The organism is Providencia lanzhouensis (genome assembly GCF_050469745.1).
Lineage (GTDB): Bacteria > Pseudomonadota > Gammaproteobacteria > Enterobacterales > Enterobacteriaceae > Providencia > Providencia lanzhouensis.
In genome coordinates, this window is the sequence record NZ_CP174123.1 from 1,671,428 (window position 1) to 1,902,113 (window position 230,686).

Annotated in this window: 229 protein-coding genes, 4 tRNA genes, 1 riboswitch and 1 other annotated feature (2 of these 235 cut by a window edge); of the genes, 134 read left to right on the forward strand and 99 right to left on the reverse strand. The window is 41.6% G+C overall.

Features of this window, described 5'->3' with window-relative positions:
- Together fabV and ACIH2S_RS07835 are read left to right on the forward strand one after the other, a co-directional pair.
- Nucleotides 1–690, forward strand: partial view of an enoyl-ACP reductase FabV gene (fabV, locus tag ACIH2S_RS07830; RefSeq protein ID WP_036953705.1) — the 3' portion only. It extends 510 nt beyond the left edge of the window; 690 of the gene's 1,200 nt are visible here — the last part of the coding sequence; the start codon falls outside the window, past its left edge; it ends in the stop codon at nucleotides 688–690.
- Between the two features lie 131 nt (nucleotides 691–821).
- Nucleotides 822–2,024, forward strand: coding sequence for a nicotinamide mononucleotide deamidase-related protein YfaY (locus ACIH2S_RS07835; protein WP_108479106.1), 1,203 nt, complete (start codon nucleotides 822–824; stop codon nucleotides 2,022–2,024).
- Nucleotides 2,025–2,092: 68 nt separating this feature from the next.
- On the opposite strand, the gene ACIH2S_RS07840 is transcribed toward ACIH2S_RS07835, so the two are convergent.
- Entirely contained in the window at nucleotides 2,093–2,512 is a 420-nt protein-coding gene (locus ACIH2S_RS07840; RefSeq protein ID WP_108479039.1) for a hypothetical protein, read from the reverse strand.
- A 300-nt stretch (nucleotides 2,513–2,812) separates the two neighbouring features.
- Here ACIH2S_RS07840 and map point away from each other — a divergent pair, with 300 nt between their 5' ends.
- Together map and ACIH2S_RS07850 are read left to right on the forward strand one after the other, a co-directional pair.
- A complete protein-coding gene (map, locus tag ACIH2S_RS07845) occupies nucleotides 2,813–3,583 on the forward strand; it encodes a type I methionyl aminopeptidase (protein WP_036953699.1) in 771 nt (256 codons plus the stop codon).
- 253 nt (nucleotides 3,584–3,836) lie between these two features.
- Nucleotides 3,837–4,643: a DUF4239 domain-containing protein gene (locus ACIH2S_RS07850; protein ID WP_036953694.1), complete on the forward strand. Its 807-nt coding sequence runs from the start codon at nucleotides 3,837–3,839 to the stop codon at nucleotides 4,641–4,643.
- A 59-nt stretch (nucleotides 4,644–4,702) separates the two neighbouring features.
- Here the strand turns inward: ACIH2S_RS07850 and ACIH2S_RS07855 are convergent, their stop codons facing one another.
- Genes ACIH2S_RS07855 through ACIH2S_RS07865 form a run of 3 tightly spaced genes read right to left on the reverse strand, consistent with a single transcriptional unit; the run spans nucleotide 4,703 to nucleotide 6,725 of the window.
- The gene (locus ACIH2S_RS07855; RefSeq protein ID WP_006659411.1) at nucleotides 4,703–5,959 is read right to left on the reverse strand and encodes a PTS ascorbate transporter subunit IIC; all 1,257 of its coding nucleotides are present in this window, start codon (nucleotides 5,957–5,959) and stop codon (nucleotides 4,703–4,705) included.
- A gap of 11 nt (nucleotides 5,960–5,970) precedes the next feature.
- On the reverse strand, nucleotides 5,971–6,258 hold the full coding sequence (locus tag ACIH2S_RS07860; protein ID WP_108479038.1) for a PTS sugar transporter subunit IIB: 288 nt from the start codon (nucleotides 6,256–6,258) through the stop codon (nucleotides 5,971–5,973).
- A 20-nt stretch (nucleotides 6,259–6,278) separates the two neighbouring features.
- Nucleotides 6,279–6,725 carry a PTS sugar transporter subunit IIA gene (locus ACIH2S_RS07865; RefSeq protein WP_036953691.1) on the reverse strand — a complete coding sequence of 149 codons (447 nt, stop codon included), beginning with the start codon at nucleotides 6,723–6,725 and terminating at the stop codon, nucleotides 6,279–6,281.
- Nucleotides 6,726–6,961: 236 nt separating this feature from the next.
- Here ACIH2S_RS07865 and ACIH2S_RS07870 point away from each other — a divergent pair, with 236 nt between their 5' ends.
- Together ACIH2S_RS07870 and ACIH2S_RS07875 are read left to right on the forward strand one after the other, a co-directional pair.
- Complete coding sequence (locus ACIH2S_RS07870; protein WP_154600272.1) at nucleotides 6,962–7,996, forward strand: LacI family DNA-binding transcriptional regulator; 1,035 nt, start codon at nucleotides 6,962–6,964, stop codon at nucleotides 7,994–7,996.
- Between the two features lie 222 nt (nucleotides 7,997–8,218).
- Complete coding sequence (locus ACIH2S_RS07875) at nucleotides 8,219–9,112, forward strand: endonuclease/exonuclease/phosphatase family protein (RefSeq protein WP_036953685.1); 894 nt, start codon at nucleotides 8,219–8,221, stop codon at nucleotides 9,110–9,112.
- Between the two features lie 54 nt (nucleotides 9,113–9,166).
- Here ACIH2S_RS07875 and ACIH2S_RS07880 read toward each other — a convergent pair whose 3' ends face one another.
- The 3 genes from ACIH2S_RS07880 to ACIH2S_RS07890 form a co-directional block, all read right to left on the reverse strand.
- Nucleotides 9,167–9,454: a hypothetical protein gene (locus ACIH2S_RS07880; protein WP_272534291.1), complete on the reverse strand. Its 288-nt coding sequence runs from the start codon at nucleotides 9,452–9,454 to the stop codon at nucleotides 9,167–9,169.
- Between the two features lie 578 nt (nucleotides 9,455–10,032).
- Nucleotides 10,033–11,655, reverse strand: a complete 1,623-nt coding sequence (locus ACIH2S_RS07885; RefSeq protein ID WP_108479037.1) for an FGGY-family carbohydrate kinase — start codon at nucleotides 11,653–11,655, stop codon at nucleotides 10,033–10,035.
- A 36-nt stretch (nucleotides 11,656–11,691) separates the two neighbouring features.
- Nucleotides 11,692–12,420: an SDR family oxidoreductase gene (locus ACIH2S_RS07890; protein WP_036953676.1), complete on the reverse strand. Its 729-nt coding sequence runs from the start codon at nucleotides 12,418–12,420 to the stop codon at nucleotides 11,692–11,694.
- 238 nt (nucleotides 12,421–12,658) lie between these two features.
- On the opposite strand from ACIH2S_RS07890, the gene ACIH2S_RS07895 reads away from it, so the two are divergent.
- The gene (locus tag ACIH2S_RS07895) at nucleotides 12,659–13,708 is read left to right on the forward strand and encodes a LacI family DNA-binding transcriptional regulator (protein WP_430248465.1); all 1,050 of its coding nucleotides are present in this window, start codon (nucleotides 12,659–12,661) and stop codon (nucleotides 13,706–13,708) included.
- 56 nt (nucleotides 13,709–13,764) lie between these two features.
- On the opposite strand, the gene fetB is transcribed toward ACIH2S_RS07895, so the two are convergent.
- Both fetB and fetA read right to left on the reverse strand, forming a co-directional pair.
- Complete coding sequence (gene fetB / locus ACIH2S_RS07900) at nucleotides 13,765–14,505, reverse strand: iron efflux ABC transporter permease subunit FetB (protein WP_154600370.1); 741 nt, start codon at nucleotides 14,503–14,505, stop codon at nucleotides 13,765–13,767.
- Nucleotides 14,506–14,559: 54 nt separating this feature from the next.
- Nucleotides 14,560–15,213: an iron efflux ABC transporter ATP-binding subunit FetA gene (gene fetA, locus ACIH2S_RS07905; protein ID WP_108479036.1), complete on the reverse strand. Its 654-nt coding sequence runs from the start codon at nucleotides 15,211–15,213 to the stop codon at nucleotides 14,560–14,562.
- Nucleotides 15,214–15,357: 144 nt separating this feature from the next.
- A riboswitch (Fluoride riboswitch) is annotated at nucleotides 15,358–15,427 on the forward strand.
- Nucleotides 15,428–15,535: 108 nt separating this feature from the next.
- Between fetA and crcB the strand changes: the two genes are divergently transcribed.
- The 3 genes from crcB to ACIH2S_RS07920 all read left to right on the forward strand — a co-directional run bounded on the left by crcB (nucleotide 15,536) and on the right by ACIH2S_RS07920 (nucleotide 19,001).
- Nucleotides 15,536–15,916 carry a fluoride efflux transporter CrcB gene (crcB, locus tag ACIH2S_RS07910; protein ID WP_006659423.1) on the forward strand — a complete coding sequence of 127 codons (381 nt, stop codon included), beginning with the start codon at nucleotides 15,536–15,538 and terminating at the stop codon, nucleotides 15,914–15,916.
- Between the two features lie 596 nt (nucleotides 15,917–16,512).
- A complete protein-coding gene (locus tag ACIH2S_RS07915) occupies nucleotides 16,513–17,736 on the forward strand; it encodes a hypothetical protein (RefSeq protein WP_036983683.1) in 1,224 nt (407 codons plus the stop codon).
- Nucleotides 17,737–17,816: 80 nt separating this feature from the next.
- Nucleotides 17,817–19,001 (forward strand): M20 family metallopeptidase, encoded by a 1,185-nt coding sequence (locus ACIH2S_RS07920; RefSeq protein WP_154609732.1) that lies wholly within the window; start codon nucleotides 17,817–17,819, stop codon nucleotides 18,999–19,001.
- A gap of 160 nt (nucleotides 19,002–19,161) precedes the next feature.
- On the opposite strand, the gene ACIH2S_RS07925 is transcribed toward ACIH2S_RS07920, so the two are convergent.
- Together ACIH2S_RS07925 and ACIH2S_RS07930 are read right to left on the reverse strand one after the other, a co-directional pair.
- Entirely contained in the window at nucleotides 19,162–19,338 is a 177-nt protein-coding gene (locus tag ACIH2S_RS07925; protein ID WP_108479034.1) for a DUF2526 family protein, read from the reverse strand.
- A 27-nt stretch (nucleotides 19,339–19,365) separates the two neighbouring features.
- On the reverse strand, nucleotides 19,366–19,935 hold the full coding sequence (locus ACIH2S_RS07930; protein WP_108479033.1) for a helix-turn-helix domain-containing protein: 570 nt from the start codon (nucleotides 19,933–19,935) through the stop codon (nucleotides 19,366–19,368).
- Nucleotides 19,936–20,006: 71 nt separating this feature from the next.
- On the opposite strand from ACIH2S_RS07930, the gene ACIH2S_RS07935 reads away from it, so the two are divergent.
- Complete coding sequence (locus tag ACIH2S_RS07935; protein ID WP_154609733.1) at nucleotides 20,007–20,681, forward strand: AzlC family ABC transporter permease; 675 nt, start codon at nucleotides 20,007–20,009, stop codon at nucleotides 20,679–20,681.
- A complete protein-coding gene (locus ACIH2S_RS07940) occupies nucleotides 20,678–21,001 on the forward strand; it encodes an AzlD domain-containing protein (protein ID WP_080675622.1) in 324 nt (107 codons plus the stop codon). Before ACIH2S_RS07935 ends, ACIH2S_RS07940 begins: the two co-directional genes overlap by 4 nt.
- 153 nt (nucleotides 21,002–21,154) lie before the next feature.
- Here the strand turns inward: ACIH2S_RS07940 and ACIH2S_RS07945 are convergent, their stop codons facing one another.
- From ACIH2S_RS07945 to hxpB, 5 genes are all read right to left on the reverse strand, one after another.
- Nucleotides 21,155–21,463 carry a hypothetical protein gene (locus ACIH2S_RS07945; RefSeq protein ID WP_036950515.1) on the reverse strand — a complete coding sequence of 103 codons (309 nt, stop codon included), beginning with the start codon at nucleotides 21,461–21,463 and terminating at the stop codon, nucleotides 21,155–21,157.
- 212 nt (nucleotides 21,464–21,675) lie between these two features.
- Nucleotides 21,676–22,065: a YkgJ family cysteine cluster protein gene (locus ACIH2S_RS07950; protein ID WP_036950513.1), complete on the reverse strand. Its 390-nt coding sequence runs from the start codon at nucleotides 22,063–22,065 to the stop codon at nucleotides 21,676–21,678.
- Between the two features lie 283 nt (nucleotides 22,066–22,348).
- Entirely contained in the window at nucleotides 22,349–23,740 is a 1,392-nt protein-coding gene (locus tag ACIH2S_RS07955; RefSeq protein ID WP_036950508.1) for an L-cystine transporter, read from the reverse strand.
- Between the two features lie 166 nt (nucleotides 23,741–23,906).
- Nucleotides 23,907–24,497, reverse strand: coding sequence for a metal-dependent hydrolase (locus ACIH2S_RS07960; protein ID WP_036950506.1), 591 nt, complete (start codon nucleotides 24,495–24,497; stop codon nucleotides 23,907–23,909).
- A gap of 191 nt (nucleotides 24,498–24,688) precedes the next feature.
- Nucleotides 24,689–25,354, reverse strand: coding sequence for a hexitol phosphatase HxpB (hxpB, locus tag ACIH2S_RS07965; protein WP_036950504.1), 666 nt, complete (start codon nucleotides 25,352–25,354; stop codon nucleotides 24,689–24,691).
- Between the two features lie 301 nt (nucleotides 25,355–25,655).
- On the opposite strand from hxpB, the gene ACIH2S_RS07970 reads away from it, so the two are divergent.
- Nucleotides 25,656–26,195, forward strand: a complete 540-nt coding sequence (locus tag ACIH2S_RS07970) for a YniB family protein (protein ID WP_036950502.1) — start codon at nucleotides 25,656–25,658, stop codon at nucleotides 26,193–26,195.
- A 134-nt stretch (nucleotides 26,196–26,329) separates the two neighbouring features.
- Here ACIH2S_RS07970 and ACIH2S_RS07975 read toward each other — a convergent pair whose 3' ends face one another.
- The 5 genes from ACIH2S_RS07975 to ACIH2S_RS07995 all read right to left on the reverse strand — a co-directional run bounded on the left by ACIH2S_RS07975 (nucleotide 26,330) and on the right by ACIH2S_RS07995 (nucleotide 31,184).
- Nucleotides 26,330–27,199, reverse strand: coding sequence for a fructosamine kinase family protein (locus ACIH2S_RS07975; protein WP_036950500.1), 870 nt, complete (start codon nucleotides 27,197–27,199; stop codon nucleotides 26,330–26,332).
- 436 nt (nucleotides 27,200–27,635) lie between these two features.
- Nucleotides 27,636–28,502, reverse strand: coding sequence for a metal ABC transporter permease (locus ACIH2S_RS07980; protein WP_036950498.1), 867 nt, complete (start codon nucleotides 28,500–28,502; stop codon nucleotides 27,636–27,638).
- Nucleotides 28,495–29,385 (reverse strand): metal ABC transporter permease, encoded by an 891-nt coding sequence (locus ACIH2S_RS07985; protein WP_108479029.1) that lies wholly within the window; start codon nucleotides 29,383–29,385, stop codon nucleotides 28,495–28,497. Before ACIH2S_RS07985 ends, ACIH2S_RS07980 begins: the two co-directional genes overlap by 8 nt.
- Nucleotides 29,382–30,272 (reverse strand): manganese/iron ABC transporter ATP-binding protein, encoded by an 891-nt coding sequence (locus ACIH2S_RS07990; RefSeq protein ID WP_036950494.1) that lies wholly within the window; start codon nucleotides 30,270–30,272, stop codon nucleotides 29,382–29,384. Before ACIH2S_RS07990 ends, ACIH2S_RS07985 begins: the two co-directional genes overlap by 4 nt.
- Entirely contained in the window at nucleotides 30,273–31,184 is a 912-nt protein-coding gene (locus ACIH2S_RS07995) for a metal ABC transporter substrate-binding protein (protein ID WP_108479028.1), read from the reverse strand.
- Between the two features lie 369 nt (nucleotides 31,185–31,553).
- Between ACIH2S_RS07995 and ACIH2S_RS08000 the strand changes: the two genes are divergently transcribed.
- On the forward strand, nucleotides 31,554–32,213 hold the full coding sequence (locus tag ACIH2S_RS08000) for a transglycosylase SLT domain-containing protein (RefSeq protein ID WP_036950490.1): 660 nt from the start codon (nucleotides 31,554–31,556) through the stop codon (nucleotides 32,211–32,213).
- Here ACIH2S_RS08000 and ACIH2S_RS08005 read toward each other — a convergent pair.
- Nucleotides 32,207–32,911 (reverse strand): MarC family NAAT transporter, encoded by a 705-nt coding sequence (locus ACIH2S_RS08005; protein WP_036950488.1) that lies wholly within the window; start codon nucleotides 32,909–32,911, stop codon nucleotides 32,207–32,209. The two genes, ACIH2S_RS08000 and ACIH2S_RS08005, sit on opposite strands and share 7 nt — an antisense overlap.
- 543 nt (nucleotides 32,912–33,454) lie before the next feature.
- Here ACIH2S_RS08005 and ACIH2S_RS08010 point away from each other — a divergent pair.
- The 13 genes from ACIH2S_RS08010 (at nucleotide 33,455) to ihfA (ending at nucleotide 43,569) form a co-directional block, all read left to right on the forward strand.
- Nucleotides 33,455–33,853 carry a hypothetical protein gene (locus ACIH2S_RS08010; RefSeq protein WP_036950486.1) on the forward strand — a complete coding sequence of 133 codons (399 nt, stop codon included), beginning with the start codon at nucleotides 33,455–33,457 and terminating at the stop codon, nucleotides 33,851–33,853.
- Between the two features lie 113 nt (nucleotides 33,854–33,966).
- Nucleotides 33,967–34,416: a methyltransferase family protein gene (locus ACIH2S_RS08015; protein ID WP_349487778.1), complete on the forward strand. Its 450-nt coding sequence runs from the start codon at nucleotides 33,967–33,969 to the stop codon at nucleotides 34,414–34,416.
- Between the two features lie 182 nt (nucleotides 34,417–34,598).
- On the forward strand, nucleotides 34,599–34,961 hold the full coding sequence (locus ACIH2S_RS08020; protein WP_108479026.1) for a hypothetical protein: 363 nt from the start codon (nucleotides 34,599–34,601) through the stop codon (nucleotides 34,959–34,961).
- Nucleotides 34,962–35,082: 121 nt separating this feature from the next.
- Nucleotides 35,083–35,238, forward strand: coding sequence for a hypothetical protein (locus tag ACIH2S_RS08025; RefSeq protein WP_154637390.1), 156 nt, complete (start codon nucleotides 35,083–35,085; stop codon nucleotides 35,236–35,238).
- Nucleotides 35,239–35,522: 284 nt separating this feature from the next.
- The gene (thrS, locus tag ACIH2S_RS08030) at nucleotides 35,523–37,451 is read left to right on the forward strand and encodes a threonine--tRNA ligase (RefSeq protein ID WP_036950480.1); all 1,929 of its coding nucleotides are present in this window, start codon (nucleotides 35,523–35,525) and stop codon (nucleotides 37,449–37,451) included.
- Between the two features lie 3 nt (nucleotides 37,452–37,454).
- Entirely contained in the window at nucleotides 37,455–37,994 is a 540-nt protein-coding gene (gene infC, locus ACIH2S_RS08035; RefSeq protein WP_071992134.1) for a translation initiation factor IF-3, read from the forward strand.
- Between the two features lie 287 nt (nucleotides 37,995–38,281).
- Nucleotides 38,282–38,821: a translation initiation factor IF-3 gene (gene infC / locus ACIH2S_RS08040; RefSeq protein WP_071992133.1), complete on the forward strand. Its 540-nt coding sequence runs from the start codon at nucleotides 38,282–38,284 to the stop codon at nucleotides 38,819–38,821.
- A gap of 93 nt (nucleotides 38,822–38,914) precedes the next feature.
- The gene (gene rpmI / locus ACIH2S_RS08045; RefSeq protein WP_004263702.1) at nucleotides 38,915–39,112 is read left to right on the forward strand and encodes a 50S ribosomal protein L35; all 198 of its coding nucleotides are present in this window, start codon (nucleotides 38,915–38,917) and stop codon (nucleotides 39,110–39,112) included.
- Nucleotides 39,113–39,156: 44 nt separating this feature from the next.
- Entirely contained in the window at nucleotides 39,157–39,513 is a 357-nt protein-coding gene (gene rplT / locus ACIH2S_RS08050) for a 50S ribosomal protein L20 (protein ID WP_006659451.1), read from the forward strand.
- A gap of 120 nt (nucleotides 39,514–39,633) precedes the next feature.
- Nucleotides 39,634–39,764: a sequence feature (Phe leader region), on the forward strand.
- Complete coding sequence (gene pheM, locus ACIH2S_RS08055) at nucleotides 39,640–39,684, forward strand: pheST operon leader peptide PheM (protein WP_126437459.1); 45 nt, start codon at nucleotides 39,640–39,642, stop codon at nucleotides 39,682–39,684. It overlaps the preceding feature by 45 nt.
- A gap of 118 nt (nucleotides 39,765–39,882) precedes the next feature.
- The gene (gene pheS, locus ACIH2S_RS08060) at nucleotides 39,883–40,866 is read left to right on the forward strand and encodes a phenylalanine--tRNA ligase subunit alpha (RefSeq protein WP_036950469.1); all 984 of its coding nucleotides are present in this window, start codon (nucleotides 39,883–39,885) and stop codon (nucleotides 40,864–40,866) included.
- Nucleotides 40,867–40,880: 14 nt separating this feature from the next.
- On the forward strand, nucleotides 40,881–43,268 hold the full coding sequence (gene pheT, locus ACIH2S_RS08065; protein WP_036950467.1) for a phenylalanine--tRNA ligase subunit beta: 2,388 nt from the start codon (nucleotides 40,881–40,883) through the stop codon (nucleotides 43,266–43,268).
- Nucleotides 43,269–43,272: 4 nt separating this feature from the next.
- Complete coding sequence (gene ihfA, locus ACIH2S_RS08070; protein ID WP_004263721.1) at nucleotides 43,273–43,569, forward strand: integration host factor subunit alpha; 297 nt, start codon at nucleotides 43,273–43,275, stop codon at nucleotides 43,567–43,569.
- 74 nt (nucleotides 43,570–43,643) lie between these two features.
- Here the strand turns inward: ihfA and ACIH2S_RS08075 are convergent, their stop codons facing one another.
- A complete protein-coding gene (locus tag ACIH2S_RS08075) occupies nucleotides 43,644–44,801 on the reverse strand; it encodes a RhoGAP domain-containing protein (protein WP_349487779.1) in 1,158 nt (385 codons plus the stop codon).
- A 201-nt stretch (nucleotides 44,802–45,002) separates the two neighbouring features.
- Between ACIH2S_RS08075 and btuC the strand changes: the two genes are divergently transcribed.
- The 11 genes from btuC to ACIH2S_RS08130 all read left to right on the forward strand — a co-directional run bounded on the left by btuC (nucleotide 45,003) and on the right by ACIH2S_RS08130 (nucleotide 55,989).
- Nucleotides 45,003–45,947 (forward strand): vitamin B12 ABC transporter permease BtuC, encoded by a 945-nt coding sequence (gene btuC, locus ACIH2S_RS08080; RefSeq protein ID WP_430248469.1) that lies wholly within the window; start codon nucleotides 45,003–45,005, stop codon nucleotides 45,945–45,947.
- A 1-nt stretch (nucleotide 45,948) separates the two neighbouring features.
- On the forward strand, nucleotides 45,949–46,716 hold the full coding sequence (locus ACIH2S_RS08085; protein WP_108479022.1) for an ATP-binding cassette domain-containing protein: 768 nt from the start codon (nucleotides 45,949–45,951) through the stop codon (nucleotides 46,714–46,716).
- A 124-nt stretch (nucleotides 46,717–46,840) separates the two neighbouring features.
- Nucleotides 46,841–47,986, forward strand: a complete 1,146-nt coding sequence (gene arnB / locus ACIH2S_RS08090; protein WP_108479021.1) for a UDP-4-amino-4-deoxy-L-arabinose aminotransferase — start codon at nucleotides 46,841–46,843, stop codon at nucleotides 47,984–47,986.
- On the forward strand, nucleotides 47,986–48,978 hold the full coding sequence (arnC, locus tag ACIH2S_RS08095; RefSeq protein ID WP_036950457.1) for an undecaprenyl-phosphate 4-deoxy-4-formamido-L-arabinose transferase: 993 nt from the start codon (nucleotides 47,986–47,988) through the stop codon (nucleotides 48,976–48,978). The genes arnB and arnC overlap by 1 nt, the downstream gene beginning before the upstream one ends.
- Nucleotides 48,978–50,963, forward strand: coding sequence for a bifunctional UDP-4-amino-4-deoxy-L-arabinose formyltransferase/UDP-glucuronic acid oxidase ArnA (gene arnA / locus ACIH2S_RS08100; RefSeq protein ID WP_108479020.1), 1,986 nt, complete (start codon nucleotides 48,978–48,980; stop codon nucleotides 50,961–50,963). The genes arnC and arnA overlap by 1 nt, the downstream gene beginning before the upstream one ends.
- A complete protein-coding gene (arnD, locus tag ACIH2S_RS08105) occupies nucleotides 50,963–51,856 on the forward strand; it encodes a 4-deoxy-4-formamido-L-arabinose-phosphoundecaprenol deformylase (protein WP_154600263.1) in 894 nt (297 codons plus the stop codon). Before arnA ends, arnD begins: the two co-directional genes overlap by 1 nt.
- Before the next feature lie 7 nt (nucleotides 51,857–51,863).
- Nucleotides 51,864–53,522, forward strand: a complete 1,659-nt coding sequence (arnT, locus tag ACIH2S_RS08110; protein WP_036950450.1) for a lipid IV(A) 4-amino-4-deoxy-L-arabinosyltransferase — start codon at nucleotides 51,864–51,866, stop codon at nucleotides 53,520–53,522.
- Nucleotides 53,519–53,866 carry a 4-amino-4-deoxy-L-arabinose-phosphoundecaprenol flippase subunit ArnE gene (arnE, locus tag ACIH2S_RS08115; RefSeq protein WP_108479018.1) on the forward strand — a complete coding sequence of 116 codons (348 nt, stop codon included), beginning with the start codon at nucleotides 53,519–53,521 and terminating at the stop codon, nucleotides 53,864–53,866. The genes arnT and arnE overlap by 4 nt, the downstream gene beginning before the upstream one ends.
- Complete coding sequence (gene arnF, locus ACIH2S_RS08120; RefSeq protein WP_036950445.1) at nucleotides 53,863–54,270, forward strand: 4-amino-4-deoxy-L-arabinose-phosphoundecaprenol flippase subunit ArnF; 408 nt, start codon at nucleotides 53,863–53,865, stop codon at nucleotides 54,268–54,270. Before arnE ends, arnF begins: the two co-directional genes overlap by 4 nt.
- A 142-nt stretch (nucleotides 54,271–54,412) precedes the next feature.
- Complete coding sequence (locus tag ACIH2S_RS08125; protein ID WP_036950443.1) at nucleotides 54,413–54,898, forward strand: C40 family peptidase; 486 nt, start codon at nucleotides 54,413–54,415, stop codon at nucleotides 54,896–54,898.
- A 74-nt stretch (nucleotides 54,899–54,972) separates the two neighbouring features.
- Nucleotides 54,973–55,989, forward strand: coding sequence for a lipoate--protein ligase A (locus tag ACIH2S_RS08130; protein WP_036950440.1), 1,017 nt, complete (start codon nucleotides 54,973–54,975; stop codon nucleotides 55,987–55,989).
- 83 nt (nucleotides 55,990–56,072) lie between these two features.
- Here ACIH2S_RS08130 and ACIH2S_RS08135 read toward each other — a convergent pair whose 3' ends face one another.
- From ACIH2S_RS08135 to ppsR, 4 genes are all read right to left on the reverse strand, one after another.
- Nucleotides 56,073–56,444, reverse strand: coding sequence for a helix-turn-helix domain-containing protein (locus ACIH2S_RS08135; RefSeq protein ID WP_006813273.1), 372 nt, complete (start codon nucleotides 56,442–56,444; stop codon nucleotides 56,073–56,075).
- A gap of 490 nt (nucleotides 56,445–56,934) precedes the next feature.
- Nucleotides 56,935–59,061 (reverse strand): TonB-dependent receptor domain-containing protein, encoded by a 2,127-nt coding sequence (locus tag ACIH2S_RS08140; RefSeq protein ID WP_430248471.1) that lies wholly within the window; start codon nucleotides 59,059–59,061, stop codon nucleotides 56,935–56,937.
- Nucleotides 59,062–59,332: 271 nt separating this feature from the next.
- Nucleotides 59,333–60,382, reverse strand: coding sequence for a 3-deoxy-7-phosphoheptulonate synthase (locus tag ACIH2S_RS08145; RefSeq protein WP_036950435.1), 1,050 nt, complete (start codon nucleotides 60,380–60,382; stop codon nucleotides 59,333–59,335).
- A 136-nt stretch (nucleotides 60,383–60,518) separates the two neighbouring features.
- Nucleotides 60,519–61,361: a posphoenolpyruvate synthetase regulatory kinase/phosphorylase PpsR gene (gene ppsR / locus ACIH2S_RS08150; RefSeq protein ID WP_430248565.1), complete on the reverse strand. Its 843-nt coding sequence runs from the start codon at nucleotides 61,359–61,361 to the stop codon at nucleotides 60,519–60,521.
- A gap of 281 nt (nucleotides 61,362–61,642) precedes the next feature.
- Here ppsR and ppsA point away from each other — a divergent pair, with 281 nt between their 5' ends.
- On the forward strand, nucleotides 61,643–64,021 hold the full coding sequence (gene ppsA / locus ACIH2S_RS08155) for a phosphoenolpyruvate synthase (protein WP_430248472.1): 2,379 nt from the start codon (nucleotides 61,643–61,645) through the stop codon (nucleotides 64,019–64,021).
- A 683-nt stretch (nucleotides 64,022–64,704) separates the two neighbouring features.
- On the opposite strand, the gene ydiK is transcribed toward ppsA, so the two are convergent.
- Nucleotides 64,705–65,820: an AI-2E family transporter YdiK gene (gene ydiK / locus ACIH2S_RS08160; protein ID WP_036950431.1), complete on the reverse strand. Its 1,116-nt coding sequence runs from the start codon at nucleotides 65,818–65,820 to the stop codon at nucleotides 64,705–64,707.
- A gap of 254 nt (nucleotides 65,821–66,074) precedes the next feature.
- Here ydiK and ydiJ point away from each other — a divergent pair, with 254 nt between their 5' ends.
- The 9 genes from ydiJ to ACIH2S_RS08205 all read left to right on the forward strand — a co-directional run bounded on the left by ydiJ (nucleotide 66,075) and on the right by ACIH2S_RS08205 (nucleotide 76,924).
- Nucleotides 66,075–69,131 (forward strand): D-2-hydroxyglutarate dehydrogenase YdiJ, encoded by a 3,057-nt coding sequence (gene ydiJ, locus ACIH2S_RS08165; RefSeq protein ID WP_108479014.1) that lies wholly within the window; start codon nucleotides 66,075–66,077, stop codon nucleotides 69,129–69,131.
- Complete coding sequence (locus ACIH2S_RS08170; RefSeq protein WP_036950426.1) at nucleotides 69,128–69,544, forward strand: hotdog fold thioesterase; 417 nt, start codon at nucleotides 69,128–69,130, stop codon at nucleotides 69,542–69,544. Before ydiJ ends, ACIH2S_RS08170 begins: the two co-directional genes overlap by 4 nt.
- 383 nt (nucleotides 69,545–69,927) lie before the next feature.
- The gene (gene sufA, locus ACIH2S_RS08175; RefSeq protein ID WP_036950521.1) at nucleotides 69,928–70,296 is read left to right on the forward strand and encodes a Fe-S cluster assembly scaffold SufA; all 369 of its coding nucleotides are present in this window, start codon (nucleotides 69,928–69,930) and stop codon (nucleotides 70,294–70,296) included.
- Between the two features lie 16 nt (nucleotides 70,297–70,312).
- A complete protein-coding gene (gene sufB / locus ACIH2S_RS08180; RefSeq protein WP_036950424.1) occupies nucleotides 70,313–71,812 on the forward strand; it encodes a Fe-S cluster assembly protein SufB in 1,500 nt (499 codons plus the stop codon).
- Between the two features lie 45 nt (nucleotides 71,813–71,857).
- Complete coding sequence (gene sufC, locus ACIH2S_RS08185) at nucleotides 71,858–72,604, forward strand: Fe-S cluster assembly ATPase SufC (RefSeq protein WP_036950422.1); 747 nt, start codon at nucleotides 71,858–71,860, stop codon at nucleotides 72,602–72,604.
- Entirely contained in the window at nucleotides 72,579–73,886 is a 1,308-nt protein-coding gene (gene sufD / locus ACIH2S_RS08190; protein WP_108479013.1) for a Fe-S cluster assembly protein SufD, read from the forward strand. The genes sufC and sufD overlap by 26 nt, the downstream gene beginning before the upstream one ends.
- 4 nt (nucleotides 73,887–73,890) lie before the next feature.
- Nucleotides 73,891–75,129: a cysteine desulfurase SufS gene (gene sufS / locus ACIH2S_RS08195; protein ID WP_430248474.1), complete on the forward strand. Its 1,239-nt coding sequence runs from the start codon at nucleotides 73,891–73,893 to the stop codon at nucleotides 75,127–75,129.
- 72 nt (nucleotides 75,130–75,201) lie between these two features.
- Nucleotides 75,202–75,618: a cysteine desulfuration protein SufE gene (gene sufE, locus ACIH2S_RS08200; protein WP_108479011.1), complete on the forward strand. Its 417-nt coding sequence runs from the start codon at nucleotides 75,202–75,204 to the stop codon at nucleotides 75,616–75,618.
- Nucleotides 75,619–75,868: 250 nt separating this feature from the next.
- A complete protein-coding gene (locus ACIH2S_RS08205; RefSeq protein ID WP_036950414.1) occupies nucleotides 75,869–76,924 on the forward strand; it encodes a L,D-transpeptidase family protein in 1,056 nt (351 codons plus the stop codon).
- A 107-nt stretch (nucleotides 76,925–77,031) separates the two neighbouring features.
- Here the strand turns inward: ACIH2S_RS08205 and ACIH2S_RS08210 are convergent, their stop codons facing one another.
- The 6 genes from ACIH2S_RS08210 to ACIH2S_RS08235 all read right to left on the reverse strand — a co-directional run bounded on the left by ACIH2S_RS08210 (nucleotide 77,032) and on the right by ACIH2S_RS08235 (nucleotide 81,434).
- Nucleotides 77,032–77,268, reverse strand: a complete 237-nt coding sequence (locus ACIH2S_RS08210; RefSeq protein ID WP_004263789.1) for a major outer membrane lipoprotein — start codon at nucleotides 77,266–77,268, stop codon at nucleotides 77,032–77,034.
- A gap of 458 nt (nucleotides 77,269–77,726) precedes the next feature.
- Entirely contained in the window at nucleotides 77,727–79,139 is a 1,413-nt protein-coding gene (gene pykF, locus ACIH2S_RS08215; protein ID WP_036950412.1) for a pyruvate kinase PykF, read from the reverse strand.
- Between the two features lie 448 nt (nucleotides 79,140–79,587).
- Nucleotides 79,588–79,664, reverse strand: a tRNA-Val gene (locus ACIH2S_RS08220).
- Nucleotides 79,665–79,706: 42 nt separating this feature from the next.
- Nucleotides 79,707–79,783, reverse strand: a tRNA-Val gene (locus ACIH2S_RS08225).
- 41 nt (nucleotides 79,784–79,824) lie between these two features.
- Nucleotides 79,825–79,901, reverse strand: a tRNA-Val gene (locus ACIH2S_RS08230).
- A gap of 159 nt (nucleotides 79,902–80,060) precedes the next feature.
- Nucleotides 80,061–81,434, reverse strand: a complete 1,374-nt coding sequence (locus ACIH2S_RS08235) for an MATE family efflux transporter (protein ID WP_036953546.1) — start codon at nucleotides 81,432–81,434, stop codon at nucleotides 80,061–80,063.
- Between the two features lie 282 nt (nucleotides 81,435–81,716).
- On the opposite strand from ACIH2S_RS08235, the gene ACIH2S_RS08240 reads away from it, so the two are divergent.
- On the forward strand, nucleotides 81,717–82,394 hold the full coding sequence (locus ACIH2S_RS08240; RefSeq protein WP_108479010.1) for a riboflavin synthase subunit alpha: 678 nt from the start codon (nucleotides 81,717–81,719) through the stop codon (nucleotides 82,392–82,394).
- Nucleotides 82,395–82,475: 81 nt separating this feature from the next.
- On the opposite strand, the gene ACIH2S_RS08245 is transcribed toward ACIH2S_RS08240, so the two are convergent.
- From ACIH2S_RS08245 to punC, 3 genes are all read right to left on the reverse strand, one after another.
- On the reverse strand, nucleotides 82,476–82,748 hold the full coding sequence (locus tag ACIH2S_RS08245; RefSeq protein ID WP_036953541.1) for a putative quinol monooxygenase: 273 nt from the start codon (nucleotides 82,746–82,748) through the stop codon (nucleotides 82,476–82,478).
- 24 nt (nucleotides 82,749–82,772) lie between these two features.
- Entirely contained in the window at nucleotides 82,773–83,528 is a 756-nt protein-coding gene (locus tag ACIH2S_RS08250; protein WP_036953538.1) for a helix-turn-helix transcriptional regulator, read from the reverse strand.
- Between the two features lie 172 nt (nucleotides 83,529–83,700).
- On the reverse strand, nucleotides 83,701–84,924 hold the full coding sequence (gene punC / locus ACIH2S_RS08255; RefSeq protein WP_036953535.1) for a purine nucleoside transporter PunC: 1,224 nt from the start codon (nucleotides 84,922–84,924) through the stop codon (nucleotides 83,701–83,703).
- A gap of 122 nt (nucleotides 84,925–85,046) precedes the next feature.
- On the opposite strand from punC, the gene punR reads away from it, so the two are divergent.
- Complete coding sequence (gene punR, locus ACIH2S_RS08260) at nucleotides 85,047–85,952, forward strand: DNA-binding transcriptional activator PunR (protein WP_036953532.1); 906 nt, start codon at nucleotides 85,047–85,049, stop codon at nucleotides 85,950–85,952.
- Nucleotides 85,953–85,967: 15 nt separating this feature from the next.
- Here the strand turns inward: punR and purR are convergent, their stop codons facing one another.
- A complete protein-coding gene (gene purR / locus ACIH2S_RS08265; protein ID WP_321146859.1) occupies nucleotides 85,968–86,993 on the reverse strand; it encodes an HTH-type transcriptional repressor PurR in 1,026 nt (341 codons plus the stop codon).
- 267 nt (nucleotides 86,994–87,260) lie between these two features.
- Between purR and ACIH2S_RS08270 the strand changes: the two genes are divergently transcribed.
- Nucleotides 87,261–87,344: a YnhF family membrane protein gene (locus ACIH2S_RS08270; protein WP_108479009.1), complete on the forward strand. Its 84-nt coding sequence runs from the start codon at nucleotides 87,261–87,263 to the stop codon at nucleotides 87,342–87,344.
- Between the two features lie 88 nt (nucleotides 87,345–87,432).
- On the opposite strand, the gene sodB is transcribed toward ACIH2S_RS08270, so the two are convergent.
- On the reverse strand, nucleotides 87,433–88,011 hold the full coding sequence (sodB, locus tag ACIH2S_RS08275) for a superoxide dismutase [Fe] (protein ID WP_036953529.1): 579 nt from the start codon (nucleotides 88,009–88,011) through the stop codon (nucleotides 87,433–87,435).
- A gap of 599 nt (nucleotides 88,012–88,610) precedes the next feature.
- On the opposite strand from sodB, the gene ACIH2S_RS08280 reads away from it, so the two are divergent.
- The gene (locus ACIH2S_RS08280) at nucleotides 88,611–88,958 is read left to right on the forward strand and encodes a Grx4 family monothiol glutaredoxin (protein ID WP_430248475.1); all 348 of its coding nucleotides are present in this window, start codon (nucleotides 88,611–88,613) and stop codon (nucleotides 88,956–88,958) included.
- Nucleotides 88,959–89,048: 90 nt separating this feature from the next.
- Here the strand turns inward: ACIH2S_RS08280 and rnt are convergent, their stop codons facing one another.
- Both rnt and gloA read right to left on the reverse strand, forming a co-directional pair.
- Nucleotides 89,049–89,693: a ribonuclease T gene (rnt, locus tag ACIH2S_RS08285; protein WP_036953524.1), complete on the reverse strand. Its 645-nt coding sequence runs from the start codon at nucleotides 89,691–89,693 to the stop codon at nucleotides 89,049–89,051.
- Between the two features lie 128 nt (nucleotides 89,694–89,821).
- Nucleotides 89,822–90,229 carry a lactoylglutathione lyase gene (gene gloA, locus ACIH2S_RS08290; RefSeq protein ID WP_036953521.1) on the reverse strand — a complete coding sequence of 136 codons (408 nt, stop codon included), beginning with the start codon at nucleotides 90,227–90,229 and terminating at the stop codon, nucleotides 89,822–89,824.
- 184 nt (nucleotides 90,230–90,413) lie between these two features.
- Between gloA and ACIH2S_RS08295 the strand changes: the two genes are divergently transcribed.
- Both ACIH2S_RS08295 and slyA read left to right on the forward strand, forming a co-directional pair.
- Nucleotides 90,414–90,653 carry a DUF1289 domain-containing protein gene (locus ACIH2S_RS08295; protein WP_036953518.1) on the forward strand — a complete coding sequence of 80 codons (240 nt, stop codon included), beginning with the start codon at nucleotides 90,414–90,416 and terminating at the stop codon, nucleotides 90,651–90,653.
- A 507-nt stretch (nucleotides 90,654–91,160) separates the two neighbouring features.
- On the forward strand, nucleotides 91,161–91,595 hold the full coding sequence (slyA, locus tag ACIH2S_RS08300) for a transcriptional regulator SlyA (protein WP_036953515.1): 435 nt from the start codon (nucleotides 91,161–91,163) through the stop codon (nucleotides 91,593–91,595).
- A gap of 455 nt (nucleotides 91,596–92,050) precedes the next feature.
- Here the strand turns inward: slyA and ACIH2S_RS08305 are convergent, their stop codons facing one another.
- A complete protein-coding gene (locus tag ACIH2S_RS08305) occupies nucleotides 92,051–92,518 on the reverse strand; it encodes a glycine zipper 2TM domain-containing protein (protein ID WP_036953512.1) in 468 nt (155 codons plus the stop codon).
- 525 nt (nucleotides 92,519–93,043) lie between these two features.
- On the opposite strand from ACIH2S_RS08305, the gene anmK reads away from it, so the two are divergent.
- From anmK to pdxY, 4 genes are all read left to right on the forward strand, one after another.
- Nucleotides 93,044–94,168 carry an anhydro-N-acetylmuramic acid kinase gene (gene anmK / locus ACIH2S_RS08310; protein WP_230082496.1) on the forward strand — a complete coding sequence of 375 codons (1,125 nt, stop codon included), beginning with the start codon at nucleotides 93,044–93,046 and terminating at the stop codon, nucleotides 94,166–94,168.
- Between the two features lie 20 nt (nucleotides 94,169–94,188).
- Nucleotides 94,189–94,842: a pyridoxamine 5'-phosphate oxidase gene (gene pdxH, locus ACIH2S_RS08315; RefSeq protein WP_036953508.1), complete on the forward strand. Its 654-nt coding sequence runs from the start codon at nucleotides 94,189–94,191 to the stop codon at nucleotides 94,840–94,842.
- Between the two features lie 160 nt (nucleotides 94,843–95,002).
- Nucleotides 95,003–96,277, forward strand: a complete 1,275-nt coding sequence (gene tyrS / locus ACIH2S_RS08320) for a tyrosine--tRNA ligase (protein ID WP_036953505.1) — start codon at nucleotides 95,003–95,005, stop codon at nucleotides 96,275–96,277.
- Between the two features lie 111 nt (nucleotides 96,278–96,388).
- Nucleotides 96,389–97,252, forward strand: coding sequence for a pyridoxal kinase PdxY (gene pdxY / locus ACIH2S_RS08325; protein WP_036953502.1), 864 nt, complete (start codon nucleotides 96,389–96,391; stop codon nucleotides 97,250–97,252).
- An 86-nt stretch (nucleotides 97,253–97,338) separates the two neighbouring features.
- Here pdxY and gstA read toward each other — a convergent pair whose 3' ends face one another.
- A complete protein-coding gene (gene gstA, locus ACIH2S_RS08330) occupies nucleotides 97,339–97,953 on the reverse strand; it encodes a glutathione transferase GstA (protein ID WP_036953499.1) in 615 nt (204 codons plus the stop codon).
- A gap of 290 nt (nucleotides 97,954–98,243) precedes the next feature.
- Here gstA and ACIH2S_RS08335 point away from each other — a divergent pair, with 290 nt between their 5' ends.
- Nucleotides 98,244–99,110 carry a DUF817 domain-containing protein gene (locus ACIH2S_RS08335; protein WP_036953496.1) on the forward strand — a complete coding sequence of 289 codons (867 nt, stop codon included), beginning with the start codon at nucleotides 98,244–98,246 and terminating at the stop codon, nucleotides 99,108–99,110.
- A gap of 49 nt (nucleotides 99,111–99,159) precedes the next feature.
- On the opposite strand, the gene sapF is transcribed toward ACIH2S_RS08335, so the two are convergent.
- The 6 genes from sapF to pspF form a co-directional block, all read right to left on the reverse strand.
- Nucleotides 99,160–99,963 (reverse strand): putrescine export ABC transporter ATP-binding protein SapF, encoded by an 804-nt coding sequence (gene sapF / locus ACIH2S_RS08340; protein WP_036953493.1) that lies wholly within the window; start codon nucleotides 99,961–99,963, stop codon nucleotides 99,160–99,162.
- A complete protein-coding gene (gene sapD / locus ACIH2S_RS08345) occupies nucleotides 99,963–100,958 on the reverse strand; it encodes a putrescine export ABC transporter ATP-binding protein SapD (protein ID WP_036953491.1) in 996 nt (331 codons plus the stop codon). Before sapD ends, sapF begins: the two co-directional genes overlap by 1 nt.
- The gene (sapC, locus tag ACIH2S_RS08350) at nucleotides 100,958–101,848 is read right to left on the reverse strand and encodes a putrescine export ABC transporter permease SapC (RefSeq protein ID WP_108479008.1); all 891 of its coding nucleotides are present in this window, start codon (nucleotides 101,846–101,848) and stop codon (nucleotides 100,958–100,960) included. Before sapC ends, sapD begins: the two co-directional genes overlap by 1 nt.
- Nucleotides 101,835–102,800, reverse strand: coding sequence for a putrescine export ABC transporter permease SapB (sapB, locus tag ACIH2S_RS08355; protein ID WP_108479007.1), 966 nt, complete (start codon nucleotides 102,798–102,800; stop codon nucleotides 101,835–101,837). Before sapB ends, sapC begins: the two co-directional genes overlap by 14 nt.
- A complete protein-coding gene (sapA, locus tag ACIH2S_RS08360; protein WP_108479006.1) occupies nucleotides 102,797–104,482 on the reverse strand; it encodes an ABC transporter substrate-binding protein SapA in 1,686 nt (561 codons plus the stop codon). Before sapA ends, sapB begins: the two co-directional genes overlap by 4 nt.
- Nucleotides 104,483–104,855: 373 nt before the next feature.
- Nucleotides 104,856–105,857, reverse strand: a complete 1,002-nt coding sequence (gene pspF, locus ACIH2S_RS08365) for a phage shock protein operon transcriptional activator (protein ID WP_036953481.1) — start codon at nucleotides 105,855–105,857, stop codon at nucleotides 104,856–104,858.
- Between the two features lie 285 nt (nucleotides 105,858–106,142).
- On the opposite strand from pspF, the gene pspA reads away from it, so the two are divergent.
- The 8 genes from pspA (at nucleotide 106,143) to ACIH2S_RS08405 (ending at nucleotide 112,889) form a co-directional block, all read left to right on the forward strand.
- The gene (gene pspA / locus ACIH2S_RS08370; protein WP_006660058.1) at nucleotides 106,143–106,808 is read left to right on the forward strand and encodes a phage shock protein PspA; all 666 of its coding nucleotides are present in this window, start codon (nucleotides 106,143–106,145) and stop codon (nucleotides 106,806–106,808) included.
- A 74-nt stretch (nucleotides 106,809–106,882) separates the two neighbouring features.
- Entirely contained in the window at nucleotides 106,883–107,113 is a 231-nt protein-coding gene (gene pspB, locus ACIH2S_RS08375; RefSeq protein WP_036953478.1) for an envelope stress response membrane protein PspB, read from the forward strand.
- A complete protein-coding gene (gene pspC / locus ACIH2S_RS08380) occupies nucleotides 107,113–107,469 on the forward strand; it encodes an envelope stress response membrane protein PspC (protein WP_036953477.1) in 357 nt (118 codons plus the stop codon). The genes pspB and pspC overlap by 1 nt, the downstream gene beginning before the upstream one ends.
- A 92-nt stretch (nucleotides 107,470–107,561) precedes the next feature.
- Nucleotides 107,562–108,959 carry a YcjX family protein gene (locus tag ACIH2S_RS08385; RefSeq protein WP_036953475.1) on the forward strand — a complete coding sequence of 466 codons (1,398 nt, stop codon included), beginning with the start codon at nucleotides 107,562–107,564 and terminating at the stop codon, nucleotides 108,957–108,959.
- Nucleotides 108,956–110,011, forward strand: coding sequence for a YcjF family protein (locus tag ACIH2S_RS08390; RefSeq protein WP_036953473.1), 1,056 nt, complete (start codon nucleotides 108,956–108,958; stop codon nucleotides 110,009–110,011). Before ACIH2S_RS08385 ends, ACIH2S_RS08390 begins: the two co-directional genes overlap by 4 nt.
- 231 nt (nucleotides 110,012–110,242) lie before the next feature.
- A complete protein-coding gene (gene tyrR / locus ACIH2S_RS08395) occupies nucleotides 110,243–111,808 on the forward strand; it encodes a transcriptional regulator TyrR (protein WP_108479103.1) in 1,566 nt (521 codons plus the stop codon).
- A 1-nt stretch (nucleotide 111,809) separates the two neighbouring features.
- A complete protein-coding gene (locus ACIH2S_RS08400; protein WP_231138082.1) occupies nucleotides 111,810–112,241 on the forward strand; it encodes a hypothetical protein in 432 nt (143 codons plus the stop codon).
- Nucleotides 112,242–112,514: 273 nt separating this feature from the next.
- Nucleotides 112,515–112,889 carry a hypothetical protein gene (locus ACIH2S_RS08405; RefSeq protein WP_036953471.1) on the forward strand — a complete coding sequence of 125 codons (375 nt, stop codon included), beginning with the start codon at nucleotides 112,515–112,517 and terminating at the stop codon, nucleotides 112,887–112,889.
- Between the two features lie 87 nt (nucleotides 112,890–112,976).
- Here ACIH2S_RS08405 and tpx read toward each other — a convergent pair whose 3' ends face one another.
- On the reverse strand, nucleotides 112,977–113,477 hold the full coding sequence (tpx, locus tag ACIH2S_RS08410) for a thiol peroxidase (protein ID WP_036953469.1): 501 nt from the start codon (nucleotides 113,475–113,477) through the stop codon (nucleotides 112,977–112,979).
- 460 nt (nucleotides 113,478–113,937) lie between these two features.
- Between tpx and ACIH2S_RS08415 the strand changes: the two genes are divergently transcribed.
- Nucleotides 113,938–115,560 carry a peptide ABC transporter substrate-binding protein gene (locus ACIH2S_RS08415; RefSeq protein ID WP_154599986.1) on the forward strand — a complete coding sequence of 541 codons (1,623 nt, stop codon included), beginning with the start codon at nucleotides 113,938–113,940 and terminating at the stop codon, nucleotides 115,558–115,560.
- A 361-nt stretch (nucleotides 115,561–115,921) separates the two neighbouring features.
- On the forward strand, nucleotides 115,922–116,905 hold the full coding sequence (gene zntB / locus ACIH2S_RS08420) for a zinc transporter ZntB (RefSeq protein WP_108479002.1): 984 nt from the start codon (nucleotides 115,922–115,924) through the stop codon (nucleotides 116,903–116,905).
- Nucleotides 116,906–117,172: 267 nt separating this feature from the next.
- Here the strand turns inward: zntB and ttcA are convergent, their stop codons facing one another.
- Entirely contained in the window at nucleotides 117,173–118,087 is a 915-nt protein-coding gene (gene ttcA, locus ACIH2S_RS08425) for a tRNA 2-thiocytidine(32) synthetase TtcA (protein ID WP_036953463.1), read from the reverse strand.
- A gap of 159 nt (nucleotides 118,088–118,246) precedes the next feature.
- Here ttcA and ACIH2S_RS08430 point away from each other — a divergent pair, with 159 nt between their 5' ends.
- Complete coding sequence (locus ACIH2S_RS08430; RefSeq protein WP_108479001.1) at nucleotides 118,247–118,495, forward strand: Arm DNA-binding domain-containing protein; 249 nt, start codon at nucleotides 118,247–118,249, stop codon at nucleotides 118,493–118,495.
- Nucleotides 118,496–118,552: 57 nt separating this feature from the next.
- Here the strand turns inward: ACIH2S_RS08430 and ACIH2S_RS08435 are convergent, their stop codons facing one another.
- The 5 genes from ACIH2S_RS08435 to ACIH2S_RS08455 form a co-directional block, all read right to left on the reverse strand.
- Nucleotides 118,553–119,203 carry a DUF421 domain-containing protein gene (locus tag ACIH2S_RS08435; RefSeq protein WP_036953461.1) on the reverse strand — a complete coding sequence of 217 codons (651 nt, stop codon included), beginning with the start codon at nucleotides 119,201–119,203 and terminating at the stop codon, nucleotides 118,553–118,555.
- 8 nt (nucleotides 119,204–119,211) lie between these two features.
- Complete coding sequence (locus ACIH2S_RS08440) at nucleotides 119,212–119,658, reverse strand: DUF3290 domain-containing protein (RefSeq protein WP_036953459.1); 447 nt, start codon at nucleotides 119,656–119,658, stop codon at nucleotides 119,212–119,214.
- A 322-nt stretch (nucleotides 119,659–119,980) separates the two neighbouring features.
- On the reverse strand, nucleotides 119,981–121,300 hold the full coding sequence (locus ACIH2S_RS08445; RefSeq protein WP_108479000.1) for a cytochrome c: 1,320 nt from the start codon (nucleotides 121,298–121,300) through the stop codon (nucleotides 119,981–119,983).
- Between the two features lie 11 nt (nucleotides 121,301–121,311).
- On the reverse strand, nucleotides 121,312–121,878 hold the full coding sequence (locus tag ACIH2S_RS08450) for a (2Fe-2S)-binding protein (protein ID WP_036953454.1): 567 nt from the start codon (nucleotides 121,876–121,878) through the stop codon (nucleotides 121,312–121,314).
- Complete coding sequence (locus ACIH2S_RS08455) at nucleotides 121,875–124,793, reverse strand: xanthine dehydrogenase family protein molybdopterin-binding subunit (protein WP_154609917.1); 2,919 nt, start codon at nucleotides 124,791–124,793, stop codon at nucleotides 121,875–121,877. The genes ACIH2S_RS08450 and ACIH2S_RS08455 overlap by 4 nt, the downstream gene beginning before the upstream one ends.
- Before the next feature lie 554 nt (nucleotides 124,794–125,347).
- On the opposite strand from ACIH2S_RS08455, the gene ACIH2S_RS08460 reads away from it, so the two are divergent.
- The 3 genes from ACIH2S_RS08460 (at nucleotide 125,348) to ACIH2S_RS08470 (ending at nucleotide 127,750) form a co-directional block, all read left to right on the forward strand.
- Nucleotides 125,348–126,343, forward strand: coding sequence for a YbgA family protein (locus ACIH2S_RS08460; RefSeq protein WP_196712449.1), 996 nt, complete (start codon nucleotides 125,348–125,350; stop codon nucleotides 126,341–126,343).
- A gap of 392 nt (nucleotides 126,344–126,735) precedes the next feature.
- A complete protein-coding gene (cspE, locus tag ACIH2S_RS08465) occupies nucleotides 126,736–126,948 on the forward strand; it encodes a transcription antiterminator/RNA stability regulator CspE (protein ID WP_036954791.1) in 213 nt (70 codons plus the stop codon).
- A gap of 346 nt (nucleotides 126,949–127,294) precedes the next feature.
- Nucleotides 127,295–127,750: an Hsp20 family protein gene (locus ACIH2S_RS08470; RefSeq protein ID WP_036954788.1), complete on the forward strand. Its 456-nt coding sequence runs from the start codon at nucleotides 127,295–127,297 to the stop codon at nucleotides 127,748–127,750.
- 779 nt (nucleotides 127,751–128,529) lie between these two features.
- Here the strand turns inward: ACIH2S_RS08470 and ACIH2S_RS08475 are convergent.
- Both ACIH2S_RS08475 and ACIH2S_RS08480 read right to left on the reverse strand, forming a co-directional pair.
- Entirely contained in the window at nucleotides 128,530–128,763 is a 234-nt protein-coding gene (locus ACIH2S_RS08475) for a DUF1161 domain-containing protein (RefSeq protein ID WP_036954782.1), read from the reverse strand.
- Nucleotides 128,764–128,932: 169 nt separating this feature from the next.
- On the reverse strand, nucleotides 128,933–129,064 hold the full coding sequence (locus ACIH2S_RS08480; protein ID WP_036954779.1) for an entericidin A/B family lipoprotein: 132 nt from the start codon (nucleotides 129,062–129,064) through the stop codon (nucleotides 128,933–128,935).
- A gap of 314 nt (nucleotides 129,065–129,378) precedes the next feature.
- Here ACIH2S_RS08480 and ACIH2S_RS08485 point away from each other — a divergent pair, with 314 nt between their 5' ends.
- Nucleotides 129,379–129,528 carry a DUF4113 domain-containing protein gene (locus ACIH2S_RS08485; RefSeq protein WP_230082494.1) on the forward strand — a complete coding sequence of 50 codons (150 nt, stop codon included), beginning with the start codon at nucleotides 129,379–129,381 and terminating at the stop codon, nucleotides 129,526–129,528.
- 42 nt (nucleotides 129,529–129,570) lie between these two features.
- Here the strand turns inward: ACIH2S_RS08485 and ACIH2S_RS08490 are convergent, their stop codons facing one another.
- Complete coding sequence (locus tag ACIH2S_RS08490) at nucleotides 129,571–129,915, reverse strand: hypothetical protein (protein WP_036954774.1); 345 nt, start codon at nucleotides 129,913–129,915, stop codon at nucleotides 129,571–129,573.
- Between the two features lie 180 nt (nucleotides 129,916–130,095).
- Here ACIH2S_RS08490 and ACIH2S_RS08495 point away from each other — a divergent pair, with 180 nt between their 5' ends.
- The 4 genes from ACIH2S_RS08495 (at nucleotide 130,096) to ACIH2S_RS08510 (ending at nucleotide 131,634) form a co-directional block, all read left to right on the forward strand.
- Nucleotides 130,096–130,452, forward strand: a complete 357-nt coding sequence (locus tag ACIH2S_RS08495; RefSeq protein ID WP_036954770.1) for an MmcQ/YjbR family DNA-binding protein — start codon at nucleotides 130,096–130,098, stop codon at nucleotides 130,450–130,452.
- A gap of 91 nt (nucleotides 130,453–130,543) precedes the next feature.
- Nucleotides 130,544–130,993: a carboxymuconolactone decarboxylase family protein gene (locus ACIH2S_RS08500; RefSeq protein WP_430248481.1), complete on the forward strand. Its 450-nt coding sequence runs from the start codon at nucleotides 130,544–130,546 to the stop codon at nucleotides 130,991–130,993.
- A 142-nt stretch (nucleotides 130,994–131,135) separates the two neighbouring features.
- The gene (locus tag ACIH2S_RS08505) at nucleotides 131,136–131,357 is read left to right on the forward strand and encodes a YdcH family protein (RefSeq protein ID WP_108478997.1); all 222 of its coding nucleotides are present in this window, start codon (nucleotides 131,136–131,138) and stop codon (nucleotides 131,355–131,357) included.
- 133 nt (nucleotides 131,358–131,490) lie between these two features.
- Nucleotides 131,491–131,634, forward strand: coding sequence for a hypothetical protein (locus ACIH2S_RS08510; RefSeq protein WP_187369791.1), 144 nt, complete (start codon nucleotides 131,491–131,493; stop codon nucleotides 131,632–131,634).
- A gap of 82 nt (nucleotides 131,635–131,716) precedes the next feature.
- On the opposite strand, the gene ACIH2S_RS08515 is transcribed toward ACIH2S_RS08510, so the two are convergent.
- On the reverse strand, nucleotides 131,717–131,953 hold the full coding sequence (locus ACIH2S_RS08515; RefSeq protein ID WP_036954760.1) for a helix-turn-helix domain-containing protein: 237 nt from the start codon (nucleotides 131,951–131,953) through the stop codon (nucleotides 131,717–131,719).
- A 131-nt stretch (nucleotides 131,954–132,084) separates the two neighbouring features.
- On the reverse strand, nucleotides 132,085–132,783 hold the full coding sequence (locus ACIH2S_RS08520; RefSeq protein WP_108478225.1) for an aspartate/glutamate racemase family protein: 699 nt from the start codon (nucleotides 132,781–132,783) through the stop codon (nucleotides 132,085–132,087).
- Between the two features lie 390 nt (nucleotides 132,784–133,173).
- On the opposite strand from ACIH2S_RS08520, the gene sra reads away from it, so the two are divergent.
- The 5 genes from sra (at nucleotide 133,174) to ACIH2S_RS08545 (ending at nucleotide 136,448) form a co-directional block, all read left to right on the forward strand.
- Entirely contained in the window at nucleotides 133,174–133,392 is a 219-nt protein-coding gene (sra, locus tag ACIH2S_RS08525; RefSeq protein WP_230082493.1) for a stationary-phase-induced ribosome-associated protein, read from the forward strand.
- Nucleotides 133,393–133,659: 267 nt separating this feature from the next.
- The gene (locus ACIH2S_RS08530) at nucleotides 133,660–134,439 is read left to right on the forward strand and encodes a YaeF family permuted papain-like enzyme (RefSeq protein WP_036954749.1); all 780 of its coding nucleotides are present in this window, start codon (nucleotides 133,660–133,662) and stop codon (nucleotides 134,437–134,439) included.
- A 486-nt stretch (nucleotides 134,440–134,925) separates the two neighbouring features.
- Nucleotides 134,926–135,354 carry a universal stress protein gene (locus ACIH2S_RS08535; protein ID WP_006660028.1) on the forward strand — a complete coding sequence of 143 codons (429 nt, stop codon included), beginning with the start codon at nucleotides 134,926–134,928 and terminating at the stop codon, nucleotides 135,352–135,354.
- Between the two features lie 117 nt (nucleotides 135,355–135,471).
- The gene (locus ACIH2S_RS08540; protein ID WP_036954745.1) at nucleotides 135,472–135,810 is read left to right on the forward strand and encodes a hypothetical protein; all 339 of its coding nucleotides are present in this window, start codon (nucleotides 135,472–135,474) and stop codon (nucleotides 135,808–135,810) included.
- Between the two features lie 188 nt (nucleotides 135,811–135,998).
- On the forward strand, nucleotides 135,999–136,448 hold the full coding sequence (locus tag ACIH2S_RS08545; protein ID WP_036954742.1) for a universal stress protein: 450 nt from the start codon (nucleotides 135,999–136,001) through the stop codon (nucleotides 136,446–136,448).
- A 71-nt stretch (nucleotides 136,449–136,519) separates the two neighbouring features.
- On the opposite strand, the gene ACIH2S_RS08550 is transcribed toward ACIH2S_RS08545, so the two are convergent.
- A complete protein-coding gene (locus ACIH2S_RS08550) occupies nucleotides 136,520–136,645 on the reverse strand; it encodes a DUF5339 family protein (protein WP_430248482.1) in 126 nt (41 codons plus the stop codon).
- Nucleotides 136,646–137,059: 414 nt separating this feature from the next.
- On the opposite strand from ACIH2S_RS08550, the gene ACIH2S_RS08555 reads away from it, so the two are divergent.
- Nucleotides 137,060–137,467 carry a hypothetical protein gene (locus tag ACIH2S_RS08555; protein WP_051422785.1) on the forward strand — a complete coding sequence of 136 codons (408 nt, stop codon included), beginning with the start codon at nucleotides 137,060–137,062 and terminating at the stop codon, nucleotides 137,465–137,467.
- Here the strand turns inward: ACIH2S_RS08555 and ACIH2S_RS08560 are convergent.
- On the reverse strand, nucleotides 137,462–138,100 hold the full coding sequence (locus tag ACIH2S_RS08560) for a TetR/AcrR family transcriptional regulator (RefSeq protein WP_036954735.1): 639 nt from the start codon (nucleotides 138,098–138,100) through the stop codon (nucleotides 137,462–137,464). The genes ACIH2S_RS08555 and ACIH2S_RS08560 overlap by 6 nt on opposite strands.
- Before the next feature lie 148 nt (nucleotides 138,101–138,248).
- Here ACIH2S_RS08560 and ACIH2S_RS08565 point away from each other — a divergent pair, with 148 nt between their 5' ends.
- From ACIH2S_RS08565 to phoH, 4 genes are all read left to right on the forward strand, one after another.
- Nucleotides 138,249–139,061 carry a threonine/serine ThrE exporter family protein gene (locus tag ACIH2S_RS08565; RefSeq protein ID WP_272534160.1) on the forward strand — a complete coding sequence of 271 codons (813 nt, stop codon included), beginning with the start codon at nucleotides 138,249–138,251 and terminating at the stop codon, nucleotides 139,059–139,061.
- The gene (locus ACIH2S_RS08570) at nucleotides 139,061–139,522 is read left to right on the forward strand and encodes a threonine/serine exporter (RefSeq protein ID WP_080675670.1); all 462 of its coding nucleotides are present in this window, start codon (nucleotides 139,061–139,063) and stop codon (nucleotides 139,520–139,522) included. Before ACIH2S_RS08565 ends, ACIH2S_RS08570 begins: the two co-directional genes overlap by 1 nt.
- 323 nt (nucleotides 139,523–139,845) lie before the next feature.
- Nucleotides 139,846–140,811 carry an endonuclease gene (locus tag ACIH2S_RS08575; protein WP_148444747.1) on the forward strand — a complete coding sequence of 322 codons (966 nt, stop codon included), beginning with the start codon at nucleotides 139,846–139,848 and terminating at the stop codon, nucleotides 140,809–140,811.
- A gap of 486 nt (nucleotides 140,812–141,297) precedes the next feature.
- Nucleotides 141,298–142,083 (forward strand): phosphate starvation-inducible protein PhoH, encoded by a 786-nt coding sequence (gene phoH / locus ACIH2S_RS08580; protein WP_036954719.1) that lies wholly within the window; start codon nucleotides 141,298–141,300, stop codon nucleotides 142,081–142,083.
- Nucleotides 142,084–142,154: 71 nt separating this feature from the next.
- Here the strand turns inward: phoH and ACIH2S_RS08585 are convergent, their stop codons facing one another.
- The 4 genes from ACIH2S_RS08585 to ACIH2S_RS08600 all read right to left on the reverse strand — a co-directional run bounded on the left by ACIH2S_RS08585 (nucleotide 142,155) and on the right by ACIH2S_RS08600 (nucleotide 145,622).
- Nucleotides 142,155–142,994: a siderophore-interacting protein gene (locus tag ACIH2S_RS08585; RefSeq protein ID WP_349487786.1), complete on the reverse strand. Its 840-nt coding sequence runs from the start codon at nucleotides 142,992–142,994 to the stop codon at nucleotides 142,155–142,157.
- Nucleotides 142,995–143,148: 154 nt separating this feature from the next.
- The gene (locus ACIH2S_RS08590; RefSeq protein ID WP_071992173.1) at nucleotides 143,149–143,328 is read right to left on the reverse strand and encodes a DUF2474 domain-containing protein; all 180 of its coding nucleotides are present in this window, start codon (nucleotides 143,326–143,328) and stop codon (nucleotides 143,149–143,151) included.
- Nucleotides 143,285–144,295 (reverse strand): cytochrome d ubiquinol oxidase subunit II, encoded by a 1,011-nt coding sequence (gene cydB / locus ACIH2S_RS08595; protein WP_036954711.1) that lies wholly within the window; start codon nucleotides 144,293–144,295, stop codon nucleotides 143,285–143,287. The genes ACIH2S_RS08590 and cydB overlap by 44 nt, the downstream gene beginning before the upstream one ends.
- Nucleotides 144,285–145,622 carry a cytochrome ubiquinol oxidase subunit I gene (locus ACIH2S_RS08600; RefSeq protein ID WP_036954708.1) on the reverse strand — a complete coding sequence of 446 codons (1,338 nt, stop codon included), beginning with the start codon at nucleotides 145,620–145,622 and terminating at the stop codon, nucleotides 144,285–144,287. Before ACIH2S_RS08600 ends, cydB begins: the two co-directional genes overlap by 11 nt.
- Nucleotides 145,623–145,866: 244 nt before the next feature.
- On the opposite strand from ACIH2S_RS08600, the gene ACIH2S_RS08605 reads away from it, so the two are divergent.
- Nucleotides 145,867–147,285 (forward strand): PLP-dependent aminotransferase family protein, encoded by a 1,419-nt coding sequence (locus tag ACIH2S_RS08605; protein WP_036954705.1) that lies wholly within the window; start codon nucleotides 145,867–145,869, stop codon nucleotides 147,283–147,285.
- A 46-nt stretch (nucleotides 147,286–147,331) separates the two neighbouring features.
- Here the strand turns inward: ACIH2S_RS08605 and ACIH2S_RS08610 are convergent, their stop codons facing one another.
- On the reverse strand, nucleotides 147,332–147,943 hold the full coding sequence (locus ACIH2S_RS08610) for a LysE family translocator (RefSeq protein WP_132495014.1): 612 nt from the start codon (nucleotides 147,941–147,943) through the stop codon (nucleotides 147,332–147,334).
- A 151-nt stretch (nucleotides 147,944–148,094) separates the two neighbouring features.
- On the opposite strand from ACIH2S_RS08610, the gene ACIH2S_RS08615 reads away from it, so the two are divergent.
- A complete protein-coding gene (locus tag ACIH2S_RS08615; protein WP_051422784.1) occupies nucleotides 148,095–148,619 on the forward strand; it encodes an Lrp/AsnC family transcriptional regulator in 525 nt (174 codons plus the stop codon).
- Between the two features lie 132 nt (nucleotides 148,620–148,751).
- On the opposite strand, the gene ACIH2S_RS08620 is transcribed toward ACIH2S_RS08615, so the two are convergent.
- The gene (locus ACIH2S_RS08620; protein WP_036954698.1) at nucleotides 148,752–149,210 is read right to left on the reverse strand and encodes a hypothetical protein; all 459 of its coding nucleotides are present in this window, start codon (nucleotides 149,208–149,210) and stop codon (nucleotides 148,752–148,754) included.
- Nucleotides 149,211–149,504: 294 nt separating this feature from the next.
- Here ACIH2S_RS08620 and ACIH2S_RS08625 point away from each other — a divergent pair, with 294 nt between their 5' ends.
- Nucleotides 149,505–150,497: a hypothetical protein gene (locus ACIH2S_RS08625; protein ID WP_349487787.1), complete on the forward strand. Its 993-nt coding sequence runs from the start codon at nucleotides 149,505–149,507 to the stop codon at nucleotides 150,495–150,497.
- 89 nt (nucleotides 150,498–150,586) lie between these two features.
- Here ACIH2S_RS08625 and ACIH2S_RS08630 read toward each other — a convergent pair whose 3' ends face one another.
- The 3 genes from ACIH2S_RS08630 to ACIH2S_RS08640 are packed head-to-tail and all read right to left on the reverse strand — an operon-like array spanning nucleotide 150,587 to nucleotide 155,162.
- Nucleotides 150,587–151,822: a c-type cytochrome gene (locus ACIH2S_RS08630; RefSeq protein WP_108478220.1), complete on the reverse strand. Its 1,236-nt coding sequence runs from the start codon at nucleotides 151,820–151,822 to the stop codon at nucleotides 150,587–150,589.
- On the reverse strand, nucleotides 151,819–152,370 hold the full coding sequence (locus tag ACIH2S_RS08635; RefSeq protein ID WP_108478219.1) for a (2Fe-2S)-binding protein: 552 nt from the start codon (nucleotides 152,368–152,370) through the stop codon (nucleotides 151,819–151,821). Before ACIH2S_RS08635 ends, ACIH2S_RS08630 begins: the two co-directional genes overlap by 4 nt.
- Nucleotides 152,367–155,162: a xanthine dehydrogenase family protein molybdopterin-binding subunit gene (locus tag ACIH2S_RS08640; RefSeq protein ID WP_321146744.1), complete on the reverse strand. Its 2,796-nt coding sequence runs from the start codon at nucleotides 155,160–155,162 to the stop codon at nucleotides 152,367–152,369. Before ACIH2S_RS08640 ends, ACIH2S_RS08635 begins: the two co-directional genes overlap by 4 nt.
- A gap of 207 nt (nucleotides 155,163–155,369) precedes the next feature.
- Here ACIH2S_RS08640 and ACIH2S_RS08645 point away from each other — a divergent pair, with 207 nt between their 5' ends.
- The 5 genes from ACIH2S_RS08645 (at nucleotide 155,370) to ACIH2S_RS08665 (ending at nucleotide 162,591) form a co-directional block, all read left to right on the forward strand.
- On the forward strand, nucleotides 155,370–155,930 hold the full coding sequence (locus tag ACIH2S_RS08645) for a nucleotidyltransferase family protein (protein WP_036954684.1): 561 nt from the start codon (nucleotides 155,370–155,372) through the stop codon (nucleotides 155,928–155,930).
- 25 nt (nucleotides 155,931–155,955) lie between these two features.
- Entirely contained in the window at nucleotides 155,956–156,921 is a 966-nt protein-coding gene (locus ACIH2S_RS08650) for an XdhC family protein (protein WP_349487788.1), read from the forward strand.
- A gap of 133 nt (nucleotides 156,922–157,054) precedes the next feature.
- Nucleotides 157,055–157,441 (forward strand): hypothetical protein, encoded by a 387-nt coding sequence (locus ACIH2S_RS08655; RefSeq protein ID WP_349487789.1) that lies wholly within the window; start codon nucleotides 157,055–157,057, stop codon nucleotides 157,439–157,441.
- A gap of 50 nt (nucleotides 157,442–157,491) precedes the next feature.
- Nucleotides 157,492–157,959 carry a hypothetical protein gene (locus ACIH2S_RS08660; protein ID WP_349487790.1) on the forward strand — a complete coding sequence of 156 codons (468 nt, stop codon included), beginning with the start codon at nucleotides 157,492–157,494 and terminating at the stop codon, nucleotides 157,957–157,959.
- Between the two features lie 51 nt (nucleotides 157,960–158,010).
- Nucleotides 158,011–162,591 carry an AAA family ATPase gene (locus tag ACIH2S_RS08665; RefSeq protein WP_430248489.1) on the forward strand — a complete coding sequence of 1,527 codons (4,581 nt, stop codon included), beginning with the start codon at nucleotides 158,011–158,013 and terminating at the stop codon, nucleotides 162,589–162,591.
- 216 nt (nucleotides 162,592–162,807) lie between these two features.
- Here ACIH2S_RS08665 and ychF read toward each other — a convergent pair whose 3' ends face one another.
- Together ychF and pth are read right to left on the reverse strand one after the other, a co-directional pair.
- Nucleotides 162,808–163,899 carry a redox-regulated ATPase YchF gene (gene ychF / locus ACIH2S_RS08670; RefSeq protein ID WP_036954672.1) on the reverse strand — a complete coding sequence of 364 codons (1,092 nt, stop codon included), beginning with the start codon at nucleotides 163,897–163,899 and terminating at the stop codon, nucleotides 162,808–162,810.
- A gap of 102 nt (nucleotides 163,900–164,001) precedes the next feature.
- On the reverse strand, nucleotides 164,002–164,592 hold the full coding sequence (pth, locus tag ACIH2S_RS08675; RefSeq protein WP_036954667.1) for an aminoacyl-tRNA hydrolase: 591 nt from the start codon (nucleotides 164,590–164,592) through the stop codon (nucleotides 164,002–164,004).
- A 309-nt stretch (nucleotides 164,593–164,901) separates the two neighbouring features.
- Between pth and ACIH2S_RS08680 the strand changes: the two genes are divergently transcribed.
- Nucleotides 164,902–165,174, forward strand: a complete 273-nt coding sequence (locus ACIH2S_RS08680) for a DUF2583 family protein (protein ID WP_036954662.1) — start codon at nucleotides 164,902–164,904, stop codon at nucleotides 165,172–165,174.
- 322 nt (nucleotides 165,175–165,496) lie between these two features.
- On the opposite strand, the gene prs is transcribed toward ACIH2S_RS08680, so the two are convergent.
- The 3 genes from prs to lolB form a co-directional block, all read right to left on the reverse strand.
- Nucleotides 165,497–166,444: a ribose-phosphate diphosphokinase gene (prs, locus tag ACIH2S_RS08685; protein WP_006661866.1), complete on the reverse strand. Its 948-nt coding sequence runs from the start codon at nucleotides 166,442–166,444 to the stop codon at nucleotides 165,497–165,499.
- 67 nt (nucleotides 166,445–166,511) lie between these two features.
- Nucleotides 166,512–167,387 (reverse strand): 4-(cytidine 5'-diphospho)-2-C-methyl-D-erythritol kinase, encoded by an 876-nt coding sequence (gene ispE / locus ACIH2S_RS08690; RefSeq protein WP_108478213.1) that lies wholly within the window; start codon nucleotides 167,385–167,387, stop codon nucleotides 166,512–166,514.
- Nucleotides 167,384–168,028, reverse strand: a complete 645-nt coding sequence (gene lolB / locus ACIH2S_RS08695; protein WP_187129832.1) for a lipoprotein insertase outer membrane protein LolB — start codon at nucleotides 168,026–168,028, stop codon at nucleotides 167,384–167,386. Before lolB ends, ispE begins: the two co-directional genes overlap by 4 nt.
- 357 nt (nucleotides 168,029–168,385) lie before the next feature.
- Here lolB and hemA point away from each other — a divergent pair, with 357 nt between their 5' ends.
- The 7 genes from hemA to ACIH2S_RS08730 all read left to right on the forward strand — a co-directional run bounded on the left by hemA (nucleotide 168,386) and on the right by ACIH2S_RS08730 (nucleotide 175,067).
- The gene (hemA, locus tag ACIH2S_RS08700; protein ID WP_036954652.1) at nucleotides 168,386–169,648 is read left to right on the forward strand and encodes a glutamyl-tRNA reductase; all 1,263 of its coding nucleotides are present in this window, start codon (nucleotides 168,386–168,388) and stop codon (nucleotides 169,646–169,648) included.
- Between the two features lie 31 nt (nucleotides 169,649–169,679).
- Nucleotides 169,680–170,762 (forward strand): peptide chain release factor 1, encoded by a 1,083-nt coding sequence (gene prfA, locus ACIH2S_RS08705; RefSeq protein ID WP_036954647.1) that lies wholly within the window; start codon nucleotides 169,680–169,682, stop codon nucleotides 170,760–170,762.
- On the forward strand, nucleotides 170,762–171,595 hold the full coding sequence (gene prmC, locus ACIH2S_RS08710; RefSeq protein WP_272534132.1) for a peptide chain release factor N(5)-glutamine methyltransferase: 834 nt from the start codon (nucleotides 170,762–170,764) through the stop codon (nucleotides 171,593–171,595). Before prfA ends, prmC begins: the two co-directional genes overlap by 1 nt.
- Before the next feature lie 24 nt (nucleotides 171,596–171,619).
- Nucleotides 171,620–172,429 (forward strand): tetratricopeptide repeat protein, encoded by an 810-nt coding sequence (locus tag ACIH2S_RS08715; protein ID WP_036954641.1) that lies wholly within the window; start codon nucleotides 171,620–171,622, stop codon nucleotides 172,427–172,429.
- 43 nt (nucleotides 172,430–172,472) lie between these two features.
- Nucleotides 172,473–173,327 (forward strand): 3-deoxy-8-phosphooctulonate synthase, encoded by an 855-nt coding sequence (kdsA, locus tag ACIH2S_RS08720; RefSeq protein WP_036954638.1) that lies wholly within the window; start codon nucleotides 172,473–172,475, stop codon nucleotides 173,325–173,327.
- Between the two features lie 12 nt (nucleotides 173,328–173,339).
- Nucleotides 173,340–174,242, forward strand: a complete 903-nt coding sequence (locus tag ACIH2S_RS08725) for a TIGR01212 family radical SAM protein (protein WP_108478210.1) — start codon at nucleotides 173,340–173,342, stop codon at nucleotides 174,240–174,242.
- A gap of 72 nt (nucleotides 174,243–174,314) precedes the next feature.
- Complete coding sequence (locus ACIH2S_RS08730) at nucleotides 174,315–175,067, forward strand: tetratricopeptide repeat protein (RefSeq protein WP_108478209.1); 753 nt, start codon at nucleotides 174,315–174,317, stop codon at nucleotides 175,065–175,067.
- Between the two features lie 95 nt (nucleotides 175,068–175,162).
- Here the strand turns inward: ACIH2S_RS08730 and dauA are convergent, their stop codons facing one another.
- The 6 genes from dauA to ACIH2S_RS08760 form a co-directional block, all read right to left on the reverse strand.
- On the reverse strand, nucleotides 175,163–176,878 hold the full coding sequence (gene dauA / locus ACIH2S_RS08735) for a C4-dicarboxylic acid transporter DauA (RefSeq protein ID WP_108478208.1): 1,716 nt from the start codon (nucleotides 176,876–176,878) through the stop codon (nucleotides 175,163–175,165).
- 280 nt (nucleotides 176,879–177,158) lie between these two features.
- The gene (locus tag ACIH2S_RS08740; protein ID WP_036954619.1) at nucleotides 177,159–177,572 is read right to left on the reverse strand and encodes a hypothetical protein; all 414 of its coding nucleotides are present in this window, start codon (nucleotides 177,570–177,572) and stop codon (nucleotides 177,159–177,161) included.
- Entirely contained in the window at nucleotides 177,569–178,909 is a 1,341-nt protein-coding gene (locus ACIH2S_RS08745) for a phosphatase PAP2/dual specificity phosphatase family protein (protein ID WP_349487792.1), read from the reverse strand. Before ACIH2S_RS08745 ends, ACIH2S_RS08740 begins: the two co-directional genes overlap by 4 nt.
- A 167-nt stretch (nucleotides 178,910–179,076) precedes the next feature.
- On the reverse strand, nucleotides 179,077–180,843 hold the full coding sequence (locus ACIH2S_RS08750; RefSeq protein ID WP_430248496.1) for a bifunctional alpha/beta hydrolase/class I SAM-dependent methyltransferase: 1,767 nt from the start codon (nucleotides 180,841–180,843) through the stop codon (nucleotides 179,077–179,079).
- Between the two features lie 9 nt (nucleotides 180,844–180,852).
- Complete coding sequence (locus ACIH2S_RS08755) at nucleotides 180,853–181,476, reverse strand: CDP-alcohol phosphatidyltransferase family protein (RefSeq protein WP_036954608.1); 624 nt, start codon at nucleotides 181,474–181,476, stop codon at nucleotides 180,853–180,855.
- A 299-nt stretch (nucleotides 181,477–181,775) separates the two neighbouring features.
- Nucleotides 181,776–182,612 (reverse strand): AraC family transcriptional regulator, encoded by an 837-nt coding sequence (locus ACIH2S_RS08760; protein WP_036954603.1) that lies wholly within the window; start codon nucleotides 182,610–182,612, stop codon nucleotides 181,776–181,778.
- 152 nt (nucleotides 182,613–182,764) lie between these two features.
- On the opposite strand from ACIH2S_RS08760, the gene ACIH2S_RS08765 reads away from it, so the two are divergent.
- From ACIH2S_RS08765 to ACIH2S_RS08785, 5 genes are all read left to right on the forward strand, one after another.
- Nucleotides 182,765–183,715 carry a 4-hydroxyproline epimerase gene (locus ACIH2S_RS08765; protein WP_108478206.1) on the forward strand — a complete coding sequence of 317 codons (951 nt, stop codon included), beginning with the start codon at nucleotides 182,765–182,767 and terminating at the stop codon, nucleotides 183,713–183,715.
- A gap of 9 nt (nucleotides 183,716–183,724) precedes the next feature.
- A complete protein-coding gene (locus ACIH2S_RS08770) occupies nucleotides 183,725–184,972 on the forward strand; it encodes an NAD(P)/FAD-dependent oxidoreductase (RefSeq protein WP_154599323.1) in 1,248 nt (415 codons plus the stop codon).
- 15 nt (nucleotides 184,973–184,987) lie between these two features.
- Nucleotides 184,988–185,854, forward strand: coding sequence for a 4-hydroxy-tetrahydrodipicolinate synthase (dapA, locus tag ACIH2S_RS08775; RefSeq protein ID WP_108478204.1), 867 nt, complete (start codon nucleotides 184,988–184,990; stop codon nucleotides 185,852–185,854).
- A gap of 11 nt (nucleotides 185,855–185,865) precedes the next feature.
- Nucleotides 185,866–187,350 (forward strand): aldehyde dehydrogenase, encoded by a 1,485-nt coding sequence (locus ACIH2S_RS08780; protein WP_108478203.1) that lies wholly within the window; start codon nucleotides 185,866–185,868, stop codon nucleotides 187,348–187,350.
- 84 nt (nucleotides 187,351–187,434) lie between these two features.
- Nucleotides 187,435–188,949, forward strand: a complete 1,515-nt coding sequence (locus ACIH2S_RS08785; RefSeq protein ID WP_036954583.1) for an alanine/glycine:cation symporter family protein — start codon at nucleotides 187,435–187,437, stop codon at nucleotides 188,947–188,949.
- Between the two features lie 13 nt (nucleotides 188,950–188,962).
- Here ACIH2S_RS08785 and ACIH2S_RS08790 read toward each other — a convergent pair.
- Nucleotides 188,963–189,050: transfer RNA gene (locus ACIH2S_RS08790), tRNA-Ser, on the reverse strand.
- Between the two features lie 341 nt (nucleotides 189,051–189,391).
- Between ACIH2S_RS08790 and ghrA the strand changes: the two genes are divergently transcribed.
- The 3 genes from ghrA to ACIH2S_RS08805 all read left to right on the forward strand — a co-directional run bounded on the left by ghrA (nucleotide 189,392) and on the right by ACIH2S_RS08805 (nucleotide 192,022).
- A complete protein-coding gene (gene ghrA / locus ACIH2S_RS08795) occupies nucleotides 189,392–190,333 on the forward strand; it encodes a glyoxylate/hydroxypyruvate reductase GhrA (protein WP_108478202.1) in 942 nt (313 codons plus the stop codon).
- Nucleotides 190,334–190,655: 322 nt separating this feature from the next.
- The gene (locus tag ACIH2S_RS08800; RefSeq protein WP_108478201.1) at nucleotides 190,656–191,216 is read left to right on the forward strand and encodes a TorD/DmsD family molecular chaperone; all 561 of its coding nucleotides are present in this window, start codon (nucleotides 190,656–190,658) and stop codon (nucleotides 191,214–191,216) included.
- 86 nt (nucleotides 191,217–191,302) lie between these two features.
- Nucleotides 191,303–192,022: a YnfC family lipoprotein gene (locus ACIH2S_RS08805; protein WP_272534116.1), complete on the forward strand. Its 720-nt coding sequence runs from the start codon at nucleotides 191,303–191,305 to the stop codon at nucleotides 192,020–192,022.
- A 112-nt stretch (nucleotides 192,023–192,134) separates the two neighbouring features.
- Here the strand turns inward: ACIH2S_RS08805 and ACIH2S_RS08810 are convergent, their stop codons facing one another.
- Together ACIH2S_RS08810 and mdtH are read right to left on the reverse strand one after the other, a co-directional pair.
- Complete coding sequence (locus tag ACIH2S_RS08810; RefSeq protein WP_036954568.1) at nucleotides 192,135–192,695, reverse strand: lipoprotein; 561 nt, start codon at nucleotides 192,693–192,695, stop codon at nucleotides 192,135–192,137.
- A 39-nt stretch (nucleotides 192,696–192,734) separates the two neighbouring features.
- Nucleotides 192,735–193,940 (reverse strand): multidrug efflux MFS transporter MdtH, encoded by a 1,206-nt coding sequence (mdtH, locus tag ACIH2S_RS08815; RefSeq protein WP_036954565.1) that lies wholly within the window; start codon nucleotides 193,938–193,940, stop codon nucleotides 192,735–192,737.
- 417 nt (nucleotides 193,941–194,357) lie between these two features.
- On the opposite strand from mdtH, the gene ACIH2S_RS08820 reads away from it, so the two are divergent.
- The 3 genes from ACIH2S_RS08820 to murJ all read left to right on the forward strand — a co-directional run bounded on the left by ACIH2S_RS08820 (nucleotide 194,358) and on the right by murJ (nucleotide 199,130).
- Entirely contained in the window at nucleotides 194,358–196,613 is a 2,256-nt protein-coding gene (locus tag ACIH2S_RS08820; protein WP_430248498.1) for a TonB-dependent receptor domain-containing protein, read from the forward strand.
- A gap of 312 nt (nucleotides 196,614–196,925) precedes the next feature.
- Nucleotides 196,926–197,513 carry a ribosomal protein S5-alanine N-acetyltransferase gene (gene rimJ / locus ACIH2S_RS08825; protein WP_036954560.1) on the forward strand — a complete coding sequence of 196 codons (588 nt, stop codon included), beginning with the start codon at nucleotides 196,926–196,928 and terminating at the stop codon, nucleotides 197,511–197,513.
- A 78-nt stretch (nucleotides 197,514–197,591) separates the two neighbouring features.
- Nucleotides 197,592–199,130: a murein biosynthesis integral membrane protein MurJ gene (gene murJ / locus ACIH2S_RS08830; protein ID WP_430248500.1), complete on the forward strand. Its 1,539-nt coding sequence runs from the start codon at nucleotides 197,592–197,594 to the stop codon at nucleotides 199,128–199,130.
- Nucleotides 199,131–199,199: 69 nt separating this feature from the next.
- On the opposite strand, the gene amtB is transcribed toward murJ, so the two are convergent.
- The 3 genes from amtB to argS form a co-directional block, all read right to left on the reverse strand.
- Nucleotides 199,200–200,492, reverse strand: a complete 1,293-nt coding sequence (gene amtB, locus ACIH2S_RS08835) for an ammonium transporter AmtB (protein WP_108478197.1) — start codon at nucleotides 200,490–200,492, stop codon at nucleotides 199,200–199,202.
- Between the two features lie 12 nt (nucleotides 200,493–200,504).
- The gene (locus ACIH2S_RS08840) at nucleotides 200,505–200,843 is read right to left on the reverse strand and encodes a P-II family nitrogen regulator (RefSeq protein WP_036954549.1); all 339 of its coding nucleotides are present in this window, start codon (nucleotides 200,841–200,843) and stop codon (nucleotides 200,505–200,507) included.
- 254 nt (nucleotides 200,844–201,097) lie between these two features.
- Complete coding sequence (argS, locus tag ACIH2S_RS08845) at nucleotides 201,098–202,828, reverse strand: arginine--tRNA ligase (RefSeq protein WP_036954545.1); 1,731 nt, start codon at nucleotides 202,826–202,828, stop codon at nucleotides 201,098–201,100.
- A gap of 175 nt (nucleotides 202,829–203,003) precedes the next feature.
- Here argS and ACIH2S_RS08850 point away from each other — a divergent pair, with 175 nt between their 5' ends.
- From ACIH2S_RS08850 to ACIH2S_RS08860, 3 genes are all read left to right on the forward strand, one after another.
- On the forward strand, nucleotides 203,004–203,558 hold the full coding sequence (locus tag ACIH2S_RS08850; RefSeq protein ID WP_036954540.1) for a VOC family protein: 555 nt from the start codon (nucleotides 203,004–203,006) through the stop codon (nucleotides 203,556–203,558).
- A gap of 177 nt (nucleotides 203,559–203,735) precedes the next feature.
- On the forward strand, nucleotides 203,736–204,497 hold the full coding sequence (cutC, locus tag ACIH2S_RS08855; RefSeq protein ID WP_108478196.1) for a copper homeostasis protein CutC: 762 nt from the start codon (nucleotides 203,736–203,738) through the stop codon (nucleotides 204,495–204,497).
- Between the two features lie 300 nt (nucleotides 204,498–204,797).
- Nucleotides 204,798–205,226, forward strand: a complete 429-nt coding sequence (locus ACIH2S_RS08860) for a hypothetical protein (RefSeq protein ID WP_108478195.1) — start codon at nucleotides 204,798–204,800, stop codon at nucleotides 205,224–205,226.
- Between the two features lie 101 nt (nucleotides 205,227–205,327).
- On the opposite strand, the gene cmoB is transcribed toward ACIH2S_RS08860, so the two are convergent.
- The 5 genes from cmoB to ACIH2S_RS08885 form a co-directional block, all read right to left on the reverse strand.
- Nucleotides 205,328–206,299, reverse strand: coding sequence for a tRNA 5-methoxyuridine(34)/uridine 5-oxyacetic acid(34) synthase CmoB (cmoB, locus tag ACIH2S_RS08865; RefSeq protein ID WP_108478194.1), 972 nt, complete (start codon nucleotides 206,297–206,299; stop codon nucleotides 205,328–205,330).
- Nucleotides 206,299–207,051, reverse strand: coding sequence for a carboxy-S-adenosyl-L-methionine synthase CmoA (gene cmoA, locus ACIH2S_RS08870; protein WP_036948300.1), 753 nt, complete (start codon nucleotides 207,049–207,051; stop codon nucleotides 206,299–206,301). Before cmoA ends, cmoB begins: the two co-directional genes overlap by 1 nt.
- Nucleotides 207,052–207,143: 92 nt before the next feature.
- On the reverse strand, nucleotides 207,144–207,542 hold the full coding sequence (locus ACIH2S_RS08875; RefSeq protein WP_108478193.1) for an MAPEG family protein: 399 nt from the start codon (nucleotides 207,540–207,542) through the stop codon (nucleotides 207,144–207,146).
- 105 nt (nucleotides 207,543–207,647) lie between these two features.
- Entirely contained in the window at nucleotides 207,648–208,052 is a 405-nt protein-coding gene (locus ACIH2S_RS08880; RefSeq protein ID WP_036948295.1) for an NUDIX hydrolase, read from the reverse strand.
- A gap of 72 nt (nucleotides 208,053–208,124) precedes the next feature.
- Nucleotides 208,125–208,463, reverse strand: a complete 339-nt coding sequence (locus ACIH2S_RS08885) for a DUF4377 domain-containing protein (protein WP_036948292.1) — start codon at nucleotides 208,461–208,463, stop codon at nucleotides 208,125–208,127.
- A gap of 351 nt (nucleotides 208,464–208,814) precedes the next feature.
- On the opposite strand from ACIH2S_RS08885, the gene aspS reads away from it, so the two are divergent.
- The 7 genes from aspS to ACIH2S_RS08920 all read left to right on the forward strand — a co-directional run bounded on the left by aspS (nucleotide 208,815) and on the right by ACIH2S_RS08920 (nucleotide 214,880).
- Nucleotides 208,815–210,584, forward strand: coding sequence for an aspartate--tRNA ligase (gene aspS / locus ACIH2S_RS08890; RefSeq protein WP_108478192.1), 1,770 nt, complete (start codon nucleotides 208,815–208,817; stop codon nucleotides 210,582–210,584).
- Nucleotides 210,584–211,018 (forward strand): dihydroneopterin triphosphate diphosphatase, encoded by a 435-nt coding sequence (gene nudB / locus ACIH2S_RS08895; RefSeq protein ID WP_108478191.1) that lies wholly within the window; start codon nucleotides 210,584–210,586, stop codon nucleotides 211,016–211,018. Before aspS ends, nudB begins: the two co-directional genes overlap by 1 nt.
- 30 nt (nucleotides 211,019–211,048) lie before the next feature.
- Entirely contained in the window at nucleotides 211,049–211,792 is a 744-nt protein-coding gene (locus ACIH2S_RS08900; RefSeq protein WP_036948283.1) for a YebC/PmpR family DNA-binding transcriptional regulator, read from the forward strand.
- Between the two features lie 223 nt (nucleotides 211,793–212,015).
- Nucleotides 212,016–212,537: a crossover junction endodeoxyribonuclease RuvC gene (ruvC, locus tag ACIH2S_RS08905; protein WP_036948281.1), complete on the forward strand. Its 522-nt coding sequence runs from the start codon at nucleotides 212,016–212,018 to the stop codon at nucleotides 212,535–212,537.
- Nucleotides 212,538–212,621: 84 nt separating this feature from the next.
- The gene (gene ruvA / locus ACIH2S_RS08910; protein ID WP_036948277.1) at nucleotides 212,622–213,239 is read left to right on the forward strand and encodes a Holliday junction branch migration protein RuvA; all 618 of its coding nucleotides are present in this window, start codon (nucleotides 212,622–212,624) and stop codon (nucleotides 213,237–213,239) included.
- A 16-nt stretch (nucleotides 213,240–213,255) separates the two neighbouring features.
- Entirely contained in the window at nucleotides 213,256–214,266 is a 1,011-nt protein-coding gene (ruvB, locus tag ACIH2S_RS08915; protein WP_108478190.1) for a Holliday junction branch migration DNA helicase RuvB, read from the forward strand.
- A 254-nt stretch (nucleotides 214,267–214,520) separates the two neighbouring features.
- On the forward strand, nucleotides 214,521–214,880 hold the full coding sequence (locus ACIH2S_RS08920; RefSeq protein WP_108478189.1) for a hypothetical protein: 360 nt from the start codon (nucleotides 214,521–214,523) through the stop codon (nucleotides 214,878–214,880).
- Nucleotides 214,881–214,976: 96 nt separating this feature from the next.
- Here the strand turns inward: ACIH2S_RS08920 and znuB are convergent, their stop codons facing one another.
- The gene (gene znuB, locus ACIH2S_RS08925) at nucleotides 214,977–215,762 is read right to left on the reverse strand and encodes a zinc ABC transporter permease subunit ZnuB (protein ID WP_036948270.1); all 786 of its coding nucleotides are present in this window, start codon (nucleotides 215,760–215,762) and stop codon (nucleotides 214,977–214,979) included.
- On the reverse strand, nucleotides 215,755–216,522 hold the full coding sequence (gene znuC / locus ACIH2S_RS08930; RefSeq protein WP_108478188.1) for a zinc ABC transporter ATP-binding protein ZnuC: 768 nt from the start codon (nucleotides 216,520–216,522) through the stop codon (nucleotides 215,755–215,757). The genes znuB and znuC overlap by 8 nt, the downstream gene beginning before the upstream one ends.
- Nucleotides 216,523–216,595: 73 nt before the next feature.
- Between znuC and znuA the strand changes: the two genes are divergently transcribed.
- From znuA to ACIH2S_RS08970, 8 genes are all read left to right on the forward strand, one after another.
- A complete protein-coding gene (znuA, locus tag ACIH2S_RS08935; RefSeq protein WP_036948265.1) occupies nucleotides 216,596–217,555 on the forward strand; it encodes a zinc ABC transporter substrate-binding protein ZnuA in 960 nt (319 codons plus the stop codon).
- Nucleotides 217,556–217,575: 20 nt separating this feature from the next.
- A complete protein-coding gene (gene mepM, locus ACIH2S_RS08940) occupies nucleotides 217,576–218,910 on the forward strand; it encodes a murein DD-endopeptidase MepM (protein WP_036948263.1) in 1,335 nt (444 codons plus the stop codon).
- Nucleotides 218,911–219,027: 117 nt separating this feature from the next.
- Entirely contained in the window at nucleotides 219,028–220,002 is a 975-nt protein-coding gene (gene lpxM, locus ACIH2S_RS08945; protein WP_036948261.1) for a lauroyl-Kdo(2)-lipid IV(A) myristoyltransferase, read from the forward strand.
- A 221-nt stretch (nucleotides 220,003–220,223) separates the two neighbouring features.
- Entirely contained in the window at nucleotides 220,224–221,081 is an 858-nt protein-coding gene (locus tag ACIH2S_RS08950) for a LysR family transcriptional regulator (protein ID WP_430248507.1), read from the forward strand.
- A 186-nt stretch (nucleotides 221,082–221,267) separates the two neighbouring features.
- A complete protein-coding gene (locus ACIH2S_RS08955) occupies nucleotides 221,268–221,789 on the forward strand; it encodes a fimbrial protein (protein ID WP_349487797.1) in 522 nt (173 codons plus the stop codon).
- Nucleotides 221,707–222,504, forward strand: a complete 798-nt coding sequence (locus ACIH2S_RS08960) for a fimbrial biogenesis chaperone (RefSeq protein WP_080675595.1) — start codon at nucleotides 221,707–221,709, stop codon at nucleotides 222,502–222,504. Before ACIH2S_RS08955 ends, ACIH2S_RS08960 begins: the two co-directional genes overlap by 83 nt.
- Nucleotides 222,505–222,618: 114 nt before the next feature.
- Nucleotides 222,619–225,021, forward strand: a complete 2,403-nt coding sequence (locus ACIH2S_RS08965; RefSeq protein WP_430248508.1) for a fimbria/pilus outer membrane usher protein — start codon at nucleotides 222,619–222,621, stop codon at nucleotides 225,019–225,021.
- 8 nt (nucleotides 225,022–225,029) lie between these two features.
- Nucleotides 225,030–226,052, forward strand: a complete 1,023-nt coding sequence (locus ACIH2S_RS08970; RefSeq protein ID WP_108478185.1) for a fimbrial protein — start codon at nucleotides 225,030–225,032, stop codon at nucleotides 226,050–226,052.
- 73 nt (nucleotides 226,053–226,125) lie between these two features.
- On the opposite strand, the gene pyk is transcribed toward ACIH2S_RS08970, so the two are convergent.
- Nucleotides 226,126–227,568 (reverse strand): pyruvate kinase, encoded by a 1,443-nt coding sequence (gene pyk / locus ACIH2S_RS08975; RefSeq protein ID WP_108478184.1) that lies wholly within the window; start codon nucleotides 227,566–227,568, stop codon nucleotides 226,126–226,128.
- A gap of 200 nt (nucleotides 227,569–227,768) precedes the next feature.
- Nucleotides 227,769–228,614, reverse strand: a complete 846-nt coding sequence (locus ACIH2S_RS08980) for a MurR/RpiR family transcriptional regulator (RefSeq protein ID WP_036948244.1) — start codon at nucleotides 228,612–228,614, stop codon at nucleotides 227,769–227,771.
- A 459-nt stretch (nucleotides 228,615–229,073) separates the two neighbouring features.
- Between ACIH2S_RS08980 and zwf the strand changes: the two genes are divergently transcribed.
- The gene (gene zwf, locus ACIH2S_RS08985) at nucleotides 229,074–230,549 is read left to right on the forward strand and encodes a glucose-6-phosphate dehydrogenase (protein WP_036948242.1); all 1,476 of its coding nucleotides are present in this window, start codon (nucleotides 229,074–229,076) and stop codon (nucleotides 230,547–230,549) included.
- A gap of 76 nt (nucleotides 230,550–230,625) precedes the next feature.
- On the opposite strand, the gene pdxK is transcribed toward zwf, so the two are convergent.
- Nucleotides 230,626–230,686: the final stretch of a pyridoxine/pyridoxal/pyridoxamine kinase gene (gene pdxK / locus ACIH2S_RS08990; protein ID WP_108478183.1), read on the reverse strand. Its footprint extends 788 nt past the window's final position; the window shows 61 of its 849 coding nt (coding positions 789–849); its start codon lies off the right edge, out of view; the stop codon is at nucleotides 230,626–230,628.

Sequence of the window (230,686 nt, forward strand, 5' to 3'; positions counted from 1 at the left end):
ACCAACAAAGATGTGCTGATCGAAGCCGTTGTTGAACCTGCCAACGAGCAAGAAATCGAAGACACCGTGAAAGTGATGGGCGGTCAAGATTGGGAATTGTGGATGAACGCATTAGCGGATGCTGGTGTTCTGGCTGACAATGCTCAATCCGTTGCTTACTCCTATATCGGTACTGATTTAACGTGGCCAATCTACTGGCACGGTACATTAGGTAAAGCGAAAGAAGATTTAGATCGCGCAGCCCATGCTATCAATGAAAAAATGGCGAAGAAAGGCGGTTCCGCACATGTTGCTGTACTGAAATCTGTGGTCACTCAAGCATCTTCAGCAATTCCTGTAATGCCTCTTTATATCTCAATCGTGTTCAAAATCATGAAAGAGCAGGGCATTCATGAAGGTTGTATCGAGCAAATTCAACGTCTGTTCGCAACTAAATTATTCAGCGGTGAAACACCAGAAACTGACGAGAAAAACCGTCTGCGCCTGGATGACTGGGAACTGCGTGATGATGTGCAAGAAACTTGTCGTCAAATCTGGAAACAGCTTAACGACGACAACATCAATGCACTGACTGATTATCAAGGCTACAAAGCTGAATTCTTACGTTTATTCGGATTTGGCTTAGATGGCGTTGATTACGAAGCAGACTTAAGCGGCGAAGCTAATTTTGAAGTGAAAGAATTAGTTTAATAGATAGCTATCTATTTCGCTGAAAACCCCGAGCACTGGTAAACCGGTTCTCGGGGTTTTATTTTTTTCGCTCTAGGATAATAATGACCAAATTGGCTTTTTATGGTGAGCCTCAAAAAGGGAGCGCAGGGATGTTGATTGTAGAAATGTTAAGTACCGGTGATGAAGTGCTGCATGGGCAAATTATTGACACCAATGCGGCGTGGCTAGCGGATTGTTTGTTCCAGCAAGGATTGCCGCTGCATAGCCGTACAACGGTCGGTGACTCTCTTGATAGCTTAGTGGAAACATTTATTGAGCGTAGCCATCATGCCGATGTGGTTATTGTTAATGGTGGATTAGGCCCTACGAGTGATGATCTCAGTGCGTTAGCGGCTGCAACGGCTGCGGGTGTACCGCTTGTTGAGCATCCTGAATGGATTGCGGTAATGGAGAGCTATTTCACTGCTCGAGGGCGCGAAATGCCGGCAACTAATCGTAAGCAGGCCATGTTACCCGCCAATGCCGAACTTATTGATAATCCAGTGGGAACTGCTTGTGGTTTTACGCTGTATCTTAATGATTGTTGGTTCTTTTTTACACCGGGCGTCCCTTCTGAGTTTAAAGTTATGATCAATGAACAGATCATTCCTCGTTTACGTCAAAAACTTACGTTACCAGAGCCACCTATTTGTTTACGTCTAACCAGTTTTGGTCGCAGTGAAAGCAGTCTTGCAAGGCAGTTTGACCCAATTGAGCTACCAAAAGAGTGTGTGTTGGGTTACCGTTCTTCAATGCCAATCATTGAATTAAAATTGACCGGACCTGCAAATCAACGCGATGCGATGGAGCAAATCTGGCAAGTCGTGAAAGCGGGTGTTGGTGACAATAAAGTATTTGAAGGTACCGAAGGTATTGGCGCGTTAGTGCGAGAATCACTTGAACAACAACAGCTTTCAGTTGTGACACACGAACAGTTCAGTGCCGGCTTACTCTATTGGACATTGAATGCAGCAAAAGTGCCTGTCACTCAAGGAAATATTGAAAAATCAGCAACGCATTCAGATTTGGCAGCCTTAGTCCAAACTGCAAAGAATAATCGGTCGCTAAATCAGCGTGAGATTGGTTTAGTCATTGGCGAATATTATGATGGAACTTTATCTTTAGCATTATCCACCCCAACAGGCAGTTATGCTCAGTGTGTAAATTATTTACCTCACAATCACTCAGAACTGGAAAAACAGCAGGTTAGCGTGATGTTGATGTTGGATATGTTATCTCGTTGGCTAGATGGTCGCCCAATCATTGGGGATTATGAATGGTTAGAGCAAATTCAAGTGATGGAAGTTAACTAAAGTAATTAATGTACCGCTAGGAATATTTGCAAAACCACCCTCAATGAAAAGAGGGTGGCTAATATCTATTATTCAGTGGGTGAGATAGTTTCAATCATAAAATTAAGCCCAGAGATCCCTTTTTCACAGGCTTTATCTTGAAAAACAGAAGGGGCATTTTCAATTTTACGTTTTAATGCGGTAATTTGATTGGCATAAATATCTGCGCCTGCAATGTCTGGGTTATCTTTCAAATATTCGATAAACACATCCACATTCTGATAAAAATAGTCGCAAGGTTTATCTGTGACATCAATCTTAGACAGATTTTTTAAAGAATCAGGTAAAATATTATCTTTGGCCAACTCAATATATTCACCATCTTTTACTTGTTGAATTGCGTTATCCACCTTCGCTTTTAAATTAAATAGCATCACAGCGACAGAGATCAGCGCAACGAGTAAAACAGCATTTGCGGCTAAACTAATACTCAGTAAATATTTTTTCATTTTCTCCCTCAAATTAGTCTCAATAACTGATGAATAATGTAAGAAATTTAAATTTTCTACTTAGTAATTTAGCAGCAATGATTCTAGCTGTAACTAAGACAATCCTTGAAGCTTAGCAAATCATCACGTATTTATTTTATGCCGTTTTGTGCCTTTCAATAGTGGAGTGCTTTAATGGGAGCAATTGATACGTTATGATCATACCAATTTATAGTCATAACCAATTTATGTTAAGTCAGATTTTTAGCACATTATTTAACGAAAAGCTGAATACGTGAACGGAAGTTTAAAGGAAACTCAATGGACAATATCACGATTAAAAATGTTGAAGAGATAGAATTAATGCGAGAATCTGGTCGATTGCTTGCTAGCGTTTTTAAAATGTTGGATGAGTTTATTGTTCCCGGAATATCCACAATGGAAATTAACGACAAAGTCGAAAGCTATATTGTGAATGAACTTCAAGCACGTCCTGCCAGTAAAGGCCAATATGGTTATCAATATGTTCTAAATACATCAATTAACGAAGTCGTGTGCCATGGTGTGCCAAAAGTCGATGAAATCTTAAAGCCAAAAGATATTATTAATGTGGATATTACCCTTGAGAAAAATGGTTTTATTGCTGATTCAAGTAAAATGTATGTGATGCCAGAAGCTTCCCCGCTTGCCCGAAAATTAGTGAAAGATACCTATAATGCAATGTGGGAAGGGATCAAGCAGGTAAAACCAGGTGCTACGTTAGGTGATATTGGATCAGCTATCCAACATCATGCGGAATCAAACGGTTATAGCGTTGTTCGTGAATATTGTGGGCATGGTATTGGTCGAAAAATGCATGAGGATCCGCAAGTATTACATTATGGAACCCGTGGGCGGGGTTTGGTTCTAAAAGAAGGTATGACATTCACCATAGAGCCAATGATCAACCAAGGCGGCATGAAAATAAAAACAAAAAAAGATGGTTGGACGGTCGTGACGCGAGATAAAAAGCTTTCTGCGCAGTCGGAACACACCATCTTGGTCACTAAAGATGGTTATGAAGTACTGACTTTGCGTGACGAAGAGCGCTAATTCGATTTAGTTCTAATACAGTTTTGCAAATCGCCATATTCACCATAAATGGAATATGGCGATTTTTTTCATTAAATTTAATACTTAAATTCTGAAAATATTCATTTATTGATGTCATTTCAACTTGGGTTATCGTTATTGGGTAACAGATCTGAAGCTTATTACTAAAATACCCACCAAAAAGGTAATTTACATAGATATTCCGCATTTGATCGTGTTATATATCGGCAAATAAACTTTTTTGGTGCCACGCATGTTTAACCTCTCTGAGTTAATTAACGATACGCCCATTGATTCTATTCTTTTATTTATTGTCACCTTCGTTTTATTAATTATTTCTGCGTATATTGGAAAATATATTTTTAAACGCCGCAGTGCTCATGAAGAGCTAGCGGATGATGAGGCAAAAATTATTTTAGGCGCGATTTTGTCGTTATTGGGTCTGTTGATTGGCTTTGTATTATCGATTTCCATCAATGGTTATAACAACCGCCAGCAAACAGAAGAAAACGAAGCAATTGCGATTGGAAATGCTTATCAACGAGCACAATTACTCAGCGGTGATGAACGAGCAGAAGCCTCATTGCTTATTCAACAATATCTTGAAGCGCGCATCGAGTTTTTTAAATCGGGAGTGAGTGATGAAAACAGCCAATGGCGGATGACATCTCTGACTAAACAAGGGCAACTCTGGGAAATCGGTGTGAAACAGGCTCAAGAATCGCCGAACCCTGTGGTCTCTTCAGTTTTATCGGCGTTTGGTGATTTATATGTTTCTCAACAAAAAACTATGGCTAGCTGGCGACACCAAATCCCGAATGCTGCTTGGTTCTTACTGATATTTTTCGCTGTCTGCTCGAATGTCTTGATAGGTTATAACATTCGAGGAACAAAAGGTAAAAACTGGCTTATTGTTATTCTGCCATCTTTGACAACATTGGCGCTGTTTATGATTGCAGAAATTGATATCCCAGGAGAAGGGGTGATCCATGTTACGCCGGATGATTTACTTTTATTGCAGGACTTCTTATTTAAGGATGGTGCTTGGCTGGGAAAGTAAGTTAGGCAGTGCAGGAATGATGGAAAACCCTCTGAGTATAAACTCAGAGGGTTGAAGGATTATCGAACGATAATACCTAATAAAATTCCGATAGCGCCGAAGTCAGCGTCACTAAAGGTCGTATTTGCAATACCGATGTCGCCGAGGACTGGCAGTAAGAATACAGGTAAGAAGGTAATTAACAGACCTTGAGCAAAGGCACCAAGGATAGCACCACGGCGTCCACCCGTAGCGTTACCGAATACCCCAGCCGCCGCACCTACGAAGAAGTGTGGTACAACTCCCGGAATAATTACCGTCATGTTCAGTGCATACAAAACAAACATGCCTAATACACCCGCTGCAAAGCTGCTTAAGAAGCCAACTAACACAGCATTCGGTGCGTAAGGGAAGACCACTGGGCAGTCTAATGCAGGTTTTGCATTTGGCACTAATTTATCAGAGATCCCTTTAAATGCAGGAACGATCTCGGCAATAACCATACGCACACCTTGCAGAATGATGTAAACACCCGCTGCAAAAGTAATAGATTGCATCAACGAGAACATGAACCAGTTTTTACCACCGCTCACTTCACGAACAAAATCACTGCCTGCAAACAAACAAGTAATGATAAAGATGATGAACATAGTGAACGAAATAGCGACAGGTGTATCACGCAGGAACAGTAAGCTTTTTGGCACATTCATATCTTCAGTAGAATGTTCTTTATTACCAAATTTGCTACCGATAAAGCCCGCTAACACATAAGATATCGTGGAGAAGTGACCAATTGCTACATCATCAGAACCGGTGACTTTTTTCATGTACGGGTGTGCAATCGCAGGGAAAAACACCATACAGAAACCAACAATCAGTGAACCGACAGCAACGAGCATAGTTCCTTCCATACCTGCGGTCGCTAAGATAACCGCAATCATCATGGACATGAATAAAGTATGGTGACCTGTCAGGAAGATAAATTTCCATGGGGTCAGGCGAGCAATCAAGATATTGATTAACATCGCAAAGAACATGATCATTGCCATTTCACGACCGAAGCTTTTTTGTGCAATAGACACGATTGCTTCGTTGTTCGGCACGACACCATTGATACCAAATGCGTGTTGAAAAATTGCGGAAAAATCACCTAAAGAACTGACAACTAACCCTGCACCGGCGCCTAAAATTACAAAACCCATGATGGTTTTGATGGTGCCTTTAATGCATTCAGTAACAGGTTTCTTTTGAGCAATCAGACCGATAAGTGCGATTAGACCGACGAGTACCGCCGGTTCAGAAAGCACATCTTGCATCAGAAAACGAAAGAATTCCATGAAGCCTCCGGTTACATCGCGCCGAGTTTCTGTAAAGCCACGCTCAGACGTTCTTTCATCGCGACTTTATCAATCATATTTTCCAGAGCAACAATTTCACCGCCAACTTGTTGAGCAACTAATTGTTCGGCGATATCTGTAGTGCCGACAAAAATATCGCTGACAGTACCTTTGGCTGAACCTAAGTCAACGTGGTCAACATCAGCCGTAACTTGTAGGTCTTTTAAAATTGTCTTGATGCTCATTTCCATCATTAGACTTGTACCTAAACCATTTCCACAAACAACAGTGATTTTCATAATATTTACCTATGACTCAATTATTCATATTTAGCGATGATGTTAAGGATGTCATCTACGTTTTCTGATTGCATGATGCTATCAATATCTTCTTGGTTATCAAAAAGTTCAGCCAGTTTTGCAATCGCACCGATATGGCTGTTGCTGTCTGTTGCTGCAAGAACAATCAATAACTTAATTGGATCGTTACCTTCTGAACCAAACTCAACCCCTTGTTTGATGACGGTTAAACCAAGAGATAACTGGTTAACTCCGTCTTCAGGGCGGGCATGTGGCATTGCAATACCTGGGCCTAATACATAGTAAGGGCCGATTTTTTCGTGGGATTGAATGATGGCATCAATATAACGAGGTTCGATGAACTTATTATTAATTAAGGGATTACAGGCAATTTTTATTGCATCACGCCAGTCATTGGCGCTGTCAACCACCTGAACCACATTCGGGGTTAGTAACGTAGTTAGCATTGGTTTGGCTCCTGGTAAAAAAGAAATTCTATTAGATGTTTTAGTAATGGAATGAATAGTAGTGATCTATGGTAGCGCTATCTAGCTGAATTATTCATTTTCGTGATAGCGCTATCATTTTGGCTAAATATCGTTAATAAAATCATTTTTAGTGCATTTGGCAGTTAATTAACAAATCGGAGCTGTGATAAGTTATCGTCGTTGAATAATAAGTTTAGACGAAACAAAGTAATTTCATGCAGAAAACCCGAAAAAGAAAGAATACAGGCAGAGTCACATTACAAGACGTCGCGAAATATGCGGGAGTCGGTTCAATGACGGTATCGCGTGCTTTGCGGACACCGGAGTTAGTCTCGGATAAATTGAGGGAGAAAATCAATGAAGCTGTTGAGGAGCTCGGTTACATTCCCAATTCCGCTGCGGGCATTTTAGCGTCAGGTCAAAGCCGAACAATTGCAGTATTGATCCCATCATTACGAGACAATGCAAGCTCAGTTTTTCTGCAAGCTTTACAAGAAGTCTTGAATAAAAATAATTATCAAGTGGTGATTGGTAGTCACGATTATCAGCATAAAAAAGAGTCTGAGGTGTTACTCACGCTGTTGCAAAGTAGCCCCGCCGCATTAGTGATTTTTGGTGCAATGAATTCTGAAAGTGCCTTGGGGACTCTGAATAATTTACCTATCCCCGTAATTAACGTGACGGGGGATCCTGCTCATCGCTTTACACTCAATATAAAAAACAATTTAGGTGAAGCGGTTAGTTTTCTTACACACTATTTGCTGCAAAAAGGTCACCAGCGCATTGGCTATATTGGTGCACAAATGGACAGCAAAATGCAGGGGCAACAACTGAGTGGTTGGAATAACACACTGTTAAAGAATAACTTAAGTGCTGAGCAAAGTATTACGACGCCGTATGTGGCCACCATGGACTTTGGTCGGCAGGCGATTAGTGAAATGTTGACCCGTCAACCAGAATTAGAAGCCGTGATTTGTAGCCATGAAATGATAGCGTTAGGGGTCATGTTTGAATGTCAGCGGCGCCTAATCAAAATTCCGAAGATGTTGGCAGTGGTGTGCGTTGAAGGGTCGGAAAATTGTGATCATATTCATCCATCGCTCACATCAGTGCGCATTGATTACAGTAAAATGGCGCGAGAAACCGCGAAAAAACTCTTAAAATGGTTAGGGGATACGGAAGAAAGTTTTGCCGATGTTCAGGATGAAATTGTCTTCCCTTATAAATTTGAGGCAAGACAAAGTGGCTAGAAATCACTGTATTTGTTGCACTATATTGTGTATTCGGTCACAGAATCACGTAAAGGTCAAAAGTTATTTTTAATCTCGAAATAAGAATGCTGTAGAGGTCACTGTTTATTTATTCTTCTGTGCTAATTTCCTCCTTATATCTATCGTGCATGTTCGGATTTTACGCAGAGATAGATGCTTTGTTTAACTTGAGATAGTTATTACACTGGGGATAAGTACATTATGAAATCAATAAAAACACTCGTGTCTGCCGCAATTTTAGTTTCGTGTGGTGCGACAGCGGCAACAACAGGTTCTGAAGTTTTAATGGTACAAAATGGTGGAACGCCGAATAAGGTGTATTCTGCAAATAAACCAACGATCAAAGTTGCTACTTATAATATTGGTAAAAATGAGTTGGCGGCGGATGTCGCTAATTTAGATGAATTGAGCAAAGCGATCGCTAAGATTGATGCGGATGTTATTGTCTTAACTGAAATTGACAATAAAACCGCACGTAGTAAGAAAGTGAACCAACTAGAGGAAATTGCCAAAGCAAACAAAATGGATTTTGCGTTTGGTAAGGCGCTCGATTTTGATGGTGGTGAATATGGTGTAGGAATTTTATCAAAATATAAAATTGAGAAATCCCAAGTCGTGAATTTACCATCAGGCGGAGCAGAGCAGCGAGTGGTATTATTATCACAAATTACAAAACCTGGTTTTGACTCACCCATTATTATCATGGGAACTCACTTAGACTGGCAGAAAGATCCTACCATCCGCATAGGTCAAGTTCGCCATATTCTCGATGCGACGATTGGTGATACCGAAACAGGTTTTGATAATATTGCTGCTTCCATCAAAATCCTCGCAGGGGATTTTAACTCAACCGCAAAAGAGCAACCTATTCAGGAAATCAGCTATTTTTGGGATCCAGTTGAGAAAAAAGGGGTGAATTATCGCACATGGCCTGCAGTTAACCCTGCCATAGATATCGACCATATCTTTACCTATAAAGGTCAGGTTTGGGATGTGAAAACCATGACAATTCCAACAGACAGTAAAGACTTTCAATGGTCAAAAGTCAGTGACCATTTGCCGGTTATTGCAGAACTTGAGTTACAAGAACAGTAAGTTATTGGGATAGTGGACAGGCCTCTATTTGAGGTCTGTTTTTATTAGAATCACTTACTTTTGCAGTAATTTTTGGCGCTGAATATAACGGACTTGAGCTATCCCTAAGTACTCTTCAATAGCGTCGTAAATGCGTGAGCTTAATGCGTGAAAATCCGCTTCATTTTCTAAGGCGGGTTTAGTTAATATAATGAATTCATACATAAATTCTTTAATTGTCGAGAATTTATTGGCGACGTTTTCATAGTAATATTGATAAACATAGGACTCTTGAGAATGGCTGAGTTCGGTATTATTTTTGATGTTGTTGGTTGCCAACAACAGTAGCTGAGTATTTGTCATTGTGAGCCCTGTTTTGTTTTTTTGACCCGTTTTTGGTTTTTCAACCTGATATTGGTTTTCGATTTTTTAACTTATTTTCGATGCTGGAAATAGTACACAAGTTAATATAAATGTTTTATCAAAATTAGTCGGATAATTTTAGTTTTTGGTTTTTAAATTAAAGGTTAAATAGCATTGTACATTATATCATTATGTTAGCGATTTATTTCACTGAAAGAACATTGCAGAATGAAAATCATAATCTAATTTATTTAAATGTTAATAATTTTCTATCATATTAAAATATATGAATATAGTCATTATTTTGGGTTTTGCTGCTAAGTAGCTTTGCTTTCCCCCTATATTTCACGGGCTTTTTGTGTGTTTTTTGTTCGGTGAGTGAAAGTGTTAAAATAAAGTATCATGTAATTCTTAAAATTGTTTATCATTGGATTTCCCTATTAATAATATAGGCGATTTCGCTCAATTAAATTATATTAATGTATTTTATTTGATTAAATAAACCTATTTAATTTCTCCCTAATAAAAAAGGGAATAAGATAAACTTATTCCCTTGATAATATGCTGAAATACAATATTTAACCTTTCAATTCTCTAGCACATTGTTGTAAATGCTGGAAAGAAGTGAACCGAGTTTGATGATGTAATTTAAATTGCTCATTAGGCTGATATGTTAAATCAATATTTGCAAATTGAGCCATTGCTTGTGCAACATTCTCACAAACACCTCCTGCGACAGCACCCAAAATAGCAGAGCCCAGTAATACTGGTTCATCCGCTTGAGTTGAAATCACAGGAACACCACAGGTATCCGCTAGAAGTTGGCGGATCAGAGGGTGCTGACCAGCACCACCACTGATAGCGATGTTTTGGATAACGGCGCCTGATTGCGCCTGAGCATCAATAATTTGTCGCAATCCATAGCCAATACTGCAAACGCCAGCGGTATAGAAGGCAAGTAAGTTATCAAAGCTGTTATCCATGGTTAAGCCCGCTATGATGGCTTTCGCGTGGGGATCGGCGAAGGGGGCTCTATTGCCTAAAAATTCAGGAACAATATGAATACCTTTAGCTAATTCAACTGCTTGAGATGGGGTACCTGATTTTTCTAATACCTTATCCGCCAGCATAACGGGTAATGGTTTGCCTTGCTCTTTTGCCATCACTTTGGCTTGTGTAGCCATCGGATGTAACGAAAGTAGTTGGTCAATTGCCGCACCGGCAGCACTTTGTCCCCCTTCGTTGAGCCACATTCCCGGGACCATTGCAGAATAATAAGGTCCCCAAACACCAGGGATAAACACCGGGTCTTGGGTGGTGGTCATCGTGCAGGAAGACGTACCGAAAACATATGCCATATTTGCAGTAGCATCACCATTCACCCCAACTGTACCAATTCCACCAGCATGAGCATCAATCATCCCTGCGGCAACTGGCGTCCCAACCAACAGTCCCATTTGTTCAGCCGCTTGGGCGGTTAAGCCGCTTCCGTTTGGTGTGCCTGGTTCGACAATTTCTTGACCAATGCGAGCAAAGTTTTCGTCCGCTAATTCAGCGAGACCAATTTGGCGAAAATAATCAGCATCCCAGCGTTTTTCATGTGCCAAGTAAGTCCACTTACAGGTTACTGTGCATGTAGAGCGCGCTAAAGAGCCTGTTGATTTCCACGTTAGGAAGTCTGCTAAATCAAAGAATTGCCACGCATTATCATAAGTTTGGCGGCGATTTTCTTTTAACCAAAGAATTTTGGGGGTTTCCATTTCAGGGGAAATTTTACCCCCAACATAATTCAATACTGGATGTTTTAGGCTATTGATGCGCTCAGCTTGTTCTGTGGCGCGGTGATCCATCCAAACAATAATATTGCGTTCAGGATCCTCACTCGGGCTGACAGAAATAGGTTGCTGGTTTTTATCTAAAACAACCAGAGAGCAGGTCGCATCAAAACCAATTCCTGCGACACGTTTCGCATCAATCTTGGCATTTGTCATTGCATGTTTCACACAATAACAAACGGCATTCCAGATTTCGTTACTTGATTGCTCTACGAAATTGGCTCCATCACGGTAGAGCGTAATATCGTGTTTAGCTGACGCAAGCATGTTGCCATGCAGATCAAAAATACCTGCACGGGCACTGCCTGTACCGACATCAATACCAATGACGACGTCGTCATTTTTACTTTGCGTAGGGCTGTTCATATGTCCTCTCACAATCTTTATGGTTATCGGTAAAAACTAGAGGTCAACACTGTTTGGCAGGATCACAAGATCACGGATGGTGATATTTCTTGGACGAGTCAGCATAAAGAGAACCGCTTCAGCGACTTCGATAGGTTGCATTAAGCTGCCATTAGCTAATGCTTCTTCCATTTTTTCTTTTGGCCAGTCATCCAGTAATGCAGTGACAACAGGACCTGGTAATACTGCCCCAACGCGAACTCCGTGTTGGGACACTTGGCGGCGAGTTGAATGGACAAACGCTTGAACTGCAAATTTAGACGCGGTGTAGATAGGCTCCCAAATCACGGGCACCATACCTGCGATTGAGCTAGTAAACAGGACATCCCCTGATTTTTGCTCAATAAAGTGTGGGAGAACGGCGCGTACACTGCGAAATGCGGCATTGATGTTGAGGTTTAATACTTTATCCCAAACATCTGGGTCGCCTTCTGCGACAGGACCACCGATATAAGCACCTGCGTTAGCGTGGAAAATATCTAGGCGACCCGCTTTGGCTAAAATGGCGTCCAACATGCCATCCACTTGTTCTGGTTTCATTAAATCAACAACTAGAGGAATAGCATTGTCGCCTAATTCGGCAACTAACTGATTTAATCGCTCTTCGGCACGGTCAATTAAAACAACTTTCGCGCCAGCTTTGAGTAGGGTACGTGCGCACTCAAGTCCAATACCAGAAGCCGCACCTGTGATGGCGGCAACTTTGTTTTCTAATGAGATAGCCATGATGTTCACTCCGGATAAGTTAGTTAATCAATAGGGAAGTCAAACTGAGTATTAGAAATTAATTTAATTTTAATAAGTTACGAGGGGATTTGGCGGAATGTATTCAGTGAGTGAGAATGCAGGCAAATCGCCATATCAACTCGATTCTAGGTTAATTTCGATGTCGCTCAATCGATGGAGCAGTATTGCGACTTTTACGCTTTGGTGTCAAGCTAGGAAAAAATGGAGGCATAAATTTGTGAGCAAGATCAGACAAAACAAGAAAACCACGATCTATGACCTTGCAGAATTGGCAGGGGTTTCAGCCAGTGCCGTTAGCGCTGTATTAAATGGAAATTGGCAAAAAAGGCGTATTAGTGCTCAATTAGCTGAAAAAATTATGCGAATAGCGCAAGAGCAAAACTATTCGGTGAATAAGCAAGCGAGTCTATTACGCAGTAATAAATCCAAAATTATTGGGATGTTGGTTCCTAAATATGATAACCGTTATTTTGGGTCGATTGTGGAGCATTTTGAGGAGATGGCGCGTGAACGCGGGTTATTTCCTATCATTACCTGTACACGCCGTGATCCCCAATTAGAGTTAGAAGCCGCAAAGGCAATGCTTTCATATCAAGTGGATTGGTTGATTTCAACTGGGGCAACCGATCCTGATAAAATTACGCAAATCTGCCACGCATCAGGTGTGCCGACACTCAATTTGGACTTACCTGGTACATTGGCTCCTTCGGTGATTTCCGATAACTATCAAGGTGCAAAGCAGTTAACGCTCAATATTTTACAGAAAAGGCAGCAACGAGCCGCATCCTCAGAATCGCTGGTGTTTGTGGGGGGACGGGAAGAGGAGCATAACACTCGAGAGCGAATTCGAGGGTTTATCGATGCTCACAATTCTTTGAATATAGAGGTTCCTCAACACCATATTTTGACTTGTGGTTATGCACCAGAAAAAGCCGAACGAGCACTCTCCATATATTCTTCCCAGCATTCGTTGTTACAAAAAGGAACACCTCCAGACATTGAACTTTGTGGGTTGTTTGTCAACTCGACCATTTCATTGGAAGGGGTGATGAGGTGGTTAATGAAAGAAGGTCATACGGGTGCGCATCAGCCGCCGATGGGATGTTTTGACTGGGATCCATTTGTTGCATTACTTGGGAATGATATTGAGATGGTTAAACAGGATGTTCCCGCTATGCTAGAGCAAATTTTCGCCTTGATAGAATCGGGAGAAAGCCAGCCTCAGCTGATTGAGGTGATGCCTGTCATGATGGGAAAAACAGAATAAAATAAAATCAGGCTTAAAGCAGAAATGTTAAGCCTGATTTGGTCTACTTAATATTTTTATTTAATGCTTTTATTTAAAGCATCTAAACGCAATTGATGGCGCTGATTATAAAATTTTACGTAGGTTAAATACCCCGCCAAAATCGTGGAGAGACTTGCCGTCGCTAATAGCATAAATGTCACCATAATTTGGTATTTAACAGCCTGCAAAGGATCGACCCCCGCAAAAATTAGCCCTGACATCATACCGGGCAAGCTCACTATCCCAACCGTCTTGGCGGAATCCACCGTAGGAATTAATGACGCTCGAATACTTTCACGAATAATCGAGGCAGAAGCAATTTTAGGTGTGGCGCCCAAGCTGAGCATTTCTTGAATTTGCTGTTGTTGGCTATTAAAGCGCTGTCCTAAGTTATTGAAGCAGAGTCCGACGGCAATCATGGCATTCCCGGCAATCATCCCTGTAATTGGAATCACTTGCATTGGGGTAAACGCGATAGCTTCAGTGAGAATTAATACTAGCAAGGTTAAAAATGTGCCTGAAGTAATCGCAATTAACGCGGTTGGAAATAGTTTATCGAGGTATTTACTACGTTTTTTCGCATTCCAGGCGGCGTTAAAGCAAATAAATAGCACCAATAAAACAGTGAGTGCCTTATGGTCAACGTGGAAAATATATTTGAGGATATAACCCGCAATTAATAGCTGAACAATGGCGCGGCACGTACTCCAAATAATATCTTTTTCAAGAGAGAGCTTCTCTTTATGGCTAATAAAAATAGCTACTAAGACTAACATGATAGAAAATGCGAGCGACTCATTGGAAATAGTAGGTTGATGCACGATTAATTCCTATTTTTCGCTATGGTGTACGGGAAGGGTAATAATATCGTCAGCATGGCCAATTTCATCTTGGTCATGAGTCACCCAGAGGACGGCAATATTATTCTTGACCGCTAATTGATGAATAAGCTCATTCACTTTGATTTTATTTTGTTCATCTAAGGCACTAGTAATCTCATCCAGTAATAAAATTTGCGGCAAGAATTGTAAATTACGGATCAATGAGATTCGCTGTTTTTCGCCGCCTGAAAGCTCATTAATGCCTTTTTCTAGGATGGTATCAGGTAGTGAAAAATAGCTTAAATCATCGAGGATTTTTTGTTTATCAAATGGTTTATTCCGTATTTGATAAGGAAAAAAGAGATTGTCATACACGGTATTACCAAAGAGTGTGGGCGTTTGAGTGCAATAGGAGACTTGTTGACGATATTTCTCTGGTGCAATTGCGTTGATATTTTCGCCAGCAAATAGAATTTCACCGCAACTTGGCGGGATGAGTGAAGAGACAATTTTTAATAATGTACTTTTGCCACAACCAGAAGGACCCGTGATCAATTTAAATTCACCTGGGTATAGGTCAATCTGCACATTATCTAAAATTATCTTCTGACCAACCTGAAAACCGATATTCTTAAGCTGTAATAAAGGCTGTTTTGTTTCCATATTTGACCTAATCCATCTAATTCTATTATCGATATTACGGATATTATGCGCCAATTTAGGGTAAATAGACACCGCGTTATCTGGAATAGGTTTGGCAAATTAGATTTGCATGAAGAAAATAGTTGCCTTATTATTTTAATCAACGTCTCGTTAGGAGATGGCATTCCTCCTAGTTTAACCGTCCTTGATGTGGACTGATGATGCCTACGTAAACCTTTTCATTTGAATGGGCGCGTAGGTTATGTGCCCGAATTTAGGGCATAAATGTCTGCAGGAGATTTTCCTTGCATTTATTCCCATCTAACTTGTAAGGAAAGTGGTAATGTATGCATCCCTCATTTCTATTGCTTTAGGTTCCGTTTTAGGTGGCTGGTTAAGATGGTTGATTGGCTTAAAACTGAATAATCTGCACCCTCACATTCCATTTGGTACTGTTTTCGTCAATTTAGTTGGCGGCTTTATCATTGGTTTTGCTGTCTCTTACTTTGCGAGCGCCAATATTAACCCTGCTTACAAACTGTTTATTGTTACAGGCTTTTGTGGGGCGTTTACGACGTTTTCAACATTTTCGTTGGAGGTGTTGGTGATGCTGCAAGAAGGGAAATTGGTGGTGGCATTTAGCACGATCGCGATTCATGTTCTCGGGGCTTTATTATTTACGCTGCTCGGTATGTTGTGCCATAACATGCTTTCTCAAGGATAATAGATTTTAATTAAGTATTTATTTTCCACCGATTATTTTCGTACGATTAATAGCCTATCCCTAAGTGTGAATAGGCTATTTTTGTTTCTATTTTGAGCAAAAAAAGAGAATCACGAAATAAAGCAGAATATGTTACCAATGGTGATAATGATGAATTTTTATCGTGATATAACTGCATCAAAATTGTGAATACATAAAAATATATTTCAGGGCAATAGATTATAAATTTATCGTTTTCCCTAAGCTGAAAAAGTATGAATTATCATCGAATATAAAGCATAAAACATATCCTATTAAAAACGGAGCTGAATACGAAACTATCGCTCTGCATTTTCATTATCTTCCCTCATATATGACTTTTTAATCTACAGTTTTTCACTAGTGTATTTTTAGTCTTACACTGTAACTTAATCTATACATCTGTTTATTCAATGTTATGATGAAATTGTTGTTTAAATGTAATGGCTTGGATGGATATGTTCTATTTTGCTTTATTCTGTTCTTTATTTTGAATGAATAAATCTGACATATCAAAATTAATAGATTAAATAACTAAAACAGAAATAAATAAAAATAATAAATACGGGGAAAAACTTATGTCACAAATGTTAGCTCTGTTATTAATTGTCGGGATACTGTACATCGGGGATGCCATAGCAGTACGAACAAAAGCATGGATCCCATCGGTGTTTGTTTGCGCTGTATTATTCCTTTTAGGTTATTGGACATTCTTTCCTAAAGATATTGTGAGCATTGCGGGAATACCAAAGGTTGTCGCCGTGATGTTGATGTATTTACTCATTACCAATATGGGTACATTGCTCTCATTGAAAGAACTATTACACCAATGGAAGACTATCTTAATTTCGTTATCCGGTATTTTGGGGATTATTGTCTTTATTTATGGAGTAGGTCTGGCGTTATTTGATTTAAATACAGTATTAGTGGCAATCCCGCCATTAGTCGGTGGCATCGTCTCTTCATTAATTATGTCAAAAGGTGCTGCGGAAGCTGGGCTGGTGGATCTCTCAGTATTTGCCATCTTAATTTATGTGATGCAAGGTTTTGCCGGTTATCCACTCACGGCCATCATGTTGAAACGTGAAGGTCGCCGAGTGCTTGAGCAGTATCGCAATGGTACTTGGAAAGAGTCATTGGCCGTTGACGGTTCGGATGATGTCGAAGTCAAAACACTGGCATCTGAAAGTGCAATGCCTCGCATGTTCAAGCGAATTCCGAGCCACTATAACACCAGCTATTTCCAATTTTTACGCTTAGTGGTGGTGGGATATCTCGCCTATCTAGTCTCTACCGTTGCTGCACCTTATGTGAGCATCAGTCCGTTTGTTTTGTGCTTATTATTTGGTGTTATTGCCTCGTCGATGGGCTTTTTAGAAAGGCAGCCTCTGCAGAAAGCGAACGGTTTTGGCTTTGCTATCATGGCATTAATGCTATTTATCTTTGATACGTTAAATCATGCGACACCGGATATGTTGTTGAGATTAGTCTACCCAATGGTAGTGTTGATTGTGGCAGCGGTCATCGGCATGTTTATCGCGTCTTGGATTGTTGGAAAAATTCTAGGGGTATCAAAAGAGATGGCTTTCGCAGTCTCATTGACGGCGCTGTATGGTTTCCCCGCGGATTATATCATTACCAATGAAGCCATTAACGCACTGACCAAAGACGAAAAAGAGCGCCAGATTTTAACTAGCCATATGTTAGGGCCAATGTTAGTTGGCGGTTTTATCTCTGTCACGATGGTTTCTGTGGTATTAGCGGGGATAATGGTCGCTTACATTGTGCCTGTTGCGGCATAACGATAAATAGAATATTAGAATTTAACACGCTGAAAAATAATAGTTTAAGAAAGCGAAAAGAATAGAAAAAGGACAGAAAAATGGTCAATAACAGCATCACAGCATCCATTAAAAAACACACAGAAGCGATGATTGCTTTTCGTCGTGACCTTCACTCACACCCAGAATTGCCTTTTGAGGAAGTGAGAACCACGAAGCGTATTGCTGAAGAATTGGCAAAAATTGGTATTGAGTATCGCCTCACTGAACCTACCGGAATTATTGCGGACATTAAAGGCGGTAAACCCGGAAAGACGGTCGCCTTACGTGCGGATATCGATGCATTACCTGTTCAGGAATTGAATGATTCCCTTGAGTATAAATCGACAAATCAAGGGAAGATGCACGCATGTGGGCATGATGCGCATACCGCGATGTTATTAACCGCAGCCAAAGCGTTATATGAAGTGCGCGATGAGTTAAAAGGAAATATTCGCCTGATTTTTCAACCTGCTGAAGAAATAGCGCAGGGTGCGAAAGCGATGGTAAAACAAGGTGCAGTGGACAATGTGGACAATGTGTTTGGTATGCACATCTGGTCTACGACGCCATCAGGAAAAATATCATGTAATGTTGGCGGGACATTCGCTTCTGCGGACTTGTTGGTCGTGAAGTTTAAAGGGCGAGGTGGGCATGGTTCGATGCCGGAAGCGACCGTTGATGCCGCAATCGTTGCCTCGTCATTTGTGATGAATTTGCAAGCGGTGGTTTCCCGTGAAACTTCTTCTCTAGACTCAGCCGTTGTGACTATTGGCAAAATGGAAGTAGGCACCCGATTCAATGTGATTGCAGAGAATGCAGTGCTAGATGGAACGGTACGTTGCTTTGATATTGAAACCCGTACTCGCATTGAAGCGGCAATCCGCCGTTACGCCGAACATACTGCCGCGATGTACGGCGCCACTGCTGAAGTGGATTATATCTACGGTACGCTGCCAGTGATTAATGAAGAGCGCAGTGCATTACTGGCGCAGTCGGTGATCAGCGAAGCATTTGGTGAAAATGCATTAATGGCAGAAAGACCAACCCCTGGTGGGGAAGATTTCAGCTTTTATATGGAAAACATTCCGGGCTGTTTTGCATTATTAGGTTCAGGTAACCCAGAAAAAGATACCCAATGGGCGCATCACCATGGCTGTTTTAACATTGATGAAGATGTGATGGCGTCAGGTGCAGAACTGTATGCGCAATATGCATGGTCTTATTTACAGCAAGATAAGTTCTAATAAAATAATGGGACTTAGTGCAGAAAATAGGCTGTTAGGGTTTCACATCATGATAATAGATTATTAAATCAAGCCTGAGTAATAAATAGATTGCTCAGGCTTTTCTTTTGTATTTTAAATCGAGATATTAACCGCCAAATCCCATTTAATTAAACGTTAATTACGAATTATGGTGAACAAAAATGGCGTCTCTAAGGCGTTGTTGCAGCTCAAAGCGTTGTTCTTGGGTTAGCTTATCATCATGAGAAAGCTGCATTAGCATTTCATTCATATTATGAACGGAGTTTTCATCTAGCAATAAGGCGACTTTGTTTGTTATTTCTTGATAGTAATTCACAGTAAATCCTCCAGCGTATTGGGCTAATTAATTCTGTTTATCAATCACCATGACTGCCATGGTGTTTGCTTCAAGAGCGCGCATAATGTGGGGTTCATCACCTCGGTAGTGAATATAGTCACCGACATTGAGCTCAACAGGGTTGTCGAGTGGCCCAACTAATGCTCTGCCTGACATCAAAATAATATGCTCAGTGACATCATGCATATGGGGTTCTGAAACGCGATCTCGGCCGGGCTGTGCAACAACCGTATAAATATCCCGTTGAGAATTAGGGGGTGCAGAAGAGAGTAAATAGGCCAAATAGTTTGCGTGCTCTGCGCTCACTGGGGTGCCTTCACCATGGCGGATCACAGTCACTGCTGCGCGTTTTTCTTCAATTAAACGTGAAAATGGAATATCCAGCGCAACACATAATGCCCATAGGGTTTCAATGCTGGGATTGCCGCTACCGGATTCCAATTGGGATAGTGTGGATTTTGCGATCCCCGCTTTACGCGCAAGTTCAGAGAGAGAAAGCCCACTTTTTTGCCTTTCACAAGCCAATGATTTTGAGATTAATTCGATAGGGGGCGTGAATAAGGTCAACTTTAACATCCTATTTGATTGCACTTAGCCTAAAGCAACGACATAATGAACGAATGTTTTTTATATCGAACGGTCGTTCTATGCAGACATCTAAATTTCAGTTTTCTATTCTCCATAATAGCACAGTGAAAAATATTGCACTGGTGTGTATTGCAGACTTAATTGTGGGAATTTCCTACGGTGCATTAGCTCATTCACAAGGTTTTGATTGGTGGGTACCGTTGATGCTGTCCATTTTTGTGCTAGCGGGTGCATCCGAGTTTCTGTTTATTGGCGTGGTATTTTCAGGGGGAAGCCCTCTGTCAGCTGCCTTAGCTGGGCTATTAGTCAACTCGCGCCATATTCCATTCAGTTTTGCCGTCAGTGAATTAACGGGAAAAGGGGCAAAATCGTTGCTGGGATATCACATTATGAATGATGAAAGTGTGGTTTTTGGCTTGGCACAAGACAGCGAACGCGAGAAAACCGCCGCATTTTGGTTATGCGGATTAGGAATTTTAATCTGTTGGCCTGTTGGTGTGGTCATCGGAGAAATTCTAGGAAGCTTTATTCAAGATACCCATGCACTAGGGATGGATGCCATGTTTCCCGCCATTATCTTAGCGCTGAGTTTACCCGCGTTGAAAGATAAGCGCTTAAGACTCGCGGCGATAGTCGGGGCTGTAGTTGCTGTGGTAACAACACCGGTATTACCGGCGGGGATCCCCGTTTTACTGGCCTTGTTGAGTTTAGTTATCTATATAAGGAAATCATGATGATGGAACATCCTTGGTTAATCGTCAGTGGGATTTTTATTTTAGCGGTTGGGACGTACTTAATGCGGGCATCCGGCGCATTGCTAAAAGGGCGGGTCAATTTAACAGAACAAAATAAAGCCCTATTTTCAGCTGCTGCTATTGTGATTTTATTTTCAGTCGCGATGACTTCAACGCTCTTTTCAGGCAATGAATTATCGGATTTACCGAAAATAATTGGGGTGGTGGTGGCAGGTATTCTGACTTGGTACCGCAAGCCATTTATTGTGATTGTTTTGTCGGCTGCGATAGTCACAGCGGTATTACGCGGGTTATTTTAGTTAAAAAAAAGCCCCTATGGCATTAGAGGCTAAAATTAGGGATATACCTAAACGTTATTGTGTCCATTAAGATACTGATTTTTAACTAACAATGCCAAAAGGTTGATGTTATCAGTGTAACAGGCACAGCCTATGGTTTAGGTTGACTCATTCTTATTTAGCTACGGGCGCCGTAGCAGGAACCGGCATTGGCATCGGTTGTGCTGGCTTGAATTCAGGCACTTCCACGACAGACATTTTCACCATGTAGCGTTTGCCATCTTCAATTTTAGGTGTATCGTTTGCCAGTTTTTTCAAGGTTTCATTAGGTTTGGTGGTTTGTTCAGTCACGCTATACACCATATTATGATGATTTCCGCTGTGATGGCGTGGTGATTTATTCATATCAACATTAGCGGCTGCGGCGGCAAAGCCGACAGACAGTAAAACGGCAGCAAGTAAACCTTGGTTTAATTTGTTCATCTTTTATCTCCTCATTAACGTGATGAGAGGATAATTCATCAATTAGATTTCCCTCGCAATGGCTTTTACCTGCTTTGACTGAAGCTCCATATTTCCTGCACGTTTTATCCTTTCTTTGCACATTTTATTGAAAATAATGAGATTATTTTACGTAGAGAAGATTATGTGAAGGTAAAGAAGATAACCCAGAAAAATCTCTGGGTCATTGACGGTTAGCACGCGATTTGCGGTTGCTGTGGCTCGAGAGGAGGTAAACCATAGGCTGCGCGAGCACGGTCGCAGGCTTCATTGTGAATGCCGTTATGCCACGATTGTTCGAATTCTCGGCATGGTGTAGGGCGCTGTTCATAAATAGAGCAAGAAACACATTCCCCGACGGTGCCACCAAGTGCAGTACAGCGGGTATTAGGTTTTTGGTTTGTACCTTGCATGCAGCTCATAAAAGGGGTGATTTGCTCTGTTAAATGTTGAGGAACTGAACCACCGCCAGCTTCAGCTTCTGCCCAGTAAAATGAGACACGAAAGTAAGCACAACAAGCACCACAGCTAACACAGGGATTATCTGAAGGATCAGTTTTTAGTATATGAATAATATTGGTCATATAAAAAATCTAACAATGAAGTTGATAGTTCCCGTAGGAAACGGGAGACGCAACACAGGCAGGAGGCCTAAGAAAATGTTGCTCAGTCACTATTATGTTACGCAGCTTTACGTATTGGCAATGTTTTTTAGATTAAAAACCCAGTATTTCCCATCAAGTCGAAATAAAGTAAAAATTTCAATCTGTTGCAGTTTGATAAAATGTCGAACACAGAAAATAGCAGACACAAAAAAACCTGCCGTTTGACGGGCAGGTTTCAATGAGTGTTAGGAGATTAGGGCGATTAAACGTGTTTTAAATCACCATCGTCATCTTGATTGAAGATTGACTTGTCCGTTTCGCCCATTAACTGGCTAGTGACGGTACCTGCTGTCATTGAACCACTTACGTTCAGAGCAGTACGACCCATATCAATCAGAGGTTCGACCGAAATTAACAGCGCAACTAACGTGACTGGTAATCCCATTGCTGGCAGTACAATCAGTGCGGCGAAGGTTGCACCGCCACCCACACCGGCAACACCGGCAGAACTGATAGTCACGATACCGACTAAGGTTGCAATCCATAGTGGATCAAATGGGTTGATCCCCATGGTTGGAGCGACCATCACTGCTAACATCGCAGGGTAGATACCTGCACAACCGTTTTGGCCAATAGTTGCACCGAAAGACGCCGAGAAGCTTGCGATAGATTCTGGCACACCAAAACGGCGAGTCTGCGTTTCAATATTCAGTGGAATACTGGCTGCGCTCGAACGGCTGGTGAATGCAAATGTCAGTACTGGGCCCGCTTTCTTAAAGAATTTGATTGGATTTAAGCCCGTTGTCGCCACTAAGATGCCGTGAACCACAAACATAATAGCTAGCGCGACATAGGATGCGACGACGAAAGTTCCTAAGTTAATGATATCGGCTAAGTTAGAGCTTGCGACCACTTTGATCATCAGCGCCATCACACCGTATGGGGTTAAACGCATGACTAAGCGAACGAGTTTCATTGCCCATGCTTGCATCACATCGATAGCCGCTAATGCTTTTTCACCGCGCTCTTTATCATCTTTAAACAGTTGCAGCGCAGCTACCCCTAAGAAGGCAGCAAAAATAACCACACTAATGATAGATGTTGGGCTTGCACCCGTTAAATCAGCAAACGGGTTTTTCGGAATAAAGGACAGGATTAACTGAGGAACCGTTAAATCTGAGACTTTACCAATATAATTTGTTTCAATGGCCGCTAGACGTGCAGTTTCAGATTGACCTTGAACCAGACCTTCAGCGGTTAAGCCGAACAGGTTTGCGATCAAGATACCCACTAAAGCAGCAATGGCTGTGGTAAACAGCAGTGTGCCAATGGTTAAAAAGCTAATTTTCCCTAAAGAAGATGCCTTATGAAGTCGAGCGACCGCACTCAGAATAGAGGCGAACACCAGAGGCATAATCACCATTTGTAACAGTTGAACGTAACCATTACCGACGATATTAAACCAAAGAATGGAGTCTTTTACCGTTTGGTGACCGGAACCATACACAAGGTGAAGTCCGACACCATAAGCAACACCGAATACGAGACCCAGTAAAACTTTTTTGGACAGGCTCCAACCATTCGATCCGAGTTTTGCTAACAGTATTAAAAGTGCTACGAAAACGAGCACATTGATAATCAGAGGAATATTCATTCCGCACTCCAAATTGTAATTATTTTACATAATGATTCTTGTTGTTAATCCTTAATAGGTATAAGGATTTCATTTCTTCTAACAACTGGTTATATGATATCAGTTGAAGTTAGTCATTACTTATAATCAAAAGTTATAATTTAGGTTGATTAATGCTTACAGTATATTACAAAAGTGAGCTTTTTGTCGGTAAGTGTATATTTATCTGATTATTAAAATAATTTAGTGCGTTTTCAATTTGCTGGAACCAATCAGCGGGATGGGCTGTTGGAATTAAGACAGCACAGACGGTCAAAAGCACAGCAATAAAGCGTTCTCCGCGTTTACTGGACTTGCCGCGTAAGATGGGAAAACAAAAACGTGTTGGCAGAGGCCATAAAAAGGGAACCCCCGATGGAGTCAGCATATCAGCCACTAAATGGCTCATATAACCTAATAAAAATGCTTGGATAAGGTCGCTAGGTAAGTCCCAATAGTGAGGTAGCCATTGGTAGCTGCTGATCAGTAAGATTAGCCAAGCGATCAGACTGTGAGTGAATCCTCGATGTCCACACAGTTTTGATATAGGTAGTGAAATAATACGAAAAAGCCGCCCGAGAATAGATGAAGGATGGTCAATATCCGGCAATAAGGCACCTAGCAACACTCCTGGCACCATATGCAACCAATCACCCTGAGCGAACTCTGGGGTAATTTGCAATTTATGAGCCATTACAAGTGAGGCGACGGAAAAAAGCAGATGCCCTTCAGCAGTCATGGTGGATAAAATACCATCTGTTTATCTATACAGTAGGCGGGCAGTATAAAGGGTTTGTAGGAAATATGGTAGTGGGGGAGAGTTAAAAAAACTCTTATTTATTAGTTAATAACCGTAGATTTTTATACTTTTTTAAATTTCCCCTACGTGAAAAACGTAAGGGAAATCGAGTTCCGTTAACTTATTTAAGATTAACGTAAATTTTCTGGGCGTAAATCGTTCAATGAGGCGATTTTAACATCAGCCAAACCCCAGCGTGGGTCATTGAAATGCTTACTATCAGGCACGACGATAGAACGCATTCTTGCCGCTTTTGCAGAAATCATTCCATTAAAGGAGTCTTCTAAAGAAGCACAATGGATAGGCTTGGTGGATAACTCAGCGGCTGCTTTTAAATAAACTTCGGGATGAGGCTTACTTAATGGCAAGTCTGCTGCTGAAACGACGGCAGAAAAATAATGGCGGATATCAAATAAGTTAAGCACTTTTTCTAGCATATAATCTGGAGATGCAGATGCTAAAGCGATTTTTAGATCCATTGAGCGGCACAGTTCAAGTGCATGCTGTACACCAGGCAGTAATGGGCGTTTTTCTTCCACTAAACCAATAACGCGGTCAATAATACGCTGCTTTGTTGCTTCTAAGCTACAACCTTGCCAAGGAGATGCGTTGTACCAAAGTTCAACAACGTGATCGATACGTAAACCTAGAGTGTCAGGAAGAGTGTGCTTAATGGACAAATCGACGCCTAACTCTGCAAAAACTTCATCTTCCCCTTGTTCCCAAAAAGGTTCCGAGTCAATCAGCAAACCATCCATGTCAAAGATGACAGATTGGATAGGTAATTTATGATACATAGCAAACTCCATTCATTTAGATACCCGCTTAAAAAGAGGGTGGGGATTGTCGCTGTACTTTAATCACAGTCATTTTGGTTTCTGAAACGATTCTAACAAGCTATGACTTGGGGTTATAGAGATATATGTGCTATCACATGATTTTATTAGAAATTTGAGTTTAGTTATTGATGTGAATTCAATTCAATTTTTGAATAATCCGAAACTCGGTTTTTAACTATCATTTTTTTATAGAAATTTGGAGCCAGCAAATATTATCGGCTATGATTAGCGTAGAAAAAAACTTTAAGGAATAGTTGTAATGAATTACCACAAGGCAAATTCTCTTGCGATTGGCAAACGTATTTTGGGCTGGATCGTATTTTTTGTGGCGTTAATTTCCACATTGACATCGCTAATTAAATTAGCGGCTCTGAAAGGAATTCAAGGCGAAGGAATTAATGCAGTTGCCAATGATTTTGTTAAATTAATGGCGGAGATGACTCGACAAAGTACGCCGTTTCTCAATGTATTTTGGAATAATTCACCAGTCCCTGAAGTGAGCCATGGTTTTTCAGGTAGCTGCATCGGATTTTTTGTTATTTTTATTTTTATCTTTGTGGGGCTTGCTTTAAGTGCTTCAGGTTTACGCATGTATCGACAAATTAAATTCATTCGCGAAAGTATTGAAGATCATGTCATTCTTGAAAATGCAAAAGGCAGTGAAGTGACCAAAGAAGAATTAGAAGCCAAAGTCACTATTCCTCGACATACTATTTTCAAACAGTTCTTCTTGATGTATTTCTGGCCGATTGTTTTAGGGATCGCCATTTATTTTGCGTTGAAACTTCTGAATTGGTAGTTTTTCATGATGTGGCCGCTTTTCATTATGTTGATAGTGCCCGTCATGTTGATGTTTTCCCATCATGAAAATGCACAGAATCGGTATTTACTCCGCCGCTGTGCATCTCTTATTTCCGTCTATTTGACTCGTAGTTATTCGTCGTCTAGTAAATTATCAATAATGCTGCGAGCGTGCAGATAGCTCTGTTCATTACCAAACATATTGGCTTGATTGAGTAAGAAATAGAGTTGATAGATTGGTTGCCTGTCTAAGAAGCCCGCTGGTAATGGCCAAACACTTTGGTACCCATCAATAATTTGAATCGGAATTTCTTTATATAATGGTAACATGGCGATATCACATTCCCGATCACCCCAATAACAAGCAGGGTCATAGAGTACGCCATCCATTTGGTTGGTGACCGCACAATTTGCAGGCCACAGATCCCCATGTAATAAAGAGGGCTGAGGTTGATGACCGGATAAGCGGTGTTTAACAATATCCACGAGTTGTTGAATATCACCAAAAACCATGCCTTTCTCAGATGCAATTTGTAATTGAAGACCAATACGTTTTTCTGCAAAGAATGCATTCCAACGCTTTTCCCACCCATTAGGCTGAACAATGGTACTGAGCATAGTATCAAAGTCGAACCCATAGCTCGGCTGTTCTTCCCATTGATGTAATCGCGCCAATTGTTGACCAAAATGCCAGGCATTGGTGCTATCAAAATGTTTTAACGGGAAATATTCGAGGAGAAGAAAGCTGTGGTGTTTGTTGCTACCCAAGCCGTAGACTTTGGGAACGGTGATGGTTTGGCTTTTCGCTAGCATTTCAAGCTGCTCTGCCTCTTGTTTAAAAAGAGGGAGAAACTCGCGGCGATTTTGTTTTACGAACACCGTATGCTCACCATAATCGATTCTTAAGGTGTGATGAATATCCCCACCAGAGAGAATCACTTTATTTCGCAGCTCTGCCTCACCAAAGTGTTCAATTAATAAACGATTCATCGCTTGCCACATGATCCACCTCGCTGTGATTTGGTCTTCACTCATACCATACTATAGCGTCAATTTAGGAATTAACAGTGATCATTGTTTAATAATTACGCCTTATTTCGAAATGATTGATGGCTGATTTTGTTCAAGAATTGGGAGAGGATTGATTTCGGCGATAATGGATGGATATCGCGTTTCTTCTTTTATATAGAGTAAACTTCAAGATAAAAGAGAGTCGAATAGAAGAAAGAAAAAGCTGAATAGGTTTTCACCGTATTCAGCTGAGGTTGATGACAAAGAGGGATAAAAGCGTGGTTTTTCCCTCTTTGTGTTATCAGGCGAAAATCAATAAATTGATTTTCCTCGTTAATTTTACAACCCAAACGAGCCATTTCCAAACCTGATGGGTTTGTCAATGGCCTGAGCTGAATAGGTTTTCACCGTATTCAGCTTTATATCATTAGGCAGTATGCAAATCTTGGCGTGTGCTATGGGATTTGCGGCGCGCGAGGATTAATTTGCTATAGAGCAGGGCGATAACAAAGTAGCCCGCTTGGATCACAACAATCGTTGGGCCTGTTGTCGCATTAATATGGAAGCTGACAATCGTACCCAGCACGCTGGAGGTGACTGAAGCGATAATTGCTATCACCAACATCCAACCAAAGCTACGGCATAGAACAAAGGCGATGATCCCCGGTGAAATCAACATTGCAATCACCAGAATGATCCCGACAGCTTGCAGTGATGCCACGATGGTTAAAGCTAATAGAGAAAGTAATCCGTAATGTAGCCATTTAACCGGCAAGCCGATAACACGTGCTTGATTTGGGTCAAAGCAGTACAGCATAAAGTCTTTACGTTTGAGTAAGATAATCGCAATGGTTATCCCCGCAAACAGTAAGATTTGTTTAAATTCTTCGTCGGTGATCCCCAAAATATCCCCGAATAAAATATGGGTAAGATGTTGTTCAGTATCAATTTTTGCGAACATTACCAAGCCGACAGCAAACATACCCGAGAAGACAATACCCATGACGGTGTCTTCTTTTATTCGACTGTTCTCTTTTAAATAGCCGGTAGCAACGGCGCAAAATAGCCCCGAAACAAAAGCCCCAATAGCAAGCGGAATGCCAATGAGTGATGCAATGATAATTCCGGGTAATACTGCATGGGAGATGGCGTCTCCCATTAATGACCAACCTTTCAAGACTAAAAAGCAGGATAAAATAGCGCAGACGGTTCCCGTAACAATCGCCGTAATCAAGGCTTTTTGCATAAATGGAAATGCGAAAGGATCCATCAGTAAGTCCATAAAATCACTCATGGGTGGCTCCTTGCTGTTTACGGTGATGCAAGTCAGCGACTTCGCTACGGGCTTTGCGACGAGAGGCAAACAGTCCGTGTTTTGGAGCAAAGAAGAATGCCAGTAAGAAAATTACTGTTTGGAACGTAACAATTAGCCCGCCCGTTGCCCCATTTAAAAAGTAGCTGAGGTAGGCACCAATTGCGCTGGTGGCAGTACCGATAGAGACGGAAATGATCAGCAATGTTTTAAATTTATCTGTCAGTAAATAGGCAGTGGCACCTGGCGTAACCACCATCGCAATGACCAATATCGCTCCAACGGTTTGCAGTGCGGCAACGGTACATGCACTTAATAAGGTGAAGAAAATGATTTTTAGGCGTAGTGGGTTTAAGCCAATGGAACGCGCATGGCTTTCGTCAAAAAACACGGCCAGTAAGTCTTTCCATAGGCACATCAGGACAATAAATGAAACGGCAATGATAATCTCGACTTGAAGCACGTCAGCATCGGCGATCCCCAAAATATTACCGAAGATAATACTTTGCACGTTTACTGAGGTTGGGTTCAACGAAACAATTAATAACCCCGCCGCAAAAAAGGTGGAAAAGATAAAGCCGATAACGGCATCTTCCCGTAAGCGGGTGAGATGTTTAACAAATGTCATGGCGAGGGCGGCGAGAATACCCGTAAAAAAAGCCCCCGCAGCGTAAGGTAATCCAAGCGCATAAGCGCCCGCCACACCGGGCACAACAGAGTGGGAGAGGGCATCTCCCATCAACGACCAACCTTTGAGCATTAAATAAGCTGATAAGAAAGCACACACCGCTCCGACGATGGCACTCACCCATATGGCTTTAACCATAAAGTTGTACTCAAAGGGTTGCAGTAACAACTCAATCATTCAGATTCCTTAGGCTGATTTTTTCTAACCGGTGCATCGTGATCGTGACCATAGAAGACGGCGGCGCGTTCATCATCAGTAATTACCGTGACAGAGCGTGGGTCATCATCGTCGTGAAGCTCTTGACCAGACAGGTTAATATGACGTAGTACGCCACCAAATGCTTTTTGCAGATTACGCTGAGTAAAGGTGGTTTCTGTTGGACCACTCGCCAACACTGTGCGGTTTATTAAAATCACATGGTCACAAAATTCAGGCACACTTCCCAAGTTATGGGTTGAGACTAGAATTAAATGACCTTCATCGCGCAGACTGCGGAGTAGGTCAATAATGGCATTTTCTGTTTTTACATCGACCCCTGTAAAGGGTTCGTCGAGTAACAGAACTTTACCTTGCTGGGCGAGGGCGCGAGCCAAAAACACCCGTTTTTTCTGACCACCAGAAAGTTCACCAATTTGGCGATGCTCCAAACCCGCTAAATCTACGCGTTCTAAAGCCATTTTTACGGCTTCTTTGTCTTCCTTTTTAGGAATACGAAAGAAGCCCATTTTGCCATAACGCCCCATCATCACCACATCAGAAACTAGCACTGGAAAATTCCAATCCACTTCTTCTGTTTGTGGAACGTAGGCAATCACATTCTCTTTTAATGCCGCTTTAATCGGCTGATCATTGAGGGTCACACTACCAGACGATGGTGTGACTAATCCCATAATGGTTTTAAACAGTGTTGATTTACCACTTCCGTTCACGCCCACAAGGGCGCAAATGGAGCCACCGTGAATATTGAAACTTGCATCATAAATCGCGGTATGACCATTGTTGTAAGTGACAGTTGCGTCATCAACAACCAGAGTCGGATGTTCAAATTGATTTGTATGGCTCATTTACTGTGAAAATCCTTTTGCGATAGTATCGACGGTTGTGTTCAGCAGATCTATGTATGTTGGTACAGGGCCTTCAGCGGTTGATAGCGAGTCGACGTATAATACTCCGCCGTATTTCGCGCCAGTTTCTTTACTGACCTGCAGAGCTGGCTTGTCTGAAATGGTACTTTCGCTGAAAACAACGGGAATGTTGTGTTCACGAACTGTATCAATCACTTTTTTAACTTGCATTGGTGAGCCTTGCTCTTCAGCATTGATTGGCCACAAATAGACTTCTTTAAAGCCATAATCTTTAGTGAGGTAGCTAAATGCGCCTTCACTGGTCACTAACCAACGCTTATCTTCAGGAATACGATTTAAACGTTCACGTAAAGGTGCATCAAGCGCCGCAATTTCTTGGGAATATTTTTTCGCGTTAGCATTATAAATGTCGGCGTTTTCTGGGTCATATTTCACCAGCGCCTTACGGATATTTTCGATATAAATTTGTGCGTTAGCAGGTGACATCCAAGCGTGAGGATTAGGATTATCTTTATATTCCCCTTCACGGATTGGCATAGGTTCAATGCCTTCAGTGACGACAACTGCAGGCACATCTTTAAGGTTTTCAAAGAAACGCTGGAACCAAACTTCCAGATTCATTCCGTTCCATAAGATAAGGTTAGCATCGTAGGCTTTCATAATATCTTTTGGTGTCGGTTGATAACCGTGGATTTCTGCACCCGGTTTAGTGATGGATTCGACAATTGCGGCATCACCGGCTACATTTTGAGCAATATCTTGTATTATAGTAAATGTGGTGACCACTTTAAATTTTTTAGCCAAAGCAGGTTGGCTGACAAATAAAACGGCAGCTAATGCAATGAATGTGGTACGTAATAGCGTTGATAATCGGAATAAACAGTTTGTCATAAAATAGATCCTAACGTTGGGTCGCGAGTTCTATGAACTAAATTAATCTCATTAAATGGTTAATCTAAATAAGTATGTTATTGGGCTTGAATGTATTTTCTCATTTATATTGACCTATTTGACTCTACAATGAGTATGGTCTTTCAGGCTGATAGTATTTATATCCCAATTGATAATGATTATCAATATCAATTATGAAAAATCCCGTTAAATGGTAAAAGGGGTATTTTTGTAATCGATGAGTTGCTGGCTATCATTATTATTTAACATGACTAAAACACGTCCAGAAGTAAAAGTTAAGTAAAAAATGTATTATTTTTCTAAAGATTAGCTATTCTTTTGGTGTTTTAATTTGCAGAGGATACAACAGTGAAAAAAATGGTCGGCAGTGCGCTTGTACTTTTGCTATTGGCAGGTTGCTCAAGTGATCCCAATAAAACAGCGAACAGAACAAGAATGCTAGATAATCGCAATCAAATGCCAAATACGACAGCCAATACTAGTTATCCACGAACTCCATATGATGAGTTTATTCGTGAATCCGCGAATCGTTATAGTGTGGATGAAACACTGATTAGAGCCATTATTGAAGTAGAATCTAACTTCCGACCAGAAGTGGTGAGTAAATCTAATGCCATTGGTTTAATGCAAATTAAAGCGTCAACAGCAGGGCGTGATGCATATCGTTATCAAGGGCGTTCTGGTGAACCAAGTTCTAACGATTTAAAAGATCCACGTAAGAATATTGATATCGGTACAACCTATATTCGTATTCTCAAAGAACAACATTTGGCGGGTATTAGCCACCCGCAAACTATGTATTATGCGACCGTTGTGGCTTACGTGAATGGGGCCGGGGCATTACTAAGAACATTTGATAATGATAAAACTAAAGCTATTGCGATGATAAATAACTTATCACCAGAAGAGTTTTATCAACATGTTCAGTCTAAACACCCCGCGCCGCAGGCTCCACGTTATTTGTGGAAAGTTAAGAATGCGTATAATGCATTAGCGGTGAATTACTGATATTCCGTCATTAAGTGTGGGAGCTGCGCGATAATTTCAACGATACCGTTGATGACAAATTGCACTCCCATACAAATTAATAAAAAACCCATTATCCGCCCAATTGCATCAATCCCACTGTTCCCTAGCCATTTCATAATTGACGTCGCTCCCCGTAGCCCAATCCAAACAATCACACTGGCGATCAGAAAAACAATAATGGGTGCGACAGTGATAACCCATGGCGCAAAACCAATATCCCCTTGCAAAGAAGCGGTGGAACTAATAATGATCGCGATGGTACCAGGGCCTGCAGTACTTGGCATTGCGAGAGGGACGAATGCGATATTTTGGTTACCTTGACGTTTTTTGGGAACACTTAAATCGTCAGTGGATACATTATTGTTATCTTCACTATTATCTGAATTAGGAAATAGCATCCCAAAACCAATAAAAACAACAATAAGCCCACCCGCAATACGTAGCCCAGGAATCGAAATTCCGAAGGTGTTCATGACTAATTGGCCAGCATAGAAAGCAACGAGCATGATACAAAAGACATAAATTGCAGCCAGCAGTGATTGGTGGTCACGTTGTTCTTTGGTCATGTTGGCGGAAATACTGAGCATCACGGCAATGGCGGTCAGTGGGTTAGCCAGTGGAAGGAGTAAAACTAAGCCAAGGCTAACGGCTTGAAAAAGTTGTAAAATATCTTGCATGTCGAAAATTACCCTCCAAATTAATCTAGAATGGCTTCTCGTTGGAACTATAACAAACATTGTTACTAATTTGTGGAATCAGAAGGGTATTCTCCCACCAAATTTAGGACAAAGAGATTTTTTTACGTGAGATTGCGTAATGTTTTTACTTAATGAATGACAAAGTTGTTCACATTAACTGTGGATAACATCCCGATTCATGTGTGAATAAGTGTAATTATTTGTTGAATAACAAAGGGGTATGTCACTGGATTAAAAACATTCAATATTTTGAGCAAAAAAAAACCTTTTTATGTGAGATAAAAAGGTCAAGGGCATTATTGCTAGAGGGGGTTTATGTTCATTTGTTAGTGAGTATATACAGTGCTATCTGTTTTACTGACAGGTTATGTAAATTCGTTAAAAGATTATTGTCAGACGATAATCTTATTTCTTGGTAATATAATTGGAATATTCTTTACAAACTCTTTTTTATTTTAAAAACTGCTTTACGGTTTATTGTGTATTCTAAATTTCATGTTAAATAGAATTTTAGGATAGCCAATGAGAAAGTTACTGTCACCATTAGTTACTTCATCAATGCTGCTTGTTTTGGCTATTGCCGCTGTGCTGATCCTGTTCCCACAAATGTGGAAACAATCTATTTTTCCTTCGCTCTCTCAATTATTACCAGATTCAGTTAATTCCTTTATGGTACAAAACGGATTGGCGAATAATGCGTGTGATAATTTAGAAAATAATTTAAGAAGTTTTGCAGATTATCTGCAAGCAAATGCAGACGTTGTTGAAGTGAAGGGAATGAATGGATTAGAAGAGCAAATTGCTAATATTCAAGCCAGATTAAATAATTTACCCAGCGATGTGCGTAATTCCGTATGCCAACAAGAGTATGCCAATCTTGAAGGTCTAAAAAGCGTTTTTTCTTTAGGATACCGTTCATAAAATAACAGAGTATTCATTTACACTGTGTTATTGAATATTATTGATATCGGTGCCAATTCTTATCGTTTTATCCATGATATGCTTACCATATGAATATCAATTTAGGATCTGTGATGAGCATATTTAAACTTCCATTTGTGAATTGGTTAGTACTTAATGGATTTGCTGCTTATTATCTGCATATCAAAGAGGGCTTTTTCTGGAGTTTTTCTGGTTGGATGGGGATTATCGGCATCCTGATTGCCTTAGAGGCTTTCGGCTGGATTGGCGCAAGTTTATATTATTTTGTTCAGCAAAAAACCTCACCAAATCCTATTAGCTCCGCATCTTCTCTTATTACTAGGGGCCCTTATCGGTTATCTCGTAATCCGTTATATCTTGCTTTTACCTCGATGAGTTTAAGCTTCGCTTTGTTTTCGCATTCACCTTATTTTTTGGTTTCAGGTTTGGTCTTTTGGTTAATTACTGACTTATACACCATTCCCCAAGAAGAAAAATTCTTATCTGAACGTTTTAAAGAGGAGTGGCGTACTTATACTCAGCAAACACGACGCTGGCTATAATTCATATTGGTTTAATCTGTTGGTTATTTGTTTTTTATAAGTGGTATCATCTATTTGGTGTTTAGTCATTGCTATTATTATCTATTAATTTAGCTTTCAATGCGGATTTTGATATTTTTCAAGGCGGTTTCCTTTTTGTACATATAAACTGGTATAACCCATAGACTTGCGAGGTTATTGCCGTGAACAAAAAAGTGTTATTAGGTGCTATCGTTTCTTCAGTATTACTGTATTCGGCATCAGCTGTAGCATGCCCTTACTGCAATGGAAACTATGATCACCGCTATCAAAACAATTACCATCAGAACAATTATCGCCAAAACAATGAAATCGCTAAGTTAGCGAAAGAGTTTGATGATAAGCGTTTTGAATTGAACAAACTGTACGATGCTGGCGCCAAAGATGATGACTCGAAAGTAAAAACGCTGGTGAAAGAGCTTGATGATTTATCACTGCAACTTCGAAACGAAGAAGACAAACAATATAACCGCCCATATCGTGATGGTGGATGGGGTGGGCGCGGTAACCATCGCGGTTGTTGGTAACGTTTTGTTGTAATAAGGCTATTCAAAGTCATGTTGGGTAGCCTTTTTGTCTTTTTTCACAGGATGATGGAATGATATTTTTCTCCCCTTAACGATTTATCGTGAAAAAGTGTGGTGAGAGATGAAAAAAGTAATAATTACCGCGTTAGAGCATCCCACAACCCTAAATATTTCATTATCGCGTTCAAAATCACGTATTGAATGGTTACCTGAATATGCAGTGAGAACGGATTGCAATGGCTATGATCATAATATTCTTATTATGATGGCGGATTAAACGTTAATGAGCCCTGAGCATCAGTAATTTTAGCGCTACAATAATCAACAACTGGCTATCGCCATAAAATATGTCTGTGTTATGATTACGAGTTGAGTTGCTAGCGATGTGCATAATTGCGTTATCAATTATATCTGCTTTAGCTTATATAATGTGTACATAATTGTGTACCTATCTCGCATAGTGAAGTGAGAAATCGTCAGTAACGTATTGATTTATAAACTTTGGAATAATCAAGCAAGTGATCTTTCGTGTGGGTCACCACTGCTGATAAGGATTTTTTAATGCCTGTTATTACTCTTCCTGATGGAAGTCAGCGTCAATTCGACCATGCAGTTTCTGTCATGGATGTGGCTCGCGATATCGGCGCCGGTCTAGCAAAAGCATGTATAGCTGGTCGTGTTAATGGTGAGCTGGTAGATGCTTGTGAACTGATCGAGCATGACGCAAACCTGTCAATTATCACGAGTAAAGATGATGATGGTCTAGAAATCATTCGTCACTCTTGTGCTCACTTATTAGGTCATGCAATTAAACAATTGTGGCCAAATACCAAAATGGCAATCGGTCCAGTTATCGACAACGGTTTCTATTATGATATTGACCTTGACTATACGCTGACCCAGGAAGATTTGGACAAGCTAGAAAAGCGTATGCTTGAGCTTGCCAAAACAGATTATGATGTGGTTAAAAAACGTGTTTCTTGGGCAGAAGCTCGTGAAACATTCGTAAACCGTGGCGAAGATTATAAAGTTGAAATCTTGGATCAAAATATTAGCCAAGATGATCGCCCAGGTTTATATCACCACCAAGAATATATTGATATGTGTCGCGGTCCACACGTACCAAATATGCGTTTCTGTCACCACTTTAAATTACAAAAAGTGGCAGGGGCATACTGGCGCGGTAACAGCGATAATAAAATGCTGCAACGTATTTACGGTACTGCATGGGCAGATAAAAAGCAGCTTGCTGCATATCTGCTGCGCTTAGAAGAAGCGGCGAAGCGTGACCACCGTAAAATTGGTAAGCAATTAGATTTATATCATATGCAGGAAGAAGCGCCGGGTATGGCATTCTGGCATAACGATGGTTGGACAATTTTCCGTGAACTGGAAACTTTTGTACGTACCAAACTAAAATCCTACAATTACCAAGAAGTTAAAGGCCCATTTATGATGGACCGCGTATTGTGGGAAAGAACAGGTCACTGGGAAAACTACAAAGATGCAATGTTCACAACCTCATCTGAGAACCGTGAATATTGTGTTAAACCAATGAACTGCCCAGGTCACGTTCAGATCTTTAACCAAGGGTTAAAATCATATCGTGATTTACCACTGCGTATGGCAGAATTTGGTAGCTGCCATCGTAATGAGCCATCAGGTGCACTGCATGGTTTAATGCGCGTACGTGGCTTTACCCAAGACGACGCCCATATCTTCTGTACTGAAGATCAAATTTTGGGCGAAGTGACTAGCTGTATTGAGATGATTTATGACGTTTACAGCACTTTCGGTTTCGAAAAAATCGTTGTAAAACTGTCTACTCGCCCTGAAAAACGTATCGGTACAGACGATATGTGGGATACAGCAGAAGCAGACTTAGCCAATGCGCTGAAGTCGAAAGGTATTGAGTTCGAATACCAGCCGGGCGAAGGTGCATTCTACGGCCCGAAAATTGAATTTACACTGTATGACTGCCTTGACCGTGCATGGCAATGCGGTACTGTACAATTAGACTTCTTCTTACCGGGTCGTCTAAATGCTTCTTATGTTGGCGAAAATAATGAGCGTATTACGCCAGTTATGATCCACCGTGCGGTTCTGGGTTCATTAGAGCGCTTTATCGGTATCTTAACGGAAGAATATGCTGGTTTCTTCCCAACATGGTTAGCACCACAACAAGTTGTTGTGATGAACATTACAGATAGTCAAGCAGACTATGTTCAAGAATTAGTTAGCAAGCTGCAAAGTGTTGGCATTCGTGCGAAAGCGGACTTACGTAACGAGAAAATCGGCTTTAAGATCCGCGAACACACCCTGCGTCGTGTTCCTTACATGTTGGTTTGTGGTGAGAAAGAAGTTGAATCAGGTAAAGTGTCTGTTCGTACCCGTCGTGGTAAAGATTTAGGCAGCCTTGATGTTAACGAATTCATGACTAAACTACAGGAAGAAATTCGCAGTCGTCAGCTCAATCAGATGGAGGAATAAGGTATTAAAGGCGGAAAAAAACTCCCAACAGCACGTCCGAATCGTATTAACGAAGAGATCCGTGCAACTGAAATTCGTGTTACTGGCATTGACGGTGAACAACTTGGTGTAATGAGTGTGCGTGACGCACTTGCCAAAGCGGAAGAGGCTGGTGTTGATTTAGTTGAAATCAGCCCAAACGCAGAGCCACCAGTTTGTCGAATCATGGATTACGGCAAGTATCTTTATGAGAAGAGTAAATCTCAGAAAGAGCAGAAAAAGAAACAAAAAGTTGTTCAGGTGAAGGAAATTAAATTCCGTCCAGGAACAGATGAAGGAGACTACCAAGTTAAATTACGTAGCCTCATTCGTTTCTTAGAAGATGGTGATAAAGCGAAAATCACACTGCGTTTCCGTGGTCGTGAAATGGCTCACCAACAAATCGGTATGGAAATGCTTAACCGCATCAAGGCTGATTTGGAAGAGCTCGCCGTCGTCGAATCATTCCCTTCACGTATTGAAGGGCGCCAAATGATTATGGTGATGGGACCTAAGAAAAAATAATAGGTCATGATTAGGAACGCGAGTGGGGATTGCACCTCACTCGCGTTTTTTTATTGATAGACCCAGTTATTTACATGATCCTTAGTGAATAATTTGAATATCTGCTTGAGTAATCTCACAATAAGCAGTAAAATCCGCGGTCGAATCGCTTTGTAAAACTCGCCTTGTTCGAGTTAAAGCTAAAAAAGAATATCGCGTTTGGGTAATAAGTTGTTTAAAAAGGCATTACCGAGGCGCTTGCTTTAGAGAATGTAGCAAATCTCTTTATCCAGTTGGAGGAATGAAGTATTAAAGGCGGAAAAAGAATCCCATCAACACGACCAAATCGTATTAATGATGAAATTCGTGTTCCTGAAGTCCGTTTAACCGGTTTAGACGGCGAACAGTTAGGCATCATGAGCGCGCGTGAAGCGCTTGAAAAAGCTGAAGAAGCAGGTGTTGACCTCGTAGAAATCAGCCCAAATGCTGAACCGCCAGTTTGTCGTATTATGGATTACGGCAAATTCCTTTATGAGAAGAGCAAGTCTCAAAAAGAACAGAAAAAGAAACAAAAAGTTGTTCAGGTGAAGGAAATTAAATTCCGCCCTGGTACAGATGAAGGTGATTATCAGGTCAAACTACGCAACCTGATTCGCTTTCTAGAAGATGGTGATAAAGCGAAAGTAACACTGCGTTTTCGTGGTCGTGAAATGGCTCACCAGCAAATCGGTATGGAAATGCTTAATCGCATCAAATCTGATTTGGAAGAGTTAGCATCTGTTGAATCATTCCCTTCGAAGATTGAAGGGCGTCAAATGATTATGGTGCTGGCACCGAAGAAGAAATAATTAGGCAACCAAGTAATAGTTTCACAGTAATGTGAGTATTATTCGCCTAATTAATTCGTAGTTAATCACAATGCGAAGTTGGAAATAAAAGAAATGCCAAAGATTAAAACTGTACGTGGCGCAGCAAAGCGCTTTAAAAAAACTGCAGGCGGTGGCTTTAAGCGTAAGCATGCAAACCTTCGTCACATTCTGACTAAAAAGTCTACTAAGCGTAAACGCCATTTACGTCCGAAAGGAATGGTATCTAAGGGCGATCTGGGTCTGGTTGTTGCTTGCCTGCCTTACGCATAAGTAAACATTTAGTTAATTAAGAATAAAGACGATAGGAGATAGCTATGGCTCGCGCAAAACGTGGTGTAATCGCACGTGCACGTCACAAGAAAATCATGAAACAGGCGAAAGGTTACTATGGTGCACGTTCACGTGTTTACCGCGTAGCGTTTCAAGCGGTAATCAAAGCTGGTCAATATGCTTACCGTGACCGCCGTCAACGTAAACGTCAGTTCCGTCAACTGTGGATCGCGCGTATCAACGCTGCGGCTCGTCAGAACGGTCTGTCTTACAGCCGTTTCATCAATGGCTTGAAAAAAGCTTCAATTGAAATCGACCGTAAGATCTTAGCAGACATCGCAGTTTTCGATAAAGCAGCATTCACTGCTTTAGTTGAAAAAGCAAAAGGCGCTTTAGCTTAATGTTTGCTTGAAGAGAGGAAGGAAACTTCCTCTTTTCATTTATAATGTTTGTATTAAAAATCAGCTTGTGTTAATACTTTCAGTCTATATTAGTAACCTTAACCTTGTGTTTTTGAGACTATTTTAATGAACAACGTAATTTTTCGTTTCTTTTTTTACTTTAGCACCTGAATCTCGGGGGCTTTTGCGTATAGCGAGTAGAATAGAAACGAAAAGTTACGCTAAAGCCTCCGTTAGGAGGCTTTTTTGTTTTTGGTTTGATAGAAAATACAGTAAAATCAGTCAGGTATTCACATCTTATTAATATGATTGTGATGATAAATTTAGTGAATAACTAGCAAAAGACCGAGTGGTCATAAAGGGGAAACAATGCCACATCTCGCTGAATTGGTTGCACAGGCAAAAGCAGCCATTGAACAGGCCCAAGATGTTGCGACGTTAGAGTCAGTGCGTGTTGAATTTTTAGGCAAAAGCGGCCACTTCACACTCCAGATGAAAACGTTGCGTGATCTGCCTGCGGATGAACGCCCAGCAGCAGGGGCTGTGATTAATGAAGCTAAAGTCCAAGTTCAAGATGCACTGAACGCCCGTAAAGATGCAATGCAAGCCGATATTCTGAATGCACGTTTAGCATCAGAAAAAATCGACGTTTCATTACCAGGTCGCCGTATGGAAAATGGTGGATTACACCCAGTAACTCGCACCATTCAGCGAATTGAAGAATTTTTTGGTGAATTAGGTTTCTCTGTTGAGACAGGGCCTGAAATCGAAGATGACTACCATAACTTTGATGCACTGAACATTCCTGCTCATCATCCAGCGCGTGCTGATCACGATACTTTCTGGTTTGATGCAAAACGTTTATTACGTACTCAAACATCTGGTGTGCAGATCCGTACGATGAATGGTCAGCAACCACCAATCCGTATTATTGCACCAGGTCGCGTTTATCGTAATGACTACGACCAGACTCACACCCCAATGTTCCACCAAACTGAAGGTCTGATTGTTGATAAAGACATTAGCTTTACCAACTTAAAAGGCACACTTCATGACTTCCTGAACAACTTCTTTGAAGAAGAAGTTCAAGTTCGTTTCCGTCCATCCTATTTCCCGTTCACTGAGCCTTCTGCTGAAGTTGATGTTATGGGTAAAAACGGCAAATGGCTGGAAGTATTAGGCTGCGGTATGGTGCACCCTAATGTATTACGCAATGTTGGTATTGACCCTGAGGTCTACTCTGGATTTGCATTTGGTATGGGAATGGAGCGTTTAACCATGTTGCGTTATGGCGTTTCTGACCTTCGTGCATTCTTCGAAAACGATCTTCGTTTCCTCAAACAGTTTAAATAAGGCGGGTCTATCTCATGAAATTCAGTGAACTATGGTTACGCGAATGGGTGAACCCGGCGGTAAGCAGTGAAGAATTATCAGACCAAATCACCATGGCTGGTCTGGAAGTTGATGGCGTTGAAACCGTTGCCGGTCAATTCCATGGTGTTGTTGTGGGAGAAGTTGTTGAATGTGGACAACACCCTAACGCAGATAAACTGCGTGTCACGAAAGTGAATGTTGGCGGCGATCGCTTATTAGATATCGTATGTGGTGCACCAAACTGCCGCCAAGGCTTACGTGTTGCCGTTGCAACCGTCGGCGCTGTATTGCCGGGTGATTTCAAAATTAAAGCAGCGAAATTACGTGGCGAACCGTCTGAAGGCATGCTGTGCTCATACTCTGAGCTAGGTATTTCTGATGATCACAGTGGCATTATTGAGTTACCGCAAGACGCTATTATCGGTACTGACATCCGTGAATACCTAAAATTAGATGATCACGCGATTGAAATCAGCATTACACCAAACCGTGCAGATTGCTTAAGTATCTTAGGTGTGGCGCGTGATGTCGCGGTTATCAATAAATTAGATTTAGTTGAACCTGCAATCAGCCCAGTGGCAAGCACAATTAAAGACACATTCCCAATCCGTGTTGAAGCGCCTGCTGCATGTCCACGTTTCTTAGGTCGTGTTATCAAAAATATCGATGTTAGCGCACCAACGCCAATGTGGATGAAAGAAAAACTACGTCGTGGCGGTGTTCGTTCTATTGATGCCGTGGTTGATATCACAAACTATGTTCTGTTGGAATTAGGTCAGCCACAACACGCTTATGATTTAGATCGTTTAAATGGCGCAATCGTTGTGCGTATGGCGAAAGATGAAGAGAAGCTAGTACTGCTAGACGGTACTGAAGCGACTTTGAAATCTGACACGCTGGTTATTGCCGATGAAACTCAAGCTTTGGGCATCGCAGGCATCTTTGGTGGTGAGCACTCCGGTGTTAACACTGAAACCAAGAACATTTTATTAGAATGCGCATTCTTCGAACCACTGGCTATCACAGGCCGTGCTCGTAATTACGGTCTGCACACTGATGCTTCACACCGTTTTGAACGTGGTGTTGACTCGCAGCTGCAATTTAAAGCGATGGAACGTGCAACAGCATTGATCGTCGATATTTGTGGTGGCGAAGTCGGTGAAATCATTGACGTTTCTAGCAAAGCACATTTACCAAAACCAGCAAATATTAAGCTGACGCGTAAAAAATTAGACCGTTTAATCGGTCACGTGATTGCAGACGAAACGGTGACCGATATCCTGAAACGTTTAGGTTGCCAAGTCCAAGTTTCAGAAGATTGCTGGGATGTGGTGGCACCAAGCTGGCGTTTCGATATGCAAATCGAAGAAGATTTAGTTGAAGAAGTCGCTCGCGTATACGGATATAACAATATCCCAGATGTACCGCTGCGTGCTGATTTGATTATGACTGACCATAAAGAAGCTAATTTACCGCTGAAACGTATTAAAGCGATGTTAGTTGACCGTGGTTATCAAGAAGCGATTACTTACAGCTTCGTAGACCCTAAAATTCAGAGCCTATTACACCCGCAGGAAGAAGTACTTTCTCTGCCAAATCCAATCTCAGCTGATATGTCCGCCATGCGTTTGTCTCTGCTGACTGGTTTATTAGGCACTGTGGTCTATAATCAAAATCGTCAACAAAACAGAATTCGTTTATTTGAGACAGGTCTGCGCTTTACGCCTGATAATCAAGCAGAATATGGTATTCGTCAGGAAAACATGCTGGCGGGTGTGATCACGGGCAACAAATTCGATGAACATTGGTCATTAGATAAACAAGTTGTTGACTTCTTTGATTTAAAAGGTGATCTTGAAGCTGTTTTTGAATTGACTGGAAAACTAAATCAAATTACATTTAAATCTGAAGCACATCCAGCACTACATCCTGGGCAAAGTGCTGGGATTTATCTGGAAAATGAACATATTGGCTTTATCGGTGTTGTTCACCCAGAACTAGAACGTAAACTCGATTTAAATGGTCGTACAGTCGTGTTTGAAGTTCGTACTGATGCAATCGCACAGCGTGTTATTCCAGAAGCGAAAGCGATTTCGCGTTATCCGTCGAACCGTCGTGACATTGCTGTGGTTGTGCCAGAAACTGTAGCAGCTGCCGAAGTTTTAGCAGAATGTAAAAAAGTTGGCATAAATCATATAGTTGGCATAAACTTATTTGATGTGTATTGTGGTGAGGGGATAGCAGAGGGTTATAAGAGTCTCGCTATCAGTCTCGTCTTCCAAGATACTCAGCGTACCATGGAAGAAGAAGAGATTACCGCGACCGTTGATCTGTGTGTTGCTGCGTTAAAACAGCGATTCCAAGCCTCCTTGAGGGACTAAACTTATGGCGCTTACTAAAGCTGAAATGTCAGAAAATTTGTTTGAAAAACTGGGTGTTAGCAAACGTGATGCGAAAGACCTTGTTGAAACTTTCTTTGAAGAGGTTCGCCTTTCCTTAGAAAACGGTGAGCAAGTTAAATTATCTGGATTCGGTAACTTTGATTTACGTGATAAAAATCAACGTCCCGGTCGTAACCCTAAAACTGGGGAAGATATTCCAATCACTGCTCGTCGTGTTGTTACTTTCCGCCCAGGCCAAAAATTAAAAAGCCGTGTGGAAAAAGCAACGCCAAAAGAGTAATCCTATTCTCTGAATAGCAGAGTAATAAAAAAGACCGCCTAGGCGGTCTTTTGTTTTTAAGTAAAAGACACTTTTTAAATACGGTGAAATTTACTTTTCTCTTGATGGATTAACGCGGCAATATAACTTTCAGCTAGCTTAGTTGCTTCAGCTTCTTTTTGGAGCTCAGCAAGAGGATCCTGGCTACTATGTTGCGGTGTGTTGCTTGTGTTCATCAAGTGCGGCGCGAAAATCACCGCCAAATTTCTGATGGACATTTTATGAGATGCTTCATCGTTGGAAATAAGAGCACAAAAGCGAGTAACAAGCTGTAATGTTAATGGTGGTGGTGCCAGGCGACTTAATGCACTGTAGATCCTATTGTCACAGTTTTTTAAAATCGAAGGCGCTTTATTTTTTAATTGCTCGTGATTTTTAATTTGTTGGGTCACATCTTCTTTATTTTTTACTGCATCAGCACAGGCTTGTAAGTCATCAAATGAAATATCTGATTTGAAGTCAATGTTGCTCGTTTTTCTGAGTGATTCGCCTGCTATTTTTTTAAACGCGCTGGCTAATGTTGTTAAAGGATAGTGCTCTAGTTGTGTAAGATGGTAATGAGCACTTTCTGGGTCATTTATCTTATTAACGAGTTCGCTGACGGCATTTTTGCTGCCTTCAGTACGAAATATACCTTCACTTTTTGAATACTCGTTATGCTTAAGAATTGTACTACCTAGCAGGTTAATGGCACGGTTTTTCTCTCTATCTATGTCAGAGAGACGATCATAATTATTAATGAGTTCCACATTGCTTTGTTGCAATTTATTGGCTTCGTTTTTTCGTATTTTTTCTGCTCGCTGGGCTTTATGCTGTGCAATTATGTGTAATGCAGCGGCTCGTGCAGCATCGGCTACGGTATGCCCTGTTAAACCATCTTGGGGAATGATTTCATCTTGAGGTGATAAGTTTTTTGCGGAAGTTTCATCTGCAAAGGAAACGGTGCGAGCGGGTGTATCTTTGTTTGGTTGGCTAATCATAACAAAGGGTTCACTTAAAACGATTTGTTTCTTGCTGGTTTGTTTGCTTTGGGAACTAAAAAATAAAGAAAAAAAGCTAACAAATGATTGAGTTACTTTTTTTAGTGATGTTTTAAAGTGATTGCTAGCCTTATTCTCAGTTTGGTCAGTCTCTTTTATGTTGTTTGCAGAGAGTTGCGGTTTAGAAAAGGAGCTAACTGTGTTTGGTTTCATATGTAAACCTTTATTATGGTTAAGAGTAGAAGTAGAAGTAAAAGTAAAATTAAAATTGGCAGCAGTTTAAATTTTTTCTTATGCTCTCTCTTATATAAAACGCGCTTATTTTTTTAACAAAAGATAATTATTGTAAATGTAATGACTATTTCCTTGAAACAATTACAAAAACAACAATTTCAATCCGATATGGGGTTGATAATGCTGTTGTTACTGAGTCTTTTTATCATTGCAATGCTATCGCTCAGTGCAGGGGAAATTTGGTATTGGCCAAGCCAATGGATGGATGATTCAGCACAATTATTTGTCTGGCAAATTCGCTTACCTCGGCTCCTTGCGGTGATCACCATTGGAGCATCATTGGCGGTGACAGGCGCCATCATGCAAGCGTTATTTGAGAATCCATTAGCGGAGCCTGGATTGCTAGGGATCAGTAATGGTGCTGGAGTGGCGGTTGTTTTTACCGTATTGCTCTCATCGGGTATTACCTATTATTGGCTAGTTAGCATAAGTGCCATTCTCGGTGCTTTAGTCCTCACCGGTATTTTACTCTATTTTGCTCGCCATCAACATTTGAATAATGCCAACTTATTATTAGTTGGCGTTGCGCTTGGCGTGATCAGCGGTGCGTGTATGACATGGATGGTCTACATGAGCAGTAATTTAGATTTACGCCAATTACTGTATTGGATGATGGGCAGCTTCAGTGGTGTAGATTGGCGTCAAATAGGATTGGTCATTGCTTGCCTACCGTTTTTATTTTGGGCAATAACTCAGGGAAAAATTTTAAATTATATATTACTGGGGGATATTCAAGCCTATCAATTGGGTATTTCTACGCATCGCTGGCGATTAATATTAATTATCATTACCGGAATATTAATTGGGCTCAGTGTGGCAATTGCGGGGGCAATTAGTTTTATAGGATTAGTGATCCCCCACATATTAAGGCTAAGTGGGATCACCGATAACCGTTTTTTATTACCAGCCTGTGCAATTGCTGGGGCGCTATGCTTATTAATTGCAGATTTGTTGTCCCGATTACTGATAGACAATGCTGAAATTCCGATTGGCGTGATTACCGCGACCTTGGGTGCTCCTATTTTTATTTACCTTCTCGTCAAAAATCATACATGGCGACAGTAATATGAATAAAACAGTGGTAATTGAAACGCAAAATCTGAGTGTGAAAAACCGATTACGGGATATTAACCAGTCCGTTTTTGCAGGGGAGCAGATACACCTATTAGGTGCCAATGGGGCAGGAAAAAGTACGTTACTTTCAGCGTTGATTGGCTGCACTTCTTACATAGGAACGATTTTATTTAATAGTGTCAATCTGAAAGATTATGCTGTTCAGGATGTTGCAAGGTATCGTTCGTATCTCACACAGCAAACAGGAATTTTACCGAGTTTAAAAGTGTTTCAATACTTATCCTTGTTTATTGAGCAGCATGTCGTTCCGCCCATGATTTTTAGCGAATTATGTGAAGATTTCCAGCTTTCTCCATTATTATCTAAGCCTATTAACCAATTATCTGGTGGGGAATGGCAGCGAATTAGGATAGTTGCTGTATTTTTGCAGGTATGGGATAGGGACTGTTTGAGCGGAAAAATAATCTTATTTGATGAACCAATAAACAATTTAGATATTATTCAGCAAGGAATGCTAGATAAATGGGTGAAATGTTTTTGTCATTGCGCAGGAACAGTTATAATGAGTGGACATAATCTTAGTCATTCTTATAAAAATGCAAGTCGAATTTGGATGATGAAGAAAGGCACAATTATCTATGCAGGTGAGCCTGACAATGTCATGACAGAAAGTCATTTGTCAGATGTATTTATGGCTGATATAAAACTCAATCAGAGCTCATTGAATAAAGTATGGCAGATTAACGATCATACTAATTAGCTAATCGTGTTCTTATTGCCCGTATCACGGCAATGATTGCAGTAATGATGACTGGTGTTGAGGTTCGGTTAAAGTAATTTTAACTAGAATATCCTATTCATAATGAAACTAGGCTACAAACAATATGAGCAATTTCCTTCCGTTTTCAAAACCAGCAATCGGGGATGAAGAGGTTAAGGCAGTAGAAAACGTTCTGCGTTCAGGCTGGATCACGACAGGCCCACAGAATCATCAATTAGAAGAAGATTTTTGCAAACGTTATGGTTGCAAGCATGCGATTGCCCTTGCATCGGCAACTGCTGGTATGCATGTTGTTTTGATGGCGCTGGGTATTGGTCCAGGTGATGAGGTTATCACTCCGTCACAAACATGGGTTTCAACTATCAATATGATTGAGTTGCTAGGTGCAACGCCAGTTATGATTGATGTTGATCGTGATACCCTCATGATTCAGCCAGAAGCAGTAGAAAAAGCCTTAACGAGCAAAACGAAGGCAATAATCCCTGTTCATTATGCTGGTGCCCCCTGTGATTTAGATGCCCTACGTGCCATCGCACAAAAAGCGGGCGTTTTCCTCATTGAAGATGCGGCTCATGCGGTCGGAACACGTTATAAAAATGAGTGGATTGGTGAGAAGGGCACGGCCATTTTCTCATTTCATGCAATCAAAAATGTGACCTGTGCGGAAGGTGGCTTAGTTGCCACTGATGACGATGCACTTGCTCAGCGTGTTCGTGCATTAAAATTCCACGGTTTAGGCGTCGATGCGTTTGATCGCCAAATGCAAGGTCGTAAACCACAAGCAGAAGTGGTTGAGCCGGGTTTCAAATATAACCTATCTGATATTCATGCGGCGATTGCAGTAGTACAATTGTCCCGCGTTGAGCATTTAAACCAGCGCCGAGCGGAACTGACGGCACGCTACCGTGAGTTACTGAAAGACTCTCCATTACAGATGTTATCTGTGCCAGAATACCCACATTTACACGCCAACCACTTATTTATGGTGCGTGTTGATGAGTCTGTATGTGGCATTGACCGCGATGCATTTATGGAGAAGTTGAAAGAGCATAATATTGGTACGGGATTACATTTCCGTGCAGCTCATACGCAAAAATATTACCGCGAAAAATACCCAGAGCTGTCATTACCAGAATCAACATGGAATAGTGCAACGCTTTGCTCATTGCCTCTGTTCCCAGACATGACTGACGCGGATGTTGAACGGGTAGTGAGTGCGATTAATACAGTCCTTTTGGAGTCAAAATAGTGTCATTAGCTGATGAATTTGATGAGATTAAAAAAGTCTCAGTAGTAATCCCTGTTTATAACGAAGAGCAAAGTCTGCCTCAGCTGTTAGAACGTACGATTAAATCCTGTAAACAATTGACTCAAGCTTATGAGTTAATTTTGGTTGATGATGGAAGTAGCGATCGTTCTGCAAAAATGTTGGTTGAGGCGGCTGAAAATCCAGATAACCATGTCATTGCGATCATTTTAAACCGCAACTATGGTCAACACTCTGCGATCATGGCGGGTTTCAATCAAGCGGATGGCGACTTAGTTATCACTCTTGATGCGGACTTACAAAACCCACCGGAAGAGATCCCTCGTTTAGTGCAAACAGCGGCCCAAGGCTATGATGTTGTTGGAACTCGTCGTGCTAACCGTCAAGATTCATGGTTCCGCAAAACGGCATCAAAAATGATCAATGCGATGATCACCAAGGCGACTGGTCGTTCAATGGGTGACTACGGTTGTATGCTGCGTGCCTATCGCCGTCATATCATTGAAGCGATGCTTCAATGCCATGAGCGCAGCACCTTTATTCCTATTTTAGCGAATACATTTGCGCGTAGAACCATCGAAATTGATGTAGCGCATGCTGAACGCGAGTTTGGTGATTCAAAATACAGCTTTATGAAGCTGATTAATTTAATGTATGACTTATTAACTTGTTTAACGACTGCACCTCTGCGTCTGTTAAGCGTGGTTGGTAGCATTATCGCTGCTGGTGGCTTTGTGCTGGCAGTGTTGTTAATTGTTTTACGTTTACTGTTCGGTGCGAGCTGGGCAGCTGACGGAGTATTTACACTGTTTGCGATACTCTTTATGTTTATCGGCGCGCAGTTTGTTGCTATGGGATTATTGGGCGAATACATCGGTAGGATCTATAATGATGTGCGCGCGAGACCTCGTTATTTTATTCAAAAAGTCGTCGGTGCAGACCTTAAAACCGACAAAAATCAGGAAGAAAACTAATGAAAGCTATTGTTTTTGCCTATCATGATATTGGCTGTGTAGGGATAAAAGCGCTTGAGAAAGCGGGTTTTGATATTCAGGCAGTATTTACACACACTGATGATCCAAATGAAAACCACTTTTACTCTTCTGTAGCTCGTGTCAGTGCAGATATGGAACTTCCTGTTTTCGCTCCAGAAAACGTTAACCACCCACTGTGGATTGAACGTATTCGTGAGATGAAACCTGATGTGATTTTCTCTTTCTACTATCGCGATATGTTAAGCGAAGAACTGTTAGCATTAGCACCGAAAGGCGCTTTCAACCTGCATGGTTCTTTACTGCCTAAATACCGTGGTCGTGCACCAATCAACTGGGCACTGTTAAATGGTGAAAGCGAAACAGGCGTGACGCTGCACAAAATGGTCGCTAAAGCTGATGCTGGCGACATCGTAGCGCAAGAAAAAGTGGCTATCACGGATACTGATACTGCTCTGACTCTGCACGCGAAAGTTCGTGAAGCAGCAGAAGTTCTGTTAGATAAAACTCTGCCATTAATCGAAGCGGGCAGCTATAAAACTGTTGCTCAAGATGAGAGCCAAGCAAGCTACTTCGGTCGTCGTTGTGCTGATGACGGTCAAATCGACTGGAGCCGTAGCGCGAAAGAAATTAGCTGCCTGATCCGCGCAGTGACTGAACCATACCCAGGCGCATTCACCTATTTAGGTGCACGTAAAATGATCGTATGGCGTGCTCGTGTATTAGACGATAACCAAGGTAAAGCTGCGGGTACCGTATTATCTAGCGACCCACTGCGTATCGCATGTGGTCAAGGCGCACTGGAAATCGTGAGTGGTCAAAGCGAAACCGGTTTATACATGCAAGGCAACCGTCTAGCTAATGAAATGGGCATCGTGACTGACGTTCGTGTTGGTGCTAAACCAACTGCGCAAGTTAAGCGTCGTAAACGTGTTCTGATCTTAGGTGTGAATGGCTTTATCGGTAACCACTTAACTGAGCGTCTGTTACAAGATGACAACTACGATATCTATGGTATGGATATTGGTTCATCTGCAATTGAACGCTTCATCGGTAACCCACGCTTCCACTTCATCGAAGGTGACGTAAGCATCCACACTGAGTGGATTGAATACCACATCAAAAAATGTGACGTTATTCTGCCATTGGTTGCTATCGCTACGCCAATCGAATATACCCGTAACCCACTGCGTGTATTCGAATTAGACTTCGAAGAAAACCTGAAAGTTGTTCGTTACTGCGTGAAATACAACAAACGCATCATCTTCCCATCAACTTCTGAAGTTTATGGTATGTGTGATGATAAAGAGTTTGATGAAGACGAATCTCGCCTAATCGTTGGTCCAATCAACAAACAACGTTGGATTTACTCTGTATCTAAACAGTTACTTGACCGAGTAATCTGGGCATACGGTGCGAAAGAAGGTCTGAAATTCACCTTATTCCGTCCATTTAACTGGATGGGGCCACGTTTAGACAGCCTGAACTCTGCGCGTATTGGTAGCTCACGTGCGATTACTCAGTTGATCCTGAACTTAGTTGAAGGTTCACCAATCAAGTTAGTCGATGGTGGTGCACAAAAACGCTGCTTCACAGATATCAAAGATGGTATCGAAGCACTGTTCCGCATCATTGAAAACAAAGACGGCAAATGTGATGGTCAAATCATCAACATCGGTAACCCAACTAACGAAGCAAGTATTCGTCAGTTAGCGGAAATGCTGTTAGAAAGCTTCGAAAAACACCCAGCTCGTAGCAAGTTCCCTCCATTTGCTGGCTTCCGTGAAATCGAAAGCGCTAGCTACTATGGTCAAGGTTACCAAGACGTCGAGCATCGTAAACCAAGTGTTGAAAACGCACGTCGTTTACTTGACTGGGTTCCGACTATCGACATGAAAGATACCATTGAAGAAACATTAGACTTCTTCTTACAGGGTGCTGTAGAAGAGCTGGAAAGCAAAAAATAATGAAAAAAGTTGGCTTGAGAATCGATGTGGACACCTATCAAGGTACATTGAAAGGGGTTCCTCAATTACTTAAAGTGCTCAAAGAGCATGATATTCAGGCCAGCTTTTTCTTCAGTGTAGGACCCGATAATATGGGGCGCCATTTATGGCGCCTTTTGCGTCCTAAATTTCTGTGGAAAATGCTACGGTCGAATGCGGCATCTTTGTATGGTTTAGATATTTTACTGGCGGGTACTGCGTGGCCAGGTAAAAAAATCGCCAAAGATTTAGGCTATTTGATGAAACAAACCTTGGATGCTGGGCATGAAGTCGGCTTACATGCATGGGATCATCAAGGATGGCAAGCCAAAGTGGCTAAATGGAGCGAAGCTCAACTCACTGAACAAGTGAAATTGGGTGTCGATGCATTGCAGCACGCGACAGGTCAACGAGTCACTTGTTCTGCGGTTGCAGGGTGGCGTGGTGACGAGCGTGTACTCGAAGTTAAACAAAGGTTTGATTTCGACTACAATAGTGACTGCCGTGGAAAATTCCCATTTAGACCTATTCTACGCGATGGTTCGTTGGGAACAGTACAAATTCCAGTGACGTTGCCGACCTACGATGAAGTCGTCGGTACAGTAGTAACAGACGAAGAATTTAATGATTTTATTCTTCAAGCAATAAAAGATGACCAAGGTGTTCCGGTTTACACTATCCATACGGAAGTGGAAGGAATGTCAAAGTCACAACAATTTTCACAATTATTGGAACGAATTAAGCAAGAAGAAATCCAATTCTGTACATTGAGTGAATTGTTGCCTGAAGACATCAATACGCTTCCAAAAGGAAGAGTGGTTCGCGCCCCATTCCCGGGACGAGAAGGTTGGCTGGGCTGCCAAGAAGAGGAATAAAATACCCATGTTGAATAACCGAGCGAGCAAAGTAGGAGCCTCTCTGCTGGCTCTTTTTTTTGTCTTGACCTATTTGTTGCCGTTAAACAGTCGTTTACTTTGGCAGCCGGATGAAACCCGTTATGCGGAAATCAGTCGCGAAATGCTACAACGCGGTGACTGGATAGTGCCGTACATGCTGGATATTCGTTACTTTGAGAAACCAGTAGCGGGGTATTGGATCAACAATATTAGCCAAATGATTTTTGGTGACACAAACTTTGCAGTTCGTTTTGGTTCTGTCTTCTGTATTTTATTGAGCACTCTGCTGGTTTACCGCATGGCAAAAATGATGTGGCGTAACAGCCATGTTGCCTATGTGGCAAGCTTCATCTACATCTCGATGTTCTTGGTGTTTGCAGTAGGGACATACAGCGTTCTTGACCCGATGCTATCGTTATGGATAGCCGCCAGTATGTTTTGTTGCTTATGGGCGATGAAAGCTCGAGAGGTTAAGACCAAACTCGCCGCATGGGGAGCTCTTGGGCTGGCCTGTGGTATGGCGTTTATGACCAAAGGCTTTTTAGCTTTAGCTATTCCTGTCATTGTGATGCTACCTATCACCTTGTATCAAAAACGTTTCCTTGAAATGCTTAAATATGGTCCATTAGCGATTATTACTGCGGTGATCATCAGCTTGCCGTGGGCATTGGCCATAGCCAAACAAGAACCGGATTACTGGAATTACTTTTTTTGGATTGAGCATGTGAAACGCTTTACGGCGGATGATGCTCAGCACGTTGCGCCATTCTGGTACTACATTCCGATTATTTTGCTTGGGGCTATTCCGTGGATGGGCTTAGTACCTGGCTCATTAATTAAAGGATGGAAAGAGCGTAAATCTAGCCCAGATATGTTTTTTTTACTATGTTGGTTTGTAGTTCCGGTAATTTTCTTCAGTATTTCGCGCGGGAAGCTACCGACTTACATGCTGCCATTTATGGCGCCATTGGCGCTGCTAATGGCGAAATATGGTGTGGATTGTGTACGTAATGGCACCATGAAGGCATTGAAAGCCAACGGAATTATTAACATTGTTATCGGGATTGCCGCCGTGATAGCGGTGATTATCGTCAGCAGTGTGATCAAAAAGCCTCTATATGAGCATGATGAATGGTCAAAAATGGTGCTGGGGGTTGTGGCGTTTTCAATTTGGGCGATCATCGGCTATCTCTGTACCGTATTAAATGCGAAATATTGGCTGTGGGCGGCATCTTGTTCATTGGCGGTCAGCTTATGTATTGGTAGTGCATTACCAAATAACACTATTGATTCGAAGTTACCGCAGAATTTTATTCATCAAAATCATGATCTCTTGATGAACAGTCAATATTTGATGGCAAGTAACGTCGGCGTAGCTGCGGGGCTGGCATGGGAAACCAAAAATTCCAATATTTATCTCTATAATAGCAGCGGTGAATTAACTTATGGCTTGGAATACCCAGACAGTGCGCATCGTTTGGTTAAACCGGATGAATTTGCTGCATGGCTGGCAAAAGCTCGCCAAGAAGGGCAGGTCACCGTGGTGTTCTTGTTAGGTAAAAAAGAAGGGTTGCCAGACATTCCGAAGCCGGATGAAGTCATTAAGAATTCCCGTATGGCGATAGTGGTTTACCATAAACAATGATAGCGCAATTACTTCTATTACTTCTTGTCAGCGTGTTGACTTGCATTGGGCAAATAGCCCAAAAGCAAGCGGTCGTCGTTTGGCAAGGAGACAAACATAATAAAGCCGCATCCGCCATTCGTTGGCTGGTGCTGGCAGTATTAATGTTGGGATTGGGAATGCTGTTTTGGCTAAAGTTATTGGAAACAATGCCACTCAGTATTGCCTACCCGATGCTCAGTATTAATTTCGTTTTGGTCACATTGATAGGGCAATTTGTCTACCATGAGCAAACGGGGCTAAACCACTGGCTCGGGGTTGCCTCAATCATGATAGGAATACTACTGATGAGTATAAGTGTATGAATAAAGGATACTTATGGGTACTCGGTAGTGCGCTATTAGTCACCGTCGCACAGCTCAGCCTGAAAGCGGGAGTTGTTGAGCTTCCATCGTTCTCTCTAGGTTGGCACTGGTTGCAGCTAGAATGGCTGGCAGATAATGCGGCAAGTTTAGGGGTTATCTTTGTCGGGTTAGTCTGCTATGCGTTATCGATGCTGTGTTGGCTATTTGCGTTAAAATATATCGCGCTTAATAAAGCCTACCCGCTTATCAGCCTCAGCTATGTTTTCGTTTACATATTGGCGGTGGTGTTGCCATGGTTCAATGAACCCGCAACGGCGTTAAAAGCGGCGGGGATTGCATTTATTCTGCTAGGCGTATGGCTGATCAGTCGACCTTCTAAGCCTTTAACGAAAAAAGCTAAATAGCATCAGATAATTAGCCTTAGGTGTTTATTTTTTATGCGCTGCACTGTTGATCATTGTACATTATAGTCTCGCGTATTAAGATATCACTTAAGGTTATTATTTTGGGGTTATCTATGCCCGCTGGTTATCTATAAGGTACGCTATGATAGTGAATCTCAAATACCTACCATTGCTGTGTTGCCTCGTGTTGATTGGCTGCTCTTCATCCGTAAAACGGACGTCAGCACCGCCAATGAAAACCCAATTGTCTGATCCCATAATGACTATCGCGCAGCTCAAAGACCAGCTAAGCCAGTGGTATGGCACGCCGTATCACTATGGCGGCATGAGCCAAAATGGTGTGGATTGTTCGGGTTTTGTCTATCGAACATTCAGTGATCGCTTTGCGATTGAAGTCCCGCGTACGACGGTTGACCAAACGCGTTTAGGTACGCGTATTGATAAATCGGATTTAATGCCGGGTGACCTTGTATTTTTTAAAACGGGATCAGGGGAAAACGGTCTGCATGTTGGGATTTACGATACTGATAACACATTTATCCATGCATCTACTAGTAAAGGTGTGATGCGTTCATCGATGGATAATAGCTATTGGCGAAAAGTGTTTTGGCAGGCACGGCGCATCTAATTTCGCTTCATTCCTCATTAATTCTTCAGTGATTATGCTATCTTAGGAGCAAGTTTTGCTTTTAGGATAGCCGAATGTCTACATTACGTTTATTTATTTCTGAATCCTTCGATCCTTGGTTTAATTTAGCGGTTGAAGAGACTATTTTCCGTCAAATGTCAGCTGACCAACGCGTGATGTTCCTATGGCGTAATGCCGATACGGTGGTTATCGGGCGCGCTCAAAACCCATGGAAAGAGTGTAACACTCGCAAAATGGAACAAGATAATGTTCGATTAGCGCGTCGTAGCAGTGGTGGCGGGGCTGTATTTCAAGATTTAGGCAATACCTGTTTTACCTTTATGGCAGGGAAACCGGAATATGATAAAACCATTTCAACGCAAATTATTGTGGATGGGCTGGCAAAAGTCGGGATCCACGCTGAAATTTCTGGGCGTAATGATTTAGTACTCGAAACTGAAAATGGTCCACGAAAAATTTCAGGCTCAGCCTACCGTGAAACTAAAGATCGTGGCTTTCACCACGGTACTTTACTGATTAATACCGATTTAAGTCGTTTAGCAAATTACCTCAATCCTGATCCTAAAAAACTGCAAGCCAAAGGGATTACGTCAGTGCGTTCTCGAGTTGCCAACTTAAATGAGCTAGTACCGGATATTTCTCATGAAAAAGTGTGCGAAGGGATCATAAATAGCTTCTTTAGTTATTATGGTGAAACCGTCGAGCCAGAATATATCTCACCAGAGAAGCTCCCTGATTTACCTAATTTTGCAGAGACATTTGCGAAGCAAAGTAGCTGGGAATGGAACTTTGGGCAAGCGCCTGCTTTTAGTCACATGGCGGATACTCGATTCCCATGGGGCGGTATTGAGTTTCATTTTGATATTGAAAAAGGCGTGATCACGCGCTGCCAGTTTTTCACCGACAGTCTCGATCCATCGCCATTAGAATGGTTAAGCCAGCAATTGGTGGGAGAAGTTTATCGAGCGGAAACCATCCGTCAGTTAATGACTCAAATGAAGACGCAGTGGCCCGCATTGGCTGAACAGTTTGCAGATTTAGAAAATTGGCTCGTTAACGAGCTGAGATAAAAAAAGAGCCGATAATTATCGGCTCAAAATATAGATTTCGTTGGAATGGGTGTTTGAGGGTGTAACGAAAATCTAATGCGCGCTTAATGATGGCAATTGCAAGTCATAAAAGTTTTGCATTCTGGTAACTCACCCGCTTGACGGAATTTAGCAGGGGTAGTATCAAAATGTTTCTTGAAAATACGCGTAAATGTGGCTTGAGAGCTAAAGCCATATTGCAACGCGATATCTAGAATAGGTAAGTTGCCTTCACGTAATGATTTAGCGGCTTCTAGCAGGCGACGTTTACGAACATATTCGCCTAGCGTGCAGCCCTTAAGTTCTTTAAATACACGCTGCAAATGCCATTTCGAATATCCGCTTTTATCCGCGATAGTATCGATTTTGATGCCTTCATTGCGTTGTAATTGGCTTTCAAGCCATCTAATGATTTCATTGACTACACTTTCTGACATATCTACCTCCTACTCTAGTAGGCTATTGTTCATTAATAACTAATAATAACTCATGAAATTATGGTCTATTCTTCCTTTTTTTCCGATATATCGATAGGCTAATCGTGCGGTTTTTGAATGAGAATAACTATTGTTACGATAGTTTTCATTGAAATGCGAAAAACTAAACATACATAGATGAATGTTAATTTATCTTTTAATTCAATTGATTATGATTATTTTTCTGGATAAAAATAGCTTTATTTAGGCTGTTAATAGACTTATTCAAATTTATTGTTGGTGCTGTTCTATTTTATTAACCAAGTAAATTATTGAAATTTTATTTGATGTTATTATGAACAAAATAACTCAAGGTAATATAACAATTAACAGGAAATTCCGAGGTAAATTGTTTTCTTAACAATAGTGCGATGTATTGAAAGGTTCATTTACCCATGAAATTTAAGATTGGGGTAAATGAACCTGATTTCAATATGTAGTTACTTATTAATTACCACTGATAATTCACATTCCAATAAAAATTACGACCTTCCTGTGGTACGCCCATAGAAGAGACATAGTTTCTATCAAACGCATTCTTCAGGGTCAGGGTGGTATTTAGCCCTTTGACAAATTGGTCGGCTTTGTAGTTTACGTAAAAGTCATGTACGCCATAACCTGCATATTGAATCACTTCACGGTGTTTGCGATCTAACCCGTTCTCTGTATTTTGGTTCGATGATTGATATTGTGAGTTCCCCATGAATTTAGTTTTTGCGGTAAATTCACCGGACCAACCCACGTTGACGTCACTGTTTGCAATTGGTGCATTGAAACGCATTATCAGTGTTTCAGGGCGAATGGCCGATAGGGAATAATGCGTATCATTTTCTCGCCCGTCAGTGATATTGTGGTTGATATTGAAGTCAAACCACTCATTTGAATATCGAATGTGGCTATCAAACCCGGATATCGTCGCAGATGGAATATTCTCCAAGAATATTTGCGATGGGAACCAGTTTCCACTGACCTTCTTAAAATCACCACTGGTCACGATGTGATTTTTTGACTTTGTATGGAAATAAGTTGAGCCAATTTGCAGTTCATCACCCTGCAAAACAAAATTATCAAAACTGAAAGCAAATCCAGCCTCAACCGTTTTATTTGTCTCTGGTTTTAAATCGGGAGATGGGCGGAAATCAGAGACAAGACCGAGTAGGGGAACAGTAAAATGGTTGGAGTTATTGTAGAGTTCAGAGAGACGTGGGGCACGATAACTTTCGGCATAGGATGAATGTAACTTGACCCAACTCGTTGGTGTGACGGTAGCGGCAAAACGCGATGACCAATTATTGTGCTGCTGTTTGCCAACATTTTCACGCGCAGTTTTGTAATGGGTAAAACGGGTTCCCGCAGACAAAGTCACAGGGACACTTTTTAAGCTTACATCATCGATTAACCACGCAGAAGCATTCGAAATCTCGGCTGGAGGGTAGCTTATAGCATATTCATTAGACACTTGATGTTGCTGAACATAATCAACTCCGCTTTGAACGTGATGACTTAAACGTGGCGTATGAATAGAAAAGTCATTAGAAAACTGACTTCCATAGGTGTATTGATTACGCGTTTCAGTGTCATAACTGTATGACGTAAAAATGTTTGATTTTTTCTGTAAATCTAATTGTGAAAGATGAAGGTTGGTGTAATAAAGTGACCAATTTGCCTGCCAATTCAATGGATTATTAGGTGTGAAATTTTGGTCAATGATAATGTCTTTTTGTATGGTTTCCCTCTGGTGAGGGGAGTTTTTAAATTTAGGTTGACGGGTGTCAATGACTTCTGGTTGTTTTAAGTCAATGGCATCATTGCGGTATTCTTTGTAATGCAAACCGATAGAATAGGCGGGAAGCGCATACCACGTTGTTTTGAATAACCAGTTATGCACTGATTCTCGATGGTCATACTTATTGGAAACAGGCGATCCAGCTAGCTGTTTTTTCCGTTGGGTGTAACTGATTACGCCATCTAGTGGACCTAAACGCCCTAAAAGCGTGGCTCCCGCATGATAACTGGGGTCATTGCGATTCATTCCACCGAATAAACGACCACCAAATTTTCGGTCGGGCTTAAGAATATCCGATGGCGTTAACGTTTTGATGGAAATAGTTCCAGCCAGTGCGCCGCTTCCATGTTGTACAGAAGACGCGCCTTTATGAATGTAAGTTTTGCTGATCAATGATGGATCAATGAAGGTGGCATCAAATAAGCCCGAATAAAAATCTTGGGGAACATTATCCACCATAATTTTTACGCCACGTGAATCGTAGCCTCGCATCTGCACTGACTGCCCATAGGTACTACCTGCTCCAGTCACAAAAATGCCCGCTTGACCCTTTAACAAATCGAGAGCAGATGAGGCAGTTTGTTGTTCTGGTGCCGTAGTATCAATGACCTCAAATTGTTCGGCAACGGCAAATTTTTCGTTATTTAGAGGGGTAGTGGTTACGTGGATCACGTCGTTAGCGGCTAAGGTACTGAATCCAGTCATAGCAAGGGCGACGGCTAATGTTGATAAAGAAAATACTTTACTGTGTGAAGCATCTGAAGTTGATGCTGATCTCAATGTAAACGCCATTAGGAAATCCTTTCCTGAGTAATATGATTCTGGCTACCGAGATAATAAAAAATATCAGAGGTGGCTTATAGTTAAAAACGAGAATCATTATCGATAATAAAATGGCGGCATCAAGTATTTTTTGGTTAATAATACTGAGTTTTTTAAAAAAAATAGTTAATTATTTCTTTAGATGAATGTGTTTGCAGTGAGTTATTTAGAGGGTAAATGAAAATAAGCGCTTTAGATTGAAAATAAGCTAAAGCGCAGGTGTCATTTTTGGATGAAAAGGTTATTTAAAGCGGAAGTTAACTGCGTCAGCCAGTATTTCAATCAATTGTTCAGTGTCTTCCCAACCCAAACATGGATCGGTAATTGATTGACCATAAACTAGAGGCTGGTCTGCACAGATTTTTTGATTGCCTTCTTTTAAGAAGCTTTCTGCCATCACACCACTAATTGCTGTTGAGCCTTGCTTAATCTGTTGAGCGATATCTTGCGCTACATCTAATTGGCGACGATGAATTTTCTGGCAGTTACCATGGCTGAAGTCCACCACTAAATGCTCAGCTAAACCAAACTCATTTAATTTTTCACAAGCTTGTGAAATGTACTGCGCTTCATAGTTAGGCTTCTTGCCACCACGCATAATGATATGCCCATGAGGGTTACCACTGGTTTGGTAGATTGTCATCTGCCCGCTCTTATCTGGTGATAAAAACATATGCTGCGCTTTGGCGGCACGAATAGCATCAATAGCGATATTGATATTACCATCGGTACCATTTTTAAAACCAACAGGGCAGGAGAGCGCTGATGCCATTTCACGATGGATCTGGCTTTCGGTGGTACGAGCGCCAATCGCTCCCCAGCTAATTAAGTCCGCAATATATTGTCCTGTCACCATGTCGAGGAATTCAGTAGCGGTTGCTAATCCTAATTGATTAACTTCAATCAAAAGCTTGCGCGCTAAACGAATGCCGGTGTTCACTTGGCATGAGTTATCAAGGTGCGGGTCAGAAATTAAACCTTTCCAGCCCACAACGGTACGCGGTTTTTCAAAATAGGTGCGCATGACAATTTCTAAGCGATCTTGATATTTTTGGCGTAACGTATTTAGCTTATTAGCGTATTCAATTGCGGCATCAATGTCATGAATAGAGCAAGGACCTACAATCACCAGCAAACGCGGGTCTTCACCGGATAGGATCTTTTCAATTCGTTTACGTGACGCTGTCACGTTATCGGCGATTGCTTGGGATATCGGAAATTCCTCAGCGAGCGTTTGTGGCGTAATTAAACTGTCCACTCGCAGAGTTCGTAACTCATCTGTTTTATGCATTTTGTTTCTCAAAACTTTTACTCGGCTGAGCCTTTTTGTACAGCCGTATTAGTGACTAAGGTCACAATAAACGAAACTGGCTCAAATTCAAACCACCAACTTGGGTTGAATGAATAATTTTTTATATTTTATTTTGCTAAAAAATACGACGCTGTAATCCCATCGTATCAATCACTTTGGCTGAAATTTCTTCAACAGAGTAGTTGGTAGTATTTAAGTAATTGATTTTATTCTGTCTAAATAGCGCTTCTACTTCAGCAATTTCAATACGACACTGGCGAAGCGAGGCGTAACGGCTATTTTCTCTGCGTTCTTCACGAATTGCGGCAAGGCGTTCAGGGCTGATAGTTAAACCAAAAAGTTTATGGGTATAGGGACGTAATGCGGCAGGCAGCTGTAAATTGTCCATATCATCGGCAGTGAATGGGTAGTTGGCGGCTTGTATGCCAAATTGCATCGCTAAATATAAGCTTGTTGGTGTTTTACCGCAGCGAGAGACGCCAATTATGATTACTTGAGCTTGTTCAAGGTTACGTAATGAAATGCCATCATCATGAGCGAGGGTATATTCAATTGCTGCAATACGGGCATCATATTGATTCATATTTTGCATGGATAACCCGTGAGTACGATTGAGTTTTGGCTCCGGTTCTAACCCGACTTCTCGCTGTATTGGGGCGACCAAACTTTGCACAATATCCTGACAAAATCCTGCACTTTGAGTGATGATTTCTTTCACTTCTGAGGAAATTATTGAATAAAACACCAGTGGACGAAGGGCTGTTTCAGCATAAATAGTGTCAATTTTTTGTTTAATTTCAAGCGCTCGTGCTTGCGTGGTAACAAACGGTAAAGTGTAAGAAATAAAGGATAGTGGAAATTGAGATAAGACGGCGTGCCCTAACGTTTCAGCTGTGATTGCGGTGCCATCAGAGATGAAAAAAACGGTACGTTGAACTTGGCTGGCATTTTTACTCATAGAATTTAATTCGCTCATAACTGGCTTCTTTTTATCGTATTTTTTCTGAGTTTTGGAAAATATTGTAAGTGAATAAACATTTAAAAATCATTTATGGGGGGAAGTATAGACAAATTTTGAACAATTTTTAGAACAAAAAAATTTTATTAATTGATGGAACGATTCACCAGTCCATCTTCCCATAACGTCTGTGCTAGTCTATTCGCGAGGCGAATTTTCGCCAACGAGATTTTTTACGATTTGTTGTCTGTCACTAAATTGCTATAAAAGGATCGCTTTCAATGTCCACAAATGGCCTTACTCCGTGTAATGTACTTTGGTATAACCAATTAGGGATGAACGATGTTGACCGTGTTGGAGGCAAAAACGCTTCCCTCGGTGAAATGATCACCAACTTGTCCGATCTTGGTGTATCCGTACCAAACGGTTTTGCGACAACCGCACAGGCGTTTAATGATTTTCTGGAGCAGAGCGGTGTAAACCAGCGTATTTACAACCTGCTAGATGAAACGGATATTGATGATGTGAATCAACTGGCGGCAGCCGGTGCTCAGATCCGCCAATGGGTGATTGATACCCCATTGACGCAAGCATTAGAGCAGGATATTCGTGAAGCTTTCCTTCAATTATCTGAAGGTGAAGCCGAAGCGTCATTCGCTGTTCGCTCATCAGCAACCGCTGAAGATATGCCTGATGCCTCATTTGCTGGGCAGCAAGAGACATTCCTCAACGTTCAAGGGATTGATGCGGTATTGGTTGCCATTAAACATGTATTTGCGTCGCTGTTTAATGACCGTGCTATTTCTTATCGTGTACACCAAGGCTACGACCATCGTGGCGTCGCGTTATCTGCGGGTGTACAACGAATGGTGCGTTCTGACCTCGCTTCTTCCGGCGTTATGTTTACTATCGATACTGAGTCTGGTTTTGACCAAGTCGTGTTTATTACCTCCGCATATGGTCTCGGTGAGATGGTGGTACAGGGCGCGGTAAACCCAGATGAGTTCTATGTCCATAAACCAACCCTGCAAAATAATAAGCCTGCGATTGTACGTCGTACATTAGGCTCTAAAAAATTGCAGATGGTCTATGCCGACAGTAAAGAGCACGGTAAACAAGTGAAGATTGAAGATGTGCCAGAAGCACTACGCAATCGTTTCTCTTTAGCCGATCACGAAGTGGAAGAGCTGGCTCGTCAAGCTTTACAGATCGAAAAACACTACGGTCGTCCAATGGATATCGAATGGGCAAAAGATGGTCATAATGGTCGTCTATATATTGTTCAAGCGCGTCCGGAAACCGTTCGTTCTAACCAACAGGTTATGGAGCGTTATAAACTGAAAGACCAAGGGCAGGTCTTAGTTGAAGGTCGTGCAATCGGTCATCGCATTGGCGCAGGTTCGGTTAAAGTCATCCATAACTTAAGTGAGATGGATAGAATTCAGCCGGGTGACGTATTAGTGACGGACATGACGGACCCCGATTGGGAACCTATCATGAAAAAAGCGGCTGCTATCGTAACAAACCGTGGCGGTCGTACTTGCCATGCGGCGATCATCGCGCGTGAGCTTGGTATCCCTGCCGTTGTTGGTTGTGGTGATGCAACTGAACGCCTGAAAGAAGACCAAGATGTCACTATTTCTTGTGCTGAAGGGGATACTGGCTTTGTTTATGACGGTAAATTGGCGTTTGAAATCCACAGTTCAGAAGTGAACGACATGCCTGATTTGAACGTCAAAATCATGATGAACGTCGGTAACCCAGACCGTGCATTTGATTTTGCGTGTTTACCAAACGAAGGTGTTGGCTTAGCGAGACTCGAATTTATCATCAACCGCATGATAGGTGTTCACCCAAGAGCACTGCTAGAGTTCGATGTTCAGACGCCAGAATTACAAGCAGAAATCCGCAATATGATGGTCGGCTATGACGACCCTGTTGAATTCTACGTTAGCAAGCTGACGGAAGGGATTTCAACACTCGCTGCAGCATTCTGGCCAAAACGCGTGATCGTGCGTTTATCTGACTTTAAATCCAATGAGTATGCCAACCTCGTTGGTGGCGATAAATATGAGCCGAAGGAAGAGAACCCTATGTTGGGCTTCCGTGGGGCGGGGCGTTATGTGTCAGATAGCTTCCGTGCATGTTTTGCACTGGAGTGTGAAGCCGTTAAACGCGTTCGTAATAAGATGGGTCTGACTAACGTTGAAGTTATGATTCCGTTTGTTCGCACAGTCGCACAAGCCGAGTCGGTGGTTGCTGAGCTGGCAAAACATGACCTGAAACGTGGTGAGAATGGCTTAAAAGTGATTATGATGTGTGAAATCCCATCTAACGCACTGCTAGCTGATCAGTTCCTTGAACATTTCGATGGCTTCTCCATTGGTTCTAACGACATGACTCAGTTAACCCTCGGTCTTGATAGAGACTCTGGTGTTGTATCTGAATTGTTTGATGAACGTAATGATGCGGTTAAGGCAATGTTGTCAATGGCAATTAAGGCTGCGAAGCGTCAGAACAAATATGTCGGTATTTGTGGGCAAGGCCCATCAGACCACCAAGATTTCGCACAATGGCTGGTGGATGAGGGCATTGATAGCCTATCGTTGAACCCAGACACAGTAGTGCACACTTGGCTAACAATCGCTGGAAATCAATAATTTAATTATTCATTTTTAGATTGTTCATTATAAGAAGGTCGGTAAATAATTATTATTTGCCGACCTTTGTTTATATATAGAGACAACCTATTACAGCGATAGAATTAAACTCAATGTAAGTTTAATTTACGTAAATATTCATAATATATTATTCAGATTTTCAGCAAAATAAAACTATAGTCTCATAAATGGATTCATTATTAATGTTAAATAAAAAGTTATTAAATAATTAAAACCATTAAATCCATTACTCTAATTATGCGTAATTACGTATAGAGAGAGTAATTGGAATATTATATTAACTATGCAACAGAGAAGCGGAGTGTGGGGGAGATAGAGATAAAAAAAAAGCCTATCATGGGCTGACAGGCAAAGACTACACACAGCAATTTGGTTAAGTAAGTCACGTTAGAAATTAAATAACATAACTTATTAATTCGTTATCGAAGAGATATTAACAGGGATATATTAAACTGTTTAAATAAGTTAATCACTCGGAACACTCTTAATACCATATTACTTATTGTTCCCAAATGATTATTCATTCGATGTGGAGAATATTAACATAATTAAAGATAAAAACTAACAGTAGTGTGTTAAATATTGTTTCTAAATATTAATGAGAATAGATAGTCGAGAAAACATGTCCAAAATGAAACATGTTTTCTCGAATTAAATGAAATTTATTTCTTCATTAAGAATTCTTCTTCAAGGAATTTTTCGGTGGCTTCTAAATTTTCACTTGGTGGTGCCACTTCATTCATCCACGCTTTGAGCAGGCTATACGAGACAGCCAGCACCACAGGACCAATGAATAAGCCAATCATACCGAATGATAAGATACCGCCGATAACTCCCACTAAAATAAGCACCATAGGAAGATCTGCACCCATTTTAATTAGCCAAGGTCGTAGCACTCCATCCATAGTGGCAACCACTGCCGCCCAAACCCCGAGAATAATTGCCCAGGTAGTATCTCCCGTCCAAAATAGCCACAGAACGGAAGGTACCATGACTAATAGTGGGCCAAGTTGTGCAACACAGCAGATAAAAATCAAGACCGTTAAAATGGCAGCATAGCTAATACCCGATAGAGCAAGACCAACCCCACCCACAATGGCTTGAATTAACGCAGTAACAACTACGCCAAGTGCGACTGCACGAATAGATTGTGCTGCAAGTACCACAGCCGCATCGCCGCGGATGCCCGCAAGACGTACAGCAAAGTGACGAACACCGATTGTCACCAGCTCGCCTTTATAATAGAGCAGCCCACTAAACAGCAGCATCAATACGAGGTGGAATAAGAAGCGGCTGGCACTAACGGCCTGCGTTGCAAACCATCCTGCGGCTTGACCGAAATAAGGTTGTACTTTAGCCAATAACGCATTACCACCACTTGCTACTAAACTGTGCCAAGCGTAATACAGTTTCTCTCCGACCATAGGCACTTGATTCAGCCACTCTAAATCCGGCAAGGTGATACTGGCCGGTGACTTCGCCAATTCGATAAGCGGCGCACTGTTTTGAATAATGCTGCCAATCAAAATACTGGTTGGAATAACAAAAAGAAGGAAGATCAGTAGAACCATGGTCAGCGAAGCAAGCCAGCGCTTATTCCATAGGCGTGCTTGTAGTCGTAAGAGAATTGGCCAAGTAGCAATCACCATCATCCCCGCCCATACGAATCCTAAAATAAATGGGCTTAAGACCCAAAAACAGGTCGCTATCATAAAGATAATGGAGAGCAGTCCAAGGACGAGTTTGGGTAAATCCAAACGTTTTTGCGATTTTTCCATTAATGATCAATCCTTAACAAATGAAAATTCTGTGGGGTTAGGGCTTTTACAGGTGAAAATAGTGTAATTATTTTTCATGCTTAAAAGAAACAATATTGTGATATGGTTTTACTGACAATGTCACCGGCAGATGCGCTATCTTTACAGGCTGCGAGGGAACACTCCAATAAACCTTGTGCCTATTGTGCTACTTAAACTAAAGATAGTACATAACGACAAATGCGATTACTCAACAACAAGAGTCATGATTAATAATGATCCCGCGTATATCTGAAGCACCACATCTTAGTCAGTTAGCTATCCAATTTCTGCACGAGCTACAACAGCAAGGTTTTACTGGTGATACTGGCACCAGCTACGCTGAGCGTTTATCCATGGCGACTGACAACAGCATTTACCAACTATTACCACAAGCTGTCATCTTCCCGCGTTCCAGCGCTGACGTACAAATCATTACGCGCGTCGCAGGGCAAGACAAATACCGTGAATTAAGTTTCACGCCACGCGGCGGGGGAACGGGCACTAATGGGCAATCACTCACCGAAGGGATTGTAGTGGACATGTCCCGCTATATGAATCGAATTTTAGAAATCAACCCAGAACAGGGATGGGTAAAAGTTGAAGCTGGCGTGATTAAAGACCAACTCAACCAATTTCTAAAACCGTATGGCTACTTTTTCTCTCCGGAGCTATCCACAAGTAACCGTGCGACATTGGGCGGGATGATCAACACAGATGCTTCTGGACAGGGATCATTAGTGTATGGCAAAACGTCAGACCATGTTTTAGGGGTTAAAGCGATGGTTTTGGGTGGCGCTTGCCTTGATACTCGCGCTATGCCTATCGAACTCGCCCAAACGATTGCGTTAGAGGATTCAGTCGAAGGGCGTATCTATAAAACTGTACTTGAACGCTGCTTAGAGCAACGTCCGTTAATTGAAGAAAAATTTCCAAAACTAAACCGATTTTTAACGGGCTATGACTTACGCCATGTTTTTAATGATGACCTTACTCAGTTTGATTTAACGCGAATTTTAACAGGGTCTGAAGGCTCGCTGGCGTTTATTACGGAAGCCACGTTGGATATTACGCCGCTACCGAAAGTGCGCCGTTTGGTGAACGTCAAATATGATTCGTTTGAATCCGCATTGCGTAACGCACCATTTATGGTGCAGGCGCAAGCACTCTCGGTAGAAACTGTCGACTCGAAAGTTTTGAATCTTGCGAAAGAAGATATTGTTTGGCACTCCGTAAAATCGCTGATCACCGATGTACCGAATAAAGAGATGCTTGGGCTGAACATTGTTGAGTTTAGTGGCGATGATGCAGATGAAATCAATCGTTTGACTGATAGCTTATGCCAGCGCCTTGATGAATTGATGGCGAGTCAGCAAGCGGGCGTGATTGGCTACCAAGTTTGTCATGACCTTGCTGATATTACTCGTATCTATAATATGCGCAAAAAAGCGGTGGGATTATTGGGTAACAGCAAAGGTGCCGCGAAACCCATCCCATTTGTTGAGGATACCTGTGTACCACCGGAGCATCTTGCGGATTATATCGAGGAATTCAGAGCGCTACTGGATAGCCATAAACTAAATTATGGGATGTTTGGTCATGTGGATGCAGGTGTTTTACACGTTCGCCCAGCATTAGATATGTGCGACCCTCAGCAAGAAATGTTAATGAAGCAAATTTCGGATGAAATTGTTACTTTGACTGCAAAATATGGCGGCTTACTGTGGGGGGAACACGGTAAAGGCTTCAGAGCGCAATATAGCCCAGAATTCTTTGGTGAAGTGCTTTATGGTGAGCTGCGTAATATTAAGGCGGCATTTGATCCCTATAACCGTTTGAACCCCGGAAAAATTTGTCCACCAGCGGGTATCGATGCCCCAATGAAACAGGTGGATGCAACCAAACGCGGCACATACGATCGTCAAATCCCAATTCAAATACGCCAAGAGTTCCGAGGTGCGATGGATTGTAACGGCAACGGGCTTTGTTTCAACTTTGATGTAAAAAGTCAAATGTGCCCATCGATGAAAATTAGCCGCCAGCGCGTGCATTCACCGAAAGGTCGTGCAACGTTAGTTCGAGAATGGCTGCGTTTATTGGCGGAGCAGGGCGTTACACCAGAGCAAATTGAAAAAGGCGTGAGAAGCGAGTCTCCATCGTTACGTGGGTTGATTGAAAAAACGCGTAACTCATGGCGGGCGAAGCAAGGGGATTATGATTTCTCCCATGAAGTAAAAGAGTCAATGTCTGGGTGTTTAGCCTGTAAAGCGTGCTCGACTCAGTGCCCCATTAAAATTGATGTGCCGTCTTTCCGGGCAAAATTTCTTGCGCTATATCATAGCCGTTACTTGCGACCAGTTCGTGACCATATTGTGGCGAATGTGGAAGCTAGTGCTCCGTTAATGTCAAAAGCACCGGGCGTTTTTAACTTCTTCTTGCGTCAAACGGTGGTTCAGAAACTGAGCGAACACACTATTGGTATGGTGGATTTACCGTTATTTTCTCAACCGACGCTGAAACAGGAGTTATCAGGGCATGCAGCGACCTCCCTGACATTAGAACAACTTGAAGGAATGTCTGCTAGCCAGCGCGAAAAACATGTGCTCGTGGTGCAAGACCCGTTCACTAGCTACTATGATGCAAAAGTGGTGGTGGATTTTGTTCGTCTGATCGAAAAGTTAGGCTATAAGCCTGTGTTACTCCCATTCTCACCGAATGGCAAAGCACAACATATCAAAGGTTTCTTAAGCCGTTTTGCGAAAACTGCACGTAAAACATCAGACTTTTTAAATCGTGTTGCTAAACTGCAATTACCGATGGTGGGTGTCGACCCTGCATTGGTACTGTGTTATCGCGATGAATATCATGAAATTTTAGGTGAGGAGCAATGCCAATTTACGGTAATGCTGGCTCATGAATGGCTAATCTCATTACCGGAACAAACCAAAAATGACGGAACTGATGAGCAGCCTTGGTATCTCTTTGGTCACTGTACCGAATCAACGGCATTACCCAATAGCGCCAACCAATGGGCTGCACTGTTTTCCCGTTACGGGCGTAAACTCACTAATGTGAGTGTTGGATGCTGTGGAATGGCGGGAACTTATGGTCATGAAGTCGCTAACCTTGAGAATTCAAAAGGTATTTACAATCTATCGTGGAAACCTGCGATAGAAAAACTACCCCTAGAACGCTGCTTAAGTTCGGGATATTCTTGTCGTAGCCAAGTAAAACGAATGGAAAAAACGGCAATCAAACACCCAATTCAAGCCTTACTGGAGATTGTTTCATGATTTGGAAGCGTCAATTTAACTTGCAACAAATGGCGGCAATGGCTGAAAGCTGTATGTTAGGCCATATAGGGATTGAAATTACAGGCTTTGGTGATGACTACCTTGAAGGTACCATGCCAGTCGACCATCGCACCAAACAGCCTTTTGGTTTGCTACACGGTGGTGCTTCGGTTGTATTGGCTGAATCCTTAGGTTCAATCGCAGGCTACCTATGCAGTGAAGGTGATCAACGTGTAGTTGGTGTGGAAATTAACGCAAACCATATTCGTGCAGCGCGAGAAGGTGTGGTGAGAGGTGTATGCAAACCGATTCATCTAGGGCGCCGTCAGCAAGTGTGGAATATCGAAATTTTTAACGAGAAAAACCAACTGTGTTGCACCTCCCGTTTAACAACTGCCGTATTGTTTGAATAATCAGCAGTTTGTTTCTTCTGATACCCTCAGTTTATTTGAGGGTATCAATCCTATATTTATCTTTCATATCAATTCTTTATAACTTATCTAATTTATTCATTCTCATTCAATGAATGTGGTACTAAACCGAATATCACTTTATTAATTTGTGTTATTTTTATGTACTCAATAATACATAAAAAACATTATCATGAATGAGATTTATTTCTTAATTATTAATTGGTTAGATATTTCCATAAACTAAAATCCTGTCAGTAAACCGTTCTCATCGCTATAACCTCTTAAAACAAATGGTTGAAGTCATATGGGTAATCATTACCATGTCATATAGAGAAGAAATCGCTGATAACAGGCTGAAAAACCATAAGAAAAGTGAGGTCAATATGACTGGTGGTGTAGAAACATTTTCATTGGATGAAAATTCATGGCAGGGCGTCAGCCTAACCCCAAGTGCCGCTAAACAGATCAATAAGTTAGTTCTTCAAACACCGAATAGTAAAGGTCTATCCCTCGGCGTGAAACAGTCGGGATGTGCAGGTTTTGGATACGTCTTCGAGATGATTGAAAACCCAACCGATGACCACTTAGTGTTTGAACTCGATGGCGCACACTTGTATGTACCTAAAAAAGCAATGCCATTCATTGATGGCACGGTAGTGGATTATGTCCAAGAAGGGCTTAACCATATTTTTAAATTTAATAACCCGAAAGCTCAACATGCCTGTGGGTGTGGTGAAAGCTTCGGCGTTTAACTTGTGAAGCTAGATTATGTCTCAGAGCAATGTAGAAGTTGGCGAAGATGTTCAAAGCTGGCTTGATGAAAAACGTTATAAAGAAGGCTTTTTTACCCAAGTTGCCACCGATGAGATGGCAAAAGGGCTAAATGAAGAGGTGGTTCGTGCTATTTCTGCGAAGCGTAATGAACCTGAGTGGATGCTGCAATTTCGTCTTGATGCCTTTAATCACTGGAAAGGCATGGAAGAGCCACACTGGCTGAAAGCCCATTATCCAAATTTGGATTACCAAGATTATAGCTATTATTCCGCGCCATCTTGCGGGTCGTGTGATGATGCCTGTGGTTCACAGCCAGGCGCGACACAATCAACAGGCGCTGCGGAAGAAGCGAATTACCTGACGAGCGAAGTGGAAGATGCCTTCAATCAGCTTGGTGTGCCTGTCCGTGAAGGCAGTAAAGTGGCGGTAGATGCGATTTTTGACTCCGTTTCTGTATCAACAACCTACCGTGGCGATTTAGCCAAACACGGGATCATTTTCTGCTCGTTCAGCGAAGCTATTCAAGAATACCCTGAGCTGGTTCAAAAATATTTAGGTAGCGTCGTCTCGAGTCACGATAACTTTTTTGCTGCACTGAATGCAGCCGTGGCATCGGACGGAACTTTTGTTTACATCCCGAAAGGGGTGCGTTGCCCTATGGAGTTATCGACTTATTTCCGTATTAATGCGGCAAAAACAGGGCAATTTGAACGCACAATATTAATTGCCGACGAAGGCAGTTATGTGAGTTACATCGAAGGATGTTCAGCACCAGTGAGGGATAGCTATCAATTGCACGCAGCTGTTGTGGAAGTGATTATCCATAAAGATGCCGAAGTGAAGTACTCGACAGTTCAAAACTGGTTCTCGGGTGGTGATAGCGAAACGGGGGGAATTCTCAATTTCGTGACTAAGCGTGCCCTGTGCGAAGGGGAAAATTCCAAAATGTCATGGACACAATCCGAAACAGGTTCTGCCATTACGTGGAAATACCCAAGCGTGATTTTAAAAGGGGATAACTCTGTTGGGGAATTTTTCTCTGTCGCGCTGACCAACGGCAACCAACAAGCAGATACGGGCACCAAAATGATCCACATTGGCAAAAATACCCGCTCAACGATTATCTCAAAAGGGATTTCGGCAGGTAAAAGCCAAAATAGTTATCGTGGGCTCGTCAAAATACTTCCGAGTGCCCATAACGCTCGTAATTTTACCCAATGTGACTCCATGCTGATTGGTACCCAATGTGGCGCTCATACCTTCCCGTATGTGGAAGTGAAGAACAATACCGCGCAATTAGAACATGAAGCGACAACGTCGCGCATTGGTGAAGACCAGCTGTTTTATTGCTTGCAACGTGGGATCAGCGAAGATGACGCTATCTCAATGATTGTTAACGGCTTCTGTAAAGATGTTTTCTCAGAATTGCCACTAGAGTTTGCCGTTGAGGCACAAAAATTATTGGCTATCAGCTTAGAACACAGTGTGGGCTGATCCTAACCGAGTTTAGTTGCGCTTGAGCGCTAAAGGCATGTTGATATGTTAAGTATTAAAGATTTACATGTAAGTGTAGAAGGTAATGAAATTTTAAAAGGGCTGTCTCTGGAAATTAAACCAGGTGAAGTTCATGCGATTATGGGACCAAACGGTTCGGGTAAAAGTACTTTGTCCGCAACCCTAGCAGGCCGTGAAGATTACCAAATTGATAGTGGTGAAGTGACATTCAACGGTAAGGATTTACTTGAGTTAGATCCAGAGGAACGCGCGGGTGAAGGGATTTTTCTTGCATTCCAATATCCGGTTGAAATTCCGGGTGTGAGTAACCAATTTTTCCTGCAAACGTCAGTGAATGCGGTGCGCGAATATCGCCAGCAAGAGGCGTTAGACCGCTTTGATTTCCAAGATTTTATCGAAGATAAAATCGAATTGTTGGATATGCCACAAGACCTGCTTACTCGTTCAGTTAACGTAGGTTTCTCCGGTGGAGAGAAAAAACGGAATGACATTTTACAGATGGCAGCGTTAGAGCCTAAGTTATGTATTTTAGATGAAACCGATTCGGGTTTAGATATCGATGCGCTAAAAATCGTCTCCAATGGCGTGAATTCACTACGTACACCAGAGCGTTCATTTATTATCGTGACCCACTATCAGCGCATTTTGGACTATGTAAAACCTGATTTTGTTCACGTCCTGTATCAAGGAAAAATCATCAAATCCGGTGATTTCAGTTTAGCGAAAAAACTGGAGGAGCAAGGCTATGGCTGGCTTATTGACCAACAGTGAAAGAGCGGAAAAACGCGCTGCGGTTGATGCTTTAAATCAGCAGGCAATGCGCCGTTTTGAAACGCTATATGAGCAAGGATTAGGTGGAAAATCTCAGCACGCTCAAACCCATTGGAGCCTTGCTAAACACGTAGGGCTGCCCGCTTTTCGTCATGAAGACTGGCACTATACTCCGTTAAACAGCGTGTTAAATACCCACTACCGTTTTAGCTCGCAAGAACAGCAGGCACCGCTAAGTGACGCACTCGCATTAGCTATTGATGCCTATCGTGTTGTGTTGGTGGATGGGCGCTACAATGCGGAACTGAGCTCTGTCGATACGGGGGAATTTCAAGTTTCTCTGCTCGATAGCCAAGACTGGCTACCAGATGCGGTGAACAGCGAGATTTTCTTACATTTAACGGAATGCCTAGCGGCTCAACCGCTTATCATCCAGTTAGCTGCCAATAAAGTTGCGACTAAGCCACTCTATTTACTGAATATCTCCAGTGGTAGCCATGATCCAAGCTCAATGAACATGAGCCAATATCGCTATCATTTGACTCTGGGGAACAATAGCCAGTCTCAAGTGATTGAACACTTTGTCAGTTTAGATGACCAAGCGCATCTTACTGGTGGGCGTTTAACGGTTGAAGTGGGTGATAACGCTCAGTTTACCCATTTCAAACTGATGACAGAAAACCCACAGGCACAGCACTTTGCTCATAATGACATTGTGGTGGGGCGTGATAGCCAAGTGAAAAGTAGCTGCTTTTTATTAGGTGCAGGGCTAACCCGTCATCATACAAGTAGCCGTCTTGACGGTGAAAATACGGAATTCGAGTTAAACAGCCTGTTGTTGCCGCAAGGTAATGAAATTGCCGACACACGCAGCTATCTTGAACACAATGCGGGTTATTGTAATAGCCGACAGCTGCATAAAGTGATCGCCATGGATAGCAGCAAAGCGGTATTCAACGGGATGATCAAAGTTGACCCTAACGCGCTGAAAACAGACGGTCAAATGACTAACAATACTCTGTTACTGGGTGAAAAAGCGGAAATTGACACGAAGCCTCAACTGGAGATCTATGCTGATGACGTGAAGTGTGGTCATGGGGCAACGGTTGGGCGCATCGATGATGAGCAACTCTTTTATCTACGCTCTAGAGGGATTGATAGTCAAGCTGCTAAACAGATGATTATCAATGCATTCGCAGCTGAATTAACCGAATCTATTACCATCGATGGGTTAAAACAGGCCGTGATGGCGAATATTCATCAACGCTTAGCGGAGGTGTAAACCGATGTTATTTGATGTTGAATCGGTCAGGCAGGATTTTCCTGCCTTAGCGCAATCCGTGAATAACCATCCATTGGTCTATTTAGATAGTGCGGCGAGTGCTCAAAAGCCTCAGCAGGTTGTGGATGCAGAGAGTCAATTTACGTTGCATCAATACGCGGCAGTGCACCGTGGGGTTCATACGTTAAGCGCGAATGCCACCACGCTGGTGGAAAATGTTCGCCAAAAAGCCGCGGATTTTTTGCATGCGGCCTCCCCTGAAGAGATAGTGTTTGTCAAAGGGACGACGGAAGGGATTAACCTTGTTGCGAATAGCTTTGGGCGCCAGTTTATCCAGCAAGGTGATAATATTATTATCACTGAAATGGAGCACCATGCGAACATTGTTCCTTGGTTTATGTTGGCGCAAGAGCGTGGTTTTGAAGTCAGAATCCTGCCTATCCTTGAGGACGGTACCCTCGATACCACTCAGCTCGCACAACTCATCGATGCGCGTACAAAACTCTTCAGTTTCACTCATATTTCCAATGTGCTTGGTACCGTTAATCCGGTGAAAAAATTGGTCTCACAAGCGCGTGAAATTGCAGAGCAGTATGAAAATAGGCTGGCTATCCTGGTGGATGGTGCGCAAGGGGCGATGCATCAACAGGTGGATGTACAAGCGCTAGACTGTGATTTTTATGTCTGTTCAGGCCATAAGCTATATGGACCAACAGGTATTGGGATCCTCTACGGCAAGAAGGCATTGCTTGAGAAAATGCCACCTTGGGAAGGGGGTGGAGCGATGATCCGCCAAGTCAGCCTGAAAAAAGGAGTCACATTTGCGGACATTCCATGGCGATTTGAAGCTGGCACCCCAAATATCAGTGGTATCATTGGGTTAGGCGCAGCTTTAGACTATCTCAATGAGTTAGGATTAAGCGAAACTTTTGCGTATGAAAAGCAATTGATGCAATATGCGACGGATTTGCTTAAGCAAGTGCCTTCCCTTCGTTTATATGGTAATGACCAACGTGAAGGCGTGATAGCCTTTAATTTAGGTGAACATCATGCCTATGATGTTGGAGCATTCCTAGATAGATATGGGATTGCCATTCGTACTGGGCACCACTGTGCGATGCCATTAATGGAACATTATCAAGTTCCTGCGATGTGCCGGGCATCTATTGGTGTTTATACGACTAAGCAGGATATCGATGCTTTGTATAATGCGTTACTGCGTGTTAAACAATTACTTGGCTAGATACCGATGGTATATCGAAGTCACCGTATTGCAGCAAATAGAGATTGTAGCAGATAGAGAGAAGGAAATATTATGTCGGCGTTACCCGATGAAGAGAAGCTATTACGCAATTTTGCACGTTGCCAAGATTGGGAAGAACGCTATTTGTATATGATTGAACTGGGCGGGCGATTACCTGCGTTATCTGAAGCTCAACAGGTGGATGATAACTTGATAGCAGGTTGCCAAAGCCAAGTGTGGATTGATATGCAAAAACAACCGGATGGTCATGTTGTTCTTGCCGGAGATAGTGATGCAGCTATTGTTAAAGGGTTAGTGGCGATTGTGATTATTCTCTTTCAAGGAAAAACACCTGAACAGATCCTTGCTGTGGATGTAAAACACTTTTTCCAGCAATTGGCGCTTGAGCAGCATCTTACGCCTTCTCGGACTCAAGGTTTAAATGGCATGATTAAGTCGATTTTAGCGCGAGCTCACCAACTTCTTTAAGTACTCAGTGGGAAATTGTCGGAATTTCCCACACTTTTCTTTTCTTCCTATTATTTTTATCCAAGAAAATATACCTAAGTAACTCACTGTATTTTATTGCTAAACTAACAATGACGAGACAAAGTTAGCTCACATTCAAATTATTAGCAGACTAAAATATTTATTAAGTATTAAAGATATTCGAGATAGTTGCTATTATGAGCGATATTGTTTGAATTTTGTAATGAATCTTATTTTCCTTGGAGTAGGTATGAAAAGAGTTTTGACGGCGGTAAGTCTGTTTGTCATGAGTGCGGTGCTGGCACCAGCGCAGGCTAAAGATTATCCATTACCCAATAACAACACACGCCTGATCGGGGAAAATATCACCTATGTGGTGCCTAACGATGGGCGCCCACTGGAAGCTATAGCAAGCGACTATCAGATTGGTTTGTTGGCGATGTTAGAGGCGAACCCAGGAACAGACCCTTATTTACCTGAAGTGGGTAAGCCACTGATTATTCCTGCTCAAATGTTATTACCTTCGACACCGCGTACCGGTATCGTGATTAACTTAGCGGAAATGCGTCTTTATTATTACCCTGAAAATAGCCATAAAGTGGCTGTGTATCCGATCGGTATTGGTCAGCTAGGACGAGATACACCTGAAATGGTGACGTCCATTAGCCAATTGATTAAAGACCCTACATGGACACCAACCACCAATATCCGTAAACATTATGCACAGCAGGGTATCACACTCCCGGCGGTGGTACCTGCTGGTCCAGAAAACCCGATGGGGCTGTATGCCTTACGCCTGTCTTATGGTCGTGGTGAATACTTGATCCACGGTACTAACGCCAATTTTGGTATTGGTATGCGTGTTAGCTCTGGCTGTATTCGTCTACGCCCAGATGATATTAAAGCACTGTTTACTAACGTACCAAAAGGAACGCGCGTTCAAGTTATCGATCAGCCAGTTAAATATGCAAAAGAGCCAGATGGTAGCTATTACATTGAGGTGCATCAGCCATTGTCACGTAAAGACAGTGATGACCCACAGACAATGCCAATCAAGCTGACTGAAGATTTCCAAGCGTTTTTAGCGAGTAACCCAGGCATTGATAAAGCAAAAGTTCAAGCAGAGTTGTCTAGACGTTCAGGATTGCCAGTAAGGGTTAATGTTGGGGATGATTCAGAATCGATGAAACGCGATTATCAGCAATTAAAACCAATTGCGCCATTCACGATTACTCAACCACAACCTGTGTTTGAAGGAGAAGTGAAGTCTTCAATTCCTGCCAAATATCAGTCATTTAAAAGCTAATGACTGCCTACCTTAAATGAGTTTTGAAGTAAAAAATAAGGGCCTATAAAATAGGCCCTCAACAATAATTCAGCTATTAAGCTTTTCTAGATAACATCAAGCCGGACTTATTTTTTGTAAGTACGTACTTGGTTGTCCAGACGTTGGTTTGCACGAGCTGCTTCTTCTTGTGCAGTTTGTACATCAGAACGCAGAGACTGAACGTCGTTGCTCAGTTGGTCAACTTTACCGTTCAGAGTTTGCACGTCTGAAGAGAGCTTTTGCACTTCAGTGCTGTTAGAACAACCCGCCAGTAATGCTGAAGCTAATACGATAGAGCCCAGTACAATTTTAGTACGAATCATTATTTTACCCTCTAGATTGATTTATCTTGAAAATATAAAAGCAAGTAACCAAAAAATAGACTTAAGAGCGTTATCTTAAAGCTACCTCTATCCCTTTAAAACAACCTAATGTAAATTAGGGTATGGTACTTACTAAGTCTTATGCTAGTACGTAATTCAAAGTTTTGCTAGAAATACTTTATATTTAACAGGGTGAAAACGAATAAAAATTTCAATTAAGGGTTATTTAGTTTGAAATTTGAGCGAATGGTTATCGTTTTATGATTTATTTTGTAAATGCTTTGTAATCAAAATCTGGGTGAATTATATCTTCGCGGATCATAACGTAACTTATTGAAATTATGTTTCGCACGGATTGCTAAATTTCAGTTATTCCAGATAATAAAAAACCCTACTGCCGTGAAGCGATAGGGTTAATGTCACGCTAGATTATGCAGGACAACTGTGATGCAAGACAACTACAGAACATGTACTGATGAGGTATTTGTTGTACCACTTTGTACTAATGCTCCGGATACCATCACGACGGCATCACCTTCAACCGCTAAACCACTTTCCAACGCTGCACGTTTTCCTTCACGATAGAAATCATCTGTGGATTCGAAAGGACCCACGATCATCGGAATAACACCTTTCACTAACAGTAACTGGCGAGCAGTTTCTTCGTTAGTTGTCAGAGCCAGAATCGGTGCGGTAGGGAAGTATTTACGTACTGATTTTGCGGATTTACCACCATAAGTTGCGACAACGATTAATGGCACGTCCAGTTTTTCAGACATTTCAACGGCACCACGGCAGACAGCTTCAGTCACACGTAAGCGCTGGGTTGGTTTTTGATTTTCAATACGCGTTGGCATAACGCGGTCAGTACGTTCACAGATAGTTGCCATGATAGTCACAGCTTCAACTGGATACTTACCTTTCGCACTTTCTCCAGACAGCATAACAGCATCTGTACCGTCTAAGATGGCGTTTGCAACGTCACCAGCTTCTGCGCGGGTAGGGCGTGGGTTTTTGATCATTGAATCTAGCATTTGAGTCGCAGTGATAACGACTTTGCGAGCTTTAACACATTTTTCAATCATCATTTTTTGGGCGAAGATAACTTCTTCTACCGGGATTTCAACCCCTAAGTCACCACGAGCAACCATGATACCGTCAGAGGCTTCAAGAATTTCGTCGAAGTTATTTAAACCTTCTTGGTTTTCGATTTTAGAGATGATTTGAATATTCTCGCCACCGTGTTTTTTCAGGTGAGCGCGAATTTCTTCAACGTCTGAACGTTTACGGATAAATGAAGCGGCAACAAAGTCGACACCTTGTTGGCAACCGAAAACGAGGTCTTCTTTATCTTTTTCTGCCAGAGCAGGTAAGCCAATAGAAACGCCCGGTAAGTTAACACCTTTTTTCTCACCAAGATCGCCATTGTTTAATACTTGGCAAATGACTTCAGTTGCAGTGATGTTGGTTACGGTCATCCCGATTAAACCATCATCCACTAAAACGGTGTCACCCACTTTCAGGTCTTTGGTTAAGCCAGGGTAAGTGACTGCAACGCGTTCTTGGTTGCCGATAACGGAAGTATCTGTTGTGAAAGTGAAAGTTTGACCTGCAACGAGAGAAACATCATTGCCGCCTTCCAGTTTCATGGTGCGGATTTCTGGACCTTTAGTGTCCAGCAGAATAGCTGCTTGTTTACCGGTTTTTGCACAGACAGAGCGGAGGTTGTTGATACGTTGACCGTGTTCTTCATAGTCACCGTGGGAGAAGTTAAGGCGCATGACGTTCATGCCTGCATCCAATAACTGAGTTAATTTCTCTTCTGATTCGGTTTTTGGACCGATGGTACAAACAATTTTGGTTTTTTTCATGGCAGTCTATCTAATGGTTATAAAGGAAATCGGTATTGCCGCCGATGCTTAATGCGCAAGATAGTCTATGTTGCGCAACTCATTTATAAGAATAGGCGACAGTCTGGTATTCAAAATCTGATTATTTAAAAAACGTCACTTTTTGACTCTTATTATAGTGTAGATGACATTTTTCATTAAAGCTAACATGCTGATTTGTCTTTGTTGAAACCTTTCAGCTTGTGGGATTATTATAAACAACATCAAACTGTGAGACAAATCAAATTTTGCTAAATTTGATGCAGAAGTAATTAAGATCAAACAACAGCGAGATTTTCAGTTGAAAGTGGGTTGCGCAACAAAATAAGGGAAAACAAAATCACAATCAAGATAAATATGATATTTGAAAAAAGCACTTTAATCAGGGTAAGTAGGGCTCAGGATAAATAATGATTCGGAATAAGTAGAATGGTGCGTCCGAGTAGACTCGAACTACCGACCCCCACCATGTCAAGGTGGTGCTCTAACCAACTGAGCTACGGACGCACTGAGATGAAGCTTTGGTTTGTCACTGATGACAAATTCAAATGGTGCGTCCGAGTAGACTCGAACTACCGACCCCCACCATGTCAAGGTGGTGCTCTAACCAACTGAGCTACGGACGCACTGAGGTGAAACTTTGTTTGTCGCTAGTGATGAATTTAAATGGTGCGTCCGAGTAGACTCGAACTACCGACCCCCACCATGTCAAGGTGGTGCTCTAACCAACTGAGCTACGGACGCATATCAATTATTACTGCTCTAACGACGGGGACGAATATTAACGTTCTGCTGTCAATCTGGCAAGGGGAAAATGTAATTTTGCGAGAGTTTGCTCGTATTTAAAACTATTCGCAGAAAAACATTTACCGCCTTACCATAAAATGCTGAAAATTACGCCAATTATCGCGTTGAACGTAATAAAACGACACTGTCAGGTTGGCGATGGATCCACAAAATTCGTGTTGCCATACCAATAGCCGCCGCAGTGAGCCCGATAATAAATCCTAACCAGAAACCTTTTGGTCCCATCGGTTCGGTAATGAAGTCGGTTAACGCCAAAACATAGCCAGACGGTAAACCTAGAATCCAATATGCTGTAAAGGTAATAAAGAAGATTGAGCGAGTATCTTTATACCCACGTAACACACCAGCACCAATGACTTGAATAGAATCTGAAAGCTGATAAAGCGCTGCATAGAGCATCAAGCTAGATGCTAAAACAACTACTTCAGGATTCTTGTTATACATCATAGCGATAGGTTCGCGGAACGTACTGGTAAAGATGGCCGTTAAGCAAGCTAAACTTAATCCTACCGCTAAACCAGTATAGGAAGAGACTTTTGCGGCATCGGTAGATTGACGTCCCAAGTTATAGCCAACTCGAATGGTGACAGCGATACCCATTGATAATGGGAACATAAACATCACAGAACTAAAGTTAAGCGCTACTTGGTGACCCGCGACCGCAACAACTCCTAAAGGAGCGACCAATAGGGCAACAACCGCAAACAGGGTAACCTCAAAAAACAGCGCTAATCCAATCGGTGTTCCGAGCACAATAATGCGTTTCAGGATATCTGGATTTGGTGCGCCTAATGGCTGAGCAGGGCGAATATCTCTCTGATTTGGTGCGTGTTTAACATACCATCTCATCATCAGGCACATTGCCCAATACACCGTTGCTGTCGCCACGCCGCAACCAACACCACCTAAGGCAGGTGCTCCAAAGTGACCATAAATGAAGATATAGTTCACTGGAATATTGACCATCAAGCCAAGAAAACCAATGACCATGCCAGGTTTGGTTTTTGATAACCCTTCACACTGGCTACGGTACACTTGATAAAATAGGTAACCTGGGGCTCCCCACATAATCGCGTGTAGGAAACGAACCGATTTATCGGCTAACTCTTGGTCAATATGAGGCATGTTGCTAATGATCAATTTACTGTTATATAACAGTAACATGATACTAACGCCTAAAATAAAGGCTAGCCACAAGCCTTGTTGAACTTGGTCGCCAATTAGGTTTCTGCGACCTGAACCGTTCATTTGAGCGATGATTGGCGTGAGCGCCATGAGAATACCTTGCCCTAATAAAATAGCAGGCAACCAAATAGAAAAACCAACAGCCACAGCTGACATTTCGATTTCGCTAACACTTCCCGCCATGATGGTGTCCACAAACCCCATGGCGGTTTGGGAAAATTGGGCAAAGAAGATAGGGATACCGAGAGCCAACAAGCTACGCGCTTCTGTAATATATTTCTGCACGCATACACCTTCACAATAAGTTTCGAATTAAAAAAAGAAAAAAGCGGAATGAAAATCTATGATTTACTAAAAAATCAGATAGTTAATGCTAACCCCTTATTCTATCTCTTTTATGTAACCAATCCAACATAGTTATAGATAAGAATAATAAAACAGCAGATTAGTATAGAAACCGTTTAAATGTTTTGTGATGGCAGCATAAATATAACCACTCAAATAAGATAGATCTCTGAAAATTCTTAGGTAAACTGAGTTCATTAATTCACTGCACTGAGAGTCATTATGTTTACAGGCATTGTTCAAGGAACCGCTCCAATTATCTCAATCACGGAAAGAGCTAATTTCCGTACTCATGTCATGAAATTCACACCGGAATTATTAGTGGGTTTAGAAACCGGTGCATCCGTTGCGCATAACGGTTGCTGTTTAACGGTGACTAAAATTGAGGGGGAGTACGTTAGCTTTGATTTAATCAAAGAGACATTGCGCCTCACTAATTTAGGTGACTTAAAAGAAGGGGATGTGGTTAATATTGAACGTGCTGCGAAATATGGTGATGAAATTGGCGGACATGTGGTTTCGGGTCATATTGTAACCACCGCAGAAATTAGTAAGATTTTCACCTCTGAAGATAATCATCAAGTTTGGCTATCTATTTATGATAAAGCCTTGATGAGGTATATCTTGCATAAGGGATTTGTGGCGATTGATGGAATCAGCTTAACGGTCGGAGATGTTATCAACAACCGTTTCTGCGTGCATTTGATCCCAGAAACGTTGGCGAGAACAACACTAGGTAGCAAACGACTGGGTCATAAAGTCAACATTGAGATTGACCCACAAACTCAAGCTATTGTTGATACTGTTGAGCGTGTTTTGCATCAGAAAGAACAAGAAATGTTATTGAAGCAGAAACAAGAGAGTGATGACTCAGTAGATAGCGAAAAATCGTCAATCTAGTTTTGACCTGATAAGATTATAGCTCTATGCAGAGCTATAATCTGTTGAATCGGTAGGTAATAAATTCACCGGAATATTCTATTACTTCTCACTAAAATTGACCGAAAAAATGGCATTGTCACGTTCAATCGCGTCAACAAGTTGTTTGAAATGAGCGCTTTTTTGATACATTTCTAATGCTTGTGCATTTTCCCACTCTTCAAACACAATGTAGCCATTTTCTTTTGCCATCAGGTCATACTGCAAACATCCTTTTTCCATCCGGCTGCGTTTGGCAATTTCGCTAACGATTTTCTTCGTTAAATACCCGTCCTTTTTTTCGGTAGTGATTTGGGCATATACAACAATACTCATACCATTCTCCTTATGTACTCAGAACTATCTTAATGGAGACTTTGTTTTTGTATTGTAAAAAAGCGAATAATTTGACTTTAAAAACGCCGATGGTGTCATGGTAAAGTAACGCTTAAAATCGCGATAAAAGTGGGATTGATCATAATAACCCGTTTCAAACCAACGATAAGTATCTTGTTCCTTTACCATGGTTTTCATCACTTGCTCTAAGCGACAATTGATCTGGTACCGTTTTGGCGTGATCCCAAATTCTTTTAAAAACTCTTTTTGAACTAAGCGTGCGCTGTAGCCAATATCATCGGCAATTTCGGTAATTTTTTTATTTGGATTGCGATAAAGGGAATCGATAACTTGGTCAATAAAATGGTTTTTTTTTGTTGCTTTAGTGACATAAAAACACGAATTCAACTCTTTAAAAGAAGAATTGGCCAATGCTTTAAACCAGTTATCACTCCAAACTTGGCTAAGCGGAGTAGGGATATCCGTATAATTTAACGTGCGTTGGGGAAGTAAAAAACGTAGGGCATCGTGGCGAATACGTAGAACCATCACGCTGGCATTATTCGGGATAGCCGTAAATATATTGACTCTGGGGATGATTAACTGAAATGGATTGACGGATGTATGTTCGTGAGTCGACATACTGATATTTTCAGTCGAAACCCATATTTCAGCACCTGTGCCTGGGAAGATCTTAATAGCATCAGTAAATTTCTTGATAATCAAAACTGAACTAACAAATTCTTTTAATTCATCAGGAGGATAATACTGTTTCAGCATGGCTCTTCAAAACGTCATAATTGAATATGCTAATAATAGCGTGTTATAGGGAAAAAATTAACTCTATAAACGATATATTAACCAAATAACGTTTTATTAAAAATCAGTTCCGTTATTAATAATAGTAACGGAACTGATTTTTATGATGCCAAAAAATAACGTTAACTAACGATTAGTCATGCTGATATTCAGTGTGCTTAATCGCATTATTGGATTTGCTGGCACAACGCTGCATGAAATAGCCTATAATCATTGGGATTACAGTAAATGCCATCACACCAGTTGTAGCGAGTAAAGGGTCAAATGTAAGAGCAGACACTAATAAACTGGCTAAGAAACATAACCCTAACTGTAACGCATTTTGTAGTGCAGCAGCCTTACCACTAGCAGATGGGAACGTATTGAGGGCTTTGGCGACTGCAATTGGGTATGATGCTCCGTTCATTGCTGCCATAAAGCAAAATGGAACCAAAATCATGGTTAATGTTGGCTGCGTATAAATCGCCATCACAAAGAGAATAATCATACTAACGGCATAACCCGCTAGCAAGATTGGGAACAACGTTTCAGCGCGAACTTTAGCTAATACGAAGCGGCAGCCGTATCCCCCGACAATAAATGCCAGTGTTTGAGGAATATAACTCAGGCCGATATCCGCAGGGTTAAAGCCCATATTGCGTAGAATAAACGGCGAACCCGTTAGCCATGCAAAAAAGCCAGCGCTACATGCTGCGTACACAAGTACGTTACCACTGAAAACAGGGGAGCTTAGCAAGGTAGCAAAGGAAACTTTGGTTTGTGGCTGGTTTTCTTCTGCGATGACTTTCGGTGCCACTTTTTTTAGCATCAAAGTCGGTAGCAGGAGTAAAACGCCCACCATCATCAGCACGATGAAGATAAATTCCCAGTTTTTGTGTTCAAGCACCCAGGCACCTAAAAGTGGCGCTAATGCAGGAGAAAGCGCCACTAAAGGCATAATAGAGGCAAATACTTTTTGGGTATCAGCTTCGTTATAGCGGTCGATAACGAGGGCCTGCCATAAAACCGCAGCAGAACAAACGCCAACGGCCTGCAAGAATCGAAGGATTAATAACTGAGTGGCATCGGTGACCCAAATCATTGCTAGGCAGCTAATAATGAACAGCGAAAGCCCAACAATGAGAATAGGTTTGCGTCCTAATTTATCTGAAAGGGGTCCCCATAATAGCTGGGCAAACGCGAAGCCCGCTAGAAAGATACTTAATGATGCGCTGATAGCGCCTTCAGTCGTATTTAAGGTTGTTTGCATTGAACCAAAGGCAGGCAGATACATATCGATGGCTAAAAACCCCAGCATGCTTAGGCCAGCAAGATAAATCAAAAATCCAGAGGAGTTTTTTGTCGCAGTATTTGTCATAGTTTTTGCTTAATCTATATTTAAAATAATGTTGATAGTTATCTTATTGTATAGGCTATTTTTTTACGTTGTGAAACGGTAATATTTGGACTCTGCTATCAAATAATTTGAAAGGAAAGAAAATGTGGTCAGCTCATGCACTTGAAGTCATAGACGCAGTTGCTCGAACGGGAAGCTTTAGTGGTGCTGCGGATGAGCTGCATCGAGTCCCTTCAGCGATCAGCTACACAGTAAAACAAGTCGAAGAATGGTTAGCAGTTCCGCTATTCGAACGTCGTCACCGTGATGTGGTATTGACGGAAGCCGGGGCTATCTTTATTAAAGAAAGTCGAAGTGTTATCAAAAAAATGATTGATACTCGACATCAATGCCAACAAGTCGCCAATGGATGGCGCGGACAGTTCAGTATTGCTGTTGATTGCATCGTAAAACCGCAGCGTACGGAACAGCTGATTTTGGATTTTTATCGTCATTTCCCTGATATTGAACTGTATATCCACCCTGAAGTGTTTAATGGAGTTTGGGATGCTTTAGCCGATGGACGTGTGGATGTTGCGATTGGAGCGACCCGTGCTTCACCAATTGGAGAGCGCTATAGCTTCCGTGATATGGGCTTTATGTCATGGCGTTGTGTTGCGAGCCCCGATCACCCATTAGCAAAAATTCAGGGCAAACTGACAGATGATCAAATGCGTGAATATCCAAGTTTGTGCTTAGAAGATACCTCAAGAAGCTTACCGAAAAGAGATACTTGGGCGCTGGATAACCAACGTCGCTTAGTTGTGCCTTACTGGGAAAGTGGTTTAGCGTGTTTGGAAAATGGCCTGTGTGTGGGAATGGTTCCTGAGCACCGTGCAGCGCCATTGTGTGCAGAAGGTAAGCTTGTTGAGCTGAAATTAGCACAGCCGTTTCCTGAAAGCCCTTGCTGCTTAACGTGGGTTGAGAATGATACATCTCCAGCGTTGAGATGGCTTCTTGACTATCTTGGTGATAGCGAAACGCTCAACGCGGAGTGGTTTGCGAGCTAATGTGCTGAGGTAGACTTAGCGGCGATAATCAATAAATGGACCGTCAGCCACGGAACGGCGCTCAACTAAACGCGGATGAACTTCAATCGTTTGCGCATCTTCGCGTTTATTCACAATACGATCGAGCAACATCGCAAACGCCATTTGACCTAAACGCTCTTTTGGCTGGTGAATTGTGGTTAATGCAGGCGTGAAATAGCGTGCATTACGCACGTTATCATAACCAATAATGGAAATATCTTGAGGGACACGTAATCCCATCTCGTCAGCCGCACAGATTGCCCCCATCGCCATGATGTCTCCACCACAGAAGACTGCCGTTGGGCGGTGCTTGTTACTGAGGATCTGCATCATCGCTTTATAGCCTGATTCTGGCTCGAAATCCCCTTGAACAATCCATTCATCTTTTAATGTGACTTTGCCTTCTTCCATGGCTTTTTTGAAGCCGGTTAAACGCCCAATACCTGTATTTCTTTCGAGAGAGCCAGGGATCACGCCAATTTCACGGTGACCACGGTCAATAAGGTAACGACCCGCTAAGTAACCACCGTGGAAAGAGTTATCAATAATACTGTCAGTGAAATCCCCGCGAGAGGTACCCCAGTCCATGACGACCATTGGGATATTTCGGTAATCTTCCAACATACCTATCAAGGTGTCAGGGTATTCTGAACACATCACAAGTAGCCCATCGACACGTTTTTGTGCCAACATTTGCAAGTACGCTTTTTGCTTACCTAAGTTATTGTGAGAGTTACATAAAATTAGAGTATAGCCTTTCTCATAGCAACTATTCTCGACAGACTCGATCACTTCTGCGAAATAGGGGGCTTCACTTGATGTTGCCAACAGACCAATTGATTTGGTGTGGTTGACTTTTAAACTACGCGCAACCGCACTCGGAGAATAATTGAGCTCTTTGATGGCGGCCCAAACGGCTGTTTTTGTATCATCAGCGACAAAACGCGTCTTGTTGATAACATGGGAGACGGTTGTGGTAGAGACGCCCGCACGTTTCGCCACATCTTTAATTGTTGCCATGAGAAGAAAAAACTCCTAACCAAAACTTGGTCTCTAAAATAATTCTAGTTAAATAATTACCTGCATATTGATGCATAGTACCTTTGCTGGCAATAATTTAGCGATTTGTTGTCGATTTTGTCTGATCTAGCGCAAAAACGAAAGAAATAATTGATGTTATAACATGTGATATAGACACTGGTTTTACGTTTTTGTGCATGTATACTGAAATAACCTTTTTATTTTATGGTTATTTGATAATTCAATTTCTTTATATGAGAGGGTCTCATGGATACAGATTTTAAATATGGATTGCTAGCTGCGTTTGGCTCTTTAGCTGTAATTATTTTGTTTGCTGTGCACATTTTCTGATTTCATTTCCATCCTATCTACTAAGGATGAGAAATAATTAAGGGCGAGTATTATACTCGCCCTTAGTCATTTTAGATCTGAACTAAAATTAAGCCAGATTTTCTTCAACAAATTTCCAGTTAACTAACGCCCAGAAGTTTTCTAAGTATTTTGGACGTGCGTTACGGTAGTCGATGTAGTATGCGTGTTCCCAGATATCAACAGTCAGAACTGGCTTATCGTCACCAGAAATTGGTGTTGCCGCGTTAGACGTGTTAACGATAGCCAGGCTGCCATCTGCTTTCTTCACTAACCAAGTCCAACCTGCACCGAAGTTTTTAACTGCGGCATCAGTGAATTGCTCTTTGAACTGAGCAAATGAACCGAATGCTTTGTTGATAGCTTCTGCAACTTTACCGGTTGGCTCGCCACCTGCATTTGGAGCCAAGCAGTGCCAGTAGAAAGTGTGGTTCCAAACTTGAGCCGCGTTATTGAATACGCCAGCTTCAGAAGTTTTAATGATTTCTTCTAAAGACAGACCTTCAAATTTAGTGCCTTTGATCAGGTTATTCAGGTTAACAACATAAGTGTTGTGGTGCTTACCGTAGTGGTATTCTAAGGTTTCAGCAGAGATATGAGGTTCTAAAGCATCTTTAGCATAAGGTAGAGCTGGTAATTCAAAAGACATTGCGTACTCCTTGATTGCTTTTATTCAGTGTTTAGGGTGTTTGCTCGTAAAATGAGCGAAATTAAATGTACTTCTATTAATTAATCTACTTCTAGTGTAGTGACGTCGAGCCGTGGTGAGCTATTGCGCCGCATTGTAAGTCATGATTTATCATAACAGAATACAGGTTACAGTAAGAAAAAACCTGTTCCATGATGCTATTTATGCCTTAATTGTTAGTAAGTTGCATAATAATTATTCCACTGCGTGTCGTTATTGTCATTGAAGAGCAGGGAAATACATCAAGTGTTATTAATTTGCTAATATATTAACAAATAACTCTCATGATTACACGGCAAAAACACCCAGAGTGAATTTTTTATAGTAAAAAGAAAACGTTGCTATTTGCTTTTCACCTTTTGAGTACAGCAAATAGGAGTGCTATAGTATTCACCTTATAAAACTGGCATATTGTATGAAACAATCACGGAACAATTTGCGATGTTTTGACTATGCCGGCGATTACACCGGTCAATGTGTTCTGTCTAATGAGTTGCCTTGCAAATGATTCAAAGTGGCTCAGTGACTGCAAAATCAGCACCCACGTTTTAGGATATAAAATGACAACTATCGAAAAAATTGAGCGCCAAGTTAAAGAAAATCCAATCTTATTATACATGAAAGGCTCTCCAAAACTGCCTAGCTGCGGTTTTTCTGCTCAAGCTGTTCAAGCTCTGTCTTCTTGCGGTGAGCGTTTTGCTTACGTTGATATTTTACAAAACCCAGATATTCGTGCAGAGCTACCAAAATATGCTAATTGGCCAACATTCCCACAGTTATGGGTTGGTGGTGAGTTAGTTGGCGGTTGTGACATTATCGTTGAGATGTTCCAACGCGGCGAATTACAAGCTCTGATCAAAGAAACTGCAGACAAATACCGTCCAGCAGATGAAACCATCACTGAGTAATTAAATGGTTGAATAGGCTTTAATGCTTATATTGATGAAAACCGTATTAGCCTAAAACTAATACGGTTTTTTTGTTTTTAGGGGGCGAGGTTATTGAGGCTCACTAGGTAGTGGCCATCCACCTAATTTTTTCCATTTATTGACTAACTCGCAAAATAATAGCGCGGTACGGTTAGTATCGTATAGGGCACCGTGGGCTTGCTTGCCATCAAATGGAATACCTGCGGTGACACAAGCTTTTGCAAGAATGGTTTGTCCAAAAACTAATCCACTCAGTGCGGCGGTATCAAAGGTTGCGAAGGGATGAAATGGGTTACGTTTTAACCCAGAGCGTTCTGCCGCATTCATAACAAAGCTGTGATCAAAATTTGCGTTATGAGCCACCATGATCGCGCGATTGCAATCGGTATTCTTCATACCTTTTCGAATTGTTTTAAAAATGGCATGTAATGCTTCATATTCACTCACTGCACCACGTAGGGGGTTCGTGGGGTCAATGCCAGTGAACTCCAGTGCAGAGGGCTCCAAATTCGCACCTTCAAATGGTTCTACATGAAAATGCAGCGTTTCATCAATGGCTAGCCAGCCATCTTTGTCCATTTTGAGTGTAATGGCCGCTATCTCTAATAGACCATCAGTTTTAGGGTTGAACCCACCAGTTTCAACATCTATAACGACAGGGTAGTAACCCCGGAAGCGGTTAACCAGTGAGTTAGGGTTATTTTTTTCAGACATTAGGCTTTCAATTTACAGTTTCTGGTTGGCTTTCATTATGCCAAAGGGAATGCATTTTTGCAGGTAGATACTGAAGATATTTTAGGTGATGGTTATCACCACCTAAAATATAAAATGTATGTGAGGGATTAATTTCCTAATCCTTTGCTCGCACTTTTATTTTCGATGAGCTCAATTTTATAGCCATCTGGATCTTCAACAAATGCGATAACGGTTGTACCACCTTTGACTGGACCAGCTTCACGAGTGATATTTCCACCTGCTTGACGAATGTCTTCACAGGTTTTAGCAACATTATCAACACCTAATGCAATATGACCATAAGCATTACCTAAGTCATATTCTGTTACGCCCCAGTTATAAGTTAACTCGATAACAGCACCTTCACTTTCATCGCTGTAACCGACAAACGCTAAAGAATATTTGTATTCTGTATTTTCGCTCGTGCGCAGTAAGCGCATACCTAATACTTTGGTATAAAAATCAACGGAGCGTTGCATGTCGGTAACACGGAGCATGGTATGTAGTAAGCGCATAATAGTAGTTTCCCTATAAATTCTTCAGGCAATAATGCTTAAAGTCGAATCGATTTATCTATTAATATAACGTGGCAATATGACTAAATACAGCGATTGAGGTTTATTTTTTAGTCATATCATGGCTATACTCAATTCGAGGGAGTATATCATAATTTTATGTTTATATTACGGGTGGTTAACGATGGCAGAACAACTTGAGTTTTTTGATATTCCAAGCCCTTGCCGTGGGATATGCCAGACCAACGAGCAGGGATATTGCCGTGGTTGTTATCGAACCCGAGATGAACGTTTTGGTTGGTTGCAGCTAACTAACGCAGAAAAACGTCATGTAATCCGTTTATGTCGCCAGCGATTTTTAAGATTAAATAATAAGAAAGTGGCTCAAGAAGAGATGAATGATCCTCAACAACCTCTATTTTGATTGATAATCAGACTATTAAAAATAAGATAATTCAATCAAAAATTAATTCATTTAGATTAATTACAATAGTTACATTTCAATAAAATTTTATTTATTCAAAATGATGATGAAGTTCATTTAAATCAACTGTAAATGACATAATTTTAAGAATAACTATATTACTTTGTTTTTTAAGGGTTTATTTGATATTGCATTTTTTATTGTTAGTTGTAATTACTATAAGGGTTAAAATAGATAGATTCGAAAGAAGAGTAAGGCTATTCTTATTAATAAGATAATTGATAGGTTGTCTTATTAAGTGATTATATTGTTTTTATATGAAAAATCATGGAGGAAAGTAAGATGTATATCACTCAATGATTTATTGATGCTCACTATATATAGGTATTTATGAGGTATTGGCTCAATAAAAGGTTGTAAAGATAAAAGGGAGTTAATATATAATTCAAAAAATAATATGTATTTGGTATATTTTTTAGACATTATAATTATATAAAGGAGGGTAAATTGGAATCTCAAATTGGAACTGAATTATCTCGTGTAGTCCGTATGTGGCGAGCATTGATTGACTATCGCCTCAAACCACTTAAACTCACGCAAACACATTGGGTAACACTGCATAATATTAGCCAGTTACCGCCCGAGCAGTCGCAGATTCAATTGGCAAAGGCAATTGGTATTGAGCAACCTTCCTTGGTCAGAACATTAGATCAATTAGAAGAAAAAAGGCTCATTTCTCGTCATACATGTGCGAATGACCGACGTGCTAAGAGAATCAAACTCACAGAGGAATCGGAGCCTTTCATCAAAACGGTTGATCAAGTGATTAATAATACTCGGACAGAAATTTTAAGTAATATTAGTCATGATGAACTAAGTCAGTTATCTTTATTACTGCTAAGATTGGAGAAAAATATTCTACGCTTACAGAATGATTCATAGACTAATAATTGTATTTTATAATTGATTTTTCATTCTATGAATGTAATTCGCATAAATATATATTAATCTAATAATTATAGCCACCATTCACATAATATGTACTTCTATCTAGTTACATGGTTTTATTATGTGAGGCGGCTTTGTATTTCACTACTATGAGTTAATTTTTAGATATATGGGATATTAAGGTGTAGAAATATGAATAAAAAATGTGGCTCAAGAAAGATAGAGAATTCAAATTGTATAAATTAGATTTTACTTGAATGATATCAATCACAAAAATTTAATAAATTCCCGCAATGGAACTCATAGACAAAAAGATAGTAAAGAGCTCAGATTCGATAAAAAGCATTATTAATAAGCTAAAAAGTAAAACGCTAATTATGATTTAAATAAAAAATGCGTTCATCGATTAATTAGTCGGTGAACGCATTTTATCTTGAACTTATGTCAAATTATCGAGGTGACACAGTCACTGTATTTCCACTGTTTGCGATCATAACACGCTGACCTACACGGAAAGCGGCAGGATCTTGTTTCTGAACCACAACAATGTTTTTACCACTGTCTAAACGGATTTCAAGCTGCACACCTTGGCTTTTATTTAGGGCACCTTGTGCTTGTTGACCCGCTAAACCACCCGCGATTGCACCAGCTGCTGTTGCTAGCGTTTTACCAGTACCGCCACCGACGGTATTGCCTAATAGACCACCGATAACTGCACCACCAATTGCTCCAATTACGTTACCATCTTCACCCGCTTGAATGGTAACTGGGCGTGCATTGAGTACGGTACCATAAGTCACAGTTTGGACTTGTTTAGCATCTTGAGCTGAAATAGTATCACCAGAAAGCGTACTTGTATTGACACAGCCAGATAACGCAACAACCGCAGCAACACCTACAAAAACTTTCTTAAGCATAATAACTCCTATGAGACTTGCTGTTCGTGGCAGTAACGTAGCATCGAAGATTTGTTCTTACCATAAGCACAACAACATCAAAAATTTGTTTTAGATAACAGAGCCTAGACTACTAATTTTGAATTAAATAATTCATCAACACTAGGTAAAATATCTCAAATTCCACCCAAAATCCCAATTCAAGGCACCCTTTGCTAAAGAATCATCTATTTTTTGACTATTTTAGAACATCAATTTATGGCAAAGGCTAAATAGGGGATTTTCACCTGTAATAAAAACTACTCACCTTAAGGTGTAGCAGATAATTACAGAATGAACCATTATAAATCAAATTTAAAAAAATGAGAGATAGCAAAGTGACTCATTGTTGCTATTTTGCTCACTATTTTCATCTCTTCTATCAATTATTTATTATTCCTGCGAAGCGCTACGAGAAATTGAATCGATCAGTTGACAAATTTTTCTCTAAAAGCACAATCTTTCCTAGTTTATCTCATCGAGTGAATAGACACGTTAAAGGGAATAATGATGATTAAATCGGGTCGCTATATCGGTGTTATGTCAGGAACCAGCCTAGATGGTGTTGATGTCGTATTAGCTGCAATTAATGATAAGTTTGTTGCAGAGCAAGCTAGCTTGAGCGCCGCATTTCCGATTGAGCTGAAAAAGCGCATTCTCAATATTTGCCAAGGGCAAGAAACAACACTTTCTGAATTGGGAAAAATAGACAGAGAACTTGGCACAATATATGCCGATGCCATTAATCAGCTGCTTCATCAAACGGGTCTATCTCCCGAAGATATTATTGCGATTGGTTGTCACGGGCAAACGGTTTGGCATGAACCTGACAGTGAAACACCATTTACTATGCAGATTGGTGATAACAATCGCATAGCGGCATTAACGGGAATAACGACTGTAGGGGATTTTCGCCGCAGAGACATGGCTTATGGTGGACAAGGTGCTCCGCTAGTTCCTGCATTTCATTTAGCCGTATTAGGGCATCCGACTGAAAAACGTATAGTGCTTAACATTGGCGGGATTGCTAATGTTACTGCATTGCTGCCAAATGCATATGTAAAAGGCTATGACACAGGGCCTGGTAATATGTTAATGGACACTTGGGTCTGGCGTAACAAGCAACAAGCGTATGATAAAGATGGTGAATGGGCAAAAACGGGAACGGTGAATCAGGCATTATTAAATGCGATGCTTAATGATAGCTATTTTAAACGTTCAGCTCCTAAAAGTACTGGGCGTGAATATTTTAATATGCAATGGCTAGAGCAGCATTTGGCGCATTTTAAATTGCTATCTCCTGAAGACGTTCAAGCAACATTGTGTGAATTGACTGCCGTATCTATAGTGGATCAAGTTAAGTTATGTGGTGGCTGCGAGCGATTAATTGTTTGTGGCGGCGGCGCTCAAAATAAATTCTTAATGTTGCGATTAGCAACATTACTGCCGGGGATTGAAGTCGCGCCAAGTGATAAATATGGGCTGAGTGGTGATGATATGGAAGCACTGGCATTTGCTTGGCTTGCCGCTCGCACAGTTTCAGGCTTATCAGGTAGCCTTGCATCAGTAACGGGCGCAAGCAGAGACAGTATATTAGGTGCGATATACCCCGCGAATGTTGATATAAAATAACCGCTTGAAAGGACAGTAAAATGAACGAACTTGAAGAGATCGATCTTGCTGCGGTACGACGTGAATATACAAAAGGTGGATTGAGACGCAAAGATTTAACGCCAGATCCTATTCCATTGTTTGAGCGCTGGTTAAAGCAAGCCTGTGAAGCGCGATTAACTGACCCGACAGCAATGTGTGTGGCAACAGTTGATGAAACAGGGCAGCCTTATCAACGGATCGTATTATTAAAGCACTTCGATGAAAACGGATTAGTCTTTTATACCAATTTGGGAAGCCGTAAAGCACAGCATTTAGAGCATAACAATAAAATCAGTTTGCATTTTCCATGGTATCAATTGGAACGCCAAGTTCATTTTACAGGTGTTGCTGAGCGTTTAAGCCCGATTGAAGTACTGAAATATTTCCATAGCCGCCCAAAAGATAGCCAAATCGCCGCTTGGGCATCAGCTCAATCTTCACGGATTTCGGCGCGTGGAATCTTAGAAGGGAAATTTTTAGAGCTTAAGCAGAAATTTCAAAATGGTGAGGTTCCATTACCGAGTTTTTGGGGGGGCTATCGCGTTGTTTTTAACAGTGTCGAATTTTGGCAAGGTGGCGCTCACCGCCTGCATGACCGCTTTCTATACCAAAGAGAAGCGGATGGCTGGGTAATTGACCGATTAGCCCCGTAATAAATGGTTTTTTAGCTGGCGCTTAATTGATATGCGCTTTATGCTATAGCCTCGTTTAAGAAAATTGACAAATCATACTGGCGAGCCTTTGAGCTAAGCCTTATTTTGTCAATTTTCTACATTAAAATAGATAGACAAAATTCAACCGATGGAGTCATTGATGTCTAGCAATAACCTGATTAAACAATTGCAAGAGCGGGGCCTCGTTGCCCAGGTAACGGATGAGGATGCGTTAGCAGAGAGACTGGCGCAGGGCCCTATCTCTCTCTATTGTGGCTTCGACCCTACCGCCGATAGCTTGCACTTGGGACATCTGGTTCCTTTGCTGTGTTTAAAACGATTCCAACTAGCCGGGCACAAGCCTGTGGCGTTGGTCGGTGGCGCAACGGGTCTTATTGGCGACCCGAGCTTTAAAGCTACTGAACGTAAATTAAACACCACAGAAACCGTTCAAGAGTGGGTAGAAAAAATCCGTAACCAAGTCTCACCATTCCTTAGTTTTGATTGTGGTGATAACAGTGCACGCCTAGCTAACAACTATGATTGGTTTGGCAAAATGGATGTGCTGACATTCTTACGTGATATTGGTAAACATTTCTCCGTTAACCAAATGATCAACCGTGAGTCTGTTAAACAGCGTTTAAACCGCGATGATGTAGGTATCTCTTTCACTGAATTCGCCTATAACCTATTACAAGGTTACGATTTTGCGAACATGAATAAAGAAATGGGTGTTGAGTTACAAATTGGTGGTTCAGACCAATGGGGTAACATTACATCAGGTATTGATTTAACTCGTCGTCTGCATCAAAACCAAGTGTTTGGTTTAACTGTTCCACTGATCACCAAAACAGACGGTACCAAGTTTGGTAAAACCGAAGGTGGTGCAGTATGGTTAGATCCGAAGAAAACCAGCCAATATAAATTCTACCAATTCTGGATTAACACAGCAGATGCTGACGTTTATCGTTTCCTGAAATTCTTTACTTTCATGGAATTAAGTGAAATTGACGCATTGGAAGAAGAAGATAAAAATAGTGGTAAAGCGCCTCGTGCACAGTATGTATTAGCAGAAGAAGTAACTAAATTAGTTCACGGTGAAGCGGGTCTCGCGGCTGCAAAACGCATTACTGAAAGTTTGTTCTCTGGCGCAGTATCTGATTTAACTGAAGCTGACTTTGAACAGTTAGCTCAAGACGGTATGCCGTGCATCACCCTAGAAGATGGTGCAGATCTCCAGCAAGCATTAGTTGATTCAGAACTGGTACCTTCTCGTGGTCAAGCAAGAACGGCAATCAGCTCAAATGCAGTATCTGTGAATGGTCAGAAACAAACTGAACCAATGTATGTATTCACTGATGCTGACCGTTTATTTGGTCGTTATACACTTATCCGCCGCGGTAAGAAAAATGACTGCTTAGTTAACTGGAAATAGCTCTGACGAACCTTTGTAATATATAGCCCGGAAATCTCCGGGCTATTCATATTGGCAAATGGCTACTCACTGATTTCTCTTCATTCGACATAACAATTCTCTGGGTTTCCAATGAAAAGCGTATTATCAATTCAATCCCATGTTGTTTTCGGCCATGCAGGAAACAGTGCTGCTGCATTCCCTATGTGCCGTATGGGCGTAGATGTGTGGCCACTTAATACAGTGCAATTCTCCAACCATACTCAGTATCCACAATGGACGGGCTCAGTATTTCCAGCTCAGCATTTGACAGATATTGTCGAAGGATTAGCAAAAATCCATAAACTGGCAATCTGTGATGCCGTGTTAAGTGGTTATATTGGTTCTGCTGAGCAAGGTAATGATATTCTAGCGATTGTCCAAAGAGTCAAAGCGGCGAATCCGCAGGCACTCTATTTTTGTGACCCAGTGATGGGACATCCAGAGAAGGGATGCATCGTTGCACCAGGTGTCGCTGAGTTTCTTTGCCAACAAGCGCTAGCGGCGAGTGATGTGATTGCACCTAACTTATTAGAGTTAGAAACTTTAGCGAATGAAAAAATCACGACGGTAGAGCAAGCGGTTCAAGCGGCACGTCAATTATGTCAGCAAGGCCCTAAAACTGTATTAGTTAAGCATTTAAGCCGTGCTGGCTATCGTGCAGACCGATTTGAAATGATCTTAGTCACTGCGGAACACAGTTGGCATGTTAGTCGCCCATTAGTGGATTTTGGTGAAAAACAGCCTGTGGGAGTCGGCGACTTAACGAGTGGTTTAATGTTGGTCAATATCTTAAAAGGTGAGCCCCTCGATAAAGGCTTAGAGCATGTTGCCGCAGCAGTCTATGAAGTCATGCTGAAAACCAAAGAAATGGGTGAGTATGAACTTCAGTTAGTTGCAGCCCAAGATTTGATGGTTAGCCCCCAACATAAATTCTGCTCTACTCAGTTAGACTGATTGAGCATAGTAGTAACTTATTAAATATAGTAATAAAAAACAGCGCCGAATGGCGCTGTTTTTGTAAATGCATTTCATACAATAGATTACTTTTTCAGTAACCCTTCTGCTTCTAATGCTTCTTGTACTTTTGGACGCTTCGCAATCTTCTCACAATATTCATTCAGATGGCTTAATGCGCTGATATCAACGCCAACTAAACGAGTCCAGTTGGTGACGGTAAACAGATACGCATCAGCAACACAGAAATCACTTTTAGCGACAAAATAAGGCTGATTTTTCAGAATATCATTCACATACTGGAATTTTTTCAGTAAATTTGCGCGAACAACATCTTTATATTCTTCAGGGGTATTTGGCGCAAATAATGGGCCAAAATTCTTATGCAACTCAGTAGAAATGAAGTTTAGTGCTTCTAGCTGATGGTAGCGCTTCATTGAACCAGGCAGGGCAATCAAGTTTCTATTTGGGTTTTGATCTGCAATATATTGGACAATCACAGCGCCTTCAGTTAATTGCTCATCATCATCTAAAACAAGAGTAGGAACTTGACCTTTAGGGTTAATTTCTAAGAAGTTTTCACCCGTTTCTGTGATTTTCTCTTTTAAGTTAACACGAACAATACTGAAATCTAATCCTGCTTCACGCAGAATGATATGAGGAGAAAGTGAGCAGGCACCGGGAGCGTAATACAATTTCATCATAAAACTCCTAAGTCATAGAATGGTCATCGTTATTGTTCTTCCAAGTATACACCAGATTTAAAAAGAGAATTGCCAAAGGATGCGGGATGGCTCTCAATATCTAAAATCACACTAATATATGGCAAGCTTACGATAGACGAGTATTTCTTTGGGGAATTATCTATTTAATTGATAATTCATTAAAATTAAGAATGTTACAGGAGAGGTCTCTGAGAGGGTTCTGTTATAATTTTGTCTCTCATTGAGCTATTCTCTCAATTCTTAGTCACATTTTATGAGCTGTCAAAATGGCATCCATTTTTAACAATCTTAATTACTTAACCAAGCTAGATGCCATCTTAATGGCTCATAAACCGAATAGTAGTAAAGGATTAAAACGCTTTATTCTGGAATTTTGGTTTTTTGGTTTAATTAACGCTCGTTCTTGTCTGTTTGCTGGGTTCTTCTTTTTGGCTTTATTCCTAGTGCCAGCGAAAGGGATTCTAGGTATTCCTCGATATGATGTTTTGCTGATTTTCGCAGTCTCTTTTCAAGCATTTTTAGTATGGTCAAAGTTAGAAACGTGGGATGAGCTAAAAGCCATTTGTGTATTCCATTTAGTGGGCTTTATGATGGAGTTATTCAAAACCTCTGCGACAATTGGTTCATGGCAATATCCTGATGAGGCGTATACCAAACTTTGGGGAGTTCCACTGTTTACTGGGTTTATGTATGCGGCAGTTGGTAGCTATATCATCCAATCATGGCGTTTTTTTAATGTCAGAATTGAACATTATCCACCTTATTGGATGGCGACATTAGTGGCTTTAGCCATTTATATTAACTTTTTCAGCCATCACTATATTGATGATTATCGCTGGTACTTAACGGCGTTTATATTTGGTTTGTATGCTCGCAGTGTGGTGTTTTATACCCCATTAGATAAAGAACGTAAAATGCCGCTATTGCTTGCATTTATGCTGATAGGGTTCTTTATTTGGCTGGCGGAAAACTTCGGAACGTTCTTTGGTGTTTGGCAATATCCGAATCAAATCGGAGCATGGTCAATGGTACATGCGGGGAAATGGGGGGCATGGTCGTTACTGGTGATCGTGACTTTCACGATTGTGGTGCATCTCAAACACATAAAAAGTTGTGTATCCATAGCGCGCTAGCCACGAACTTTTTGTTAAAGACGGAGACTATTTCCCCGTCTTTTGAACATTACAAATCTTGTCGCCACGCATCAATGGATAATGGCTCCCCAAAATGGCTTTCAATCAGACGACGCGTCACGTCATGAAGCGGAGCCGCTAAAACTTCCGCTGTATTTCCTCGCTCAACGACTTCGCCTTTATCCATCACGAGCATTTTGTCACTTATATGCTTCATCATGCCTAAATGTTGGGTGACGTAAATATAAGCGATATCTTGCTTAGCTTGTAAATCGAGCATTAAGTTGATTATCTGCGAACGCATCGACATATCTAGCGAGGCAAGTGCTTCATCAGCCACGATAATTTCTGGTTGCAGAATTAACGCGCGGGCGAGGGCGATCCGTTGTTTTTGACCCGATGCTAGCATGTGTGGGTAATATTCTGCGTGATCGGCCAGTAATCCTACTTGGCGTAATGTCTGGATAATGCGTCTTTCCCGCTCAATACCAGTAAGGTTAGTATTCAGTTTTAAGGGCAATTCCAGGGTTTGACCAATACGCTGGCGCGGGTTTAATGAAGTACTTGGATCCTGAAATATCATGCGAATACGTTGGCTTCGGTAGCTATAATCCCCAAAATTTAACCGTTGGCCACGGATCAAAATCTCTCCGCCAGAAGGCTCCGTTACCCCAGACAACATACGAGCAAGCGTGGATTTCCCTGAACCATTAGCGCCGATGATGGCTAAAGTTTGCCCTGCTTGTAGGTTGAAACTCAGCGGCTTGACGGCTTGTAATTCATGGCGACGAAATAACCCTTCACGAAAACGGAACGTTTTTGTCAGGTTACGTACCTCAAGTAACGTTTCCATTAGGGTTGTTCCTCGGTATTCAATGGATAATGACAGGCAACCAGATGCCCCTTAATGCTGCGTAGTGGTGGTGCATCAATACAGGTTCGTTGTGCGTAAGGGCAACGGGGTCCCAAACGGCAGCCAATCGGTAAGTGCTCCAATGAAGGGATAGCTCCTGGGAGTGTATTTAAACGACCTTTATGAGGGATCGGGCTTTCAAAATCAGGAATAGAGCGAATCAGTGCCTGAGTATAAGGATGGCGGGGGCGCTGCAAAATATCATTCGGTGTGGCACTTTCTACAGTCTGACCGCAATACAGGACATTAATTCGGTCAACCAATTTAGACATCATTTCCATATCGTGGCTGATCAGCAAAATTCCCATATTATTGTTTTGATTTAATTTATCTAATAAACGGAAAATTTGTGCCTGCGTGGTGGATTCCATCGCGTTGGTGGGCTCATCCGCAATCAACAAGCGAGGCTGATTGGCAATCGCAATGGCGATCATCACTTTTTGGCATTCACCATCCGTCAGCTCGTACGGATAACTATGCATAATGTCTTTGTGATCTTTGATACCCACACGGTGCAATAATTCAATTGCGCGGCGTTTTCGCCAATTAAAACGCTGCCACCAACGCCCTTTGTATGTCCAGCCTGGGATAGATTGAATCAGCTGTTTTCCTATATCGGCAGCAGGATCAAGACAGGATTGCGGTTCTTGGAAAATCATCGAAATATTATGACCAATCAGGCGACGACGCTTACGTGGACTGAGTTTTAATAGGTCAATGTCTTGGAAGCGAAAACGGTCAGCAGTCACGCGGATATTATCTTTGGTGATCCCACAAATGGCTTTAGCAATTAAGCTTTTACCTGACCCAGATTCACCCACTAAGCCACGAACTTCTCCTTCAGATAAGGTCATGGAGACACGGTCAACGGCTTTGACGGGACCATTAGCTGTCATAAACTCAATAGTTAAATTACGAATATCAAGTAATGGCATTATTCCACCCCCGAATTAATCGCTCGGTGCAGTCCATCACCCAGTAAGTTCACAAATAAGACACTCGACATAATCGCAACGCCGGGCAAAATGACTGTCCACGGTGCCACATAAATCAACTCTAACGTATCGCCTAGCATCGCACCCCATTCAGATGATGGGAGTTGCGCCCCTAAATCTAAAAAGCCTAATGCCGCAATATCCAAAATTGCAATGGAGAGGGCGCGGGTTAATTCAGTGACCAAAATAGGGGTGATATTTGGCAGTACCGTGTACCACAAAATAAAGATGTTTGATGCGCCATCTAAACGTGCTGCCACGATGTACTCTTTATCTAGCTCATCATGCACGGCAACATAGATAGTACGCACCATACGGGGGATCAGCGCGAGGCAAATCGCAAGCATCGCATTGGTTAAGCTGGCACCCATAAATGCCACCACGATGATCGCCAGTAGTAAAGAAGGAATCGATAGCAAGGTATCCAAAACGTGGTTAAAGACAGCGGACTTGAGTCCACGGGTCATACCCGCGAGGCAACCTAACACTAAGCCGATTAGTGTCGCAATCGCAGTGACCAACAAGGCTGAGCCGAATGTGGATTTAGTACCAATTAAGAGACGGCTTAAAATATCACGTCCTAAGTCATCCGTACCAAAGAAGAAAGCCACTTCACCATAGTGTGACCATGATGGCGGCGTAATTTGGTAACCCAAAAATTGTTGGTCGATGGCATAAGGTGCTAAATAAGGGCCCGCAAAACAGAGGACGATTAAAAAAATCACCCCAAAAAAGCCGATCATTGCCAGTATGTCGGAGGAGAAAATATTCCACACCACCCGTGTCGGGGATGGCATTTTCTGTTCACGATAAAAATTATCTGAGGACATACCAATCCTTATGTTTTAACGGGTCCATCATTGCGCCTAAAATATCGGATAACACGTTCACGGTGATCACCAATGCGCCAATTAACATCACGCCAGCAGAAATCGCTGAGTAGTCTCCTTGACGGATTGCCGTGACCAACCAGCGACCTAATCCCGGCCAGTTAAATACTAATTCTGTCACCATGGTTAATGTTAGCATCGTGGAGAATTGTAGCCCCAATTTCGGGATAATTGGCGGTATTGCGTTATGAAAAATATGGCGGCGAATAATTTTAAAGCGAGAAAGCCCACGAGTAGCAGCGGCTTTAACATAGTTACTGCTAGCCACTTCATCCGTACTAATACGGACTAAGCGAATGACTTCTGTGGTTGGCGCTAAGGCGAGTGTGAGTACTGGCAGGATCATATGTTCTAACACATTGATAATCATATCTTTACGGTATATCGAATCCGAAAGCCACGCATCCACAAGGGCAAAGCCTGTTACTGGCTTTAGGTTATAAAGTAGGTCGATTCGCCCAGAAACGGGCAGCCATCCTAAGTGAAGCGAGAAAAATAGGGTTAGTATTAACGCTAAAACGAATACAGGCACGGAAAAGCCCAATAGGGCGAAAGTGCTGATCGCAATATCAACGGGTTTGTTTCGCCAAAATGAGGCAATCATCCCTAGCGGGATCCCGACAAACAACGCAAATAAAAAGGCGAGAATACACAATTCCATGGTGGCAGGGAATGTGTCTTTTAGTTGGTCGGTGATAGGTTCTCCGTTAATGCTAGAGACGCCGAAATCGAAATGCAGTAAGCCATCAAAATAGAAGATATATGCATCAATGAGTGATGCACCGCTAAGAGGCGCATTGGGCGTGAAGTAGCTTAAGCTGAAACTGACCAGCGACAAAAAGAAGACCGTCACCAGTAATAGCAGAAATCGTCTCAGTGAGTAGATGATCATGGTTGCGGCTCCTGCTGCCGAGGTGGTGCTTTTTTCGGCTCTTGCATCTCGCGATAAACGCCAGCAAATGAAGTATTGCCGAACGCGCTGATCACCAACCCTTTCATATCAAAACGATAAGCTTGTAAACGCAGCGAGTAAGCTAATGGCAATATAGGCAGTTCTTCCGCGAGAATTTGTTGTGCTTGATGATAGTAATCAATGCGGTCTGCCAGCTCTTGTGTCAGTAATGCTTTATGCAAAACGTCATCAAATTTAGAATCACACCAATGGCTTAAGTTGGTTTGTGAGCCAATGGCAGCGCAACTGAGCAGTGGGCGGAAGAAACTATCAGGGTCATTACTGTCCGTTGTCCAGCCCGCTAATGTCATGTCATGGGAGCGATCCATTAATTGATTTTCTTGGAAGCGACCTTCCACCGAACGGATACTCATGACGATACCCACTTGGGCTAGGTCTGCTTGAATTAATTCCGCCATTTTCAATGGGCTAGGGTTGTAAGACTGAGAGGAGACAGGGACCCATAATTCCAATTTTAATTTTTCTAACCCCATTTCCTGCAGCATTTGTTTGGCAAGTTCAGGGTTGTAATCGGTTATTTTTGTTTGATTATCAAATGCCCAAGATGCACGGGGGAGAATCGATGATGCCGTCTCTGCGGTACCATAATAAATGGACTGCATGAGTCGCTCATTATTAATGGCATAAGAAATTGCTTGGCGAACCTTGAGTTGGTCGAGAGGCGGCTTGCTTGTATTAAACGCAAGATACGCAATATTCATTCCCGAACGCATGGAAATACGCAGGCGAGGGTCATCACGTAGCACTTTTAACTGACTTGCGGCTGGGTAGGCGAGGACATCGCACTCACCAGTGAGCAGCTTAGAAATGCGTCCTGTACCACCCGCTCCCATATCCACCACCACTTCTTCCATGCGTGGTTCACCTTTCCAGTAATCTTTATTACGCAATAAACGGACAAACTGTCCAGCTTGGTAATCATCAAAATAGAATGGTCCAGTACCTACAGGGCGCCAATCAATCATCTCTTGGCGATTGCTAGCCGAAAGCTCATCCGCATATTCGGCAGATAAAACGGGCGCGTAGTGAGTCGCCAAGTGCCATAAAAATGAGGCATCTGGGGATTTTAATCGAAACTCAACGGTGTAGTTATTCAGTTTTTTAATACTTTCGACGCTGCTCGCAAATTGCAAACTGTCAAAATAGGGGTAGCGCCCGCCGTTAATGAAATGGTAAGGATTGCTGGTTTCAAACATGCGGGAAAAACTGAATACCACATCATCTGCATTCATATTACGCGTTGGTGTAAACCAAGGTGTGGTTTGAAACTTAACGTCCTTTCTCAGATGTAGCCGATAGGTCGCACCATTATCTAAAACTTCCCAGCGGGAAGCCAACTCTGGGATCAGGCGATATGTAAAGGGGTCAACATCCAGTAAGCGGTCATACAGTTGTGCGCCTAGGGGATCAATAATTAACCCGCTACTGGCGAGTTGTGGGTTAAATGTGGTGACAATGCCATTGACGCAGTAAATAAAGCCATTTTGGCGAATATCGGCTGGGACATCATTGGCAATGGTGTCTTTGTAGCTTATGTCTGTTTGCTCTGCCAATGTTGAAAGAGAAACAGTAAATAAAAACCAAAGAGTTAAAAGGCGCATAGAGCTAATATCGTTGACCTGAATTGCCTTATTGTAGCGTAAAAATAGGGTAACAGGGTATAAGCAAAATTTGTGGTGATATTTTGTACATAGCGCTGTGGGTAGTGAAGATTTTTAACTGTAAATGAGAATCAACAAGGTTATATCTAATTGTAATGGTTACTATTATTTTTAATTTAATCTTAATGAGAAATAATCGCATTAAAATGCTTTACAAATGATACTAATAACTATTATCATTAACTCAGTCTCTTGAGTGCTTAGCTTTAGCAGACAAGGCATGACATTGCTCACATTGCTTCCAGTGTTTTATTGCTTTCAGTGTTTTAGTTATATAGCCAGCTCGGGTGCTGGCTTTTTTTTTGCATAAAAATCAGCTTTCTAAGCTAATATGATGTTTTTTAATTAATCCTCGAAATTGGTCATAGCTCAGTGATAGGCATTGAGCTGCTTTACGCTGATTAAAATTGGCTTGGCGTAGCGCCTCTTCAACATATTGTTTTTCCGATTCTAATTGCCATTGTCGTAAGTCAAAGGGAAAAACGGGTGCTAATTTGGAGTTTTCTGATGATGCTGCGGGTATCTCATGAAGCTCTGCTAGTTTCTCACCAAAGGGATCTAAAATAATCGTATCCACTGGTAAGTCACTTTCCCCATGCCGATAAACTGAACGCTCGACAACATTTTTCAGTTCGCGAATATTACCTGGCCAAGAATAGTGCATCAGTGTCTGCTGGGCGTTGTCAGAAAACCCAGTGAAATAATCACGCTTTAGCTCACGTACCATACCAATGGCAAAGTGCTCAGCCAATAACAGAATGTCAGGAACACGTTCACGTAATGGCGGCATGCGAATCACTTCAAAGGCAATTCTATCTAGCAGGTCAGCGCGAAAAAGTCCTTGGCGAGCCAATTCTGGAAGGTTGGCGTTAGTGGCACAGACCAAACGAACATCTACTTTTAATGACTGACTTCCGCCTACACGCTCTAATTCGCCATATTCAATCACACGTAACAGTTTTTCTTGTACAGACATCGGCGCGGTTGCCAGTTCATCAAGGAACAATGTGCCTTTATCTGCACGTTCAAAGCGACCTTGATGGCGTTTCTGGGCCCCGGTAAACGATCCTGCTTCATGTCCAAATAATTCAGAATCCAGCAAGTTCTCATTGAGTCCGCTGCAATTTAAGGAGATAAAAGGCTCTTGCCAGCGGGGAGATAGATAGTGAAGGCGATCCGCGATTAACTCTTTACCTGTTCCTCGTTCGCCAATAACAAGGACAGGTTTATTTAGCTTAGCAAGTTCGGAAGCACGTTCTAGGACATCAAGGAAATTACTCGATACACCAAGAATAGTATTGTTAGTCTCTTTCATGGTTATTTTTACCAAGTTTTGGTTAATTTTACCTATAGTTAACTATAGTACAAATAACCGTCGATAGGTATCGAAATAATATTTTTGTTATTTATTAGTTGGTTATGCCATTCTGAAAAAGTTGGCACGCCAATTGCTATCTTAGAGTTGTAAAAGATTTTGATTGAAATAATTATCGGTTTAATAATTTCAATTTTATATTCATGGAGCATCACGTATTGGTTGGACGCCAACATCGGGTTGAGGCTCTACAGAAAGATAACATCCATCAAGAGGATATAAATTATGGGTATTTTTTCACGTTTTGCCGACATCATTAATGCCAACATTGCTTCACTGCTTGATAAAGCTGAAGATCCGCAGAAAATGATCCGCCTGATGATTCAGGAAATGGAAGACATGTTAGTGGAAATCCGTTCCACCTCAGCACGTACCTTAGCTGAGAAAAAAAGTTTAGAGCGCCGCGTCGAAATGGGCGAAAAACAGATTGCCGAATGGCAAGAAAAAGCGGAACTGGCATTAATCAAAGATAAAGAAGATTTAGCTCGCGCAGCATTGATTGAAAAACAAAAAGTCAGTGCCATGGTCGATACGCTAAAACATGAACTGATTATTGTTGATGAAACGCTGACTCGCTTAAAAGGCGAAATCACGGAATTAGAAAATAAACTGCAAGAAACGCGTGCAAAACAGCAATCAATGACCGTACGTTTAGAGGCGGCACAATCAAGTCGTAATGTTCGTCGCCAGTTAGACAGTGGTAAACTGGATGAAGCAATGGCGCGTTTTGAACAGTTTGAACGTCGCATTGACCATATGGAAGGCGAAGCGCAAAGCTACGGTATTGGTAAACAACGCTCTTTAGAACAGCAATTTGCTGAGTTAAAAGCGGATGATGAAATTAGTGCACAGTTAGCCGCGCTTAAAGCTAAAATCAATAAAGACGAATAATATTCACCACGCAAGGCGCAGTGATTTCATTGCGCCAGTGCGCTAGGCTAAATAACCATAAATAAGGAAATGTGATGGGCTACGTTTTACTGTCTCTCGTATTAATCATTTTTGTCATTTTTGTTCTGCCGATTTGGTTGTGGCTCCATTATAGTAAGAAAAATAATGGGCAGGGAAGTCAGCTTACTGAAAATGAAGTGCAACGTTTGATGCAATTGGCAGAGCAGTCATCGCGTATGCAGCAGCGCATCAAAACGCTGGAAGATATTTTAGATGCCGAGCACCCAAATTGGAGGCAAAAATAATGACTAATCTACGCAACCGCAAGTTATATCGCTTAACGGATAAACGTGTTTTTGGTGGTGTTTGTTCCGGTCTCGCTGAATATTTAGAGTTACCGGTTGCTTTGGTCAGAGCATTAGCTGTACTTGCCCTGTTTATGAGTTTTGGATTGACCTTGATTGTCTATGTGGTGATGTGTTTCTTTGTGGAAGCTGCGCCAAGCGGTTACCGAAGCGAACAGGATATTGGACCAGAAGTGACAACACTATTAAACCAAATTGATGCTCAGCTACAAGCTGGGGAAATGAAACTGCGCCAAATGGAGCGCTATGTCACTTCGGACACTTATGCCGTGAACAGCAAGTTTCGTCATCTATAACAACTGATTTGCACCATCACATAAATGGGAATAGAGTTTAATGACTGTATTCCCTTTATATTTTTATTGGGAGAGCGAGAACTAGGAGCATTATGAAACGGCTACAAAATGAATTAACTGACTTAATGAACCGTAGCGTTGACCGCCATGTAAGGCTTGCTGTCACTGGATTAAGTCGCAGTGGAAAAACCGCATTCATCACTTCTCTCGTTAACCAACTTCTTAACACCACCACGGGGGCGCGCCTTCCGCTATTTTCAGCGGCGAGAGATAAACGGATCCTAGGGGTAAAACGCATTCCACAGCGCGATATGTCAATTCCGCGTTTCGCTTATGATGAAGGAATTGCATCGCTTTATGGCGACCCGCCGCAATGGCCGACGCCTACCCGTGGAGTGAGCGAAATTCGCTTGAAAATTCATTACCGTTCAAATGATTCGTTTGTTCGCCATTTTGTCGATAACTCCTCCCTGTACTTAGAAATTGTCGATTACCCGGGGGAGTGGCTACTGGACTTACCGATGCTAGATCTGAATTATTTAACATGGTCTAGCCAAATGAAAGTGCTACTTAAAGGTAAGCGTGGGGAGCTCGCGAATGAATGGCTACAACTTTGCCAAAAATGTGATCCATTAGCTCCTGTCGATGAAAATCTCTTAGCTGAAATTTCCAATGCTTACACCGCATATCTGCATGAATGTAAGCAACAAGGACAGCACTTTATTCAACCTGGTAGATTTGTTTTACCTGGAGAGTTAGCTGGAGCGCCTGCATTACAATTCTTTCCATGGCCAAACATCGAAAAATATGGTGAAAAACAGTTAACGCAAGCGGATAAAAACACCAATATCGGCGCATTACAGCGTCGCTATCAATACTACTGTGACCATGTGGTGAAAGGGTTTTATAAGGATCATTTCCAGCGTTTTGACCGACAAATTGTGCTGGTGGATTGTTTGCAGCCTTTAAATAGTGGCGCAGACGCCTTCAATGATATGCGAATGGCGCTAACGCAGTTAATGCGCAGCTTTCATTATGGAAAACGCACATTGCTCAGACGCATGTTTTCTCCATGCATTGATAAGCTACTTTTTGCCGCCAGTAAATCGGATCACGTCACACCCGATCAACATGCAAACTTAGTCTCATTATTGCAGCAGTTAGTCCAAGATGCTTGGCAAAATGCAGCATTTGAAGGGATCAGCATGGACTGTGTAGGGCTGGCGTCTATTCAAGCGACGGAAAGCGGTATTGTGGACTACAAGGGTGAAAAATTACCTGCTTTAAAAGGTGAGCGACTCAGCGATGGGCAACCCTTAACGTTCTACCCAGGGGATGTCCCTAAGCGTTTACCTAATGAACAGTTTTGGCAACAGCAAGGCTTTCAATTTGAAAATTTCCGCCCTCGGCCAACACCGTTAGATCAACCGTTGCCACATATTCGCATGGACAGTGCTTTGGAATTTTTGTTAGGAGATAAACTGAAATGAGTGAACCTCTAAAACAGCGCGTAGACTTTGCCGCTAAAGCCGATAAGCCAGCCATGGAGCCATTAAAACAAGCGCAAACCTTTGATGAGAAAGCGTTTGAAAAATTTGTGCCGGTTGATATACAAGAAGAACAAGATAGCCAAGATGGCGAAGTTGAAAGTCTTATCAACGAGGCCTTAAAACCTAAACGCAGTTTCTGGCGCAAGCTAGTTGGTGCTGCCGCAGGCATTTTTGGGGTGAGCGTTGTCGCTCAATTAGGGCTTTGGATCCATCAATCATGGATAACCCAAGACTGGACAGCGTTAGGCACCGCAGCAGCGGGGGGATTAATTGTGGTCGCTGGTGTGGGTTCAGTCATCGGCGAATGGCGTCGCTTGTATCGGCTCAGAGAACGTGCAGAGGAGCGTGATTTTGCACGTGAATTGCTTCATAGCCACGGCATGGGGCAGGGTAAAGCATTCTGTGAAAAGCTCGCCAAACAATCTGCATTACCGATGCAACATCCTGCGATACAAAGCTGGCAAGCCACGGTTCATGATTCGCATAATGACCGCGAGGTTATTGAACTGTATAGTAAATTAGTTCAACCGATCCTGGATGAGCAAGCGCGTAAAGAGATCAGCCGTTCATCAGCAGAATCTGCCTTGATGATAGCGGTCAGCCCATTGGCGATTGTTGACATGGCATTTATCGCGTGGCGCAACATTCGTTTAATCAACCGCATTGCAGCCATTTATGGCATCGAACTGGGCTACTATAGTCGGATCCGCTTATTCCGTATGGTGCTGATTAATATTGCATTTGCTGGCGCTTCTGAACTTATTCGTGAAGTCGGGATGGATTGGTTATCTCAGGATATTACCGCACGGTTGTCGACACGCGCGGCACAAGGAATCGGCGCTGGGCTTCTGACCGCTCGATTAGGCATTAAGGCGATGGAGCTATGCCGTCCATTACCTTGGATAGAAGACAAACCGAAATTGGGTGATTTTCGCCGTCAATTAATTGGCCAGCTGAAAAATGCCATTCCCTCAAAAAAAGAGAATCCATAAGCTGTAAATTTGACTGGCAGGATGAGTTGACAGTTTTAATCATTCTGCCAGTCATGTCTAAAAGGGTAATACCCTGCCGAATTAATCAACAATCCTCATATTAAAGAAAGAAATGTTGCTGATATTTATTAGAAACTAGACGAGTGTCAACAATATGTGACACGGCTCTGTATTACTGTCCTGTTTAACGCTAAAATATGAGTAATTATGTTCTCTACAAAAGGTTTCATCATGCGCCTCGAAGTGACCTGCCAAGACCGTATCGGTTTAACGCGTGAATTACTTGATCTTTTAGTTCTACAAAACATTGACTTAAAAGGCATTGAAATTTCAGCTCAACGTCGAATTTACCTGAACTTTGCACCTGTAGACTTTCAGGTTTTCAGTACGCTAATGGCAGAGATCCGCCGCATAAACGGGGTAATTGATGTTCGTCGTATCTACTTTATGCCATCCGAACGTGAGCATAAAGCGGTGTGGGCTTTACTCAATTCTTTCCCTGAGCCAGTTTTATCCATTGATAATAAACTGAATATTGAGCTGGTTAACCCAATGAGCTTGCAACTTTTTGGGGTTGATGAAACTAAAATCAAACAGAAATCCTTCTCCCAGTTAATCCCTAACCATGGTTTACACCGCTGGTTTGAACGTGAGTCACCAGAACCTTACACCGAACGCATTTCGGTCAAAGGCAGCGATTATTTAATGCAGGTCACACCAATTATTCTCGCCGATGAAGATGGGAAATCTCACTGTACAGGTGCGGTGATCTTACTCAAATCCGTGGCAATTCTTGAAAATCAACGTAAGCAAGTGGCTGAAGTTGATATTGAAAACCGTGGATTTAGCCAGATTGTGGCGGTCAGTCCTGCGATGATCCAAGTCGTTGAGCGAGCTAAACGTGTTGCTATGCTGGATGAACCGTTGCTGCTTGTCGGGGAAACTGGAACGGGTAAAGACATTCTGGCAAAAGCCTGCCATTTACACAGTGCTCGTGGTAATGCGCCATTTTTAGGATTGAACTGCGCTTCAATGCCTGATGATGTCGTTGAAAGTGAGTTATTTGGTTATGCAGCAGGGGCTTATCCAAATGCGGTTGAAGGGAAAAAAGGCTTTTTTGAGCAAGCTAATGGCGGTACCGTCTTGCTGGATGAAATTGCTGAAATGTCCCCTCAAATGCAAATTAAACTATTACGTTTTCTGAACGATGGAACTTTCAGACGTGTTGGCGAAGAGCATGAAGTCAAAGTCAATGTGCGTGTGATTTGTGCGACACAGAAAAATTTACCTGAGTTAGTGGAACAGAAAAAATTCCGTGAAGATCTCTATTACCGTTTGAATGTTATAACTCTCACGATCCCACCATTAAGAGAACGAAGCGAAGATATTAAACCGCTCACGAAAGTCTTTGTGTCTAATTTTGCCAAAGAATTGAACATTGATGAGCCAAAAATTTCACCGGCATTAATTGAATCACTCAATTCTTATTATTGGCCGGGTAATGTTAGACAATTACGCAATGCGTTATATCAGGGGCTGTCGCAATTTAGTGGCAATATTCTGGATGTTGATGATATTCAACTTCCTGATGCAGTTAACGCACCTGCGATTGCTTTAGATACATTAAATGGGTCACTGGATGAAATAACCAAACGCTATGAAGCCTCGGTGTTGGCGAGATTATATCGTGATTATCCGAGTACGCGTAAATTGGCTAAACGTTTAGATATTTCTCATACCGCTATCGCGAACAAATTGCGAGAATACGGGCTCAGTACCAAGAAAGAGCAAGATTAACATGATGAAAAAGCTGTTTAAATTGGGTCTACTTAGCGTATTAATGAGTGTGAGTATTAGCACTGTTGCACAAGAAAAACCGAATAATAAGTTAATTGATAAACTCTGTAAAAATACAGAGCAATCCATGGAAGATGTGTATGAAAATGGCGCATTAACTCAGTGTCATTTCCCTAATAGCTCGCTACTAAGTGCTTATCAAGAATATCGTAATCTGCTTGGTGATGATAAAAAGTTTTTAGAAGCTAAGTTAGAACCAAACAAAAACAAAGAAGTGATTTGCTCGGATGATAACTGTCCGTCTATTATTTATCGATGGAGCGGGGACAAAAAACTAGAAATTGAGCAAAGTTTTCCAGGGGGAGAAACGTACCTCCAATTTATTCAAAATAATAAAGGCACTTCGCTCGAAATAAGATATTTTCCTGACTAACGCCCATTCAGTTAGTTCCAATGAAACATGCCAGATAAATAAGCTCACTCATTCAAAATCAGTTAAAAGAATGGAGTGAGCTTACTCGATTAAACTAAATTTACATATTTTTCATCGTAAAACGACGTCCTGATCATTGCGGGTTGGTTGTTTTTTCTGCTATAAAAATGGTGAGCAAAGCTTTAATTTTTAAATTAACGATAAAAAAATGCTTAAGTCGTGCATTGATTATTAATATTAGCAACGCGGGTTTTATACCTTTAAGGAGTTGCAATGGAACAATTTACGATTAATTTTATTGTCAATTTCAAGCTACGTGAATATATGTCTAAATGTCACTACCAAGGTGATATGTTTGAATCCGCGAATACTGCCGCAGAACTTTATTTAATGAACAAGGCAGCTGCGAATTATTTAGCGAAAAAAAATCGTTTTACGTGGGATGTATTAGTCAAAAATGGCGTTAAACCAAGGGATTTGATTATTGATATTCTCACGTCTTGTTGCCCTGTGACCCAAGAGCAGGCTCAACGGATATTAAGCACGTTGTCGCATTCGTTAGTGAGTATGATGAAAGGAAATATGATTTTTACAAATGTGGTCAATGCGAAAAATCATAAACCACTATTTTGGGCTTATGTTGATTAAAAGCATGATTGATAACCCCTCAACCCCTATCAAATGAAGCCACAATCACCGAAAGCATCGGTGATTGTGGTTCTTCATAATATACGATTATTTCAGGCTATTTAGCGCATTGTCATAATCAGGTTCTTCAGTAATTTCAGGCACTAATTGGCTGTAAATCACTTTGTCATTCTCATCTAATACAACGACGGAACGAGCCGTTAAACCTTTTAATGGACCGGTGGTCATTTCAACGCCGTAATCTTGGGCAAAATCACTACGGAATGAAGATAATGTCACCACATTGTCTAAGCCTTCTGCACCACAAAAACGAGCTTGAGCAAAAGGTAAGTCAGCAGAGATACATAACACAACAGTGTTGTCTAAACCGTTGGCTAATTGATTGAATTTACGCACAGAAGCGGCGCAAACACCGGTATCTACGCTAGGGAAAATATTCAGAACTTTGCGTTTGCCTTGGAATGTTTCTAAGGTTGCTTCACTTAAATCTTTAGCAACTAAAGTGAAAGGTTTAGCTTGTGAGCCAGCTTGTAAAAAAGTACCTGCAAGTGAAATGCTATTGCCTTTGAGTTTTACTGTCTGTGACATGTGTTTTTCTCCCGTTTATAGGTTGAGTTACAGAAGATGAAAATATTAAATGATTTTTAAAATCAAATTATTACCAGTTTCACATTCTGAGATTTCTGTTTTTAAATCCTATTATTGATCGAATTGCATTGTTGCCTTCTCGGCATGATAAGTAAGAAGGTTACGCTGCATTATACAAGTAATAAGCCCTATTAAGAGTTTATGTTTTTTATTATGTATCATCCTAAAATACCATATTCAACACGATAAAAAGAGCGCTTTGTGCCGTGTTTTACTTGTTATATGATGAAGTGAAAGCTAATTTTAAACTGACAATCAAGTCAATGAGTTATTCGCCTATCACGGCTAATGCCTTGGCATGTCAAATATCAATTTAGCAGTTTGTAATGGGTTAATTCATCAAAGCTTAGCGAATAACGCTGAGCGATCCTCTTTTTGATTAATAGATAGAAATAATAATATGCATAAACGTTCATTGACCTCTTTAGCTGTATTCATTTCATCCCTTTTCCTTTCTACACCGGTTATCAGTGCGACGGTTCCTGCTGGTACTGTTTTAGCTGAAAATCAAGAAGTTGTACGCCATCTGAAAGATGAGCCAGCATCATTAGATCCGATAAAATCTGTTGGGTTGACTGAAGCTCAAGTGATGCGTGATTTGTTTGAAGGCCTAGTTAATCAAGATAATCATGGAAAGCCGATACCGGGTGTCGCACTAAATTGGCACACTGATGACAATCGAACTTGGATTTTTCAGTTACGCCCTGAAGCGGCATGGTCGAATGGTGAGCCTGTTACCGCTGACGATTTCGTTTATAGTTGGCGTCGTTTAGTCACGCCAGCCAATACTTCGCCATTTGCTTGGTTTGCAGCATTAGCGGGAATTAATAATGCGCAGGATATTATCGATGGTAAGTTGCCACCAGAACAGTTAGGGGTGGAAGCTGTCGATAAACACACGCTGAAAATTGTGTTAAATAAGCCAGTTCCTTATTTCCCGTCATTAACCGCAAACTTCAGCTTATTTCCTGTTCATCGCGGAACCGTTGAACAATATGGCACAGACTGGATTAAAGTCGGTAATTTAGTTGGAAATGGTGCATTTGAACTTAATGACCGTGTTGTTAATGAGAAAATCGTATTAACACCAAATCCGCACTATTGGGATCATAAAAATACGGTGATCACCAAAGTGACTTTTGTCCCTATCAACCAAGAATCTCACGCGACTAATCGTTATTTGGCTGGGGATTTAGATATCACGGAATCCTTTCCTAAGCAGCGCTATCAAAAATTATTACAAGATATTCCTAACGAAGTTTTTACGCCGGATCAACTCGGTACCTATTACTACGCATTTAATACCCAGCGCGCGCCGACCAATGATGTCAGGGTTCGACAGGCATTATCAATGGCAATTGACCGCCAATTGATTGCTAGCAAAGTCTTAGGGACAGGGGAAAAACCCGCTAATTATTTTACACCTGATGTGACGGCAGGTTTTAAGCCGGAAAAAGGGCTGTATCAGACTCATAAACAAAAAGAGTTAGACCAACAAGCCAAAACGTTATTAAAGCAGGCTGGGTACAGTGAAGCGCATCCTTTGGAATTAACGTTGCTGTATAACAGCTCGGAAAACCATCAAAAAATTGCTATTGCGATTGCTTCCATGTGGAAGAAAAAACTCGGGGTGCAAGTTAAGTTAGTTAACCAAGAGTGGAAAACATATATTGATAGCCGTAACACCGGAAATTTTGATGTAATCCGTGCTTCCTGGATTGGTGATTTTAATGAGCCATCTACATTCTTATCACTGCTAACTTCTCAACACAGTGGCAATATTCCTAAGTTTAATAATCCGCAATATGACGCACTAATGACTTCAGCTAGCATTGAAACGAATGATGCGCAGCGTAATGTGTATTACAACCAAGCGGAAGCCATTATTGCAAAAGAAGCACCAATTGCACCAATCTATCAATATACGAATGCGCGTTTGATTAAACCGTGGTTAAAAGGTTATCCGATTGAAAATCCAGAGGATGTGGCATACAGCCATAGTTTCTATATGATTAAGCATTAAGAATGAAATTTAGCCAGTGCAGGTGTGCTGGCTAAATTTTGGGAGACCCAAAATAAAAAAACTCCTTCCACTGGAGAGTCAGAAGGAGGACCAAAAAGGAATAAACACTACAGCGCTAATAATAGGAAAAAACTTTGCGGTTTTATTGCTAATTTGTGTCAATCAAATGGGATCTCTCTAGCAAAAATTGAGAAATTTCATTGGGCTATAAATCTTGCATAACATCTTATTTTTATGCTTTTATTTTCCTTTGCTTAACACCTACTTAAACTTTGTATTTTGATTTTGTTATTGAAATCATTGCAATATTCCCTTTAATCAACTAAAAATACCTTACTTTTCAATTTAAGGAGATAATTGCATGGCGTCGACCTATGGATCGCAATTTCAACACTCTAACCCCGTTCATGCCTTTCAGTTAGATGGAGATGGCGGTGTTCTTCCTATCGATTTAAATGCCACTGCAACACAGCAATCTCCATTTTGGCTGCATTACGATTATAAAAATAAAGAGACGTCTAGCTGGATCCAACAGACTGATTTGTTTAATGACCAAGTGAAGTCGTCATTGACAGGTAAAATGAATCGTATGCGGATGGTGCGTATTGGTGATGGCGTTCTGCTGACATTACAAACCCTGAATAACACCGCAGGGCAGCGCCCAGAGCAATTGGTGGCATTTCGTATCTTTATGAACAGCCGTTTGATTGTTTCATGTCGTCACCGACGTGTTCACTCATTAGATTCTGTTATTGATGACCTTAAAGAAGGCGTCGGTGCACAGAGTACCGGTGAATGGCTTGCAGATGTCACTGATGCAATGACCGATGAAATTAGTGATTTCACCGATTCTCTTCACGAACGTCTTATTGAAATGGAAGATTTGATATTACATGGCGAAATTCCTGAACGTGGGGAATTAGCGTTACTGCGTAAACAAATTATTGTCGTGCGCCGTTATATGGCGCCACAGCGGGATATGTTTTCTCGATTAACCGCTGAAAAATTATTATGGCTAGATGATAACGACAGACGTCGTTTACAAGAAATATCAGATAGATTAGGGCGCTGTATTGAAGATTTAGATGGTTTTATTGCACGTACCGCCATTATGTCTGATGAAATTACGAATATGATGACGGAAATGATGAATCGTCGAATCTATACCATGTCATTAATGGCGATGATATTTTTACCAACCACATTTTTAACCGGTTTATTTGGTGTGAACTTAGGGGGTATCCCTGGAAATGAATTCAAGTTTGCCTTTAGTGCGTTCTGTTTATTACTCGCCTGCTTAATTGCTACGGTATTTTGGTGGTTAAAAAGAAGTCGATGGCTATAAGAAAGGTGAATTGTTCTGGATAATGGGTGCTAGTTTGAGATAAATCAATAAAGGGTATAGGGTTTTAAGGCAATATTACTCCCGCAGGTGAATGCAACGTTGAGCGATGAACGTTGTGCTCCATAATTGTAGTTTTTCTCATATTGAGTTCTTATACAGAATAATTGACCACTGTAATGCCGATGTATTTTACATCGGCTTTTTTTTGCATAAAATCTGATGCCACCCCTGAGTTTGCCCAGAGGTAGCGGACCAATTTTTATTATCTTACTTAACTTCAATCACATCTAATCGGTCAGCACTGTAGTCTGGTTGATCATCTTCATCAATCATTGGCTGAGCAGGCAATTCTTCACGGTCAAAAGCCATATCACCACCATTGATCACGGCATCACCATGTGAAATATTTTTAAAATCAAATAGTTCAGTATCACATAGGTGAGATGATACAACGTTCTGAGTCGCTCTAAACATAGTTTCAATGCGCCCTGGGTAACGTTTATCCCAATCGCGTAGCATCTCTTTAATGACTTGGCGCTGTAAATTCGGCTGGGATCCACATAAGTTACAAGGGATGATAGGGAATCCTTTTGCTTCAGCAAAACGCTCAATATCTTTTTCGCGGCAATAGGCGAGAGGGCGGATAACAATGTGTTTGCCATCGTCACTCATCAATTTTGGTGGCATACCTTTTAATTTACCGCCGTAGAACATGTTTAAAAATAGGGTCTGTAAAATATCATCACGGTGATGACCGAGCGCTATTTTGGTCGCACCTAACTCTGTCGCCGTGCGATATAAGATGCCGCGACGTAAACGAGAGCACAGGGAACAGGTGGTTTTTCCTTCAGGAATTTTTTCTTTTACGATGCCATAGGTGTTTTCTTCGACAATTTTATACTCAACACCGAGTTCGTCTAAGTAAGCTGGCAAGATGTGTTCAGGGAAGCCTGGTTGTTTTTGGTCTAAGTTAACAGCGACCAAAGAGAATGAAATTGGGGCACTTTTTTGCAGGCTTTGCAAAATAGACAGCAGAGTATAGCTATCTTTCCCCCCAGACAGGCAGACCATGATACGGTCGCCTTCTTCGATCATATTAAAATCGGCGATGGCTTGCCCAACATCACGGCGGATTCTTTTTTGGAGTTTGTTTAAGTTGTATTGTTCTTTATTAGTCGTCATTCTCGGTTGTTCTTTCTTGTTTCTGATTGCTATTTAAATTTTTGAAATATATATGCTTTTTTGTTTTTTGTCGTTCTCGTTGTTTCTGAATTAACCCAGTCTTATACTGACTCGTGTATAAGACTTTGTATAAGATTCTAGACATTGGATAAGACTGATATGTCAGAAATTAATAAACTCACAGACAAAAAGCTAAAAAACATTCATGGTAAAGAAATCTCTAAGCCGGTAATGATAGCAGATGGTAGGGGGCTTTCGATACTAGTAAGCAAAAAAGGTTCTATCTCATGGTCATACTCTTACCGATTTGAAGGTAAGTTAAGTAGGATGATAATAGGGCAATATCCTGATTTATCAATGAAACAGCCGCAAGACAAGGCTTCGAGCAATTTTGGTTTCAGGGCATGACCCAAATACCAAAAGCGGTAACTGTTCTGTTAGTGCTATACAAGGTGCGAATCTAACTTAATCTGCGTTATTCTTTCTTTCATATCCATATAAATTAATCCTACCAGACAAATACTCACCTAAATATACTTCACTGATTTTATTAAAACCTTGTTTCGAAATATTGTCTTCTAACCACTCAATGTCTTTGCCGATGATTTCGAGTAAGTCATGGTTAGCTAAGCCATCGACGATAATTGGATAACGTATATTTTCATCGCCACTTTGGATAATAGTCAATTGCCCATTTTGTTCGAGAACAACGCGTTTTAGTTGCTCTATTTCGTATATGCCATTTGATCTTAGTTTGAACATCAAATCATTAGCGGAAACACCGTTTTTTAGACATTCTTTAACGTTAACGCTGCCATTATGTACCAAGGTTATAGGTTTGCCGTCAATAATTCGTTTAATAAAGGGATTATTCTCTTTTAAAAATTTAAGGGCAAAAACAAGTAAAGTCCATATGATTAACACGAGTATAAATTGCAGTACTGTTATTGATTCATTGTAAATGACACCACCAATAATACCGCCTAGAACATAGTTTTGAACTTGATCCATTGCGGATGAAGGGGCTAAATTTCCTTTGCCCATGAGGTTTATTTGAACAATCAGGCATAGGATCCCTAATCCAAGCTTTATAATAATAGGTGTATAAATAATCATTTTATGCCTTATTTTTTTATGATTTTAATTTCGGGATTTGTTAACCAAACTTTTTCTAAGCTGTAAGTTTGTTGATCTACGCTTAAATGAATACGGTAATAACGGTCATCAATTTTAATGATGATGCCATCGGATAATTGTACCGAGTTAGAAAATATAGAATTTATATCAACCCCTTTTTCTTTTGATAATAACCTTACGAAATTAACCATTTGGGATGATTTTGAGTGTATATTTTGACTATCGGTATAATCTTGATACTGAATGCCTGAAATGAAGAGTAAAAATAAGAAGGCGATAATCGTTAAATCCCGATATTTAGTTTGTAGGCGGTGACGCATGTATAGGATGAAAAAAACGATTAAAGCAAATAAAGTGCCAAAAATAATAATATATTTAAAATAATCATTTATATTAGACTGCGCTTGCAAGTAATCTATCCCATAAAAATTCATATAAAAATCATTCCTGATTGTTCACTATATCCATCTTTATTATAGTGACTTATTCGCATTTTAGCTCTGATATTAAAATCTAATTTTGAGTTGTCAGTCATTACCCAAGATCTGTCATTGATTTTTATGTTGAAGTTAAAAATTGTCGATGGTTTCAGTATTTATCAAAGGAAGCATTTTGAAAACCTGCTTGTGGGATTAATTCAAGATAGGTTTTTAGATAACAAAAATATTAATGGAGATTTTATTCAAATATCGTAATGAAAATAATAATGTCGCTTCCCTTCAATAAATAAGTCATTTGAAGAGAAGCGATGAGCGATTACTGAGCCGCCTTTTTCAGTTTTTCAACTTGTTCGGCAGTGACAGGTTTACCTTGCCCCCCCCATTCGGCGCGCGCCCATGATATTAAATCTGCCATTTCTTGTGGCGTTAAATCATCGGCAAAGCTTGGCATAGCATACATACGCTGCCCATTAGGGAAAGTGGTGGTTGGAATACCCGTTAACACTACACTGATAAAGGTTTCGGGGCTGTCCATAGCTAAGATGGCATTACCTTTTAACGCTGGAATGCCATTAGGGACTCCTTCTCCGGTGATCCCGTGGCAACCTGCGCAGGTAGACATATACATTAACCGACCCGTTTCCATGATTTGACTGACATTACCCACGTCTGGTGAGTTTGCCTCAGGCAATGGAGCTGGCGGAGTGTCGGCTCCAAGTATTTTTCCTTGTTTATCCGTCATTAAATAAATTGCCATGTCATTAACATCGCTTTTATTCATCTGGCTAGTAGAAAAATGAGTCACTGTACTCATATCTGCAAATGCAGAGCCTTGCGGGGCATTCCCTGTAAGCAGGAATTGGCGCAAAGAGGCGGTATCGTACCCATGTTTGGAAAGCGCTTCGGCTGTAATATCAGGGATGGCTAAACCGGCTTCTTCACCCCCTTGAAGTGACCGTGAAAACTCGACACCCATCATTAAATTACGTGGTGAGTGACAAGCGCCACAGTGTGCTAGACCTTCAACAATATAAGCTCCTCGGTTCCACTCGGCAGAGCGTTGTGGGTCATGAGGCGCATTTTGTTTAGGGAAATTAAGTAAAGTCCAGAAGTTCATAAATGGGCGAACGGGTAGGACAAATACACCTGTATTTTCTTTGTTTGGCACATTGATTGGCGGAAGTGACATCACATAAGCATACAGGGCATCAATATCATCCGATGTCGTCATATGGGTAAATACAAACGGCATGGCAGGGTAGAGATTGCCTCTTTCTTTACCAATTCCGTCTTTCAAAGCACGATGGAAATCAGCACGGGTATAGTTACCGATACCAAATTGCTTATCAGGCGTGATATTTGTGGAATAAATGGTACCAAAAGGGGTTCCGATGGCACGCCCACCCGCAGCCAATGGCCCTTCAGGTAATGAGTGGCAACCAAAGCAATCACCAGCAGTTGCCAACTCTTGCCCTCTTGGCAGCAATTTGGCGACTTCTTCTGAGGTCAGCGGTTTATCTAAATCAGGACCGATACTGGAGGTACGAAAAGCACCAAATAGGATCGCAAGCATTAATATGATGAATAATAAGATAATAATATAAATGCTTTTACGTAGAGAGCTGGATTTAGCCATGAGGTTTCTCCCTAGTCGATCACGCAGCCAGGAGTGTCTAGAGCGACTTTCCTCACTGCTTCATAATAGCGAACATAGCCTGTACAACGGCAAATATGCTCATTGAGGGCTTCTTCAATCGCATGTTCGAGTTGGTCTCGTTTCACTGGGTTTTTCTTCAGTTTATCAAGAAATACCGTCGCACCCGTGACGAAACCGGGGGCACAATAGCCACACTGGAACGAAAAGTTTTCGATAAAAGCTTGTTGAATTGGCGTTAATTCAACAACTTTGCCTTGTTCATCCAGTTTGGCTTGCCCTTCGATGGTAACAATATTTTTATTGTTGAAATAATGGGCACCAAAGATACAGGTACGGCTTTCAACCGTTGAGCCATCGGGCTGAATTTCCATAATGGTGCAAGCATGGCAGATCCCTTGCCCGCAACCAAAGTGGGTGCCTGTGAGGTCAAGGTATTCATGTAAAAACTCAATCATTGGCATCCCAACAGGGACATCAATAGGACCAATTTTCTGGCCGTTAATGGTCAGTGTTAGTGGCTTGCGCTCAATAATCGGAACGGCATGGTTGATTTTCATGAGAGTGCCTTTTTAATTTTATCTACCGTGATAGGGAATTCATAGAAACGCTTACCTGTCGCATGGGTTAATGCGTTACTCGTCGCAGGTAAGATAGGGATCATTCCCAGTTCTGCCATGCCTTTTGGTGGCGAAGTTTCTGATAGGGGAGGTAAGTAATCAATGGTTTGTTGCCAAACCGCAACATCTTTTGCGCGTGGCAGAACATAGCGATTAAAGTTCCATGTTCCATTACCTGGCCCATCTTCATACAGTGGCAATTCTTCCATCAATGCGTGACCAATACCCATCGCGGTACCTCCTTGAATTTGGCCTGAAACCAATTCAGGGACAATCATTGTACCGGGATCCATAATCATATGGTGGCGCATGATATCGACCTCACCCGTCATAGTATTGACGTTGAGCTCGACGAGGCAGGAAGCTGGTGTGACCGTAGTTGGGTCAGCTTTTGCGCGTTGTGTTGGTGGGTAATAGGCAATTTTACGTTTAATAAAATGGTAACCGCCAGTTGTCATCTGCTTTTTCAGTTCTTGTGGAGCACCCTCGCCATAACGAACGGATATTGCATCGAGAGGGAGATTTTTCAATCCTACAGTTGGAATATCGAACTCTGCGCGAGCCCACTGCCAGCTTGAATAGCCGTGAACAGCAACTCCGGTGATTAGCCCCATCTCATGGGCTCTTTTGGCTAAAATGTCAAAAGGAATGGGCTTCATCCCACCACCGCCAATACCATCAGATCCGACACGAATATCTGCAAATTCAACATTTAAGCCATTGAATGCTCCTCCGCCTGGACCTTCACTCCAAATGCTTTTGGCCGCAGGCCATAGGGTATTTTCTAATAAAAAATGACCCGCTTGGCGTGTACCAAATCCAATGTAATAAACACCGCTCGATGAACTCATGTCAGGGATCAGCGCAGGTGTCCAATAGGGATCAGTTTTTGACAGTTCATCTTGTTTTTTCTGATCTGCCCAACTGGTTTTGAGCGGTAGTTCTGCAAATTCAGTTACCCCAAATTCAACCACATCAGGGGCTTTGCTGAGTGCTTGCCATACCATAACTTGTTGTGCGGTTGTACCACCGGTACCAATCTCTTGCATACAATGGCGCATTGTTAGCTTGCCATTCGCATCAAATTCAAGAGAAAGAATCGTTGGAACACCGCTAGAACCATAAACTTGCTGCACTTGCGCAAAGCCAACGCCGTATAACTTACCGGGGTTTTTTGCTTCATAATCGACTTTATTTTTTTCACGATCGACCCAAATCGGGTGTTTTTCCGCAAGATTTAACATTTCGACATTGCGAGGGTCACCAGCGATTACACCACCTTGTGTATTCGGATAACCTTCTAATATGGCATTACGGCGGCGCAGTTCAATTGGGTCAATATTGAGGTTATGAGCGATTTCATCGACCATCAATTCAGTGACTGCCATCGACTGTAAGGAACCAAAGCCACGCATTGAGCCTGCTTCGACAGCCGGGGTGGCCATGGCGAGAGCGGTGAGGTCAGATTTTGGGAAATAATAAATAGATTGGGCACCACGTACCGCAACGTGTGATACGGCAACCGAGAGGTTTTCACGACCTCCACCATTACAGTTATAAGTACCTTTTAATACATCAAATTTGCCCGTTTTTTTATCACCGATAATGGTGACATCCATCTCAATAGAGTGGCGTTTCATTCCCATTTGGAATTGTTCATAGCGGTCATTTGCCATACGAACAGGTAAGCCATCAGCATAGAAACTGGCGACCATCGAATAGAAAGGAAAAACCGAATAGTCTTTTGAGCCATAACCGACGGTAGAACCTGTTAATAACACAATGTTCTCGACAGAAAAATGTTTGTTGTGCTTCGATAACTCAGCAGCGGCGTTGACGACTCCTGCAGGAGACTGTGTCGCGGTTAAAATATGCAGTGTTTTGGTTTGTGCGTCATACCAAGTATTACAGTTATCAGGCTCCATTGCGCAAGGGTCAATGGATTGTGAAAAACCATGGCGCTCAATCACAAATTTATCGGGATTCTGGCGAGCTGCAGCGATTTCTTGTTCAATTTGCCGTGCGTAATCCATTGCTTTTTCTTGTTTATCAGGGCTTTTTTCTGCCTGATGAAGGGCTTGAATAAAACCACCACCACGATCTTTACGGATCACTGGTGGAATAGAAATGGCATGTTTGGGGTCATATGGAGGCCAAACAGGTGTATTGCCATCGAACCCACCTTTAATACCTGAATCTTGATAAGGGGAAAAGATAGAAGGTGAAAGTGGTGTATCACCACCGATACGTACATATCGCGCTGCACCATAGTTAGCGGGCGGTTTTGGTCCAGTCACCATTCCATATTTTACGGTGTTTGTCGCAAAACGTAACATACGCTGTGCTGCGCTGTATTTATCGAAATCATGATAAATCAAGATGGCAACAGGGTGGCCAATAATCGGTGGAGTGTCCCCTAGAGGCACTAAAATATTGGTGCCATAGAAGCCTTTTCCCATACTGGTGTCTTGAGGAATATTTAAGCCATCACGGATAAGGTCTTCTTGTAAAACAACTTTATCAGGCTGTAAATTTGGACCTAACATTGAAATATCAATGCCTTCAAAGGTTTTATCTGCTTCTGTTGCTTTTAACATAAAGGCATAGCTTTGTTTTTTAGGCCAACCAGGAATGTCTTTAGCGCGGTAATCACGAGCAAAATTTTTACGGCCGGTGACCTTTTCAACACCATCCCAACGAAAGCGTGCTTTACCATTTTGACCTATCCAATCGGTTGATGGAGAGTCAGAATCGAGCTCCATTGCTATCGCAAAAGGGAGTTTACCCACCATCACTGCAATGCCTGCAATAGTGCCTAGTTTGATGAAGTTACGTCTAGAAATATGACCCGACATAGTGTGCTCCCTGATTATATTTTTAGGGTTTTTATTATGAGCAATGGAAGTCAATAATATTTTTTAGCCACGCATTATAAGATTGTTTTATTTCGATTTAATTTGTTCGCAATTTGATGGCTAATATCAGATAGCTCAGTAAGTTACATAAATAGTATGGGTATCTGTATTGATATATCAAGAACGAGTAAAGGGATTTAGACAAGAAAGTGAATAATACTGTTGGGGTCATCTTAATATGACAGTATTGAATAAAATAACTGAGTTTTATTAGAATGTAATTTATTTAAATGATAGTAATTCTTATTAATGAATAATTAAATCAATATGTATTTTATTATATAAAGCATATGATTATGTCGATATTGTGATAAGAGTGACTACAACGTCGGTAGCTTAAAAACCTCACATTTGTGAGATTTTTTGTTTATTTTATTAGAGTATAGAGTCGTGGTTTATAAAGCTAGTAAATAAAGTGCAATGTTACTAATATGAATTCCAATTATTACTATAAATCAATTTTGTATATAAGTGATTTTATATAAGGTGCAATGATGGTTAATATTCTTACCTCTAGCGATAAGAGCAATACATCAGGTAAAAAAATCACAGTAGGTATTAGCTCATGCTTATTGGGTGATAGCGTTAGATTTGATGGTGGTCATAAGCGCTTTCATTTTGCTGTAGATGAGTTATCAGATTATTTCGAATACCAACAAGCATGCCCGGAAATGGCGATTGGTTTACCAACACCTAGACCCGCATTGAGGCTAGTTAAATCTGACGAAAATAGCGTTAGGCTCAAATTCAGCGATGGTCGTGAAGGGGATTTAACTGAAGAGATGATTCAGTTTTCGATCACTTATTTGAGTGGGCTTTTAAATTTAAGTGGTTATATTGTATGCAAAAACTCACCTAGTTGTGGCTTGGAAAGGGTTCGAGTATATGATTCTGTTGGCAATGGTAATAAAAAGTCTGGAATGGGGCTTTTTACTGAACAATTACTCAAAGCAATGCCTTGGTTGCCTGTTGAGGAAGATGGCAGGTTAAGCGATCCTCATATTCGAGAAAATTTTATTATACGGGTATTTGCTCTTCATGAGCTAAATGAATTAAAGAAAAATGCATTTAATCGTCATTCATTAATCGACTTTCATACTCGATATAAGCTCCTTTTATTAGCGCATTCACAGCCTCTTTATCGAGAACTTGGTCGTTTTGTTGCTAGTAACAATGAATGGGATTCAATCGATTCTTATTTTGATGAGTATCGAAATAAGTTTATGAATTTATTACAACACCAAGCGACTAGGCGCAATCACACTAATGTGCTTATGCATATCCAAGGTTATTTTAAACGCTATCTGACATCAAACCAAAGACAAGCATTGAGCGCGTTAATCCTCGAATACCGCCAAGGAACACAGCCTTTATTGGCTCCATTAACATTAATTACGCACTATTTATCTGAATATCCTGATAACTATTTGAATAATCAAAAATACTTTCATCCTTATCCTCAGTCATTAAGATTGAGATATGGGTTATGATATTAAAATACTACTTCAGTATTTTAAAGTTGCTCATATGATTGGTTCTTCCAATCATATGAATATTGAATCTAAAGACCATGTTAGCTATCTATATGAGTTATTTGAAAAAATTATTGCTAATGAATGGATGGCACACTAAGCAAAATCCCCCCTTTTGCCGTGAAATTGAAAATTAAATTTGCTATCCCAGTGTTTGTGTGGCTTAATACTTCCACTGGTTTGGAAGTACAGACCTATTTATGAAAGCAAGTTTTGAAAAGTTCCCCCGTTTAGCGTTATCCCACAGATACCCATTCGTAGTGAATTCCTTCTAATTAGTTCCATAAGTATCAAGAAAAATCAAACCTATATGCCATGTGGCAACAATTAAAAATTCAAAGGAATTCAATATGTCTAATACAATGACTGGTTTAGTAAAATGGTTTAACGAATCTAAAGGCTTTGGCTTTATTTCTCCTGAAGATGGAAGCAAAGATGTGTTTGTTCACTTTTCTGCAATCCAAAGTGATAGCTTTAAAACTCTTAATGAAGGGCAAAAAGTCAGCTTCTCGGTAGAAAATGGTGCAAAAGGTCCAGCTGCTGTAAATGTAGTGGCTCTTTAAGATCGATCTCTTTATGAGATGTCCTTGAAATAAAGGTTCTCTATATAGACTCTATCATTTTGAAGCAACCAAAAGTAACCCTTCCGGTGTTAAATGCACTTTTGCAAAAGTACCATTGAAAGCTCAGACATGTTAGTCACCAGATTGGATATTTTTAAAAACCTCGCTATGGCGGGGTTTTTTTATGCTTGCTTACATTTAATGTAAAGAATTGTAAGTGTTGAATTGAAATTTTCATTAGCGACACTATATAAGTTATGCACCAAGATAAAGAGTTAATCCATACGGGCGAATGGCTAATGGTGCTTATGTAATAGGTAGTTAGTTTGATATTGAAGGAGAAATTATGTCTAACATTAGATCTTTTTCACTACTTCCAACATTATCTGATAACCTACTTTCTAGCAGGTTTGACCAAATGGATCGTTTATTCAGCCAATTAACTGGTAACCGACCATTAACCTCAGAGCATCCTTATAATTTAAAGCAAATAAATGAATCAAATTATCAATTAATTGTCAGTGTTCCTGGTTATAAAGAGGATGACTTAAGCGTATCCTTAAAAGGTGGGAAGCTCTATGTACAAGGTGAGCAATCAACTGAATTAGTTAATGATTCAGAGAAATGGATCCATAAAGGTATAACACAAAATAAATTTTCTCTTGAATTTAATCTCGGTAAGAATGTAAAAATTGAAAGCGCAGAATTATCAAGCGGTTTGTTAACATTAAATATTGAATATGAAATTCCGGAAGAAGAGAAACCTCAGATCATAGCTATTGAAAATAAAGATACAAAATAATTTTTCTGTATTTTTAACCCGTCAGCAATGGCGGGTTTTTTTTGCCTAATACATGTTAGTGCAGGGAACATGAAAGCCAGCTGTAAAAAATCGTAATTGTTACTGCCACTGGCTTGGATGATGTAATCACTGCTCGACCTACTGACTCCGCTACCCGAAATTATTGGTTATTCAGACAACGAATCGCGGAGTCCAAGCAAACGTTAATACCAATCAGTGAACGCTCTTGCGAAAAAAATTAAATTTATGAAAGCCAGAGTGCTTAACAAGTAGATAGAGAATTTTAAAAAAAGTGTCATTATATCTGGTTGTTTTTTATCTTGAGCAATAATGAATAGGATGCAGGCAAGGGCAGGGATAAATACGAGTAAGAGAATAATGGGGTTAGTATACATATATATCGATACTGCTCCCTTATGTAATGAAAATTTTATTCAATAGTAAAGTATATTTTTAACAGGAAAGCAATATGGAAAATTGAGCAGTAACGAATTTAACAATAGAGTGGTCAACAAATCCAATTGTTTAAATTGTTAATATATTAACAATTAATATAAAAATTTCACCAATACACAGATATCACTTCATAGCGGATCGAGTGATTTAACTTAAAGGGAGAGGGAACCTTGGCTACAATCGCGATCGTGGCAGTGAACTTTACAAATGCAACCAACATAAATCAATTTGTGGTTGGTGACCATTTGCAGGAAGATGATTGCGTCTTATTAAGTTGGTAATGAGAAATGAAAGGGCTTTGCAACAAGCCCTTTTGGGGAGAATTATTTTTTTGTATAAATAATTTTTTGTGTTTCATTAGAACAATTACCTACAACAGTACCTTGCTGTGAGGCTGCTTCTTCATTTGAAACGACGGTAATGGTAAAGCTCTCTTCAGGCACGCCATTGTTAATAATTTTTTGCGTAATTTCTTCAACAACGCTTTCACATGACGCACTCGCAATCGCTGGAATAAATAATGTTATTAATGTAGCAATAATTATTCTTCTTTTCATATGCAATATTCCTTATAAGCTGGAGTCATTTAATAGAAATTCTTTTAAAAAGCTTAATAAGTATACTTAAATGAAATATTTAAAGCTATCCGTTGATAGTAGTAAAACACTAGAAGGTATCTTCATCTCTAACCCGCTAGTGTTTTATTAATCTGTTAAATGTAGGTTTTTACTGGGCTACTCTCTGTATTGCCTTACCTCCAGCCTCTATGTCTTCACCAACACCTTTAGTGGTGTTACAGGCAGTTAATGTGAAAACAACAGCTAATGAGCAAATAAGAAAACTGATTTTTTTCAACATATTTTCTTCCTTTTAGGTGTGAAGTTATAAGTTACAAAAGATCATTTTTAATTATAGCAGAACAACTTGATTGATATTTTCACTTGCATAGAGCTGTCATATTTTTAGTGTTAATACTTTAAGTATTAACACTTATTATACTGTCAATCAACATTAGCAATGAAGGGTACATTCTATGAAATTAGAAGAGATATTTATCCATATGCTTAATGTTTTTCAATACTTGTTAGTCGGTATTCTTTTAATATTATTATCAATCGCTTTACCACTCTGGCTATGGCAATCAAAAACCATTTAAGAACGGCGATGAGCTTATGAAAACATTAGACACAATAAATAATAGTGGCCTAGGTAAAGTCTGGTTTGCTGCGAAAGGAAGCGATAGTGGATATCAGATGAAGCACGAAATGTCGTCACCAGTATACACGACAAATTTTGATGAGTTGCCTGTGGCGAGCGCTTGAAAAGGTCATGCCTTGGGTCATGGAATTTAACTAGACGGTTTTTTACTCATCATCTAAATGGAATTTGTGTAACATTCGATGAGCAATAGGTGCAAATATCAATCCTAGAGTGGTCATAAAAACCAGACTGGTGAATACACCATAAAAAGCGAAAAAAATCTTTCCTGAAATGTTTTGCGGAACAATGTATGGACCAATTCCATTAGCTATAAAGGCACTGTTGAATGTGGCATCATGCCAACTTATGCTCGAATCAAAAGCTATATGCCCGACAATGCCAATGAGTAAAGTGGTAACGATAAGTGCAAAGGCGTAACCAAAATGTAATAGCATTCGCTTTAAAAAAGCGCGGAAAGAAATTAATGGCATATTTTTAGATTCAAACATAATTTTTCCTAAAAAGTAATTTAGTGAGGTAATTACATAATAAACTTATGTAAGATTACCTAAAATTTTTATTTTGACAATAGTGTCATAAGTTAGGCTAAATTCGCGTATTTTTTCGTTTGTTGCAATTTATATTCTCGCTAAGTTAGCATAACTGAAACTTATCAGTGGGATGGTGAGATGAACAAAAATGAACTTATGGAATATATCCAGAGTAATTATGGTGCTGTCGCTGAGTACCCATGGGCTAAGTTTCCTAGTTACATTATTTATAGACATAAAAATAACGCAAAGTGGTTTGCTGTCATTCTGACGATTTCTTCAAAGAGATTATACGAAAGCGAGAGTGATGAGATGGTTAATATTATAAACCTCAAATCTCCTCCTGAATTAGTTGGTTCATTGAGGTTAAAGGAAGGGGTATATCCAGCATATCATATGAATAAAGAGCACTGGATTACTATAAAGTTGGACAGTGGATTTCCTGAAGATGAGCTTAAAGCGTTGATTGACGAGAGTTACAAATTGACTGCATAAGCTTAATCATTGATTATGCAACACTAAATCGATAGATGAATCTTATTTAAACTGGTTATATATACTCATTGCAATATAACTTGGAGTGAATATGAACAGAGCATCATTATCTAAAAGTTCTCCTGATGCGTATAACAAATTGATTGAGATTAGCAATTATATTGATGAGCAAGCAGTATCATTAGGATTGGAAGAAGGATTTATCCACCTGCTTAAATTGAGAGTTTCCCAAATTAACGGCTGTGCTTTCTGCGTGAGACTTCATACCCAAGACGCTCAAAAATGCAATGTGAGTATTGATAAAATCGCATTGGTTACTGTATGGGAAGAAGCAGATTATTTTTCAGAAAAAGAGAAAGCTGCATTCTTATTGGCTGAATCAGTCAATATGGTTCATGTGGGGCATATACCTAATGATGTTTATGAGAAAGCCGCGGAGCACTGGAGCGATGAGCAACTAGTATTAATTGAATGGGTATCTATCATCATAGGTTCTTTTAATCGCATTGCTATCTCGAGCCGCTATAAAGTGAAGCCGTAATTATAGCAGTCTTATTCGCTAGTCGAATTATAGGTTAATATTAGTGATACTTGTCCTATATTTACAATAAGTAAAGTGACTTCATTTTTAATCTACGTGACACTGGATCGTGCGTATTAATCAGCTAATGGAGTAATTACTTATGTTCCCAGAGTATCGTGATTTAATCTCGCAACTTCGTCAGTCAGATCCTGATTTTAGAGCCTTATTTAATAGGCATAATCAACTCGATCATGAAATAGCTAGACTGGAGCATCCAGACAGAAGTGGGTATGGCACTGATGTTATCGAGTTAAAAAAAGAAAAACTTCGTCTCAAAGAAGAGATACATCAAATACTTAAAAACCCGCCAGAATTGAGTTAAATCGATAAATTACGACAATTCATAGCCTCGCCAAGTGTGGGGCTTTTTATTGATTTTATTAGAAGTAATTTGCACTTAATCCTATATGCGGAACTACTTAGCTAAGATAGTGTGTCCGAAAAGGAGAATATATATGCCTGTATTTAACCCAATAGAAATGATCGCAGAAGTGATGATGAGCTCTATCAGTATGATTGCAACGCCTGTGGAATACCTACTTTATAGTGGAAAAATAACAGAAATATTCATGATGAATGTATTTTATATTCAACCCTAAGGGCGCTCTCAAATACATCAATAAACGAGACTTAGCATAAAGTGAAAGCTAAAGGCTTTATGCTAAGAGGAGAGTTTAAATATTATGATTCTGGATTTAAATAAGCGTCGAGCAGTGTGTGAAGTTCAACATTTAATACGGAGCTTAGTGCAATAAGATGTGCAACATATATAGATGAGGAGCCGTCTTCATATTGGGAGTATGTACGCTCTGAAACTGAAATGGCTTTGGCTATCTCGGTGACAGTTATTTGACGAGCGAGACGCTGTTCTTTGATGAATTGACCTAAAGAGAGGTTGTTAAGTTTTCTTTCGTTCATCTGTACAGCCCTAAAATTAGTGGTGGACAATAAATAACATAGATATGTTAAACGTTAATAGGGAAGTATCTGCATTTTGGTGATGATAGGATAATTTTATGATAATTATCCTAATGTATGGTAATTCGCTCTTACTGGTTTTTTAGTGCGTATTGAACCGCACTTTGCGCATGAATTGCCGTGGTATCAAAGACGGGCACGGAAGTATCATCTCCATTTACCAGCAATGTAATTTCAGTACATCCAAGAATAATACCCTCAGCACCTTGTTCAACGAGTGATTTCATAATGCGTTGATACTCGGTTCGTGAAGCCTCAGAGATAACGCCTAAACACAGCTCATTGTAGATAATATCGTGAACGATTTTTCTGTCTGTCTCATTCGGTGTGATAACGCTTAAATTAAATTTATCAATCAGACGATCTTTATAAAAAGCTTGCTCCATGGTAAATGCAGTACCTAACAACCCAATAGTTTTAATGCCTGATTGTATTATTTTTTCGCCTGTTGCATCTGCAATGTGAAGGAGAGGAAGGTTTGATTTTTCTTCGATTTGGGAAGCAACTTTGTGCATCGTATTTGTACACAAAACTAAAAAATCAGCGCCAGCAGCTTGTAAACTCATCCCTGCTTTTGCTAAATGGTCAGCAGCAAGATCCCATTGACCGTGAGATTGAAAATGCTCCACTTCAGCAAAATCAACACTGTATAAAACAATCTTAGCGGAATGCAACCCTCCTAGTTTTTGCTTAACACCTTCATTTATTTGCTGATAATAGAGTTGGGTTGATTCCCAGCTCATTCCCCCGATAAGTCCTATAGTCTTCATTGCTAAGTACCTTATATGTGTTTTTTTCTTACTATACTGAGCGTATTTATGGGGAGTCAATCCGTTAATATCATTTTTTATCAATAATATAAATAAAGCTGAGATTATTTTTAACTGATAACTATCTTACTAGTTTTAATATTGGAGTTATCTTTCTATAATTAATCGTATATTAGAGATTAACTTCATTTTTATTTTTTGAAAGATTAATTGATAACGCACAGGGACTGTCCAGTAAATCTTTATTAAATAATATTTTATTGCTGCTATACTACTAAAGTTACTTATTTTATTTTTTAGATAAATAGTAAGTAAAATAAACCTAGTGACCTACACTGACTATTTTTTTGATGTTCAGTTTATGAATTTAAATTTTTAGTTAAGGAGTTTATGATGGTAAGTAATAATCAGGCTCGTCGTTTATTAGGGATGCCGTTTAAATTAAGTCGTTCTAAGCGTAATATTCAAGTCTCTGTGATTGCAAAGGAAAATGCTACGACTTTACCTGAAAACCTGAAAGATAAGCAATTTGTTGCGGTACAGAAAAATAAAGCAACCGAGAAGAAAACCTATCATTCCGTCAGCGTATTTTATCCAGAATATATCTAATTTAATTTTAGGGTAAGATGTGACCCTCTAGATTGACTAGAGGGTTTCTGTTCCTCAATAATAAATTCCTTTCATATATCCATGTCTTTTTTTGAATTATCTGATGGTATTTTATCATTGGAATGGTTCATGATCCTTCAGTAATTTTTTGTGATCGCGACTAAGTTTCTATCTATTAAAGAAAATAAAATAGTGTGATAGTCATATTCTGTCGATAAAATCGGGAGCGAGAATAATGATAAATACAACTAAAATGGATATGTGTAGATGAAATTATGCCAATGGATGCTATTTTTTTGTTTTCTATTTATAAATGGTTGTTCAACACAATTTAAAACTGAAGATGAATCAAATAAGCTGAAGTTTAGTATTCAGCACGCTAACACGATCCCGATTAAGGATTCAGTTGAAACATTGACAGTGGCGGATATGCTGCCCGGAGATATCCTTTTGTCTTCAGCAACGGGGGTGAACTCGTGGGGGATCCGCTTATTTAGTGTGAGTGGGGTGAGTCACGCTTCTATTTATTTAGGATTTGGTCAGGTGGCAGAATCGGTTGGAAGTGGAGTCAGAATTATTCCTCTCGACCAAGCAATCACGGATTCTAATAATATGGTTGTATTACGGCATAACTTATTAACGTCATTTCATGCAGAAAAACTGCGTGAGTTTTCTACTGCTAATGACGGAGGTAAATACAACATGAAAGGGATCATCATGATTGCGCCGTGGATGCTGACAAAACGCGTGTGCGAATTACCACTAATTGGACAGACTATCCGTAATTTTTGCCTTAAAACACTGGCTACAGTGCAATTAGGGGATGATATTGAACAAGCCAACGGTTTCTTTTGTTCGCAGTTTGTCCTAGATGCGTATAAATATGCCGGTGTACCACTGTTTGAAGGGAACTCATCATGGATTACGCCTGCTGATATTTTGCACATGCGTTCAGGAGATGTACCAACCTTTATGCCGACAGAACGTTTAACCTATGTTGGACATTTGAAAAACTGGAGCTTTGGGGGGGCGATCCTCAATAAGTGATGAGGTATTGCAGGCGAAGTTTTGATGAAATACTGTTTGCCATAGAATAAAAAAAAGGCCAACTCAAACGAGTTGGCCAGCTAAACTGGAAGCAATGTGAGCAATGTCGTTGTGAAAAGACCGAGTAATTTACTCAACTATTCACGAGATAAAAGATAACTATTCTCATTTAAGAAATCAACCCCTTTTTTCATATAACTATTATAATTTTTTATCCCATCATAAATCCCAAAAGTGCTTAAAAAACAAATTGATCAATAGTTTTATTGGTTTGTTTTAATGGAATCTCAGTTAATTCCTACGAAAAATATTTAACATTTTTTGCTTTTTCTCTGAGTGATGAAGTGAATTTTAGTGCTGATAAAGAAATAATGTTGTTAATTTGTAGCCGGAGATCTCATTTATCTTTTGAGATAAGAGACATTTACGTACAGTTGATTATAATTTTATTGTTAATGTTTATTCGATAATTTATCAGGAGGGCTTATGTACAAAACAATTTTGGTCCCTATCGATCTCACTGAAGAAGAGTTGACCAGTAAAGCGGTTCGTCATGCGGTAAATTTAGCGAAACAATCTGGCGCAAAAATTCACCTGATCCACGTATTGCCTATCTCTTCGGCAATTATCAATGCATATGCGTTGGGTTATATGGAAATTAAAGACCGCGCGACAGTGAAAGCAGAAGAAGACATGAAAATGCTGATGGATTCGATTGATCTTCCTCATGATGATGTCAGTTACACTATTACGTTTGGTTCACCTCGTGATGAAGTGATTAACACCGCAAAAGATATTAATGCCGATATTATTGTGATTGGCTCTCGCCGTCCAAATATTACGACTCACTTGTTAGGCTCTACTGCGGCAGGAATTGTTCGTTACGCAGAAACATCCGTACTGGTTGTTCGTTAATTTATTCTTTTTTAAAACCTATGCAATGAAGTTCCCGTAATGTTGCATAGGTTTTTTTATGTCGTTTGCAAGGTCATTGTTGAATTGGCATATCGGCATGGACTGAGTAGGATTTTTATGGAGAAATTCACTAAAGAATTAATGCGCATGGAACATTTTGTTTTACGAGTTCTGCGTTTTTATTTTTTAGCGTTATTAGTGTTTTTCATTGGCTTACTGCCTGGGATTATTGGTTTTTATTTTATTGAAGGGCATTCGATAATGGAATCTATGCTGAATGCATTATCAATGCTGAGCGGCCAAGCGATTGAGCCGGCACCAATCACCCAAACAGGCCGTTTCTTTATCGCTATTTACGGTTTATTTTTACAAAGTGTATTCATTATTAGTATTGGCTTAATCGTCACGCCGTTTATTCATCGCATATTACATAAGTGGCACTTAGAAGAGGATTAGATTGAATAAAGTGCCAAATGTTGTGGTTATTTTACTGAATTGATTTTCAGATTAGTAAACCAGTTCACGACATTTTGATTTTATTCAGACTATACTTTTATTGGCAAAAAATAACCATTAAACCGCTATCTCATCTATTCAAAAAACGAATAAATTGAATGAGAGATACATCCTTGAGAGGGGCTTATATGAATAAAACTATTTTGGTTCCCGTTGATATTTCTGAAGATGCATTGACTGATAAAGCGTTAAAGCAAGCTATTCATTTAGCAAAAATGGATAACGCTAACATCCATCTATTTCACTCAGTACCGGATGTTTCAAGATTTTCGATGAGTTATAGCTATCATTATGATTTGCTTGCATCATTTACAAAAAAGGCAATAGAACGTTCGGAAGAACAGCTTGTTGAACTGGTTAATCATATTGTGAAAGATATGGATTTCCCAGCAGATAGGATCTCTTATAAAGTGGAGTTTGGCTCTCCAAGAGAAAAAGTGTTAGATGAAGCTGAGAAAGTTCATGCCGACCTTATTGTGGTTGGTTCGCGTAACCCAAGTATTTCAACACACTTATTAGGTTCGAATGCTTCAGGGATCGTCTCTTATGCGAAAATATCCGTTTTAGTCGTAAGATAATTTTATTGTTTAATATACAGATTGGATTCATAGAAAAGACCTGAGTTATCAGGTCTTTTTCTTTAGGGTAATTAAGATTTATTGACCGTTTCTTTAGCATGCTCAATAGCTGTTAATGCTTGGCTACATGCTTGCTCTTGTGTATCTTCAGGATAACTTGCGAGGGTTTTTCTCGCGTCTTCTAATTGTGATTTCATTAATGCGATTTGTTCATTCGCATTAGGCTCATTTTTATATTGTTCTTCAGCTTATTGAACTAGCGCATTCATTTCTTTGAAATATTTGTCACAAACTTGTCCTGCATTTGCATTCAATGCAGTCAGCGAAACAAATAGACCCAATGCAATTGGCAGAATATTTTTCATCATATTTTCACTTTCAAAAGTCATATTTCGGTCAGCATAGCATCCCATTTTTTAAAAAGACATCGACCAATGATGAATATTTCAGTGAGTTTTAATTTTTATCAAATTAATCATGCCAATATTAAAGCAAGTGGCTATAGCATAAATTGCAAACTATAAATGATAATCATTATTGACTGCGTGTAATAATAAAGTGTACATTTCAGTACATTTTATTGAGTTAACAACCCAACGTAAGGAATGATAATGAATAACAGTATTATGATTAATACTCAGAACTGGCCTGTCTGTGCTATGAATACGTTTCCAACGTCAATGATGGAAACTCAGTCATGGTTATCGGAACTTGAGCAATTGTTAGCAAAAAAGACTCCATTTGTTTTAATTTATCCGCCAATGGAACCGAAAGGAAAACCAACAGCAGAAGACATGGAATGTATGAAATTTGTACGTCGTTGGTTGAAAGAAGGAAGAGGGGCGATGGCTGAATATTGTCAAGCTATGGTGATCACATTACAGCCAGATGGGAGAGATAAAGATGAAATGGAACGTACAGCACCTGTTATTTCATCCCTTTATGGGCCTGAAGTTTTTTTAGTGGAAAGCTCCCAAGCTGCGCAACAGCGAGCCACTGAAATTTTAAATGGGCTATGATTTACTGGTACTAATTTTACGAATATAGCTAGCGATGATATCCACGGAAAGCCCAATTTGTTGATGGATAAATTCATCGCTAGGTTTAAAGTTTTCGACACAGAAAGTTTTGATAAAAACATCCGCTTTTAGCATCTCTAAATAACGGGATGAAATGCTTAACAGTGTGTCGTTATCGACTTTGACAGTCGGAATTTGTGCAAGCTTTTCGGCAAGGCGCTGATAGCTTTGTACGGGACCTTGTTCGAAAAAGAGTTGGCTAATCTCAGGGAAGCGGTTGTATTCCCCTAGTATTAAGCGGTATAGCCCGATAGATTGGGGTTTAATCACATTGACTAAAAAACGCGAACCATAAAACGATAATACCGCTTCAATGCTGTCTAAAGGCGGCTCTTTATGGTCTGGTTCAGTAAAAATATCGTCTATCATATATGCCACAACTGCGGCAAATAAACCTTCTTTATCCCCAAAGTTTTTATATAACGTCGAACGGGAACCGCCCGCGCGTTCGATGATCATATCTAATGTCGTGCCTTCAAAACCATATTGCAGAAAAATATCCGCCGCAGCCGTAATAAGTGCTTGGTGGCGACGCTGTCCTTTTGGTGTTTTGGCGGAACTTGTCTGGTTCATGAAATCAATTTCCTAACAAAATGGCGGCACGAGGCTAAATTATCTGAAAGAGGTCATAATTCAGTTTGTTATTTTCCTCTATGATGTATATGAATATTATCATGTTTAAATCAATATCTGAATTTTTGTCAAATCCTTGGGGGAGAGAATGAAGGATTGCACGATTGATGAAAAAACGCAGGGAGAAGAAGAAGTTGTTGATACACAGAGAGAAATTACAAAGCTGTGTATTGAATGCGGTTTGCTGCTATTACAGCATGGGGCTGAGAGTATGCTGGTTGAGCAATTAACAACACGCTTAGGTATCGCTTTGGGCGCTAACCAGGTAGATAGTGCGATTTCATCTAACTCACTCGTATTAACCACAATCATCAATGGGCGCTGTTTAACATCGACTCGGCGGATTATTGACCGTGGCATTAATATGCATGTAGTGACTGAAGTTCAGCATGCGGTGATCCTCGTTGAGCATCATTTACTTGACCGTAAACAACTACAAAAAAAATTAGCAGGTATCAAACCATTACGTTATCCCCGCTGGTTAATGGTGGTGATGGTGGCGCTTTCTTGTGCTTGCTTCAGTTCCCTTAACGGTGGTGGTTGGGAAAGTGCGTTGATCACCTTTATGGCGAGTGGCTGTGCGATGTATATCCGGCAAGTGTTAACATCTCGCCAGATTAACCCATTGATTAACTTCTGTATTACAGCATTTGTCGCGACATCCGTTTCGGGGTTATTACTCAAAGTACCTTATTTAAATGTGACTGAAACCATTGCAATGGCGGCAAGTGTGCTGCTGCTAGTCCCAGGATTTCCATTAATTAATGCGGTGGCGGATATGTTTAAAGGCCATGTGAATACAGGGATCGCTCGTTGGATGATGGCGAGCTTATTAACGCTGGCAACTTGTATCGGCGTGGTACTGGCAATGATCATTTGGAATCTAAGGGAGTGGGCCTAATGTTTTTCATTGAGCTAATTGAGAAAATGGTCTTAGCGGCTGTCCCCGCCGTCGGCTTTGCAATGGTATTTAATGTGCCTGTGAGGGCGCTGAAATATTGTGGGCTATTAGGCGCGATTGGTTATGGTTCACGAATGATTTTAATGTCGCTGGGTTTGCAAATTGAATGGGCGAGTTTTCTTGCTGCGATTTTAATTGGCATGATTGGCATCCAGTGGTCGCGTTGGTGGCTGGCTCATCCAAAAGTTTTTACCGTTGCAGCGGTTATTCCTATGTTTCCGGGGATCAGCGCTTATATCGCAATGATTTCTGTGGTGAAAATTTCTCAATATGGCTATACCCCAGAGTTAATGGAAACGCTGGTTACTTACTTTTTAAGGGCATCTTTTATTGTCGGTGCGCTCTCTATCGGCATTTCATTACCGGGATTATGGCTATATCGCAAAAAACCAAGTGTTTGATGCTCAAGAATATTTCATTGTTTGAAGTCATTAAGCAGTAAACCACGCCATAGCAAAAGCGTTAATTGATAGTGATTAACGCTTTTTGTTAATAAAGTTTGTTATCTATTCTTTGTATATTATTGCACAAATTCCGATATTGCTTTTGATGTAATAAAATTGAGTACCAATTGATATCAAAAAGACTTATATTTCATTCAACTAGCGAGTATACATAGCGTATTCAGCAATTTCTGCATGAATAACTTGCGTGTTGTATTTAATAAATTGCTTTTTTTCCTATCAATGGTGTTATTTTGAAACAGATTTTTTATTTTTCGCGCATGATCATTGCGTTAGTATGTTTTTCCTCGTTATTTATCTCTTCCGTTTATGCTGCACCGAACAACTTCACTGAAGCGAAAACGTCCAGTAAAAGCCTCGTTTATGGTGATCAAAATCATCAAGGACAAGGAACGCTATACTGTGGCTGTGAGTGGGAATGGACAGGTAAAAGTGGTGGACAAGTTGATTTAGCCTCCTGTGGCTACCAAGTGCGCAAGCAGCAGAGCCGTGCGGAGCGTATTGAGTGGGAACATATCGTTCCTGCTTGGGTGTTTGGTCATCAAAGACAGTGCTGGCAAAATGGCGGTCGTAAAAATTGCGTCTCAACTGACCCAGTGTTTTCTCGAATGGAGGCTGATATGCATAACCTCGCGCCTTCAATTGGGGAAGTGAACGGTGACCGCAGTAATTGGAGTTATGGTCAGTTACCTGCTAATGCGCCTTATTCTTACGGTGCATGTCGTAGTCGTATTGATTTTAAACAGAGAATCTTTGAGCCACGCGACGAGGTAAAAGGGCAGGTTGCACGGGTCTACTTCTATATGCATGACCGTTATAACTTATCCATGTCACGCCAACAGCAGCAGTTATTTATGGCGTGGGATAAACAGTACCCAGTGGATGAATGGGAACAAAAACGTGACCAGCGTATTGCTAAAATGATGGGGCACCATAACCCATTTGTGACGGGCGAAAGAACATGGAGTTTAGGACACAAAAATAGCGGCGATGGCTTAAACATGAGTGATAAGCCCAGTGAAATAGTTCCTCTGCCAGCACCTCAATCTACCCCAAACAAGGAAAATGAGATGCAGGTAAAAGGTAACCGTAATTCAAAGAAATATCATTTATCCCACTGTTCTGGCTTTAAAACCTTATCGGATAAAAATGCAGAATTCTTTGCTAATGAAGCGGATGCTCAAGCAAAAGGTTATCAGCTTGCGGGTAATTGTAAACCACGCTAATCAAATTTAAGCTGTAATAATGCAATGTATTGATGGGTTATTGCAGCTTTTATATGATATTTCTCACATTTTATCTGATGGGTAGGTGAATTTACACATTTCCTGTTAATTTAATGTTGCAATTCAAAAAAAACACGCGCTATATTTAATATAAGGAAACGTTGTAGGTTGATGATATTCGGGTCAATGTAATATTTATAGTGCGAGTGAATTATTTTTTATATTGTCATAATATCGTCATGCAGATTCTTTAGTTTACGAGTATCGCCTGTATAGGAGAAACTAATGAGAACTAGGTGTTTGTTAATCAATGTGCGAGACCGGTTACCACTCCATCATGAAACTGACATGATGAGATTGTTAACCGGTTTTTTTATACCCAAATTATCAACCTAAGTTACACAAGAGCTTGAAGGGAGCTCCTCTCTGTTTTGAATAGTTCGTCATCTGAAATTGACATCATCGATACCTGGAAGGGTTAATACTATGAGTAGACAGAAAGCTGCAACAAAAGCACGTCGTGAAATGAAACGTACATCACGCAAAGATCGTTCAGGGAGGTATGATATGAACAACGTTACCTCCTTCGCTGAATTTACGGGCATTGAGCCGATAGGTATGGCGAAAGAACGTCGCGATGAAACTCCGATAACACCACGTAATGAAGCCCAAAAGCTCTATATTAATTCCATCAAACACAAACAACTGATTTTTGCTAATGGTGAGGCAGGGTGCGGTAAAACCTATATTAGTACTGCGTTAGCCGCAGATGCCTTGATTAACAAGGAAATCAGTAAAATCATTGTGACCAGACCGGTATTGCAAGCGGAGGAAGATCTTGGGTTCTTGCCGGGAGATATGTCTGAAAAGTTTGCGCCTTATTTCCGACCCGTTTATGACGTATTAATGAAGCGATTAGGCGCTTCGTTCCTGCAATATTGTTTACGCCCTGAGATTGCTAAAGTCGAAATAGCACCATTTGCTTATATGCGCGGTCGCACATTCGAAAATGCTATTGTTATTCTCGATGAAGCGCAGAACGTCACAGTCACTCAAATGAAGATGTTTTTAACCCGTTTGGGGGAGAACGTAACGGTAATTGTGAACGGTGACGTAACCCAATGTGATTTACCAAGCGGCGTTCAGTCAGGTTTGGGGGATGCGTTACAGCGTTTTAGTAGCGATGAAATGGTCTCGATGGTCAACTTCACGATTGATGACTGTGTAAGATCTCAGCTGTGTCACAAAGCGCTGATGGCTTACAATGACTAATAACTAGTTTAACCCACTACACAGGCTAATTAATGTATGAAACTGCCCCAGATTAGGGGCAGTTTTTTTAATTAGTCGTCGGGGTTATCCATGACGGCATGACGTTCATGATGATAACCCTCCTCATCATAGCCATATCGCCAGTAAGGAATCGCGTAGATATCATCGCGACCAAAACCTTTTTCACGTCGAATAAAGCGGCGTAATTCACGGATAATTTGGTCTTCACCAGCAATCCAGAAGCCCACATCGGATTCTGGAATATCCCACGATTTAAAGGTATTAATCAGATTAGTAGTCTGGCTAATATCTCCACAAATCCAATCAATTTCGATACCAGCCGGTTTGGTTAACTCGCGAATATCCGTTTGATGGTCAAGGCGTAAAACGACGCGTCCCGTTGCTGTGTCAGGCATTTTTTCCAGTAGCGCTGCTATTGCGGGTAAAGAGCTTGAATCACCCGCCATAAAGTAATGTGCGCGGATAGGCAGTAGTGGATCTGGCCCTCCAGGGTTGGTGATCCCCAGCCAATAACCCGGTTTTGCATCACGAGCAAACAGATAAGCCGGCCCCGCCACCCCTTCGTGCATGGCAAATTCAATATCGATTTCGTTGAGCTCAGGGCGAATAGCGCGAACGGTGTAAGTGCGCACAAAAGGGCGCGGCTTATCTTCTGGCCAGCTACGTCCTTTTTCAGTGAGAAAAGGAAGCGCGGGTTGGCTTTGATGGTCCGGAGCAATAAAAATTTTGAGATGACCACCTTCACACTTCGTTGGATAATTGGCTAACTTTTCACCCGTAAATGTGATGCTGCGAATAGAAGGGCTGATATCGACAATGGATTTAACTTGAATGAGCTGTGGGGGCGCTGGGCGGTAGATATTTTTTTCAACAGTCTGTTCACTAGCCACTAACCGTCTCCTTTCTTAATGATAATATTATTATATGTTAATTATTATCATTATCATATCATGAATGTTTATAGGAAAACTATTCAAAAGATGCAGGATTATTGAGCGTCTAATTATAAATATGCCGCAGCATTTTAATGCTGCGGCAACGAGTTTACTTCACTTTCATGCCGGCGGCAGTCATCAACAATCTAAATAAGGAAGAAAAGGCGAATAGTGCCAATACGCTTCCTAACCAAATTGCCGCCATCCAGCCGAGCTTCTTCCACCAAGGTGAGCGAAGAGTTGTATCAGTGATAGCCTTGGTCTGGGGTAATTTTTCCTCTGAAGACATAGTAACTCCAATAGGTGTAAACCAAAATAACAGGGATGATGAACAGGGCGCCAACTAGCATAAAGCCTAAGCTTTCTGAAGGACCTGCCGCATCGCGGAATGTAATTGCTGGCGGAATTAAACTTGGCCAAACGCTGATGCCTAATCCTGTAAATCCTAAGAAAATCAGCATTAATGCAGCAAGAAATGGCACGCTATCGTAACGTTGGCGTTTGGCACTTTTTAAAATCAACCATACACAACCGAGCACTAATAGAGGAACGGGTAAAAAGAAAAACAAGTTTGGCAAGCTAAACCAGCGTTCATAAACGGCGTCATTTAACATTGGTGTCCATAAACTGATAACGCCAATCACTGCTAACATGACCAGTGTTAATGGGGTTAACACGCGATACATGGTTTTGCGCAGATGTCCTTCCGTTTTCATGATCAACCAGCCACATGCCAGTAAAGCATAAGCGATGACTAAACCGAATCCACAGAACAGCGGGAAAGGTGCGAACCAGTCAAAATAGCCGCCCATATACACGCGGTTTTCAACGTGGAAGCCTTGAATAAATGCGCCAATCACAATCCCTTGGGAGAATGTAGTAAGAATTGAGCCCCAAATAAAGGCGTGATCCCAGCGGCGGCGATGAGATTCATCGGCGCGGAAGCGAAACTCGAAGGCGACCCCGCGAAAAATCAATGCCAGTAACATAAAGGTTAGTGGAATCGATAGCGCATCTAAAACAATGGCATAGGCTAATGGGAATGCTCCAAATAGCGCCGCACCACCAAGCACTAACCACGTTTCATTACCATCCCAAACAGGTGCCACACTGTTCATCATCAAATCTCGGTCTTGGCTCTCTTTTAAGGCTGGGTACAAAATACCAATACCTAAGTCAAAACCGTCCATCACGATATACATCAACATACTGAAGACGATGATGACAAACCAAATTAGTGGTAAATCAATGCCCATGAGTTGCCTCCTCGGAGATACCTTTACGAATTAATTTCATCATGTACATGTAGCCAATCCCAAATACGCCGCCGTACACCACAAAGAAGGCTAGCAAGCTCACGCTCATGTGCATTTCACCATGGGCGCTCACGGCATCTGCGGTACGTTGTAACCCGTAGACAACCCAAGGCTGACGACCGATTTCGGTGGTAAACCAACCGGCTAAGATGGCGATTAAACCTGATGGCGCCATGACGAACATAAAACGCAGGAACAGTTTGGATTCATACAGTTTTTTACGCGAACGGAGCCATAATCCCCAAACACCAGCGGCAATCATTAACATGCCTAAGCCCACCATTACGCGGAATGACCAGAACACCATAAACACATTCGGTCTATCTTCAGGTGGAAACTCTTTTAGTGCTGGAACCTGTTTGGTGGTGCTGTGTGTCAAAATCAGGCTCGCCATGTAGGGAATTTCAATGGCATATTCGGTTTTTTCTTTTTCCATATTAGGAATGCCGAAAAGGATCAGCGGGGTGGCTTCGCCGGGTTTATTTTCCCAGTGACCTTCCATTGCCGCGACTTTAACAGGCTGATGTTTTAGGGTATTTAACCCGTGAGCATCGCCGATAAAAGCTTGGACTGGCGCTAAAATCAGGATCAACCACAAGGACATGGAGAACATTTTCTTCATGGCGGAGGATTTATTGCCTTTGAGTAAATGCCATGCGCCGGATGCACCAATAAAAAATGCCGCTGCCAAGAATGCCGCAGTGGTCATATGGAGTAAGCGGTATGGGAATGATGGGTTAAAGATTACCGCTAACCAATCGACAGGGACAATTCGCCCATCGATAATTTCAAAACCTTGAGGCGTTTGCATAAAGCTATTGGATGCAAGGATCCAGAAGGTTGAAATGATGGTACCGAGTGCAACCATGCACGTCGCAAAGTAGTGAAGCTTTTCGCCCACGCGATTCATACCAAATAGCATGACACCGAGGAAGCCAGCTTCTAAGAAGAAGGCGGTGAGCACTTCATAGGTTAAGAGTGGACCGGTGATGCCACCTGCAAAATCCGAGAAGAAACTCCAGTTAGTTCCAAATTGGTATGCCATCACCAATCCAGAAACGACCCCCATACCGAAATTGACAGCAAACACTTTTGACCAAAAATGGAACAGCTTTATATAGTCAGTATCGCGGGTTTTGAGCCATAAACCTTCGAGTACCGCCAAAAAACTGGCAAGTCCGATGGTGATGGCAGGGAAGATAATATGGAACGATACCGTAAACGCGAATTGAATACGGGCAAGCTCCAGCGCAGTTAGTCCAAACATATTGACCCCTGAATGGAATTGATTTCGACACGCCACATTTCCAGCCATTGCGAAGCAATTTTGGGCTGTTCCTTAGCAATAAATAATTGATTTCGCTGGATTGTTAACACTCATAAATCCAACTAAAAATGTTTTGTGGTTATAGTTAAAAAAAGTCAGGTGAATGTGTGGATAAGTAGAACATGAGACGATAAACTATAATAGTAACAATTTTTAGCAAATCACCTATAACAGTGAGGCGGGAATGACGAGATACGAACAGCTAGCAGCACAAATTCGTCAACAGATTGAAGATAATATTTGGCAAGTAGGTGACAGGCTACCTTCACTGAGAGAGAGCGTTAAGCAATCGGGTTTAAGCTTAATGACGGTGGTACAAGCTTATCAATTACTGGAAAGTCAGGGGTGGGTCGCTGCGCGCCCGCAATCTGGCTATTATGTTGCAAATCGCAATAATGCATTTGCCGCCGCAAAAGGGGGAAAAGGGCTCCATCTAAATGAAAATGTGGAGATTAACGCCTCTATTTTCGGTGTACTGCAAGCATGCAAAGACCCAGATATTATCCCATTTGGCTCTGCTTTCCCAGAGCCCGCTTTACTGGATGATCCAAAACTAGCCAAGTCTCTCGCTTCGGTGGCGCGTCGTTTATCGAAAACCAATACCACCACTAACTTACCTCCGGGGAATGAACAGCTACGTCGCAATATTGCCCAGCGCTATGCAACGCAAGGGATCCACGTTGCCCCTGATGAAATTGTGATCACGGCAGGTGCGATGGAGTCATTGGTGCTGAGCTTACAAGCGGTTACTCAACCGGGTGATTGGGTAGTGATTGAATCCCCTGCATTTTATGGTTCCTTGCAGGCGATAGAACGCTTAAAACTTAAAGCGATAGCCATCAAAACTGACCCACTATTTGGAATTGATCTTGATGCGTTAGAGGACATTGCGGATAAATACCCGATCAAAGCTTGTTGGTTGATGACACACTACCAAAACCCGTTAGGCGGCACGATGCCTCCAGCTAATAAAAAGCGGTTAGTGAATATTTTGAACAGTCATAAAATTGTGTTGATCGAAGATGATGTGTATGGCGAGCTTTATTTTGGTACCCAGCAACCTATTCCTGCAAAATCACTTGATTCACAAGGAAACTTTTTCCACTGTTCATCATTTTCGAAATGTTTAGCGCCGGGATACCGTGTCGGGTGGGTAGCAGCAGGTCATCACGCGAGCAAAATTCAGCATTTGCAGATGATGAGCACCGTTTCGGCCAGTGTGCCAACCCAACTGGCGATCGCGGAATACTTATCTCAAGGGGGGTATGATAGTCATCTGCGTAAGCTTCGCCAAACGATGGAACAGCGGCAACATTTAATGCTGAGCGCAATCGCTAAATATATGCCGTCCACGGTTAAAGTGAATACCCCAAAAGGGGGCTATTTTTTATGGTTGGAATTTGAACCACCATTTAACGCCATCCAGCTGTATCAATTAGCATTAAAGGAAGGGATTAGCATAGCACCGGGGAGCATGTTCTCAACCAGCGACCAATTCAATCATGCATTTCGCTTAAATGCATCATTTGCATGGAATGACAGGCTTGAACAGGCGATGCAAGTTTTAGGGCGTTTATGCTATCGATTAACGGGGCTAAAATAGGGAAAATAGGGTGAGCGTGGAGGTCGCGCTTACCCTTAAGAGTTGCTTAGCTGCTTGCAAGTCCGATAGCTGCAAAGGTTAACATTCCACCAGCAACACCTTCGGTAATGCGACGTTTTTTATCGTTATATTGTTGGCGATTATGCATTGATGCGAATATCATGCCGATGGCACCGTAAATAATGATGCATGATGTGATGAAAGTCGCTGATAAGATTAAAGATTGTATTGCAACACTTTCGGAAACATGGATAAAATTAGGCAGAATAGCGAAATAAACTAGTAACCCCTTAGGGTTAAGGAAGCTAGTGAGAAAAGCTTTGCCAATCACAGCTTGTGTGGAAACGGTATTAATTTGAATCTTTCTCGATTTCATGGCCGATAACAGCATACGGACAGCTAAGTAAGCAACATAGGCGACCCCCACCCATTTGATGGTTTGGAAGATAATTGGTGAAGTTGCAACAATAGCCGCGAGCCCAAGAGCGGCTAAAATGGCATGGGCTACATAGCCGAGAATAATACCCAAATTGGCTTTCCATGCAGCAGAGATTCCGCCTGATAACCCTTGTGATGAGATAAATAAAATATCGGGACCTGGTGTACAAATCAAAGGAATGACAGTTGCACTAAACAGCAATAACGTTTGTAGATCCATCCAAACACCTCTAATTTATTATTATTTTCTTATGAAGAGAACAAAGTTTGGTTATTATAGCTATTTCCCGTTGAAATTTGGTTGTTTTGTTGCTTGTCATGGATGCTTATTTGACATTTAATATCAAAAAATAAAATCAAAAGAGGTTCGAATGCCAAAGAATACTGGCTCGCATTATGCAGAAAAGCATGAGCTGGAACATAGCAGCTCATCCGCCATCAAATTAGATGCGATTGATAAACATATTTTGCAGGTGTTGCAACGAGATGGAAAAATCCAAAATGTTGAACTGGCAAAAGAGGTTGGTTTATCCCCGTCACCTTGCTTAAGGCGCGTTAAGTTGCTGGAAGATGCTGGCGTAATCAAACGTTATGTTGCGGTGTTGGATGGTACAAAGATTGGCGCAGGTTTGTCCCTATTCGCACGCATTTGGTTTAAAACCCAAGATGCGCAAACTATTAATCAATTTGTAGCCGATATTCAGCAAATGCCAGAAGTGGTGGAGTGCCATTTAATGGCGGGTGAATGTGATGCGCTGATCCGTATTGTGACAGAAGATATGGCATCTTATCGTCGTTTTCACGCTGACTATTTGACGCAAATAAGCAGTGTGCAGAGCATCAAAACAGAAGTGCCTATGGAGACCGTCAAAGTCACGTATGCACTTCCTTTATAAGCTTACGAAATCCATCTATTTACCACGCTATACTGCTCAATAATCTCCATCAATATTATTGAGCAGCTTGCTGATTTGTATTGATTACCTTACAAAAGCAGTAATATCGTCGTAAAAATCTCTCCGAGAATATTAATAAGGGCGCTCAGGCAGATCGTAAATATGTTCACTGAGATTATCGACAATGGTGTTCGGTAAACAGTCGATTGAAGCAATCGATTTACCTTTATTGTAAACATCAACCCCACCCGCGCGTTTTGTTCCTAGATAGTCAGAGTGAACGGTATATACGTATGTCCCATTTTTAAAATCTAGCTCCATAATTTGGGCGTGACCTGTATCCGTATCGGCGGCTTGCGTTTTTAATAAATTTTGAGTTAGTTGTTGTGGTGAGCGAACAATTTCAATATCGGGAATATCATCTATTTTTCCAAAAGCATATCGATACTGACCATCAACGTATGTCACGCGAACTTGTTTGTTATTTTTGTTTACACACTGAAAAACAGTAACAGTATAGGCGTCAGCCAGTGCTGGGGCAGACATGAGTACAGGTAATGCTAGTGCTAGTAGTGTACGGCGAAGTTTCATGGGATCCCTACCAAAAAAGAGTTATCAATATTGATATTATCGGCATCGTATTCGGATGCTCTAGAGAGAGTTTAGCATTTAAAATTAAGCTAAATGTATTGATGACTAAAAAGCAGATTATTCCACACGGTATGTTGTCAATATTAGACAAAGTGCACGAATGTAGCAGGTAAATGGCAAAATTTTCTCAGACTTTCGGCAAGGATTAGATTATTGCAATGACGTTTGTTAAATTAGGAGGGTAGTTTCAAAGCACTAGGGTGATAATCGAATAATGATAATACAAGGTGAAATATGCGTGATGGAACTCGTGCTATGCAGGTGAAAAATCGTCATTTACCGAATTGGCAAACATTAAAATTAATATTGAGTTCTTTAATTGTTTTTAATTTTTATTTAAATGTTAATCCAACCGTGAAATCCGATTATTCAATATTGATTGAAATATTTGATTGGGTATTAATTCCGATGTTTGTTTTTATCGCTGCATATTTAAGCAAAGGAATTTTATGGCAAGGTTGGCGTGCCCATTTAATCCCACCTTTAATTATCTATTTCACGTTTCAAACGATAGATGCGATCCCGCTTTATTTTACAAACCGATTAACTATCGCAGAATATTTACTGTTCCCTCAAAATGGTGTTTGGTTTTTCTTAGCGGTACCGATATGGCAAGCCGTTTTTTTATTACTGCCTTCATTTATAAAGAATAATGTCGGGGGAGTGACTGTCACCTTGCTGTTATCCATCATCATTGCGTTTTTCTCCAAGATATACTTATCGGATGTTACTGGTTTTTCGGCGATTATTCAGTATTTTCCATTCTTTGTTATGGCTTACTTTTGTGATGATAAGAAAATAGTTTGGCTCAGAAAAAATGTATTTTTTATCGTATCTGCAGTAATCGCCTTGGTTGTTATTTATATTTATACCCCAGTAGACATTGAATCTGAGCTAATAAAGATTTTAGGGGGAAACCAACTTACTTATCGTTTCTTTGAGCATGTTTTTACATTTCTAATGGGCGTGTTAATTTCAATTGCAGTGATGTGTATTGCATTATCGACTGAGCGATTTGTGAAAACAGCAAATAACGCATTAGGAGTGTATTTAATTCATCCGATCATCTGTTTCTTACTATTAACTGGGTTAAGTTCATTCCATATTGAAGCGGGTTTACCGCTTTTAATTTTGCTCACGCTCTTCACCATTACGTTAGCGTTATTTCTAGCCAAAAATTCGACCATTCATTGGTTTTTAAACCCTGAATTAAAGTCGAGAAAATAATAGAGAATAGTAAGATTAGAAACGGAAAGGGTTTATAAAATAAGGCTTACCGAATAATCTCGGTAAGCCTTTATTAAGAGTAAAATAACTTATTTACGCAGGGCTTTAACTTGCTCAGGGGTCACATCACCGGCTTGTCCACCCCATTGAACACGCAGGAAGTTGACCAAATCGGCAATTTGCTGGTCGTTAAGCTTGTCGGCGAAACCTGGCATACTTTGCATGTTTTGGTTATTTGGGAACGCTTGCTCCGGCAAACCATCTAATACGGCATTAATAAGATTAGTACTGTCCACATCACGCAAGGTCGAATTACCTTTCATCGCCACTGCCACATTAGGTTTACCGCTGCCATCATAGGAGTGGCAACCAGAGCAACTTTCCAGATAAACCTGTTTACCTGCTGCGTTGCCATCACCCATCTTGAGCGGTAATGTGGCTGGTGGATTATCACCCATTAGATAGGTAGCAATGGCTTTATTATCTTCCGGGGTTAAATGTTGCGTGCTGAGGTAAATAACCGGATGCATATCACTGTAGGCTGAACCTTGCGGCGCTAAGCCAGTCATAAAGAACAGCTGGAGATCTTCTTTTGTCCAACCACGGGCAGCGAGGGCGTCAGGGGTAATGTCAGGGGCAGTGAAACGACCCAATGCGCCACCTTTCATATACTTATCTAACTCCATTTCGCCGAGCGCTCCTCTTGGTGTATGACATTCAGAGCAGTGTTCAAGCACATTGACTAAATATTTTCCTCGCTCCCATTCAGGAGAACTGCCTTGGGAGCTATTTGGCAATGGTTTGTCATTGAAAAATAATAGGTTCCAGCCAATCATCGCCATACGCTGGTTTAACGGGAAAGGCAGCGAATTTTCTGGTGGTGCGACATCTACCGCTGGGCGGCTCATTAAATAACTGTAGATAGCATCAGAATCACTGCGAGATATTCCTTTATAGGAGGTATATGGCATCGCAGGGTAGAGGTTTTTGCTTGGTGGCGAAACACCTTCAGTTAATGCTTTATGGAACTCTTCTTTTGTCCAGCGACCAATCCCATAATCAGCAGAAGGTGTTAAGTTACTGCTATAAATAGTACCAAAGGGGGTATCGAGAGGAAAACCACCCGCTAGAGGCGCGCCATTTGTGCTGGTATGGCATGCCGCACAGTCACCGGCAAGTGTTAAGTAACGACCCCGCTCAATCTCCTCGGCGCTCGCGGTGACTTTTTGTACTGGACCGTCAGGTTTGCGACTCTCATACCAATACAGAATCGCCCAGACGACAATAGCTATCGCTATCAACCATAAAATAATACGTTTGATCATTTTATCGTCTCCTTGATTAGTCCCGGAGTACTCATCACCACATCTCGTACTGCTTCATAATAACGAACATAACCCGTACAGCGGCAAATGTGATTATTTAAAGCTGTTTTGATGGCTTCTTCTAGCTCGGCTTCGGCAATCGGGTTGCGTTGCAATTCCTCAACGAAAATCGTTGCCGCATTAACAAAGCCTGGGGTGCAGTAACCACATTGGAAACTAAAATGGTCGATAAATGCTTCTTGTACAGGAGATAATTTAACGTCACCATTTTCTTCTTTGGTGGCAGCCCCTTCAATGGTACGAATGCTTTTATTGTTGAAAAAGTGTGCGCCTGTAATGCAGGTGCGAACTTCTTCACTTGTGCCTGATGGGTTATCCAAAATCACCACACATGCGTGGCAAATACCTTGACCACAGCCAAGTCGTGAACCCGTAAGGTCAACATACTCATGAAGAAAATCAATCATCATGAGACCTTCAGGTACATCCATCGGTCCATATTGTTGACCGTTAATGTTGATGGTAAGTGGCAGAAAATTTAGGCTCATGATAATACCTCTAGAATATCGTTAGGGCGAACAGGCAGACTCAAGAAATGGTGCCCTGTTGCATCAGCAATCGCATTGACGATGGAAGAAACGACAGGGATCATAACAACTTCAGCGACCCCTTTTGGTGGGTCGGTATCGGATAACCCTGGCAGGATTTCGCTAGTTTGTTTCCAAACTGCAACATCATTTGCGAGGGGTAAATGATAACGGTTAAAGTTCCATGTTCCATTTCCGGGTCCATCTTCGTAGAGAGGTAAATATTCATGGAGCGCATGACCAATACCCATCGCTAATCCACCTTGGATTTGCCCTGAAACCAATTGAGGAACAATTAAGTTTCCGCATTCAACGACGGTATGGTGGTCGAGTAATTCGACATGACCGGTGGCCTTATCAATGGCAAGTTCAGATAAGGTAGCGACGGCGCTGTAATAGGTAACGCCAGCATTGTTTCGTTGAGTATCAGGGTAATACGCTTTTTCGCGATGCCATATTTGATAATCTTTGTCTGCAAATCGTAGGGAAAGACCATCAACAGGAAGGCGGCGGGTTTCATCATTAATTTTGAAATCAGCTTCAGCCCATTCCCAGCGGTTAAAGACATGGCAAACTGCGCCAGTTAAACCACCCATCTCAAATGTACGGTCGATTAAGCGTTGTAAGCTGAGCACTTCTAGCCCATCAGCGGTGAGACCATTGGCAACCCAACGGGCATCCTCACGACGAACCACGAGCGGCGCTGCTTGCCCACCACCAATACCCTCTTGCCAAATTGACATTGCCGCTGGCCACAGACCATATTCAAAGACTAATCGAGCGGCTTCTTCAGTACTGTGGGTGAAATAATAAGCGGAGTTACTGGCGCTGGCTGGGGAGCAGTAATTCGGTGTCCAAAGCGGGTTAGTGGCGAGGCGTTCTTGTTCATCTTGCGCCATGGCAAATGGGTTTCCTGTCGAAATCATCGGCAGAACTGACCAATCCACAACCGAAAAATGGGCTTCTTCCGCAGGTTTGCCTAACCACTTGGCACAGACTACGGCTTGGGATGTGGACATCCCCGTACCAATCTCCGCACCACTATGATAAATAGCTATTTTCCCTTCAGGTGTGAGTTCAACGCGCGCAAAGGAGGATTCAGCACCTGTACCGAAGTCTTTTTGAACGCAAGAAATGCCGGTACCAAATAATTTGCCTGCATTTTTAGCTTCAAACTCGGCTTTACGTTTTGCTCTTTCTTTCCACATTGGGTGCTCAGCGCAACGGCTCAGCACTTCATCCGCACGAATTGCGCCGCCTGGGATAGCCCCTTGGGTATTTTTCATTCCTGATTTGATGATGTTTTTCAGGCGAAACTCAATAGGATCGGCTTTGAGTAATTTTGCGGCTTCTTCCATGATCATGTCAGTGGCAGCCATGGCCTGTAACGTACCATAACCACGAGCAGATCCCGCATCGACCGCGCGAGAAGCGATACCCACAGCCGATAAATCACTGCGAGGAATATAGTAGATGGCTTGGGCGCCAGTGGCTGCAACCATCACAACGGAAGGCGTAAAGTTACATCGACCGCCGCCATCCCCAATAAATGAGGCGGAAAGTGCTTCAATTTTATGGGTTTTCTTATTGACGGCGAGGGTGTAATCCATGTCAAACGCATGGCGTTTGATGGTGGATTGGAACTGTTCATAACGGTCGTTGGCTAGGCGGATCGGAACGCCATCACCATACAGAGTTGCCATCGCACCATAATAAGGGAATGGGGTGTGATCTTTCGAGCCATAACCCACCGTAAAGCAAGGGTGTAAGAATATTTGCTTAATTGGGAATTTAGATTTTGCGAGCATTTCAGGCAGTGATGCGGCAACTTCTTGCGGGGACTGTGTTGGGATCACTAAATGGAATGATTGTGTTTTTGCATCATACCAGCCATTGGCGTTATCGGGTTCGAGCGCTGAGGTATCAATAGATTGCGAAAAGTATTTACGCTTGATAACCAGCCAATCTTCCGGCGGACTTTCTAACTGTTTTGCGAGTTCATCCGCATAATACATGCCTTCTTGATCAAGCTTTCCACCTTCACGACCTTCAGGCCAGATTGGGAGATGCTTTTTCATACCAATCGGGGAAATAGGCATATCTTTCATGCTGGAGTATGTATCAGGTGAGAATGGTGTTTCTCCGCCGATACGAACCCCACGATAAGTTCCCCAAGGATCTCGCTGTAATGGTCCCGTATAAGCACCATATTGGATGACATCATCGTGGAATTTGAGTGTCTCTTTAGCGAAGTTAAATTTGGCAAAATCATGATAAATTAGTAACGCGACGGCTTGCCCTAAGTAAGCAGGGGTTTTTCCTGTCGGTAATAGTAAATCTTCACCATAGAACTCAGGGAAGGCGACGCCATCTTTTTCTAAATCACTGGCGGTAACAATACGGTCAGGCATTAAGCCATCATTAAGTCGTTCGAGATTAAAACCTTCGTAGATTTTATCGGCTTGGGTGACGCGTAGAAGAAAGGCGTGTCCTTGTTGTTTGGGCCAGTGAGGGATATCGCGGGCTCGAATATCTCTTGCAAAGACTTTTTCACCTTGCACTTTGGCATAGCCATCAATTCGGAATTTGATTTTTTTATCGACAGGGTTCCAGTCGGGAGCCTGAAGAATTTTTTCCTCGAATAGCACATCAAAAGCTCGGCTATACAAAGGGGCGATATAACAAGAGATCCCCGCAACAACAGCACATTTGATAAAGTGTCTGCGGGATAGTCCGACATGGTTATTGCTCATAATATACCCTTACACTTATTTTCATTGCTTCAATTATTATTTTTTATTTCATTGCTAGTTTCGTGATATAAATATTTATATATCCAATGGTTCTATATCGAAATATGAGTAGAATTGGATGGATAATAAAAATGATGACGATTAGCATAATCTGCATATTATTATTTATAATATAAACAATAAAATTAATTATGTATAATGTAAACCATGAATATAGGTATATTAATATTAGCAGCAGGAAAAAGTGAGCGTTTTCAACGTGCTGGTGGTGAAGGAAGTAAATTAAATTATCGAATTGACCAACAAACGGTGTTCGAAAAAACGCTTGTAAATTCAATGAATAGTGAATTGCCTATTCATGTAGTCACTCGCGCTGATAATTTGGGTGTCATTAACAATTGTTTACATTTTAATATTCCATTTTCCGTATTAAATAGCCATGGACTAGGGGAATCGATTGCGTTAGGCGTAAAAAATACCTCTAATTGGAGTGGCTGGTTAATTCAGTTGGGTGATATGCCCTATATTTCTCACGAAATATTTATTCGAGTTGCGAACGAATTAAAAAATTATTCATTAGTGCGACCTGTATATAAAAACATACCGGGGCACCCTGTCGGAATATCAGAAAAGTATCGACAAAATTTGCTTAATTTATCGGGAGATAATGGCGCAAAATCAATATTACGTCATCAATTGGTTTACGAAATGCAGATAAATGATGAGAATGTCATTAAAGATATTGATTATCTTCCAAATAAAAACTAAGAATAAAAATCAATAGGGACTGAATATGCTACGTGAAGATGTGTCCGTGATTTCTCAAGCAATAAAGTGGGCAATGGATGAACCAGTCTGGTTATGCACTGTGCTGAATACTTATGGTTCATCGCCGCGAAGCCCCGGCTCTTTATTGGTCGCTAAAGGAGATGGGATGTATGTAGGTTCTCTCTCTGGAGGCTGTATTGAAGAGGATTTTCTGCAACGAATTCAGCAAGGTCATTATTTAAAAGATAGCCAAGTTGTTCGCTATGGTCAGGGCGGGGTGGAAGCCAAAGTCAATTTACCTTGTGAAGGGAGTTTAGATGTTCTTATCGAATATTTACCCTGTAACCCGCATTCTCATCAATACCTTTCACAAATTCAAACAGCACTACTCGGTTATACCGCCATCATCAAAAAACTGACACTCCCCCTGCGAAGTGAAATTTCGACGGTACCAAACTCACAACATCCCACGCATATTGAGCGCAATGGCGATGAGATCCAATTTTATATCATGGCGCCACCCAAGCTAATCGTTGCGGGTATTTCCAATGTCGGTGTTTACTGCGCTAATTTTGCGGTCACATTAGGGTTTGAAGTGATTATTTGTGAGCATCGTGATGACGAATTGTTACGCTTTGCTGGGCAAATTGCAGAACAAGTTGAGATTAAAAATATATTCCCTGCCCGTTTTTTAGAAGAGAATCCAAGTGCATCTAATACCGCTATTGTATCTTTGACTCATGACCCTCGCATTGATGATTTAACATTAATGGAAGCAGTGAATACATCTGCATTTTATATTGGTGCAATGGGCTCAACCCGAACGAGTGCTAAGCGCCGAGAGCGGTTGTTAAATTCAGGGGGATTAACGCTTGAAATGCTAGACCAGATCCATGCGCCTATCGGTATTCCAATTGGCAGTAAAACGCCACCAGAGATTGCATTAGCGATTATGGCGGACATAGTGGCGCATAAGAATGGGCGGGGTTAGTACAGTAGGGAATAGATGTATTATGTTGATATCATCATTTAAGCGGGAAATTTAGGATAAGACTCGTTTATCGATTCTGATAAATCGATTATTCTAGACTATTCGCTAAAATCGATCCTACAGGGAGGTTGTAATGTGGTATATCCATCCGACTCGGGCTCAATACACATTACTGTCACAGTACCTTTCTCCTCTAGAAGCAAGAATAGATGCGGGTTTGCTCAATTCTGAAGGAATTGATTCTCTATTATTAGACGAAAACATAGTCTGGAATAACCAAATGTATGCCCAAGCTATTGGTGGCGTTAAATTATTGGTACCAAAATGCGAGTTAGAGAATGCATTAAATGTCTTGGATAAACTGTACCAAGGTAAATTTGCGATCACAGATGAAGGTGAGGACGAGGAAGCTAAACCTAAAATCACGCAAAAAAATGGCGTTACCGACTATATGAATATGTTGCTGGTCTTTTTGCTTTTTTTTGTTACTGGATTGGCATTACCAATTTCAAAGAGATGAGAGTAAAAACTAAGAAAATCAATATTTTTTAACATGTGAAGGGATTTACCATGCAATCAAAACTAATTTATCAATGGAAATATAAAAGACGAGCAAGACTATCTTTCCTAGGTGCAGAAATTTTTTGGATAATCGTTCTGAGTATCATTCAGGTATTAGTCTATCAATGGTATTTGGATTCACATCCTGAAGATGCTGAATTAGTGTTTAAAAGTAACTTTTATTACCAATTTTCTTTTAGCTTGTTTGGACTAATGGAAGTCGTATCGGCGGTTGTTCAAATATATATTTTCTCACTTATTCTTACGCAACGAATTCGGGATATTGGCATTAAATATCCATTGATCATTGCTCTTGCCTTTACGTGTTCATCATTGTTTATCACGCCATTAACGTTTATCAATCAGTCTAGTTTCTTGATGATTTTTATGGCTATTCAACTCATTTTTTCGTTGATTGTTTTATTTACGCCATCTGCGCGAGAAACGAAATCGAGTGTGAAAAATGATGTGATTTAGTGAAGCCAGTATAGGTGACTTATCTAATTTGCTATCAAAAGGAGTTAAGAATTGAGTAAAGCTGGTATTCAGTCTAATAGGGGGGATGGGTATCAAACGTTAGTAGCGTTTGACTGGGCTTTGACAGTGCTATCTGATCCTAACTATCAATGGGTAGAGACGGATTCAGTTAGGTGGCTAGTTGATGACGTTGTGATAGGACGGGCTGATGGTACAAAAATTTGTTGTCAGTGCAAAAAAAATCAAAAAACATTTCGGGCATGGTCATTCTCCGATCTTAATGATGAGCTAGATAAAGCCATTAAAACGCTTATACAAGATCCTTCTACGACAGTTAGATTCTACTCTCGTACCCCTTTTGGTGAGCTAGCTTTATTACAAGAGTTTAGTAATAATTTCCCTGATGCATATGCTTATCATGCTGCTTTAAAAGAGATAAAGGTACACAAGGCGACTGATAGAAAGCTTAGTGAACTAATTAAAAAAATATCTTCTGATTTTAATAGTTACGAGTTTTTATCTAGAACCCAATTTATTACTAGTGATATTCATGAGCGGATGAGAGAAGCTCTGGAAGAGCGCTTGCAATATTTGGTGAGTAATTCTATTTCTGCTTTTAATTCACTTTGGACTGGTCTTGATTATCAAGGAATGAGGGTTAATGATACACAAGATAATAAACTATCATCTAGCTCTCGTTTAACGAAAGCTGACCTTATAAACCTCCTTTCTCAGTCAGGTTGTATTATTTCTCCTCCGATAGATATTCAATCTACCTTTAATTCATTTAGAAAAACATCATCCATTGGTCGTTCATGGCAACGAGATATTGGTGGCCATCGTATTGATACACTTTTGGTTGGTGAATTAATTAAAGCGATTAAAAGTAAAAGCCATTCCATATTAGTGACTGGGGGGCCAGGGTCAGGGAAAACCTGTATTCTACTTGAATTGCAGGAGAAATTAGAACAATTGATGCAATCTGATAGCGCTATGTTACCGCTATTCATTCAATCGCGAGAATTTGCTGATTTAGAAACTGCACAGGAACGACAATCTCTAGGACTAGATGAGCAATGGATTGAAAAGATTGCGCGTGTAGCTGACAGCTATCATGTAATAGTCACAATTGATTCACTAGATGTACTTGCTATAGCTCGAGAACATACGGTGCTAACGTATTTTTTAGCGCAAATAGATCAGCTATTATTAATTCCAAATGTTACTGTTATTACGGCTTGTAGAGAGTTTGATAGACATTACGATAGACGTATATCTCAGCGTTCATGGAATAAAGAGTTTAAGTGCCAAGCATTAGATTGGGAAAGTGAAATCATGCCGTTGCTTGGAAAGCTCTCAATCGATTCATCAGCTATTGATAATACAACTCGACATTTAATTAGCAATCCACGTGAGTTAGCTCTATTTATAAATCTTGCTCAAAGAGGCGGCAGTTTTAATATAGTGACTAGCCAAGCGCTAGCTCAACGCTATGTTGATTCAATTATGTTAACGAATCCATCGTTAGGTGATGAAGGGAAAATAGCACTTGAAAATATGGCTACAGAGATGTTAAGGCTTCGTAGCTTATCGATACCAACCCAGCGATTTACAGCTTCAGATGACATTCGTAGAATACTGCTTAGTCATAATGTTTTACATGAAACTGAGGGTAATAAATTAACATTTGGGCATCAAACACTACTTGATGTACTAGTTATTAGTAGGGCAGTTCGTCATGGATTAACTTTAAATAATTTTATAAAGACTCTTCCTCCTGTACCGTTTGTCCGCCCATCTATTCGTAGCTTTATTGCACAGCTTGTTACAGAGGAAAGACAAGATTTTAGAAAACAGCTACGGACAGTGCTTACCGGAACTTATGCTTTTCATCTACGTCGCCTAGTCGCGGAGTGTTTCGCTGAACAATTACCTCAAGATGATGATTGGCCAATGTTACGTGATTTACGTAATACGCATCGAGATGTTTTCCAAATTATTTATAGCAAAGCTTCACAAGTTGAATGGCATTATTTTTGGTTAAGAAACCTTGTGCCAGTTTTAAAAACTATGCGTGATGTTGATGGTATAGAAGCCCACTCTTACCGTATTGCTCATTGGTTAAATCTAGATCCATCAGGTGTCGTTGATTTTTGGATGGAAACATTAAGATCAGATTGGATAGATAAGTCTCGTTTGATAAGTAAGATTACTGTTTTTATATCAGATATAAAGAGAGAGCATGCATATTTAATGTCTCCTCTATTGCTGGAATTGTTTAAATTTCCACAGGAAGAATATAGTTTTTTAGGTAGAGCCCTTGCTCGATGTGTTGCTGTAGGGGGGGTAGATGATGTAGTTCTTTGGGATTACATCATTATTGATGTTAAAGATGAAGACATCCTATCCTACAGATTTGAAAATAAGCTTAATTGCCGACCACACGAGTTTGGTGCTAAGGATAGCAAATTTCTTTCAGATAGAATGATTAATTCTATTACTTTATTAGAGCTAGCTATATCAACAATTGAAAAATGGAGTGAAGTACGAAGCTCTAGATATGAAGGAAAACATAATTATCGAAGTGGTTTCCTAAGTGAAACATCTCATTCGGACGACCGAAGAATGAGAGACTTTGAGCATAAAGATAGCCAACGTGTCCTAATGGATGCATTAGAAGTTGCTATCATTCATCATGCTAAGTTCAATTCAGAGTGGTGGCAAAACAACAGTGAACGTTTATGCTTTAATCGGGAAGGTTCACTTCGTTATTTTGCATTGTTAGCATGTATTAACTCTCCGCTAACTAATCTTGATATATCTTCTCGACTGTTATCGAAAGTGGATTTTTTAGAGTCCGAGCTTTCACATGAACTGGGCACTTTAGTGCAGAAAGTTTTTATTTATTTGAGTTCAGAGTTCCAAGATGCAATACAGGCAATAATACTTTCTCTTTCTCTGAAATATGCTGATAGCCCTGAGTATAGGGAATATATGCTTATAGATCAGGCCAAGCTTATTATTTGTATTCCATGTCATTTACGTTCATCGTCATGCGTAAGTATTTTAGATGAATATAATCGTTCAAATTGGCCTCTTGAGCATAAACCAGATATTAATGGATGGAGCGGAATTGTAAGAGCTCCATTCTCATTTGAGGTTTTTAATGAACTGAGTAATGAAGGTGTTCGTAGTATTCTTGAACACTATAATGGATATGGACGAGATGTATTCAGCGACATGTTAATTGGTGGGGAGGAGCAAGTTGCTCGTCAATTAAGTGAGGCATCATCAAGAGACCCATTACGGTTTTTGAGTTTTTTGTCTTTTTACTGGCAGGATATAAATGAAGATTTTCGAAATCATATCATGCATGGGATTGCAAATTATTTGAATTATCGCTATGGAAATCTTAATCCAAGTAATGATTGGAAACCAGTTAATGAACCAGATATTGATGTCTTAATTAACGATCTTTTGGATGAATTGGAGCGGCATTCGGTGTATTGGAGACTAAATAGCTCTGCTTCTGAAGTGTTACAAGGGTGCTCACATATAGTGAGAGATATAAATAACGCAAAACGAGTAACTTTTTTATCTATTCCCTATTTAACAGTGGAAGAAAGAGACCCTATATCAGGAGATGGTGTCACTTATATTTCAATAGGTATTAATATGATTAAAGGTCATATTGCTGATACTCTCATGGTTATGGCAATAAGGTTACATGAAGAACATATCTCTTGGCCCGAGTTGTTATTACCTACATTACATCAATTTGCTTCTAACGATCATCCGGCGGTGAGAGCTGTAGTATTACGCCGTTTACCTCATTTACAGCATATTTTGCCTGAAGTTGGTTGGATAGTATTTGAATTAATAATGCGGAAAGGTAGTGAAGGACTTTGGGATATGGCTGAGCGTTGTCTCTATTATTCTTATCATCATGAGTATGATAGGGTTTCTCCGTGGTTAAGTGTGATTGTGTCTGAAGACATTAAGGATGGATTTCAAGCATGGGGAAGAATATCTGCATTAGCTGTATTATCAGGAAAAATAGAAAGTTGTGATTTTATAAAACAAATAAAAGAATTAAATGATAGTGATGCATGGAAAGGAGCGATAGATGTTTGGACACATTGTGAAAATTTTAAACAACATTCTAATTTATGTCTTGCGGGTTTATCTGCGGCGTTAAGTGATGATAATCAATACTCCTCTATATTAGTAGAGTCGATGGGTAGTCTTTTTAGAGAAAAAGAATCTGTTGTTATTTTACCTATGCAAATGTTAGAGCGCTATTTTTCATTAATATCTACGAGTTCTGAAGCATCCAGAATTGGTTTATTCGGTTTCGGTGCATGGCTAAATATTGTTTCATGTATAGACCCTTTGTATGCATTAAAAGCTACTGAGATTTATTTTGAATATATTCGTACAGTAAAAGCCTACTTACATGATTACAATAACCATTTAGTGCAGTTATTGACTCGCTTATTTATACAAGCAGAAGAGCAGGAAGAATCAGATGATGGAGAAATGCTACATCGAGTAGTTGCTTTGCAAGATATGATGTTGATTTTAGGTGTTGATGAAGTGGATACATGGTTAAAAGCAGCTGAAAGACCATGATGATTACAGTTAGTTTTTTATCCTAAAACTTGCAGTGGTCATGATGAAAAAAGCCTGTTTCAACTGAAAGTTGAAAAGACCAGCTAGATTAACGTAGCTTGAATTTTGGGAAAAGCTGAGACACAACCAAAAGAAAAATCCACTCAGTTACATGGATTTCAAAAGGCTTTATTTCATATAGGGCATCGAACGATGCCCTATAATGGGCTAAATCAATTACACATTAAACAAGAAGTTCAACACATCGCCATCTTTAACGATGTAATCTTTACCTTCTGCACGCATTTTACCGGCTTCTTTCGCACCTTGTTCACCACGGAATTTGATGAAATCTTCGAATGCGATAGTTTGTGCGCGGATAAAGCCTTTTTCGAAGTCAGTATGGATTTTACCCGCCGCTTGTGGAGCCGTTGCACCAACAGGGATAGTCCATGCACGCACTTCTTTCACGCCAGCGGTGAAGTAAGTTTGCAGGTTTAATAATTCGTAACCTGCACGAATCACACGGTTAAGACCTGGCTCTTCAATGCCTAAATCAGCCATAAACTCATCGCGCTCTTCATCGTCCAACTCGGCGATATCAGATTCGATAGCGGCGCAAACAGGCACAACTACAGAACCTTCGGCTTTAGCGATTTCGTAGACTTTGTCTAAGTATGGGTTATTTTCAAAACCATCTTCATTGACGTTAGCAATGTACATGGTTGGCTTCAGGGTCAAGAAGCTTAAATAACGGATTGCGGCTTTATCTTCAGCGGTTAAATCTAATGAACGCAGCATGCCAGCTTGTTCTAAGTGTGGCAGGCATTTTTCTAGAGCTTCTAATTCCGCTTTTGCGTCTTTATCGCCGCCTTTTGCGCGTTTTTGTACGCGGTGAATAGCACGCTCACAAGTATCTAAGTCAGACAGCGCTAATTCAGTGTTGATCACTTCGATATCGGCTGCTGGGTCAACTTGGCCAGCAACGTGGATGATATTGTCATTTTCGAAACAACGAACGACGTGACCAATCGCTTCCGTTTCACGGATGTTAGTCAGGAATTGGTTACCAAGACCTTCACCTTTCGATGCGCCTTTTACCAGACCCGCGATATCAACGAATTCCATCGTGGTTGGCAGGATGCGCTGAGGCTTCACAATTTCAGCTAATTGATCAAGACGTGGGTCTGGCATTGGCACAACACCCGTGTTTGGTTCAATTGTACAGAAAGGGAAGTTGGCTGCTTCGATGCCGGCTTTGGTCAATGCATTAAACAGAGTGGATTTACCCACGTTAGGCAGACCAACGATACCGCATTTAAAACCCATATGTTTCTCACCTTAATAGCGGGGGCAGGCGAGTGCTGCCCCTAATGTTTAGAAAATTGGCGCTGATTATACACAAAAACTCGTGTTTGATGAAATCAACTCTTAGGCTGTGGCTTTAAAACCATGTAAGCGATTGATAGCTTTATCCATTCCATCTGATAACAGGATGTCCGTGCAGCGCACAGATTCATCAATCGCATCATCAATAAGCTTCTGTTCTGACAGCGGAGGCTTGCCTAAAACGAACCCAACAACTTTGTTTTTATCGCCTGGATGCCCAATACCAATGCGTAAGCGGTAAAAGTTAGGGTTATTGGCAAATTTACTTTGAATATCTTTTAAGCCGTTATGTCCGCCGTTACTGCCACCGAGTTTCATTTTGGCAACACCCGGTGGTAAATCGAGCTCATCATGAGCCACTAAAATTTCATCCGGATTAATGCGATAAAAATTAGCGACCGCGGCGACGGATTTACCGCTCAAGTTCATAAAGGTGGTTGGAACCAGCAAGCGAATATCATTGCCATTAAGATTGATGCGAGCTGTATAACCAAAAAATTTAGGCTCTTCCTTTAACGATTGGTTATGGCGTTGTGCCAGTAAATCAACATACCACGCACCAGCGTTATGGCGGGTTTGCGCATATTCAGCGCCCGGATTGGCTAATCCAACAATTAATTTTATTTTACTCACGGGGACTTTTTCACTGTCAATGTATAGAAATTGGTGACTAGTTTACCTCGTGTCGGGGGGGATGTACAAAATTGTCATTGATAAGGTTGTGCTAGTGATAATTAGTTTGTGAATTATTCGTCAATACCATCATCAGTTGTTAAATTGATTAAAAGCACTTTTTGAGTAGATATCCTTAAACTCTTCTATACATGTGAAGCTTATCGCAAATAATTTTACTTAAAGAGCTATACTCTTTACATAAATATAAAGTTTTATCGAACTTTTCTTTAATGCTTGCGTATCAGTTTACTGATATTGGAGGTAGATATGAAACGGAAAATGGTTACTCTCATTGGTAATGGCTTGATGGGGTTGGGTATGGTGGTGATGGGGGGAAGCATCGGTTTAAACCTGTTTTCTCATATTGTTGATTTAGGGTTGTCCGATGACATCATCAATGGTTCACTGTTCGGGATCTTTATCGGTGCATTGGTTTGGTTAGTGGGCGCAAGAATGGGCGGTAAAGAGAAAGTGGAAGACCGTTACTGTTTGCTGAAACGCCAATTTCATTCCCGTAACGATAACCACCGTTACCCATAGTGAGTTGGGCTGAAGCTCATCAATGGATATCCTCAGTGAACAAAAATGTGTCATTGAAAAATAGGTAAAATCTAAATAAGAGTGAAATTCGATATCAATGATTTCACTCTTATTTTTTGTCTAAAGCCACGATAAATGAAACCGTTCAAAAAAATAAAGCCCCTACGGTTGATGAACAACAGTAGGGGCGCTACTTATAAATTTTTGTATCGTGACCACAATGAATGTGGTGCGATAAAGCACATTTCTCGCCTCAATAATTTAATGAAAAACTACTGAAACCAGCATGTTAAAACGGGGTCATTAAGACCCCGCTTTAGAATTAGTGCTCGAACATCGCAGAAATTGACTCTTCATTGCTGATACGGCGAATAGCTTCGGCCAGCATGCCTGAAAGGGTCAGGGTGCGAACTTTGTTCAGCGCCTTGATTTCAGGAGAAAGAGGAATTGTGTCACAAACAATGACTTCATCAATTACAGAGTTTTTGATGTTGTCTACAGCATTACCTGAGAAGATTGGGTGAGTTGCATAAGCGAATACACGCTTAGCACCACGTTCTTTCAGCGCTTCAGCTGCTTTACACAGTGTGCCACCAGTATCAATCATATCGTCAACTAAGATACAGTCACGACCAGAAACGTCACCGATGATATGCATCACTTGAGAAACGTTTGCGCGTGGGCGACGTTTGTCAATGATTGCCATATCAGTATCGTTCAGTAATTTCGCGATTGCTCTAGCACGAACGACGCCGCCGATGTCTGGAGAAACAACGATTGGGTTTTCTAAATCTTTCTGCAGCATATCTTCCAGAAGGATTGGGCTACCAAATACGTTATCTACAGGAACATCAAAGAAGCCCTGGATCTGCTCTGCGTGTAAGTCAACAGTAAGAACACGGTCAACACCCACACTTGACAGAAAATCGGCAACAACTTTAGCGGTGATTGGTACACGGGCAGAACGTACGCGACGATCCTGTCTTGCATAACCGAAGTAAGGGATAACAGCGGTAATACGACCAGCAGATGCACGGCGCAGGGCATCGACCATAACAACGAGTTCCATCAGGTTGTCATTGGTTGGTGCGCAAGTTGACTGGATGATAAAAATATCACCACCGCGAACATTTTCATTAATTTGAACACTGACTTCGCCGTCGCTAAAACGACCAACAGCCGCGTCTCCAAGATTAGTGTAAAGGCGGTTAGCAACACGTTGTGCTAGTTCCGGTGTAGCGTTACCAGCAAAAAGCTTCATATCGGGCACGAGAAAAACCTCAGGCTTGCGTCCAGAGAGATATTGTTGACCAACAGCAATGATGGATAAGTCATCACTATCGGTGCAATACACGGGTTATCCCAGCGCGGAATTTGTGCACAGGAGAAACATTCGCTCCTTGAGCGACGAATCCTTGCACCCACGATGGGGATTTATTTAACACCTTCAGGGCATCCGCTTGGGTTTCAAATTCAGAAAACACACAAGCGCCTGTTCCTGTTAGGCGAGACGGAGCATATTCTAACAGCCAAGAAACGAGCTGTTCAACCTCACGAAAACGTTTTCTTGCGATCGGTTCACAGTCATTTGCATACGGAGCCAGTAATAATGCGGCTAAAGAGCGTTTTGGAGAATTTCTATTTAATTCTGGATCTGTGAAGATCATCGGGGTTGAGATTTCAATTCCGGGGTGTGCGACTAAATACCAACGCTCTTTTGGTTCTGCGGGTGTTAAAATTTCGCCAATGCCTTCAGCAAAGGCGGCATGACCGCGAACAAAAACGGGAACATCAGCACCAAGGTGTTTACCTAATTCGGCTAAAACCTCATCAGAAACGTGAGTTCCCCAATGCTCATTAAGCGCAATCAGCGTTGTCGCGGCATTTGACGATCCGCCACCAATACCACCGCCCATCGGCAGCACTTTGTTGATGTGAATATCTGCACCTAACGCCCCTTGATGATTGAGGGTTTCGCGACAATAGGTTCGCAAGCTTTTTGCTGCACGAATAATTAAGTTTTTTTCGGTATCCACACCCGGCATCGGGGTGAGCAAATTAATCTGATCATCCGAACGAGTGCTAAAGGTGATTTCATCACCATAATCTAAAAATTGAAACAGAGTCTGTAGCTCATGATAACCATCAGCTCGCTGCCCAGTAATGTATAAAAAAAGATTCAATTTTGCCGGTGATGGCCACGTTAACGTCATTTTTTCAGTGTCCAACTATCCATTTTTAATTTGATGATTTTATCCCCTTGCTTCAACTCCATGTGGTTCGGCAGCATCGGCGAGGTTTTGGTATCGTAAGAGAGATAATCCAATTTCCATGTTTCGCCATTGATTTTAAACGTCACGGATTTGAGCAGGTGGTTGCTATCGAGAGTATATTCAGTGGCACGCCCTGGAGAACCGACCAACCAAGCGGTGAGATCATCAATGGGGATATCCATACCAGTTAACTGATAAATTAATTCACTTGGCACATCACTCATGTGAGTTTGCCCATCTTTCGTGGTTAATTTGGTTAAATCAGGTTCCACACTAAGTTCCAGTTCACGCGTACCTAATGGGTTAGTCAGCAATAAACGGTATTTTTCGGGGGTATATTGCTGCCAGAAAAACTTCGCGTAAGTTTTGGTTTCTGTTCCGGTACCTTGACCGCCAATGTACACAAAGGAGCCGCGAGTTTGGTAATCACGCAGTTCAACCACTTGTGATTGGTGGGCTTTCCACTGCGCATCCGTTGAAGATGAAGTGCCTTTCGTAGTGTCTTGAGATGTGGTCACACAGGCAGTCAGCAGCAGGCAGGAAAGGGGCATTAATCGCCAAAAGTTTCTGGCTGGGCGCATAAACGACAGAGCTGAAGAAAGTTGCATATCGGTTCTCAAAAGGTAATTTTCAGGAATATTGCGCTAATCTGCAGTGGTTATCAATGAAAACATACTAAAAAATAGGGAATTTGCTTTCTGTGCCAAATAGCGGCATCCTTGATGCATCTTATTGATATTGATATCAGACAGTCCGATAATCAACGTAAATTTTGGTGTGCATCATCTTTCTGATTGTTGATGATAGGCTACCCGTAGAAACAGACGCGTTAATCATCTACAATATACGAATATAAATCGCAGTAATGAGCTAGGTCACTAGTATCATGCTGACAAATAAATTAGCAATGTGAGCAATGTGAGTAAGTCGTAAGCACAATGACCCTATTAGCCTTAGGCATTAATCATAAAACAGCACCAGTGGCTTTGCGTGAGCAAGTCGCTTTTGGTCCTGAAAAAATCGACCACGCACTTGAGGAGTTACTGAAACAGCCTCAAGTGAGTGGCGGCGTTGTGCTGTCTACCTGTAACCGAACTGAACTGTATCTTAGCCTTGAATCCCAAGAAAAAGCGCAGGAGCAGTTAACTAAATGGTTATGTGATTTTCACGGGATCACCGCCAAAGATCTACAACCTAGCCTTTATTGGCACCAAGATGCGCGCGCAGTTAGCCATCTTATGCGTGTGGCAAGTGGGCTAGATTCGTTGGTTCTTGGTGAGCCTCAAATTCTCGGTCAAGTGAAAAAGGCGTTTGCGCTTTCGCAAGATAATCATTCTCTATCTAGCGAATTAGAGCGCTTATTCCAAAAATCGTTTTCCGTGGCTAAACGTGTACGAACTGAAACTGATATCGGTGCGAATGCGGTCTCTGTCGCTTTTGCGGCTTGTACACTGGCGAGACAGATTTTCGAATCACTCAAACATTTGAATATTTTGTTAGTCGGTGCAGGGGAAACCATCGAATTAGTGGCGCGTCATTTGCGTGAGCATGGCGTGCAAAAAATGATGATAGCTAACCGAACGCTAGAACGAGCCGAGCTTCTAGCCAAAGAAGTGAACGCGCAAGTTATCTCATTAGCCGATATCGATAATCGTTTAGCTGAAGCGGATATTGTGATTAGTTCAACGGCTAGCCCGCTGCCAATTATTGGTAAAGGGATGGTCGAGCGTGCGATGAAAGCACGCCGTAGTAAACCTATGTTATTGATTGATATCGCAGTTCCTCGTGATATCGAGCAGGATGTAGAAAAACTTAGAGATGTTTATCTCTACACTGTTGATGATCTGGAATCCATCATTGCCCAAAACTTGGCGCAACGTAAAGCCGCCGCGGTTGAAGCGGAATTTATTGTTGAGCAAGAAAGCGGTCATTTTATGGATTGGTTGCGCTCACAAGCCGGAGTCTCTACAATTCGCGAATACAGAGAGCAGGCGGAAGCAATTCGGGCAAGTATGACCGAAAAAGCACTTGCAGCCATTGCCCAAGGTGCCAACCCTGAGCAAGTGATTATGCAGCTATCACAACAGTTAACCAACCGCCTGATCCACGCTCCGACTAAATCTTTGCAGCAAGCTGCGGGAAATGGGGATGTTGAGCGTCTAAATCTACTTAGGGACAGCTTAGGGCTGGACCATCAATAACCACTTTTTAATCATAGGTCTGATATAACGAATGAAGCCTTCTATTGTCGCAAAACTAGAAGCATTACAAGAACGCTACGAAGAAATTGAAGCGCACCTTGCTGATGCGGGTGTGATTGCTGATCAAGACCGTTTTCGTGCTTTATCAAAAGAATATGCTCAGTTAACGGATGTCGCGAAGTGTTTTACTGCGTGGCGCACCGTTCAGGATGATATCGAAACAGCACAAATGCTGTTAGATGACCCTGAAATGAAAGAGATGGCTCAAGAAGAGTTAAAAGAAGCCAAAGAGCGCAATGAAGAGCTAGAGCAACAATTGCAATTGTTGTTACTTCCAAAAGATCCTGATGATGAATATAACTGCTTTGTGGAAATCCGCGCGGGCGCGGGTGGCGATGAAGCGGCAATTTTTGCGGGTGATTTATTCCGTATGTACAGCCGTTATGCGGAAAGTAACCGCTGGCGCGTTGAACTGATGAGCACCAGTGATGGTGAGCACGGTGGATACAAAGAAGTTATCGCAAAAATTTCGGGTGATAGCGTATATGGTCGCTTGAAGTTTGAATCCGGTGGTCACCGCGTACAACGTGTTCCTGAGACGGAATCACAAGGCCGTATTCATACCTCCGCATGTACTATTGCTATTTTACCTGAACTGCCAGAAGCGGAATTACCGGAAATTAGCCCAGCGGACTTACGTATTGATACATTCCGTTCATCGGGCGCGGGTGGTCAGCACGTTAACACCACCGATTCGGCAATTCGTATTACCCACTTACCAACGGGGATTGTGGTTGAATGTCAGGATGAACGTTCACAACACAAAAACAAAGCGAAAGCGATGTCTGTGTTGGGTGCACGTATTCGCCAAGCTGAAATGGATAAACGCCATGCAGCGGAAGCCTCTGAACGCCGTAACTTATTAGGTTCCGGTGACCGTTCTGACCGTATTCGTACTTATAATTTTCCACAAGGTCGAGTCACTGATCACCGTATCAACCTCACGCTGTACCGTTTGGATGAAGTGATGGAAGGAAAACTGGATGCATTAATTCAGCCTATCATCAACGAATATCAAGCTGATCAGCTTTCTGCTTTATCTGAGCAGGACTAATGCGTTATAGCGAATGGTTACAGCAGGCAGTCGTCAGACTGTCTGCCAGTGATAGCGCTAAACGAGATGCGCAGATCCTGTTGCAGCATACGACAGGGCGCAGTCGTACCTACATCCTCGCTTTCGATGAAACCGAACTAACTCCCCACGAACAGCAACAATTAGAAGCGCTATTAGCCCGTCGTGAACGAGGAGAGCCGATTGCCTACATTGTGGGTGAACGCGAGTTCTGGTCACTGCCGCTATATGTATCCCCCGCAACCTTGATCCCGCGTCCAGATACCGAATGCCTTGTTGAGCAAGCGTTAGCACGCCTTCCTCAAGACGCGTGTCGTATTTTGGATCTTGGCACAGGAACGGGGGCTATTGGGTTAGCCTTGGCGTCAGAGTTACCCAATAGTCGCGTAACGGGCGTGGATTTTAATCCCGATGCGGTGGCGTTAGCGCAACGAAATCAACAACGTCTATCCATTACAAATATTCAGTTCTCACAAAGTGATTGGTTTACTTCACTACCAAATGAACTATTTGATATGATTGTGAGTAATCCACCTTATATTGATGAGAGTGATATTCACTTGAGTCAAGGTGATGTGCGTTTTGAACCATCAACGGCGTTGATTGCTGATGAGGATGGTTTTTCAGATTTAGCACACATTATTGCCACATCAAAACAATACCTAAAACAACAAGGGTGGCTGCTGCTTGAGCATGGTTGGCAGCAAGGTTTAACAGTGCGAGAGCTGTTTAATGAAAATGGGTACACCAATGTCGAGACCTGTCTGGATTATGGTGGTAAAGAGCGAATTTCCCTTGGCCAATGGAATGGTTAAGCGGGCAATTGCAGTGGAATTGTAATGAAAACAATAGCAAATATTGAGTTTAATCAGCTACCGTTAAGTGAAGGCATTATGATGGTTTCTAACATCATTCGCGCCGATTTTCCCTTTATGCAGGTACAAACGCAATTAGATGATTTAGTCACTAAAGCGCGTGCAGCGATAGATTTGACGGCGGATAACCAGTCAAAGATAGAACAGCTGATTGCACTGTTTTATAGTGAGTGGAAATTTGGTGCGGCGCACGGTGTTTACGCGCTATCTGATATGCTGTGGCTGGATAAGGTTTTAGCCTCTAAGCAAGGTACTCCAGTCTCTCTTGGCTCAATTTTCTTATTTATTGCTGAACAGCTCGATTTAGAGATTGAAGCTGCAATTTTCCCGACTCAATTACTTTTTGTCTCGACAAAACGAGATGGTTCTCAGTGGTTTATTAACCCTGTTAGCGGTGAAACCTTATCCCAACACACACTAACTATGTGGCTAAAAGGAACTGTTGACCCATACTCGGAATTCATCTTTGATGAATTGGACGTGGCTGAACATAGCGTTATTGTTCGCAAAATTTTCGACACACTAAAAGCGGCGCTGATGGAAGAGAAAAAAATGGAGATGGCATTAAAAGTCTGTGAGACATTGCTGATCCTCGATCCTGAAGACCCTTATGAAATCCGCGACCGAGGGCTTATCCTCGCGCATTTAGATTGTAACCATGTGGCGCTGAGTGACCTTAACTATTTTGTTGAGCATTGCCCAGAAGACCCTGTGTCGGAAATGATTAAAATTCAAATTTATTCGCTGGATAACCTTCCAGTTGTACTGCATTGATTAACGTATAGACAGTTTTTGTCTTCCTATAAAGGGTAAGAGTATGCAACAGAAAGTAGTCAGTATCGGTGATATTAAGGTCGCAAACGATCTGCCATTTGTTCTGTTTGGTGGCATGAACGTACTTGAATCTCGCGATATGGCGATGAAAGTGTGTGAGCATTATGTCACTGTGACACAAAAATTAGGCATTCCGTATGTATTTAAAGCCTCTTTTGATAAAGCTAACCGATCATCTATTCACTCTTATCGTGGACCGGGCTTGGAAGAGGGGCTGAAAATCTTCCAAGAAATCAAACAGACTTTTGGTGTGAAAATCATTACCGATGTTCATACTCCAGAGCAAGCTCAGCCAGCTGCTGAAGTGGTGGATGTTATCCAACTGCCAGCATTCTTAGCGCGTCAAACTGACTTAGTTGCTGCAATGGCGAAAACTGATGCGGTTATTAACATCAAAAAACCTCAGTTCATCAGCCCGGGACAAATCGGCAACATCGTTGAGAAATTTATCGAAGGTGGTAACGATAAAATTATCCTGTGTGACCGCGGTGCAAACTTTGGCTATGACAACCTAGTGGTTGATATGCTTGGTTTTAATGTCATGATGCAAGCCTCTAACGGCTGCCCAGTTATTTTTGACGTAACACACTCACTGCAATGCCGTGACCCATTTGGCGCTGCATCAGGTGGTCGTCGTGGACAAGTTGCTGAACTGGCAAGAGCGGGAATGGCGGTAGGGTTAGCAGGTCTGTTCCTTGAAGCTCACCCAGATCCAGATAACGCACGTTGTGATGGTCCTTCTGCATTACCATTAAATAAATTAGAGCCATTCTTACAACAAGTTAAAGCCATTGACGAAGTTGTAAAAAGCTTCCCTGCGTTGGACACCAACAGCTAATTAGCGCTTCAAATGCAATTAAATGATGTTGTTTCCATGTTCGGCGCTGATCTCCAGCGCCGATATGGTGAAAAAATTCATAAAGTCACCTTACATGGTGGCTTTAGCTGCCCAAACCGTGATGGCACGTTGGGGCGAGGTGGCTGCACCTTTTGTAATGTGTCATCCTTCAGTGATGAAAAACAGTCTGAACAACCCATTACCCTTCAAATCCAGCAACAAATTTCCCGAATCTCTCGAGCCAATCGCTATTTGGCGTATTTCCAAGCCTATACCAGTACATACGACGAAGTACATCGTTTAAAACAGCTGTATGAAGAAGCGCTGCAACAGGCCGATATGGTTGGCTTATGCGTAGGCACTCGCCCTGATTGTGTGCCTGACGCGGTGTTATCTTTACTGGCGGATTATCGCCAGCAAGGTTATGAGATTTGGCTAGAACTTGGCTTACAAACTGCTCACGACAAAACATTGCACCGTATTAATCGCGGTCATGATTTTGCTGCCTATCAAGCGACCACCCAAAAAGCCCGTGCGCTGGGACTCAAGGTTTGTACTCATTTGATTTGCGGCCTGCCAAATGAAAATGCGGCAATGAATATGCAGACGTTAGAGGCGGTTTTGGCGTGTGGTACAGACGGTATAAAACTGCATCCACTGCATATTGTTGAGGGCAGCATTATGGCAAAAAGTTGGCGAGTGGGTCGCATAGACACCCTATCTTTAGAAGAATATACCGCAACTGCGGGGGAGATGATCCGCCATACGCCAACGGATATTCTGTACCATCGTATCAGTGCCAGTGCGAGAAAACCGACTCTATTAGCCCCACAATGGTGTGAAAATCGTTGGGTAGGCATGAACAGTTTGTACCAGTATTTGCTCGCTAATGGTGGGCAAGGCTCTGCGTTATAGCGTTTCAAGAACCGTTTTAAAAATATCATTTATTCATACGAATTCACTTTTATAAATAATAATAAGGCACCTATGTACCCAATTCTCTCTGTTATTAAAAATACCAGCCGCCAATTTTGCTTAGGCGCGGTGGGTTTAATGTTCTCACTACATGCAATGGCGCAATACGATATTACGCCTGAAGATAAGAAAATATTTGAACAGACCAAAACAGCGGCTCAAAACAATGACGCTAAAGCGCAATATGAATTAGCTGGAATGTATTTGTCGGGAATTGGTGTATTACAAAACCAAAACAATGCCAAGTTATGGGCAGAGAAGTCAGCACAAGCAGGCAATGCAGATGCGTATTCATTATTGGCGGATATTACGTTAATTAGTGGGGACAGAACGTTTACTGAGGAATTTGTCAAAGCCCGTGAATATGCGACTAAAGCCGTTGCTGGTGGGAGTATTCGAGGGAAGATAAGTTTAGCAGAAACGTTGATTACACCTGAGTCAGGTGATGTTGATTACCCGCGCGCCATTACGCTACTTGAGGAAGTCAGTGCGTTAAATGATAAAGATTATTTTAATGCGCCTTTATGGTTAGGCATCATTTATTATGATGGTAATGGGGTGCCACAAGATGAGAAAAAAGCCTTGGAATGGTTTGCGAAAGCCGATGCATTAACCTTCGCTGGCTTTGCAGAAGGTATGGCTTCATTTCAATTTAATGATGGTAACAATGGTGCAGTCAGAGATGACGAGCAGAAAGCGACAAAACTCCGTGCGATGGCTTGTGAATTAGGTAAAACCGAAGGTAATGAAATGTACTGTTACTGATTTTTAGCGTACATGATGGAATTAAAAATGCCGCCCTTGTTAAGTCAGTGCGGCATTTTTATTGTCAGCGTTAAGTTAATAACACGGTAGCACTGTTATGACTGAAGCTGCTTTTTATTTTCCTGGATCTGATGAACTTCTTCTAATGCACTTTTCAGTGAATTTTGGAAGCTAAGCACGCCATCAATCGGACGAACATTGGCACGCGCTAATGTTTTCAGTGGTTGGAATGGAATATCGCACACAATAATGTGGGTGTCTTTACGAACGATATCAATAAATTTATGGAAAGCTTCTAGCCCCCCTGCATCAAATACAGGTACGGCATCCCACTGCATCACAATTGTTTCATAACCGTGACTTTTTATCCGTAGTTCATCAAAAATACGCTCTGCGGCAGCAAAGAATAGAGGACCATTCACTCGCACAACCAGCAGGCTTTTATCTTCTTGAGTCTCTGGTAGTTGGGTTACTCGTGTCATATTGGCAATTCGGCGCATAAACAGCAGTGATGCGATAACAATTCCGACAGTGATAGCAATAACCATGTCAAATAGGACAGTCAATGACATACACAGCAGTAAAACAATAATGTCATCTTTTGGCGCGCGGCGGATCAACGTAAACACTTTGCCAGCGGCACTCATATTCCACGCCACAATTAGTAGCAGTGAGGACATAGCAGCGAGCGGTAAATAGGAGAGCAATGGTGCAAGAATAAGCAAGGTCAGCAATACTAAAATAGAGTGCACAATAGCCGATATAGGGGATGTTGCACCAGCGCGGACGTTTGCAGCCGAACGGGCAATCGCCGCGGTTGCGGTGATCCCTCCAAAGAATGGGGCGGCAATATTCCCTAATCCCTGACCAATAAGCTCACTATTGGAATGGTGTTTTTTCCCCGTCATGTTGTCGAGCACGACGGCACACAATAGGGATTCAATTGCACCAAGAACAGCCATTGACAAAGCGGCAGGCATCAATGCGGTGATCATCGACCAACTGATGGGCGCACTACCCGGTAACTCCCAAGGCAACATAAACTGCGGCAGAATAGGCGGAATACCGTTACCTTGAGTTCCATCCGGTAATAAATAGCTAAATTTAGAACCGATAGTTTCTACCTGAATATCAAACAGGGTTAGCACCCACATGATCAGGGTGCCGACAATAATTGCAGGCAAGTGTCCCGGTAGGCGAACTTTGAGTTTAGGCCAGAAAACCAGCACTAATAAAGTCGCAAGCCCAATCAAGGTGTCACTGTATTGTAGGGTTGGAAATGCTTTAGACAGCGCAATCACTTTATCGACATAGTTTTCAGGAACATGCTCCATGTGCAGACCAAAAAAATCTTTGATTTGCATGGTCGCAATCGTAATCGCAATCCCCGACGTGAAGCCAAGCGTGACGGATACAGGAATATATTCGATAAATTTACCGAAGCGAGCAAAACCCATCGCCAGCAAGATAATCCCTGACATCAATGTCGCGACTAATAAGCCACTAAGCCCGTATTGTTGGGATACGGGGTATAAGATAACCACAAAGGCCGCAGTTGGACCAGAAACGCTGTAACGGGAACCACCCGAAATTGCAATGACAATCCCCGCAATGGCAGCGGTGTAAAGACCATATTGAGGTGGAACACCACTGGCTATAGCGAGTGCCATAGCCAGTGGAATTGCAATAATCCCAACGGTAATACCCGCAATTAAATCCTTCATAAATCGGGCTGCGGTGTATTTCTCTTTCCAACAGGAATCAATCAATGCGCTAAAAGGACGCAATCTATTAATATTTTTTGTACTCATTAAAACCCTACCAAAATAACAGGGTGAAAAATAAACGAAATGAAGGTATGAGGATACGCCTAACTGAATCAAAAAAATGTGTTATTTATCAATGAAACTACAATTATCATAACGTTTTCAGTATCAAAAGTAAAAAAGCGTTATTTACTCCGTTAAATATCATTAAACGTATTTAAAATAATTATTAACTATCGATTTGCTATTTTAAACAGCAATTTAAAAGGTGTGATAATTAATTAATAGTCAATTTACCGTTTACTTAAATACCACCCAAAACAAACTAAAAAATAAGCGAAAATAATAACCATCCCCACAAGAGAACCACGCAATAACTGGTACGCTGAAATAATTTGCGAGTGCCTTCCCAGCGACTTTCCATGCTTCGGTTTTCCCTATTTGGGTTTCTAGAGGATTGAGGAAATAAGAGTCCGAGAGCATTATCAAAGGCTTGGGTATCACCCTGGCGATAAATTAGCCTGAAGAAATGATGGTCAAGCCATAGGCGGAAAATGAAGTATTGGCTGGCAAAAAATAGCCCGACACTCACCGCGAGGCTAAAATGTGAGATTGAATCATGAAGCAGTAAAGCGAATTGACCCAATAACGCGAGGATGGCACCTACGGCAAAATAGCGCCAACTTGCGGTGAATACCACAATCACATCTCCACGGTTTTTATCCATCAATGAACTCATTGCTGTGTTCTCCGTATATGAAATTGCTGATACCAGTGATGTAACTGTTCAACAGTCGCTGAATTTAAAATCACCTGAGGGCGAACTTGTTCCACATGAGCGATTGCCTCATCGATATTTTCCGCCATATTTTGATGTACCATCCAAGCCACTACAACCGTCGCACTACGGGAATAGCCTAACTTACAGTGAACATACACCGAACCACTTTGGGCGAGTCTATCCATGGTCATAACGGCTTTCTCAATATCCTCGGGGCTTAGAGGTAACAAATCAATCTGTGGCTGACTACAATAATTTTTACCTTGGCTGTAGTTATTGCGAGGCCACTCGCAAGTCATATCGAGAACGGCTTGAGTTTGCAGTGGATATAACGGGCGTCCTCCCAAAACTATTTTTTCGTTCACAATACTAGGTTGCTGGCAGCGCTTGGCATAGTAATGATAGGTACCCCAAGCGATCAGGCGATAAGGAAGTAAAACTAATGTGGCAGAAGGAGAAACCTGCCCAGAGGCTGTTTTCTGGAATATCGAAGCACCAGCACCTAAATAGCCTAGTGTGACGAAAGTTAAGGCGATTGCAGGCCATAGGAGCCACCATGTTGCACCTTGCACGAGAAAGGCGAGAGCATAGCAGGCGATAGCGCCGACTCCATAGTTTGTTGCTATTTTCAGGCTACGAGGGCTACCGGTATAGCGCCATTGCCAGCGAGTGTTAATGGGTAACAAGTAGCTGATGATGACACCAATGGCGAAGCCAGTGATCACATCGATAAAGTGATGCTGCCATGTGGTGAGAACGGAGATCAAAATAAGGATTGACCAACTGTGCAGTAACCAGCGCCATTGAGTTGGAGTATGTGCTCGGAAGCGTAACCATAGTAACCACAGTAAAATAATATGCAGTGAAGGGGCTTGGTTATAAGGTAAGTCAAACAGCTCTAAGCTATCGAACATCCAGCCGAATGCCCCATTGGTTTCAGGGCGAGGAAAGCTGAACTTAAGTGGAAAAAGTAAAAAGCCGGTACAGGCGATGAGGGAGGCTGCAACTAAACGCAAACCATGGATGCATTGCTCACGGCGGGTAACACAGACAAACAAGGAAAGCCCATAGAACAGGTCGATGCTCCAATAGGGGATAATGGTCCATGGCAAAAATGGAATGTGTGTTTCCCATCCGTATACATAAGAAGGCACATTAGGCAGTGTCGCGGTGTAATTATTGACTTGCCCATAGGTTAAAAAGAAAAAAGGGGCTAAAAATAGCAACCAAACTAACCCATAGAGCCAAATCTGGCGTCGTGATGTCGGGCGCGTATCTTGGGCTAAATGGAGCATGGGTTCGGTTCCTATCCTTATTAATCGCCTCTCGATGCACTGAAGGTACATCAATCAGTCATCTGCAAGCCAAGTGAGCTATTTGCAGGCTAAATGAGAGCTGAGCAGATAAAAATACAGGTTATTGATAATGATACCAATAACCTGTTGGTTAAAAAGATAAATTATTAACGACGCCTTGCAAGGGAAACACTAAAAATGCCCCAGTTATCGATGGACTGCGTGATTTTTTCGAAGCCAGCTTCTTCGACTAAAGCATCCATTTCGCCTTGGCTGCGGCAGCGCATTACCCACGCTTGTCCACCTTGGTGACTTGGCAGTACTCGGGCGATCATTTCAACTTGTGGGTGCCACGGCTGGCAGGTATAGACGAGTAGACCACCAGATGGAATGGCACGAGAAAGCCCATCAAGGGAAGCGCGGATCAGCTCATTGCTTGGGAAAAGCTCATATAGACCGCTGACAATTCCCAACGTCGGCGCAGGAGAAACTGCCGCGAGATCGTCTGCATCAAATGCGTTACCTTCTTCAAAGCGAACTTTATCATCCAAGTAACGCTCTTTGATATGTAAACGCCCTTGCTCAACGTTAATTGGGCTGTAGTCGCGCAGTAGAACGGAATCGACTTTTCCGTAGTCATTAATGGCATCAAAAATGTAGCGACCTTGACCCGCGGCAATATCCATAATGCGAACAGGCTTCCCGTTATTAGTCAGTTCACGAATAGCTTGGCGAATAATGTTTTCAATATTGACTTTACGCTGGCGGATCCCTTGCCAGCCAATACTGTTGAGGTACTGCCTATCGATAATACGGCCAAATAGACCGGAACCTTGCGCCTCGTTGCGATAGACATAATCGAGGGTAGAGCCGGAATCAAAACCCTTATCGTAGCCGATACGTACACCTTCAGATGCTTTGCCTAATGTGCTCATCGATTTGCTCATGATTTTATAAGCAAGGTTTTTCGGGCAGTATTTAGGCAGTGGCACACTCAATGAGCGGAATGCGTCAGCACTGGTGCTCCAGGTATCTTCGAACTGATAATCATGTTGATACAGTGGCAGAGTGAATAATTTATCAACAAACTGGCGGATCATTTCGATAGGAATATGGCGTTCTTTTTCACCTAATGTGTCGTGATAAAAACCAGGAAGAATATGCTTCTCTTTAATTGAGGTATTTAGGCGCTCATAAAATTGATGCTGTGGTTTATGGTGTACCACATAGTCACTACCAGAAATAAACAACTGAGTTGGCAAAGTGATGGCCGCGGCATCCGCTACCACCCGGTCTGCGGTGGTATACAGTTCCAAAAGAATATTCACGGCAATTGGGCGCGTGATCAGTGGGTCATTGTTAAACGAGTGGATACGCTGCTCATCGTGGGTTAAAAACTTGGCTTTTACATAAGAATTCACGTAGAACAAACCGCGAATTTTTTGCATTAACCCTAAGCCTGTACGGGCAAATGGGACGTACAGTTTGACCTTAAATGCAGGTGAGGCTAACACCATACCTCGGATTTTAGGCGCATAGTCATGCACCCACGTAGAGACCAAAACGGCGCCGACACTTTGACCAATAACAATAATGTTTTCGAATGGGATCTGATATTGCTCTGATACGTAATGGACAAATTCATCCACATCGCGGATGGAAGTACCTAGCGATGGGCTGTAGCCACGCGGACCCTCATTACGACCGTGTCCACGAGCATCCCATGCAAACATAGCAAAATCAGGGAGGTTCAACTCATCCACTAAATGCGCAACACGACCAGAGTGCTCATGACCACGGTGAAACAGAATAATGGCTTTATCGGTGATTTGTTCAGTTGGCCAATAACGATAAAACAAATTGGTATGATCACTGGTGGTAAATTGAGATTCGACAACAGGACGCTGAGTCGAATAGTCAGTTTGAGCGTTCATAATTATTCCTTAATTATTTTCCGATACTGCACTTAATTCAGTCAGTGCGCGGCGAATACGGTTATAGCAGGTATAGGACAACAGCAAGGCAAAGATGACAAACAGGATATTGATCCAACTTGCGGTCATCAGTTGCGGAAAAATACAGACAAACAACCCGAGCGCGCCAAAAACAAAAGCACGATCGCTTTTGCCTACGGGACCATCATAACGCCGAGATGCGCCAATCGCTTGAGCAATGACGCCGATAAATTCAGTCAAAACGCTGAGGAATAGGATCAGTAAAATCCACCAAAATGCATGCGGGAAAATCAGCACGAAAGGCAGGTATAAGGCAACATCAGAAATGACGTCGCCTAACTCATTTAGCATTGCTCCAAGGTGACTTTTTTGGTTATGTTCACGTGCCAGCATGCCATCAATAGCATTGAGCGCCATGCGAATGAAAAGGACAAACGGCAGCAGGATAAACAAATAAGGGCTAGGGAAAATGGCTAATAGCGCACCAACGATAATGGATAACCCTAATGCTGCGAGGGTGACTTGGTTGGCTGTAATTCCCGCCTCAAAGAGCTGACGAACGATAGGGCGTAACAGATTCTGAAACTTCGGTTTCAGATCATAAATGGTCATTCACTCATCCTTAAAATATGCCGCATAGTGTGCAGTTTAGTGCTATATCAATACGCGATTATGTTTTAGCTGCAATAAGAGCTGTCCTAAGTTCACTGTTACAACTATTTATCGTGATAACTATTCACCGTGACAGCAATTTATCGTTACAGTGATTCATAGTGACAACAAAAAGAGACTCAACGATTACTTCCTAAAAGAGCAACTGAGAATTTAGAGGGAATGGATAGAAAAAAGTTCGCGTGTTTCAAAAAAGAAAAGACGCGCAGCCTTTAAAGAAAATGCGCGTTTTCTGAGGGTTAAATAGAATAAGCCATATCCAATTCATGAGTGGCTTTATTATTGCACTTATGATTAAGAGTAGAACGCATGCGTTTAAATTGGCTTGGGGTCATATTAGTGAGTTCTTTAAATTTACGGCAGAATGCGCTGTGGTCGGCGTAGGCACATTTAATGGAAATATCCGTAATCGAATAGTCTTCTTCTAATAATTCAATCGCGTGTTCAAGGCGTTTCTTTTGAATATATTGTTGGGGAGTAATATGAAATACCGTTTTAAATTGACGATTGAGTTGTGATAATGACAACCCTGAAATCTCAGCCAGAGTCGTTATTTTAATGGCAGTATCAAAATGCTGACTAATATAGTGTTCAACGCGTCCCAATTGACCATTTAATTTTGGACTCACTGATTTTTCATCCTGCAAATCTACCGAAATTCCCGCAACACCGATAACCTGATTTTTAGTATCAAAAATCGGCACCTTGGTTGTTAAACACCAGCCTAATAACCCTGCCTTATAGAGATGTAATTCTAGTTTATTGATAACACTGATTTTTTTCTGCATAACCAAATAATCTTGAGAGCTATAACTTTGGCCTAAATCTGCATGGAAGATATCTTCTGCAGTTTTTCCTATTACGCCATTTGGTTGATCAACTTTACACCGTTTAGCCAAGTTTTCATTGGCAAGTAAGTATTTGGCATTACGGTCTTTAACGAAAAAAGTCACATTAGGAAGCGTATTAATCAGTGGCATCACTAACCCAAGATGATTTAACAAATTATTAATATTATCTACGGGAAAAAGCATGTTTTCCTGACTAATCAACAACAGTTTATTTAAATCAATCATATTGCGCTCCAATGCATTCAACTAATTTTAATAGTTATCTGAAATGTTTTTAAATTGTGCAGAAATACGCATGGGTTGATTCGAAAGATATCAAGAGTTGTTTACATAAATCAAGCATTCTATTAACAAATGATATTAATAAGGATGAACTGATGCAGAGTAAATATAAGAAAATTGAAGTCATTGACTCTCATACCGCAGGAGAACCGACACGTTTAGTAATTGAGGGTTTTCCTGATTTAGGGAATGCAGACATGGCGTCGCGCCTGCAAAAATTACGTACGGAATATGATCATTGGCGCTGCACAACGATTTTAGAACCACGTGGAAATGACATTTTAGTGGGCGCATTACTTTGCAAACCAGTGAATCCGAAAGCTGCCGCCGGGGTGATTTTCTTTAATAACGAAGGCTACTTAGGTATGTGTGGTCACGGCACCATTGGTTTGGTCGCATCATTGCATTACTTAGGGCGCATAGGTTACGGGGAGCATTTAATTGAAACCCCTGTCGGGGATGTGACCGCTAAATTACATGAAGATGGTAGCGTGAGCATTCAAAACGTCTACGCATACCGCTATCGCAAAGCCGTCCAAGTCAACGTGCCGGAGGTTGGGCTAGTGACTGGGGATATTGCATGGGGAGGAAACTGGTTTTTCCTCGTCGAAAATTCACCACTCGCTATCCAGTATAGGAACGCGAAGGCGCTGACTGAAATCTGTTTGAAAATCAAACAAGCCCTCGTTGACCAAGGTATTTTTGGTAAAGATAACCAAGAAATCGACCACATCGAACTATTTGGTCATTGCGAAGATGCGGATAGCCAAAGTTTTGTTTTATGCCCAGGCGGTGCCTATGACCGTTCTCCTTGTGGCACGGGAACAAGTGCCAAGCTGGCGTGTCTTGCGGCAGACAACAAGCTCGCGGAAGGCAAAATTTGGCGTCAGGCAAGTGTCATCGGTAGCCAATTCCAAGCTAGCTATCAGATTGCAGATGCTAATGGCATCATCCCGACTATTCGCGGAAATGCCTATATCAGCGGCGAAAATACCTTGTTGATCGATAAAAACGACCCGTTCCGCTTTGGGATCACGGTGGAGTGAGGTAAGCCAATGGATAACAAATATTCTGTGATTGTGGTGGGTGGTGGCATTGTCGGGCTCAGTATTGCGTTATCTGTCCAGAATCAAGGCACGGGCGTTTTATTGGTCGACAAAAACCAAATTGGATCTGGTGCTTCATTTGGCAATGCAGGGCATATCGCCACGGAGCAGGTTTTTCCTGTGGCTGACCCCTCCGTTTTGAAATCAATTCCTAGCATGTTGCTCGACCCGTTAGGCGCATTGCGAATTGATTGGCGTTATATATTGCCGCTCACACCATGGTTACTGAAATTGTTGGGCAATATGCGCCACAAACCGTTTATGCATATTCACCACGTTCTCTCCATGCTCAATGGGGCATCATTGGCTTCTTGGCAGGCATTTTCTAAGCAGTGGCAGTTAGAGGATTTAGTCAAAATCCAAGGTTCTTTGCTGGTGGCTGAGAAACAGTCGACCCTCGAAAAACTGCGTCGCCACGGTGAGTATTTAAATAGCATGGGGGTGCATAACCAATTCTGGGATCAATCCCAACTGTTGGCACAGCAACCTGAACTTGCCAATAACCAAATCGGTGGATTGTTCTATCCCGAGACTGGACATGTGGTGGATCTCGCCTTAATGCATGAGCGATTAACTCAAGCATTCATACAGTTAGGGGGAAAAGTCCTGACTGAGTGTGAAGTCACGGCGATTGATTCGTCATCGGCGAGCCAAGCTCATTTAACCACATCACAAGGCACATTTATCGCTGATAAAGTGGTGATTGCGGGTGGTGCATTTTCGAAATCGTTAGTGAAGATGGTGAGCCGCATTAATGTGCCGTTAGAAACGGAGCGCGGTTATCACTTGATGCTGCCAAATGAAAAAGGGCGTTTATCAATTCCCATTTCCAGTATGGATCGCCGCTTTATTATGACGCCGATGAACGGTGGGTTACGTCTTGCGGGTACGGTGGAATATGCAGGACTAAAACGCCCACCGAATATGCAGCGCGCTCGTCACTTTTTACCGTTAGCTAACCCGATGCTAAAAATGCCATTGGATAGCCAGAATACCAGTGAATGGATGGGTTTTCGTCCCACTATCTCAGATTCCTTACCGGTCATAGACCAAAAAGGTCCGTATGTTTTTGCTTTTGGGCATCAACACTTAGGGCTAACACAAGCGGCAATTACCGCAGATATCGTTAATAACATGATCCACGGGCAACCGACACCGCTCGATTGCTCGCCTTTTTCGATAAAGCGCTTTCTTTAATTCAGGAGAATTATAATGAATTTTCATGGCATCCTTGTTCCGTTAGTCACTCCGTTTCATGATGATCTTTCATTGAATATCACGGCGTTAGCAGAGTTAACCGAAAAACTGATCGCCAGTGGTGTGACTGGGTTAGTTGTCTGCGGCACCACGGGTGAGTATTACGCATTAAATGAAGATGAACGTAAAACCGTATTAACCACGGTCAGTAAAATTGCCAAAGGGCGTGTGACACTGATCGCAGGGATTAATGACTTATCTACCGAGGGCGCAATTAAACGCGCAGCACAAGCGAAAGAACTGGGCTACGAAGGGTTGATGCTGTCGCCGCCTCCGTACAGCCTGCCGGATCAAAACGGCGTTTATGCTCACTACGAAAAGGTGGCGAAATCCACCTCGCTACCAATCATTATGTATAACTTCCCAGCCCGTATTGGTATCGAAATTGAGTTAGATACCGTGGTGAGATTGGCTGAAATCGACAATATCGTCGCTATCAAAGAGAGCAGTGGCAGCTTTAGCCGCGCTCTGCATCTGTTACAAACACCATTTAAAAACTTTGAAGTGATTTGTGGCTGTGATGACCAACCTGTGGACTTTTTCTTCTGGGGCTCGAAAAGCTGGATCGCCGGTGCAGGTAATGTTTTCCCTGCCGAGCAAGTGGCGATTTTTAACGCATCGCAAAAAGGGGATTGGGCGAAGGCGAAGCAGATCATGCAAGAGATTTACCCAGCCATTTATTCCATGGAGTCAGGTAATTATAACCAAAAAGCCAAAGCAGGTTGCTTAAAAGGCACCTTTAACGTGGGGCCAGTTCGTTTGCCTCTGTCAAATATTAGCCAGCAAGAACGTCATGAGTTTCTTGCGCTGATCAAACCATAGCGAGGTTGCATATGTTGATCACCAAAGAGCAGATATTTGAGCGAGCAAAACAGAGCCAACTGTGGGCGGGGAATTTAATTGCGGGCTACCAAAGTGGTAGCGCCAAACTCAAAAATTATACGCCTATTGATAATAGCGCGATTGGTTATATTGCGGATGGCAGCGCGCAAGATGTTCATGCAGCCGTAAATATTGCTCGAGAAACCTTTGAAGAAGGGTGCTGGAGTGGGTTATCTCCCCAAGAACGTAAGCAAGTGATGCTGCGCTGGGCGCAGTTAATTGAAAAGCACAGTGAAGAGCTGGCGGCCTTAGACTGCGTGGATGCGGGGAAACCCATCACGGAATGTTTGCACACAGACTTACCCGCAACGGTGGAAACCTTCTATTGGTATGCGGAAGCTATCGATAAATTGTTCGGAAAAATTGCGCCAACGGGTCGCCAAGAAATGGGGCTGATTGTTCATGAGCCGATTGGGGTTGTGGGCGCAGTTCTACCTTGGAACTTCCCTGCTCAAATGTTTGCATGGAAAGTGGCACCGGCGTTGGCGGTCGGGAACTCGGTGATTGTTAAACCCGCAGAATTAACTTCCTTGAGTGCCTACCGCATGGTGGAACTGGCTTATGAAGCTGGCGTCCCTAAAGGTGCGTTAAGTTTAGTGTGTGGACTAGGTGAGAAAGTCGGGGAAGCCTTAGGACGCCATCCTGATGTGGATGTGGTGTCGTTTACTGGTTCAACCGAAGTGGGGCGTTTATTCCTGAAATACTCCGCGGAAAGTAACCTAAAAGAGATTGTCTTGGAATGCGGCGGGAAAAGCCCGCAAGTGGTGTTTGAGGATGCGGACTTAGATGCGGCTATTCCACATATTATGGCGGCAGCGTTCTGGAATATGAGCGAAAACTGTAGCTGTGGCTCTCGCTTAATTGTGCATGAAAATGTCAAAAAAACCTTACTCGAAAAGTTAACTGCGGCGACATCAACATGGCAAGTGGGAGACCCTCGCGAGGCAGGAGTTTCTATTGGCCCAATGATTGAACAGGCGCATTTTGAAAAAGTGAAATCGTTTTTAGATACCACCGTTAAAGAAGGTGGAAAATTGGTGACAGGAGGAAAAATACGCAGTGATCTCGGCTCAGGTTGGTATATCGAACCGACTATCTTTGATGCTGTTACGCCAGAAATGTCTCTCTTTCGACATGAAGTTTTTGGTCCCATTTTAGCCGTCACATCGTTTAAAACCGATGACGAGGCGGTCAATTTAGCCAATGACACTCACTACGGATTGGCTGCATCGTTTTATAGCCAAAATGTCCATCGAGTGATGAATATTGCACGTCGTATCAATGCGGGGACGGTGTCCGTCAACGGATTTAGCGAAGGTAATATCACCACGCCATTTGGTGGTTTCCGTCAGTCAGGTTTTGGTGGAAAAGACAACGGCTTAGAAGCCTTTGAGCAATACACCCAAACGAAAGTTATCTGGTTTATCAATCAGTAAAATGACATAGACCTGAACCTTGCGGGGTTCAGGTTTCGACCCTTGCAAATACACAAATACAATTACAATAGTCGAGGAGTACATATGGAAGCCATCGTTAATACCATCGTTGGTTACATCTGGGGTAATGCTCTCGTATTCTTATCTCTGGGTGTCGGTCTCTATTTCACATTAGCAACACGCGGTGTTCAGTTTCGTTACATCGTCAAAATGGTCTGTTTATTAAAAGAAAATAAAGCATCAAAAGACGGGATTTCCTCATTCCAAGCCTTCTGTTTAGCATTATCGGGGCGTGTTGGGGTCGGTAACATTGCAGGGGTAGCAACAGCAATTGCGGCAGGTGGTCCCGGCGCAATTTTCTGGATGGTGGTCATGGGCTTACTTGGAGGCGCGAGCGCCTTTATTGAGTCTACACTGGCGCAAATTTATAAGCAGCGCTCAGATGATCAATATCGTGGTGGTTCACCGTACTATATTGAAAAAGGATTGAAATTAAAGCCTTTTGCTATCTTTGTTGCGGCAGTGATCTGTTTATCTTACGGTGTGTTGGTACCGGGTATTCAAGCCAATACCATCGCGGATTCGTTCCAAACGGCATTTAATATTCCACCAATGGCAACAGGTGCATTAGTGACGGTATTAATGGCGTGGTTAATTTTTGGTGGCGTGAAACGTATTGCGAGCGCAGCCGATAAAATTGTTCCTATCATGGCATTAGCTTATATCGTGATGATGGTGATTATTCTGGGCAGCCATTGGGATAGCGTACCTGGCATGTTCAGCTTAATTTTCCGCAGTGCGATGGGAATGGATGCGGTATTCGGTGGGATCGTGGGAACCGCGGTGTCTTGGGGCGTGCGTCGTGCCGTGTTTTCAAACGTGGCAGGAGCCGGTGAAGCGACGTTCAGTTCGGCAGCAGCAGAAGTTAGCCATCCGGTCAAACAGGGGCTTATCCAAGCATTCTCTATCTATATCGACACCGTGGTTGTGTGTACAGCATCGGGACTGATGATTTTAGTCACCAATATGTACAACGTTTTCCCTGATGGTTCAGCGACTGCCCTTGTGGAGTATGTGCCAGGTGTGGCAGCAGGAACTGCATGGACTCAAATGGCAGTTTCTACGGTATTTACATCGGCGGGTGCGGGGTTTGTCTCTATCGCGGTATTCTTGTTCGCCTTCACAACGCTTATGGCTTACTACTATATTGCAGAAACCACCATTGTTTATCTTGACCGTAAGCTTAAATACCCTGTGTTGAAGCTGATTTTGAAATTTGTCTTCCTAGTGATTGTCTTTATGGGCAGCGTGCAATCAGTCAGTATTATGTGGGGACTGGGTGATATCGGCTTCGGCAGTATGAGCTACTTAAACTTGATTGCGATTGTCTTTTTATCGAAACCCGCTTTAAGAGCGTTACGTGATTTTGAAAGACAAACTAAATTAGGGGTTGATCCGGTGTTTGATCCGAAAGCCGCAGGTGTAGAAAACGCAGAGTTATGGGAAGAAATCAGTCGTGAATATCATGCGCAAGGCGTTGGGATTGATAAAATCGATGGTTCTGGGAAGATAAACGAGAAATTACTTAAGGAAGAATAACTTAGATTAGAAATGGCGGTGAGGGAGGGATTCGAACCCTCGATACGTTGCCGTATACACACTTTCCAGGCGTGCTCCTTCAGCCTCTCGGACACCTCACCGTTTTTCTAAATTGTGGTTGTAGAATTTGTTATAAATAACTTGTCCTTCAACGGGGCGCTACTATAGGGAAAAGAGCGCCTTCCGTCAACTCCCAATTAAATAAAAATCCACTTTTTTCTATCGTTTAGCTAAATAAAAACCAATTTGGTTACTCTCTAATCTTAATAAATTACGGTTGATTAGAAATTGATAATAAATTGTTTATTTAAACTTCAAGTAATTAATCCAGATTCCGTTAACTCCTTAACAAAATCCTCATCTTATGGATATAAATATGGGGTATTGACTTGAAAATAAACACCATTACGCACACTCTGGTGGAAACCTATAAGGAGTTGCCATGAATATTTTATTTTACCATCCATTTTTTGATGCCAATCAGTGGATTGATGGCATGCGTGCTCGATTGCCTCAAGCCAATATTCGCCAATGGAAGCCGGGAGATACCCAACAGGCAGATTATGCCATGGTATGGCTTCCTCCTTATGAGTGCCTTGCGGGTCGCCAAGACTTAAAAGGAATCTTCGCATTAGGCGCGGGGGTGGATGCGATTCTAAAGCAAGAGCAAGATAATCCGGGTACATTGCCTGCTGGCGTCCCGCTGATGCGCTTAGAAGACACGGGTATGGCTATCCAAATGGAAGAGTATGCCGCTGCAAAAGTCTTGTATTACTTCCGTCGTATGGATGAGTACCGTCAGTTACAATCCCAGCGTCAATGGAAACAACTGCCAGCTTACACCCATGACCAGTTTGTGGTGGGCGTGATGGGCGCAGGGGCGTTAGGTCAAGCCGTGGCAAAACGCTTAGCCAGTTTTGGTCTTAAAGTCAGAACGTGGAGTCGCTCAGAAAAGCAGATCCCAAATGTGAAAAGTTACTATGGGCAAGACCAGTTAGCGGATTTCTTATCAGGAACCCGCGCGATTGTGAACCTGCTGCCAAGCACCCCAGAAACGGTGGGTATTTTAAATCATCAATTATTCAGCCAGCTTGAGCAAAACGCCTATATTATTAACCTCGCCCGAGGTGCGCACTTAATCGAGCAAGACTTGCTGGAAGCATTAGAAAAAGGGCAAGTTGCAGGGGCGTCTCTCGATGTTTTTGCCACTGAGCCACTGCCACACATGCACCCATTCTGGACACATCCACGTATCGCCATTACGCCACACGTTGCGGCGTTTACGTTGCCGAATGAAGCGATGGATATGATTGCGAGTAATATTCAGCGGATTGAAAAGGGCGAGCAGCCAGAAGGAGTGGTTAGTTTACAGCAAGGTTATTAGTTTCCCGCTCTAGCTTTAGCCATCACGTTGTTGGCTGCGTCAGCACACCCTAGTTACATACTTGTGTATGCTCCTAGGGATGTGCTTTCTTGCCGCCTAGTTGACAACAAAAACTCGTTAGGGAAATATTCGCTATATTTATGCACAGAGCGAATTATTTTTTATTTAAGAAATCATCATTAGCGACTATCAGCGCCATATATAGGACTATGTCATATATGGTATTGCTCAAAGCGTGGGTTTTCTGTTTTTTCAGGTATACTGCATCGCATCATGATCACGAAAAAGTGATTGCAGGAAAATCGTCAACAGGAAGAAACCCATGAATGAATTCTCAATCGTCTGCCGCATTTTAGGTACCTTATTTCAACGCTCTCCGGACGATGCGCTTGTGAAGCCTCTTATCGATATGATTGCTCAAGATAAGCTCAAAGCCTCATGGCCGTTGGAGCAAGATGAGCTGTGGGCAAGAATGGCGAAGGCAGTTGATCACAAGGCTATCACGGCGGATTATCAATCGATGTTTGGTGGTGAACCAACAGTTCCACCTTTTGCTCACCGTTATGATGAAGAAATCACTGAAGCGGAAATTCGCGAATTTCTTGTGACTCGTGGAATGACCTTAACCGATGCTCCAACGGATGCATTTGGTGCGTTACTGTTAGCCGCATCATGGTTAGAAGACCAAGCTGCTGAAGACGAAACCGCTGCGCAGGAAGAGCTATTCGACAGCTATATCCTTAGCTGGTATGGCGCATTTCTGGGGAAAGTTGAAGCTCACGCGACAACGCCGTTTTACCGTACATTAGCGCAAATTACCCGCGATGCCGTCATTGCACTGCGTGATGAGTTAGAATCTGACTCAGAGAGTGATGATGAATAAGTGACAGCGTCACTTAAAGGCTGATGATTGAGAGAAGATAGGCGCTGAACTGTCTTCTCTCATCATAGGTTAAAGGGATAGACACGATGACCTCGACAAAACTTCACGGCTTAATGTTGCTCTTTATTTCACCGTTAGCACTGGCACAAGTGGATAATGATCTGCCTAGCTATAATAAACGCATGGTTAATTACAGCACGGAATTTCAATTTGACCCGCTTTACGGAAAAGTAAAAGAATTAACGCAAATCATGAACGATGAGAAAGGGCTCAGCAAAAGAGTGACTGTGTCTTTTAATCTCCATGGCTGTCTCAATAATTTAAGTTATTACAATAGAGACAGTGAAACAGCGTTTGTGATTGTCAGAAAATTTAAGCAACTTTATTACTTAGTCGATAAACAAAAATTCAAAGGTTATGGCATCGATAAGATGTGTAATTTACAAACCGGAGAACTGCAAGATTGGAAATATTATTATCGTGATGGTCTTGTTAATAAGATCACTCAAGGGAAGAAAGAGATAGCGACATTTGTTTATGGTGAAAATTCGTTACCGATAGAAACGACGTATTTCAATGAGAACGAAGTCATTAATACAAAAAACGAATACTTTTTCACTAATGGCTTAGTCACTAAAATTCTGTTTCATACGACGAAAAATCAGCAACCGTTTGTCGACATTATTCAAAAATGCACCCATTATGATGATCATAAAAACCCAACAGTATGTACCAGTGTGGTGACATACAGTGATGGACGGGTAGAAAAATTCGATTTTGAATACAAAACGAGTTATTACGAGTGACTTTTTAGTATTAAAGATAAATGGCATTCCAATAAAAAAGCAACCTATCAGAAAGGTTGCTTTTTTTCATTTTTAGATTATCAATTTATCAATCAAAAATATTTATGGTCAATTAATCAACCATTGGAATAACTAATTTACCCGGCTTGATTTCTAAACCTTTAGCGAGTTTTTTCGCAGTCGCTTCTGCGGCGCTGTTATCTGGGTTGAGCACGTAAACAGGCTGAGTCGCGAAGAAGGTATCAAGGGAGCTATTTAAATACGGGATCACCACGGAAATGGCGGTTTCCATATTTTCTGGTGTAATTTTATATTGGGTAATTTTCAGCTCTTTCAAATAGATAGAGCCTGTTTGTGCATCAAAAACAGGGCGCGCGGTTAAGGTCAGTGCAATATCAGCCGCCGCAGCACCAAGCAGTGAATTCATTGTGACAGTGGCTTCGCCTTTTAATGCAATAATGCCCGGCTCGCTACGACCAATTTCTGATTGCAAGTTATGCAAGGTGATATCCGCATCTGCAAACCCAGTAATACCGATATTATTTTCGTATTTAACCTTGGTCGCAAGGTAACTGTTAATTTGTGATTCACTGATAGTAAATTCGGTTAATTTGTCACAACCCGTGAGAATAAATAGCAATCCAAAGATAGATGCTAAGAAAATGTTTTTCATAATCACTCCTTTATACAGTAATAACCCAAGTGTAACGTATTACTGCCCGCTCAACATGACTGTTTCAATTTTTTTACGGTTAAATTGGCGATGAAGCGCCCACAAAGTGATAAAACCAATAGTGCCGAGCAAGAACCAAGGAAGCTGAGGGATATTCCATTGGTGCCCAATATCGTACATCCAACCGCCACCGGTATAGCCAACGGCACCGCCTAGCGCAAGACCGAGTCGACTAAAGCCCATATAACTACCACGAGCGCGAGGGTCGGCAAGGGATGCGCTCAGGGTTTCACGAGCAGGATCGGCGGTGATAGTGCCTAAATAGAAAATGCCAATCAACACAAACAGAATATTGACCGATGTGGTCATTCCGATAGGGAACATGCTCAGGCTCATTAAAAATAACCCTGCCATCAAACGTTGCTCTAAGCGGAAATGTTTTTCGCTCCAGCGGGCAATCGGATAAAGCAGTGTCAGGGAAATTGCCGCTTCAATGGCATACATCCATTTCACCGCCGTTGGTGTGCCAGCCAATTCGTTAACGGCGATAGGAAACATCAGCATTACTTGTACTGACAGCATAAAGTAGCCAGAAAGCGTGATCACATAAGTCACAAAGCGGGTGTCTTTCAAGACTCGACGCATCCCATCACGAATAGGGGCTTTGATGGTGGAAATGCGATAAGCAGGAAGTAGCCAAGCATTAAGTAGAGCCGCAATCACGAAAACCGCCGCGCCAGCCCAGCAAACATAGTGGAAGTCATACTGTAAAAGCCAGCTACCAATTAATGCCCCAATCACCGCGCCAGCGCTGTCCTGCATAAACAATAATGAATAAAAACGCCCACGCTCATAAGGGCGGGTCAATTTAATCACTAAAGCGGTACGAGGAGGGTCAAACAAGGTGCCGCCAAGGGCAGACAATATACAAGAAAGCCATAACACCCAAGGATCATACGCCAAAGCCATCAACACAAAGCCTGCGGCACGCAACAGCATCCCGATAATAATTAACGGTTTTGCACCAAATCGGTCGGCAATCGCTCCCCCAAAAATCCCAAATCCTTGCTGCACAAACTGGCGAAGCCCAAGGGCAAACCCAACCACCACAGCTGCCCAGCCAAGCTGCTCAACAAAACGAATTGAAATTAAAGGGAAAACCACGAAAAAGCCAAGAACAACCAGCATATTATCGAGTAAAAGGAAATATTTGCCGAGGCTTCTTGCCCGTGATACCTGCGCCATGAAACACCATAAAAAAATAGTAACGGAAGGAATGATTCTTATTAATAGTATCAGGAGTTTGGAGGGAATGATGGTATATGCACCATGATATTTTTTTATCGATAAATCCGTCATATTTCCCATTATAGGGGTGTTGGCTACGCTTGCTAGAGGGGTACAATATGATAATGATACTTATTATGATCTTGATAATTATTATCACTAATGTATATTTCAAAGCTTGTGAATATTTGTAAGGGAAATAAGTACGTAACCATTCAATAAATAAGGTTTTTCGAACGAGTTACATCTATGGCATTGCACTTAAATTTACTTTAAATGCATAAATTGAAAAGTATAAAAAAATATCCTCATATTTTTATACGCTATTTCGTCACGTCTATTTAATCATCATTAATTAATGAAGGCATTACTTAAATGATATTTCAAAATAAAAGTATAATTAGTTTAATTATTATATGTTCTACAAACACAGCCTTAGCAAATCAAACCAATACTTCGACTCAAAAAGATAAAATTCTCGTCACAGCCAGCAAAATAAAGCCAAATAGCAAGCAAATAGACGCCAATGATATTTCTACCGTAAGAGGAACAACCAATTCAGATATATTTGCTAATAAAACTTCATTACAAGTTAATAATGCACGAAATGAAGCGGGTGCATTAGATATTGGTATTAGAGGATTGCAAGGAAATGGACGAGTGCCAATTATTATTGATGGCAGTTTGCAATCAACCAATACATGGCGTGGTTACCAAGGAAGTACAGATAGAACTTATGTGGATATGGATTTAATCGATACAATTGAAATCGAAAAAGGGGCTTCTATGAGTAAATTCTCAGGAGGAGCCATCGGAGGTACGGTTAAATTAAAAACATTATCAGCAAACAGTATTATTCCTCAAGGTGACCAATTTGGTTTCTTATTTAAGGGGAATATTTACAATAATAACCGACGCCCAACTATCGCTTCAGATGAAAAAGGGGAATCTGGGTATCGAGTTTCAGATGGCGTTAAAAATTCACATTTTAATAATGGCTCTATCACGACAGGGGTTGCATATCGAAATGATAAATTTGATATATTACTGGCGCATAGTGATAGAAAACAAGGAAACTTCTTCGCCGGTAAAAATGGTTATCATAAATACGAAAATACAGATGCTCCTATTAAGCCAGGGCAAGAAGTGGTTAATACCAGTTATGAAAGCGAGTCAACATTATTAAAAACCAATATTTTTCTTAACCCATACTCAAGTATTGAATTAAATTATCGCCATCATGAACAAAAAGCGGGTGAGGTTTTAGCAGCGTATTGGTATCAATACGATGGGAAAATGCCACAGTGGTCTTTAGGTACTGCAGATATTGATACTGCCTCTTTAAATTATTCTTATAAACCCGATTCATTATGGGTAGATATGAATTTAGGTCTATGGTGGACAAAAGGGAAATTTAAACAACGTAATGGCACAACGGATGATGTTACCGCACACTATGGTAATCAATATCAGCACCGCTACACCGATGAGCGAGTGGGCTTTAATTTAGAAAATACGTCGGAGTTTGCAGATTATCCTATCGATATCACTTACGGTGTGGAATATATGCAACAAAAATCAAAGCCATTAACTAAAACCTATCAACCGATTTGGACTCCAGAAGGAACAATACCCGGTGAGGAATTAGACCCTGTAACGCGCAATGCTAAAGGAACGAATAAATCCGTCTTTACCAATATGGCATATCAAGGGGAATGGGTGAGTACTTTAGTCGGGTGGCGTATTCACGCTTTCGATGTTGATGACCATGTTTTAGGTAAAAGTATTAGCTACGGCCCGAAAAATGATTTAATGGGTGAACTTCGTTTTCATGTAACTGACGAATTTGATATTTATACAAAATATTCTGATAGCTATAGAGAACCGAGTTTATTCGAGAGCACTGTATCAGGACAAACCTATTCGTATTCTCCGGATGTTCCATTAAAACCAGAGCATGCTAAATCATTTGAAGTTGGGATGAATGTAGAAAAAGAAAATCTTATATTTGATGAAGATAATACTGAATTACGTGTGGCTTATTTTAATAATGATATTAAAGGGTATCTTTCTCAAGGTGTAAACCCAACGGGAGTTTATTCTCCATATGTGGTGATGAAAAACTATGACAGCTTTAAACTCTCAGGTTATGAAATTGAACTGAAATACGATTCTAATTACGCATTTGGTTCATTCGATGCGACTTTTTATAACAATTCTGAGTTATGTTCAAGAGACGAAATGGAGTTAGGTCGCCTCCCAACGGCATGTAATTCTGTTGGGTTTGCTTGGGGATTATCACCTTCACGGATCCCACCGAAAAAGGTTATGACCGGAATTGTTGGGGTGAAAATGTTTGATCAAAAACTACAAACAGGTTTGCGAGTTCGTTATAACTCAGGCAAAGACTACCCTCATGAGTGGCTAGCGGGAACCGCTGCTGCCCCAGTAACTAAGCTGTACTCAACCACTACATTTGATTTGTTAGGCCAATACCATGTTTCGAAAAATATTCATGTGAATTTTAATATTGATAACCTAACTAACCGCTATGCATTTGACCCAGGAACTGTGATTTATATGCCTATCCCTGGAAGAACGTTTAGGCTTGGTTTGGAAGCAAAATTTTAATTAATATCGTGATTGTTACCTTAGGTTTATATTAGCCTAAGGTAATATAGAATTCTTTGGGTTTCTCTAATAAATTGATTTATATTATTTTTGTATTAATCCAATTGGACAAATAAAACACGAAATGGGAGTATCTAGGGTTTACCTGTAAACATCAATCGTGTGTTTTTACGTACGCATGAAATAAAACAAAACCAACCGCTCAAAAAATGACTTAATTATAGAGAGAATTGAATTAGTTAAGTGATAAATTTAAGTTATAATTCAAGCATCGAAAGTAAGACTGGTAACACTACTAATTAAGGGCTAACGATGTTTGGTTATCGTTCAAATGAACCCAAAGTGCGTCTAATGACTGACAGAATGATTATCCGTTTAGCCTACGAACGAGATAATTACCGACTTGCAGACTATTACAGCTTAAACAAAGAGTTCCTAACACCATGGGAACCCACCCGTGACAACTCCCATTTTAACCCTTCAGGCTGGAATAATCGCCTACATGCCATGAGCGAAATGCATCGCCAAGGCAGTGCGTTTCATTTCCTTTTACTGGATAAAGATGAAAACGAAGTGATTGGCGTCGCGAATTTTAGCAATATTTTACGCGGCTCCTTCCACGCGTGTTATCTGGGCTATTCGCTGGGTGAAAAATGGCAGGGACAGGGGTTGATGTACGAAGCTTTAACCCAAATTATTCGTTACATGCAAAAACACCAAGGCATGCACCGCATCATGGCGAATTACATGCCCCATAATATGCGCAGCGGTAACTTGCTCACTCGCCTAGGTTTTGAACGTGAAGGTTATGCAAAGCAGTATCTCGAAATTAATGGAGAATGGCGCGACCACGTCTTAACGGCATTAACCGACAATGAATGGAAGTCGACTAAAGCCTAAACATTTACTCTACAATCGTAGTCAGTTTTGCCATCCGCTGTTAAACTGCTGCGATTGTCTTCTTTTAGTCTAGCAATCATGAATTTATTAAAATCTTTAGCGGCAGTCAGCTCGATGACGATGATGTCACGGGTTTTAGGCTTCATTCGTGACGCCATTATTGCCCGTGTATTTGGTGCGGGAGCGGCTTCTGATGCCTTCTTTGTCGCCTTTAAACTCCCTAACTTATTACGTCGAATTTTTGCTGAAGGGGCGTTTTCTCAAGCATTTGTTCCCATTCTTGCCGAATATAAAAACCAGCAGGGCGAAGAGGCCACGCGCACGTTTGTAGCCTATATTTCGGGGATGCTTACATTAGCATTGGCGATCGTGACGGTTGTCGGCATGTTTGCTGCGCCGTGGATCATTTATGTGACGGCGCCGGGTTTTACCACGAATGCCGATAAATTTGCGCTAACGACAGATTTATTGCGTGTGACGTTCCCTTATATTTTCTTGATCTCATTGGCATCGTTAGCGGGTGCGATCCTTAATACGTGGAACCGCTTTTCGGTACCCGCGTTTGCACCAACGCTATTAAACGTCAGCATGATTTTCTTTGCAGCGTTCGCTGCGCCGTATTTTGACCCGCCGATTATGTCTCTGGCTTGGGCTGTTCTTGTTGGTGGTGTGCTGCAATTGGGTTACCAATTACCGCATTTAAAGAAAATCGGTATGTTGGTATTGCCACGTTTATCGTTCCACGATAGTGGCGTTTGGCGAGTAATGAAGATGATGGGACCGGCGATTATCGGGGTTTCTGTCGCGCAAATTTCATTAATTATTAACACGATCTTCGCCTCATTCCTGCAATCAGGTTCGGTATCATGGATGTATTATGCCGACCGCTTAATGGAGTTACCTTCAGGGGTGCTTGGTGTTGCACTGGGTACCATCCTATTGCCATCGCTCTCTAAAAGTTTTACTAGCGGAAATCACCAAGAATATCGCCATTTAATGGATTGGGGATTACGTTTATGTTTATTACTGGCACTACCGTGTGCGGTAGGGCTAGCGATACTATCTGAAGCGTTAACGGTTTCGCTTTTCCAATATGACAAATTTACCGCTCACGACTCCTTGATGACCCAGTATGCATTAATGGCGTATTGTGTGGGCTTAACGGGGATGATCTTAGTGAAAATCTTGGCGCCAGGTTTCTATTCACGCCAAAATATTCGTACTCCTGTAAGAATTGCGATAGTCACTTTGATTCTGACTCAGTTAATGAACTTAGCCTTTATTGGGCCTCTGCAACATGCAGGTCTAGCCCTGTCTATTGGGCTGGCGGCGTGTTTTAACGCCGGTGTTTTGTATTGGCAGTTACGCAAGCAAGATATTTTCCAACCGCTATCAGGCTGGCGTGGTTTCTTAGTTAAATTGTTTGTTGCCTTGGCGGTGATGGTTGTGGTGCTATTTGGTGTACTACACTTTATGCCACCGTGGCAAGACGGCAATATGCTGATGCGCATGTTACGTTTGATGGGGGTAGTGATTATTGGAGCAGGGAGCTACTTTGTGGCGCTGTATCTATTAGGCTTCCGCCCGCGTGACTTTATGAAGCGCAGTATTGCGTAGTTCTGAATTCGTATATGTATTAGCTTTACATCGAACAAACTCCCCCCTCAATCGAGGGGGAGTAGACAATTACGGATGATAAGCACGCTCGCCATGAGTGGTAAGATCCAACCCATCGCACTCTTCCTCTGGGGAAACCCGCAGACCAACTAACTTATCAGCTAGTTTAAAGGCGATAAATGCCACTACACCCGACCATACAATGGTAACCACAATACTTTCAATCTGAACAAATACTTGATGGGATAACGTGACGTTGTCACGATAACCAAGTCCCCCAAACAGCGTCGAGGTAAATACGCCTGTGAGTATGCAACCAATAATACCGCAGGTACCATGGATACCAAAAACATCGCACACATCATCGGCTTTTAACCAACGTTTTAAGACGACAACGCCCCAAAGCCCAATAATTCCCCCGACAACACCAATAACAAGTGCACCAATAGGACCAACAGTACCGGCCGCAGGTGTGATAGCGACTAATCCAGAGATACAACCGGAGCAGCTTCCAAGCATGGAGGGTTTTCCTCTCAATAACCACTCAGTAAATGTCCATGAAAGGATAGCGCCAGCCGTGGCAATCACCGTGTTAATAAACGCCAGTGCGGCAATATTATTGGCACTGCCTGCGGAGCCTGCGTTAAAGCCAAACCACCCAATATACAGTACAGCGGTACCCATAAAGACCATCGGTAAGTTATGGGGCTTTAGCACCACTTGGCTGTAGTCACTACGTTTACCCAGCAAATAGGCACCGACCAATGCAGCGACAGCGGCGTTAATGTGCACCACGGTTCCGCCTGCAAAATCGAGAGCGCCATCATCCGCCAGCCATCCACCTTCAGCCCACACCATATGCGCGATAGGTACATAAGAGAACGTAAACCAAATCACGGTAAAAATAAGAAGTGCAGAGAAACGCACGCGTTCTCCCAGTGCTCCGACAATTAATGCGAGGGTAATAACCGCAAATGAGCCTTGGAAGGCAACATGGATATATCGATTAATGGAACCCGATAAATCGTCGATGGACATCGCGCTTAGAAACGTTAAAGAGCCATCCCCAAAGATTTTATTTCCTGCGGTGAAAGCGAGGCTATAGCCGAATACAAACCAAAGAATAATCACCACACTAAAAATCAGCATGACTTGGGTGATCAGCGATAACACGTTTTTGCTGCGTAATAATCCGCCATAAAACAGTGCAATGCCGGGGATGGTCATAAAAAATACCAACGCTGTGCAGATCAACATAAAGGCGTTATCGGCTTTATCAACGGCATTCACTTCCGACGCATAGGCGGGAAGTGCGAAATAACTTAAGGCGAAGAGTGCGGCAGGTAACCATAATCGTCTCATTATTTATCTCCCTTAGAGTGCGTCATCGCCGGATTCGCTGGTACGAATGCGAACAGCTTGTAGAAGTTCAAAAACAAACAGCTTTCCATCCCCCACTTTCCCCGTATCTGCGGTACGAATGATCGCATCGAGAGCGGGTTCCAGTAGGTCATCGCTGATAGCGATTTCCATTTTGGTTTTGGGTAGAAAACTCACTTCATATTCCGCACCACGGTAAAGCTCCGCGTGACCTTTCTGTCTGCCATATCCTTTGACTTCACAGATGGTCATCCCTTGTATTCCTAATTCAGTGAGTGCTTCACGAACATCTTCTAATTTGAACGGTTTAATAATTGCGATGATGTACTTCATAAATCCCCCTGTCTTTTTGAAAAGGCAAAAGAGATAAAGCAAGCATCGTGCCAAATGTTAAATTTCTGTTTTTTAGGGTGTAATGGATTGAAATGGGGAGAAATAATGAGAGGTTGCTCACCAATTAAGTGCAAGCTGTCTATTGGTTACAAAAAATTGCTCAAAAATAGTGCAAAAAAGAGAGGGGAAAGGGGGGCGTGAGAAGTGAAAAGTAAAAAGCCCACCGAAGTGGGCTTTAAACAAAAGAATAAAACTTACATTCTTTCGACGGTTTCGATACCTAACGTATCCAGACCCGCTTTTAGGGTTTTTTGCGTTAATAAAGCCAGTTTTAAACGGCTTTGACGCTGTGCATCGGTATCTGCGGACAAAATAGGGCAATGTTCGTAGAAACTAGAGAACAGACCCGCTAAGTCATACAGATAAGCACACATAACGTGTGGCGTACCTTCACGTGCAACCGTTAAGATTGTCTCTTCAAACTGCATTAAACGTGTTGCTAATGCCATTTCGTGTGGCGCTTCTAATACGATTGGCAGGGTTAAATCCGCTTCGGTAATGTCCGCTTTTTTGAAGATAGAGGCAACGCGGGTATAGGCATATTGCATATATGGAGCGGTGTTACCTTCGAAGGCTAACATGTTGTCCCAATCGAAAATGTAGTCAGTGGTACGGTTTTTAGACAGGTCAGCATATTTAACTGCACCGATACCTACGACATTAGCAAGATTCAGCAATTCCTCTTCTGCCATATCCGGGTTTTTCTCACGGATCAGCGTTTGGGCGCGTTCAACGGCTTCATCTAACAGGTCGGACAGACGAACAGTACCGCCTGAACGGGTTTTGAATGGCTTGCCATCTTTTCCTAGCATCATGCCGAACATATGGTGCTCAAGCGCCATGGATTCTGGGATATAGCCCGCTTTACGGACAATAGTCCAAGCTTGCATTAAATGTTGATGCTGGCGGGAGTCGATGTAATACAAAGAGCGATCCGCATGCAAGGTTTCATAACGGTATTTTGCACAGGCGATGTCGGTGGTGGTGTACAGGAAACCGCCATCTTTCTTCTGGACGATAACGCCCATCGGTTCGCCTTCCTTGTTTTTGAATTCATCAAGGAAAACGACGGTTGCACCTTCGCTTTCTACGGCTAAACCTTTGGCTTTTAAGTCAGCAACGATGCCTGGTAGCATGCTGTTATACAGGCTTTCACCCATCACATCATCTTCCGTTAACGTGACGTTTAAACGGCGATAAGTTTCTTGGTTCTGTTGCATGGTGATATCAACCAGTTTACGCCACATTTTACGGCAGTATTCATCACCAGATTGTAGTTTCACCACGTAACCACGGGCACGAACGGCAAAGTCTTCATCTTCGTCGTAATGTTTTTTCGCTTCGCGATAGAATTCTTCGAGGTCTGAAAGCGCCATATCGCTGGCATCTTCATTTTGCACTTTTTCTAAGTAAGCAATCAGCATCCCAAATTGTGTGCCCCAGTCACCTACGTGGTTAGCGCGGATTACTTTGTGGCCGATAAACTCTTGGGTACGTGCTGCAGCATCACCAATAATCGTGGAGCGCAAATGACCAACGTGCATCTGTTTTGCAACGTTAGGCGCGGAGTAGTCAATCACGATGGTTTCGGCTTTAACTGGTGCTAGGCCTAAACGGTCGCTGGTCAGCGCGTTTTCTGCGTGAGTGGCAATCCATGTTGGGTCGATAAAAATGTTGATGAAACCGGGACCGGCGATTTCAATTTTAGATGCGATACCTTCGAGATCTAATTGGCTGACAATTTGCTCGGCCAGTTGTCGGGGAGGCAGACCCATTTTTTTCGCAGCTCCCATCACGCCGTTAGCCTGATAGTCACCAAATTGCGCTTTAGCTGATTGACGAACAAGGGCGTCACAGCCTTCTGGAGCTCCCGCTGCTAGCATTGCAGCACTGATTTTATCTGAAAGAATAGCCTGAATATTCACCGGATTACCTTAAATAACGAACATAGTTACCGCATTGTGCCATTTCATGGGCGTAACTAAAAGGTGGAAGAGAAAAAACGGCAGGTTTTATACCATATTTTGGGGGAGTCGTGCTACAGTCTGGCACTTGTTTCACTTTTTATTATCTTTGTTTTTTATCAATAGAGTTATGTGAATGTTAGATTTCGATAAAATCCCTCAGTTAAATGATTTGTGGTGTGACCTACCTTATTTTGAAAAAAAAGTGACGGCAATGGCGCACGCACTCGGCTTATCTTTGACAGATTATGTGATTGACCATATTTCTGTACGTTGCCATCATCAGGAAACCGCAGAGCGTTGGCATGATGGGCTATTGCAATGCGCCGAGTTACTTTCAGATAACTTGATTAACGGTCGCCCAATTCGTCTTTATGACCTGAAAAAGCCCATTCAAGTTGCTGGGCAGGATGTTTATATTATCGAGCTGCCTTTTCCAAAAGATAAAATCTATCCTCAAGAGAGCTGGGAACATATTGAAATGGTCATTGATGTCGCGCCAGAATTATTGGAAGAGACAGCGCGTCGTTTATTACCGGACACACTACCGGAGGGCTACTCCTATAAAGTGAGCCAACCTAAAGGTCAGCAAGAAAGACTGCCAAATCCGACTTTGGCCGTGACAAACGGCTTAATTACCCTCAAATATCACCCATTTTCCCTTAGAAACATCGTTGAAAGCGAAAAATAAGTGATGCAATTAACGTTATTGATCATTATTTAGAGCCAACTCTAAATGGTGTGATATCACGCAGATAACATTTAACAAAAAGTGGCATAGTTAGTTGAATGCCTAATAAAAAGCACGTTTTGGCCCTCAATTTTCAGCTCATATTCTACTGAGCTTATGACCATTTTGGAGATCTTCATGGCGAAACTGGAAATTTGCTGTTTTGGTATAGAATGCGCCGAAGTCGCGCAAGAATATGGTGCAAATCGCATTGAGCTCTGTTCAGGGGCAGCAGATGGGGGGCTAACACCAAGCTACGGCTATTTAAAACTGGCGAGAGAGAAACTTCATATACCTGTTCATCCCATTATTCGTCCTCGTGGTGGCGATTTCTGCTATAACGTGAGTGAATTTGATGTGATCCGTGAAGATTTACAGATGATCAAGGAGATGGGGTTTCCCGGCGCAGTGGTGGGGATCTTAGATACAGAAGGGCGCATTGATATCGAACGGATGCAGACCTTAATGGAAATTGCGAATGGAATGGAGATTACTTTCCATCGTGCTTTTGATATGTGTATCAATCCGTTACTGGCATTAGAGCAACTTAAAAACCTTGGGGTGGCACGTATTTTAACATCCGGTCAGCAACAAAGTGCTGAATTAGGTTTGCCACTACTGAAAGAGTTGCACGAAAAAAGCCGTGAAATTAATGGTCCAATCATTATGGCTGGCGCGGGAGTTCGGTTGGCGAATATGACCAAGTTTATGGAAATTGGTCTAACGGAAGTGCACAGCTCCGCAGGGAAAACTGTCCCTTCCAGTATGAATTACCGCAAAGCCGGTGTAACCATGGCATCAAACAGTGAAACCGATGAGTTCACGCACTACTGTGTGGATGGACCAACGGTGGAAGCGATGATGGACTTTATTTCTATAACGGAAAAAGTTCCGGCGTAAATCATAAATTCGGAATAGGACTGACTGAATTTGTGATAGGGAGAGTTAAGATAGGGAGGCTAATAACCTCCCTGAGGTTGATGACAAAGAGGGATAAAAGCGTGGTTTTTCCCTCTTTGTGTTATCAGGCGAAAATCAATGAATTGATTTTCCTTGTTAATCTTACAACCCCAAAAGAGCCATTTCCAAACCTGATGGGTTTGTCAATGGTCTAAGGGAGGTTAAATACCTCCCTTTGTTTTTAGATTTTTGAACTGAGTAAAAACTAAAAACCGCTGAATGAATTTTAAGGAAAAAATCATGCTGAAAAAAATTGTATTAACTTCATCACTTTTGTTTATCACAACCTCCTCGTTTGCATTTTCATTAGCTGAAAAAGAGAAGCACCAAAAGTATGAAACGGAAATTTTCTCTCAAGTTACGACATTAAATAAAACCTGTGGGTCAGACATTAAAGCGAACTTTGACTGGGCAACCTTTTCAAAAGAGCAACTCGAAACCATTGGTATCGATGGTTATAGCAAAGAGATGCTTAAGGGAATAGCCAATGTCTGTGAACACTCTGAACTGGCAAAACAGTCAGTCAGTGAGAAAATCAAAAACATTAACTATTCCTATACCAAGCCTAGGGCGATTGAATTAAAAGATGGCACGCTATCGTTAGGAATGGATTTTGATTCGGCGAATGACGCAAAAGCAGTTGAAGAGTATTTAATGAATAATTTATAGCCGTTATTTTTTGTGGCGCATAATAAAAACCCCCGTGAGTTTTCGATGAACTTTTGGGGGTTTTGTCATGTAGGGCCGGTGAGAATTGCCGTCTTACAATATTACGGTTTTTTCGCCACTAAAATCGCACGTAGAGGGGCAGGATACCCTTCGATGGTTTTGGATTGATCATTAGGGGCTAAAAATTCCGCTAACGAATCCGTTTGCATCCACTCAGTACGGCGCTGTTCGTCTAACGAAGTCACCGCTTGGTCAACAATGCGTACATCGACAAAACCGCATTTCTCTAACCACACTTTGAGCATTTTGGCGGAAGGAATAAAGTAAACGTTGCGCATTTGTGCATAGCGATCGCCAGGGATCAGGCATTGGAATTCATCACCTTCAATCACCAAACTTTCCAACACTAACTCACCTTCACTGACGAGTTGATCTTTTAACTGCCATAAATGGTCGAGTGGGGAGCGACGATGATACAGAACGCCCATCGAAAATACGGTATCAAAGGCTTTTAATGCAGGCAGTTGTTCAATACCTAATGGTAATAAATGTGCGCGTTGGTCATCACCTAACAGTTTTCTAACCGCTTCAAATTGGCATAAAAACAGTTCAGTAGGATCGATGCCGACAACAAACTCCGCTTTTTCGCCCAGCATACGCCACATGTGATAACCACTTCCGCAGCCCACATCTAACACATGACGACCTTTTAATGGGGAAATATGGGGCAGAACGCGCTCCCATTTCCAATCTGAACGCCATTCGGTATCGATATTGACGCCATAGAGAGAAAATGGACCTTTACGCCATGGTTTCAACTGCCCCAAAATATTGTTTAAACGGCGAGTTTCTCCTTCAGTTAATTCCGGATCGCGCGTTGCAGTGACACTATTTTTAATATCCAAATGGGTTGGTGTCATGACAGGCAGGTTATCTAACATTTTCTCCCATGAAGAGAACCCACCGTGTAGGCCTTCTTTCTTCCATGCCGCCAGTTGAGCTGGCAGGGTTTCTAACCAATGGCTAAGAGGGCCAACGGCAATTTGTTGATAAAAACGACCGAAATCGATCATTACTGCCCCTCTTTTAATGCTAATAATGAACCGAAGTTAAAACATTGGAACCAGACTTCACAATGGGTGAATCCCACGCGTTTTAAGCGGGCTTTATGCGCTTCAACAGAGTCGGTGAGCATGACATTTTCGAGCATGCTGCGTTTTTGGCTGATTTCGAGTTCGCTATACCCGTTGGCGCGTTTGAAATCATGGTGCATGTTGAAAAGCAATTCACCAATTTGCTTATCTTCAAAATTGAATTTCTCAGATAACACTAAAATGCCACCAGGCAATAACCCTTGATAAATTTTAGTGAGTAATTTTTCGCGGTCATCGGGATTTAAAAACTGCAATGTGAAGTTAAGGATAACCATGGACGCATTTTCAATATGAATGTCGCGAATATCTCCTTCGATAACCTCGACAGGGGTTTGGGCTTTGTACGCATCAATATGACGGCGGCAGCGTTCGACCATAGCGGGTGAATTATCGACAGAAATGATTTTGCAGTTTTCCACTGAAATATTTCGACGTACAGACAGGGTGGCGGCACCAAGGGAACAACCCAGATCATAGACTTGGCTATTTGGTGTCACAAAGCGACCCGCTAGCATCCCAATCATGGTGATGATATTGGAGTAACCCGGTACGGAACGTTGGATCATATCGGGGAAAACTTCAGCTACTTTTTCATCGAACTTCCAGTCACCTAAATTGGCGATCGGCGCGGAGAAAAGGCTGTCTTTATGGTTTGGATCCTGACTTGACATAGATTTGTATTAATTAGCAGAACAAAAGTAGTGGCGGATTGTAGCAGAAAGCCATATAACCTGAAAACCAATCCGCATAAAAGTAAGGAAAACTAAAAAGAGAACGACACCATTTGTACCCAAGGTAGATAATAGGCATTGGCGATGATCATCAAGGCGAGAGCCAGATAAGTTCCCATCATTCCCATTCGACGCTGTGAATAGTCATGGTTTTTTAAACCGTAAGAGTGGAGCATGCGGCTTGCAATTAGCAGAATGCCGCAAACATGGATCATCCATACTTTGGCGCCATTCATCTCCATTAACAGTAATAAAATTAATGAAATTGGAATGTATTCGATGGCATTGCCATGCACACGGATAGCGGTTTGCAATTCAGAAAACCCACCATCGCCAACAGACACACGGTACTGATTTCTTAGCTTTACGACATTGAGTGATAGTCTCAGTATCAATAAAGCCCCTAGTACAGCGTATAAAGAACTGACCATTTTTTACTCTACCTCTATGGAGATAAATTAAATTTTCTAAATTTTAAAACCTAATAGGTAAATCTACAAATAGAAATATATCGATTTTGATAATTCATTTTTGAATTATTGAATAAGGTTATCCGCTTTAAGTTGCGCCAAGACAGCTATCGCGGTGATAGAGCAGCGGTCAGTATCATTGGAATCTAGCCACACTAGTTCAGCAATTTCAGCCGCGGGTTGAGGGATGCCGTCGTAATCGGCGTGGTAGCAACGAATACAAACCTGTGTGCCATCCTGTTTGCCATCAGCTAACCCTGTGAATTCTCCGTAGAATCGGATGGATTCAGGGTGCAGGGTTAATGTGAGTTCCTCATCGATTTCGCGAGCAAGCGCCTGTTGGTCAGTTTCACCGTGTTCACGTTTCCCGCCAGGAATATAAAATAGGGTTTTATTATGGGAACGAACCATGGCAACTTTGCCATTCTGAATGGTAATTAAACCTAATTTATCAATGATTTTAGTGCTCATCTTTTGCCTTAACCTGTTGTAGCTTGCGGCCAATCATAGAAAAGAGCAGGTGGTTTTACACCTGCGTCGACATTATTTTTTCTCGATAACTTTGACTAACTCATAACGAATGCTTGGGGCATCAGCGGGTGGGTTAGGCACATCAAATTGTTGAACCTCTAGTACGTAGTTATAGCCAGGCTCATAGCTGAATCCTTGAATGGATGAGTAAAAATATTGCCAATCATCCGTTGGTTTTTCTTTAACTTTCATGCATTTCATAGGTGCAACGCCGACACAGTCAGCCAGAGAGGAGTCGATATAAAAGATTTTATTGTTGCTATTGGTGGGCTTCATCGTATTGGTATTATTTCCGTTTTGGCATCCTGCAAGCAGAACAAGAAGGGATGATGCGAGTAGAATTTTTTTCATAAAGGTTCCTCTAGTTTCAGGCAAAAGTGTCTGAATATGAGTAATTATAGCAAAATGAGACGGGTAATTATTCCCAAAAAAATTATGATCTAACAAACAATCAAATTTTAATTCTCAATTGGGTGTGTGATTTTTTTAGATTCGTTGGGATCGTTTTAATAGATAAGAACCATTTTTATTGATTAGAGATGGTTTTTTTGTATCAATTTCGCAGTTAAGCTGTATAGCAAACTGTTTGTCTAACAGAATTTCCTATATAATGTCTGCCTTTTTTGACATTCTGAATTTTCAGCTAAATGCCAAATTCCCGCAGCAAGCAAAAGCACAACAAGCTGAGTAAAAGGATAGAGTATGCGTACTAATTATTGTGGGCAATTAAATATCGCTCATGAAGGCCAGAAGGTCACTCTTTGTGGATGGGTAAACCGCCGTCGTGACTTAGGTGGTTTGATTTTTATCGATATGCGTGATCGTGAAGGTATCGTTCAAGTTTTCTTCGATCCAGAGCGTAAAGACATATTTGAAAAAGCGTCAGAACTGCGTAACGAGTTCTGCATCCAAATCACAGGTACAGTACGTGCGCGCCCAGATAGCCAGAAAAACAAAGACATGGCTACGGGTGAAATTGAAATCTTTGCTGAAGGCTTGGAAGTCTTCAACAAATCTGAACCTCTGCCATTAGACAGCAACCAAACCAACACAGAAGAGCGCCGTTTAAAATACCGCTATTTAGATTTACGCCGTCCGGAGATGTCAGATCGTCTGCGTACTCGTGCGAAAATCACCAGCTTTGTTCGTAACTTTATGGACAAAGAAGGCTTTATGGACGTTGAAACGCCAATGCTAACCAAAGCGACGCCAGAAGGGGCGCGTGACTACTTAGTACCAAGCCGTGTTCATAAAGGCAAATTCTACGCATTGCCACAATCCCCTCAGCTGTTCAAACAGCTGCTGATGATGTCTGGCTTCGATCGTTACTATCAAATCGTAAAATGCTTCCGTGATGAAGATTTACGTGCTGACCGTCAACCTGAATTTACCCAAATCGATGTGGAAACCTCGTTCATGAGCGCGGAGCAAGTTCGCGAAGTGATGGAGCGTATGATCCGCAACCTGTGGCTTGATGTGAAAGGCGTTGATTTAGGCGATTTCCCAATCATGACCTTCGCAGAAGCGATGCGTCGCTACGGTTCAGATAAACCAGACCTGCGTAACCCAATGGAACTGGTTGATGTTGCTGATATCGTTAAAGATGTTGAATTCGCAGTATTTGCGGGGCCAGCAAATGACCCTAAAGGCCGTGTTGCAGCCCTGAAAGTGCCGGGCGGCGCAGCAATGACCCGTAAACAAATTGACGAATACGGCAATTTCGTGGGCATCTATGGTGCGAAAGGCTTAGCGTGGATGAAAATCAACGAACGCGCGAAAGGCTTAGAAGGCGTTCAGAGTCCAGTTGCTAAGTTCCTAACCTTAGAAATTATCGAGCAAATTATTGAACGTACTGGCGCAGCCGATGGCGACATTATCCTGTTTGGTGCGGGTGCGAAAAATGTGGTGACTGACTCCATGGGCGCATTACGCCTGAAAGTGGGTCGTGACTTCGAGCTGACTAACTTAAATAGCTGGCAGCCACTGTGGGTTATCGACTTCCCTATGTTTGAAGAAAATGGCGAAGGCGGCTTAACCGCGATGCACCACCCATTCACTTCACCAAAAGATTTCACTCCGGAAGATCTGGCGAAAAACCCTGAAGATGCCGTTGCGAATGCCTACGATATGGTTATCAATGGTTACGAAGTGGGTGGCGGTTCTGTCCGTATTCACCGCAGCGAAATGCAACAAACCGTGTTCGGTATTTTAGGTATCAATGAAGAAGAACAACGTGAAAAGTTCGGCTTCCTGTTAGATGCACTGAAATACGGTACGCCACCACATGCAGGTTTGGCATTTGGTTTAGACCGCTTAGTGATGCTGTTAACTGGAACTGATAACATCCGTGATGTTATTGCCTTCCCGAAAACGACCGCAGCGGCGTGTTTAATGACCAATGCGCCAAGTCATGCAAACCCTGATTCGCTGACTGAGTTAGCGATTGCAGTTGTGGCGAAAGAAGAAGAGTAATGAAAAGTTATAAGCGCCCAGAATCGGTATTAGTCATTATGGTGGCTGAAAACACGGGCAGGGTGCTTATGATGCGGCGTAAAGATGATCCAGACTTCTGGCAATCAGTGACCGGAAGTTTGGAACTTCATGAAAACAGTGCTGCGGATGCAGCGCTTCGCGAAATCAAAGAAGAGACGGGGTTTAACCCGCAACCAAGTCAGTTACATGATTTGTCGAAAAGTATCATCTTTGAAATTTTCCCGCATTTCAGGCATCGTTATGCACCGGATGTAACCCACTGTAAAGAACATTGGTTTAAATTGGTGCTAAGTGATGAACAAACGCCATTACTGACTGAACACACAGAATTTTGTTGGCTTGAACCGCAACAGGCGGCAAAGCTGACAAAATCGTGGAGCAACAGCCAGGCTATTTTAGAATTTGCTGTTTAATTATTTTATTGACGTTTTTGGAGATATTTCATGGCAGGTCATAGTAAATGGGCCAACACCAAACACCGTAAAGCGGCGCAAGACGCAAAACGCGGTAAGATTTTCACTAAAATTATTCGTGAGCTGGTCACTGCAGCGCGTTTAGGCGGCGGCGATGTCGCAACTAACCCACGTTTGCGTGCTGCTGTGGATAAAGCATTATCAAACAACATGACTCGCGACACATTAAACCGTGCGATTGCGCGTGGTGTGGGTAATGATGATAACGATAATATGGAAACCATCATTTATGAAGGTTACGGTCCTGGCGGCACAGCGGTTATGGTTGAATGTCTAAGTGACAACCGTAACCGTACCGTCTCTGAAGTTCGCCACGCGTTTACGAAAACGGGCGGTAACTTAGGGACTGATGGTTCTGTATCTTATCTGTTCACCAAACGTGGCGTGATCACTTACGCACCGGGCGTGGACGAAGATGCTCTGATGGAAGCTGCATTGGAAGCGGGTGCCGACGACGTTGAAACTTACGATGATGGCGCGATTGACGTTTACACTACACCAGAAACGTTTGGTGAAGTGAAAGATGCGCTGGATGCCGCTGGTTTTACTAGCGAAAACGCTGAAGTTTCTATGGTTCCATCCACTAAAGCCGAACTTGATGTTGAAACTGCCCCTAAATTACTGCGTCTGATTGATATGTTAGAAGATTCAGACGACGTACAGGAAGTTTATCATAACGGTGATATCTCTGATGAAGTTGCTGAGCAACTGTAATTAAGACGATGTCTGCGTAGAGAAAGCGGGCTGTGTCCAGCCTGTTTTCTCTAACGCCTCCCATCTTCACCTTCTCTTTTATTTGCTATATTTATGATGGTAGGAATGCTACTTACACTGAAATTCCGGTGGAAACGGTGATATTTCCTTGTTGCCATTGTGGCTGTCATTAGATGGGAATAAGATGATATGAAAATTAATAAAGGGCAACTATAGGTTTTATATGGCGATTATTCTAGGTATCGACCCTGGTTCACGGATCACAGGATACGGTGTTATTCGCCAACAAGGTAGGCAACTACTCTATCTTGGAAGTGGGTGTATTCGTACTCAAGTTGATGATTTACCAAGCCGTCTGCAGCGTATTTATGCGGGAGTCTCGGAAATTATCACCCAGTACCAACCTGATGTTTTATCTATCGAACAAGTGTTTATGGCGAAGAATGCGGACTCGGCTCTGAAACTGGGGCAAGCGCGTGGTGTGGCGATTGTCGCGGCAGCAAACCAAAATATTCCCGTTTTTGAATATGCGGCTCGCCAAGTCAAGCAAACTGTTGTGGGAACGGGAGCTGCAGAAAAAAGCCAAGTTCAACATATGGTGAAATCTATCCTAAAATTATCGGCTAGCCCCCAAGCGGATGCTGCGGATGCGCTGGCGATTGCCATCACACATTGCCATTTTAATCAAAACCTGCTGAAAGTCGGCGATCCGCGTTTAGTGTTGACCCGTGGAAGATTAAGATGAAGACTGGATATGCATCCAGCATTTTTTGTGGTATAAACAGCAGAGTCAAAATTTAAAACGCTAATCAAATTTAAGGGGTTCAGTGTGATAGGTCGTTTACGTGGCATCGTATTAGAAAAGCAACCACCCATTGTGTTACTTGAGCTACAAGGTGTTGGCTATGAAGTTCATATGCCAATGACTTGTTTCTATGAATTACCTGAAATTGGTCAAGAAGCGATTGTTTTCACCCACTTTGTTGTGCGAGAAGACGCTCAATTACTGTATGGTTTCAATGACAAACAAGAGCGTGCACTATTTAAAGAGCTGATTAAAGTCAATGGCGTGGGTCCTAAACTGGCACTCGCAATTTTATCTGGCATGTCGGCTCAACAATTTGTGTCTGCCATCGAGCAAGAAGCGATTTCCTCTCTGGTGAAATTGCCAGGTATTGGTAAGAAAACTGCCGAGCGTTTAGTGGTCGAAATGAAAGACCGTTTCAAAGGCTTGAATGGGGATCTTTTCAACCCAGTGAGCGATATTAATTTACCAAGCGTGAAGAGCCAAGGACCAAGCCAAGCAGATATCGAAGCCGAAGCCGCTGCTGCCTTGATTGCTTTGGGATATAAGCCGCAAGAAGCCAGCCGTATGGTGAGTAAAGTCGCGAAACCTGATAGCGATTCTGAAACCCTGATCCGTGATGCCTTACGCGCAGCACTTTAATTGAGAGATTATTACGATGATTGAAGCTGATCGCCTAATTACCGCTGAAGTGCTGCATTCTGAAGAAGAAGCCATTGATCGCGCGATCCGCCCTAAATTACTGGATGAGTATATTGGGCAACCGCAAGTTAAGCATCAAATGGAAATATTTATTCAGGCAGCCAAAATGCGGGGGGATGCGCTTGATCATCTGTTAATTTTTGGACCACCAGGGTTAGGAAAAACCACATTAGCGGGTATTGTCGCCAACGAACTTGGGGTTAATTTACGGACAACCTCAGGGCCTGTCCTAGAAAAGGCAGGGGATTTGGCAGCGATGCTGACTAACCTTGAGCCTCATGATGTCCTGTTTATTGATGAAATCCATCGCCTTTCACCCGTAGTCGAAGAGATTTTGTATCCTGCCATGGAAGACTATCAATTAGATATTATGATTGGTGAAGGTCCTGCGGCACGTTCCATCAAAATCGATTTACCGCCATTCACGTTAATTGGCGCCACTACGCGGGCTGGCTCTTTAACGTCGCCACTGCGTGACCGCTTTGGGATCGTACAGCGCTTAGAATTTTACCAAGTTGATGATTTGCAACATATCGTGAAGCGTAGCGCTCAGTATATGGGGCTGGATATCACCGAAGAAGGGGCATTGCAGGTCGCGATGCGTTCACGAGGAACACCACGGATCACTAACCGTTTATTACGCCGTGTGCGTGACTTTGCCCAAGTAAAAGGCAATGGCAGTATTGATGAGTTGATTGCGAGCCAAGCGCTGGATATGTTGAATGTGGATGTGGCGGGTTTTGACTATCTTGACCGTAAACTGCTGGTGGCAATCATCGATAAGTTTATGGGCGGACCAGTGGGGGTTGATAACCTTGCCGCTGCGATTGGAGAAGAGCGCGAGACCATCGAAGATGTGCTAGAGCCTTATCTTATCCAGCAAGGGTTTATTCAGCGAACACCAAGAGGGCGTATGGCAACAGCCCATGCTTATTCTCATTTCGGGTTAACGCCGAAAGAAGTCTAGATTTTAAACGCTTGATTGATATATAGATACGTATGATTTAAATAATATCATACGTATTTCAAATGAAATGAACCCAGTAATTTAGCCACAATTACTGGGTTTTTTTGTATCTATATTTTACTAAATTGAGAAATTATCATTATTTAGTCCATGAAATGGTATTGAGAATATATGCAGTGAGTTTTAAAAATACAGACATTGATAATGATTTTTATTATCATATGGTGTTTTTTCGACTATTAGGATAGTCCCACATGAATAAAGCTTCTTGCACATTTGCGCTCACAGTACTTTTATTTGCAACTGTTGTTTCTGGTTGCACAAAAAACACCAAAGCTATCACCAATAAGGAAACTATTGAAAGTTGTTCTCGGTATTTACCTGAAGGATCAACATATTGGGTGAGTATCGAGGGTGAAATTGACTTAAACAAGAAATTTCATGGGGATTTAAACGTGAATGTTCCAAAAAATAAATTAAATGATCCAAAATACTCAGATGAAGGATTTAAACTAAAAGTTAATCAATTTATGGATTGTGTCGGTGGATTTATAAACGATAGTGTCGGTGATGTAGAAACCCCCGTGAATAACGATAAAAAGAATGTTGAATAATTCGTATTATTGAATTTTATTAGAACCCGCATAAAGCGGGTTTTCTATAGGTTTTTTATCCAGATACGGTTTTATTCAGGCATTCTTTTTATACAACTAGTTTTTCGTTTTTACGCACAAACTTAGAATAAATAAAATGGCAGAAGTTAGTACCACGGACGGGCCAGCCGGAGTGTCATAAAATGCGGATAGGGTTAATCCGCCAGTCACGGAAACCATGCCAATACCAATGGCGGTGAGCGCCATTTGTTCTGGCGTTTTTGCAAAACGTCGAGCGGTAGCAGCGGGGATGATCAGTAAAGAGGTAATGATTAGCGCACCAACAAATTTCATTGCGATCCCGATGGTTAACGCCGTGACCATCATCAACAATAAGCGAGAGCGTTGGAGATTAATTCCATCCACAAAAGCCAGCTCTGAGCTAACTGTCATCGATAAAAGCGCCCGCCATCGATAAAAAAGCAACCCGCAAACGACAACTACACCGATTAGAATCGTTATAATGTCTTCATATGTTACGGATAACAAATCACCAAATAGATAAGCCATCAGATCGACGCGGACATTCGCCATTAGGCTGACGACAACAAGGCCTAAAGATAGAGAGCTGTGAGCCATAATGCCGAGTAATGTATCGACGGCGAGTTGAGGACGTTTTTCCAGCCACACAAGGATCAGAGCCAATAATAACGTCACGGCGATCACGGCGTAAAAGGGATTAATGTTTAACAGCAAACCGAAGGCAACACCTAGCAAAGATGCGTGGGCGAGGGTGTCCCCAAAATAGGACATGCGGCGCCAAACCACAAAGGAACCTAAGGGACCGGCAGCAATCGCGAGTAACATACCTGCAATCCAACCAGGTAACAGTAACTCAATCATGATGGCAATCCTTGCTGTGTTGGTGGGATGTAATCACATTACCTTCTAAATCATGTTGGTGATTATGTTGATGACGGTAAACCCCCAGTTGCTGTGCGCCCCGATAGCCAAACATAGCAACAAATTCAGGGTGATTAGAGACAACATCAGGGGTACCAGAGCAACAAATATGCCCGTTAATACATAAAACTTGGTCTGTTTTTGCCATAACTAAATGCAGGTCATGAGAGACCATGAGAACCGCGCAACCGAGTTCAGTTCTTAATTGATTGATTAGGTCATACAACGCAACTTGACCATTAATATCGACGCCTTGGGCGGGCTCATCGAGAACCAACAAATCAGGTTTATTGAGTAATGCACGCGCAAGCAGAACGCGCTGGGTTTCACCACCCGAGAGTTTCTGCATTGGCTGGTCAATAAGATGCGTGGCTTTTACTCGCTCGAGAGCGGGTAATAAATGCGCCGTGCGGACACCTTGCTTTAACATCATAAACCGCTTTACGGTTAGCGGTAGGGTGGTATCTAAATGCAGTTTTTGTGGGACATAACCAATAGAGAGTGACGAGGCTCGATTGATAGTGCCTGATGTGGGCGCTAATAGCCCCAATACCACGCGAACAATCGTGGATTTACCGGCACCATTCGGCCCCAATAACGTCACGATATCACCTTTGTTAAGTGCAAAAGTGACATCCTTTAATACGGGTTTATCGCCAAATGAGACAGAGATTTTATTTAAAGATAATAGTGGTTGCATATGAAAACATCTTGCAGAAATCAAGTTGTGTTATATTATAACATTTCAATTTTAAGATCACGGAAAAATGTTCATGATACACAAATCGAAACTTATTACCCGTAAATTCATCTGCAAAGCTACGTTAGCTTCAGTTTTAACTGCATCGATGTTGCCACTAGCCAACGCCGATGTCGTCACATCGATTCGACCTTTAGCTTTCATTGCTGCGGGGATCGCTGATGGTGTCACTGATACACAAGTTTTACTTCCTGATGGCGCTTCGCCACATGATTATGCACTGAAACCTTCGGATTTAAAAAAGATAAAACAGGCTGATTTATTTGTTTGGGTTGGTCCTGAATTAGAAATGTTTTTAGAGAAGCCAATCAATGTATTAGACCAGAATAAACGTCTGGCATTGGCTGAGCAGAAAAATATTCATGACTTATTAATGGCTGAAAACCATGAGGAGGACGATAGCCATCAACATGCCGATGAACCTAACCATGATGCGGATCACGAACATCATCACCATGGTGAGTATAATATGCACATCTGGTTGTCTCCAGATATTGCAAATTTGGCTGCCGATGACATTTACGCGCGTTTAGTAGAGCTTTATCCTGCTCAGAAAGATAAGCTGGACGTAAACCTTCGTAAATTCAAAGAAAACATGGCGCAAAACGATAAGAAAATTGCTAGTATTTTAAAACCGGCTCAAAATAAAGGGTATTTTGTTTTTCACGATGCTTATGGCTACTTTGAAAAACACTATCAGCTCGCTCCGTTAGGGCATTTTACGATAAACCCTGAGATTCAGCCCGGTGCCCAAAAATTGCATCAAATACGAACACAACTGGTTGAGCATAAAGCGCAATGCGTTTTTGCTGAGCCACAATTCAGACCTGCGGTTATTGAAAGCGTAGCGAAAAATACGGGAGTCAAAATGGGTACTCTCGACCCACTCGGTAGTGGGCTGGCAATTGGACCAGATAGCTACATGAAGTTTCTGACTCAACTATCAGAACAATACGCAAGCTGCCTGAATTAAGCATAGAGGAATAGTTTAAAGTGCAGCAAATGGCAAGTGGTATTGTGCAGGCATTTAACGGCTTGTCCAAGACCCATAAAATTGTGTTGAGCACGCTCACTGTCGCCACCATGGCCGTCGCGATTTGGCGGCCTGTACATATCCCTACCACGCATGAAAGTGACAGTTCTCCTGATACGGTCATTCCTTTTGCTCAATCAGCGATTGAAGCAGAAGGCGATGATTTAATTCAAGATAGTAGTGAGCAGTTACCCGATGAAGGCGTTGCAGACAGCGACACTGACGCATCAGATGCAGATGGTACACCTCTCGCACATGAATATGTTGTCTCAAGTGGCGATAATTTATCGTCTATTTTGACCCAGTTTGGTATTGAAGCTGGTGATGTTGCGACACTTTCAAATCAACATAAATCATTACGTAATTTAAAAATCGGTCAAACCCTTAGCTGGACACTGAATGCTGATGGCGAATTAGAATCCTTAACGTGGGATGTTTCTCGTCGTGAAACGCGTATCTTCAAACGTGTTGGGGCAACCAACAAATTTGAAGAAGTGAAAGAGATCCGCAAAGGTGATTGGACAAACAGCGTGATGACCGGTTCTATCGAAGGCACGTTTGCTCAAAGCACCAAGAAAGCCGGTTTGACTCGTACCGAAGGTCGTGAAGTTACCAAAGCATTACAGTGGCAGGTGGACTTTAATAAGCTGAAAAAAGGCGATAAGTTTACTGTTTTAATGGGGCGCGAGATGCTCAATGGGACTCATGAACAGAGCCAACTAGTTGGCGTACGTTTACAGTCTGGCGGTAAAAATTACTACGCTTTCCGTGCTGAAGACGGACGCTACTATGACAGTGAAGGTAATGGTTTAGAACGCGGTTTCTTGCGTTTTCCAACGGTTAAGCAGTTCAGAGTTTCATCACACTTTAACCCGCGTCGTGTTAACCCGGTAACGGGGCGAGTTGCACCACATAAAGGGGTCGACTTCTCAATGCCAGTGGGTACCCCTGTATTAGCGGTTGGTGATGGTGAAGTGATTGTGGCGAAGTACAGTGGTGCGGCAGGAAACTTTATTGCTATTCGCCATGGTCGCCAATATACGACGCGTTATATGCATTTACGTCAATTGCTGGTGAAACCAGGACAAAAAGTGAAGCGTGGTGATCGCATTGCGTTATCAGGTAATACTGGACGTTCTACAGGGCCACATCTCCATTTTGAAATGTGGGTTAACCAACAAGCCGTCAACCCGCTAACTGCGAAATTACCAAGCTCAGGTGGTTTAACAGGTAAAGAACGTAAAGAATATTTAGAGCTGGTCAAAGAGACTAAACCTCAGCTTAAACTGAAATAACCATTTCAGCTTCTTCATCCAATAACTGGCAGATACTTGTGTCTGCCAGTTTTTTTTGTAATGCTCTTACACATTCATTTTTGGTTATCAAAATAGCCGTGATTTCTTGGGTATAACATGAATAAAGAACAAGATACCGACAGCAAAAAGGGCTATGTGCCAACGTTTCATAAATCCTATTTATTACCTAAATATTGGGGCGTGTGGTTAGGTGCAGGGCTCTTTGTTGCGCTTGCCTATATCCCTGTTAAAGTTCGTGATCCTATGCTGGCAAAAATAGGTAAATGGGTTGGACGATTAGCGAAGAGCGCCCGTCGCCGAGCTAAAATTAACTTACTCTATTGCTTTCCTGATATGGAAGAGCAACAAAGAGAAGAGTTGGTTGATCGGATGTTTGAAACTGCACCGCAGTCTTTTGTCATGTTGGCTGAATTGTGTGTACGTGGTGCAGAGCGAACATTAGCGCGCACCCAGTGGCATAACAAACAGATTATCGACCAATTGCAGGAACAGCAAAGCAATGTGATTTTTATGGTTCCTCACGGCTGGGCTGTCGATGCTCCTGCAATGTTATTAGCTGCGATGGGGCAGAATATGGCGGCGATGTTCCATCACCAGAAAAATCCCGTTGCAGATTATTTGTGGAACAAGGCGCGTTACCATTTTGGTGGACGCCTTCATTCCCGCGAAGCAGGAATTAAACCTTTTATTGCATCGGTCAGACAAGGTTACTGGGGTTTTTATCTACCCGATCAAGATCATGGGGAAGAACACAGTGAATTTGTTGATTTCTTTGGCACATACAAAGCGACTTTACCCGCTATTGGTCGATTGATGAAAGTGTGTAAAGCGAAAATTGTTCCGTTATTTCCGGTGTACGATCACGTTAATCATCAATTACATATCTATGTTCGTGAACCAATGGATGATATTGATGGGCAAGATGATAACTATATTGCACGTCGAATGAATGAGGAGTTAGAGTTTTTAGTTGAGCCTAATCCAGAGCAATATACGTGGATCCTCAAACTCTTGAAAACGCGCAAGGAAGGTGAAATAGAGCCTTATCAGCGAAAGGATTTATATCGCTAGATATCTTTTTAGTATAGTAAAAAGCCACGGTAATCATTATCCGTGGCTTTTGTTTTTTAAGAGCGGTAGATATTTATTATATATAATTATGGAATAAATTTAATTTAAAAGATGGCTTTAAAATAATGCTAAAAACACTAAAGTGTAGGAGTGATATTCTAAATACATTGTTATATTCTTCCTGAGATGAAGGTGAGGGAAGATTATGGGCTGGAAACATTATGAATAAAACGAAAACAACATTAGATCAATGGATAACTTTGCAAGCTGTTGTCGATTATGGCGGGTTCGCTCAAGCAGCTGAAGTGTTACATAAAACACAATCTTCAATTAGTTATACTATTAGTAAGCTAGAACAAATATTAGATATTGAAATTTTTGTAGTGGAAAAACGCCGAGCTGTATTAACTTCACAAGGTGAAGCACTATTAGCATTATCACGAGAAGTGACCAATAAAGCGATTGCATTAGAAATAGCCGCGAAATTAATAAATAAAAAGATAAATAATAAAATAAAGATAGTAATAGATTCATTATATAGCAGTGATGACCTATTAAATAAGATTGGAAGCCTAATCAAAAGTAGAAAAGATTATGATATTGAATTAACCAAAACACTACTGAATCGGGAAGATATCTTATCATATAAAGAGTTTGATTTATTAATATTTCATCATTATATCGGTTCATTAAATCCCATCTTTTTGGGAGAGATTGACGCGGTTCTTGTTACAGCGCCTAATCATTATTTGCAGCAATGTACCAAAGATAAGATTAGACATAAACTCGAAAAAACACCGCATATTGTTTTGTCTACGATTTTTCAAGATAAGATGCGAAGCCACCAAACTGTTAAGGTTGCAAATACTGAAACAGCGATTAAATTAACTAAAAATTCAGTCGGTTACTCTTGGTTTCCAAGGAATATTATTCATGAATTGATAGAGGAAAACATCTTAAAAGAAATTGAGAATGATATTTGCAATTCTAAATACCAATTTTATATGTATAAAAATAAAAATCCCATAATAAATGATATGATCATAAATTACCTATTTAATGATTTCCAAACTAATTAATTTTGGTTTTAAATTTATTCTGTAAAGTGTATGAGTATTTTTGATTTGAATTTAAAAAAATCAATATAACCATTCATTAACTTAATTGAAGGGGGATGCTATATTTCTGGCGAAAAGTAAATATATAACATATTTACTTTTTGAAATGTAAATTTTAAAACATACATTCTATTTATAGGAAATATCATGAATATTCTAAATAAAACTCTAAATTTATTGGGAGTGAGCTTGGCTATCACGATCGCACCGGCAGTGTTTGCTTCTGGTGTGATTAATTTTACGGGAGAAATAACGGAGCAAGCTTGTACCGTAGATAGTCAATCACGTAATTTAAATGTTGATCTTGGCCGAATATCAACCAAAAGTTTATCTTCTGCTGGAGAAATGGCAGGGTTAACGAATTTCACAATTAAACTTGTAGATTGCCCTCTTGATACTAAAGTGACGGTTAATTTCGCAGGAAATCGCGATGCGGTGGACCAAGATATTCTCGCTTTACATCATGGCAATGGCGCAGCAAAAAACGTAGGTATTGCATTGTATGAAAAAAATGCAGTTTCTCAGATAAAATTATACAAAGATACTAAAGAGGTTGTTTTAGCAGGAAACTCGGGAGAGTTGGAGTATGTTGCAGCGTTTAAAGCAACCGGTGCTGCAACAGCAGGGCAAGCAAATAGTAGCGCAATTTACAGTATTCAATATCAATAATATGCTGGGTGACGCTTGTCACCCATATTTACGTTATGTTGGCATGTCTATGAAGATAATTTATTCAGCTATTTTATTTTTTTTCTGTTTTGTATCTTTAGCATCAGCTAGTGGGATTAGCGTAGGTGGAACTCGTTTTGTTTATATGGATAATAAACGAGAAATTTCAATTCCTATTTTTAATAGTAATGAAAAAAAACCTTTCTTAATCCAAAGTTGGGTGACCGGATTCAATGAGGATATTAAAGCGCCATTTATTGCAACTCCAGCTTTATTCCGTGTTGAGCCGAGTAGTTATGGGGCAGCAAGAATTGCGTATTTAGGCGAGCCACTTTCATCTAACCAAGAAAAAATATTTTTATTAAATATAAAATCAATACCTCCTAAAGATGAGAGTATTGAAAATGAATTGCAAATTATTATTAATTCTCAGTTTAAACTTTTCCTACGCTCAAACGATATTGAGCCATTAAATTTTGATAATATAATATTAACAAAAGAGCATAATGGAATAAAAATAAAAAATAAAACTCCATATCATTTATCAATTAAAAGCATTTTAATTAATGGGGAGTCCATAAAAGGAATGAAAATGATTTACCCTTGGGTAGATGATTATATTTTTAAAGATAAGATAGATAAGGGGCATGTAGTTACTGTTGAATTTATTAATGACTATGGTGCTATTGTGGAAAAGAAAATAACCAAGAGCTAGTGTATGGAAACACACCACTTAATCAAAAATTGGTTTTATAGTAAAAAAACGAAATTCATTAATATTACATTTTTTTCATCAGTTGGATTTGCATCAATTTCTAGTGCAAGTGAGATGTTTGACATCAATGCAATTAATACAGGGATTGAGAATAAGCTATCTGACTCTTCATTATTAAGTTATCTTTCTAAAACAGAAGGGCAACTCCCTGGTCGTTATCAGGTCAATATTTATGTGAATGGAAACAAAGTTGCAGATGAGTTGCTTGAATTTATTTACGATAATGAAGAAAAAAAACTGAAACCTAAGATAACAAAAGAACAGTTAATGAGTTGGGGTGTTAAGCTCTCAATGTTATTACAAAAAAATGAAATCTCTTCAACCGATAAATTCTTAGATATTAAGCGCTCAATTGATGGTAGTGACATTCATCATGATTTCTTTTCAAATCGATTAGATATTAGCATTCCTCAAATTGCAATGGAAATGGCGAGCCGAGGCTATATTGACGTCACTGAATGGGACGATGGAATTAACGGGATGTTTATTAACTATTCAGCACGGTTTAACCGAGCGTGGGGAAACTCAAACAGCCAGCGAAATATTTATGTAGGTCTACGAAATGGGATTAATTGGGGGGCTTGGCGGTTACGTAATCACAGTTATTACAATGACACGAGTGAAAAGGCTATTTTGCATAGTTTGCAAACTTTCTTAGAGCGGGATATTCGTGATTTGAAAAGCCATTTAATTATTGGAGAAACAGCGTCTGATAACGGGATTATGGGTGCTTTTCAATATCACGGTATAAAGCTTATGTCGGAAGAAAGTATGTTACCGCAAAGTCGCCGTGGATTTGCTCCTGTAGTTAGTGGGGTTGCAAATACTAATGCAGTGGTCACTGTTCGTCAAAATGGTCAGATTATTTATCAAACGTCGGTACCTGCTGGGGAATTTATATTGAATGACCTTTATCCAACGTCGTTCAGTGGCGATTTACAGGTTATGGTCGCCGAAGCAAATGGGTCAACAAGAACATTTATCCAGCCTTTTTCGAATGCCCCCATCATGCAAAGGGAAGGTTCATTAAAATACAGCATTGAACTTGGAAAATATCGAGAAGATAAAGGGACACAAAAACCTTATTTTATTCAATTCTCTGGGATCTATGGTCTGCCAATCAATTTAGCGAATTATGGCAATCTATCGTTATTAGGTGGCGCTTTTATCTCAGAAGATAAACAAGTCTATGTTTTAGGATCAGGGGTGAGTTTAGGTTACCTAGGGGGTATTTCATTGGATATGACATACTCACAAGCACAATGGCAGCAATATGCAAAGATGACGGATCAAACCTACCGTCTTCAATATACCAAATATATTCAAAATACAGCGACGGGACTGAATTTATCAGCTCAATACGCGTTAGAGCCAGATATAAACCATACTTTTTTTCAAGCCATAGACATCGACCGAAGATCAAAAAAGCAACGGTTACAGATTGCTTTGAGTCAAGCGCTAGGGAAATGGGGATCTTTAAACATTAATGGGTATCAACAAAAATATTGGGGACAGTCAGGTTCAGATAATAACCTTACAATCAGTTTTGGCTCTCAATATCAATCTATTAATTACAATTTTTCCTATTCCCATTCTGAGCAAAATAATCCTCATCGGGTCGATAGATTATTTTCCTTTAATTGCAGTATGCCATTTCGTTGGAAAGAAAAGGCTTATTGGGGTGTTTATAGCTACAACTCGAGCGGCAATGCCGGGGGAATAAGTACATTTAGCTTGAATGGCTCAGCTTTCAATTCCAATCAATTGCAATATGACATTACTCAGCAATATCATCATAAAAATCAACAATTCAGTCATGGTATTCGTGGTAATTACGTAACCTCTTACGGCGAATTTGGTGCTGGTTGGGATTATGCTTCTGAATATCAAGCTACCCATGCTGAGGCGACTGGAGCGCTTTTATTTCATCAAGATGGAATGACCGCTTCACGCGCGTTTTCTGATGCTATTGGACTAGTTAAAACTCAAGATATTAATAATTTGAAAGTGAATAACGTGCCTTCACTACGTACTAATGGGCAAGGGTATGCAGTGGTGCCTATGTTAACGCGCTATGAGCGTAATAAAGTGAGTGTAGATACCTCGACGTTAAAGGGTAATGATGATGTGGAATTGAGCTCAGCGACCGTTGTTCCCACAAGCGGTGCGATTATTTTGGTGGATCTTAAAGCGAAGCGTGGTGGGCGAGTGGTATTAAAACTCAAGAAAAATAATCGGTTACTCGGGTTTGGTACCCAAGTTAATATTCTCGCACAGCAGCATATCGTCTCATCGGGCATTGTAGCGAATGATGGAGAAGTCTATTTGAGTGGGGTTCCTGCACAGAGTATTGTTCAAATTAAATGGGGAGAAGCGTATACACAGCAGTGTCAATTACCTCTTAAGATTGATGTGAGCAATCAAAATATTCAATTTATTGACGGGGTTTGCCAATAAGGGGTGTTATGAAACAGTTTGCTATCTCCAGCGTTATCTACGCCATCATGTTGTTGTTCTCACCAAGACTTTTCGCAGACTACCGAGCAGAATTTGCATCTTACACGGTACCGATATCTCAAACGCTGTATGTCCCTAAAAGTGCACCCATCAACTCACATATTGCAACGATAGAGCTGGGAACCTATACGCCATGGGTGTGGTGGAATGAATCAGGGACAACGCGAGTGGGAATTAATTTACCTGGTATATTTGATGATCACTATCAGATAGCAGGGGTTGGCGCCATTAAGGAAATTGGCCTATCAGGTATCGGCTTTGCATTGCACGGCTCAGTTAATAGCCCGTGTTCAGCAAGGGGATATGTGAATGGTAAAAATAATCGCGATGGAAATCCGGCGAATCGTTTACTGTGCCCAAGCAGCGAATCAAAGGGCAATTACAATGTTACCTTGAAAGCAGCATTCTATAAAATTCGCCCTCGAGTCAATACTCAATTATTACAATCGACCAGCGCTGCAATGCTTATTGTGTTTAATAATAAGTTTATTATTCAAGATGCGTTTGGAAATGTTGAGCCAAAAATTTGGTTGTCACCGATTAATGTGATTGCAAATGGATGTGAAGTGAAAAATCGGGTGATCAATGTTGTGTTTGGTCAAGTGGAAAAGTCAGGCGCAAATGGGGTGGGGGTGACGCTTGTGAATAGTCGTAAACGGTTCAAAATTGAGCTTGAGTGCGATGAATCTTCACCCGTAAAGATCCGCTTTATGGGAACGGCTGACGAAAGTGGGATAGGTGGAACGATTGCACTCAATAATCCGAATCATCAAGAAACGGCGAAAGGCTTTGGTATTCAAATTAAGCACAAAGGGAAGCCGATTAAACTCAACCAAATGGTACAAATTTCCCGTTTAAATCAAGCGCAACACTATGTTATTCCGTTAGAAGCGGCCTATATTCAAACCGCAGAGAAAACACGCGGAGGAAAGGCGGATGGAACGCTGCAATTTAATTTGCAATATCATTGAGATGAAAAAATAAAAGGGAGCCTAAGCTCCCTCGATGAATTGAACGCTTACATTATCATTAGCGATAAAATTATTATTCAACCACTAAAATACGGCAGGTATTGGTGCTACCGATGGTGCCCATTTGGTCACCTTGAGTCACGATAACTGTATCTCCAACCATCAAGTAGCCATTATCACGTAAACGTGCGATGGCTTCACTTGCTGCTGCAATACCATCAGTATGCGTGCTGCAAAATACAGGGGTAACACCCCGGTACAGTGAACATTGGTTCAATGTTTTTTCATGGCGAGACATCGCGAAAATTGGCAAGCCAGAGCTAATGCGCGACATAATACGTGCGGTACGGCCTGATTCAGTCATCGCGATGATCGCTTTAACGCCTTTTAGGTGGTTGGCGGCGTACATGGTTGACATCGCAATCGCATCTTCGGAACTTTCGAATTCAGCATCTAAACGGTGTTTCGAAATATTCAGACCTGGCATTTTTTCCGCACCAAAACAGACTTGCGCCATGGCGGCGACCGTTTCTGCTGGATACTGTCCTGCGGCGGTTTCTGCGGATAGCATCACCGCATCGGTTCCGTCTAAGACAGCGTTAGCCACATCCATCACTTCTGCACGGGTTGGCATTGGGTTGGTGATCATGGATTCCATCATTTGAGTTGCCGTGATAACCACGCGGTTCAATTGACGGGAACGACGAATTAATTTCTTTTGTACTGCAACCAGTTCAGGGTCACCAATTTCAACCCCTAAGTCACCACGGGCAACCATCACCACATCAGATGCAAGGATCACTTCGTCCATGATGTCGTCAGTTGCGACTGCTTCTGCACGTTCAACTTTGGCGACTATTTGGCATTCGCAACCTGCATCACGTGCTAAACGGCGAGCATAATCCAGATCTTCACCTGAACGCGGGAAAGAGACAGCCAAGAAATCCACATTGATTTTTGCGGCGGTAATAATGTCGGCTTTGTCTTTTTCTGTCAGCGCTTCTGCGGACAAGCCACCACCGAGTTTATTAATGCCTTTATTGTTGGAAAGTTGTCCGCCGACAGTCACTTCCGTGTAGACTTGCAAACCTTGAACTTCACGAACCTTTAACTGTACGCGACCATCATCCAGTAGGAGAATATCGCCAGGTACGACGTCAGCAGGTAGACCTTTATAGTCGATACCCACTTTATGCTGGTCGCCTTCACCTTTACCTAATGAGGCATCCAGCGTGAATTTATCACCAACATTGAGGAAAACTTTACCGTCTTTAAAAGTAGAAACACGAATTTTCGGACCTTGTAGATCCCCAAGAATAGCGACGTGACGCCCTAATCGAGCCGCTATTTCACGCACTTTATTTGCGCGCGCCATGTGGTCTTCAGGAGTTCCGTGAGAGAAGTTAAGGCGAACAACGTTAGCCCCAGCATTGATAATTTTTTCTAGATTATTATCACGATCGGTTGCTGGACCAAGGGTTGTAACAATTTTAGTTCTTCTAAGCCGTCTAGACATGTATTACTCCGTGACCTGTAATGGTACAAATATAAGTGAAACCATTTCACTCCATTTCGAAACCTATTTACTGCAAATAGGGGTGCTGACACGAGCACAGCTATTATATACAGCAAATTTCTTAAAGCCATCGGGAGAATAAAAACTCTTTGGGCCCGGTAGACTTAAGAAACCTCTTTTAACATTGTCATTTCCATCTTTCAGACATTATCAAACCGCGAATCGCGTAACGCTTCTTTGACCCGTTTCAAGTTATCTCTAAATTTTTCGCCTCGACGCAAAGTAAATCCGGTGGTTAATACATCAATGACGGCAAGCTGCGCCATTCTGGAGACCATTGGCATGTACATGTCCGTATCTTCAGGGACATCAATAATAATCGATAAGCTGGCTTCTTTGGCGAGAGGAGAACCTTCGGAGGTAATTGCGATGACCGTCGCATCATTCTGGCGAGCGAGTTGTGCCATATCGACTAAGGCTTTTGTGCGTCCAGTGTGAGAAATCAACACAATCACATCCCCCTCGCTACTATTGATGCAGCTCATGCGTTGCATGACAATATCATCAAAATATATGACTGGAATATTAAAACGGAAAAATTTATTCATCGCATCGTGGGCTACCGCCGCAGAAGCACCAAACCCAAAAAAACTGATTTTCCGAGCTTGAGTGAGTAAATCAACTGCGCGATTAATGGCATGCGTATCGAGGGTATGTTTGACATTGTCTAACCCTGCCATCGCCGACTCGAAAATTTTGTGAGTATAAGTATTGACGGTGTCAGTCTCTTCGATATGGCGATTAACGTATGGCGTGCCATTGGCAAGATTTTGAGCCAGTTTTAATTTAAAGTCAGGAAACCCTTTGGTTTCCATTTTTCGGCAAAATCGGTTGACGGTAGGCTCGCTGACGTCAGCCAGTTGGGCTAACGCCGCTATACTAAGATGAATAGCACTTTGGGGCATTCCTAAAATGACCTCAGCCACTTTTTTTTCTGATTTGCTCAAAAAATCGAGGCTAGTTTTCATTTGTTCTAAAATATTCATATAGCAAAAGTGCCTATTTCAGCAAAAGGAGAAATATTTCTGCCATCAGAGTATGGTGGCATTAACATCTGGATATGACTGAAAATATACTACGTGTTGGTTGTAAGCTATCTATGCACTGAGCGTAACTTATGGCTTTTTTTACGAAAATATGACCCGTATCTAATTTTCAACTTAGTAAACTCACTACATAAACCGTGATTTTCCAACAAAGCTGGAAGCATTCAGTGATAAAAAATTTTATTGATGTCTGGGTATGCTGTATTTTTCAGCATAAAAACTGTGACCAGCGTCATCAATATTTACTGGGCAGTAGCAAACGGGTACATTAGCAGGCAACCGATTGTATTTTTATAAAAACGACATTCAGAACCTATCTCATTAGAGTGAAGTATTCCCTTATTTTCTTTGGGCTCTAATCAGATAGTTTCTAAATTCCGCAGATTGAGGAGAACCAACATGGCGGTACATAATGCTGCTCAAGCTTGTGACCTGATTATTTTCGGCACTAAAGGTGACCTAGCACGTCGCAAGTTACTTCCATCACTGTATCAATTGGAAAAAGCAGGTTATATCCATCCAGATACTCGTATTATCGGCGTTGGTCGTGCCCAATGGGAACGGAACGATTATGTAGAATTTGTGCATAAAGCATTAAATGATTTTTTGAAAGAAGAGCTAGATTCGGCGTTGTGGGAGCGTTTAAGCGCACGCTTAGATTTCTGCAATTTAGATGTCAGTGAAACGGATAACTTCGTTCGTTTAGCCGATATGCTTAAGCAAGATACACAACCCGCTATCCACTATTTTGCAATGCCACCAAGCACATTTGGTGAAATGTGTCATGGGCTGGGTCACGCAGGGTTGAACAAACAACCTAACCGCGTGGTCATGGAAAAACCATTAGGTACAGATTTAGCTTCATCTCAGCAGATCAACAATGAAGTGGCTAAGTATTTCGATGAAAGTCAAGTTTACCGAATTGACCACTATTTAGGTAAAGAAACGGTTTTAAACCTTCTGGCACTGCGTTTTGCGAATTCACTATTTATTAATAACTGGGACAATCGCACTATTGACCATGTGCAGATCACCGTTGCGGAAGAAGTCGGTATCGAAGGTCGTTGGGGTTACTTTGACCAAGCAGGTCAGATGCGTGATATGGTGCAAAACCATTTGCTGCAGATCTTAACGATGATCGCCATGTCACCTCCGGCAGACTTAACCACTGACCGTATTCGTGATGAAAAAGTGAAAGTGCTGCGTTCTTTACGCCGCATTGACCACACAAACGTTCGTGAGAAAGCCGTACGCGGTCAATATACTGCGGGCTTTGTACAAGGCAAAAAAGTACCAGGCTACTTAGAAGAAGAAGGCGCGAATAAGCAGAGCCAGACCGAGTCTTTTGTGGCTTTACGTGTAGATATTGATGATTGGCGTTGGGCAGGCGTTCCATTCTACCTGCGCACTGGTAAGCGTTTACCTGCAAAATGTTCAGAAGTTGTGGTCTATTTTAAAAAGCCGGCACTGAATATTTTCTCTGAAAGCTATCAAGATTTACCACAAAACAAATTGACCATTCGTCTACAGCCAGATGAAGGGATCGATATTGAAATTATGAACAAGGCGCCAGGCTTGGATCATAAACACCGTTTACAGACCACTAAACTGGACTTGAGTTTCTCCGAAACCTTCAACCAAACGCATCTTGCGGATGCTTACGAGCGTTTATTATTAGAAGCTATGCGTGGTATTCAGGCATTGTTTGTACGTCGTGATGAAGTGGAAGAAGCGTGGAAGTGGGTCGATTCCATTATGGAAGCGTGGGCCATGGATAACGACGCGCCTAAGCCGTACCAAGCAGGAACATGGGGTCCTATCGCTTCAGTGGCAATGATTGCTCGCGATGGACGTTCGTGGAATGAGTTTGAGTGATTTTTCTTGAGTTGTAATGAAAGCCCAGTCATCTGACTGGGCTTTATTGTATGTCATAAATACATAGCTAGAAAGGCTATAGCACTAACTCACTACGCCCCGTAGCGGCCATATGAATGATGCCTTGCTCGATACGT

Bases quoted from the DNA above. Each gene is read 5' to 3' on its own strand.
- ACIH2S_RS07835 (WP_108479106.1), top strand. From the start codon at position 822: ATGTTGATTGTAGAAATGTTAAGTACCGGTGATGAAGTGCTGCATGGG.
- ACIH2S_RS07840 (WP_108479039.1), bottom strand. From the start codon at position 2,512: ATGAAAAAATATTTACTGAGTATTAGTTTAGCCGCAAATGCTGTTTTA.
- map (WP_036953699.1), top strand. From the start codon at position 2,813: ATGGACAATATCACGATTAAAAATGTTGAAGAGATAGAATTAATGCGA.
- ACIH2S_RS07850 (WP_036953694.1), top strand. From the start codon at position 3,837: ATGTTTAACCTCTCTGAGTTAATTAACGATACGCCCATTGATTCTATT.
- ACIH2S_RS07855 (WP_006659411.1), bottom strand. From the start codon at position 5,959: ATGGAATTCTTTCGTTTTCTGATGCAAGATGTGCTTTCTGAACCGGCG.
- ACIH2S_RS07860 (WP_108479038.1), bottom strand. From the start codon at position 6,258: ATGAAAATCACTGTTGTTTGTGGAAATGGTTTAGGTACAAGTCTAATG.
- ACIH2S_RS07865 (WP_036953691.1), bottom strand. From the start codon at position 6,725: ATGCTAACTACGTTACTAACCCCGAATGTGGTTCAGGTGGTTGACAGC.
- ACIH2S_RS07870 (WP_154600272.1), top strand. From the start codon at position 6,962: ATGCAGAAAACCCGAAAAAGAAAGAATACAGGCAGAGTCACATTACAA.
- ACIH2S_RS07875 (WP_036953685.1), top strand. From the start codon at position 8,219: ATGAAATCAATAAAAACACTCGTGTCTGCCGCAATTTTAGTTTCGTGT.
- ACIH2S_RS07880 (WP_272534291.1), bottom strand. From the start codon at position 9,454: ATGACAAATACTCAGCTACTGTTGTTGGCAACCAACAACATCAAAAAT.
- ACIH2S_RS07885 (WP_108479037.1), bottom strand. From the start codon at position 11,655: ATGAACAGCCCTACGCAAAGTAAAAATGACGACGTCGTCATTGGTATT.
- ACIH2S_RS07890 (WP_036953676.1), bottom strand. From the start codon at position 12,420: ATGGCTATCTCATTAGAAAACAAAGTTGCCGCCATCACAGGTGCGGCT.
- fetB (WP_154600370.1), bottom strand. From the start codon at position 14,505: ATGTTAGTCTTAGTAGCTATTTTTATTAGCCATAAAGAGAAGCTCTCT.
- fetA (WP_108479036.1), bottom strand. From the start codon at position 15,213: ATGGAAACAAAACAGCCTTTATTACAGCTTAAGAATATCGGTTTTCAG.
- crcB (WP_006659423.1), top strand. From the start codon at position 15,536: ATGTATGCATCCCTCATTTCTATTGCTTTAGGTTCCGTTTTAGGTGGC.
- ACIH2S_RS07915 (WP_036983683.1), top strand. From the start codon at position 16,513: ATGTCACAAATGTTAGCTCTGTTATTAATTGTCGGGATACTGTACATC.
- ACIH2S_RS07920 (WP_154609732.1), top strand. From the start codon at position 17,817: ATGGTCAATAACAGCATCACAGCATCCATTAAAAAACACACAGAAGCG.
- ACIH2S_RS07930 (WP_108479033.1), bottom strand. From the start codon at position 19,935: ATGTTAAAGTTGACCTTATTCACGCCCCCTATCGAATTAATCTCAAAA.
- ACIH2S_RS07935 (WP_154609733.1), top strand. From the start codon at position 20,007: ATGCAGACATCTAAATTTCAGTTTTCTATTCTCCATAATAGCACAGTG.
- ACIH2S_RS07940 (WP_080675622.1), top strand. From the start codon at position 20,678: ATGATGATGGAACATCCTTGGTTAATCGTCAGTGGGATTTTTATTTTA.
- ACIH2S_RS07945 (WP_036950515.1), bottom strand. From the start codon at position 21,463: ATGAACAAATTAAACCAAGGTTTACTTGCTGCCGTTTTACTGTCTGTC.
- ACIH2S_RS07950 (WP_036950513.1), bottom strand. From the start codon at position 22,065: ATGACCAATATTATTCATATACTAAAAACTGATCCTTCAGATAATCCC.
- ACIH2S_RS07955 (WP_036950508.1), bottom strand. From the start codon at position 23,740: ATGAATATTCCTCTGATTATCAATGTGCTCGTTTTCGTAGCACTTTTA.
- ACIH2S_RS07960 (WP_036950506.1), bottom strand. From the start codon at position 24,497: ATGACTGCTGAAGGGCATCTGCTTTTTTCCGTCGCCTCACTTGTAATG.
- hxpB (WP_036950504.1), bottom strand. From the start codon at position 25,354: ATGTATCATAAATTACCTATCCAATCTGTCATCTTTGACATGGATGGT.
- ACIH2S_RS07970 (WP_036950502.1), top strand. From the start codon at position 25,656: ATGAATTACCACAAGGCAAATTCTCTTGCGATTGGCAAACGTATTTTG.
- ACIH2S_RS07975 (WP_036950500.1), bottom strand. From the start codon at position 27,199: ATGTGGCAAGCGATGAATCGTTTATTAATTGAACACTTTGGTGAGGCA.
- ACIH2S_RS07980 (WP_036950498.1), bottom strand. From the start codon at position 28,502: ATGAGTGATTTTATGGACTTACTGATGGATCCTTTCGCATTTCCATTT.
- ACIH2S_RS07985 (WP_108479029.1), bottom strand. From the start codon at position 29,385: ATGATTGAGTTGTTACTGCAACCCTTTGAGTACAACTTTATGGTTAAA.
- ACIH2S_RS07990 (WP_036950494.1), bottom strand. From the start codon at position 30,272: ATGAGCCATACAAATCAATTTGAACATCCGACTCTGGTTGTTGATGAC.
- ACIH2S_RS07995 (WP_108479028.1), bottom strand. From the start codon at position 31,184: ATGACAAACTGTTTATTCCGATTATCAACGCTATTACGTACCACATTC.
- ACIH2S_RS08005 (WP_036950488.1), bottom strand. From the start codon at position 32,911: ATGCAAGATATTTTACAACTTTTTCAAGCCGTTAGCCTTGGCTTAGTT.
- ACIH2S_RS08010 (WP_036950486.1), top strand. From the start codon at position 33,455: ATGAGAAAGTTACTGTCACCATTAGTTACTTCATCAATGCTGCTTGTT.
- ACIH2S_RS08015 (WP_349487778.1), top strand. From the start codon at position 33,967: ATGAGCATATTTAAACTTCCATTTGTGAATTGGTTAGTACTTAATGGA.
- ACIH2S_RS08025 (WP_154637390.1), top strand. From the start codon at position 35,083: ATGAAAAAAGTAATAATTACCGCGTTAGAGCATCCCACAACCCTAAAT.
- thrS (WP_036950480.1), top strand. From the start codon at position 35,523: ATGCCTGTTATTACTCTTCCTGATGGAAGTCAGCGTCAATTCGACCAT.
- rpmI (WP_004263702.1), top strand. From the start codon at position 38,915: ATGCCAAAGATTAAAACTGTACGTGGCGCAGCAAAGCGCTTTAAAAAA.
- rplT (WP_006659451.1), top strand. From the start codon at position 39,157: ATGGCTCGCGCAAAACGTGGTGTAATCGCACGTGCACGTCACAAGAAA.
- pheS (WP_036950469.1), top strand. From the start codon at position 39,883: ATGCCACATCTCGCTGAATTGGTTGCACAGGCAAAAGCAGCCATTGAA.
- pheT (WP_036950467.1), top strand. From the start codon at position 40,881: ATGAAATTCAGTGAACTATGGTTACGCGAATGGGTGAACCCGGCGGTA.
- ihfA (WP_004263721.1), top strand. From the start codon at position 43,273: ATGGCGCTTACTAAAGCTGAAATGTCAGAAAATTTGTTTGAAAAACTG.
- ACIH2S_RS08075 (WP_349487779.1), bottom strand. From the start codon at position 44,801: ATGAAACCAAACACAGTTAGCTCCTTTTCTAAACCGCAACTCTCTGCA.
- btuC (WP_430248469.1), top strand. From the start codon at position 45,003: ATGCTGTTGTTACTGAGTCTTTTTATCATTGCAATGCTATCGCTCAGT.
- ACIH2S_RS08085 (WP_108479022.1), top strand. From the start codon at position 45,949: ATGAATAAAACAGTGGTAATTGAAACGCAAAATCTGAGTGTGAAAAAC.
- arnB (WP_108479021.1), top strand. From the start codon at position 46,841: ATGAGCAATTTCCTTCCGTTTTCAAAACCAGCAATCGGGGATGAAGAG.
- arnA (WP_108479020.1), top strand. From the start codon at position 48,978: ATGAAAGCTATTGTTTTTGCCTATCATGATATTGGCTGTGTAGGGATA.
- arnD (WP_154600263.1), top strand. From the start codon at position 50,963: ATGAAAAAAGTTGGCTTGAGAATCGATGTGGACACCTATCAAGGTACA.
- arnT (WP_036950450.1), top strand. From the start codon at position 51,864: ATGTTGAATAACCGAGCGAGCAAAGTAGGAGCCTCTCTGCTGGCTCTT.
- arnE (WP_108479018.1), top strand. From the start codon at position 53,519: ATGATAGCGCAATTACTTCTATTACTTCTTGTCAGCGTGTTGACTTGC.
- arnF (WP_036950445.1), top strand. From the start codon at position 53,863: ATGAATAAAGGATACTTATGGGTACTCGGTAGTGCGCTATTAGTCACC.
- ACIH2S_RS08125 (WP_036950443.1), top strand. From the start codon at position 54,413: ATGATAGTGAATCTCAAATACCTACCATTGCTGTGTTGCCTCGTGTTG.
- ACIH2S_RS08130 (WP_036950440.1), top strand. From the start codon at position 54,973: ATGTCTACATTACGTTTATTTATTTCTGAATCCTTCGATCCTTGGTTT.
- ACIH2S_RS08135 (WP_006813273.1), bottom strand. From the start codon at position 56,444: ATGTCAGAAAGTGTAGTCAATGAAATCATTAGATGGCTTGAAAGCCAA.
- ACIH2S_RS08140 (WP_430248471.1), bottom strand. From the start codon at position 59,061: ATGGCGTTTACATTGAGATCAGCATCAACTTCAGATGCTTCACACAGT.
- ACIH2S_RS08145 (WP_036950435.1), bottom strand. From the start codon at position 60,382: ATGCATAAAACAGATGAGTTACGAACTCTGCGAGTGGACAGTTTAATT.
- ppsR (WP_430248565.1), bottom strand. From the start codon at position 61,361: ATGAGTAAAAATGCCAGCCAAGTTCAACGTACCGTTTTTTTCATCTCT.
- ppsA (WP_430248472.1), top strand. From the start codon at position 61,643: ATGTCCACAAATGGCCTTACTCCGTGTAATGTACTTTGGTATAACCAA.
- ydiK (WP_036950431.1), bottom strand. From the start codon at position 65,820: ATGGAAAAATCGCAAAAACGTTTGGATTTACCCAAACTCGTCCTTGGA.
- ydiJ (WP_108479014.1), top strand. From the start codon at position 66,075: ATGATCCCGCGTATATCTGAAGCACCACATCTTAGTCAGTTAGCTATC.
- ACIH2S_RS08170 (WP_036950426.1), top strand. From the start codon at position 69,128: ATGATTTGGAAGCGTCAATTTAACTTGCAACAAATGGCGGCAATGGCT.
- sufA (WP_036950521.1), top strand. From the start codon at position 69,928: ATGACTGGTGGTGTAGAAACATTTTCATTGGATGAAAATTCATGGCAG.
- sufB (WP_036950424.1), top strand. From the start codon at position 70,313: ATGTCTCAGAGCAATGTAGAAGTTGGCGAAGATGTTCAAAGCTGGCTT.
- sufC (WP_036950422.1), top strand. From the start codon at position 71,858: ATGTTAAGTATTAAAGATTTACATGTAAGTGTAGAAGGTAATGAAATT.
- sufD (WP_108479013.1), top strand. From the start codon at position 72,579: ATGGCTGGCTTATTGACCAACAGTGAAAGAGCGGAAAAACGCGCTGCG.
- sufS (WP_430248474.1), top strand. From the start codon at position 73,891: ATGTTATTTGATGTTGAATCGGTCAGGCAGGATTTTCCTGCCTTAGCG.
- sufE (WP_108479011.1), top strand. From the start codon at position 75,202: ATGTCGGCGTTACCCGATGAAGAGAAGCTATTACGCAATTTTGCACGT.
- ACIH2S_RS08205 (WP_036950414.1), top strand. From the start codon at position 75,869: ATGAAAAGAGTTTTGACGGCGGTAAGTCTGTTTGTCATGAGTGCGGTG.
- ACIH2S_RS08210 (WP_004263789.1), bottom strand. From the start codon at position 77,268: ATGATTCGTACTAAAATTGTACTGGGCTCTATCGTATTAGCTTCAGCA.
- pykF (WP_036950412.1), bottom strand. From the start codon at position 79,139: ATGAAAAAAACCAAAATTGTTTGTACCATCGGTCCAAAAACCGAATCA.
- ACIH2S_RS08240 (WP_108479010.1), top strand. From the start codon at position 81,717: ATGTTTACAGGCATTGTTCAAGGAACCGCTCCAATTATCTCAATCACG.
- ACIH2S_RS08245 (WP_036953541.1), bottom strand. From the start codon at position 82,748: ATGAGTATTGTTGTATATGCCCAAATCACTACCGAAAAAAAGGACGGG.
- ACIH2S_RS08250 (WP_036953538.1), bottom strand. From the start codon at position 83,528: ATGCTGAAACAGTATTATCCTCCTGATGAATTAAAAGAATTTGTTAGT.
- punC (WP_036953535.1), bottom strand. From the start codon at position 84,924: ATGACAAATACTGCGACAAAAAACTCCTCTGGATTTTTGATTTATCTT.
- punR (WP_036953532.1), top strand. From the start codon at position 85,047: ATGTGGTCAGCTCATGCACTTGAAGTCATAGACGCAGTTGCTCGAACG.
- purR (WP_321146859.1), bottom strand. From the start codon at position 86,993: ATGGCAACAATTAAAGATGTGGCGAAACGTGCGGGCGTCTCTACCACA.
- ACIH2S_RS08270 (WP_108479009.1), top strand. From the start codon at position 87,261: ATGGATACAGATTTTAAATATGGATTGCTAGCTGCGTTTGGCTCTTTA.
- sodB (WP_036953529.1), bottom strand. From the start codon at position 88,011: ATGTCTTTTGAATTACCAGCTCTACCTTATGCTAAAGATGCTTTAGAA.
- ACIH2S_RS08280 (WP_430248475.1), top strand. From the start codon at position 88,611: ATGACAACTATCGAAAAAATTGAGCGCCAAGTTAAAGAAAATCCAATC.
- rnt (WP_036953524.1), bottom strand. From the start codon at position 89,693: ATGTCTGAAAAAAATAACCCTAACTCACTGGTTAACCGCTTCCGGGGT.
- gloA (WP_036953521.1), bottom strand. From the start codon at position 90,229: ATGCGCTTACTACATACCATGCTCCGTGTTACCGACATGCAACGCTCC.
- ACIH2S_RS08295 (WP_036953518.1), top strand. From the start codon at position 90,414: ATGGCAGAACAACTTGAGTTTTTTGATATTCCAAGCCCTTGCCGTGGG.
- ACIH2S_RS08305 (WP_036953512.1), bottom strand. From the start codon at position 92,518: ATGCTTAAGAAAGTTTTTGTAGGTGTTGCTGCGGTTGTTGCGTTATCT.
- anmK (WP_230082496.1), top strand. From the start codon at position 93,044: ATGATGATTAAATCGGGTCGCTATATCGGTGTTATGTCAGGAACCAGC.
- pdxH (WP_036953508.1), top strand. From the start codon at position 94,189: ATGAACGAACTTGAAGAGATCGATCTTGCTGCGGTACGACGTGAATAT.
- tyrS (WP_036953505.1), top strand. From the start codon at position 95,003: ATGTCTAGCAATAACCTGATTAAACAATTGCAAGAGCGGGGCCTCGTT.
- pdxY (WP_036953502.1), top strand. From the start codon at position 96,389: ATGAAAAGCGTATTATCAATTCAATCCCATGTTGTTTTCGGCCATGCA.
- gstA (WP_036953499.1), bottom strand. From the start codon at position 97,953: ATGAAATTGTATTACGCTCCCGGTGCCTGCTCACTTTCTCCTCATATC.
- ACIH2S_RS08335 (WP_036953496.1), top strand. From the start codon at position 98,244: ATGGCATCCATTTTTAACAATCTTAATTACTTAACCAAGCTAGATGCC.
- sapF (WP_036953493.1), bottom strand. From the start codon at position 99,963: ATGGAAACGTTACTTGAGGTACGTAACCTGACAAAAACGTTCCGTTTT.
- sapD (WP_036953491.1), bottom strand. From the start codon at position 100,958: ATGCCATTACTTGATATTCGTAATTTAACTATTGAGTTTATGACAGCT.
- sapC (WP_108479008.1), bottom strand. From the start codon at position 101,848: ATGTCCTCAGATAATTTTTATCGTGAACAGAAAATGCCATCCCCGACA.
- sapB (WP_108479007.1), bottom strand. From the start codon at position 102,800: ATGATCATCTACTCACTGAGACGATTTCTGCTATTACTGGTGACGGTC.
- sapA (WP_108479006.1), bottom strand. From the start codon at position 104,482: ATGCGCCTTTTAACTCTTTGGTTTTTATTTACTGTTTCTCTTTCAACA.
- pspF (WP_036953481.1), bottom strand. From the start codon at position 105,857: ATGAAAGAGACTAACAATACTATTCTTGGTGTATCGAGTAATTTCCTT.
- pspA (WP_006660058.1), top strand. From the start codon at position 106,143: ATGGGTATTTTTTCACGTTTTGCCGACATCATTAATGCCAACATTGCT.
- pspB (WP_036953478.1), top strand. From the start codon at position 106,883: ATGGGCTACGTTTTACTGTCTCTCGTATTAATCATTTTTGTCATTTTT.
- pspC (WP_036953477.1), top strand. From the start codon at position 107,113: ATGACTAATCTACGCAACCGCAAGTTATATCGCTTAACGGATAAACGT.
- ACIH2S_RS08385 (WP_036953475.1), top strand. From the start codon at position 107,562: ATGAAACGGCTACAAAATGAATTAACTGACTTAATGAACCGTAGCGTT.
- ACIH2S_RS08390 (WP_036953473.1), top strand. From the start codon at position 108,956: ATGAGTGAACCTCTAAAACAGCGCGTAGACTTTGCCGCTAAAGCCGAT.
- tyrR (WP_108479103.1), top strand. From the start codon at position 110,243: ATGCGCCTCGAAGTGACCTGCCAAGACCGTATCGGTTTAACGCGTGAA.
- ACIH2S_RS08400 (WP_231138082.1), top strand. From the start codon at position 111,810: ATGATGAAAAAGCTGTTTAAATTGGGTCTACTTAGCGTATTAATGAGT.
- ACIH2S_RS08405 (WP_036953471.1), top strand. From the start codon at position 112,515: ATGGAACAATTTACGATTAATTTTATTGTCAATTTCAAGCTACGTGAA.
- tpx (WP_036953469.1), bottom strand. From the start codon at position 113,477: ATGTCACAGACAGTAAAACTCAAAGGCAATAGCATTTCACTTGCAGGT.
- ACIH2S_RS08415 (WP_154599986.1), top strand. From the start codon at position 113,938: ATGCATAAACGTTCATTGACCTCTTTAGCTGTATTCATTTCATCCCTT.
- zntB (WP_108479002.1), top strand. From the start codon at position 115,922: ATGGCGTCGACCTATGGATCGCAATTTCAACACTCTAACCCCGTTCAT.
- ttcA (WP_036953463.1), bottom strand. From the start codon at position 118,087: ATGACGACTAATAAAGAACAATACAACTTAAACAAACTCCAAAAAAGA.
- ACIH2S_RS08430 (WP_108479001.1), top strand. From the start codon at position 118,247: ATGTCAGAAATTAATAAACTCACAGACAAAAAGCTAAAAAACATTCAT.
- ACIH2S_RS08435 (WP_036953461.1), bottom strand. From the start codon at position 119,203: ATGATTATTTATACACCTATTATTATAAAGCTTGGATTAGGGATCCTA.
- ACIH2S_RS08440 (WP_036953459.1), bottom strand. From the start codon at position 119,658: ATGAATTTTTATGGGATAGATTACTTGCAAGCGCAGTCTAATATAAAT.
- ACIH2S_RS08445 (WP_108479000.1), bottom strand. From the start codon at position 121,300: ATGGCTAAATCCAGCTCTCTACGTAAAAGCATTTATATTATTATCTTA.
- ACIH2S_RS08450 (WP_036953454.1), bottom strand. From the start codon at position 121,878: ATGAAAATCAACCATGCCGTTCCGATTATTGAGCGCAAGCCACTAACA.
- ACIH2S_RS08455 (WP_154609917.1), bottom strand. From the start codon at position 124,793: ATGTCGGGTCATATTTCTAGACGTAACTTCATCAAACTAGGCACTATT.
- ACIH2S_RS08460 (WP_196712449.1), top strand. From the start codon at position 125,348: ATGGTTAATATTCTTACCTCTAGCGATAAGAGCAATACATCAGGTAAA.
- cspE (WP_036954791.1), top strand. From the start codon at position 126,736: ATGTCTAATACAATGACTGGTTTAGTAAAATGGTTTAACGAATCTAAA.
- ACIH2S_RS08470 (WP_036954788.1), top strand. From the start codon at position 127,295: ATGTCTAACATTAGATCTTTTTCACTACTTCCAACATTATCTGATAAC.
- ACIH2S_RS08475 (WP_036954782.1), bottom strand. From the start codon at position 128,763: ATGAAAAGAAGAATAATTATTGCTACATTAATAACATTATTTATTCCA.
- ACIH2S_RS08480 (WP_036954779.1), bottom strand. From the start codon at position 129,064: ATGTTGAAAAAAATCAGTTTTCTTATTTGCTCATTAGCTGTTGTTTTC.
- ACIH2S_RS08485 (WP_230082494.1), top strand. From the start codon at position 129,379: ATGAAAACATTAGACACAATAAATAATAGTGGCCTAGGTAAAGTCTGG.
- ACIH2S_RS08490 (WP_036954774.1), bottom strand. From the start codon at position 129,915: ATGTTTGAATCTAAAAATATGCCATTAATTTCTTTCCGCGCTTTTTTA.
- ACIH2S_RS08495 (WP_036954770.1), top strand. From the start codon at position 130,096: ATGAACAAAAATGAACTTATGGAATATATCCAGAGTAATTATGGTGCT.
- ACIH2S_RS08500 (WP_430248481.1), top strand. From the start codon at position 130,544: ATGAACAGAGCATCATTATCTAAAAGTTCTCCTGATGCGTATAACAAA.
- ACIH2S_RS08505 (WP_108478997.1), top strand. From the start codon at position 131,136: ATGTTCCCAGAGTATCGTGATTTAATCTCGCAACTTCGTCAGTCAGAT.
- ACIH2S_RS08510 (WP_187369791.1), top strand. From the start codon at position 131,491: ATGCCTGTATTTAACCCAATAGAAATGATCGCAGAAGTGATGATGAGC.
- ACIH2S_RS08515 (WP_036954760.1), bottom strand. From the start codon at position 131,953: ATGAACGAAAGAAAACTTAACAACCTCTCTTTAGGTCAATTCATCAAA.
- ACIH2S_RS08520 (WP_108478225.1), bottom strand. From the start codon at position 132,783: ATGAAGACTATAGGACTTATCGGGGGAATGAGCTGGGAATCAACCCAA.
- sra (WP_230082493.1), top strand. From the start codon at position 133,174: ATGATGGTAAGTAATAATCAGGCTCGTCGTTTATTAGGGATGCCGTTT.
- ACIH2S_RS08530 (WP_036954749.1), top strand. From the start codon at position 133,660: ATGAAATTATGCCAATGGATGCTATTTTTTTGTTTTCTATTTATAAAT.
- ACIH2S_RS08535 (WP_006660028.1), top strand. From the start codon at position 134,926: ATGTACAAAACAATTTTGGTCCCTATCGATCTCACTGAAGAAGAGTTG.
- ACIH2S_RS08540 (WP_036954745.1), top strand. From the start codon at position 135,472: ATGGAGAAATTCACTAAAGAATTAATGCGCATGGAACATTTTGTTTTA.
- ACIH2S_RS08545 (WP_036954742.1), top strand. From the start codon at position 135,999: ATGAATAAAACTATTTTGGTTCCCGTTGATATTTCTGAAGATGCATTG.
- ACIH2S_RS08550 (WP_430248482.1), bottom strand. From the start codon at position 136,645: ATGAAATCACAATTAGAAGACGCGAGAAAAACCCTCGCAAGTTATCCT.
- ACIH2S_RS08555 (WP_051422785.1), top strand. From the start codon at position 137,060: ATGAATAACAGTATTATGATTAATACTCAGAACTGGCCTGTCTGTGCT.
- ACIH2S_RS08560 (WP_036954735.1), bottom strand. From the start codon at position 138,100: ATGAACCAGACAAGTTCCGCCAAAACACCAAAAGGACAGCGTCGCCAC.
- ACIH2S_RS08565 (WP_272534160.1), top strand. From the start codon at position 138,249: ATGAAGGATTGCACGATTGATGAAAAAACGCAGGGAGAAGAAGAAGTT.
- ACIH2S_RS08570 (WP_080675670.1), top strand. From the start codon at position 139,061: ATGTTTTTCATTGAGCTAATTGAGAAAATGGTCTTAGCGGCTGTCCCC.
- ACIH2S_RS08575 (WP_148444747.1), top strand. From the start codon at position 139,846: ATGATCATTGCGTTAGTATGTTTTTCCTCGTTATTTATCTCTTCCGTT.
- phoH (WP_036954719.1), top strand. From the start codon at position 141,298: ATGAGTAGACAGAAAGCTGCAACAAAAGCACGTCGTGAAATGAAACGT.
- ACIH2S_RS08590 (WP_071992173.1), bottom strand. From the start codon at position 143,328: ATGTCTTCAGAGGAAAAATTACCCCAGACCAAGGCTATCACTGATACA.
- cydB (WP_036954711.1), bottom strand. From the start codon at position 144,295: ATGGGCATTGATTTACCACTAATTTGGTTTGTCATCATCGTCTTCAGT.
- ACIH2S_RS08600 (WP_036954708.1), bottom strand. From the start codon at position 145,622: ATGTTTGGACTAACTGCGCTGGAGCTTGCCCGTATTCAATTCGCGTTT.
- ACIH2S_RS08605 (WP_036954705.1), top strand. From the start codon at position 145,867: ATGACGAGATACGAACAGCTAGCAGCACAAATTCGTCAACAGATTGAA.
- ACIH2S_RS08610 (WP_132495014.1), bottom strand. From the start codon at position 147,943: ATGGATCTACAAACGTTATTGCTGTTTAGTGCAACTGTCATTCCTTTG.
- ACIH2S_RS08615 (WP_051422784.1), top strand. From the start codon at position 148,095: ATGCCAAAGAATACTGGCTCGCATTATGCAGAAAAGCATGAGCTGGAA.
- ACIH2S_RS08620 (WP_036954698.1), bottom strand. From the start codon at position 149,210: ATGAAACTTCGCCGTACACTACTAGCACTAGCATTACCTGTACTCATG.
- ACIH2S_RS08625 (WP_349487787.1), top strand. From the start codon at position 149,505: ATGCGTGATGGAACTCGTGCTATGCAGGTGAAAAATCGTCATTTACCG.
- ACIH2S_RS08630 (WP_108478220.1), bottom strand. From the start codon at position 151,822: ATGATCAAACGTATTATTTTATGGTTGATAGCGATAGCTATTGTCGTC.
- ACIH2S_RS08635 (WP_108478219.1), bottom strand. From the start codon at position 152,370: ATGAGCCTAAATTTTCTGCCACTTACCATCAACATTAACGGTCAACAA.
- ACIH2S_RS08640 (WP_321146744.1), bottom strand. From the start codon at position 155,162: ATGAGCAATAACCATGTCGGACTATCCCGCAGACACTTTATCAAATGT.
- ACIH2S_RS08645 (WP_036954684.1), top strand. From the start codon at position 155,370: ATGAATATAGGTATATTAATATTAGCAGCAGGAAAAAGTGAGCGTTTT.
- ACIH2S_RS08650 (WP_349487788.1), top strand. From the start codon at position 155,956: ATGCTACGTGAAGATGTGTCCGTGATTTCTCAAGCAATAAAGTGGGCA.
- ACIH2S_RS08655 (WP_349487789.1), top strand. From the start codon at position 157,055: ATGTGGTATATCCATCCGACTCGGGCTCAATACACATTACTGTCACAG.
- ACIH2S_RS08660 (WP_349487790.1), top strand. From the start codon at position 157,492: ATGCAATCAAAACTAATTTATCAATGGAAATATAAAAGACGAGCAAGA.
- ychF (WP_036954672.1), bottom strand. From the start codon at position 163,899: ATGGGTTTTAAATGCGGTATCGTTGGTCTGCCTAACGTGGGTAAATCC.
- ACIH2S_RS08680 (WP_036954662.1), top strand. From the start codon at position 164,902: ATGAAACGGAAAATGGTTACTCTCATTGGTAATGGCTTGATGGGGTTG.
- ispE (WP_108478213.1), bottom strand. From the start codon at position 167,387: ATGACGTTAACGTGGCCATCACCGGCAAAATTGAATCTTTTTTTATAC.
- lolB (WP_187129832.1), bottom strand. From the start codon at position 168,028: ATGCGCCCAGCCAGAAACTTTTGGCGATTAATGCCCCTTTCCTGCCTG.
- hemA (WP_036954652.1), top strand. From the start codon at position 168,386: ATGACCCTATTAGCCTTAGGCATTAATCATAAAACAGCACCAGTGGCT.
- prfA (WP_036954647.1), top strand. From the start codon at position 169,680: ATGAAGCCTTCTATTGTCGCAAAACTAGAAGCATTACAAGAACGCTAC.
- prmC (WP_272534132.1), top strand. From the start codon at position 170,762: ATGCGTTATAGCGAATGGTTACAGCAGGCAGTCGTCAGACTGTCTGCC.
- ACIH2S_RS08715 (WP_036954641.1), top strand. From the start codon at position 171,620: ATGAAAACAATAGCAAATATTGAGTTTAATCAGCTACCGTTAAGTGAA.
- kdsA (WP_036954638.1), top strand. From the start codon at position 172,473: ATGCAACAGAAAGTAGTCAGTATCGGTGATATTAAGGTCGCAAACGAT.
- ACIH2S_RS08725 (WP_108478210.1), top strand. From the start codon at position 173,340: ATGCAATTAAATGATGTTGTTTCCATGTTCGGCGCTGATCTCCAGCGC.
- ACIH2S_RS08730 (WP_108478209.1), top strand. From the start codon at position 174,315: ATGTACCCAATTCTCTCTGTTATTAAAAATACCAGCCGCCAATTTTGC.
- dauA (WP_108478208.1), bottom strand. From the start codon at position 176,878: ATGAGTACAAAAAATATTAATAGATTGCGTCCTTTTAGCGCATTGATT.
- ACIH2S_RS08740 (WP_036954619.1), bottom strand. From the start codon at position 177,572: ATGAGTTCATTGATGGATAAAAACCGTGGAGATGTGATTGTGGTATTC.
- ACIH2S_RS08745 (WP_349487792.1), bottom strand. From the start codon at position 178,909: ATGCTCCATTTAGCCCAAGATACGCGCCCGACATCACGACGCCAGATT.
- ACIH2S_RS08750 (WP_430248496.1), bottom strand. From the start codon at position 180,843: ATGAACGCTCAAACTGACTATTCGACTCAGCGTCCTGTTGTCGAATCT.
- ACIH2S_RS08755 (WP_036954608.1), bottom strand. From the start codon at position 181,476: ATGACCATTTATGATCTGAAACCGAAGTTTCAGAATCTGTTACGCCCT.
- ACIH2S_RS08760 (WP_036954603.1), bottom strand. From the start codon at position 182,612: ATGATTGATTTAAATAAACTGTTGTTGATTAGTCAGGAAAACATGCTT.
- ACIH2S_RS08765 (WP_108478206.1), top strand. From the start codon at position 182,765: ATGCAGAGTAAATATAAGAAAATTGAAGTCATTGACTCTCATACCGCA.
- ACIH2S_RS08770 (WP_154599323.1), top strand. From the start codon at position 183,725: ATGGATAACAAATATTCTGTGATTGTGGTGGGTGGTGGCATTGTCGGG.
- dapA (WP_108478204.1), top strand. From the start codon at position 184,988: ATGAATTTTCATGGCATCCTTGTTCCGTTAGTCACTCCGTTTCATGAT.
- ACIH2S_RS08780 (WP_108478203.1), top strand. From the start codon at position 185,866: ATGTTGATCACCAAAGAGCAGATATTTGAGCGAGCAAAACAGAGCCAA.
- ACIH2S_RS08785 (WP_036954583.1), top strand. From the start codon at position 187,435: ATGGAAGCCATCGTTAATACCATCGTTGGTTACATCTGGGGTAATGCT.
- ghrA (WP_108478202.1), top strand. From the start codon at position 189,392: ATGAATATTTTATTTTACCATCCATTTTTTGATGCCAATCAGTGGATT.
- ACIH2S_RS08800 (WP_108478201.1), top strand. From the start codon at position 190,656: ATGAATGAATTCTCAATCGTCTGCCGCATTTTAGGTACCTTATTTCAA.
- ACIH2S_RS08805 (WP_272534116.1), top strand. From the start codon at position 191,303: ATGACCTCGACAAAACTTCACGGCTTAATGTTGCTCTTTATTTCACCG.
- ACIH2S_RS08810 (WP_036954568.1), bottom strand. From the start codon at position 192,695: ATGAAAAACATTTTCTTAGCATCTATCTTTGGATTGCTATTTATTCTC.
- mdtH (WP_036954565.1), bottom strand. From the start codon at position 193,940: ATGGCGCAGGTATCACGGGCAAGAAGCCTCGGCAAATATTTCCTTTTA.
- ACIH2S_RS08820 (WP_430248498.1), top strand. From the start codon at position 194,358: ATGATATTTCAAAATAAAAGTATAATTAGTTTAATTATTATATGTTCT.
- rimJ (WP_036954560.1), top strand. From the start codon at position 196,926: ATGTTTGGTTATCGTTCAAATGAACCCAAAGTGCGTCTAATGACTGAC.
- murJ (WP_430248500.1), top strand. From the start codon at position 197,592: ATGAATTTATTAAAATCTTTAGCGGCAGTCAGCTCGATGACGATGATG.
- amtB (WP_108478197.1), bottom strand. From the start codon at position 200,492: ATGAGACGATTATGGTTACCTGCCGCACTCTTCGCCTTAAGTTATTTC.
- ACIH2S_RS08840 (WP_036954549.1), bottom strand. From the start codon at position 200,843: ATGAAGTACATCATCGCAATTATTAAACCGTTCAAATTAGAAGATGTT.
- ACIH2S_RS08850 (WP_036954540.1), top strand. From the start codon at position 203,004: ATGTTAGATTTCGATAAAATCCCTCAGTTAAATGATTTGTGGTGTGAC.
- cutC (WP_108478196.1), top strand. From the start codon at position 203,736: ATGGCGAAACTGGAAATTTGCTGTTTTGGTATAGAATGCGCCGAAGTC.
- ACIH2S_RS08860 (WP_108478195.1), top strand. From the start codon at position 204,798: ATGCTGAAAAAAATTGTATTAACTTCATCACTTTTGTTTATCACAACC.
- cmoB (WP_108478194.1), bottom strand. From the start codon at position 206,299: ATGATCGATTTCGGTCGTTTTTATCAACAAATTGCCGTTGGCCCTCTT.
- cmoA (WP_036948300.1), bottom strand. From the start codon at position 207,051: ATGTCAAGTCAGGATCCAAACCATAAAGACAGCCTTTTCTCCGCGCCG.
- ACIH2S_RS08875 (WP_108478193.1), bottom strand. From the start codon at position 207,542: ATGGTCAGTTCTTTATACGCTGTACTAGGGGCTTTATTGATACTGAGA.
- ACIH2S_RS08880 (WP_036948295.1), bottom strand. From the start codon at position 208,052: ATGAGCACTAAAATCATTGATAAATTAGGTTTAATTACCATTCAGAAT.
- ACIH2S_RS08885 (WP_036948292.1), bottom strand. From the start codon at position 208,463: ATGAAAAAAATTCTACTCGCATCATCCCTTCTTGTTCTGCTTGCAGGA.
- aspS (WP_108478192.1), top strand. From the start codon at position 208,815: ATGCGTACTAATTATTGTGGGCAATTAAATATCGCTCATGAAGGCCAG.
- nudB (WP_108478191.1), top strand. From the start codon at position 210,584: ATGAAAAGTTATAAGCGCCCAGAATCGGTATTAGTCATTATGGTGGCT.
- ACIH2S_RS08900 (WP_036948283.1), top strand. From the start codon at position 211,049: ATGGCAGGTCATAGTAAATGGGCCAACACCAAACACCGTAAAGCGGCG.
- ruvC (WP_036948281.1), top strand. From the start codon at position 212,016: ATGGCGATTATTCTAGGTATCGACCCTGGTTCACGGATCACAGGATAC.
- ruvB (WP_108478190.1), top strand. From the start codon at position 213,256: ATGATTGAAGCTGATCGCCTAATTACCGCTGAAGTGCTGCATTCTGAA.
- ACIH2S_RS08920 (WP_108478189.1), top strand. From the start codon at position 214,521: ATGAATAAAGCTTCTTGCACATTTGCGCTCACAGTACTTTTATTTGCA.
- znuB (WP_036948270.1), bottom strand. From the start codon at position 215,762: ATGATTGAGTTACTGTTACCTGGTTGGATTGCAGGTATGTTACTCGCG.
- znuC (WP_108478188.1), bottom strand. From the start codon at position 216,522: ATGCAACCACTATTATCTTTAAATAAAATCTCTGTCTCATTTGGCGAT.
- znuA (WP_036948265.1), top strand. From the start codon at position 216,596: ATGATACACAAATCGAAACTTATTACCCGTAAATTCATCTGCAAAGCT.
- lpxM (WP_036948261.1), top strand. From the start codon at position 219,028: ATGAATAAAGAACAAGATACCGACAGCAAAAAGGGCTATGTGCCAACG.
- ACIH2S_RS08950 (WP_430248507.1), top strand. From the start codon at position 220,224: ATGAATAAAACGAAAACAACATTAGATCAATGGATAACTTTGCAAGCT.
- ACIH2S_RS08955 (WP_349487797.1), top strand. From the start codon at position 221,268: ATGAATATTCTAAATAAAACTCTAAATTTATTGGGAGTGAGCTTGGCT.
- ACIH2S_RS08960 (WP_080675595.1), top strand. From the start codon at position 221,707: ATGTTGCAGCGTTTAAAGCAACCGGTGCTGCAACAGCAGGGCAAGCAA.
- ACIH2S_RS08965 (WP_430248508.1), top strand. From the start codon at position 222,619: ATGTTTGACATCAATGCAATTAATACAGGGATTGAGAATAAGCTATCT.
- ACIH2S_RS08970 (WP_108478185.1), top strand. From the start codon at position 225,030: ATGAAACAGTTTGCTATCTCCAGCGTTATCTACGCCATCATGTTGTTG.
- pyk (WP_108478184.1), bottom strand. From the start codon at position 227,568: ATGTCTAGACGGCTTAGAAGAACTAAAATTGTTACAACCCTTGGTCCA.
- ACIH2S_RS08980 (WP_036948244.1), bottom strand. From the start codon at position 228,614: ATGAATATTTTAGAACAAATGAAAACTAGCCTCGATTTTTTGAGCAAA.
- zwf (WP_036948242.1), top strand. From the start codon at position 229,074: ATGGCGGTACATAATGCTGCTCAAGCTTGTGACCTGATTATTTTCGGC.